The sequence below is a fragment of the Chryseobacterium arachidis genome (assembly GCF_900129245.1).
Taxonomy (GTDB): Bacteria; Bacteroidota; Bacteroidia; order Flavobacteriales; family Weeksellaceae; genus Chryseobacterium; species Chryseobacterium arachidis.
In genome coordinates, this window is the sequence record NZ_FQUT01000007.1 from 1 (window position 1) to 211,340 (window position 211,340).

Annotated in this window: 187 protein-coding genes, 2 pseudogenes and 1 riboswitch; of the genes and pseudogenes, 73 read left to right on the plus strand and 116 right to left on the minus strand. The window is 35.4% G+C overall.

Annotation, left to right across the window (positions count from 1 at the left end; genetic code table 11):
- Positions 1-161: 161 nt before the first annotated feature.
- Both BUA89_RS13170 and BUA89_RS13175 read right to left on the minus strand, forming a co-directional pair.
- On the minus strand, positions 162-656 hold the full coding sequence (locus BUA89_RS13170; protein WP_072958639.1) for an MEKHLA domain-containing protein: 495 nt from the start codon (positions 654-656) through the stop codon (positions 162-164).
- Entirely contained in the window at positions 653-2,410 is a 1,758-nt protein-coding gene (locus BUA89_RS13175; RefSeq protein WP_072958642.1) for a thiamine pyrophosphate-dependent enzyme, read from the minus strand. The genes BUA89_RS13170 and BUA89_RS13175 overlap by 4 nt, the downstream gene beginning before the upstream one ends.
- Before the next feature lie 348 nt (positions 2,411-2,758).
- On the opposite strand from BUA89_RS13175, the gene BUA89_RS13180 reads away from it, so the two are divergent.
- From BUA89_RS13180 to BUA89_RS13190, 3 genes are read left to right on the plus strand one after another with little or no spacing between them, the layout of a single operon-like run.
- Positions 2,759-3,934: a thioredoxin family protein gene (locus tag BUA89_RS13180; protein ID WP_072958644.1), complete on the plus strand. Its 1,176-nt coding sequence runs from the start codon at positions 2,759-2,761 to the stop codon at positions 3,932-3,934.
- A 3-nt stretch (positions 3,935-3,937) separates the two neighbouring features.
- Positions 3,938-4,579 carry a DUF3575 domain-containing protein gene (locus BUA89_RS13185; RefSeq protein ID WP_072958647.1) on the plus strand — a complete coding sequence of 214 codons (642 nt, stop codon included), beginning with the start codon at positions 3,938-3,940 and terminating at the stop codon, positions 4,577-4,579.
- Between the two features lie 6 nt (positions 4,580-4,585).
- On the plus strand, positions 4,586-4,792 hold the full coding sequence (locus BUA89_RS13190) for a hypothetical protein (protein ID WP_072958650.1): 207 nt from the start codon (positions 4,586-4,588) through the stop codon (positions 4,790-4,792).
- A 68-nt stretch (positions 4,793-4,860) separates the two neighbouring features.
- Here the strand turns inward: BUA89_RS13190 and BUA89_RS13195 are convergent, their stop codons facing one another.
- On the minus strand, positions 4,861-6,072 hold the full coding sequence (locus tag BUA89_RS13195) for an exo-beta-N-acetylmuramidase NamZ family protein (RefSeq protein ID WP_072959148.1): 1,212 nt from the start codon (positions 6,070-6,072) through the stop codon (positions 4,861-4,863).
- A 4-nt stretch (positions 6,073-6,076) separates the two neighbouring features.
- Between BUA89_RS13195 and BUA89_RS13200 the strand changes: the two genes are divergently transcribed.
- Entirely contained in the window at positions 6,077-7,306 is a 1,230-nt protein-coding gene (locus BUA89_RS13200) for an ABC transporter permease (protein WP_072958653.1), read from the plus strand.
- A gap of 385 nt (positions 7,307-7,691) precedes the next feature.
- Positions 7,692-8,675 (plus strand): PLP-dependent cysteine synthase family protein, encoded by a 984-nt coding sequence (locus BUA89_RS13205; RefSeq protein WP_072958655.1) that lies wholly within the window; start codon positions 7,692-7,694, stop codon positions 8,673-8,675.
- Between the two features lie 53 nt (positions 8,676-8,728).
- Here the strand turns inward: BUA89_RS13205 and BUA89_RS13210 are convergent, their stop codons facing one another.
- From BUA89_RS13210 to BUA89_RS13220, 3 genes are read right to left on the minus strand one after another with little or no spacing between them, the layout of a single operon-like run.
- Positions 8,729-9,256 (minus strand): Rossmann-fold NAD(P)-binding domain-containing protein, encoded by a 528-nt coding sequence (locus tag BUA89_RS13210; protein ID WP_072958658.1) that lies wholly within the window; start codon positions 9,254-9,256, stop codon positions 8,729-8,731.
- Between the two features lie 56 nt (positions 9,257-9,312).
- Positions 9,313-9,615 carry a chaperone modulator CbpM gene (locus BUA89_RS13215; RefSeq protein ID WP_072958660.1) on the minus strand — a complete coding sequence of 101 codons (303 nt, stop codon included), beginning with the start codon at positions 9,613-9,615 and terminating at the stop codon, positions 9,313-9,315.
- A 3-nt stretch (positions 9,616-9,618) separates the two neighbouring features.
- Positions 9,619-10,539 (minus strand): DnaJ C-terminal domain-containing protein, encoded by a 921-nt coding sequence (locus BUA89_RS13220; protein WP_072958663.1) that lies wholly within the window; start codon positions 10,537-10,539, stop codon positions 9,619-9,621.
- A 94-nt stretch (positions 10,540-10,633) separates the two neighbouring features.
- Between BUA89_RS13220 and BUA89_RS13225 the strand changes: the two genes are divergently transcribed.
- On the plus strand, positions 10,634-11,833 hold the full coding sequence (locus BUA89_RS13225) for a dicarboxylate/amino acid:cation symporter (RefSeq protein WP_072959151.1): 1,200 nt from the start codon (positions 10,634-10,636) through the stop codon (positions 11,831-11,833).
- Positions 11,834-11,954: 121 nt separating this feature from the next.
- Here BUA89_RS13225 and BUA89_RS13230 read toward each other — a convergent pair whose 3' ends face one another.
- Together BUA89_RS13230 and BUA89_RS13235 are read right to left on the minus strand one after the other, a co-directional pair.
- Positions 11,955-12,338, minus strand: coding sequence for a DUF779 domain-containing protein (locus BUA89_RS13230; RefSeq protein WP_072958666.1), 384 nt, complete (start codon positions 12,336-12,338; stop codon positions 11,955-11,957).
- Positions 12,339-12,841: 503 nt separating this feature from the next.
- Complete coding sequence (locus BUA89_RS13235) at positions 12,842-14,371, minus strand: aldehyde dehydrogenase family protein (protein ID WP_072958668.1); 1,530 nt, start codon at positions 14,369-14,371, stop codon at positions 12,842-12,844.
- Positions 14,372-14,550: 179 nt separating this feature from the next.
- Here BUA89_RS13235 and BUA89_RS13240 point away from each other — a divergent pair, with 179 nt between their 5' ends.
- Positions 14,551-15,474, plus strand: coding sequence for an AraC family transcriptional regulator (locus BUA89_RS13240; protein ID WP_072958670.1), 924 nt, complete (start codon positions 14,551-14,553; stop codon positions 15,472-15,474).
- A 481-nt stretch (positions 15,475-15,955) separates the two neighbouring features.
- On the opposite strand, the gene BUA89_RS13250 is transcribed toward BUA89_RS13240, so the two are convergent.
- The 6 genes from BUA89_RS13250 to BUA89_RS13275 form a co-directional block, all read right to left on the minus strand.
- A complete protein-coding gene (locus BUA89_RS13250) occupies positions 15,956-17,284 on the minus strand; it encodes a hydroxymethylglutaryl-CoA synthase family protein (protein ID WP_072958677.1) in 1,329 nt (442 codons plus the stop codon).
- A gap of 163 nt (positions 17,285-17,447) precedes the next feature.
- The gene (locus BUA89_RS13255; protein ID WP_072958680.1) at positions 17,448-18,281 is read right to left on the minus strand and encodes a T9SS type A sorting domain-containing protein; all 834 of its coding nucleotides are present in this window, start codon (positions 18,279-18,281) and stop codon (positions 17,448-17,450) included.
- A 176-nt stretch (positions 18,282-18,457) separates the two neighbouring features.
- Complete coding sequence (locus BUA89_RS13260) at positions 18,458-20,971, minus strand: M1 family metallopeptidase (protein ID WP_072958682.1); 2,514 nt, start codon at positions 20,969-20,971, stop codon at positions 18,458-18,460.
- A gap of 12 nt (positions 20,972-20,983) precedes the next feature.
- Positions 20,984-21,202, minus strand: a complete 219-nt coding sequence (locus BUA89_RS13265) for a hypothetical protein (protein WP_072958686.1) — start codon at positions 21,200-21,202, stop codon at positions 20,984-20,986.
- 5 nt (positions 21,203-21,207) lie between these two features.
- Positions 21,208-22,527 carry a serine hydrolase domain-containing protein gene (locus BUA89_RS13270; protein ID WP_072958689.1) on the minus strand — a complete coding sequence of 440 codons (1,320 nt, stop codon included), beginning with the start codon at positions 22,525-22,527 and terminating at the stop codon, positions 21,208-21,210.
- 226 nt (positions 22,528-22,753) lie between these two features.
- On the minus strand, positions 22,754-23,548 hold the full coding sequence (locus BUA89_RS13275; RefSeq protein ID WP_072958692.1) for a thymidylate synthase: 795 nt from the start codon (positions 23,546-23,548) through the stop codon (positions 22,754-22,756).
- 207 nt (positions 23,549-23,755) lie between these two features.
- Between BUA89_RS13275 and BUA89_RS13285 the strand changes: the two genes are divergently transcribed.
- The 6 genes from BUA89_RS13285 (at position 23,756) to BUA89_RS13310 (ending at position 31,022) form a co-directional block, all read left to right on the plus strand.
- Positions 23,756-25,060 (plus strand): TolC family protein, encoded by a 1,305-nt coding sequence (locus BUA89_RS13285; protein ID WP_072958697.1) that lies wholly within the window; start codon positions 23,756-23,758, stop codon positions 25,058-25,060.
- A 24-nt stretch (positions 25,061-25,084) separates the two neighbouring features.
- Positions 25,085-26,323, plus strand: a complete 1,239-nt coding sequence (locus BUA89_RS13290) for an efflux RND transporter periplasmic adaptor subunit (protein ID WP_072958700.1) — start codon at positions 25,085-25,087, stop codon at positions 26,321-26,323.
- Positions 26,324-26,423: 100 nt separating this feature from the next.
- Positions 26,424-27,161, plus strand: a complete 738-nt coding sequence (locus tag BUA89_RS13295; RefSeq protein ID WP_072958702.1) for an ABC transporter ATP-binding protein — start codon at positions 26,424-26,426, stop codon at positions 27,159-27,161.
- Between the two features lie 581 nt (positions 27,162-27,742).
- Positions 27,743-28,960 (plus strand): ABC transporter permease, encoded by a 1,218-nt coding sequence (locus BUA89_RS13300; RefSeq protein ID WP_072958705.1) that lies wholly within the window; start codon positions 27,743-27,745, stop codon positions 28,958-28,960.
- Positions 28,961-29,272: 312 nt separating this feature from the next.
- Positions 29,273-30,298: a sensor histidine kinase gene (locus BUA89_RS13305; RefSeq protein ID WP_072958708.1), complete on the plus strand. Its 1,026-nt coding sequence runs from the start codon at positions 29,273-29,275 to the stop codon at positions 30,296-30,298.
- Between the two features lies 1 nt (position 30,299).
- Positions 30,300-31,022, plus strand: coding sequence for a LytR/AlgR family response regulator transcription factor (locus tag BUA89_RS13310; RefSeq protein ID WP_072958711.1), 723 nt, complete (start codon positions 30,300-30,302; stop codon positions 31,020-31,022).
- 103 nt (positions 31,023-31,125) lie between these two features.
- On the opposite strand, the gene BUA89_RS13315 is transcribed toward BUA89_RS13310, so the two are convergent.
- The 6 genes from BUA89_RS13315 to BUA89_RS13340 form a co-directional block, all read right to left on the minus strand.
- Entirely contained in the window at positions 31,126-31,875 is a 750-nt protein-coding gene (locus BUA89_RS13315; protein ID WP_072958715.1) for an SDR family NAD(P)-dependent oxidoreductase, read from the minus strand.
- A 214-nt stretch (positions 31,876-32,089) separates the two neighbouring features.
- Positions 32,090-32,515, minus strand: a complete 426-nt coding sequence (locus tag BUA89_RS13320; protein WP_228420559.1) for a hypothetical protein — start codon at positions 32,513-32,515, stop codon at positions 32,090-32,092.
- Positions 32,516-32,585: 70 nt separating this feature from the next.
- Positions 32,586-33,935 carry an alpha-amylase family glycosyl hydrolase gene (locus tag BUA89_RS13325; RefSeq protein ID WP_072958721.1) on the minus strand — a complete coding sequence of 450 codons (1,350 nt, stop codon included), beginning with the start codon at positions 33,933-33,935 and terminating at the stop codon, positions 32,586-32,588.
- A 100-nt stretch (positions 33,936-34,035) separates the two neighbouring features.
- The gene (locus BUA89_RS13330) at positions 34,036-34,635 is read right to left on the minus strand and encodes an IS1096 element passenger TnpR family protein (RefSeq protein WP_072958723.1); all 600 of its coding nucleotides are present in this window, start codon (positions 34,633-34,635) and stop codon (positions 34,036-34,038) included.
- Between the two features lie 131 nt (positions 34,636-34,766).
- Positions 34,767-35,798, minus strand: coding sequence for a sensor histidine kinase (locus tag BUA89_RS13335; protein ID WP_072958725.1), 1,032 nt, complete (start codon positions 35,796-35,798; stop codon positions 34,767-34,769).
- A 50-nt stretch (positions 35,799-35,848) separates the two neighbouring features.
- Complete coding sequence (locus tag BUA89_RS13340) at positions 35,849-36,526, minus strand: response regulator transcription factor (protein WP_072958729.1); 678 nt, start codon at positions 36,524-36,526, stop codon at positions 35,849-35,851.
- Positions 36,527-36,714: 188 nt separating this feature from the next.
- Between BUA89_RS13340 and BUA89_RS13345 the strand changes: the two genes are divergently transcribed.
- The 3 genes from BUA89_RS13345 to BUA89_RS13355 all read left to right on the plus strand — a co-directional run bounded on the left by BUA89_RS13345 (position 36,715) and on the right by BUA89_RS13355 (position 41,994).
- The gene (locus BUA89_RS13345; RefSeq protein WP_072958732.1) at positions 36,715-39,366 is read left to right on the plus strand and encodes a TonB-dependent receptor plug domain-containing protein; all 2,652 of its coding nucleotides are present in this window, start codon (positions 36,715-36,717) and stop codon (positions 39,364-39,366) included.
- A gap of 32 nt (positions 39,367-39,398) precedes the next feature.
- Complete coding sequence (locus BUA89_RS13350) at positions 39,399-40,622, plus strand: hypothetical protein (RefSeq protein ID WP_072958735.1); 1,224 nt, start codon at positions 39,399-39,401, stop codon at positions 40,620-40,622.
- A gap of 205 nt (positions 40,623-40,827) precedes the next feature.
- Complete coding sequence (locus BUA89_RS13355) at positions 40,828-41,994, plus strand: hypothetical protein (RefSeq protein ID WP_072958737.1); 1,167 nt, start codon at positions 40,828-40,830, stop codon at positions 41,992-41,994.
- Positions 41,995-42,049: 55 nt separating this feature from the next.
- On the opposite strand, the gene BUA89_RS13360 is transcribed toward BUA89_RS13355, so the two are convergent.
- The 8 genes from BUA89_RS13360 to BUA89_RS13400 form a co-directional block, all read right to left on the minus strand.
- Entirely contained in the window at positions 42,050-42,337 is a 288-nt protein-coding gene (locus tag BUA89_RS13360) for a hypothetical protein (RefSeq protein ID WP_072958740.1), read from the minus strand.
- A 334-nt stretch (positions 42,338-42,671) separates the two neighbouring features.
- Positions 42,672-43,910, minus strand: coding sequence for an amidohydrolase (locus BUA89_RS13365; RefSeq protein WP_072958743.1), 1,239 nt, complete (start codon positions 43,908-43,910; stop codon positions 42,672-42,674).
- Positions 43,911-43,987: 77 nt separating this feature from the next.
- Positions 43,988-44,833, minus strand: coding sequence for a helix-turn-helix domain-containing protein (locus BUA89_RS13370; RefSeq protein WP_072958746.1), 846 nt, complete (start codon positions 44,831-44,833; stop codon positions 43,988-43,990).
- A gap of 54 nt (positions 44,834-44,887) precedes the next feature.
- Positions 44,888-46,216, minus strand: coding sequence for an amidohydrolase (locus tag BUA89_RS13375; RefSeq protein WP_072958749.1), 1,329 nt, complete (start codon positions 46,214-46,216; stop codon positions 44,888-44,890).
- 389 nt (positions 46,217-46,605) lie between these two features.
- Entirely contained in the window at positions 46,606-47,889 is a 1,284-nt protein-coding gene (gene hemL, locus BUA89_RS13385; protein ID WP_072958755.1) for a glutamate-1-semialdehyde 2,1-aminomutase, read from the minus strand.
- Positions 47,890-47,956: 67 nt separating this feature from the next.
- Positions 47,957-49,015: a glucosaminidase domain-containing protein gene (locus BUA89_RS13390; RefSeq protein ID WP_072958757.1), complete on the minus strand. Its 1,059-nt coding sequence runs from the start codon at positions 49,013-49,015 to the stop codon at positions 47,957-47,959.
- 66 nt (positions 49,016-49,081) lie between these two features.
- Positions 49,082-49,990 (minus strand): 1-aminocyclopropane-1-carboxylate deaminase/D-cysteine desulfhydrase, encoded by a 909-nt coding sequence (locus tag BUA89_RS13395; protein ID WP_072958760.1) that lies wholly within the window; start codon positions 49,988-49,990, stop codon positions 49,082-49,084.
- A gap of 295 nt (positions 49,991-50,285) precedes the next feature.
- Positions 50,286-50,612, minus strand: coding sequence for a hypothetical protein (locus tag BUA89_RS13400; RefSeq protein WP_072958763.1), 327 nt, complete (start codon positions 50,610-50,612; stop codon positions 50,286-50,288).
- A 40-nt stretch (positions 50,613-50,652) separates the two neighbouring features.
- Here BUA89_RS13400 and BUA89_RS13405 point away from each other — a divergent pair, with 40 nt between their 5' ends.
- Positions 50,653-50,835: a DUF5522 domain-containing protein gene (locus BUA89_RS13405; protein ID WP_029294953.1), complete on the plus strand. Its 183-nt coding sequence runs from the start codon at positions 50,653-50,655 to the stop codon at positions 50,833-50,835.
- A 1-nt stretch (position 50,836) separates the two neighbouring features.
- Positions 50,837-51,367 (plus strand): DUF4136 domain-containing protein, encoded by a 531-nt coding sequence (locus tag BUA89_RS13410; RefSeq protein WP_072958766.1) that lies wholly within the window; start codon positions 50,837-50,839, stop codon positions 51,365-51,367.
- A 119-nt stretch (positions 51,368-51,486) separates the two neighbouring features.
- On the opposite strand, the gene BUA89_RS13415 is transcribed toward BUA89_RS13410, so the two are convergent.
- Complete coding sequence (locus tag BUA89_RS13415) at positions 51,487-52,296, minus strand: T9SS type A sorting domain-containing protein (protein WP_072958769.1); 810 nt, start codon at positions 52,294-52,296, stop codon at positions 51,487-51,489.
- 259 nt (positions 52,297-52,555) lie between these two features.
- On the opposite strand from BUA89_RS13415, the gene BUA89_RS13420 reads away from it, so the two are divergent.
- Positions 52,556-54,097, plus strand: a complete 1,542-nt coding sequence (locus BUA89_RS13420; RefSeq protein WP_072958774.1) for an endonuclease — start codon at positions 52,556-52,558, stop codon at positions 54,095-54,097.
- Positions 54,098-54,167: 70 nt separating this feature from the next.
- On the opposite strand, the gene BUA89_RS13425 is transcribed toward BUA89_RS13420, so the two are convergent.
- The 15 genes from BUA89_RS13425 to BUA89_RS13490 all read right to left on the minus strand — a co-directional run bounded on the left by BUA89_RS13425 (position 54,168) and on the right by BUA89_RS13490 (position 68,790).
- Complete coding sequence (locus BUA89_RS13425; protein WP_072958777.1) at positions 54,168-54,530, minus strand: hypothetical protein; 363 nt, start codon at positions 54,528-54,530, stop codon at positions 54,168-54,170.
- Positions 54,514-55,074: a LemA family protein gene (locus BUA89_RS13430; protein WP_072958780.1), complete on the minus strand. Its 561-nt coding sequence runs from the start codon at positions 55,072-55,074 to the stop codon at positions 54,514-54,516. The genes BUA89_RS13425 and BUA89_RS13430 overlap by 17 nt, the downstream gene beginning before the upstream one ends.
- A complete protein-coding gene (locus BUA89_RS13435) occupies positions 55,074-55,856 on the minus strand; it encodes a hypothetical protein (protein WP_072958783.1) in 783 nt (260 codons plus the stop codon). The genes BUA89_RS13430 and BUA89_RS13435 overlap by 1 nt, the downstream gene beginning before the upstream one ends.
- A gap of 73 nt (positions 55,857-55,929) precedes the next feature.
- A complete protein-coding gene (locus BUA89_RS13440) occupies positions 55,930-56,700 on the minus strand; it encodes a hypothetical protein (protein ID WP_072958786.1) in 771 nt (256 codons plus the stop codon).
- Positions 56,701-56,702: 2 nt separating this feature from the next.
- A complete protein-coding gene (locus BUA89_RS13445) occupies positions 56,703-57,293 on the minus strand; it encodes a hypothetical protein (RefSeq protein ID WP_072958789.1) in 591 nt (196 codons plus the stop codon).
- A 9-nt stretch (positions 57,294-57,302) separates the two neighbouring features.
- Positions 57,303-60,074, minus strand: coding sequence for an OmpA family protein (locus tag BUA89_RS13450; protein ID WP_072958792.1), 2,772 nt, complete (start codon positions 60,072-60,074; stop codon positions 57,303-57,305).
- 9 nt (positions 60,075-60,083) lie between these two features.
- Entirely contained in the window at positions 60,084-60,569 is a 486-nt protein-coding gene (locus BUA89_RS13455) for a DUF4280 domain-containing protein (protein ID WP_072958794.1), read from the minus strand.
- A 29-nt stretch (positions 60,570-60,598) separates the two neighbouring features.
- Complete coding sequence (locus tag BUA89_RS13460) at positions 60,599-61,636, minus strand: LysM peptidoglycan-binding domain-containing protein (protein WP_072958796.1); 1,038 nt, start codon at positions 61,634-61,636, stop codon at positions 60,599-60,601.
- Between the two features lie 349 nt (positions 61,637-61,985).
- Positions 61,986-63,356 (minus strand): T6SS phospholipase effector Tle1-like catalytic domain-containing protein, encoded by a 1,371-nt coding sequence (locus tag BUA89_RS13465; protein ID WP_072958799.1) that lies wholly within the window; start codon positions 63,354-63,356, stop codon positions 61,986-61,988.
- Positions 63,357-63,365: 9 nt separating this feature from the next.
- The gene (locus BUA89_RS13470) at positions 63,366-64,367 is read right to left on the minus strand and encodes a DUF2931 family protein (RefSeq protein WP_262487545.1); all 1,002 of its coding nucleotides are present in this window, start codon (positions 64,365-64,367) and stop codon (positions 63,366-63,368) included.
- Between the two features lie 64 nt (positions 64,368-64,431).
- Positions 64,432-64,602 carry a hypothetical protein gene (locus tag BUA89_RS23170; protein WP_178362460.1) on the minus strand — a complete coding sequence of 57 codons (171 nt, stop codon included), beginning with the start codon at positions 64,600-64,602 and terminating at the stop codon, positions 64,432-64,434.
- A 2-nt stretch (positions 64,603-64,604) separates the two neighbouring features.
- The gene (locus BUA89_RS13475) at positions 64,605-66,536 is read right to left on the minus strand and encodes a type VI secretion system Vgr family protein (RefSeq protein ID WP_083531680.1); all 1,932 of its coding nucleotides are present in this window, start codon (positions 66,534-66,536) and stop codon (positions 64,605-64,607) included.
- A 126-nt stretch (positions 66,537-66,662) separates the two neighbouring features.
- On the minus strand, positions 66,663-67,067 hold the full coding sequence (tssD, locus tag BUA89_RS13480) for a type VI secretion system tube protein TssD (protein WP_072958807.1): 405 nt from the start codon (positions 67,065-67,067) through the stop codon (positions 66,663-66,665).
- Between the two features lie 362 nt (positions 67,068-67,429).
- Positions 67,430-67,720, minus strand: coding sequence for a DUF2752 domain-containing protein (locus BUA89_RS13485; protein WP_072958810.1), 291 nt, complete (start codon positions 67,718-67,720; stop codon positions 67,430-67,432).
- A gap of 23 nt (positions 67,721-67,743) precedes the next feature.
- Positions 67,744-68,790, minus strand: a complete 1,047-nt coding sequence (locus BUA89_RS13490) for an NADH:flavin oxidoreductase/NADH oxidase (RefSeq protein ID WP_072958813.1) — start codon at positions 68,788-68,790, stop codon at positions 67,744-67,746.
- 100 nt (positions 68,791-68,890) lie between these two features.
- On the opposite strand from BUA89_RS13490, the gene cdd reads away from it, so the two are divergent.
- Both cdd and BUA89_RS13500 read left to right on the plus strand, forming a co-directional pair.
- Complete coding sequence (gene cdd, locus BUA89_RS13495; RefSeq protein ID WP_072958817.1) at positions 68,891-69,373, plus strand: cytidine deaminase; 483 nt, start codon at positions 68,891-68,893, stop codon at positions 69,371-69,373.
- Between the two features lie 50 nt (positions 69,374-69,423).
- Positions 69,424-69,571: riboswitch (cobalamin riboswitch) on the plus strand.
- A 138-nt stretch (positions 69,572-69,709) separates the two neighbouring features.
- Positions 69,710-71,611, plus strand: a complete 1,902-nt coding sequence (locus BUA89_RS13500; RefSeq protein WP_228420560.1) for a TonB-dependent receptor plug domain-containing protein — start codon at positions 69,710-69,712, stop codon at positions 71,609-71,611.
- A gap of 127 nt (positions 71,612-71,738) precedes the next feature.
- Here the strand turns inward: BUA89_RS13500 and BUA89_RS13505 are convergent, their stop codons facing one another.
- From BUA89_RS13505 to BUA89_RS13520, 3 genes are all read right to left on the minus strand, one after another.
- Positions 71,739-74,081, minus strand: coding sequence for a hypothetical protein (locus BUA89_RS13505; protein WP_072958823.1), 2,343 nt, complete (start codon positions 74,079-74,081; stop codon positions 71,739-71,741).
- On the minus strand, positions 74,041-75,087 hold the full coding sequence (locus BUA89_RS13510) for a hypothetical protein (RefSeq protein WP_143152339.1): 1,047 nt from the start codon (positions 75,085-75,087) through the stop codon (positions 74,041-74,043). The genes BUA89_RS13505 and BUA89_RS13510 overlap by 41 nt, the downstream gene beginning before the upstream one ends.
- A 409-nt stretch (positions 75,088-75,496) precedes the next feature.
- Positions 75,497-76,918, minus strand: a complete 1,422-nt coding sequence (locus BUA89_RS13520) for a CCA tRNA nucleotidyltransferase (RefSeq protein ID WP_072958829.1) — start codon at positions 76,916-76,918, stop codon at positions 75,497-75,499.
- A gap of 134 nt (positions 76,919-77,052) precedes the next feature.
- Here BUA89_RS13520 and BUA89_RS13525 point away from each other — a divergent pair, with 134 nt between their 5' ends.
- Entirely contained in the window at positions 77,053-78,027 is a 975-nt protein-coding gene (locus tag BUA89_RS13525) for a hypothetical protein (RefSeq protein ID WP_072958831.1), read from the plus strand.
- Between the two features lie 33 nt (positions 78,028-78,060).
- Here the strand turns inward: BUA89_RS13525 and BUA89_RS13530 are convergent, their stop codons facing one another.
- The 11 genes from BUA89_RS13530 to gldB all read right to left on the minus strand — a co-directional run bounded on the left by BUA89_RS13530 (position 78,061) and on the right by gldB (position 87,494).
- Positions 78,061-78,609, minus strand: a complete 549-nt coding sequence (locus tag BUA89_RS13530) for an L-threonylcarbamoyladenylate synthase (RefSeq protein ID WP_072958833.1) — start codon at positions 78,607-78,609, stop codon at positions 78,061-78,063.
- Between the two features lie 20 nt (positions 78,610-78,629).
- Positions 78,630-79,223 carry a hypothetical protein gene (locus tag BUA89_RS13535; protein WP_072958835.1) on the minus strand — a complete coding sequence of 198 codons (594 nt, stop codon included), beginning with the start codon at positions 79,221-79,223 and terminating at the stop codon, positions 78,630-78,632.
- Complete coding sequence (locus BUA89_RS13540) at positions 79,216-79,647, minus strand: hypothetical protein (protein WP_072958837.1); 432 nt, start codon at positions 79,645-79,647, stop codon at positions 79,216-79,218. The genes BUA89_RS13535 and BUA89_RS13540 overlap by 8 nt, the downstream gene beginning before the upstream one ends.
- Positions 79,644-80,147 (minus strand): DinB family protein, encoded by a 504-nt coding sequence (locus tag BUA89_RS13545; protein WP_072958840.1) that lies wholly within the window; start codon positions 80,145-80,147, stop codon positions 79,644-79,646. Before BUA89_RS13545 ends, BUA89_RS13540 begins: the two co-directional genes overlap by 4 nt.
- 61 nt (positions 80,148-80,208) lie before the next feature.
- Positions 80,209-80,661 carry a GNAT family N-acetyltransferase gene (locus tag BUA89_RS13550; protein WP_072958842.1) on the minus strand — a complete coding sequence of 151 codons (453 nt, stop codon included), beginning with the start codon at positions 80,659-80,661 and terminating at the stop codon, positions 80,209-80,211.
- A 3-nt stretch (positions 80,662-80,664) separates the two neighbouring features.
- The gene (locus tag BUA89_RS13555; protein ID WP_072958845.1) at positions 80,665-81,144 is read right to left on the minus strand and encodes a nuclear transport factor 2 family protein; all 480 of its coding nucleotides are present in this window, start codon (positions 81,142-81,144) and stop codon (positions 80,665-80,667) included.
- Positions 81,145-81,276: 132 nt separating this feature from the next.
- Positions 81,277-82,416: a cystathionine gamma-synthase gene (locus tag BUA89_RS13560; protein ID WP_072958848.1), complete on the minus strand. Its 1,140-nt coding sequence runs from the start codon at positions 82,414-82,416 to the stop codon at positions 81,277-81,279.
- A 99-nt stretch (positions 82,417-82,515) separates the two neighbouring features.
- Positions 82,516-82,842 carry a gliding motility protein GldC gene (gene gldC / locus BUA89_RS13565; RefSeq protein ID WP_072958851.1) on the minus strand — a complete coding sequence of 109 codons (327 nt, stop codon included), beginning with the start codon at positions 82,840-82,842 and terminating at the stop codon, positions 82,516-82,518.
- Positions 82,843-82,874: 32 nt separating this feature from the next.
- Positions 82,875-85,076 carry a thioredoxin-like domain-containing protein gene (locus BUA89_RS13570; protein WP_072958854.1) on the minus strand — a complete coding sequence of 734 codons (2,202 nt, stop codon included), beginning with the start codon at positions 85,074-85,076 and terminating at the stop codon, positions 82,875-82,877.
- A 96-nt stretch (positions 85,077-85,172) separates the two neighbouring features.
- Positions 85,173-85,985 (minus strand): ABC transporter ATP-binding protein, encoded by an 813-nt coding sequence (locus BUA89_RS13575; RefSeq protein ID WP_228420561.1) that lies wholly within the window; start codon positions 85,983-85,985, stop codon positions 85,173-85,175.
- A 528-nt stretch (positions 85,986-86,513) separates the two neighbouring features.
- A complete protein-coding gene (gldB, locus tag BUA89_RS13580; RefSeq protein WP_072958857.1) occupies positions 86,514-87,494 on the minus strand; it encodes a gliding motility lipoprotein GldB in 981 nt (326 codons plus the stop codon).
- 51 nt (positions 87,495-87,545) lie between these two features.
- Between gldB and BUA89_RS13585 the strand changes: the two genes are divergently transcribed.
- The 6 genes from BUA89_RS13585 to BUA89_RS13610 all read left to right on the plus strand — a co-directional run bounded on the left by BUA89_RS13585 (position 87,546) and on the right by BUA89_RS13610 (position 91,151).
- Positions 87,546-88,184: a leucine-rich repeat domain-containing protein gene (locus tag BUA89_RS13585; RefSeq protein WP_072958860.1), complete on the plus strand. Its 639-nt coding sequence runs from the start codon at positions 87,546-87,548 to the stop codon at positions 88,182-88,184.
- A complete protein-coding gene (locus BUA89_RS13590) occupies positions 88,153-88,713 on the plus strand; it encodes a GNAT family N-acetyltransferase (RefSeq protein ID WP_083531681.1) in 561 nt (186 codons plus the stop codon). Before BUA89_RS13585 ends, BUA89_RS13590 begins: the two co-directional genes overlap by 32 nt.
- A 61-nt stretch (positions 88,714-88,774) precedes the next feature.
- Positions 88,775-89,569 (plus strand): NAD(+) synthase, encoded by a 795-nt coding sequence (gene nadE, locus BUA89_RS13595; RefSeq protein WP_072958863.1) that lies wholly within the window; start codon positions 88,775-88,777, stop codon positions 89,567-89,569.
- Between the two features lie 116 nt (positions 89,570-89,685).
- Positions 89,686-90,174, plus strand: coding sequence for a ribonuclease domain-containing protein (locus tag BUA89_RS13600; RefSeq protein WP_072958866.1), 489 nt, complete (start codon positions 89,686-89,688; stop codon positions 90,172-90,174).
- A gap of 51 nt (positions 90,175-90,225) precedes the next feature.
- On the plus strand, positions 90,226-90,843 hold the full coding sequence (locus tag BUA89_RS13605; protein ID WP_072958869.1) for a matrixin family metalloprotease: 618 nt from the start codon (positions 90,226-90,228) through the stop codon (positions 90,841-90,843).
- Positions 90,840-91,151, plus strand: a complete 312-nt coding sequence (locus BUA89_RS13610) for a barstar family protein (RefSeq protein WP_072958872.1) — start codon at positions 90,840-90,842, stop codon at positions 91,149-91,151. Before BUA89_RS13605 ends, BUA89_RS13610 begins: the two co-directional genes overlap by 4 nt.
- A 90-nt stretch (positions 91,152-91,241) precedes the next feature.
- Here the strand turns inward: BUA89_RS13610 and BUA89_RS13615 are convergent, their stop codons facing one another.
- Positions 91,242-92,555, minus strand: coding sequence for a T9SS type A sorting domain-containing protein (locus BUA89_RS13615; RefSeq protein ID WP_072958874.1), 1,314 nt, complete (start codon positions 92,553-92,555; stop codon positions 91,242-91,244).
- Between the two features lie 263 nt (positions 92,556-92,818).
- Here BUA89_RS13615 and BUA89_RS13620 point away from each other — a divergent pair, with 263 nt between their 5' ends.
- From BUA89_RS13620 to BUA89_RS13630, 3 genes are all read left to right on the plus strand, one after another.
- Positions 92,819-94,348: a helix-turn-helix domain-containing protein gene (locus tag BUA89_RS13620; protein WP_143152340.1), complete on the plus strand. Its 1,530-nt coding sequence runs from the start codon at positions 92,819-92,821 to the stop codon at positions 94,346-94,348.
- Positions 94,345-95,475 (plus strand): tetratricopeptide repeat protein, encoded by a 1,131-nt coding sequence (locus BUA89_RS13625; protein ID WP_072958880.1) that lies wholly within the window; start codon positions 94,345-94,347, stop codon positions 95,473-95,475. Before BUA89_RS13620 ends, BUA89_RS13625 begins: the two co-directional genes overlap by 4 nt.
- Positions 95,476-95,655: 180 nt before the next feature.
- A complete protein-coding gene (locus BUA89_RS13630; RefSeq protein WP_072958882.1) occupies positions 95,656-96,252 on the plus strand; it encodes a Crp/Fnr family transcriptional regulator in 597 nt (198 codons plus the stop codon).
- Positions 96,253-96,320: 68 nt separating this feature from the next.
- Here the strand turns inward: BUA89_RS13630 and pafA are convergent, their stop codons facing one another.
- Entirely contained in the window at positions 96,321-97,967 is a 1,647-nt protein-coding gene (pafA, locus tag BUA89_RS13635; protein WP_072958884.1) for an alkaline phosphatase PafA, read from the minus strand.
- 122 nt (positions 97,968-98,089) lie between these two features.
- Between pafA and BUA89_RS13640 the strand changes: the two genes are divergently transcribed.
- The 17 genes and pseudogenes from BUA89_RS13640 to BUA89_RS13720 all read left to right on the plus strand — a co-directional run bounded on the left by BUA89_RS13640 (position 98,090) and on the right by BUA89_RS13720 (position 112,216).
- Positions 98,090-98,860, plus strand: a complete 771-nt coding sequence (locus tag BUA89_RS13640; protein ID WP_072958887.1) for a hypothetical protein — start codon at positions 98,090-98,092, stop codon at positions 98,858-98,860.
- Positions 98,853-99,068: a hypothetical protein gene (locus tag BUA89_RS13645; protein ID WP_072958890.1), complete on the plus strand. Its 216-nt coding sequence runs from the start codon at positions 98,853-98,855 to the stop codon at positions 99,066-99,068. The genes BUA89_RS13640 and BUA89_RS13645 overlap by 8 nt, the downstream gene beginning before the upstream one ends.
- Before the next feature lie 68 nt (positions 99,069-99,136).
- Positions 99,137-99,463, plus strand: a complete 327-nt coding sequence (locus BUA89_RS13650; RefSeq protein WP_143152341.1) for a hypothetical protein — start codon at positions 99,137-99,139, stop codon at positions 99,461-99,463.
- Between the two features lie 3 nt (positions 99,464-99,466).
- Complete coding sequence (locus tag BUA89_RS13655) at positions 99,467-100,006, plus strand: GNAT family N-acetyltransferase (RefSeq protein ID WP_072958896.1); 540 nt, start codon at positions 99,467-99,469, stop codon at positions 100,004-100,006.
- Positions 100,007-100,097: 91 nt separating this feature from the next.
- Positions 100,098-100,682 (plus strand): TetR/AcrR family transcriptional regulator, encoded by a 585-nt coding sequence (locus BUA89_RS13660; RefSeq protein WP_072958899.1) that lies wholly within the window; start codon positions 100,098-100,100, stop codon positions 100,680-100,682.
- A 73-nt stretch (positions 100,683-100,755) separates the two neighbouring features.
- Positions 100,756-101,493 carry an SDR family oxidoreductase gene (locus tag BUA89_RS13665; RefSeq protein WP_072958902.1) on the plus strand — a complete coding sequence of 246 codons (738 nt, stop codon included), beginning with the start codon at positions 100,756-100,758 and terminating at the stop codon, positions 101,491-101,493.
- 176 nt (positions 101,494-101,669) lie between these two features.
- Positions 101,670-102,644: an SDR family oxidoreductase gene (locus BUA89_RS13670; RefSeq protein WP_072958905.1), complete on the plus strand. Its 975-nt coding sequence runs from the start codon at positions 101,670-101,672 to the stop codon at positions 102,642-102,644.
- A gap of 403 nt (positions 102,645-103,047) precedes the next feature.
- Positions 103,048-103,842 (plus strand): helix-turn-helix domain-containing protein, encoded by a 795-nt coding sequence (locus tag BUA89_RS13675; protein WP_072959157.1) that lies wholly within the window; start codon positions 103,048-103,050, stop codon positions 103,840-103,842.
- Positions 103,843-103,946: 104 nt separating this feature from the next.
- Positions 103,947-104,774: a hypothetical protein gene (locus BUA89_RS13680; RefSeq protein ID WP_072958908.1), complete on the plus strand. Its 828-nt coding sequence runs from the start codon at positions 103,947-103,949 to the stop codon at positions 104,772-104,774.
- A 259-nt stretch (positions 104,775-105,033) separates the two neighbouring features.
- A pseudogene (locus BUA89_RS13685) lies at positions 105,034-105,150 on the plus strand (helix-turn-helix domain-containing protein); the annotation flags it as partial.
- A gap of 84 nt (positions 105,151-105,234) precedes the next feature.
- Positions 105,235-106,179, plus strand: coding sequence for an RDD family protein (locus BUA89_RS13690; RefSeq protein ID WP_072958910.1), 945 nt, complete (start codon positions 105,235-105,237; stop codon positions 106,177-106,179).
- Positions 106,180-106,239: 60 nt separating this feature from the next.
- The gene (locus BUA89_RS13695) at positions 106,240-106,995 is read left to right on the plus strand and encodes an ATP-grasp domain-containing protein (protein ID WP_072958913.1); all 756 of its coding nucleotides are present in this window, start codon (positions 106,240-106,242) and stop codon (positions 106,993-106,995) included.
- Entirely contained in the window at positions 106,992-107,351 is a 360-nt protein-coding gene (locus BUA89_RS13700) for a hypothetical protein (protein WP_143152342.1), read from the plus strand. Before BUA89_RS13695 ends, BUA89_RS13700 begins: the two co-directional genes overlap by 4 nt.
- Before the next feature lie 182 nt (positions 107,352-107,533).
- Positions 107,534-110,233 (plus strand): WG repeat-containing protein, encoded by a 2,700-nt coding sequence (locus tag BUA89_RS13705; RefSeq protein WP_143152343.1) that lies wholly within the window; start codon positions 107,534-107,536, stop codon positions 110,231-110,233.
- A 343-nt stretch (positions 110,234-110,576) separates the two neighbouring features.
- On the plus strand, positions 110,577-111,116 hold the full coding sequence (locus tag BUA89_RS13710; protein ID WP_143152344.1) for a hypothetical protein: 540 nt from the start codon (positions 110,577-110,579) through the stop codon (positions 111,114-111,116).
- A 1-nt stretch (position 111,117) separates the two neighbouring features.
- Positions 111,118-111,462 carry a hypothetical protein gene (locus BUA89_RS13715; RefSeq protein ID WP_072958924.1) on the plus strand — a complete coding sequence of 115 codons (345 nt, stop codon included), beginning with the start codon at positions 111,118-111,120 and terminating at the stop codon, positions 111,460-111,462.
- 148 nt (positions 111,463-111,610) lie between these two features.
- Complete coding sequence (locus tag BUA89_RS13720) at positions 111,611-112,216, plus strand: RNA-binding protein (protein ID WP_072958927.1); 606 nt, start codon at positions 111,611-111,613, stop codon at positions 112,214-112,216.
- A gap of 56 nt (positions 112,217-112,272) precedes the next feature.
- Here the strand turns inward: BUA89_RS13720 and BUA89_RS13725 are convergent, their stop codons facing one another.
- The 5 genes from BUA89_RS13725 to BUA89_RS13745 form a co-directional block, all read right to left on the minus strand.
- Positions 112,273-113,199 carry a malate dehydrogenase gene (locus BUA89_RS13725; protein WP_072958930.1) on the minus strand — a complete coding sequence of 309 codons (927 nt, stop codon included), beginning with the start codon at positions 113,197-113,199 and terminating at the stop codon, positions 112,273-112,275.
- 165 nt (positions 113,200-113,364) lie between these two features.
- Complete coding sequence (locus tag BUA89_RS13730; RefSeq protein WP_072958933.1) at positions 113,365-113,916, minus strand: biliverdin-producing heme oxygenase; 552 nt, start codon at positions 113,914-113,916, stop codon at positions 113,365-113,367.
- 28 nt (positions 113,917-113,944) lie between these two features.
- Positions 113,945-116,137: an ATP-binding protein gene (locus BUA89_RS13735; RefSeq protein ID WP_072958936.1), complete on the minus strand. Its 2,193-nt coding sequence runs from the start codon at positions 116,135-116,137 to the stop codon at positions 113,945-113,947.
- A 174-nt stretch (positions 116,138-116,311) separates the two neighbouring features.
- Entirely contained in the window at positions 116,312-117,082 is a 771-nt protein-coding gene (locus BUA89_RS13740; protein WP_072958939.1) for a cyclase family protein, read from the minus strand.
- Between the two features lie 12 nt (positions 117,083-117,094).
- Positions 117,095-118,108: a nucleoid-associated protein gene (locus BUA89_RS13745; RefSeq protein WP_072958942.1), complete on the minus strand. Its 1,014-nt coding sequence runs from the start codon at positions 118,106-118,108 to the stop codon at positions 117,095-117,097.
- Positions 118,109-118,395: 287 nt separating this feature from the next.
- Between BUA89_RS13745 and BUA89_RS23175 the strand changes: the two genes are divergently transcribed.
- From BUA89_RS23175 to BUA89_RS13785, 10 genes are all read left to right on the plus strand, one after another.
- Entirely contained in the window at positions 118,396-118,542 is a 147-nt protein-coding gene (locus BUA89_RS23175; RefSeq protein WP_178362461.1) for a hypothetical protein, read from the plus strand.
- 16 nt (positions 118,543-118,558) lie between these two features.
- Positions 118,559-118,912, plus strand: a complete 354-nt coding sequence (locus tag BUA89_RS13750) for a DUF7674 family protein (protein ID WP_072959160.1) — start codon at positions 118,559-118,561, stop codon at positions 118,910-118,912.
- A gap of 79 nt (positions 118,913-118,991) precedes the next feature.
- The gene (locus tag BUA89_RS23415; RefSeq protein ID WP_262487546.1) at positions 118,992-119,123 is read left to right on the plus strand and encodes a hypothetical protein; all 132 of its coding nucleotides are present in this window, start codon (positions 118,992-118,994) and stop codon (positions 119,121-119,123) included.
- Between the two features lie 51 nt (positions 119,124-119,174).
- On the plus strand, positions 119,175-119,570 hold the full coding sequence (locus tag BUA89_RS13755; RefSeq protein ID WP_072958945.1) for a DUF7674 family protein: 396 nt from the start codon (positions 119,175-119,177) through the stop codon (positions 119,568-119,570).
- A 167-nt stretch (positions 119,571-119,737) separates the two neighbouring features.
- On the plus strand, positions 119,738-121,141 hold the full coding sequence (locus tag BUA89_RS13760) for a glycoside hydrolase family 28 protein (RefSeq protein WP_143152345.1): 1,404 nt from the start codon (positions 119,738-119,740) through the stop codon (positions 121,139-121,141).
- Positions 121,142-121,378: 237 nt separating this feature from the next.
- Entirely contained in the window at positions 121,379-124,942 is a 3,564-nt protein-coding gene (locus BUA89_RS13765) for a DUF4450 domain-containing protein (protein WP_072958951.1), read from the plus strand.
- Between the two features lie 130 nt (positions 124,943-125,072).
- Positions 125,073-127,208 carry a hypothetical protein gene (locus BUA89_RS13770; protein WP_072958953.1) on the plus strand — a complete coding sequence of 712 codons (2,136 nt, stop codon included), beginning with the start codon at positions 125,073-125,075 and terminating at the stop codon, positions 127,206-127,208.
- Between the two features lie 326 nt (positions 127,209-127,534).
- Entirely contained in the window at positions 127,535-128,581 is a 1,047-nt protein-coding gene (locus BUA89_RS13775) for a GntR family transcriptional regulator (RefSeq protein ID WP_072958956.1), read from the plus strand.
- Positions 128,582-128,676: 95 nt separating this feature from the next.
- Positions 128,677-129,111, plus strand: a complete 435-nt coding sequence (locus tag BUA89_RS13780; protein ID WP_072958958.1) for a nuclear transport factor 2 family protein — start codon at positions 128,677-128,679, stop codon at positions 129,109-129,111.
- 188 nt (positions 129,112-129,299) lie between these two features.
- Positions 129,300-129,860, plus strand: coding sequence for an outer membrane beta-barrel protein (locus tag BUA89_RS13785; RefSeq protein ID WP_072958961.1), 561 nt, complete (start codon positions 129,300-129,302; stop codon positions 129,858-129,860).
- A gap of 151 nt (positions 129,861-130,011) precedes the next feature.
- On the opposite strand, the gene BUA89_RS13790 is transcribed toward BUA89_RS13785, so the two are convergent.
- From BUA89_RS13790 to BUA89_RS13950, 33 genes are all read right to left on the minus strand, one after another.
- Positions 130,012-131,163, minus strand: a complete 1,152-nt coding sequence (locus tag BUA89_RS13790; protein ID WP_072958963.1) for an alpha-hydroxy acid oxidase — start codon at positions 131,161-131,163, stop codon at positions 130,012-130,014.
- Between the two features lie 124 nt (positions 131,164-131,287).
- Entirely contained in the window at positions 131,288-132,673 is a 1,386-nt protein-coding gene (locus tag BUA89_RS13795) for an FGGY-family carbohydrate kinase (protein ID WP_072958966.1), read from the minus strand.
- 412 nt (positions 132,674-133,085) lie between these two features.
- Positions 133,086-134,366 carry a sugar isomerase gene (locus BUA89_RS13800; RefSeq protein WP_072958969.1) on the minus strand — a complete coding sequence of 427 codons (1,281 nt, stop codon included), beginning with the start codon at positions 134,364-134,366 and terminating at the stop codon, positions 133,086-133,088.
- Positions 134,367-134,721: 355 nt separating this feature from the next.
- Complete coding sequence (locus BUA89_RS13805; RefSeq protein ID WP_072958972.1) at positions 134,722-136,824, minus strand: bifunctional aldolase/short-chain dehydrogenase; 2,103 nt, start codon at positions 136,822-136,824, stop codon at positions 134,722-134,724.
- A gap of 321 nt (positions 136,825-137,145) precedes the next feature.
- Entirely contained in the window at positions 137,146-139,206 is a 2,061-nt protein-coding gene (locus tag BUA89_RS13810; protein ID WP_143152346.1) for a RagB/SusD family nutrient uptake outer membrane protein, read from the minus strand.
- Positions 139,207-139,223: 17 nt separating this feature from the next.
- Positions 139,224-142,268 carry a SusC/RagA family TonB-linked outer membrane protein gene (locus BUA89_RS13815; protein WP_072958977.1) on the minus strand — a complete coding sequence of 1,015 codons (3,045 nt, stop codon included), beginning with the start codon at positions 142,266-142,268 and terminating at the stop codon, positions 139,224-139,226.
- A 310-nt stretch (positions 142,269-142,578) separates the two neighbouring features.
- Positions 142,579-143,667, minus strand: coding sequence for an L-rhamnose/proton symporter RhaT (rhaT, locus tag BUA89_RS13820; RefSeq protein WP_072958981.1), 1,089 nt, complete (start codon positions 143,665-143,667; stop codon positions 142,579-142,581).
- Between the two features lie 714 nt (positions 143,668-144,381).
- Positions 144,382-145,539 carry a glycoside hydrolase family 88/105 protein gene (locus tag BUA89_RS13825; RefSeq protein WP_072958984.1) on the minus strand — a complete coding sequence of 386 codons (1,158 nt, stop codon included), beginning with the start codon at positions 145,537-145,539 and terminating at the stop codon, positions 144,382-144,384.
- A gap of 318 nt (positions 145,540-145,857) precedes the next feature.
- On the minus strand, positions 145,858-146,634 hold the full coding sequence (locus BUA89_RS13830; protein ID WP_072958986.1) for a rhamnogalacturonan acetylesterase: 777 nt from the start codon (positions 146,632-146,634) through the stop codon (positions 145,858-145,860).
- 285 nt (positions 146,635-146,919) lie between these two features.
- Entirely contained in the window at positions 146,920-148,794 is a 1,875-nt protein-coding gene (locus tag BUA89_RS13835; RefSeq protein WP_072958989.1) for a rhamnogalacturonan lyase, read from the minus strand.
- A 391-nt stretch (positions 148,795-149,185) separates the two neighbouring features.
- Positions 149,186-149,989, minus strand: a complete 804-nt coding sequence (locus tag BUA89_RS13840; protein ID WP_072958992.1) for a DUF4350 domain-containing protein — start codon at positions 149,987-149,989, stop codon at positions 149,186-149,188.
- Between the two features lie 153 nt (positions 149,990-150,142).
- Positions 150,143-152,914, minus strand: coding sequence for a glycosyl hydrolase (locus BUA89_RS13845; RefSeq protein WP_072958995.1), 2,772 nt, complete (start codon positions 152,912-152,914; stop codon positions 150,143-150,145).
- A 284-nt stretch (positions 152,915-153,198) separates the two neighbouring features.
- The gene (locus BUA89_RS13850; protein WP_072958998.1) at positions 153,199-154,521 is read right to left on the minus strand and encodes a rhamnogalacturonan acetylesterase; all 1,323 of its coding nucleotides are present in this window, start codon (positions 154,519-154,521) and stop codon (positions 153,199-153,201) included.
- A gap of 2 nt (positions 154,522-154,523) precedes the next feature.
- Complete coding sequence (locus BUA89_RS13855) at positions 154,524-157,379, minus strand: glycoside hydrolase family 2 protein (protein WP_072959001.1); 2,856 nt, start codon at positions 157,377-157,379, stop codon at positions 154,524-154,526.
- The gene (locus BUA89_RS13860) at positions 157,379-158,752 is read right to left on the minus strand and encodes a rhamnogalacturonidase (protein ID WP_083531683.1); all 1,374 of its coding nucleotides are present in this window, start codon (positions 158,750-158,752) and stop codon (positions 157,379-157,381) included. The genes BUA89_RS13855 and BUA89_RS13860 overlap by 1 nt, the downstream gene beginning before the upstream one ends.
- Positions 158,753-159,004: 252 nt before the next feature.
- A complete protein-coding gene (locus tag BUA89_RS13865; RefSeq protein WP_072959004.1) occupies positions 159,005-159,346 on the minus strand; it encodes a hypothetical protein in 342 nt (113 codons plus the stop codon).
- An 18-nt stretch (positions 159,347-159,364) separates the two neighbouring features.
- Positions 159,365-161,596, minus strand: coding sequence for a hypothetical protein (locus tag BUA89_RS13870; RefSeq protein ID WP_072959006.1), 2,232 nt, complete (start codon positions 161,594-161,596; stop codon positions 159,365-159,367).
- Between the two features lie 26 nt (positions 161,597-161,622).
- Positions 161,623-163,635: a thioredoxin domain-containing protein gene (locus tag BUA89_RS13875; RefSeq protein WP_072959009.1), complete on the minus strand. Its 2,013-nt coding sequence runs from the start codon at positions 163,633-163,635 to the stop codon at positions 161,623-161,625.
- Between the two features lies 1 nt (position 163,636).
- A complete protein-coding gene (locus tag BUA89_RS13880; protein ID WP_072959012.1) occupies positions 163,637-164,485 on the minus strand; it encodes a hypothetical protein in 849 nt (282 codons plus the stop codon).
- Between the two features lies 1 nt (position 164,486).
- A complete protein-coding gene (locus tag BUA89_RS13885; RefSeq protein WP_072959015.1) occupies positions 164,487-165,032 on the minus strand; it encodes a hypothetical protein in 546 nt (181 codons plus the stop codon).
- 2 nt (positions 165,033-165,034) lie between these two features.
- Positions 165,035-165,949, minus strand: coding sequence for a hypothetical protein (locus BUA89_RS13890; RefSeq protein ID WP_072959018.1), 915 nt, complete (start codon positions 165,947-165,949; stop codon positions 165,035-165,037).
- Position 165,950: 1 nt separating this feature from the next.
- Positions 165,951-166,250, minus strand: coding sequence for a hypothetical protein (locus BUA89_RS13895; RefSeq protein ID WP_072959022.1), 300 nt, complete (start codon positions 166,248-166,250; stop codon positions 165,951-165,953).
- Positions 166,240-166,533, minus strand: a complete 294-nt coding sequence (locus tag BUA89_RS13900) for a hypothetical protein (protein ID WP_072959025.1) — start codon at positions 166,531-166,533, stop codon at positions 166,240-166,242. Before BUA89_RS13900 ends, BUA89_RS13895 begins: the two co-directional genes overlap by 11 nt.
- Position 166,534: 1 nt before the next feature.
- A complete protein-coding gene (locus BUA89_RS13905; protein ID WP_072959028.1) occupies positions 166,535-166,759 on the minus strand; it encodes a hypothetical protein in 225 nt (74 codons plus the stop codon).
- Positions 166,756-167,247: a hypothetical protein gene (locus tag BUA89_RS13910; RefSeq protein WP_072959031.1), complete on the minus strand. Its 492-nt coding sequence runs from the start codon at positions 167,245-167,247 to the stop codon at positions 166,756-166,758. Before BUA89_RS13910 ends, BUA89_RS13905 begins: the two co-directional genes overlap by 4 nt.
- Positions 167,247-168,257: a hypothetical protein gene (locus BUA89_RS13915; RefSeq protein WP_072959034.1), complete on the minus strand. Its 1,011-nt coding sequence runs from the start codon at positions 168,255-168,257 to the stop codon at positions 167,247-167,249. The genes BUA89_RS13910 and BUA89_RS13915 overlap by 1 nt, the downstream gene beginning before the upstream one ends.
- A complete protein-coding gene (locus BUA89_RS13920) occupies positions 168,238-168,852 on the minus strand; it encodes a DUF6046 domain-containing protein (RefSeq protein ID WP_072959037.1) in 615 nt (204 codons plus the stop codon). The genes BUA89_RS13915 and BUA89_RS13920 overlap by 20 nt, the downstream gene beginning before the upstream one ends.
- Before the next feature lies 1 nt (position 168,853).
- Positions 168,854-170,818, minus strand: coding sequence for a tape measure protein (locus tag BUA89_RS13925; protein ID WP_072959040.1), 1,965 nt, complete (start codon positions 170,816-170,818; stop codon positions 168,854-168,856).
- 181 nt (positions 170,819-170,999) lie between these two features.
- A complete protein-coding gene (locus tag BUA89_RS13930) occupies positions 171,000-171,407 on the minus strand; it encodes a hypothetical protein (protein WP_072959043.1) in 408 nt (135 codons plus the stop codon).
- Between the two features lie 29 nt (positions 171,408-171,436).
- Positions 171,437-171,874: a hypothetical protein gene (locus tag BUA89_RS13935; protein WP_072959047.1), complete on the minus strand. Its 438-nt coding sequence runs from the start codon at positions 171,872-171,874 to the stop codon at positions 171,437-171,439.
- 8 nt (positions 171,875-171,882) lie between these two features.
- Positions 171,883-173,043 carry a DUF2586 family protein gene (locus tag BUA89_RS13940; protein WP_072959049.1) on the minus strand — a complete coding sequence of 387 codons (1,161 nt, stop codon included), beginning with the start codon at positions 173,041-173,043 and terminating at the stop codon, positions 171,883-171,885.
- An 83-nt stretch (positions 173,044-173,126) separates the two neighbouring features.
- Positions 173,127-173,645 carry a hypothetical protein gene (locus BUA89_RS13945; RefSeq protein ID WP_072959052.1) on the minus strand — a complete coding sequence of 173 codons (519 nt, stop codon included), beginning with the start codon at positions 173,643-173,645 and terminating at the stop codon, positions 173,127-173,129.
- Between the two features lies 1 nt (position 173,646).
- On the minus strand, positions 173,647-174,105 hold the full coding sequence (locus tag BUA89_RS13950; protein WP_072959055.1) for a CHAP domain-containing protein: 459 nt from the start codon (positions 174,103-174,105) through the stop codon (positions 173,647-173,649).
- 229 nt (positions 174,106-174,334) lie between these two features.
- On the opposite strand from BUA89_RS13950, the gene BUA89_RS13955 reads away from it, so the two are divergent.
- On the plus strand, positions 174,335-174,886 hold the full coding sequence (locus BUA89_RS13955) for a hypothetical protein (protein WP_072959058.1): 552 nt from the start codon (positions 174,335-174,337) through the stop codon (positions 174,884-174,886).
- Here BUA89_RS13955 and BUA89_RS13960 read toward each other — a convergent pair.
- The 10 genes from BUA89_RS13960 to BUA89_RS14005 all read right to left on the minus strand — a co-directional run bounded on the left by BUA89_RS13960 (position 174,878) and on the right by BUA89_RS14005 (position 181,123).
- The gene (locus BUA89_RS13960; protein ID WP_062696604.1) at positions 174,878-175,081 is read right to left on the minus strand and encodes a hypothetical protein; all 204 of its coding nucleotides are present in this window, start codon (positions 175,079-175,081) and stop codon (positions 174,878-174,880) included. The two genes, BUA89_RS13955 and BUA89_RS13960, sit on opposite strands and share 9 nt — an antisense overlap.
- An 86-nt stretch (positions 175,082-175,167) precedes the next feature.
- Positions 175,168-175,386, minus strand: coding sequence for a hypothetical protein (locus BUA89_RS13965; protein WP_072959061.1), 219 nt, complete (start codon positions 175,384-175,386; stop codon positions 175,168-175,170).
- A gap of 24 nt (positions 175,387-175,410) precedes the next feature.
- Positions 175,411-175,740: a hypothetical protein gene (locus tag BUA89_RS13970; protein ID WP_143152347.1), complete on the minus strand. Its 330-nt coding sequence runs from the start codon at positions 175,738-175,740 to the stop codon at positions 175,411-175,413.
- Between the two features lie 10 nt (positions 175,741-175,750).
- Positions 175,751-176,215 (minus strand): hypothetical protein, encoded by a 465-nt coding sequence (locus BUA89_RS13975; RefSeq protein ID WP_072959067.1) that lies wholly within the window; start codon positions 176,213-176,215, stop codon positions 175,751-175,753.
- A gap of 10 nt (positions 176,216-176,225) precedes the next feature.
- On the minus strand, positions 176,226-176,855 hold the full coding sequence (locus BUA89_RS13980; protein WP_072959070.1) for a DUF3164 family protein: 630 nt from the start codon (positions 176,853-176,855) through the stop codon (positions 176,226-176,228).
- A 40-nt stretch (positions 176,856-176,895) separates the two neighbouring features.
- Positions 176,896-177,105, minus strand: coding sequence for a hypothetical protein (locus tag BUA89_RS13985; protein WP_072959073.1), 210 nt, complete (start codon positions 177,103-177,105; stop codon positions 176,896-176,898).
- Positions 177,106-177,107: 2 nt separating this feature from the next.
- Positions 177,108-177,734 carry an ATP-binding protein gene (locus tag BUA89_RS13990; RefSeq protein ID WP_072959076.1) on the minus strand — a complete coding sequence of 209 codons (627 nt, stop codon included), beginning with the start codon at positions 177,732-177,734 and terminating at the stop codon, positions 177,108-177,110.
- Positions 177,731-178,657, minus strand: a complete 927-nt coding sequence (locus BUA89_RS13995) for an AAA family ATPase (protein WP_072959079.1) — start codon at positions 178,655-178,657, stop codon at positions 177,731-177,733. The genes BUA89_RS13990 and BUA89_RS13995 overlap by 4 nt, the downstream gene beginning before the upstream one ends.
- A 15-nt stretch (positions 178,658-178,672) precedes the next feature.
- Positions 178,673-180,727 carry a hypothetical protein gene (locus tag BUA89_RS14000; protein ID WP_072959082.1) on the minus strand — a complete coding sequence of 685 codons (2,055 nt, stop codon included), beginning with the start codon at positions 180,725-180,727 and terminating at the stop codon, positions 178,673-178,675.
- A gap of 174 nt (positions 180,728-180,901) precedes the next feature.
- Complete coding sequence (locus tag BUA89_RS14005) at positions 180,902-181,123, minus strand: hypothetical protein (protein WP_072959084.1); 222 nt, start codon at positions 181,121-181,123, stop codon at positions 180,902-180,904.
- Between the two features lie 101 nt (positions 181,124-181,224).
- On the opposite strand from BUA89_RS14005, the gene BUA89_RS14010 reads away from it, so the two are divergent.
- The gene (locus tag BUA89_RS14010; RefSeq protein ID WP_072959087.1) at positions 181,225-182,019 is read left to right on the plus strand and encodes a LexA family transcriptional regulator; all 795 of its coding nucleotides are present in this window, start codon (positions 181,225-181,227) and stop codon (positions 182,017-182,019) included.
- Positions 182,020-182,849: 830 nt separating this feature from the next.
- On the opposite strand, the gene dnaK is transcribed toward BUA89_RS14010, so the two are convergent.
- Positions 182,850-184,733 carry a molecular chaperone DnaK gene (dnaK, locus tag BUA89_RS14015; protein ID WP_072959089.1) on the minus strand — a complete coding sequence of 628 codons (1,884 nt, stop codon included), beginning with the start codon at positions 184,731-184,733 and terminating at the stop codon, positions 182,850-182,852.
- A gap of 726 nt (positions 184,734-185,459) precedes the next feature.
- Here dnaK and ppk1 point away from each other — a divergent pair.
- The 7 genes from ppk1 (at position 185,460) to BUA89_RS14045 (ending at position 194,751) form a co-directional block, all read left to right on the plus strand.
- Positions 185,460-187,532 carry a polyphosphate kinase 1 gene (gene ppk1 / locus BUA89_RS14020; protein ID WP_072959096.1) on the plus strand — a complete coding sequence of 691 codons (2,073 nt, stop codon included), beginning with the start codon at positions 185,460-185,462 and terminating at the stop codon, positions 187,530-187,532.
- Complete coding sequence (locus BUA89_RS14025; RefSeq protein ID WP_072959098.1) at positions 187,529-188,413, plus strand: Ppx/GppA phosphatase family protein; 885 nt, start codon at positions 187,529-187,531, stop codon at positions 188,411-188,413. Before ppk1 ends, BUA89_RS14025 begins: the two co-directional genes overlap by 4 nt.
- A 457-nt stretch (positions 188,414-188,870) precedes the next feature.
- On the plus strand, positions 188,871-189,524 hold the full coding sequence (locus BUA89_RS14030; RefSeq protein ID WP_072959101.1) for an NAD-dependent epimerase/dehydratase family protein: 654 nt from the start codon (positions 188,871-188,873) through the stop codon (positions 189,522-189,524).
- Entirely contained in the window at positions 189,521-189,673 is a 153-nt protein-coding gene (locus BUA89_RS23180; RefSeq protein ID WP_178362462.1) for a hypothetical protein, read from the plus strand. Before BUA89_RS14030 ends, BUA89_RS23180 begins: the two co-directional genes overlap by 4 nt.
- 206 nt (positions 189,674-189,879) lie before the next feature.
- Positions 189,880-192,939: a choice-of-anchor I family protein gene (locus tag BUA89_RS14035; protein WP_072959104.1), complete on the plus strand. Its 3,060-nt coding sequence runs from the start codon at positions 189,880-189,882 to the stop codon at positions 192,937-192,939.
- Positions 192,940-193,172: 233 nt separating this feature from the next.
- Complete coding sequence (locus BUA89_RS14040; protein WP_072959107.1) at positions 193,173-193,970, plus strand: tail fiber domain-containing protein; 798 nt, start codon at positions 193,173-193,175, stop codon at positions 193,968-193,970.
- A gap of 370 nt (positions 193,971-194,340) precedes the next feature.
- Positions 194,341-194,751, plus strand: coding sequence for a hypothetical protein (locus BUA89_RS14045; RefSeq protein ID WP_072959110.1), 411 nt, complete (start codon positions 194,341-194,343; stop codon positions 194,749-194,751).
- A gap of 90 nt (positions 194,752-194,841) precedes the next feature.
- On the opposite strand, the gene BUA89_RS14050 is transcribed toward BUA89_RS14045, so the two are convergent.
- The 3 genes from BUA89_RS14050 to BUA89_RS14060 all read right to left on the minus strand — a co-directional run bounded on the left by BUA89_RS14050 (position 194,842) and on the right by BUA89_RS14060 (position 197,575).
- Positions 194,842-195,456 carry a response regulator transcription factor gene (locus tag BUA89_RS14050; RefSeq protein ID WP_072959166.1) on the minus strand — a complete coding sequence of 205 codons (615 nt, stop codon included), beginning with the start codon at positions 195,454-195,456 and terminating at the stop codon, positions 194,842-194,844.
- A gap of 718 nt (positions 195,457-196,174) precedes the next feature.
- A complete protein-coding gene (locus BUA89_RS14055) occupies positions 196,175-196,423 on the minus strand; it encodes a NifU family protein (protein WP_048511181.1) in 249 nt (82 codons plus the stop codon).
- A gap of 45 nt (positions 196,424-196,468) precedes the next feature.
- Positions 196,469-197,575, minus strand: a complete 1,107-nt coding sequence (locus BUA89_RS14060; RefSeq protein WP_072959113.1) for an Mrp/NBP35 family ATP-binding protein — start codon at positions 197,573-197,575, stop codon at positions 196,469-196,471.
- A 260-nt stretch (positions 197,576-197,835) separates the two neighbouring features.
- Here BUA89_RS14060 and BUA89_RS14065 point away from each other — a divergent pair, with 260 nt between their 5' ends.
- Entirely contained in the window at positions 197,836-200,640 is a 2,805-nt protein-coding gene (locus BUA89_RS14065; RefSeq protein ID WP_072959116.1) for a GH92 family glycosyl hydrolase, read from the plus strand.
- Between the two features lie 65 nt (positions 200,641-200,705).
- Here BUA89_RS14065 and BUA89_RS14070 read toward each other — a convergent pair whose 3' ends face one another.
- A complete protein-coding gene (locus tag BUA89_RS14070) occupies positions 200,706-202,568 on the minus strand; it encodes a CocE/NonD family hydrolase (RefSeq protein ID WP_072959119.1) in 1,863 nt (620 codons plus the stop codon).
- Positions 202,569-202,963: 395 nt separating this feature from the next.
- Between BUA89_RS14070 and BUA89_RS14075 the strand changes: the two genes are divergently transcribed.
- Entirely contained in the window at positions 202,964-203,668 is a 705-nt protein-coding gene (locus tag BUA89_RS14075) for a DUF6261 family protein (protein ID WP_072959122.1), read from the plus strand.
- Between the two features lie 55 nt (positions 203,669-203,723).
- On the opposite strand, the gene BUA89_RS14080 is transcribed toward BUA89_RS14075, so the two are convergent.
- The 3 genes from BUA89_RS14080 to BUA89_RS14090 form a co-directional block, all read right to left on the minus strand.
- On the minus strand, positions 203,724-206,438 hold the full coding sequence (locus tag BUA89_RS14080) for a TonB-dependent receptor (protein WP_072959126.1): 2,715 nt from the start codon (positions 206,436-206,438) through the stop codon (positions 203,724-203,726).
- A gap of 86 nt (positions 206,439-206,524) precedes the next feature.
- Positions 206,525-206,944: an SH3 domain-containing protein gene (locus BUA89_RS14085; RefSeq protein ID WP_072959130.1), complete on the minus strand. Its 420-nt coding sequence runs from the start codon at positions 206,942-206,944 to the stop codon at positions 206,525-206,527.
- 6 nt (positions 206,945-206,950) lie between these two features.
- Positions 206,951-207,442 carry a BON domain-containing protein gene (locus tag BUA89_RS14090; RefSeq protein WP_072959133.1) on the minus strand — a complete coding sequence of 164 codons (492 nt, stop codon included), beginning with the start codon at positions 207,440-207,442 and terminating at the stop codon, positions 206,951-206,953.
- Between the two features lie 222 nt (positions 207,443-207,664).
- On the opposite strand from BUA89_RS14090, the gene BUA89_RS14095 reads away from it, so the two are divergent.
- From BUA89_RS14095 to BUA89_RS14110, 4 genes and pseudogenes are all read left to right on the plus strand, one after another.
- Complete coding sequence (locus BUA89_RS14095) at positions 207,665-208,915, plus strand: dicarboxylate/amino acid:cation symporter (protein ID WP_072959136.1); 1,251 nt, start codon at positions 207,665-207,667, stop codon at positions 208,913-208,915.
- Between the two features lie 196 nt (positions 208,916-209,111).
- Positions 209,112-209,839: pseudogene (locus BUA89_RS14100) on the plus strand (phytanoyl-CoA dioxygenase family protein).
- Positions 209,840-209,954: 115 nt separating this feature from the next.
- Positions 209,955-210,524 (plus strand): cob(I)yrinic acid a,c-diamide adenosyltransferase, encoded by a 570-nt coding sequence (locus BUA89_RS14105; protein ID WP_072959140.1) that lies wholly within the window; start codon positions 209,955-209,957, stop codon positions 210,522-210,524.
- Positions 210,514-211,143: a thiamine diphosphokinase gene (locus tag BUA89_RS14110; RefSeq protein WP_072959144.1), complete on the plus strand. Its 630-nt coding sequence runs from the start codon at positions 210,514-210,516 to the stop codon at positions 211,141-211,143. Before BUA89_RS14105 ends, BUA89_RS14110 begins: the two co-directional genes overlap by 11 nt.
- Positions 211,144-211,340: the final 197 nt, after the last annotated feature.

Genomic DNA, 211,340 nt, shown 5'->3' on the forward strand with positions numbered 1-211,340 from the left:
ATAATTCGGGTAAGAATAATTTCAGAATTTCAGCATCATTTAACATTCCACAAAGTTACTATTTTTATTTTCTCCCCAACTTTTGAGACTGATCCCAAAAAGTTGGGATTGAGCCTAAAAAAGCACTGATACATTATCAATGCTTTCTATTCAATTACCTGCTATTTCAAAATTTTCCACCAATCGGGTTTCGGTTCATCTTTTAGCCAAAATAATGCAGCCTGTCCAATTACTTCCCCATGATTTCCATTTTTGAAAATCTTCCAAATAATACCATCATTTATAGTAAAAGGTTTCTTAAATTTTGTCAGCCTGATACCGCTGTAATCAAATGCTATATTATTTTCCTGTACCTGTTTCAGAATTTTATTTCTTTCCTCCTGAGCGTCCGGCGCTGCACTCAGATACGAATGAAGCGAAAGCATTTCTGCTTCTGTGTATTTAAAACACGAGATCGCAAATTTATTAACGTAAATAAAATTCGGAATCTCAAGATTATTTTGCGCTAATATTGCGTAAGGTGCATCATTATTAAGCCATTCCAAACGTTCCATTTCTGTTTTTTCCTTAGGTGAAGGTAATAACTGGTTTGATGAAAAAAGAAAAGACTGATCTATGAGATGAAGAAGTTCTGTTTTTTTATTCGTATCAATCATAAATTTTTCAGTCTTGGGTTATTGCCTAAATTCTGATCCGGATCGACGTCAAGTTCAATCAAAACCGATTGCCTCATCCCCGGATTTATCTGTTCAAAAATATACTTCAAATTACTAAGATCAGATAGAAGCTTAAAGGATTTCCAGCCAAAAGAATTGGCAACAGCGCAATAATCAATCGATTTAAGATATGAATGATAAGCTTCTTCATCCATATCGGGAAGAACTTTTTGTAAGCCCTGAGAAACGATTCCTAATGTTCTGTTATTTAAAAGAAAAACAACGATACCCAAATCAGCAGCTTCAGCCATATTCCCCGCAAATAAACGGAAGCAGCCATCTCCGGTAAAGCAGTAAACATTCTTTTCCGGAGCAGCAATTTTGGCACCAACTGCAACACCAAAAGCTCCTCCCATAGCCGAACCTCTGTATAAGGAGATAAAATCTATATTATCATTGGGCCTTGAAATTACATACTGATGATCTTTGTAAACCATACATACATCCTTAACTGCAAAAGAATTCTCTGGCCACAAATAATCGAGTTTCGTATATAAATCAACCATATCAACATATCCCTTCCTGGACACATTAAAAGCGGTTTTATTGAGATTTTGGGGTGCTTTTTCAGCTGGAATATTTGAATATTCTTCTCTTTGAATATCCTCCACCAACTCATTCAATATATAATCCAGATCACCTTGAATTTTGTGAAGATTTCCATTAATGAAATGAGACATTTCATTATCTATTAATCCATAAATATTTTTTGCATAGCTTATATAAAAAACATCTTCAGCCTCAATTTCTTTAAAATTGGTAGTATACTCATCTGCACACAAACCAAGAAGCAGAACGCAATCCTCTTTTGTTATAGATTCAAAAACATCCGTCGCCAGATCATTTCCACCAAATCCGATATGCCCAAATCCGTATTCATTTTTGCGGGATACAGAATTTGCTCCATTCATACTATAGATTGTTTCCGCCTGCAATCCTTCACTCAAAAGCGTGGTCATTTTTTTTGCTTCAGAACAGTGAATCAACTCTTCACCAACAATAATTACCAGCCTTTTATGATGAACTGCTTTTTTAAATTTAGCAATAAATGATAAAGTTTCCTCTTGTAATGATAATTTCTCACCTTCATTATCATCCTGTAAATCAGATAATTTCAAGACATTATCATAATGAAGTTTTTCTGAATGTTTTGTAAGAATAAAAGCCATGGGCTTACCTTCTTTTATAAATCTGTGTATTTTTTTAATATGGTCTGCAAAAGAGAAAGATTCATTCAAAATAAACGTCGATTCCGGAAGTTCTGCTTGAATTTGAGGAACGATATTATTACCAAATACTGAACTGTCCTGAAGCGCACCCGGTGCCAGATAATCAGAATCTGTTTCAGGGATAATGTATATCGATGGAATATTATGCAATTTAGCATCGCTCATTCCACAGGCGATAAGTTTGGATGCTGCCCCAGTTGTAGCAATTGCAGCCGATACTTTTCCGCTTGCTAAAAAATGACCTAAAGGAATAAAACCCGCTGTATATTCCGCAATTGACAAAAAAGAAAAATCATGTTCTGATTCTTTGTCATATTGTGGAATATATTTGAGAAAATGAATAACACCTCCTCCCGTTACTCCAGAATAAAATGTAATGTCAAGATCCTTAAGCATCAACAGCAAAGGATGCTCTTCAGTTGTTAAAGTATCTTTTTCTTTTCGATACTCTTTTGTTGCTTCCATAAAAATTAGAGTTTTTTGTTAATTTTTTCGTTAACAAATATAATCTTTATTTTATTTCCCAAAACAGTGATTAAGGCAAATTAATAAAAATTAATAAATTTCTTATCTAAAATTTTACCCATAATAAGTTTATGTTCTTAAAAATGAAATAATAACCCCGATTGACAACCCGATTAATAACCTGCTAGGGTCTTACAGCAAATTTAAATTGATCCATCTGGATGTAATGCTCACTCATCTTTGTTAAATCTTAGTTAAACTCGTGAAAGCAAGTTGCATTTTAAGTAATAATCATGTTTCATTTACGTTGAAAACAGTATATTCGCTTTTTTAATTTTTACTTGAAAAATGAAGAAGATTATCTCCGGTTTATTTTTGTTTTCAGCCATTACGGCATTTGCTCAGGAAGCGATTAAGTTTCAGGATGTGCCCTTCAAAGATCTTATAGCTAAAGCGAAAAAGGAAAACAAAATTGTTTTCATTGATGCCTATGCCTCGTGGTGTGGACCTTGCAAAATGATGGAAAGAAATGTTTTCACTCAAAAAGCTGTTGGAGACTATTACAATGCAAATTTTGTGAATGCCAGAATTGATATGGAAAAAGGCGAAGGAAGGGAAATTGCTGCAAAATACGGTGTCCGTTCCTATCCTACCTATCTTTTTCTGAATGGCGATGGTGAGCTTGTTTCCCAGAACTTCGGATATATGGAAGAAAGTCTTTTCATTTCGATGGCCCAGGATGTAAATTCTCCGAATAACAAAAAGGGATCATTAAAGGAACGTTTTGCCAAAGGTGAAAAAGACCCGGAATTTTTGATCAATATCATGAAACTGAATTCTTCTTCGGATTTTAACTTTGCGAAACAGGCTTCAGAAAGATATTTCGAAAATAAGAAAAAGGCAGAAGAGCTTACAAAAGATGATGTCGGACTGCTTTTATTTTTCCTGAAATCTACTGAAGATAAAAACTATAAGACCTTCGTAGAAAGAAAAACAGAAATCATTAAATTTTTACCGGAAGAAACTTATAAAGAATTCGACAATCAGATAAAATTAGGAAAAGTCGTAGAACAGTCTATCGATCAGCAAAACAAGAGAATCAACGATGATTATTTCATGAAAAATGCCGAACCCCTGGTCGGAAAACATGATGCGGAAATTAAACTTAATCAAACAAAATTAAGCTACTACGAAAAGAATGCTAACTTCCCGGAATATGAGAAAGCAGCATTAGCCTATTACAAAAATTCAGAAGCATTTGAACCTAATGAATTATTAAAAGCAGCATGGATATTTTCTGAGCATGTAAAAACTCCAGCTTCACTAAAAAAAGCAGCGGAATGGGCAGAAAAATCTGTCATGCGGGGAGAAAGCTCTGAAAACACTTATATTTTAGCGAAGATTTATTTCCTGACAGGCAATAAAGAAATGGCGAAAACATACGCAGAAATGTCTAAGAATTTAGCAGCTAACGCACAAAAAGACACTACTTTAGCTGATGAGCTATTAAAACAAATAAAGTAACGAATGCCCAACATTAAATTTATTACAGGATTTTTATCCCTGTTTTTATTAGGAACTTTGAATGCACAGGAACAGCAGGAGAATAATGACACAAGTGTTTATCTGAAAGGCAATGCCTTATTGATTCCGATTGGGGTTGTGAACGTGGGATTAGAGCACCAGCTAAGTAAAAAATATACTTTGCAAGGTGATGTTTTAATTTCTCCATGGAAATCTTTTGCGGGGCATCCTTTACAATATTATTCTGTTTCAGCAGAAGGTCGATACTACTTTGATGAGGCTTTTAAACATTGGTATTTAGGTGCAAACTTAGGTTTTTCGATTTTCAATGTGCAAAAGTGGAATTATTGGCAAGATGGCTATTACCAAAATCATATTACTAAAGAATTATTTGAATATTCAAATATTTATCAAAAGGGCTTTTCTTTTTTAGCAGGTATCACAGCCGGCTATCAATTTAGATTAGCTGAAAACTGGAATATGGATATCTATGGCACAATAGGAACCTCACAGGATTTCTATAAAGGATATGACCGTTCTACAGGGAAAAGATATGATAATGATGGACGCTCAAATGCTTTTAACAAAAGCGGGGAAATCCTCCCATACAGAGGTGGAATCATGATTTCTTATAAATTAAAGTAAAACCAGATGAAGCTATTCGGAAGAAACCACATCATTATTTCTGTTATCACTTTTGCCATCCTTTTTTTAATGAATTATTTGGGCAACGATCAGCCTGATAAATTAGAAAGAGCTTTAATGACTGCGGGCGCAGGAGTTATCGGGTTATCAATAGGATTATTTATTTTGAATAAAGGAAAAGACGACAAAAACCCGCCACAGAATTTTGATTGATATATAAGGTGAATTGTCAATAGTAAATTCGCTTATGCTTGTAAATTTAAAATTGACAATTCACTTCTTTAATTTTCGTACACAATATATTTCGTTCTGATTTTTTCAAATTGATCCAAATCCTGCTTCCAGAATGATTTAATTTCTGAAATTGATTTTCCGGCAATGATTTGCTTTCTCAGTTCATCATTTCCTGCCAACGTATCAAACCAAAGATTTTTACCCGCTGCAGCTTTTAAGAAAAAATCGAGTTCAGGGTTTTGGTAGTTTTTATACGCTTTAATCACCCATTCCAAATTTAATTCTCTTAAATCCGTATCATAATCGGATAGATTTTCACCATAACATAATTTCCCGTTTAAGAAAGGATCTTTGGCGCCAGAAGTAGGTTTCGGAGTAAATTGATAAGGCAGACCTTTCGTCCATGGCGAACCGTAAATCTGAAAAGGCAATTCTGTCCCTCTTCCTACAGAAACCTGAGTTCCTTCAAAAAAACATAGGCTTGGATATAAATTAATGGATTTATCATTGGGTAAATTTGGAGAAGGTTTATCTAAGATTGGGTAGCGTTGTGTTTTATGATAATTCTTCATCGGAATTAAAGTATATTTTGCCTGAACTTTATTTTTCAGCCACTTTTCTCCATTTACCATTTTTCCATATTCGCCGATTGTTAATCCGTATACCACAGGAACCTCATGCATTCCGACAAAACTTTCCCATTTTTTCTTTAAAACCGGTCCATCAGTATATCCGTCATGCGGATTCGGTCTGTCTAAAACCATTACCTCAACATTATTTTCTGCTCCCGCTTCCATCAGATAAGTTAATGTTGAAATATAAGTATAGAATCTTACGCCGACATCCTGAATATCAAAAACAACAACATCGATTCCTTTCAACTGCTCTGGTTTAGGTTTCTTATTATTTGCATACAAAGACACAATCGGGATTCCCGTTTTTATGTCAACTCCGTTTTTCACTTTTTCACCGGCATCGGCATCCCCTCTGAAACCATGCTCGGGAGCGAAAATCGACTTTATTTTAATTCCGTTTTTTACTAAAAAATCGACAATATGGGTTCTGTCGCTCATTAATCCCGTCTGATTGGTAACAACTCCCACCGTTTTTTCTTGTAGCAAAGGCAAATACACTTCCGGCTGGTCTGCCCCGGTTTTAAAATCAGCTTTATCTTGACTCTGAGAATAATATTGATTGAATACTCCTAAAAAAATTAGGCAAATAAGAAGTAAATTTTTAATTTTGAAATCTAAATTCATAAGCTTGAAATTTCCTTTATATTTCTCTAGAAAAATAGCGTTTTCCAAAGATAACAAAAATAACCTTTCAAGGGTTATCATCTTCATCGGCAGGCTTTCTGTGGCATTGGGAATCATTGTTTCTTTGATTACCGTTTCTACAGGATTCGGCTCCAAAAAGGCTATTAAAGAGAGATTGGCAGATTTCAGCGGACATATTACGGTAAGATCCACAAGATCAAATTCATCCTATAACACATCCGTTCTCGACAATCAGGGACTGAATATTCAAAAGATAAAAGACCTTCCCGATGTCGAAAGTGTACAAAAATATGCTACTGTAACCGGAATTATGCGTAACGAGCACAATTTTGCAGGGATTATTTTTAAAGGAATCGGAAAAGATTTCGACAGTACAAGATTTAAAAAATTCCTGGTGGCAGGTTCAACGCCTAAAGTTACCGAAGTGGGCTATAACAACGGCGTTACCATTTCTCAGAAAGTAGCCAACGATCTGCATTTAAAGGTGAAAGACAGTATTGTTACCGTATTTTCCAAGACCGACCAGCAGCCTGTTTACAGAAAATTTGAAGTTATCGGGATTTATAAAACCGATATTAAAATGATTGACGATCAGTTTGTGATCGGGGATATCAATCATGTAAAAAAAATTCAGGATATGAAGCCTGATGAGATAGGAGGCATTGATATCTTTTTTAAAAACGTCAATGATATCGATAAAGATTTTCCAGAAATCGAAAAACTGATCGGCTATAAAAACTACGCGGAAAAAGCGACTGAAAAATTTCCTCAAATCACGGACTGGATCAGTATTTTTGACACCAATATTGCTTTGATTATCATTATCATGCTGATTGTTGTCGTTATCAATATCATCATGGTTCTTTTGATTTTGATTATTGAAAGAACAAATTCGATTGGTTTACTGAAAACATTGGGAGCTAGCAATTCGCAGATCCGCGCTACTTTTATCAATTATACTTTGATTATTATGATTCCGGGGCTTTTGTATGGAAATGCAATCGGACTTGGTCTGATTTTAATTCAGAAATTCTTTGGCGTTATTAAACTGAATCCTGAAAATTATTACGTAAGCACGGTTCCTGTAGATCTGAACCCAATCGCAATTATTTCAATTTCGGCCGGTATCCTTATTATTTCCGGGCTCGCACTGATTATTCCGAGTTATCTGATCAGTAAGATTTCTCCGGTGAAGGCGATTAAGTATAATTAGTGAATGGTGAATCGTCAATAGTTATAATTTGTTTCGCTTGTGAATCTTTTGTAGTTTCGACTTAATTTTATTTGGGTGCCTACCTTCCTAGCCCTGATCGAAGCATGTGTTTGAGCTCATTTTCTAGTTTTCGGCGCGGCAGCGAAGCTGCCGCGCCGAAAACTAGAAAATAGCGAGTGCGGAGAGCAGGAAAAAGCTTCTAAAAATAAAAAGCTTTACTTTTATCAACAATGAAATGTAATTTATTAATAAACAGAACTTTTATTGTAAAATAAGACCAAACCGTTCATTGTTTACACTTTAATTGTCAATTCTTTAGCTGAATCTTAATTCGGTCAATCATTTTAAAGGTGTATCTTTGTAACGCTTTTTTTAAAAAACATTTATGAAATACGCAAACAACATCCTCGAAACTATCGGAAATACACCATTGGTAAAGCTTAATAAAGTTTTAGGTGATGATTTTCCGGCATTGGTTTTGGCAAAGGTGGAAACTTTCAATCCGGGGAATTCTGTGAAAGACAGGATGGCCCTGAAAATGATTGAAGACGCTGAAAAAGATGGAAGATTGAAACCCGGAGGAACGATCATTGAAGGAACTTCCGGAAATACAGGAATGGGACTGGCTCTTGCCGCGATCATCAAAGGATACAAATGTATTTTTGTAACCAACTCTAAACAGTCAAAAGAAAAATGTGATATTCTTCGTGCAGTAGGTGCTGAAGTAATTGTTTGTCCTACAGACGTAAAACCTACTGATCCGCGTTCTTATTATTCAGTTTCAAAAAGACTGGCAAAAGAAACGGAAAACGGATGGTATGTAAACCAATACGATAATTTATCGAACAGGGCGGCTCATTACGAGTCTACAGCGCCTGAAATCTGGGAACAAACAGAAGGTAAATTGACGCATTTCGTTGTAGGGGCCGGAACAGGAGGTACAATTACAGGCTGCGGAAAATTCTTCAAGGAGAAAAATTCTGATATTAAAGTAATCGGAGTTGATACTTACGGTTCAATCCTGAAAGAAATTCACGAAACAGGAGAAGTTAATTTAGGAAATGCTTACACCTACATTACAGAAGGGATTGGGGAAGATATTCTTCCCGAAAACTACGACATGTCTGTGATCGATCATTTCGAAAAAGTGACGGATAAAGACGGTGCTGTTTATGCAAGAAAATTGGCAAAAGAAGAAGGAATTTTCTGCGGATATTCTGCAGGAAGCGCGATTGCATCTTTGGTTCAGATGAAAGATCAGTTTACAAAAGATGATGTAATCGTTGTTTTACTACACGATCACGGTTCAAGATATGTTGGAAAGATCTACAATGACGATTGGATGAAGGAAATGGGTTGGCTAGACTAATCAATTTATTATAAAAATAAAACTCAGAGCAAAATACTCTGAGTTTTTTTATGCTATTCTGTGATATTCTTTTTTAAAACCTGCTTCAATAAACTATAATCTTTCTCACTCATTGATTTTCTGGGAAACATATAACTGTACTTTCCTTCCAAGGTAATAAATTCGTTATTACTGTCAAAATAGTTAAAATCTTTCCATTCGCTGGTTTCTTTGTCTTCATTAATATTTACGGTGAAAAAATTTTCGTCGAACCTTATTTCGTAAATTTTGCAGTTTTCTAATTTATTTAAGTAACTGTTAACCTGCTTTTTCCATCTTGAAACTTTATTAATGCTTACGGAAAGAAAAACTGCACAAAGCAAAAATAAAAAGCTTACAAAATATAAAATCCCGAATTTCTCCTTAGAAAAATCATCCTTAAAGAAAAACATGATCAGTAAAATCAGTCCGACAACAATTGTTGTGATCATTTTTCCTCTCGTCGTAGATGAAAAAAACAGACTTCCTTGATTTCCACTAAAATAGATGTCCTCGAAATCTTTTCTTTGGGGTTTTAAAACAATAACCTTTTCTTCGCTCATAATGATTAATTTCTGGATGCAAAGATAGTTTTTTCATCATCGATAAATCCACAAAATCACCAATCTTCATATTTGTTATTGATTGCCGAAAGTTTACTCATCAACTCACGATTTCTTTGTTTTAAATCCTCCATTTTCTGAAGCATATCATGAATAACTTCCAAGCCGGGAAGATTGATTTCCAAATCGTAATGCCAATTGGCAAACCTTTCGAAATTGGGCAAATCTTCATACATCAGATAATGGATTTCATTTTCCTTCTGAATATTCAGCAATCCAGAATCCACCAATTCATCAAAAAAAGTGATTTCAATATTGTATATTTTTACGAGCTCTTCTCGCGATATTCTTTCACTCATGGCTTAGGAATTTTTAAGTTGTTCAAAAAGTTCTTTCTGCTTATCCGTAAGATTGGTTGGTAATTTTACGTCATAAGTAACAAACAAATCTCCAAATTGTCCGTCTTTCTTATAGACCGGAAAACCTTTTCCTTTTAATCTTACCGTAGTTCCGTTTTGCGTTTCGGGCTTTACTTTCAGGTTGACACTTCCATCCAAGGTATTTACCTTTATATCTCCGCCTAAAACGGCTGTGTACAAATCGATGGAAACTTTCGTTTTCAAATCATTTCCCACTCTTTCAAAATTTGGATCAACTGCAATATTGAAAGTGATATACAGATCTCCGTTCGGACCTCCGTTGAAACCAGGATTTCCGTGACCTTTCAACTTAATTTGCTGTCCGTCATAAACTCCTGCCGGAATGGTGATTCTAACTTTTTTACCGTTAATTTCAAAAGTCTGAGGATGTGTTGTAGCAGCATCTTTTAAACTTAAATTTAATTCTGCGTTGACGTCCTGCCCTTTAAATTTTCCCGAAGCACTTCCTCTCGAACTTCTTCCAAAACCTCCTCCTGCGCCGCCAAACATACTTTGGAAAAAATCCGAAAAATCCTCTCCTTCCCCAAAATCAGCACCGGAAAATCCGCCTCCGAAGTTTCCTCCCTGATTCTGATATTGTCTTTGTTGCTGTTGCTGTGCTTTTTCGTATTCTTCGCCATGCTTCCAGTGTTCGCCGTATTTATCATACTTTGCGCGGTTTTCTACATTGCTGAGCACTTCATTGGCTTCGTTCAGCTCTTTGAATTTTCTTTCTGCTTCCTTATCGTCCGGATTTAAGTCGGGATGCAGCTTTCTTGCCAGTTTTCGATATGCTTTTTTGATATCTTCCTGTGTTGCGTTCTTGTCTACACCTAAAATTTTATAGTAATCTATATAAGCCATAGAAACGATGTTTACTCAAATTTAGTGATTTTATGACTGAATTTTATATAACGGAATGTTAAAAATTAAGCTATCTTTGATTAAAAAGCACGGCATGAAAGAAGTGTTGAAAAACTATTCCGGAATTTTACTTTTACTTTTAGGAATCACCGTTGGAAGCATCATCGGAATTGTTGCACCAGGTTTTGTTGATTATCTAAAACCTTTAGGAGATATTTTCCTTAATTTACTTTTTGTAAGTGTTGTTCCATTGGTATTTTTTGCCGTTTCCAATTCTATTGCTTCGTTGGAGCAACAGTCGAAGTTTGGAAAAATCATGCTGACTATGGCTTTGACGTTCCTGTTTTTTATTTTAACGGCAGCCATTTTTACGATTTGTGCGGTATATGTATTTCCTGTTTCAGGAGTTACGGGAAGCAATGAAATTGTGGAGGAAGCAGCAAATAATGACAGTTGGGGCAATAGAATTGTGGGATTTTTTACAGTGGGAGAATTTACTCAGCTTTTTTCCAGACAAAATATGCTTGCACTTCTTATTTTTGCTTTTATGACCGGATTTTCCGCAAGGAAAGCAGGAGAAAAAGGACAGGTTTTCAGATCATTTATAGCTTCGGGATATGAAGTCATGAAAGAATTGCTTTTATTGATTATGAAAGTAGCTCCTATTGGTTTGGGTGCTTATTTTGCCTTTCAGGTGGCCACTTTAGGACCTCAGCTTTTTGGATTTTATGCGAAACCTTTAGGACTGTATTATATTGCAGGAATTGTCTATTTTTTAGTATTTTTTTCGTTGTATGCTTTTATGGCGAAAGGATCAAATGGAATAAAAAGCTTTTGGACGAATGCTATTTTTCCCACTTTAACGGCTTTAAGCACATGTAGTAGTTTTGCAACGATGCCCGCGAATTTACAGGCTGCATCAAAAATTGGAATTCCCAGCCAGATTTCAAATATTGTGATTCCCATTGGAACGACCTTGCATAAAAATGGTTCATCTATGTCTTCAATCATTAAAATTTATGTTGCTTTTTTAATTATCGGAAGAGATTTTTTTGATCCGATGAATTTACTGTTAGCGTTAGGAATTACCGTTTTTGTCAGCATCGTTGCCGGTGGAATTCCGAACGGCGGCTATATTGGGGAAATGCTGATGATCTCCGTTTATAAATTGCCACAGGAAGCCATTCCGGCAGTGATGATTATCGGGACTTTGGTTGATCCTTTGGCAACAGTTTTAAATGCCGTTGGACAATTGGTTGCATCTATGTTTGTGAGTAGGTTTGTGAAGGTTTGATCTGCTTAAACACTAATTTTCATTAATGACTTTTTAAACATAAACATTTGCGTCATCTGCTAAATCTGCGTAAGACTTTATAATTTTTTTATCTCGCAGATTGTGCCGATTGAGCAGATTTTTATTCACTACGTTTTACAGGTTCCAAGTTTCCCAATTCTTCAGGTGTGAAAAGTCTGTAAATTACTTTAAATGTTTTTCCTAAAGGCGTTTCTAAAGAAAATCCACCAGGTCCGAAACCATCGACAACATCCAATGTAAAATGTGAATATTTCCAATATTCGAATAAATCTCTGTCGATCCAGAACTCATGATTGTTGATCGTTCCGATCATGGCGTCGTTCATTCTGGGAAAATATCCTCCTTTTTCAAAACATTGCGGCTGGGTTCCTTCGCAGCAGCCCCCTGCCTGATAAAACATGAGTTCTCCGTAATTTTTTTCCAGTTCCCAGATGACTTCCAAAGCTTTTTCTGTTACTGAAAGTCTTGATATTTTAGTTTGCATAATTTTTTCTTTTTATTAAAATTCTTTTGTCTTGAAACAGAAGAACCAAAAATTCAAGACTTGGAAACTCCGGCTAAAAATTAAAACTTAATCCTAAAATCCCCAAAACTTGTGCAAATTCAAAATTTGTCCTTCGATTCTGGATTGGTGTTGCGCTTCAAACAGCGGGAATTTCTTAATGGCTTAATTTTTAATTTTCTTAATGCTTCCATTTCCTAAGTCGCTTTCAAACATTATTTTTATTAAAGTTAAAAAAGTCCGGTGAAAATAGTTTCTTCCGGACTGAAAACTCATTATAATTCATTACTACCAGCATTCTACATTTAGAAATTGCTGTCTGCTTTTGTTTTCCCATGCTTTTTGCGTGAGGGATAGTAAGGGTCTCGCCAAAGGCGAGAGTGCGGAGCGAAGCGGAGCACCGAAACGAAGTGGAGCCCTGAATAGCCCGACCGTTTTGCCTTGGCAAAAGCCAAAGCAAACGGGCACGCCCTAATATTTAAAAATTAAAAGAAACCTAATTTGTTTTTGTTGTAAGAAATCAACATATTTTTGGTCTGACGGTAATGATCCAGCATCATTTTGTGGTTCTCCCGACCGATTCCCGACTGCTTATATCCTCCGAAAGGCGCTCCGGCAGGATATGCATGATATTGATTGACCCAAACTCTACCCGCCTGAATCTGACGCGGAATGTTATATAGCTGATGTGCATCTCTTGTCCAGACTCCTGCTCCAAGACCGTAAATGGTATCGTTTGCAATTTTTAAGGCTTCTTCTTCGTCTTTGAACGTTGTAAATGCCAACACCGGCCCGAAAATTTCTTCCTGAAAGATTCTCATTCGGTTATTTCCTTTGAAAATCGTTGGCTGGATATAATATCCGGTTTCCAATCCTTCACCGACATTGTTTACATCGCCTCCTACAAGCACTTCTGCTCCTTCTTCTTTTCCTAATTTGATGTACGAAAGGATTTTGTCTTTTTGAATCTGAGAAGCCTGTGCTCCCATCATTACGGTTTTATCTAACGGGTTTCCTACTTTGATGGCTTTTACTCTTTCGATCACTTTGGCAATAAATGCATCTGCAATATCTTCCTGAACCAGTAATCTTGACGGACAGGTACAGATTTCCCCCTGATTTAAAGCAAAAAGAACAGCTCCTTCAATGGCTTTATCCAGGAATTCATCATCTGCATCCATCACTGAATTGAAAAATACATTTGGAGATTTCCCTCCTAATTCCAATGTTACCGGAATGATATTTTCTGTAGCATACTGCATCACCAAACGACCAGTTGCTGTAGAACCTGTGAATGCTGCTTTCGCCACTTTCGGATTGGTCACCAATGCTCTTCCCAGCTCTGCTCCGAAACCGTTAACGATGTTTACCACGCCCGGAGGGAGTAAATCTCCGATCAATTCCATTAACACTAAGATAGAGATCGGTGTGCTTTCTGCCGGTTTTAAAACCACGCAGTTTCCTGCTGCCAATGCCGGAGCCAGCTTCCATACTGCCATTAATATCGGAAAATTCCAGGGGATGATTTGTGCAATAACGCCAAGCGGTTCATGAACAATTAATGAAACCGTATCCTTATCCAATTCATTATGAGAGCCTTCTTCCGCTCTGATGACCGATGCAAAATATCTGAAGTGGTCGATTGCCAATGGAATATCTGCCGCCAATGTTTCTCTTACCGCTTTCCCGTTGTCTATGGTTTCTACAGTCGCCAGATACTCAAGATTCTGCTCGATTCTGTCGGCGATTTTATTTAAAATAATACTTCTTTCCGTAGAAGATGTATTTTTCCACGTCTCAAATGCTTTTTCGGCTGCATTTACAGCCAACTCAAGATCTTCTTTCGAGGAATGGGCAGCCTGAGTGAAATTTTTCCCGTCAACCGGAGAAACGACATCAAAATATTTTCCGTTTACCGGTGCAGTAAATTGTCCGTTGATATAATTATCATATCTGTTTTTAAACTCTGGACGCTGCAATAAAGTGTCTGACTGCTGTTGTGTTGTAGTGCTCATATTAATATAATTTTAATTTTCTGATTCACCAAATTACACTTAACCGCAGAATTTGTATAGCACAATCGTACAAAAAAACTTCAAAATTGTACAGCAGAATAATTTTATCATTTCATTAACAATAACACAATTGATATTTTTTTATATTTGAGTAAGCAGGTCATACAAAATGTTTAGAAATGAATACTAACAAGATTTTATTAAACACTCCTGAATTAAAGGGGGAAAAACAGCTTTTGCATTTAGTTGAAAATCAGACAAAATTCAATCTAAACAATTGTGAATTCAGCATCTATGAAACCCATAAGGCTGCTTACGGCGTAAAACTTCATTTTGAAACGATCGCATTCACAGCGATGCTTCGCGGAAAAAAATACATGAAGCTTGAAAACAAAACCAATTATTTTGACTATTTGCCGGGAGAAAGTGTACTCGTGTCGCCAGGAGAAACGATGGTTATCGATTTCCCTGAAGCCGATGAAACGCCTTCGCAATGCATCTCACTAAGCCTGAATCCTGAATTTATAGAAAGTTCTCTGAATCATCTGAACTATCACCTTCCGAAAATTGATGAAACCTCAAAATGGAACATTCAGCGGGACGAATATTTTCTTTTTAACAATCAGTCTCTGGCTTCCGCTACCAACAATATCATGAGGATCGCGATGGATGATAATTCACAAAAAGATATTATGGCAGATTTTGCTTTAAAGGAACTTCTAATCCGATTGATGCAGACCCAGGCAAGAAGCATGGTAGAGAAAAATATTGCTAAAAATAAATCAAGGATCGGTTTTGCAGTAGATTATATCAAAAAAAATCTTCACCAAAAGTTATCAATTGACAATATCGCCAAGATGGCTTATGTGAGTAAATCAAATTTCTTTAAAATGTTTAAAGATGAATTAGGAACTTCACCGAATGATTTTATTCTACAGGAAAGAATTAACCGTGCAAAAGAATTGTTAGCGAGCCAGAACAGCATTAAAGAAACGGCTTATCAGACGGGTTTTTCGGACACCAATTATTTTACGAGAGTATTTAAGCAGTGGGTCGGGGTGACGCCGAAAAGTTATCAGGATAAAATTGTTTTTAATATTTAATATGATAAGCTACTTGTCTAATTTATATCAGTTTCATAAACATATTTGCCATTAATCTCTTTGAGTAAATATGTCGTTACACTTTTTCTGATCCACAATATTCTTTTACCGCAAAAAGTATTTTTTTTAGCCTTTGAAAATAAGGGTTTTGATATTCCTGATTTGCAATATACTTTTGCATTGACAAACTTATTTTTTACCAAAGAAATATCAATTGTATATTTTTCAATTTTACAATTTCAAATTCAAATCTTTAAATTCTTTTCTCCCCAATATCTCAGTCCTTCTTTTAGATAAAATGGATCGGGCGAAAAATTCTTTAATCTTATTTTATGTTCAGCAAAAAAAGAATTCATAATAAAATTAATCATTATTTTTTTGAACAAGATAAAAGATTAAAAATGGCAATCAAAAAATTAAATTTGGTGAGGTTCTTTAGCTTAAAAAAGCATCCCAAAAATGAGATGCTTTTTTATAATTTTTAATCCTGATAATCGTAATATCTTGCTCCTAATAAAACAGGGTTTTCCCATTCTACAGATTTCAAACCGAAGCCTTTGTAATTTTCATTCACTGAATGTTCCAATTGTTTTCTGTGAAGCTTTTCATAGGTCTCAAAATCAATTGCTGTTCTGTTTTTTAAACCTTCAAATACATCCCATTTTGCCACTACATTTTTCCAGTTCTCTGAAACCCTTCCCGCAAAAACTTTAGATTTTGAACCGCTTCCATATCCTAAAAATCCGATTTCCTGTCCTGTCAATTCTTCGTTTTCATTAAAAGAAATCTGCAATGCTGAAAGTAAGGCCATAAAGATAGAAGCTGTATACATATTTCCGATTTCAGAAGATGCTCTTTGCGATTTTTCAATTTTGTCATTAATAAACTGAATATAATCTTCCGATTTTGCGACTGCTTTTTGCTCTTCAGGTGTCTCGTAAGACAGACCGTTTTCCGAGCTGTAAATTTCCGTGAAGACTCTCTTTCCATGAAAAGCGTACGGAAGATGGAAGATCAGATATTTCCAGTTTTCATAAGGTTTATCTTTTCCTGTAATTTCTTTATAGTGATAGTATGCCTCTCTGATTCTGTCCTGATAACATTGGTTGGAATATTGCCCGTCAAATACAGGTTCATCGGTAAAAACCTCAATTTTTTCAGGAAAATTTTCAGGCGCATTTGTAAGGTCTTCTTTTTTAAAATGTCTTCTCGGTTTGAAAAAATCAAACACGGATTCTGTAGCAACGCCCCAATGGTTTTCAATTTCAATTAAATCAGGTTTTGAAGAAACCAAAACCGACACGGCGCCGCCTCCTTGTGTATATTCTCCGGAAGAAGCCAGCTCATATTTAGCATAATCACTTGCGATTACAACCGCTTTTTTCTCTGGATTTGCTCTTACAAAATCCAACGAATTATGAAGCGCATCTACTGCTCCGATGCATGCAAAAGTCATATCCACCACATCACAGTTTCTGAAAACACGCTCGCCAAACTCTGCTTCCAACACTTTCTCAACCATTTGCATGGCATAAGAAGCTGTAGGTTTTGCAGCGTCCAAAGCACTTTCCGTTCCTAGATAAATTCTTGATATTTCTTTCGGATTGATATTGTAATCCTTAATGAGTTTCAACAAAGCTTCCGCCGCAAAAGTAGCAGCATCTTCATGAACATCGGGAAATCCCATTCTATGTAAACCCAAGCCCTTTTCTAATTTTGCAGGCTCTATCCCTCTCTTTTCTGCTAAATCATTAATTTCCAAATATAATGAAGGTACATAATAGCTTGCCGCTTCAATTCCAAAAGTCATATTTCTTATTTTTATACGAATTTAAAAAATGTAAACGTTTAATCATATATGATTTTAAGTAATTTTTAAAATTTCTGACCATTAAAAAGACATCTCCTTAAGAGAGATGCCTAATGTAAATCATTAATAAAAATGGTGAGCTTTTGATCTAAAATAAAAATTATTAATTCTTAATAATTTTGAAAGATTCTATACTCTTATCAGTTTTTCCTGATACAATGTAAGTGCCTTTATTTAAAGAGGAAATATCAATATCTCCTTTCTCCGAATTTACCGTCTCGGTTTTAACTTTTCTGCCGCTGGCATCAAAAATATCAATCTGACTAATTCTTTCCCTACCTGTATAACTTAAAATATTACTTGCTGGATTAGGATAGAATTTAATGGAAGATTTCAAAGAGCCGTCAACCTCACTTGTGCCTAAAACACCATCCGTAATTGTGAAATTATCAATTAAAGTAGAATATCCCTGCGCATTTTCACATTCAATAGCGATCTGATATACGTTTTGAGGAAAGCCCATATTTCCGAAGAAATACCAGGAATTGAACGGCGGCTGAAATCCCATCATCATATTCCATGAGTCGGTAGGTGAAGTTCTAAAATAGATTCTTACCCAGTTAGCATTGGCACCTTGCTGCGGATTTATAATATAAAAACCAACTCTCGGCTCATTGAGCGCCGAAACATTTAAAGGTGGGCTTACCAATTTGGTTCTGTCTGCAGTAGATGATGTTGCCGGAAAATTAGCAAATTTGGTTCCACCGAAAGCAGTAACTCCTACACTTCCTGTAGAAGCACTTGAGGCAAAGGTCCAACTCATATTGTTGGTTTCATACACTTGTGTCCAAGCGGATCGTGTGGGGGAATCGTCTTCAAAAGTTTCCAACCATGGAAATGAAGAAATTTGAGCATGTACTCCGATTGCGGAAAAAACCGTTAAAACCGGAAAAAGATATCGATTTTTTAATTTTCTCCCGAGTAAATTTGTTTTCATTAGCAGTAATTTTAATATTAATTTGGCAACAAAATTACAATTCAAAAACAAATAAATCAAGCAATACACAAAAAATGTATATAAAATTTAATAAAAAAACGTTTAAGCAATAAAAATAACCATCGTTTTAAAACGATGGTTATCATATTATTTATTTAATATATTTTCACTTTAAACTATTTATAATCTTCAATAGTTTTGTTGATAAGATCAATCTGTTTATTAATGCTTGCAACACTTTGAGGATTCTGTCTCAAAAGTTCCATTTTTTTACTTAATCCCTCTTTAAGCATCTGGCTTATCATCATTTTTACCTGAGGATTATCTCCCATCTGTCCTTTTGCCTGTCCCAGCATTTTTGTGATGCTTTCTGTCGCTTTCACATTATCGGAGCTCATGATCCAGTTGTACCCTTCCTCCGCGGTTTTTCCCAATTCCGGATTTTGGAATTTAATGAAAGGATAAAATGCTGCCACCTGAGCAATATTGGACATCTGAGAAGCCACTTTATTTTTTACAATAATCGGTAATAATTTTTCCATTAAATTATCCGGGGCACCTTGCAAATCGATTTTATCAGCCAGAGCATTTGCTTTCGAAGGATCGATTTCCACGATTGCACTCACAGAACTTCCTTTCACTGCATTGGACACTGCATTAACTCCTTTCTCGAAAATCGGAAGGTATTTTTTATCCTTCGTTTTTGCCAAAGCCGAAATTGCAGCCGCCTGCACCAAAGTTTTAGGATCATTCGAAGCTAATTTTTCGACATCTGCACCCATCGCTTTGAACTGTTCCGGATTTGATAAATCCATCAACTTTAATGCTCTCATCCTCGTTCTGAAGAAAGGATCTTTGATGGCCGCCGCCAATAATTTTGTCGCTGCAGGATTTTTTCCAACCTGATCTTTAATTCCGTTTAATGCATTGTATTTGCTCAGGAACTCTTTAGACCCCATAAACTGCATTAAGTTCTGCTCAGGGGTTTTCGTATCTGTAATCTCTGCCAATACGATACCGTCTGCATTAATATTTACCAGATCTGCATTTTTAGAGACATCAAAATAGAATGTATTTTTTGCCGTTGCATTTACCCAAACATGATATCTTTTCGGTTTTCCGTTGTCGTAAACATCGATTGCCAAAGGGAATTCGAACGGCTGCTCCTGCGTTTGCTCAATCACAACAGCAATCTGTTTTTTCACAGGTTCGAAAGTATAAGAATATTTAAGCTTCGGATTTCCGTGTCCAAAATACCATTGATTGAAGAACCAATTCAGATCTTTACCTGAAACTTTTTCAAAAGATAATCTTAACTGATGTGCTTCTCCGTTCTGGTATTCGTATGTTTTTAAGTAATCATTCAATCCGGCAAAGAAAGCATCATCCCCCAGATAATTTCTTAGCATATGAAGAATGCCACCTCCTTTTTGATACGTAACCAAGTCGAAAACATCCTCACGCGAATCATAATTGAACCGCACTAAATTTTTCTCGAAGTTTCCGGGTGTTGTGAGATACATATTCAGATCTTTCATCAGATGATAATCTGCCTGATCTTTCCCGTATTTATATTCGTTCCAAAGGTACTCCGAATAGTTAGCGAAAGATTCGTTAACCGTAAGATTGCTCCAGCTTTCCGCCGTCACCAGATCTCCAAACCACTGATGAAATAGCTCGTGAGCAATGGTGTCTTCCCAGGTATTTTCATCAATTAACTGTCCCGGTTTTTGCAAAATATCGCTTCCGTGAAGCGTTGCGGTTGTATTTTCCATCGCCCCGCTTACATAATCTCTTCCTGAAATCTGTGCATATTTTGACCAAGGATAATCATACCCTAGTTTTTTAGAGAAAAATTCGATCATTTCCGGAGTATTTCCGTAGATCTGTTTTGCGTAAGGCTCATATTCTTTTTCGATATAATAATCAACCGCTATATTTCTCCATTTATCTTTTACAATTGCATACTCACCTACTCCCATGAAGAAAAGATAGGTTGAATGTCTCTTATCCATCACCCAGTGATCTGTTCTTAAACCGTTAGCTTCTTTTTGAGAATCTTTTAAAAGACCATTAGAAAGCGTTACATATTTATCAGGAACCGTCATGTAGATTTCCTGGGTTGTTTTTTGGTTGGATTTATCAATTGTTGGGAACCAGGCCGAAGAAGATTCCGTTTCACCCTGTGTCCAGATCTGTGTCGGTTTATCAGGATCTTTTCCCTGAGCATTAATGAAATACAACCCTTTTGCATCATTAATGGCTGCACTTCCTTCCTGCTTCACTTCGTTCGGACGGGCTGTATATTTTATATAGACTGTATAATCCTGATTTTTCTGATAGGTCTTGTCTAAAGTAATTTTCAGTACATCATCCTTATAATCATATTTTAAAGGAGATTTTTTACCATTGATATCCAAAGCTACTTCATGAATCAACATTCCTTTTGCATCAAGCGTCAATTCGTTGGTTGGATAGAAAAAAGGAGCGGCAGTCAGCCATTCTTCCCCGTTCATCTGTTCCTTCTGATAATCGAAATTTACTTTCAGCTTTGTATGTTTTAGTTCCGTTACTTTCGTGTGAGTAGCTCTGTAGACCTTTTCTCTGCCCGAAGTTTCGGTTTGTGCTGCTGCATTTGTGGAAAAGAAAATCCCACCCAATAAAGCAATCGATAAAATGGCTTTTTTCATTATATTTTAGAATTATTTTTTTGTTAAAATGTCAAAAATATCATTGACTAATGTTTCGTAATCTCCTTTTTTAAACTGTTCTTTTGTTTTAGCAAAAGCTTTTTTCAGTTCACTTTCAGGGTTTTCGTCGTCTACAATTTCTATAGAATCTACACCTTTCATTTGAAGAATTGCGTTTTTTAATGCTTCAAGATCTGCGGTTTCTTCTGTATTTATTTTTAAATATTTCATTGTATTTATTCTTTTTTAAAGGTAAACTTATTGGCTCCCTGAGCAAAATCCATTGTTCCTTTTTCTGTATTAAATTTCATTTTAATTCCCGCCATATCAAATTTAAATTCATTTTCAGAAACCGCTTCCAAAGGAAAAGCTCCTTGCCCGGTTGCCTGCCCTTTTAATTCGCCGTTTTCTATAAAAATTTTAATATCTAGAGGAAAATCTTTGGTTTTATAATTTCCTTCATACTTTTTCAAAACATCCGTAGAAACAGCGACAACCTTAAACTCCGGCATTTCAAAATTCTGCCCTGTAGCAGTCTGCAACATTTTGATCGAAATATCATTGTTATTGTAATTTGATTGGTTGGTAACAAAACTGATAGCAACTTTCAAATCCGGAAAGTAATACAAGACTGATCTAAACTGATCGATTCCTCCATTGTGACCAAATCCCCAGCTTCCCCCAAACGGAACCTTTGTGAGCCCGAAACCGTAATTATCAACATAGTTTTTCATTTCTTTAAGACTTGCTTTGGTAATAAGCTTTCCATTTTCAAGTCCGATAATAAATTTTAAAAGTTCTGTAGGCGTAGAAATAATATTTCCTGCCCCGATAGGAACGCTCATATCCGTTTCTTGCCAAGCAACATATTTGTCGCCCTCGTAATTATAAGAAAGTGCCTGATTTTCTGCCGGATTAATTTTCCCGCCGACTTTAGTAAGAGTGAGTTTTAAAGGTTTTGCAATTTTATCCTGAATAAGTTGAGCATAGCTTTTCTTATATACTTTCTCCAAAATATATCCCAGCAGAATATAGTTTGAATTACTGTATTCATACTTAATTCCCGGATTAAAATCGCTTTTATATTTTTTTATGATTGAAATTAAACTATTCTCAGTTTGAGGTTGAGTATTATAAGTAAAATATTCCTCGTCGTCGGTAAGATTATGGATTCCCGTTCTGTGCCGCAATAATTGCTCAATGGATATTTTATTGGCTTTTTCTATTTCAGGATAAAAATCCGATAATTTTGTAGTTAAAGAAAGCTTTTTATCTTCAATAGCTTTCATAATCAATACCGCGGTGAAGGTTTTAGAAATAGAACCGATACGATATTGTGTATTCATATTGGCTTTTTGCTGCTTATCGGTATCAGAAAACCCCGTAACTTTAAGGAAAGTAGGCTCATCTTTGTATGCAAACGCAAAGCTTCCCATTACTTTATGATGTACATTCAGAGAATCCAGATAATCCATTAATTTCTGTCTCTCCTGACTTTGCGAAAATGCTATGCTGGAAATACCGATTGCTGATAGAAGAAGTAACTTTTTAAACATACTTTGAGATTTATCAATAGGTTGAAAAATTTCAGAAGATGTTACAAAAAAAGTGAAGTTTTGAGCTTCACTTTTTAGTTTACAGTTAAAATTTTATCTAATCAGAAAATACTTTCAAAGCTTGTCATTCCGTAGGAACTTAGGCAATACTATTCAAAATTTAGCTTAGATTTCTACGGAATGAAAACTAAATGGTATAAAATAATTCTGTTGTATTTTAATTATTTTATATCGCAACGGGCGCTTTAATTCCCGGATGCGGATCATAATTTTCCAATGTAAAATCTTCAAAATCGAAACCAAAAATATCTTTAATTTCAGGATTTAATTTCATCGTCGGAAGCGGTCGTGGATCTCTTGAAAGCTGTCTCTGAACTTGTTCAAAGTGATTATTATAAATATGAACATCACCAAAACTGTGAACATAATCTCCAACTTCCAAATCGCAAACCTGCGCTACCATCATCAATAACAACGCATAACTCGCAATATTGAATGGAACACCCAAGAAAACATCCGCACTTCTCTGATATAATTGAAGTGACAATTTCCCATCTGCCACATAAAACTGGAATAACGCATGACAAGGTGCCAAAGCCATATTTGGAATTTCTGCAACATTCCACGCAGAAACGATCAGTCTTCTGGAATCCTGATTTTTTTTAATCTGGTCGATAACTTCTGTAATTTGATCAACAACTTTTCCTTCCGCTCCGTTCCAAGATCTCCACTGAGCACCATAAACAGGACCTAAATCTCCGTTTTCATTCGCCCATTCGTCCCAGATAGAAACGCCGTTATCTTTTAAATATTTGATATTCGTATCGCCTTTTAAGAACCAAAGCAATTCATAAATAATAGATTTCAAATGCACCTTTTTAGTCGTCACCAAAGGAAAACCTTTCGACAAATCATATCTCAATTGGTATCCGAAAACGCTTCTTGTTCCCGTTCCTGTTCTGTCGGTTTTATCTGTCCCGTTATCTAAAATATGTTGTAAAAGGTCTAAGTAATTTTGCATCTTCCTGAAATTTTATCGTTAAAAAACCGCCATTGATTTTTTGCAAAATAAAGGATTTTAAAATTAAAAAAGTTCTTTTATCCTTGAAAAATAAAAATCTGTAACGATAGAAAAAAGCAATACTTCTATAAAATCGAGCCGTTCGTCTAATCGTTTTGATTTTCTTTTTGAGATCCCACAACTTTGTTCCTGTAAATTAGAAAGACAATGAAAAAATACCTCACCATAGCGCTCTTCATCGGAATCCTGGCTCCGGCTCAAAAAGTATGGACGCTGCAGGATTGTCTTGATTATGCCGTGGAAAATAACATTACCGTTAAAAAAACAGTGCTCGACAAAACCACTGCCCAGTTGAATTACCAACAGCAGAAAAATAACAAACTTCCGACCATTTACGGTTCGTCTTCATTAGGATTAACTAATGGTTCGAGTATCGACCCGATTACAAGTAGTTTTGTGAATCAGAATATTTTGTCAAACAGTTTCGGAATAAGCGGAAATATGACGATTTACCAGGGAAACAAACTGAATCTTCAGATCGAACAGAACAAAATGATTCTGGATCAGTCTTCTTTATACCAGAAACAGGCGGAAAACAATATCGTTCTGAATGTTCTGGAAGCCTATTTACAGTCTTTATATTATTATGAAGGAATTGAAATTGCAAAATACACCGCTAATTCTTCCGCCCAGGAACTGAAACTGACTCAGACTAAATATAAGAACGGAGCAATCTCGAAACTGGAATTGGCAGATGTTGAAACTCAGAATGCACAAAATCAATATACGGTTGTAAGCAGTCAGAATCTTTACAATCAGCAGGTTTTAAAATTAAAACAGTTATTGGAACTTGATCCGAGTGTAGATTTTGAAATTAAAAAAACGTCGCTTCCCGATATTGACGAAACCATTCCTGATAAACAGCAGGTCTTTGCTCTGGCAACAGAAAATCTTCCTGATCTTAAAATTTACGATGCACAGAATGAAATTTTAAATAAAGCTTTACAAATTACAAAAGCAGGTTATAAACCGACACTTTCCGCAACTGCAGGACTGAATACAGGTTTTACAAGCACTCAGGATTATTCATATTTTAATCAGGTTAAAAATAATTTTAATAAATCTGTAGGACTTTCGCTTAACATTCCGATTTTCTCGAAAAAACAGAATGACACCAATGTTGAATTGGCTAAAATTGATATTCAACAAAATCAATTGGATAAGATAAGTGCAGGAAAAACATTGTATTCAAGCATTGAAACCGCCTGGCAAAATGCAATCGCGAATCAGGCTCAGCAAAAATCTTCGAAAGTAGCGAGAGATAATGCAAAACTTTCCTACGATTTATCAACCAAGAAATTTGAATTCGGAGGACTCACAACAACCGAGCTTTCTGTAAGCAGAAATACCTATCTCACCAACGAACAGACCTATTTGCAATCGAAATACATGGCTGTTTTGTATACCCAGCTCCTGAATTTTTATCAGGGAAAAATTCTAACCACAAATTAAAAATAACAGGAAAATATCAAAATTATGAATCCGAAATATAAAAAGACCTTCAGAAATTCTATCATATTTTTGGTGGCTGCTATTGTGATTGTTTTTGCCTATCAATATTTCACTAAAAGTAAAGATGCAGACATCAATCTGCAGACTGTAAAACTCAGCAAACAGGATGTGACAACTTCCGTTACTGCAACAGGAACTGTAGAGCCTGTCGATACTGTACAAGTCGGAACACAGGTTTCAGGATTGATTAAAAATATTTATGTTGATTATAATTCACAGGTTAAAAAAGGGCAGCTTTTGGCTGAAATCGATAAAACCAACCTTCAGGAATCGGTGAATGATGCACAAGCTCAATACAATTCAGCTTTGAATGAGCTTAATTATCAACAGCAGAATTTTAACCGTCAGAATAATATGTTCCGAGCAGGAGTTATCAGCAAAGCCGATAATGAAACCGCTTCTTATCAGGTGAAAAATGCACAACAATCGGTCAACCAAAAGAAAACGACATTGGCACAGGCAAGAACCAATTTAAGTTACGCCAATATTTATGCGCCAATAGATGGAATTATTTTAAGCAAAGAAGTACAGGAAGGGCAAACCGTTGCCGCAAGTATGACGACTCCTACCCTTTTTACGATTGCGAAAGATATCACAAAAATGCAGGTTCAGGCCAATGTGGATGAAGCAGATATTGGAAATGTTCAGGTCGGCCAACGTGTGACTTTCACCGTGGATGCTTATCCTGAAACTGAATTCAACGGATCTGTAAGAGAAATACGTTTAAGTCCGAAAACCTCATCCAATGTTGTTACCTACACTGTTTTAATTGATGCCGATAATTCTGAGCAGAAATTAAAACCGGGACTAACGGCAACAGTAACAATTTTCACCCAAGAATTAAAAGGAACAAATACAATTCCGGCAGCAGCGATTAGTTTTAGCCCGGACACGGAAACCTTGCAAAAATATTATCAGAAGAATAAAATTTCAGCGAAAATTCCTGATGTGAAACCGGGAAAAGGCAAAGAAAAATATATCTGGATTAAAAATAACGATGGAAGTCTTTCTCAAAAACAAATTACCATCGGAATCAATGACGGAATTAATGTTGAAGTGAAAAGCGGATTGAACGGCAATGAACAAATCGTGACTTCATTGGATGAGCAAATCGAAGCTGTTGCAAAATCCGGTTCAGGGGAAAGCAGTCCGTTTATGCCGAAAAGACCTGGAAGTAATAATAAAAAATCAGCTTCAAAGTAAGCAATTAATTGGTTGTTGGTTGATGGTGTTTAGTTGATAGAATTTTAAACTTAAATCAATAAACCAACAACAAACAACTATCAACTTTAAAAGTACAGCAATGAAACCCATCATCAAAATAGAAAACTTAAAACGTGAATTCCGAATGGGTGACGAAATTGTTCATGCCTTAAAAGGAATTGATCTTACCATCAATGAAGGAGAATTTGTAACGATCATGGGAACCAGCGGTTCGGGAAAATCAACCTTTCTGAATACTTTGGGTTGCCTTGATCAGCCGACTTCAGGAACATATGAACTGGATGGTGTTTTGGTTAAAGATTTAAATAAAAACCAGCTTGCCGAGATTAGAAATACCAAAATCGGGTTCATATTTCAGTCCTATAATTTATTGGCAAGAACAAGCGCGTTGGAAAATGTTGAATTACCCTTGCTTTATAACTCCGCAATTTCCTCAGAAGAAAGAAGAGAAAGGGCCGTAGAAGCTTTACAGCAAGTCGGTTTGGAAAGCAGAATGGGACACGTTCCGAGTCAGCTTTCCGGAGGACAGCAGCAGAGGGTTGCCATTGCAAGAGCTCTGGTTAATCATCCTGTCATTTTACTCGCCGATGAAGCCACGGGAAATCTCGATACTAGAACATCTTATGAAGTGATGAATCTTTTTCAGCAACTGAATGACGAAGGAATTACCATAGGATTTGTGACGCATGAAGAAGACATCGCAAGATTCAGTAAACGAACGGTAATTCTACGCGATGGATTGATCAAAGAAGATAAAATGGTAACCAACAGACTCAATGCCCAAGCTGAGCTGGAAAAATTACCAAAACCTGAATAATGTATATCAAATTATATTAGCTGTAATGAGGAGGAATTAATGTTGTTTTTATCTTTTGCAAATCCAAATGAAGCGGAATAAATATGAAGTGGTTTTGTTTTTAAAGTGTTAGTTGGCGGATTTGCAAAAGATTTTTAAGTTTTTACAATTTAACCATTAAGAGAATTTATGGTAGTAAGATTGATTAAGGAAAACGGTAAAATGTTATACGTGTAAACTCATACCATTTATACCATTCAGCTAAATAACTATTTTCCTAAAGCTTAAATAGGTGGCAACAACCATAGCCCCGATTGCAGCGGCATCCTTTTTTGTGGAGGCTGGAGTGAAACGGAAGCCGTAACAAAAAAGATATAGCGGAAAGCGGGATTAAGCTTCTAAAAAAGTTTAAATAAGTTCAATCAAAACAGATCATTATATTAATCAGTTCTATAAAAATGAAGACGATCTAAATGCTGTTTTTTATCCTTTGTAAATCTGATATGAAGTGGAGATTTTTTGTAAATCAAAAATTGTTTAGAGTGTTATTAGTTAGTGTCGGCAGATTTGCAAAGGATATTTTAACCAAAAAAAAATAAATTATGAATTTCTCAAACTTATTAAAAATAGCCTGGAAAGCGATCATCCTGAATAAAACCAGAGCCATGCTTACCATGCTCGGAATTATTATCGGGGTAGCATCCGTAATTGCAATGCTGGCGATCGGTGAAGGTTCGAAAGAAAGTATCAAGAAAAATATTTCAAGTATGGGAGCCAATCTTATTACGATTCGTCCCGGTGCAGGAATGACGGGCGGTGTACGTTCCGATCCTTCTGCAATGCAGACTTTGACGTTGGCAGATTATAACGCGTTAAAAAAAGAAGTAAAATTAATCAAAGAAATTTCGCCTTTGGTGAACGGAAGCGGGCAAAGTATCGCAGGTTCGAAAAACTGGCCGACTTCAATTTACGGCTCATCTCCGGAATATTTAAAAATCCGTGATTGGGGCATAGAAAAAGGCTCGATGTTTACTGATGACGATATAGAATCTTTCGGGAAAGTGGCTGTAATAGGAAAAACCGTTCAGGAAAATCTTTTCCCCAATGAAGATCCAATCGGAAAAATGATTCGTTTTAAGAACATTCCGTTTAAAGTGATTGGGGTTTTGAAAGAAAAAGGAGAAAATACTTTCGGCCAGGATCAGGATGATATCATCATTGCGCCTTATACCGCAGTTCAGAAGAGAATTTTAGCCCAGACTTATCTTCAGTCGATTGTTGCCTCCTCCGTCAGCGAACAGCAATCTGAGGCTGCCGTTGACGAAATAAAAGCAGTTCTGGAAAAACAACATCAAGTAAAACCTGGTCAGGCAAGTGATTTCAATGTTTCATCACAACAGGAAATTATCTCCATGTTCAGTTCTACCAGCGAAATGTTGACGCTTTTACTGGTTGCCATTGCAAGTATTTCATTAATTGTCGGTGGAATCGGAATTATGAACATTATGTATGTTTCTGTGAAAGAAAGAACCAAAGAAATTGGTCTGAGAATGGCGATCGGTGCAAAAGATAAGGATATTCTGATGCAGTTTTTAATAGAGTCTGTTCTCATCAGTATTACAGGCGGTGTTTTGGGAGTTTTTATCGGACTTATTGCCACATTCGCCATTAAATATTTTGCCGGCTGGCCTGTGAATATTACCATGGCTTCTATTGTGATCTCATTTGCAGTCTGTACCATAACAGGAGTATTTTTCGGATGGTACCCAGCGAGAAAAGCAGCTCAATCTGATCCGATCACTGCACTGAGATATGAATAAAATATCAGTACATAAAATAACCCAAAGATTCAAAAGATATTATTAATGTATTAGGATTTAGAGTCTTTTTGAATTTTATTTGAAATCGAAATTTGAATGGAATTTTTGTGTTCCAGTTTTACAAATTTAGCAATAAAGTTAAGTCCAATAGATCTTTTGCCACTTCTGTGGCAGAAATAAATTTAAGAAGTTCAATAGAAACGTAGGAGAAATGGTAGAAAAAATTCTAAATTCACTTCTTGAAAAGTTCCGTCAATCAAGATTTTTTGAAGGGCTGAAAAAATATAAATTTTAAAATCAAAGACTGTAAAGATGGTCAATTTAAAAAATAAAAACGTTGAAATCAGCCTGCACTTTTTGATCTGGTTGGTTTTATTTTTTCTTCCGGCAGCATTTTCCGTAGGTTCGGATGCAGATTGGAAAGATCTCTTCCGTCATTTTTGGCTACAGCTGATTTTTCTTGCTGTAGTATTTTATGCTAATTATCTGTATCTTGTAAAATATGTATATGATGATAAAAAAATATGGTTTTTTGTCGCCAATCTTACGCTAATTTTATCATTGATATTTTTTAAAAATCAAATTTCCGAGTGGCTTGAGCCCCGTAGACACAATCCCGGCGGCAGAAGACCTCCCACAGGGTTGTTCTACTTTATTGATACTTTGATTTATATGATTCCTGTTGCTTTTTCGATTGCGATCAACGCCGGAAAAAAAATTCAGAAAGCAGAGGAAATGAAAATTGAAGCCGATAATATTAAACTTCAATCTGAACTTCAACATCTTAAATATCAACTACAGCCCCATTTTTTCTTTAATTCGTTGAATAATATTTATTCATTAATTGATTTTGCGCCGGAAAAAGCCAAGCAAAGCATTCACAGTCTAAGCAAACTGATGCGACATTTGTTATATAAAACCGATGTTGAAAAAATAAATCTGTCTGAAGAAATCGAATTTTTAAATAAATATATTGAGCTGATGTCTTTAAGATTAACAGACAATACAAAGGTTTTCATTAATTTCCCGAAAGCAATTCCTGAAATGAAAATTGCACCGCTTCTTTTTATTTCCATTGTTGAAAATGCCTTTAAGCATGGAATTTCGGCAACACAACATTCGGATATTCATTTTAAGATGGAAATTGCCGATCATGAAATCAATTTTACAGCTTCTAATTCCAATTTTCCCAAAACGGATACCGACAAAAGCGGATCGGGAATCGGCGTTGAAAATCTGAAAAAAAGACTTAATTTGCTGTATCCTGAAAAACATGAATTTCATTCTCATCTGAACAATGGAATGTATATTGCGGAAATAAAAATTATAACAGATTGATATGAGAAAGATAACCTGTTTAATTGCCGACGACGAGCCAATGGCTTTAAATTTAATTGAAAGCTACGTTCTGAAAACTCCTTTTCTGGAACTGAAAGCTAAATGTAGCAGCGCTATTGAAGCTATGCAGAAACTGGAAGATGACAAGAACATTGATCTGTTTTTCCTGGACATCCAAATGCCGGATCTGACGGGTCTAGAATTTTCAAAACTGCTTTCACCAGAGAGTAAAGTGATTTTTACAACAGCGTTCGATCAATATGCGATTGACGGGTATAAGGTGAATGCTTTAGATTATTTGCTGAAACCTTTCGATTATACAGAATTTCTGAATGCAGCCACAAAAGCAAGAAACTATTTTGAACATCAACAAGCTGTTCCTGAGAAGCCGGAGAAAAAACAGGAATTTTTCTTCGTAAAGTCTGAATATAAGCAAATCAAGATCAATTTTTCTGAAATACTTTTTATTGAAGGACTGAAAGATTATGTAAAAATTTTCCTGAAAGATCAGCCAAAACCTATTTTGACTTTAATGAGTTTAAAGAAATTAGAAGAAGAACTTCCTTCGGAAAATTTTATGAGAATTCACCGCTCGTATATCATCGCTCTCGATAAAATTGAAGCCATTGAAAGAAATCATATTGTGATTGGTGATCAGCAAATTGCCATCGCTCCGAATTATAAGGATTCTTTGATGGAATATATTAATGGAAAAAGTTTTTAGAAGCTGGAAGTAGGAAGAGGGAAGTTAGAAGTTTACAGTACTATTAAAAAATAATCGAATAGTAGTAAAACTTCCAGCCTCCCTCTTCTAGCTTCAAGCCAAATTATATTGCAGTATAACCTCCGTCTACAAGGTAATACCCACCTGTCATAAACGAAGATTTATCCGAGCTTAAAAATAATACCAATTCCGCAACTTCTTCAGATTTACCTAATCTTCCCATCGGGTGTTTTGCTATTAATATGTCTTTCATATCTCCACTTGCACTTTCCAGAAGCGGGGTTTCGATATAAGCCGGTCCCACTGCATTGCAACGGATGTTTTTCTGACCATATTCTGCCCCTATATTTTTACTAAGACCTACCACAGCGTGTTTTGCAGATGTATATGCAGAAGAAAGCGGTGCTGCAACCGTTCCGTGAACGGATGCAATATTTACAATCACTCCTCCTCCATTTTTCTCCATTTGTTCCAATTCATATTTACACCCGTAGAAAACACCGTCCAGATTTACGCTCAAAACCTTTCTCCAACTATCCAGACTGTAATTTCCTGTTAACTCCTGTTCACCACCGATTCCTGCGTTGTTGCAGGCAATATCCAGTCTTCCGTAGATTTCTACTGTCGATTTTACCAAGGCTTCTACCTGTTCTGCATTTGAGGTATCCGCTTTTACAAAAGACGCTTCACCTCCTTCGGCCCTAATTTTTTTAACAGCCTGATTACCATGTTCTTCATTAATGTCTGATACGATTACTTTTGCGCCTTCTTTGGCGTAAGATTGAGCAATTGCCAATCCGATTCCTGAACCTGCACCAGTAACCAGTGCAACTTTATTGTCTAAAATTCCCATATTGATAAAATTTTAATTGTTTTTGTGAAAATTTGTTCATCCAATTTACGACTAAAACCTTTAATTGCTTCAAATACAAGCAATAAAATTTTCTTAAATTTTTAATGGAAATATTAATTATCTTAAAATCTGATTTTAAAATGAATGATAACTAAATTATATTATTTACTTTTCATAGAATGAATACATTAGCGATAATTTTATTAATAGCTTTTTACCATATTTCTTCAATAACCTGTGTGACATTGTTTATAAAAAACGTTTGTTTTTTTACCAATCCATTCATCGCCTTTACCAACGGAGATTCTGCGGAAACCGTCATTATTTTCCGGTTATCTACAATAATTTCACCCACAGAAGCGGAAATATAAAACAGTCCTTTATCAGTTTTAACCAAAGCTCCGTTCTGAACTTTTGATAATGGTTCGGCAGTTATTTTTTGAAGAGCATTTTGCTGGTTTAAAGCTTCATTCAATTGTCTTTGCAGATTATTGATTTCCTGTTGAAGCATTTCGCGACCGGTTTCATATTTGTCACCCATTGAACTTTTGGTATCGTTATTGGATTCCCGGGTTTCGGCAATAAGATTTTCAAATTTTCTGATTTTTTCGGATACCTTATTTTTTATTATTTCTAACAAATACTCTTTATTCATACTTATATATAAAGCGGACAAAAGCCCGCTTCTTTATTTTATATTATTTAAACTACTACTTCTCAAAAACGGCATAGTCTCCCGGTTTAAAGCTGAAGTCTTTTCCGTCATCAAAATTTCTTTTCGTCTTATCAAAAACATTCTTAAAAGGCCCTGACAAATGACTGTCTTGAATAGTAAAGCTCACAGGTTCTTTAGACATATTTAAAACAACCAAAACTTCATCCTCTCCATTTTTTCTTACATAAGCCAATATTTTATCGTTGGCTGTTGTGTTGAGAAGATAAGTCGTAACATCCGCATCACCTCCCCTTAATGCAGGATGAGAAGATTTCAGCTCCAATAATGTTTTGTAAAAGTCTGCCATCTGATACGTATTTGTCCAATTAATGACATCTTTTTCGAAGAACTCAAGGCGCTTCATGTTTGGAAGTTCCTGCCCCGAATACAATAAGGGTACACCGTTCCATGTTACAGAGAAGACTGCCATAGGTTTGGTAATGACGCCATATTTTTCATATTCGGTTCCGTTCCAAGAGTTTTCATCGTGGTTGGTGGTAAACCAGGCTCTCATTGAATGATCTCCGATCGCAGAATATTTTCTTAAAAGATCTGTCAGATCCTGAATCGGTTCGTTGTTTTTGTAGTAATCGGCAGATTTGTGCATCCATTTCCATGAATAGCTTGCATCGAAAACCTTTCCGTATTCCGGACTTTCCAGTTCGTCAAATTCTCCCAGCCAGAAAAGCGGCTTTATTTTTTCAACTTCCGGGCGGGCCTGTTCCCAAAAATCGACTTCTACCCAAGATGCCAGATCACACCTGAAGCCGTCGATATCTGTTTCTTTGATCCAGTATTTCATCGCATCAATCATTGCCGCGCGCATTTCCAGATTTTTATAATCAAGTTCGATGATATCATCCATTCCGGAAGCACGGTGAAAGCTTCCGTCTGGGTCTTTTAAATAAAATTCGGGATGAGTTTTTGTCCAGATATGATCCCAACCTGTATGATTGGCCACCCAATCGATAATTACTTTAAATCCTAACCGATGGGCTTCATTGACCATGTGCTTAAAATCGTTCAAAGTTCCGAATTCTGGATTGACAGACGTATAATCTGAAGCAGCATACGGACTTCCCAAGCTTCCTTTTTTATTTTCCTGAGCAATGGGAGTAATAGGCATGAACCACAGTGTTTTTACCCCCATTGATTTTAGCCTTGGCATCTCTTTTTCAAATGCTTTGAAAGTTCCTTCTTTGGTATATTGTCTTACATTAACTTCGTAAATATTCGTTGTATGCTTCCAGTTTTTTGGTAAATCTGTCATGTTTTTTGTGGCATTTTGAGTGGTACAGGAAACAATTCCCAGACCAATTAGAGTGATTAAAATTAACTTTTTCATTAATTCTCTTTTTAACAAATATAGAGATTTGTGATTGAAAGAAAAAGCATAAAAAAAACCCTGAACATCAGTTCAGGGCAATATTTTTTAAATGCTTTGATTACCTTTCGTCATCATTATCATCCTCATCATCAAAAACATCGTCGTTGTAGTCTTCTTCTTCCTCATCATCGAAGTTATCATCATCTTCATCTGCAAAGTTATTGTTTCCTCCGAAATCGTCTTCGAATCCGAAATCATCGTCCATTAATGGCATCGCAGATTTCTTTTTAGATCCTCCAGCACTTCCGTTTCTGCTTGGTGCTTTTAAAGGGACATTTCCAAATCTGTAAACAGTAATTGGATAATTCACACCCTTTGTCTCATCAATAACTTCCACTAATTCGCAGAAGAATTCCCAAAGGTCAAGAAGGCCGTACTGGAACTGAGCTTTATCTCCTGCATTTTCGAAAGCTTCATCGATGTATACATCCGACATAATCTCTCCATCACCATCGTCACTCATATCTTCCAACGGAACACTTTTTACGATCGTTCCGTCTTCTTCCAAAAGATTAAAAGTAGAAAGCTCGTCTCCCTGCAAGCTGAATGCACTTTTAATTCCTAAATGCAAGTTCCATAGCGTCTGTTTTCCTTTAACTTCGATATCTCGGAAAATATCTTCTTTCGCATCTAATATTACGCGGATTTTGTAAACCATCAGTTTTTAAATTACTTTTTTGCCTTTGTTATTATGATAAATCTCTGTTGCAAATATAAAATAAATGAGATGTGACAAAAAAATATTTCGGGATTTTTTAAAATATTTTTTTTTCTTACATTTTGCAGAAATTATTTACTTTTTTCTAGCATAAAACTAAACTTTGTTCCTTCAAGATACACACTTTCTACGGTAATGTTTTCGTTATGTGCTTCAAGAATATGCTTCACAATCGCCAATCCAAGCCCGGAACCGCCTTCCCTTCTGCTTCGGCTGGTTTCTACACGGTAAAACCTTTCGAAAATTCTTGGTAAACTTTCAGATTTTATTCCCATCCCGTTGTCTATCACTTCTATTAAGACTTTATTTTTCAGTACTGCTGTTTTTACCACCACTTTGGCTTCCTGCCTGTTGGCATAATGGATGGCATTAGAAATAAGATTAATAAAAACCTGAGAAACTTTCTGCTTATCAGCTTCAACAAAAATCTGCGGAAGAGCAGTCTGAATCTGCATGGTTGCATTGTGTTTTTCTGCCTCAAGGTCCAGAAGGTCGAATATTTCTTTAATTAACAGATTAACATCGAATTTTGATACCGTAAGATTAATTTCACCTGCTTCCAGCCTGTTGATCATATCCAGATCGGTAACAATCGCAATAAGTCTTTCTACAGACTTGTCGATTCTTTCTAAATATTTGTCACGAATGGTAAGGTTGTCCACCCCGCCATCCCGCAAAGTTTCGACATACCCCTGAATGGAAAACAATGGTGTTTTAAGCTCATGGGAAACATTTCCGATGTATTCTTTCCGGTAGCTTTCCATTTCCTTCATCATATCAAGCTCTGTTACTTTCTGCTGATTCAGGTCTGAAAATTTTTGTCCTAATTCTTTAATCGTAATATTTTCATTTTCATCATGAACAATTTCCTGTGGAAGAAGCTGTGAAAGACCGCGAACCTGTTTTTTACCATAGTAAGTAAACAGAAGCTCCAGCACGATATAATTAATAATAAAAATAAGAATAAGGCAGATAAAAAGGCCAATCTTAAAGAACGGTGTACTGTAATACATATCCTTTAGCGAATCGAAAATGATTACTAACAGGAACATCACCAATGTCAGAAGACAAGAGGCGACAAGGGTAAGTCTGTAAAATTTCAATTTTACAAGTTTTATTGGTTTGTATAAATATAAGAAATCGAAATTGAGTATTAAACAATAAGTTTATACCCAATTCCTTTTAACGTCTGGATCGTATTAATCCCTAATTTTTCTCTTAGTCTTCTGATGTGGACATCAATGGTTCTTTCGCCTACGATCACATCGTTGCCCCAAACTTTCTCCAGGATTTCTTCTCTTTTGAAAACTTTTTCTGTGTTTGAAGCTAATAAATACAACAGATCGAATTCTTTTTTAGGAAGCAGAAACTGCTGTCCTGCTTTTGAAACTCTGAAGTTGTCTTTATCAATTACCAGATCGCCGATTTCGATTAATTTAGCATTATCAGAAACCTGAGAAGTTAACTGTAATAAAGCATTTACTTTAGAAATAAGAATTTTCGGTTTAATCAGCTTAACGATGTAGTCGTTTGCACCAGCCTGGAAACCTGCCAATTGTGAGAACTCTTCGCTTCTTGCGGAAAGGAAAACGATTAATGTTTTCTGAAGTTCTTTAATTTTGCGAAGTTCCTGACAAGTTTCGATACCATCTTTCTCCGGCATCATGACATCTAACAGGATAAGATCAGGAACAATTTCTTTGGCTTTGTCGATTCCTTCGTTACCGTTTGTGGCTGTATAAATCTCGTAGCCTTCCTTCTCTAAATTGTAAGACAGAATCTCTAAAATATCCAGTTCATCGTCTATTAAGAGGATTTTCTTTTGGTTCATTTTCAATTTTTACGTGTCAAAGTTAATAATATTTTAATGACAGTTTAACAAAAGGGGAATCGTTCACATAAAGTTAACAATAATATTCTTTTCTTAATGTTTAGTTAAGAAAAAATTAAATTTCGCTAAACCAAATACTCCACCAATTCTTTATTCCTTTGCACCGAAAGAATATAGTAAAAAAAGAAATGAATTTTAGAAAACTGAGTATTGCAGTTTTGTTTTTAACAACATCGGGAACTGTACTTTACGCTCAAGAAACCAAAAAAGACACTGCAAAATCTGAAAAGAAAATCGAAGGTGTCGTAATTCAGGGAAACAGCAGTAAAAAAACCGAAACAGCAGTTTTAGTTGAACAAAAGAAAGCAATTATCCAAAAACAAGCTGTAAGTGCAGAAGAGATTTCAAGAAAGGGAATTTCTAATGTAGAGCAAGGTCTTACAAAAGTTACGGGAATTACAACAGTTGAAGGTAGAGGGCTCTTTGTAAGAGGTTTGGAAGAAAGATACAATTATTTATTAATTAATGGTCTTGGTTCCCCTTCTAATAACCCTTTTCAAAAAATTATTGCTTTAAAGCAATTCCCAACTGATGTAGTCGGAAAACTGAATATCTACAAAACATTTAATTCTAATCTTTATGGGGATTTTGCGGGAGCTACTTTCGATATTGAAACATTAACGATAGACAAACCTTTTACTAAAATTGAATTCGGTGTAGGTGTTAATACATTAAGCACTTTCAGAAATAATTTTAAAAGGGCAGAAAATGCCGGCGGAATTGAAGGATATTTAGGCTTTAATTCTCAGGACAGAAGACTACCTTCAGAAATTAGAAATGCAAGACCGGATAATTACAAGTTCTCTGCGGATCAATCATTAAATTCATTTAAAGATTCGTGGAATGTAGACAATGTAAAATCTCTGCCAAATACTACGATTGGATTTACTACTGCCCAGAAGGTTAAAATGGGTGAGTCTGGAAATTTAGGTATTTTATTCTCATTAAATCAGGGAACAAAATATGAATACAAAGACGGAGCTAACAGCCAGTTCCGATCTCAGGGACAGAATTCTTTTATTGATAATATGAATTTCCTTAATCGTAAGCAATATAATTATGAAACAGAATCTTCTGTTCTATTAGGTTTAGGATATAAAAACAAGGGAACAAATATAAACCTGAATGCCATCTATTTACAAAACACCAATAATATTATTGAAGACAATTTTGGTTATAAAGACAATCAAGTTCAGAACAAAAATTCAGGATTTTTTAGAACAAATCAATTGGATATTTCAAGATTTCTTGATTTACAGTTAACTGCTTCACAGAAAATTAATGAGAGAAATCAGGTAAAAGCCGGAGGAAGTTACGTAATTAATAATTACAGTCAGCCCGACAGAAAAATTATAGAAGGTAACCGTACCGATCCAAGTACAGGAGCTCTTCTTTCGGATGGAAACATTCAGATGCGTTATGGGGGAAATAACCTTATTCGCCAGTATTTAGATGTGGATTCTAGATTCTATGGTTCTGCTTTTGCTGAATATCAGCTATCTCTAGGTGAAAAAGGAGAAAGAAAAGACTACCCAATACAAATTGCTGTGGGATACAACGGATTCTCAGACTTTAGAAAAACTTCATATAGATTTATTTTCGGACGTACTTCTAACGCTTCTCTTGCCCCATTTGTTGTTAATGTAGATACTCCGCAAAATGTATTTGATACGTCTATAAGAAACGGTGACCTGTTTTATCAGGAAGGTTCTGACATTTCTCAGTTCTATTCAAGCTTCTATCAGATCATTAATGGTGGTTACACAAATATTAACCTTAAACCTAATGATTCTTGGGATATTTTATTGGGAGCGAGATATGAAAATGACATGACACTTATCCGTTATTCTGAACAAAGTGCTGATAAAAAGACAAATCTAGAAAAAAACAACAACTTCTTTTTACCTTCATTAGCTATCAAAAAATCCCTAAATAGCAAAAATAACTTAAGATTTTCTTTTAGTAAAACTGTAACACGTCCTATACTTATTGAGACGATGCCTATTACATATATCAATCCGGATAACGTAAATATTGTTGGTAATCCTGATATTAAGAACAGTGAAAACTACAATTTTGATTTAAAATGGGAATATTTTCCAACATCAAAAGAAATGTTTGCAGTTAACTTATTTGCAAAAAGAATTAATAATGCTATTGAACGTTCGTTAACGGCATCTGGAAATGCAACAGGTTCTACTATAACATTCTTCAATGCTAAAAAAGCAGATTTATTGGGAGTTGAATTAGAAGGGATTTTAAACTTAAACAGAATTTCCGAATCGCTGAAAAACTTCACTTTAGGAGCAAATGCTACCATTATGTATTCTGATGTTGAAAGAAGCCAGGAACAATTAAACATGGAAGAACCGGTTTGGTTTAAAAATACAGGAGAAAAGCTTCGTAAAAGAGGTCTTCAGGGAGCTTCACCTTATACTATTAACGCAGATTTAAAATACGAAATAAAAAATCGTAACAATTTGTCGCAAACATTCTCACTTGTTTATAATGTTTCAGGAAGTAAAATCTATGCGACAGGAGGTACAGGTACAGACAATTACTATGAAAAACCTTTCCACCAGATTGATTTTGTGTATCAGGGACAATTAACAAAAAACTGGAACGTAAAATTTGCAGTACAAAATATTCTTGACAGCAAATACAAAATTTTATTGGGTGATAAAAATTATCTGCCACTTAATCTGGAAAACGGCAATAATACACTTACAGATTATTACAGAGGAGTTACATTCAACTTCACAGTAGGTTACACGTTCTAAAAAATTTAATAAGAAAAAATAAGTATAAAAAAATGAAAAGAAGAGTTTTATCATTACTATCGTTAACAGCGGTGTTAACATTAGCCTTAAATTCATGTACTATTGATGTAAATGACGGCTTAGGAGAAGGAACTACAATTACTACTCCGGGAACTACCGAGAGTGTTTTAAGCGGAAGCGGAACATTATCAGGAACTATTACAAAAGATCTTTTAATAAAAAAAGGAAACTATACATTAGACGGAATTGTTAAAGTAACTAATAACGCAACTATCACTATTGAAGCGGGAGCTACCTTTAACGTTGTAACAACTAAAACCAGTGGTTTGGTAATCCTTCAGGATGGTATGATCAATGCTGTGGGGACAGCTTCTGAACCAATTGTATTCACCACTTCTACTAAAACTCCTGGAGACTGGGGTGGAATCACAATTTACGGAAGCGCTCCTATTAAAGCAATAAATGGAAATACTCAGGCTCTTTCCGAAGATGGAAACAACGTTTACTACGGAGGAACAGATTCTAATGACAATTCGGGAACAATGAAATTCGTTCGTGTAGAATATGCAGGTAAAAAAATTGGTGATGGTACTTCTGAAACCAACTCTATGACTTTCTACGCTGTAGGAGCAGGAACAACTTTGGAAAACCTTGTAACATACAAAGGAACTGATGATGGTTATGAATTCTTCGGAGGAACTGTAAGTGCTAAAAATATTGTCTCTTATGGTAACTTTGATGATTCATTCGATTGGCAGGATGCATGGAGTGGACAAAACAATTCAAACTGGTATGCTTTTCAAACTGGAACCGGTAATTTTGGAATGGAAATAGAAGCATCTGGTAATGCTGATAATGTTGCTCCTAAGATTTCAAATATTACTTTAATAAGAGATAACAATACAAATCCTGAATCGGCTAACTCTCCGGAGATTTCAGCAATCCAATTCAAAAAACACGGTACAGGTATTTTCTCTAATGTTTACATCAGTGGATACAAAAACATCGGTACACAGAAAGCATATTCAGTTCTTATTCAGGATGCTGCAACCGAAACAAGTCAAGTGAATACTAATAAAATTACTGTTACACCTCTTACTTATTTAAATTCTGATAATGCGGGAGTTTGGGGGTACGCCTATACACCAAATGGTGGAAAAACTTTCACCAATGCAACTACAGTTACTAAAGTTGCTTTAACTTCTGGTGCTTGGGCTACAGTGGATGGAATTAATCTTTTAGCCGGATTACAATAAGACAATTAGTTTCTTCATATCAAATAAAAAACGGCATCGGAAAATATTTTCCGATGCCGTTTTGATTTTGTTTGTATTAATTTTGATAAAAAAATTATTTCCTACAGGTAGAGAATTGGGAAAATAGCAATAAAAATGGTAATTTGGTCTCCTCAAATAGATCGGTTTTTAAAAACCACCTATTACAAGTAAAATCTAAAATATTATGAAGAAAAATCACTTAAAGCTCATTCTTGCAGCACTCATTATAGGTTCTTCTTTTGCCATACAGTCATGCAGTAATGATGATGATGAAATGGCAACAATCGCCGTTGTCGGTATTGCTCAGGATCCGGGTAACTTTAAAGGCGATGTTACCAACGGTCAGGTTGTCACTTTAGATGCAACCAAAGTATATGTACTGAACGGTCCGGTAAAAGTAAAAGACGGTGGAAAACTTGTGATTCCGGCAGGCACCAGAATCGTAGCGACAGCAGGAGCAACTTCATATATTTTAGTGGAACAGGGAGGACAATTGTATGCCAACGGAACGGCTAATTCTCCTGTAACATTCCGGTCTTCTTCAGAAACTTCAGGAAGCTGGGGCGGAATCATTATTTGCGGAAAGGCTCCTGTGAATACAGGCACTACAAGTTCATCAGAAATTGCCAACACGATCTACGGAGGAACTGCGGCTACGGATAATTCCGGATCTCTGAACTATGTAAGAATAGAAAATGCAGGGGCAGATTTCACAACAAATATTAAATTCAACGGATTATCTTTATTCGGAGTCGGAAGCGATACCAAAGTAGAAAATATAGCATTGGTAAACAGTGCGGAGGATGGTATTGAACTCTATGGAGGAACAGTAAATGTCTCCAACATAGTTTCCGTAGGAAATGCAGATGATGCCTTCAGCTTTAAAGACGGATGGGTAGGAACGGCATCCAATATTTACACCAAAAGAAGAACAAACGGTACAGGAAATACAGGAATCAAAGGAATTAATAATGCTGCAACTCCTGGTGCTGCACCAGTTTCCAATCCTATTATAAAAAATGTAACCGTGTTAGGCGGAACTACCGGTGAATCCAATGCCATCAGGCTTTATTCCGGAACACAGGCTACTTTTGAAAATGTAGTGATTTCCAACTGGGCTACAGGTTTTAATCTGGAAAGCGATCCTACCGTCACGTATTTTAACGGAGAAAGTAAAATTAAAGACGTTTTCTTTGATGCCAATGTAACTAAAAAAGCCACCGCAAAAGCTACTGACGGTTCAGATGTAACCGTATTAGCCGACACCTACAACGAAAAAAATGACGCTACAGGTGCAGGAAACCAGACGGGAAGCCCGGCATGGGCATTAGGCTGGTCAACTTTACAGTAAATTGATAAACTAAATAAAAAAACGGCATCAGATTACTTTGATGCCGTTTTTTATTTTATTCAAAGTTCCAGTTTAGGATCTCAATATTCCTTTCCGCATACTCCACCGCTTCAGCTACTGATAAAAATGCTTTGGAGGTGCTTGCTGATGAAATATTGCCGTCTTCATTAAGGTGATGACTCCCAAAATGAAGAAAATAAACAACATCTTCCTTACTTACAGAAGAAGAGTAATGGCTGTACCCTTCTTTATAAAAATGATCCCAATCCTGCTCCACAAGAAGAATCGGCAGATAGGTATTACCTGAATATTTCCACTTTCCTGTTTTAATAATTTTTTGCATAGGTCATATAGTTTCAGCTCAACTAAATATACTCTATTTCAAAACATTACGATATTTATGAATTAAATTTAATATAAAAACACCCACAGAAATTATTTTCCATGGATGCCCATTCACAAAAACAAGTATTAAAAAATATATCTTTAACTGGTTGTGCATTTTGATTTTTTTTCGTCACTTCGAATAAATTTTTGAAAAAAAATCGTATCGAGAAGTTTGTAATTTTGAAGATCAATGTGTTCTCGATACATTTTTCTTCATTTTATTACGAAAAAACACTCGAACCGACGGATCATCTAATACCAAAATGTTGCAAAATGTACAACGGGAATCTTTAGTCTTTCCAGAAAAGATTTCCTTCATTCATCAAAGCTTCCACGTTCGACATTCTGGAAACAGCTTCCGCAGAGCAGCTGGCATTCACCAAAATAATATTCGCAGAGTCACCGGGTTTGGGCCATTGCCGTTCGCCTTTTTCATTTAACGGAAGAATATTCTGTGTGGCAAATTCCAACGTTCTCGACAATTCCCATTCACTTTCAAAACCGTACAACTCGGCAATCAGATTTGCTTTCTGCAACATATTTCCCGAACCGAAAGTACTCCAGTAATCCTGAACATTATCATTTCCGATCAAGACATTTACGCCATGCTTTTTAAGCGTAGGAATCGGCATTATTTTTCCCCTGAACGGAACCGATGAAGCAATACCCACCTTTGCAGCCGCAAGTTTTTCAGCAGTTTCGTCTGCTTCTTTTTGATTTAAATAAGCTAAAGCAAACGCATGGCTCACAAAAGTTTTCCCTTGAAGTTGTGGATTTTCGATAGCTTTTTCAATTAAATAATATATCGTTTTCATCCCCGATTCTCCCGTTTCATGTAAATGAATATCAATTCCTTTTCCATGATCCAAAGCCAACTGAACCGTAAAGTCCATTACTTTTTCAATGCTTCCGTCGATGCTTAATGGATCTAATCCACCGATAAAACCGACACTTTTTAATCGGGCTGCTTCTTTCATCAAAGGTGCAGACTTTGTATAATAAACTCCATGTTGCGGAAACGCCACCAACTCCGCCTTGAAAGAATCTTTCTTATTTTCTAAAGCCTTTTCTAAATTTTCAAGAGATTTCAATCCTGAGGTCGGATCAATATTAAAATGCGTTCTGGCGAAATTGGTTCCGTAGTTTTGAAGTAAATTAATTAACTCTTCCGTTCTTTCTATCGAGGTTTTCAGCAATTCCGGAATGATTTCCTGTTCATAGGCAATCATATCTTTTACCGTTCTTCTTTTCGGAGAAAGCGCCTGCCAAGGAAGTCCGTACAGCGTTTTATCCAAATGTATATGCATGTCTCTGAAAGCCGGAAGCATCAGTTTCCCTTTGGCATCAATAGCATTTGCCTTTGCATCATTAGGTTGTACAGATTTTATTTTCCCGTCTTCAATTTCAATACAGAATAAGTCTGTTTTTGTACGGATTACTTCTTCACGATCATATTCGAACCCTGTTTCCAGACGAACGTTTTTAAGCAAAAAATTATCTTTTGCAACAAGTTGATATGGTGATTGCATTGTTTTAATTTAATGATACAAAGTTACATCCACGACATTTCAGTATGGTGTATCAATCATGTCTTGTTTTGTACAAATTATTCTTTAAACTGAGAAGGCGTCATTCCCGTTTGGGCCTTGAAAAATTTTGAAAAACTTGCGTGATCGTAGAAACCCAGGTCATATACGATATCCTTTACCGACATTTCAGAAACTTTCAGCAATCGTTTGGCTTCCAGTAAAATTCTATCCTGAATTAACGATGAAGCTGAGGTATTAAGATTTTTCTTGCAGACGATGTTTAAATAATTAGCCGAAATATTAAGTTTATCCGCATAAAAAGAGACTGAACGTTCTGTTTTAAAATGTTTGTCAATAAAATTTAAAAATTTAGAAATGATCGGATTAGAATTATAGACTTCAAAATCTTTAAAAAGTCCTTCCACAGCCTTGCCGATCAATAAACCAATCAGCTCACTTCTTTTTTTGATGAGCTCCCAAAAGGTTTTCTCTTCATTCAGTTCTTTTTTAATCGCCTGAAATTCATGCAAAAGCAACTGATAAATTTCCCCCGAAACCGTAAAAGCCGGATGTTGAAAATAATAAGAAGAAGAAAACCTCAACGCCGGAAGAAAACTTTCATACCACTCGCGGCTGATCATTAGCTGATAGCCAACCGTCTCTTTTTCAATCGTCCACTGATGGACCTGATCCGGAAAAACCAGATGAATCTGATGATTTTCAATGTGATATTCCACAAAATCGATGATGTGAATTCCCTTCCCTTTTTCAAAAAGATTGATGATAAAAAAATCGTGTTTATGGGGCTCATCAATTCTTCGTTCCCCGCTCAATTCATTGAATAACAAGTTACAATCCTGCGACCGTTTTTCTGTAAACTCATGAATTCCAAGAATGGGAAAATATTCTGACTGATGACTCATTCCACAATAATTTACCCCAAAATACGCAAATTTTATGAGAATGATTTTTTAAATTTAAAATACTACGCTCCCCTGATGAATTAACGATTCCACATTAGAAATTCTCGAAACCGCTTCTGCTGAGCAGCTTGCATTTAAGAAAGCCAGATCTGCATTATCCCCAACTTTTGGCCATTGCTGATTTCCTTTGTCATCCAACGGCAAAACATTTCCTGTAGCTAGTCTCAGACTTCTTGACAGTAAAAATTCTGTGGATTGACCGTATAATTGAGCCATTAAATTGGCTTTTTGCAATACACTTCCCGTTCCGAAAGTATTCCAATGATCGACAATACTGTCGTTTCCTGTAAGAACTTTTACATTGTACTTATACAAAGTCGGAATCGGCATAATCAGGCTTCCAAAAGGGATTGTAGAAACAATTCCGATTTCTGCATGACCTAACTTTTCTGCAATTTCTTCCTGTTTTGTCTTGTCTAATTTTCCTAAGACGAAACAATGGCTCAAATATGTTTTTCCTTTCAGAGAAGGATTTTCATTCACTTTTTCAATTAAATATTCCACAGTTTTCAAACCGGAATCTCCTGATTCGTGCAGGTGAATATCTATTCCTTTTTTGTTATCCAATGCCAGCTGAACCGTGAAATCGATAGTCTTCTCTATTGCCCCGTCAATCGTAAACGGGTCTACTCCACCGATGAAGTCGATATCCATTTTCGCCGCCTCCTTCAGATACGGAACTGAGTCTGTATAAAAAACACCGTGCTGAGGAAAAGCCACCAATTCTGCCCCGAACGTTTTCTTTTTATTATCTAAAGCTTTCTGTACATTTTTCAATGAATGTAATTGGGAAGTTGGTTCTATATTCACATGACTTCTGGCAAAAGATGTTCCTTTTGAATGTAGCAGCTCAATCATTTTTTCTGCCTTGAACGTTGAATTTTTCAGCAATTCAGGCATCATTTTCTGCTCCAGCGCAATCATTCCTTTTACGCCGCCCGTTCTTTTTCTTACCGCCTGCCATTTGTCACCATAAAAAGTTTTGTCTAAATGGATGTGCATATCTTTAAAAGCAGGAAGCATCAAAAATCCTTTGGCATCAATTGCTTTTGCATTCGGCTGGTTGGGAGAAATTTTAGTAATTTTTCCGTTTTCAATTTCAATATAAAACAAATCCGTTTTCGTTGCTATAATCTCGCCTTCTTCATATTCAAAACCGGTTTCCAGACGAACATTTTTCAAGGCTAATTTCTCTTTTCCTGAAATATCTTTATCATTAAAAATTGGTGTTGCACTCATCATTGTTGGTGTTAAAGCTAATCCTGCCATTGCTAATGCTGAATTTTTAAGAAAATCTTTTCGTGATATGTTTGAAGTGTTCATTCCCAAATTGTTTAAAACAAATGTAGAAAGAATGAATTTCTGTAATGAGTATGAATTATTGCATTGTTTGTATCGATCATTATTTTTCTTTTGCCCTGAAGCAAAAGAAGCAAAAAAATTGCCTCCGCAAAGTCGGCGAATATTATTTCAAGACTTGGAAACTTCCGCTAAAATTAAACTTTACTCCTAAAATTTCCAAAACTTGTGCAAATTCAATATTTGCTTTTCAGTTCAACATTTTAATCGCGCTTCAAACAGTGGAAATTTTTTAACGGATTAAAGTTTCATTCTCTTTACGCTCCATTTTCCTATGTCATAAAATTAACATGAAATAGAACAAAAAAGGATGAAGCAAAAAACCTCATCCTTTTCAATTTTATCTTATAATTTTAAGAATATTCAAATTTTCTGACAGCTTCTAAAGTCATATCAATTTCTTTCTCTTTTATGGCATCGCTGATGAAATACGTTTCGTATCCGCTTGGTGGAAGATAAATCCCGTTGGTAAGCATTTGATGGAAGAAATTATTGAATAATGCATGATTGGCTTCCTGTGCTTCATCAAAATTAGAAACCCGGTTGGTATGGAAAAACACAGACATCATCGAACCTTTTCTGTTGATTTTATGGGCAATTCCTTTTTCGTTTAAAATGTTTCCGATTTCGAGATCCAACGTTTCTGTTGTTTTTGCTAATCTGTTGAAAAATTCAGGATCGTTTTTAATTAATTGCAATGTTTTTAATCCTGCTCTCATTGCCAAAGGATTTCCACTCAATGTTCCGGCTTGGTAAACCCCTCCTTTTGGAGCCAAATGATCCATGATCTCGTTTCTTCCGGCAAAAGCACCTACAGGAAGTCCGCCCCCGATTACTTTACCGTACGTCACCAAATCTGCTTTTATATTATATAATTCCTGAGCTCCGCCAAAAGCTAATCTGAAACCTGTCATTACCTCATCAAAGATCAATAAAGAACCATTTTCGTCGCAGATTTTTCTTAATTTCTGAAGGAATTCATTTTCTGGAAGCACACAACCCATATTTCCTGCAACCGGTTCAATAATCACCGCTGCAATTTCACCCTGATTATGTCTGAACAGATCTTCAACCTGCTCAAAATCATTGTATCTTGCCAACAAAGTATCTTTTGCCGTTCCAGTTGTTACGCCGGGAGAATTTGGATTTCCAAATGTTGCCGCTCCGCTTCCCGCTTTAATCAAAAATGAATCTGAGTGACCGTGATAACAGCCCTCAAACTTGATAAATTTATCTCTTCCCGTAAAACCTCTTGCCAGTCTGATTGCACTCATACAAGCTTCCGTTCCTGAAGAAACCATTCTGATCTGGTCGATATTCGGAACATTTTCTGTGATGAATTTTGCGATTTCAGTCTCCAATTCTGTTGGTGCACCGAAAGAAAACCCTTTTTCTGCCTGAATTTTTAGTTCCTCTAAAACTCCAGGATGAGTGTGACCTAAAATTGCGGGTCCCCAAGAATTAATATAATCAATATATGTGTTGTCATCGGCATCCGTAAGATAAGCTCCTTTTGCAGATTTCATAAAAACCGGCACTCCTCCTACAGATTTGAATGCACGAACCGGAGAATTTACTCCACCGGGAATGTATTTGTACGCTTCATCGAATAAAGCAGAACTTCTTTGGTATTTCATATGTAGTTGTTGGTTGATGTTTGATAGTTGCAGGTTTAACAATCAACTATTAGCCATCGACAAAAAATTAGTTTCTAGGTTTTTTATCTATTAAATAAATCAACTGTCCGGCAGAAGGTTTCTGTCCTTCATCCATTCTGTTTTTGGCGTATAATTTATTCAATTTGATTCCGAATTTTTGCGCGATATCATGCATATCTTCACCATATTCGGCTTTGTAAGTAGCTGTATTTCCGTCAGAGTTTTTAGATTCAAGAAAAACGATTTCGTTTTTCTTCAGCATATCATTATCCAGCTCATTCCATTTGATCAGCTTGCTTTCGCTGATCTTGAATTTTTTAGCAATAAACTGTACGTTGGTATCTTCCGGAATGATGATATATTTTAGTCCATCGTTAGGATGACTTTTAATTAAAATTGAATTCAGAATCTCCGCTTTTGTCTTGATTTTCTCTACTCTTTTCTGTTGCTGGGCGTAAGAAGTCTGCTTATAAGGAACTTCAACCGTTACTGCCTCTTTTGCTTTTTTAGTATACTTTTCAGGCTGCAATTGTGCCATGAATGTTCTGTCGTCCTTCAGATCCGGATACATTTTCAAAACTGCATACAAAGCTTCCTTTGAATTGGTTTCATCAAATTCATACAGCCTGTATTTTTCAATTTTACTGATAAGAATCGAAGCATATCGGGGATTGGTAGCATACCCTGCCTTTTTCAGACCATGTGCCCAAGCTTTATAATCTTTCATATCCAGATTAAAGAGATTCGCGTAATATTTTCTTGTGGATAAAAATAGAGAGTGGTCTTCGTAAGACTGCCTAGGATCGTCGTACACACGGAAACACTCATTGGGGGCATCGTCGGTGTGCTTCATTGTTTTACCTGTCCAGTCTTCTTTACATTTAATTCCGAAATGATTTTTGCCTTCCTGAGCCAATCGGCTTTGTCCGCCACCAGTTTCCAGAAGTCCCTGTGCAAGGGTGATAGAAGCCGGAATCTTATACTTTTCCATTTCCTCTACTGCATATTTTGCAAATTTCTGGATGTATTGATCTTCAGTTGCCCAGGTCTGAGCCGAGAATTTTGATAAAACTAAAAGGCTTACGAGTAAGAAAAGTCTTTTCATCTTATAATTTTTATTGTTTTAAAATGAAAGATGGAACACTTAGTGTTTCATTTTTTTCAATTTACTTTATATAATTAAATTTCTGTTCTGTTTTTCCAAAAGCAAGTTTGCTCCTTCAATTCCCTGTAGTCCGCCGGTATGAAAGCACAAAATTCTGCTGTTCTCAGGAAAATAATCTTCATCTATTAATTCGAAAATCCTCTGCATCATTTTTCCTGTATAGATCGGTTCTAACGGGATTCCGTATTTTTCTTTAAAATCATTGATAAAACGGATGTTTTCATCTTTTATTTTACCATAACCACCAAAACTTGAATCTATTAGATGAAAGTTTTTCTTTGAGGTTAATTCTGATATTGTATTTTGAAGAGAATCGTCATCAACTATTTTAAAACCTATAACACTCTGATTTTCTTCACTATATTTTAAAATCCCGGCAATCGTTCCTCCAGTTCCGACTGCAGTGCAAAGATAATCAAAATCTTTTGTTTCGTCATTCAACATCATTTTTACGCCATTTACGGCATCTTCATTGGTTCCACCTTCGGGAACAATCAAAGCCTCAGGAAACTCTTTCTGTAAAAATTCGGTTAGTTTTTCTTTGTGGCGATATTCTTCCCGGGTCACGAATTTCAGGTTCATTCCGTTTCTTTTGGCAAAAAGTAATGTCGGATTATTGAGCCATTTATCTTTCAGCTCCTCTCCTCTTATGATTCCCAATGTTGGAATTCCTGCTAAATTTCCCACCGCAGAAACTGCGGCAATATGATTTGAAAAAGCACCGCCGAAAGTAATGATATATGGCTTTTCCGGATTTTTCGCTAAATAATTATTAACGTTAAAAAATAGCTTCCAATACTTGTTTCCCGAGATTTGAGGATGAACTAAATCTTCTCTTTTAATGAAAAGCTTTACTTTTTTATTGATCAGGATTTCCTGAATCGGGATTTTTTGTGTTGGAAGTTGTAGCAGCATGTTTAGCGTAAATCATATTCTACAAAAATACTGTTTTTTGTGTTTGCATTGTGTGACGTTTGTCATTCACAACGGAACAAGGTGAAGTGAAGAATCTAAAAATGATGTTTTATATTTCCCCTTTGTCGAAATGACAAATGAAGTGTTTATTTTCCACAAACTTCTCAGATTTACACAGATGATTATGGTTATTTATGGCTTTTATAATTGTATTCATAATCTAACTTAAAATTTGAACCTTGAAAAAAAACATTAAACATTAAACATTAAACATTAAACAAAAAACTTTAAACGATCAGAGATATTTTCTGAAGCTCCAGAATTTTCTTTTTCTGAGATAATGAAGATCATGCTCGTTGGAATATGCTTCCCTTTCAAAAGAGATTCTTTTATAGGCCTGATATCCGTTTTTCAATTTAAAAAGCCAGTAATAATACTCAATTAAATACAAAATATAGAAGAAAATAATCAGCATTTCCAGTTGTTGCTGCAAATGGATTTTTTCGTGGTTAATCAATATTTTATTTTTCTTATCTTCGGGATTCCTAATGAAGATAAAAGGGAAAAGAGCAATGCCATTAATTTTTAAAATTTTTAAAGGCTTTTGGCATATAATTATCATAATAACAAATATAAAGTTTTTTGACTTAGAGATTTAACCTATGGCACTTTTTGACATCAAAGAAGGTGAAGACTTTTACTACAACGAGCAGGGTTATAAGGTTTTTACAGAAAAATTTCATCTGAAAAGAGGGCATTGCTGTAAAAGTGGCTGTAGACATTGTCCTTATGGGTACGATAAAAAGACCGACACATTTATTAAAAACGATAAAAAAAATAAATAAAATGAAAAAATATATTTTTATTTTGTTAGCCTCGGCTACTTTGGGTTTAACGTCTTGTAGTCCTTTCAACGTACGTTCTGATTACGCCAGTACAGCAAACTTCAATACTTATAAAACATACAAACTAAGGATTGATGATCTGAAACTGAATGACATCGATAAAGACAGAGTTCTGAATGAGCTTTCGAGACAGCTTCAGAGCAAAGGTCTTCAGTCGGGAGAAAATCCTGATTTAATTGTAAATGTAAAAGCCAATCATAAGAAAATCACCGATATTACCAATACCTCGCCTTATGGCGGATGGGGTTGGGGCGGACCTTTCGGATGGGGAATCGGGATGAACAGAACCTGGACGAGCAATTACAATGAAGGAGCCATCATCGTGGATATGGTAGATGCAAAATCAAACAAACTGGTTTGGCAGGGCATTGGAAGCGGAATTTCTGTGGACAGACCTAAAGCCAAGCAAAAGCAAATTCCTGAAATCATGGCGGAAATCATGAAAAATTATCCTCCACAGGCAGGAAAATAAGATGATACAATAAATCAAATATATGAAAGTCAGCGCAAAGTTTGCGCTGACTTTTTTTCATAAAAAACAGAAAAGACTGTCAAGATGATCAACAGCCTTTTCAATGAAATTAAAAAAAATTAGTTTTTCACTGATTTGAACGATTTTACCGTTCCGTTTTTAAAATGTAAATTCACGAAGTACACTCCTTTTTCAAGATCATTTAATTCCAGAATAATTGATGGTTTTTCAATAGTTTTTATCACTCGTCCTGCCGCATCACTGATGGAAATCGATTTCACATCTTTGATATCGGAAATGTTTAAAGTATTATTAAAAGGATTTGGATATACTTTTAAAGTTTCTTTTTTGATTTCATCTGTGGATAAAGCCGATTTAGGTTCCCAAACCGCATCATCCCAATAATGTCCGGAAACCGATATTCCCGGATTTCTAATGGCCAGTCTCGCATTACCTGGAACCGTTGTGGGAACATCAAAAGTTCTTTCCGATGTACTGTCGTACGTTCCGTTTTCTATGGTAATGGATTGCAGAGTGACAAATGTAGAAGCATCACCAAACTCCGTAATATAACCGAAATCTAGGCGTCCCGGCGCGGAGAACTGATTAATTCTCGCCTTAAATTTGAAATGGTGTGTTCCTGCATTAATATTGGTAAGCGGCGGCATAATTACAATGGATACATTGTTGTAACCAACCTGATAAACATTGCGCGGACTGGATGCAGGAGCCGTGTTTGAAATGATCTGATTTCCCCCGGTTGAAGTGGTAATACTTTTCCAGCAAGGCGGAACAACTCCCATCTCACAACAAAAGAGAGCATCGAAATTTTCAGAAAACTCTGATACAGGTGTACACTGACCGTAGGCATATATAGAACCTACGATGGATAAACTTACTAAAAGGTTAGTTGATAAATTTTTAATCATTCTAAATAAAAATAATAATCACAAAAATAGCTTATTTTTCTATTGAGAGTATTTAAAAAAATCATGATTTTTATCAATTAATAAAAAATTAATAATTGCATTAAATCAAATTAATACTAAAAATAACTCATTATCATTATCAATACTTCATTATGAAACAATAATTAAAAATTGTATTTTTATAAAAATTAAAACTTAACAATTCCTTAATTTTTTATTTCTAAATTTATATTAATCTTACCAAACCTAAAATATTGACATGAAAAACCCATTACTCATCTTTGGATTTGCTTCTGTATTGGCAAATGCACAGGCTCCTGCAGGCTATTACAATTCGGCCAACGGATTATCGGGAGCCAATCTGAAAACAGCATTAAGCACTATCATCACCAACGGGCATCAGGACAAAGGATACAGCGGGCTCTGGACCGCCTATAAAACGACCGACATTGATAAAAACTATGAAAATGACGGCTCTATCTTAGACATTTATTCCGAAAAACCGACTGCAATTGATCCTTATAAATATACTCCGGTTACCAACCAGTGCGGGACCTATTCGGTGGAAGGAAACTGCTATAATAGAGAACATATTGTACCTCAAAGCTTATTTAATGAATCTTCACCCATGGTTTCTGATGTACACTTCATTCGTGCAACAGACGGAAAAGTGAACGGAATGAGATCGAATTATCCCTTCGGAAAAGTAGGAACAGCTACATTTACTTCTAAAAACGGTTCTAAACTGGGGAATTCCACTTCTTCGGGATATTCGGGGACAGTGTTTGAGCCGATAGACGAATTTAAAGGCGATGTAGCAAGGATGATTTTTTATTTTGTAACCCGCTATCAAAATAAACTTTCTACTTTTTCTACCGGAAATATGCTGGCAAATTCTACATTTCCGGGGTTACAGACTTGGGAACTGAACGTTTTATTAGCTTGGCACAATCAAGATCCCGTTTCTCAGGCAGAAATTAACAGAAATAATGCTTCTTATACATTTCAGGGAAACAGAAATCCTTTTATAGACAATCCGAATTATGTGAATTTAATTTGGGGATCAGGATCCACAGGGGGTGGAACAACAAATCCGGGAACACCAACGGGGACAAACTGTGTTAATGAAACTTTTGAAACCATTCCTACTGCAAGTACGGCGTCTTATTTAACCAGAACATGGACCAACAGCGGTATTTCGTGGACGGCTACTGATGCAAGAACAGACCAAACCATTTCTTCAAAAGCCATTACGGTAAGAAACGGAGCTTTAACATCCGGAAATTCAGCCAACGGAATCGCATCGCTGACTGTAACGACTCAATTAAAATTTACAGGGTCAAACGGAACTTTCAATGTAAAAGTGAACGGAACAACGGTAGGAACAGTTCCTTATAATGCAAATACAACAACGACGACCATCAGCAATATTAATATTTCCGGAAACGTTGTGGTAACGTTGGAAAATACTTCATCCAGCAACAGAGTGGCGATCGATAACCTGAGTTGGACTTGTTATTCAGGAACGGCGAGACAGGCACAGAATCTTTCTTCCGAATCGAGTTTAGATCAAAATCTATTACAAATTTCTCCGAACCCGATTTCTAACAATGAAATTTTCGTAAAAGGAAATACTCAAAACATTCATAAAGCCGAAATCTATAATCTTCAAGGAAAAGTAGTCCAGACTATCGATCAACCTTTTAAGAATAATAGAAATTCGATCCATATTAAAAATCTTCAGCAGGGAGTTTATCTTTTAAAACTGGATCAATCAACCTTGAAATTTATTGTTAAATAAAAAAGAAACTGAAATAACAACAAAAAGACTTCTCCATCGGGAAGTCTTTTACTTTATAAATTTGAATTTTCTATTTTGAAACTTTCATCCAGTCTTGGAACATTTTGGTTAATGTATTGGTATTAATGATACAGAAACTGAACATTCCGAGTAAAATACAGATCCAGCAATACATTAATTTTACTCCGTTTTTATCCGTTAAAAAGTACAGACAAAAAATGGTAATCGTGCCTACCAAAAAGGTAAAACCGAGCGTATATAAAAGTGCATGAATAAAGTACATATTCAGTTGAAGTTTTCTGAAAATCCAGCCTAATACAGCAATGGGAATCATCAAAACCAGAGGAAAAAGCATCGCAAAGAAAATCAGTAAGGCCGAATTCTGATTCAGCTCCTGTTCGTATCCGAAAAATGTATTAAAACTGAACTCCATCGTATCTTTTTTCACGATCTGTAATTTCTAAAATCGTTTTATCCTTGTAGCCTAAAAGTCCCGCCAAAATTAAATTCGGAAATTCATGAATGGAAATATTGTAAAGATTAACACTGTCATTAAAAAATTCTCTTCTGTCTGCAATTTTATTTTCCAGTTCTGAAATTCTTTTCTGAAGCTCAAGAAAATTGCTGTTGGAGACTAAATTGGGATAGTTTTCAGACACCGCAAAAAAAGAAGTCAAAGCTTTAGATGTTTCATTGGCAAGCGCTGTTTTTTCATCAGCATTTTGAGATGAGAGGTAAGAAGTTCTTAATTGGGTAAGCCTTTCCAGAATATCTTTTTCGTAATTCATAAAATGTTTGGCAACCTGTACAAGATTGGGAATTTCATCTGCTCTTTGCTTTAAAATAACATCAATGTTTCCATACGCTTTATCCACATTAAACTTTAATAGTACCAAACGGTTGTAAATACTAATTCCGAAACCAATAACTGCAACGATTAAAATTGCCAACAGTATAAAAGCTATAGTCTGATCCATTATCTCGATAGTATAAATATAATTAGTAATAAAACGAAGGAGCACGTGAACAAGAATGATCTTAATAGCGGCTGATACTTATTCCAAACAGAAATTCCGTCGGAAGATGTAATTCCCAATATTTTATAATGATCATCTTTTCTCATAAAAGGTACGCCATTTTCCGCATCTGCATACCCCACCAACAACATTTTCTGCTGGCTTTTCAATAAGGTTTCCGTATATCTTTTATCTCCCGCACTGCTCACATTGGTTTCTTTCAAAAAAATAAACTCAATACCTTCCGCTTTAATTTCGATTGTTCCTGTATCATCCTGAATCTGAAAATCGTTACACTGTGTCTCTCTATGAACCGTTGTGTAAGAAGTATCCCCATCAGAATCTTGTTTTTCTTCTTCAATAGTATAAAAGTAACCAATACATTGCTCTCCGTTTACTGGTGAAAACAGAGGAGTTTTCATGATTAATTTTCCTTCAATCTCTGCCAAACCTTTTGAAACAGACTGTATTTTCGATGTTGGAAGAGATGCCTGTAATCTTAGAAAACGTTTTTTGGAAGTTGGCCTCAAAAAAAGAAAAGCAACAATGATCAGAAAAAAAACAGGAAGATAATTAAAAATTTCACCTGCATATTCATCGTAATTTTCAGCAATATGATGCATGAAATTATGAAAAGGCATTTTTTCTTTAAAAATCGTCCATAGTATGAAGTAACCTACACCAAACAAAAATACTCCGAGAAGAATTTTGGCTACCGGAGATGATTTTTTTTGAGTATGCATATTCTGTGACAATTTGTTTCTTTTATGAAGTATTAATTAGTAGAATGATTATTGACTTTATAATGAATAAAAATTAAATAATTTCAAATTCATCTTTGCCTTCCGGAAGATAAAATGTTATAGGTAAAACCAATTCTTCATCGGTTTCGGTATTTTCCAAACGCAATGCTGACATCAAATCCGAAGATCTTAAGCTCACCAGTTTTCCATACGCAGAATATTCCAAAAAGACATCAGCAGGAAGATCCTGAGCCTTAAAACCATTTTTCATATCAGAAACTACGCCCGCCATTCTAGCTTCTGCCTGAGCGTTACTGAGATACATTGCCGTTGCATTGTTATTTTCTCTTTTTTGATACTGTTTGATAAAAGTATCATAATTTCCTCTGTTAATAAGCTTTATCATTTGTTTGTATTTATTAATCAGCTTTTCTTTTACATCAAATTTAACATCTTTAAGGTCTTTTCCCTTTTGCCATGCCTCTAATTTATAAGGAACATCTGCTTCGAATGTACTTTTATGACCAACGAAGGGTATCTTTTTATCCGGTTTTAAAGTAAAATATTCGTCAAACTGTTTAATAAAAGTATAATCACCTGAGGAAACATCATAAACATTTACCCTGTATCTGATATAGGCTTCTTCATGCAACTGAGTCTGCCCGCTCATTGGAAATCCTTTTACCTCAATAGTCTGCTTTCCGCTTTCTAAAATTAAATGGTTTACAGGAAAATCAGATCTCGTCTGCCCGTCAATACTCATCGAAATAAGTTCTACATCATTAATTTTAATTTGAAAAGAGCACATTACTGCACTAAAATCTATTTCGTAATAAGGTTTCATTTTTATTTTTTAGGATAAGCAAGATTAAAACTGTCCAATATGGAAAATACACTGGTATCTGTGGAATTATCCACTCTGATTCCTTTTTTTAAGATGATTAGCTTGGTATTGCGATATTTATTATCATCCTGTGCAGATTCCTGAGTCTGAAGCAAAAAGATCCATTTATTTTTTGAGCTTACCTCCCAAAAATAAGCCAGATTTCCCTTATCTGTTTCTCTGCTTTCAGGCTTTCCGTAGGTTTTGGTAAGATAATCAATTATTTTTTTTCCTTCATCTTCTTTTACCACGTTTAAAATAAAACCTAAATAATTATTTGCCTGATAGTTATTTACAAATACCGCCAGATTATTATTAGAATAATCATAACCTTTCGGAACAGAATAATCGGAAAGCCCTACTGTTCCTACTTTAAAGTTTTGTACAGCTTCCTGTTTATATGATAATAATCCGTAGTTGGCTTCTGTTTCCTGTACTCCTTTTTTCACAATATTTTCCGGAACTTTTTCGTCGAACTTAAAAGTTTCCAGATCGGTCTGTCCATTGCAAGAAACAATAGCCAAGAAACTCAATAATAAAATAAGATTTCTCATTGTATAATATTAATCATTTTTAATTAAGGGGATGTTGGCGTCAATTCCCAAATAGTTTTCCAATTCTTTGATAACATCAAAAGGAGGAATTACATTTTTATATTCACCTTTCGCAATTTCATATTTCCCGTTTCTGCTTTCTTCCACTTTGTGTTTATTTTTTGCAATTTTTATTGCAAGCCCTACACTTATGGTAACAAGATATTGTGCATCAAGCCCATCAAATCCTAAAACAGGACGATAGTAAAGTCCTTTTTCATCATAATTAACTCCGTGTCCGAAAGTCACCGAAGCACTCCCGGAAGCCGAAGCTTCAAAATATGCTTCCGCTTTTACGATAGCTAAGGATACTTCACCCTGAATTTTAACTCCTACTTTTAATTCTACTTTCAGCTTACTTTGAGATGAAATTTTAAAATCAGAATCTTTCAGCTTTCCTGCGGTATTAAATGTAAAATTAGAATCTACTTCTATAATACTGGAAATAATAAGATCCATATAGATATCAACAGAAGCTTTAAAGCCTGCATTGTCGTCACCTACATCTATTCCGGATTTCAATTTACCCTGTATTTCCTGATACAATCTTGTAACGCCCGGAGCTGCAGTTCCACCACTTACTGCTCCTGAAACGGCGAAAACCAAGGCGCCAAGCAAATCTACGGTCATTTCCAAACCAATTAACGGAGTTGCCTTTAACCCTATAGCGACTTCCGTTCCAATGATGCGGTTATTATCTTTCGGGTTCTTCAGCAACCAGTTCCCTGAAAGTTCCAAATTCGGAGGCTTCACAGCAAAACTTACAGGAATACCTTTCGGAGATATAGAACGTACTTTCCCTTTCGCTTTATTAGTAATTCCATCAGAAAGTGCACCTATAGACGCAAAAGTGTCATATATTTTTTTAAATTTTGTTTCGTATTTATATTTTAATTCGTTTTCATGCTGATCGTTGTCCCACTTGGCTTTTAAACTAAAATCAATAGAGCCTTCTTTCTGTTTCCATCTTTTTTCTGCCCCGATTTTACCGGATCTTTTCTGCAATTCCTTGTGCTCATGCGGATCCATATTCATCCATTTCACACTAAGATCATTTGTAAGATTTAATGTAAAACTTAAAGTCCATTTGATATCAGGATACACCTTAATAAGTACCGTTGTACGCTTATTATTACTGTAATATCTACAACTGTGGACATGCATATGAAACTGATTCGGGTTATTAGCTGCCGGCCAGATATATTTTATCGGAAGAGCATTAAACTCAGACAAATTGGAATATAACTTATAGCCAAAAGATGGCGTTGAAAATACTTTTTTTGTATCTCCTGCATCAATTGCCTGGCCAACATCTACCATGCTGATCTCCTTCTTATGCAATGCTTTACTATGAAAACAAGCTTTGGTATCAAACTCTTCCACATTTATCGTGATATCCTTTTTGGTACTTACAGACGGAGCTATGGTTTGGTAAATAATCGTCTGGGCGTCGTGAGGAAAATAGTCAAAAGAAATATCTACCCTTCTGTTGGTTTGGTATTCATATCCATCTTTATATTTGGCGTTATCTCTGCCATTTTTATCGTCGGTAGGGTTTACTTCTCCGCGCCCTATGGATTTGATACGTTTAGGATCTAATCCACCGTCACTGAAAAATTTCTTGACAATATCTGATCTTTTTTGTGATAGAGACTGGTTATATTCCATTTTGCCGATAACGCATGCATGTCCCTCGATTGTTAAAGAAAAATGCTGATGTTCCAGTAAAAAACGAAGGATATTGTTAAGCTTTTTCTCTCCGTCACCTTCAATAATAGCAGAATCTATCTGATAGTAAATAGTAGCATGGACCGTTTCTTTACCGGCTATGTTTTTAACTCCTTTTCCATTATCAAAAACAATCACCGACTTAGCACCTTCAGAAATTTTAATGGTTTCAAATTTACACGGCTCATATCTGGACAGATTTTTATCCGGTTCGTAAATCTTGGTCGGTACAACATTCTGTGGTTTTTTAGGAGCTTCCGCCACCAACTGGTTTTTCATTCGTAAAAAACGCCCGTGAATATCGTCATTGTTATAATCGACAATATATTTTCCACTTTTAGGATCTTTCACCTTTACATAAAGTTCCTCCACGCTTTTTATATCTTTAATCGTTCCTTTCCATTGTGAAGTATTCTGAATTTTCACATTGATTTCTCCGTTGTTTACTTCTACATTCGTCCATCTTCTCATTAAAGGATCATCGCTGGTTCCGCCGAATGTTCTTATTCTTCGGTAAATTTCAACCGTAAGATCTTTTCTGCCGTTCAGCCCTTCCGTACCTAAATAAAGATAAATAATATGTCCGTAACTAAACTGAAATGTTTTTCTCACATCATCTCCTCCTTCTTTTACACTCCATTTGGAATCGACAATCTTTGGTGGACAGTGCCCGAAAATATATTTCCCAACTTTATTTTTAAGATCCGGCTTTCCTCCTAAGCTTGCTTCGATATAATAGGCAACAATTCCGCATTCCTTTTTGCTGAATTTATAACCGTATACCTGATTGGCGGGTCTTCTAAGCTGGTTGATAACCGTCTTTCTCTGGTTGTTCTGTCTGATCCAGACAATCTCTTTTTTCTTTTCCTGCTCAGTGGTTCCCGGCATCCATTCTGAAATCTTAAACCAAATATGCTTGTCGGGTTCTACACCAATATATTCACCATCATTGTAGAGAACTTTTGCATTTTTCTCTCCCGTGGCTATAGCTATTTTCTTTATTCCCTTTTCCATATTGATAATTTAGGCGTCACCTGATGTGTCATATTCCATTTCCTGTTTACCTACTTCACTGCTATCCACTAACGGATTGATCTGCTGCTGCACATCCTGATCCGCATTTTTAAAATTCTGCTGACTGGCTTCTGCACGCTGCCCATGATCTATAATTTCAATACACGGAGTTCCGTCAACAGCACAAACCGCTTTACTGTCTTCAAGAATGATATATCCACCGTTGGATAATTGTACTTTATCATAATATTCTTTCCATTCCGTTACCATAATTTTACATGGCGGAGGCGGACTTCCCATTTTGGTACAGTTTCCAAATGTATTTTTTTCAAAAGTGGCGCCTCCGATTTCTTTTGTAGTAACAATCAATTTTTTGGAAGCATCTTTATCATTGGCATATTCTTTTTCATGAGACAGCACTTTCAGCTTGTCCGGAGCCTGCCCAAACTGGCATTTGCATAGTGCGCCCTGTACTACAATGTGTTTTTCTGCCATAATTTTGTTTTTATCGAAATAATTTATTTTTAATCTAAAACAGAGATAGATACAGCAATCTTTTTTTTCTCCTGCAACAGAATATCACATTCTAAATACAGAGATTCCGGGAAATATGTTTTTCCGTTCAAATAAAACTTTATTCTGAAATCTCCTTTATCATTCATCACAGGATGATCTTCAATGATAAAAGAAAACGGAGTTCCGGAAATAAAATCGTAGACCGATCTTTCATCATGTAATTTGCCATTCCCCGTGATATTTACAAGATCATGTTCGTCTTTTATGGGATCTATTTCAAAGGTAATTTCGTAATTCGGTTCTTTTGGATTTTGTATGACCGGAAAACTTTCCTGATTAATTGTTTTAAAATCTTTTCCAAAACTTTTATAGATACCGAAAAATACGGTCCTCAGAAAATAATCATTTTTCATAAGCCCCGTCAGCAATTCCGGTTCGTCGAGTATTCGTTCTATTTTCAGGCAATATTCATCAACAATTTCGCCTTCATATTCTTTATAAACCTCATCTTTTACATTGTTCCATCTTTTAGCATATTCCGAAAGATTCTCAACGGCATTGAATTTTCCGTTTTCATCTGTACTAATCTGCAGTGGATATAATACTTTTGAGGTTTTATAAGCCAAAAGATCTGCCATTTCATTCACCTGCTCTTCATTAATAAAGAGATCCGAAATCCTGTCTATTTCAAAAAAATGTAATCTGTTTTCGGTTTTAAGCCATTTTACAGAGTTTTCATATTTAAGCTCATTTATATGATCACCTTTTTCCAGAGTAATGGTTACTCCGTATCTTAAAAATAGGTTCTGTGGTTTAAACGCAAGCCTGTTTCCGTGGCTGAATTCTACCCGTTTGGCTTTATCCGCAACTGCAGTTCTTGGAATGAATAATTCCTTCTGATCCGTGAGCCCAATCAGAATCATATCCTTAACATTGCAGTGGTTATTATGAAACAGTTTTAATTCTCCCACAGACAAATCATACCTGGAAGCAATGCTCTTCAGTGTTTCATTTTTGGCAACGGTATGTTTGTTGAATTTTTGCATAAATAACATCTTTGTTTTCAGGCTTTACATTATCGTTCTTCTTATTTTTAACTAAAATAATTCTACGTGGCAGTATAAAACAGACTAAATCATCAATATTAAAGGCATGAATTGATTAATAATTTCTTTTATCATTCCTATAAATCCAAAATAATGCTTCAAAAAAATTTAAACCAATACCGCAAAAAATAGGTATAATGGTATTTCATTCAGATCATAAGTATGTCCTCTGAAACTGCTTTCTGCATACATACAGTAGAGGGTATAGGCAGAATAATAAGACTTAAAACGATATGTTTAATAAGTTTCTGCACGTTATTTTCTCTGCATTAAATTTTCATAAAAATAATTAATGAACAACCCTTTTTCCGTCTTTCCGTGGATCCATTCCTACCCAATCGTAATCGGCAGACCAGTGCAGATACTCATTTCTGAGCTTTCTTAAATCTTCCTGCTCTTTAAGTTCTTTCTGATAATCGGCATATTTCTGTTCCGGAATTTTGGCATCTTTATATTGATTATGGATTTCGTGATACCATCTGAAAGCATAAGGTTTTCCATTTCCTGTAACGTAGGGTGCAAGCCTTGCTTTTACTCTCACCAACAACGGATCGTTGGAGATTTTATATTTATTACTTATTTGCTGGGTATCGATGCGTAAACCGTCTTTTTTACCATACTCCCCCATAAACTGCAGCGGAATATAGCTGTACGTTTTCTTCACATACCGGTCGCTGGAAAGCTTACGCAAGTATTCATGAATAATTAGCTGTTTATCTGTAAACCAGCCTTCTGCCACCAACTGTTCTTTACGCTTCTTCTGAACACTTTCGCTTCCGTTGATAATTTCATCTTTCTTTTCCGAACCATTTTCGTACCCACCGCCAATGTCGCTGTGAACCCCGGGAAATGTCTTTTCAATTCCGAGATAGACATTTCTTCTTTTTACTTTATCATACACAACAATATCGGTAAGATCAAAATTGATCCTGTGTTCGTTTTCTGCGATAAAATGTACAATTTTTTTAGCTTTGGCGATATCATCCAGCTGAAGTTCTTCTATATCATTATTAAAATTGGGCGACGTTGTCCATGTATTTTCAGAATAAGAAGACACAGTATCAAAAATACCGAGAAAACGTACTGTAACCGTTATTTCATCCAGATTAACACCTACTTTTTCGATTTCCACTCCCAGGCTTCCAAATTTCCGGCTTTTGGGATCTTTCTTATCCTTATTTTTAGAAACAATGTGTACAAAATGTCTCGCTGCGGCGGCTCCCCTACTGAATCCAAACACATCTAAAATAACCGTTCCGATTTTTGCAGATGGATTGGCTTTTTTAAGCAGACTTACTTTTTCAGCAATTTTTTCGCAACCTATCTGTACTTTAGCTTTAATTCCTGTTTCTTCAGAACCGTATGCATATCCATCCATTTCATCTTCTTCATTATCACTCGTACCTATTCCTTCTACATAGATAGCATTTCTTTTATCGTAATTGTCCCAAAGGCGCGCCACATTACTCCAGTCGTTATTATAGCTGTTATTGTCCGACGGATCTCCACCATGATCCTGATAGGCCTCGGTATTATTTTTCCTGGCATCAGAGTTTGTTTTACTGTTTAAAGTTCCATCGAAAAAAATTCCCAGTGCAAAATTAATTACATTTTCTGGCGGCGGCGGTGGCGAATAATCACTAAAAACTACATTAGCCATAACTTCACTTTAATAAATTTTGCTGATAAAATCTTTTAATGCAACTGTTTTATTATCCTGTTTAAGATCGATTTTGGTGCTTTTTTTCTCAGGATCGATTGTCATGATAAAATCTGCCTCCTGTTTAGGATCAATAGTGTTGAAAACGGTATTAATATCCATTAAATCGAAATCAGCGGGAAGAACATTATTGCCTTTCAGAATATTATTACTGTAATATTCCTGATCTTTCGTAAAAAAGATATTGGTTCCCATCTGTTTTCCCTGAGGATTGACAATTACCAACGATAAATAATAAGGAATAGCTAGCTCTTTCGCCGAAACTTTATACGTATCGGCTTCTCCGTTACAGGCCATATAGAATATTTTCTTCACCTGATACCCTTCCGGAAGCTCTACTATGGGTTTCCAGAAATATTTTTTCCTGTATTTTTCATACACAGAAGGGTCGGGATAACCGGATGTGCTGATGCGGTTTTTAACATCCGAAGACCACAAGAAATCACTTTTCAGCCTTTCGTCTGCATAGTCTTTTTCCAGCATATACTGTGCATTTTCGTAAGCTTTATCTTTTGTAATTATTGTATCGTGTGCCTGAAAAAAAGCAATTTCTTTCTGAACTCCCGGAGCATTTATCCATAATGAAAGTTTACCTTTAGGAGCGAGCCCAATTTTAAACGATCTATAAGTTTCTTTTTTGCCCGTATCACTATCTAAAAAACCATCTTTAAATAATTTTTCTATTTTTTCCTGATCTAATTTCCATTTTCCCGTGTAGAATTTTTTTTCTATCAAAGAATACCATGTAAATTCTAACGCATGAGGAATCTGCATTTTTTTAGACTGCACATTCATCGTACCTCCTTCATTCCCCCAGCCTGTGTTCTGGGTTCCCCAAATGGCATCAAAACCATAGGTGAAATCATCTGCGATAATCGCCCCGCTGTAGACTTCCATTGGATATTCCTGCGGAGCTGAAACGGTACCCAGCCAACTGTATTTTTCTTCCATTTTTTTATTTTGACAACTTATTAATGAGAAACTGCATAGTACAGAAAGAACTAAAAGCTTGAGATTACTTATTCCCATGAGACATTATTTTTTTATTACTTGCCAGCACAAGATTTCCTTTTGTTGCCTCGGCATTGATCTTTTGGGCGATCTTTTCAGCTTTCTTTCCTACGGTAAGCTGGTAAGAATCGTGAACTTTAATCGTAATATTTTTTGCGGTTTTTCTGATCGCCATGATTAAAATAGTTTTGATTTTTCAGCGCTGTTGAATTCCACAATTTTACCACTCTGCATGGTCATGTTTTCCACCTCGCTGAACATGGAAATTTCTCCTGCAATTTCATTGGAAGTTTCAGACTGTCTTCTGAACTCTTTTTCTACCATTTCAGTTCTGGTATCCGAGGTTTCTCTGATATCTCCCGTTGCTGTCATAATCATATCCTGCCCTGCGATTGAAGTGATATTGTCATTTGCTGTATTGGTCATGTTCTCACCCGCCGAAACAGAGATATCTTTTCCTGCTGTAATATTGATATTTTCACCCGCATTTAATGTAAAGTTTTTCGGGGCATTCATAAAGATATTACCTTTTCCGTCCATGAAATAAGAGTTTCCACTGGGATCAAGGATTTTCACGCTTCCCTCTTCATCATTCATCAGAATTCTTATTCCGCTTCTGGTCTGAATTGATTTTAAATGATTGTTGATTCCTCCACCTAAGCCAATTCCTCCATGAAACATTCCTCCCATTACAAAGGGTCTGTCGGGATGATTGTGAACGAAATTCACCATTACCTGATCTCCGACTTCCGGAATTGCTACATAACCACGATTTTGGGTAATCTGATCTGTACCTCCCGCATCAGGACTCATCATTCTGATAAAATGGGTGGTGTCATTTGTCTGCCAGTCGAATCTTACTTGTACCCTTCCCTGTCCTTCAGGATCTGCATTGGAAATAACAATGGCCGTCTGCGGTTCAGCTTTAGGTAATGTAAAATCCGGTTTTGGTAAAAATCCGGTATCTGCGGCTATTCCTTCGAAGGTTCCTTTGTAGTGACCAATCGTATCGATTTCATGAGTAACTTCCGTGGTCATTATTTTGGTGAAATAAGACGTTTCATTAGAATCTGTTTTTCGCATCTGGACATCAACCATACATCCTGGATGCAAAAACGGAACTGAAGTATTCCCTGAGATGGAAAATACATTTACCGAAGCACTTCCCGACGCACTTTTCTGTGAATATTCCACATCCAAATGCGTTGTCGCTTTAATTGGAGCAATTTGTAATGCTGGAGTTTTGTAAATTTTATCATTGTGAGCATAAGCAGTTTTCGCCAAATCTCCTACATGCTGAACTGGCGTTTCTCCTGAAACCAGTTTTTCATTTTTATTGCTGTTGTAACCGTAGAATTGTGGTTTTGTATGGACTGCTTTTAATTCAACCTTAATATCACTGGCACTACTTCCGTAAGTTAACTGAATCGCTTTATTCTGTGGCGGAAGTTTTCCGAAATGCAGAACTTCCCCGTCGTAATAAAACTGCTCACCATACGCTTCTGCCATTCTTGCCAGATAATTGTAATGTGTTTCGTTGTATTGGCTGCTATAGATAATCTGTGAATAATCGTTGGTATCAATTCTTACATCAAACCTGCTTTTATCGATCCCCTGCTTAATAACCTCATCTGCAATCATTCCCATATTAACAGATTGATTTCCTCCGAAACTCTGAATATGCGGAGCTCCGTCTAATAGAATTGTTGGGCTGTACCCTGAAAGGACAATATTGCCCAGACTCATTTTTTCCTGACTGAAACCTACGCCTGTAATTACTCCGACAAAAGTTCTTTCCGGACTGTTTTCAATATCCTTATAAGAAATGATCACAGTAAGACGCTTTCCGAGAAACTTATTGGCTTCCTCCAAGGTATGATTCTGAAGATCACCCAATGCATCATGTGCCAAAGTAAGGGTAAACTCATGATGGCTCTGTGTACTCTGCTTCAGTGAAAAATGTTTGTAATGCTTGATGACCTTTCCTTCGACAACGATTGAAAGCTTCACGAGACGGTTTATTCCAATATGATGATGGGCAGATATTCCGTCTGCGTTTTGTGTAGGACGGAAAGGTGCACTCCCCTTTGGTTCAGGTGTGGATGACATATTTTGTGGTTGATGTGTTTTTTTAATTATTTAGAATTCTTCAAACAGAGGGAATCGAAAATAGATAAGGATTCCCTCCTGAAAATTTTAAACAGAGAATGCTGCTCTTCTTTATTCTCTCAAAAATTAGCTTGATGGCCAAAGCCCCTGATAAAGGGAATTTCCATAGGTTATTTCTTCAGCACTGATCACAAAGCTGATCAGCATACTGTTGGTATCAACAGCATCAAAATCTACTTCATGCTGGATAACATAGCCGTTTTCCCAGCTCAGTGTAATTAAAGTGCCTTCTTCGTGAGATTTATTAAAAGTAATTTCTCCTTTTGTCGGTTTATATTTACCGTTCAGTAAACTTTCTAAAATATCCGATTTATCTGTAGCTTCTACAGTTACTCTGATCAATGCGTTGGAAGGATCTGAAGCCACTCTCCCGGAAACATCTGTAGACCTGGATACGCTGTAATGCAGTTTTAACAGTTTCTGTCCTTCTCCTCCATTGAATTTTAAGATTCCTCTTGAATTTGCCGCCATACTTTATAAATTTTATTCATTAATATTCTACTCTCATTATGATGGGAAGGCAAATATAGGTTTACGAAACTACATCTGAAAATTTTTAACATAGAGTTTTAAAATCTGTAGTAGTTCTACGACTTTTTGATGCATCCGATTAAATTTTTACACTGGAATATTGGAATCAGAAAATATCAGGACGCTTGGAGGCTGTTTAAATTAATCTAAGTTTTCTTAAAAGGAATAAATACAGTTTATTCTTTAACCATTAAGGCCTTAAGAAATTATTTCATTGTTAAAATTATTTTTATTAAGTTTTTTAAGCTTGAACTCTTAAATTCTTACTGTTTAAAAAACTTAAACAGGCTTTTAGAAATCTTTTAACTATTTAAAATCTGATGTTTATAGCAATAAGAAATCACCATGATCATGAGATTAATTCCTGCTAATGCCAGTAATACATTTCCGTAGCTTCTTTTTTTATCTACCATATTTAAAATAAGAATACCGAAAAAAAGCAATATAGTATAAACCGCCGGAAACAGATGGAAAGCCTCCAAGAACTGTCCTTTGAAAACCATAACAGCAGCTCTCTGCCCGCCACAGCCAAGACATTCTACTCCGAAAGCCTTTTTAATCGGACAGGGAAGCATGAAATCTTCAATACTCATATCATTTCCGGCGTTTTATTATTTCAAATCTTTGCTCTTAAATATTGATGAGGAAAAAAGCAGTCTTCTTTCATTTCAAATGATCCTTGAACCGCAATATATGGGTTTCTTAAAATCTCTCTTGCAATAAAAATCAAATCTGCATCACCTTTCTGCAGAATATCTTCAGCGTGGGAGACCTTTTTAATTAATCCCACTGCTCCTGTTTTTATTTCCGCTTCGTTTCTTACCTGTGAAGCAAGAGGAACCTGATAGCCATCGAAAAGAGGAATTTTCATTCCGTGAATATTTCCGCCGCTTGACATATCAATCAAATCTACAGCATGCTGTTTTAAGATTTTTGCTAACTCTACACTCTCATCGATTTCCCAACCGTTTTCCGCATATTCCGTTCCGGAAATTCTTACAAATAAGGCTATATTTTCGTTTAGTTCTTCATTCACAGCATCCACAATTTCAATTAAAAAACGAATTCTGTTTTCAAAGCTTCCGCCATAATCATCGGTTCTGATATTGGAAAGCGGTGATAAAAACTGATGAACAAGATATCCGTGTGCCGCGTGGATTTCAATCACATCAAAGCCTGCTTTTACGGCTTTTTTTGCTGCTTCTTTAAAATTCCGGACCTGTTCTTTAACTTCTTCAACGGTTAATACATGAGGAATTCTTTCTGTGGGGTGATAAGGAATCGGGCTTGGAGCAACGGTTTCCCAGCCTTCTTCCACCGGAATCTGAATATTATTCCATGTAGAACCTTTTCGTCCGGCGTGAGCCAATTGAATTCCTATTTTACTTTCAGAATTCTGATGTACAAATTCTACGATCTTCTGAAGTTTTCCGGCCTGTTCTTCGTTCCAGATCCCCATACAGTGATTGGTAATTCTTCCGCGGGGCTCCACGCCTGTTGCTTCAACTATGATTAAACCCGTTCCGCCCTGAGATCTGCTTCCGTAATGAACAAAATGAAAATCATTGGCCAGGCCGTTTTCTGCAGAATACATACACATGGGAGACATTACCCAACGGTTTTTCAACTCAACATTTCTGAATCTGATTGGAGTGTATAACATTTTAATCTGAATATTTTTGTTAAAATTTAGAAGAGGGGATGATATTGCCCACCTCATGAAAAAGAAGTAAATTTACTCCCCTTTTTTTAATCCACAATATATGAAAAAAGAAACTCAGATCAGTTACGAATATTTCAAGAATAGCAGTGAGCTGAACGATATAGAAAAAGAATTATTCGAAAGAGCAAAACAGGCTCGTGAGAATGCTTACGCTCCTTATTCCAACTTTTGGGTGGGATGTTCTGTCTTGTTAGAAAATGGTGAAATCTACTCCGGAAATAACCAGGAAAATGCGGCGTATCCTTCAGGATTATGTGCAGAGAGGACAGCTCTTTTCTGGATTGCGGCCAATTTTCCGAATGTGAAAATCAAAAAGATTTTTGTAGTCGGCGGACCGAAAGAATTTCATGAAAAACATCCGCCAATTCCCCCATGTGGAGCTTGCAGACAGAGTTTAATGGAATATGAAACCAAGCAGAATGAGAATATCGACCTTTATTTTTCGAGCATGGATGAAGAGGTGATAAAAGTTCATGCAATAAAAGACCTTCTTCCGTTTTATTTTGATGCTACTTTTTTATAGATTTTCAAATAGTTAAAATATTTCATTAGTTTTGCAAAAATTTTCAGAAAAGGGAATTGTGTGAAAATCACAAACTGTCCCCGCAACTGTAAATCACGAGTTTATAGAAGTACAGAAAGTATTTCATAAAAAAGTTTTCTACAAAAAAACCATTGCCTAAAGCGAGAAGGTGTAGAAAATGTGAAAGTCAGGAGACCTTACTGAAATATTAAATTAAAAAATGCTTTCGGAGGAAAAGCCTGATTTCATCGGATCTTTTAAGAATTCGTTACAATTAGCCTTTTATTTTTTCCGGTAAGCAAACTTTAACTTTAGCTATTTTTTATGAATAAAAAAATGATTTTAGTTGGAGCGATGCTTGTTACTGGTACAACCATTTTCGCACAACAACAGGAGACTCAGATTGAAGAAGTGACTGTAGCTTCCAAAATTCCTCAACAGCTTTATAAAACCGGAAAAAACGTAAAACTTTTTACTCAAGAAGATCTTCAAAACTTCAAAGGGCAGACTCTTAATGATGTTCTGGATCAGGTGGCAGGTTTTCAGATTACCGGAAACTTCAATAATCAAAGTGAGCCTAAATCTATGAAAATCCGTGGAGGAAAAAGCGCTAATGTTTTGGTTCTTATAGACGGAATTCCCTTGAAAGATGTTACAGGAAACGATTACACCGTAACAGATCTACGTTTGATTGCTCTGGAAAATATAGAAAGTATTGAAGTACTGAACGGTGCCTCTTCTGTACTTTACGGTTCTAATGCCACCGTTTCTGTGATCAATATCAAAACCAAACAGTCTGCACAAAAAGAAGTGGAAGGTATTCTTTCCGCAAGAGGAGGATCTTTCAGTACTTTTGCTCAAAACGCGACTGTAAAAGGGAAAATCAATAAATTCAACTATCAGGTTAACGGATTTAATGAAAAGTCTCAGGGAATTTCTTCCGCAGAGGGAGATGATTCTTTTGATAAAGATGGTTGGGAAAAGCAGAATATTTCTGCTAACGCGGGTTATACGGATGAGAAATTCAATGTAAATATTTCCGGAGGCTGGAATCACCACCTCTACCAATATGATGAAGGTGCCTTTGCAGACGGACAGTACAGAGGAAATGACAAACAATTCTTCACTGGATTAAATGCAGGATTTAAGTATAACAAAGGGCAAGTTGTTTTCAATTCCAGATATTCGGGAAATGAGAGAATCGGACAAAGCTTTTATACAGATCAGTACAATGATCAGTTTTCATATAAAGGAAAAAACCTTTTCACAGAATTGTACAACTTCTATAAAGTAAATGATTTCTTTAATTTTACGGTAGGAGTTCAGTATGAAAATCAAAAAATGGGTTATTCTTCTCTTCCATGGGGGGGAACTTCGCTGGAAGAAGTTATGAAAGAAGATGACACGAAGCTGTCTAACTTTGATGCATTTGCTAAAGTTAATTTTAGCTATAAAGGCTTAAATCTTGATGCAGGAACGAGAATGACAGATAATTCCAAATTTGGAAACCATTGGGTATATTCGGTAAATCCTTACTACCTGGGAGAAAGCGGAAATATTTTCTATAAAATAGGATACTCTTTCTCAACAGCTTTTATTGCACCTACTTTATACCAAAACTATGGTTCTCTTCCCTACATTCTTCCCAATCCTGATTTGAAACCGGAAACCAATCAATCTCATGAAATTGATCTGACTATTGGAAACAAAAGCAGAACTTTAGTTTTCAACGCAAGTGTTTTCCAAAGGGAAGAAAAAGATGTTTTCGCTTATCAGACCGTTGATTTTGTAACTTTTGCAGGACAATATTTAAATGTAGACAGAAACAAGGTAAAAGGATTTGAAATCGGTTTCGATTATGATGTGAATAAATACGTCGGATTTGGAGGGAATTTCAGTTTTGTAGAAAAAGATGAGGAAGCTACCATGTTGAGACAGCCTAAGCAAAGAGTGAATTCTTATCTTAAAATCAATCCTTTCAAAAGTACCCGCATTTACCTGACGCACCAGTTTGTAGGAAAAAGAAATGACGCCTACTACGACTCTATGACATTTTCAACTGTCAATGTTGTGAACAAAGACTTCAATCTTTTCAATCTGAATGTCAATCAGAACATCAATAAGAATATCAACATTTCCGCAAATATCGGAAACCTATTCAACACATCATATATTGATGTAATCGGGTATAGAACAAAACCGAGAAATTATACTTTAGGAGTTAGCTATCAATTCTAATTTTTTGATTTAAATTGAAAGTTAACTTTGACAAAATTTTTAAATATAGAATAAAAAAATATTTTTCATCATTTGTGTTTTTTTTCCGGGCGGTTTCTTCGAAACCGCCCGGATTTTATTATAACACTTATCTTCTGGCTTTAAAATATGAAGTAAAAAAATCGCAACCGCTGATCATATCTTCATACTGGTCCGGATAATTATTTCTAAGATCTTGATAATATTTATTTTGTTCCAATCTTCTGTCTTCGTAATTACCGGCTTGGGAAGAAGAATTCGTAGTATTCTCACCCATAAAATCGTAATTATAATTCTCACATCTCCCCTGCATTCTCAGGCATAAAGCTTTAAATTTATAGGTTTGAGCATTTTCAAAAGCTTTTCCGTAATAATATTTTGCAAGACCTGCTGTATTGAATTCCTGATTATCTTCCCGAATAGAATAATTTCCTGCCGAGCTTACAGAATACCTTCTCATCATCCATGCATTGCCGTATTGCGACATATTGTAATAACAATTGGCCACCAAAAAATAATAGTAATCTCTGTCTTTTTCTTTCGGATTATTGGCTTTATTCAGATATTCGATAAGCTTTCTGGTCACCGAAATTTTATTCACTCTGAAATGTTCTTTTTCAGGAATAAAATCAGGCGTATATTTTAAATGATAAAACGGATTCTGATCAAAAACCTTGCTGGATGAATAGTAATTGTCTTTACCATCTCTTTCCCAAAGTGAATATTGCGCATCAAAATAATTTTCACCAAGTTTATTGAAAGTATTTAAAGCTAAGTTGAGTTTGTTTTGTCTGATGTATTTTGTACCTAACAAATCATATAAAGAATTGATTTCGGACTGATTAATCGAATAAAAATTTCTATAAAACGGATCTGGATTTTTACTTAAACCATTAATTTCATTGATAAAACTCTGCAATTGTTCGGGTGAATAAACAGCATCCAGATAATCAAAATAATCATAGTAATACGTATCATAAGTATGATTAGAATTTTTCAAAGATTTATAGTAAACATTATTGTAATATTCATTTCCAATAGAAGGATGATTTAACGAAGCGTATAAAAGTGCGGCATCATCAGTATTTCCCAAATATTCCAATTCTCTGCCTAAAGCAAAAATAAAATGTTTATTGTCTTTATTTTTAATGATAATTTCTTTCGCTGCATCCGGAATTTTAGCATTTCCATAGTTTTGATTCGCAAAAAGATTCAAAGCTTTTATGATTTCCACATTGTTTCGAAGAAGATTTTCAGACGGTAAAACTTTTTCCAGCTCAGCAATTTGGTTTAAGCTTTCAGAATAATTTTTGGTCATTAATAAAAGCTCTGCTCTCCCATATTTCCAGAAATTCGGATTTTCAACTTTGGATAAATCAACTGAATCAATAAATTCCAAAACCTCTTTTGCATATTGTCTGTCGATGTCTGAACGTTCTAAAATTTTAAGAACATTTTCGTTTTCAGGATCACTACCCCAATAATCATCATTCGTATAAAAAAGAGAATAATAAGGTGTGAAAACCCAATCTTCAAGCTTTCCCAATTCACGATATAGCAAAAAACTCAATCCGTCATAATTCGGATTTTCAGCATAAATTTGTTTAATGTTTTCTAAATTTTTATCCGGATTATAAAGTCCGTAAAGCAGTAAAACATTTGCTTTTTCTTTTTTATTTTTAGCTAAATTTAAAACATCAGCTACAGGAACTTGTGATTCAAAATATTGCCACGAAACAAATCTTTTTTCAGGACTGGCTGCAAAAACTTTCGCAAAATATAGATTTTTCAACGCCGGATTTGTCTCTGAAATCGCCTTAAAATACAACGCCCAAACATCAATCACGTCATTGGATTGATTTGCCGAAAAGTATCGACTGTAAATTTTCTCAATGCTTTTCATCTCCTTATTATAAAAAGCCAAACGAAGTCCTAAAAAAGCATATCTTTTTTTGAATTCTACTTTTTTGCTTTTTGAAGCCAAAATAGTTGCTTTATTTAATAAATCCTTTCTTTTTGCAATCGCCGTATTTTCATTTCTTTCCCAGGGATCATCCTGCCAGGTATTGAAATACTCACAATTTTTGGCAAATTTCAAATAATTAATAGCCTCAATATCTTTTTGGGAATACAAATAATGAAGAAACGGATTTGGAGAATTTCCCTGAATATCAGAAAAACTATAATTTTCTAAAACAGAAGAAATATCTGTAATAAGAACTTTATTATCACAATATTTCCTCCACAATTTTTCATTATCCTGAGTAGAAATTAACGCTTCAGAATTTTGTTCAAAACTTAAAACCGAATAATAAAATGAAGAATATGACTGATAAGAAAAGTTCTTAGGATTCAGAAAATAGAACCTAACGTCTTCTCCGTAAGGATAAAAACCACACGCAGAAAAAGCGCTACTTAGTAAAATCGCTGTAAAAATGACTAATTTCTTCATCGGTGTAATTATTAAGTTGTTTTTCGTCTAAGTGAAAAAGCGTTACGGTAATTTCTTTATCAAACTTGATATTTTTCCTGATAATCGCAATAGCTTTATTGATTTTATCTGCCGTTATTTCTTCATATTTTATCTTATCTCCGGTTCTCAAATACGTTTCGTAATTAATAACTGTATCTTTCTGCACTTCATACCAAAGCGGTTTTATTTCTTTTAAATGAGGCTTAATATCTTTCACATCATACAAAACATTCGTAAACTGATTGTTTTGGTAAACCTGCATCCAGGAATATACCGGAAGTGCAACATCCAAATGCAACGGATATTTTTTTGCTGTATTGAGATAGCTTTCCAATTCTTTTAAATCAAGAATCGAATTTTTCGATTGATCTGCCAATGGATTAATCAGATTATAACACATCAAAGTCACTTTATCAACTGGCGGAACTCCCATTTTATCTGGATATTTGTATGGATACAATCTTAGTGTAGCTGAAATTTCTTTTTGTGAAATCGGTTTTAATTTCTTTAAAAAATAAAAATACTTATCCTTTGTAGAAGCCGTCCAATCGCAGTCAATCTGTATTTCTGAAACCTTTAAAGAGTCTAATCTTTCATTTGTATATTTGTTAATTAAAAAGTTTACATTATCTGCTAATTGATCTAAATCTTTCTCTGCACTTTTCTGAAAAACAATATTTTTAATATAAACCGTTGGAATGACTTCATAAGAATTCGTTGATTTTTCATCGCAATAAGAATTCAGTGAAAAACTGGTTTTAGAGATAGGAAAATTTCCCATTGCATCGGTATAATCGACCTCAAAAAATTTCACATACAGTTTCTTAATATTCTGATCAATTAAAATATCTTTTTCTTTGTTTGAACTGGAAGGATAATCGTTGGATTTCCAGTAATAGAAAGCATTTTCCACTTTTTCTACTTTAGTATTTTCGCAGGAGAAAATCAGAAAAAGTAAGGGCAGAAATAAGAAGATTTTTTTCACCGATAGTTTTTTAAAATTAAACAAATTTGTTTTCAATGTTTTCACAAATGTAATAACAAAAACTGTTCAATTTCAGTATTTTATTAACAAATTTTTAAGAATTTATTATGATTTAGTTTTATAAATTAATTTCGTTAAAATTAAAACCTCAATAATTCCAATAAACCACCAGATGGGAAACCTGAAATATACATAAAGAAGAGTAAAACCATCAACAAAAGGCTGATCTTTAACGGCTTTTTTAATTTCAAAATCTACAGAAAAATAGGGTACAATAAGCCCAAAAAGTAAAAACACAATCAGATACAAGATCCGATTGCGTTTTTTAATTATTTTGTATTTCCAAACTCCAAAATTGAAGATGAAAATTACTATTAACATGATATAGTCAAATGTTGCGAAAAGCATTTTAAACCAGTGTTAATCCAAGCTTTTCCGCTTCTGCAATAACAAAATTTTTAGCTTCTTCACTATCGTTACCAATTTCGCCTTCCAGAATTGCTTCTTTTACTTTTTCCTTTAAAATCCCGATTTCACGACCGGGTTTTAAATTAAACATCCTCATAATTTCTTCTCCGGAAATGGGTGGCTGGAAATTTCTTACCTGATCTTTTTCCTCTACTTCCTTAATCTTTACCGCAACATACTCAAAATTTTTCTTGAATTTCTCTTGTTTTTTGGAGTTTTTCGTTGTGATATCAGCTTTGCAAAGCGTGAACAGATCTTCAAGATTTTCACCGGCATCAAACAACAATCTTCTCAATGCAGAATCCGAAGCATCATCCGTAATTAAAGCGATTGGACGTGATGAAAGTTTCACCATTTTCTGAACATATTTCATGTCCGGTCCTAATGGTAATTTCAATCTTTGAAATAACGTTTTCACCATTTTTGAACCTAAAAACTCATGTCCATGAAAAGTCCAGCCAGTTCCTTCCACGAATTTTTTGGTAGGTGCTTTTCCAATATCGTGAAGCAATGCCGACCAGCGAAGCCATAGATTATCGGTGTTTTCAGAAATATTATCCACCACTTCCAAAGTATGGTAGAAGTTGTCTTTATGCGTTTGACCTTCCACTTCTTCTACCCCTTTCAGATCGATTAATTCAGGAATAATTAATTTCATTAAACCGGTCTGTTCCATTAGTTTTAAACCAATTGAAGGTTTTTTGGAAAGCATGATCTTGTTAAATTCAACCATGATTCTTTCCCTGGAAACAATCTTAATTCTTTCTGCCTCCTGCTTAATGGCTTCAAGTGAATTATCTTCAACTTTAAAATTTAACGTTGAAGCAAAACGTACCGCTCTCATCATTCTCAGAGGATCGTCAGAATACGTCTGTGCGGGTTCCAAGGGAGTTCTTAAAATTCCTTTTTCCAGATCATCAATCCCGTTAAAAGGATCGATCAATTCACCGAAATTATCTTTGTTCAAAGAAATTGCCATTGCATTAACGGTAAAATCTCTTCTTTTCTGGTCATCTTCAATCGTTCCGCCTTCCACTTCCGGTTTGCGGCTGTCTTCAGAATAACTTTCCTTTCTTGCTCCTACAAATTCCAGCTCAAGATCTTTATATTTAATCATCGCCGTTCCATACGTTTTGAAAACGGAAACTTTCATTTTCGGATCAATGGCTTTAGCAACATTTTGCGCTAATTCTATTCCGCTTTGTTCGGTCACAAAATCAATATCCGTGGAAGCCTTTCTTTTCATCAGCAAATCCCGGACATAACCGCCCACAATGTATACAGACTGATTGTTTTCTGCCGCTACCTCAGAAATTATTTTGAAAAGTTTTAGATTTTTATTTTGATTGAGATTGATTGTCATTATTATCAGGATATAGGATTTCAGCTACAAGAACGAAATCTTTTGCAAAGATAACAATTACATTAAACTTTTAACAAATGTAACATCGTTTACAAAATTTGCCTAACTTTATAAGATAACTAATACTCATAACTATGAAAAAAATATTATTCATTGGTTTCCTGTATTCCTTTTCAATTCTTTTTTCCCAGGCCAAAAATGTACATTATACAGATTTTATCGATTTCACAGACAATTCCGGGGTAAAGTACAGTGCTATGATGGTTACGGATCGGCATAATGACGACGACGGACGTGCGGATGCCACAGTAAGAATTCTCTATTCTACTGATGGAAATGAACATCTGGTAGAATTCTATTCCGACTGTTATCTGGAAAATTTAAAAAACGGAAACACTAAAATTTCATTTATTCCTGTAAAAAATGCCAGCGTACAAATTATAAAAGGTAAAGATGTAAACTATAATACTGATACTTTTATCTATGAAATCGAATCAAAAACGAATAAGATTACAGGAACTCAGTCTGACAAAAACAGTACAACGCTCACTCCGATTATTTATAGAAATACAACATTGCAAACGCAGGACAGAATAGATGAGATCGACAGGTTTTATTTCAGAACAGAGCCAATGTATGGTCTTCTTAAAGATTTTTATAACAAGAAAATTGAAGACACCGAAAAACCTTACTTTGATGCTGTTGGTTGGTTTGGAAGTGACGGAATCGCTTATCAGGCATTCATTATATCGGTTTTAAAAGAAAAAGGAACTTTGGATTCCGTAGTCAGAATACGTTATGAGAAAAATGGCGAAATCAATATTGTGCAATACGATACTTTGTCTGAAATTAAATTACAAAACGATGATACCATCACAATTTCTATTAAACCAAAAGATAAAATTATAAAAAATATCAAGGGAAATTCCAGCTATAGTGCAGACAGTTTCTTCTATACATTAGATGGAAACGACCAGTTTATCAGTGGAAAACAATCTGATGATAATTCTTCTGCAGATCTATCCTATATAAAGGTTTCCAACAATCGGGAGTTTGCCTTAAAATTCTATTCCGAAAAAGATGAAATTTATCAAAAGTATTTTAAATAAATCAACAAAAAAGCGCCGTTAAACAGCGCTTTTTTATTCTCTTAAAACTTTTATCCTATTGTCGCTCCAGATTTTTATCACCGAAGAACCGGAGTATTTTGACACTTTTTCTCTGTCTTCTTCTACTGCATAATCCACCAAATCAACCATTTCAGGAGAAATATCCGAAAACTTCATCGGGCTTTTTTCTCCACTGAAATTCGCCGAAGTTGACACCAACGGCTTGTTTAATTTTGTGATTAATTTTTTACAAAAATCGTTTTTTACCAAACGGATTCCTATACTTCCATCATCTGCCAATAATTCTTTTGGCAAACCTCTCGGATTCTCGTAAACGATGGTTACCGGTTTTTCGCTTAAATCAATAATTTCCCAAGCCATCTCCGGAACATCCACCAGATCCTGCAGTCTCTTTTCAGATTCTACCAAAATGATCATGGATTTGTTCTTTTCACGTTTTTTGATGTCAAAAATTTTGTTGACAGCTTCTATATTTGTTGCGTCACAACCGATTCCCCAAATAGTGTCTGTTGGGTAAAGGATAGTTCCGCCGGATTTTAGTATGTTGATGATGTTTTCCATAATAATTAAACTTGTTTTAATTAATCTTTAAAAAAGAATAAACTAAAATAACCTCTCTTCGTTTTATTTTCAATTTTTTTCAAACTCAATAATTTCTTAAAATCATTTCTAATAATATGCTGTGATATTAATACAGGAACATTCAATCTTGAAGCATCCTTAATTAAAGTATATAAAATCGATTGATCTTTGAAAAAAACCATCGTTGTCGTTTCATGATTACCAAGGCCCAAAGTATCTGTAGGTTCATTCAAAAATATCAGATCTTTAGAAATTTTAGAGATTCTATAATTGTACTTTTTTCCGTATTCAAGAATTCTTCTTTTAGCCTCTTCTTTATGAATAGTAAATTTGATTTCTTTTAAATTTTTCTCTGTGAATTTACAATAAAAACCATACAACCCAAAAGATAATGGACAAAGGTAAAAAAGGTATTCAATATCACTATTCGCAGACTGTTTAATATCTCCTAACCCCCAAAATGTAGGAAGCATCAGACTCAGGAACATTAAATAATTTGTAAAAGTATCAAATTTGTCATACCAATTTTCTTCTAAAATAAGTTTTCTCGTTTCAATACTTTTTTCAATATCTAAATTTTTTAGACTACGCATCTTTTTGCTCTTTTATTTTCAAATAAATTGAAGAAAAAGTTATGAATAAAATTGACATTAACCATAAGTAGTAGCCTGATTTCAATTCAATTATTGGGGCTATTCTTCCGCTTTTAGTCATTGTTAAATTTTCAAAACTTAAAAATACAAACCCCAAAATCGAAGAACAAATAAGAGGAAAAATAGCTAATTTATTTTTCTTATATAACAAAAATAACCCCATGAAATAAAGTGGATTTGCTAACCAAATACAACCTTCTCCGAAACCACCACCGACAAAATGCATCCATCCAACAAGAAAAGCTAAATAAGCATGATAGTTTACAATTCCAAAATATTTATAAACTACACAAACTTGTGTAAGTGAAATAAGAAATATTATTACACTAATGAAAATCAGAATGCTGGTTGTAGATTTAATCACAACTTCGGCAAATATCTTTCCTCAATAATATTCAAATGATGAATATTATGACCTACAATTAATTTCCCGATGGTTTCACCCGAAATTTGATTTCCATTAGCTATTCCAATATTTTTTAAAGCTGATGAATTTGCGGTTTCTAATAAAATCTGAGAAGACTTTCTCACCAGTTGATATTCCTCCAACAAAGAACTCAAACTTCTTTCATTGGCAAAAGATTGATCTGCATACAACTCTTCGTCAAAACCAGGCAATTCATTTTGATCACCTCTTGCGAAAGCTAAAATTCTGTATTGAAAAACTCTTTCTGTATCCGATAAATGCAAAAGCAATTCTTTCAACGTCCATTTTCCTTCTGCATAAGCAAAAAGCGATTGCTCTTCCGAAAGTTTTGAATATATATCAACGGTTTTATCACACGAATTTTTAAGTTCCTCCAACCAATTTTCGGATGGAATATGATCTAAATATCTTTGTACGTATTTTTGAAAATCAGTCATGTTAATATGAGTAATAAGTAATTGGTAATGAGCAATATTTTAAATTAATAATTGTTAATTATTAATTATCAGTGTTTGTCCATTCGTAGAAATTTACTTCATCGTAAATTTCGAATCCGCAAGCAGGATATAATTTGTTTCCAATATCGTTGGATTTTCCTGTTTCAAGAAGAATTCCGGCTGCATCGGTAAATTTTGCCAGTTCTTTAGATTCTTCAATTAGTTCTTTTGAAAAGCCTTTTCCGCGGTGGTTTTCATTAACGTATAAATCATTCAATAACCAATAACGTTTCATTCTTGTTGATGAAAATAATGGATATAACTGAACAAAGCCAACCAATTTCCCTTCACCTTCGGCAACAAAAATTTCGGAATCTTTATTTTCAATCCTTTCCTTCAAAAATTTTTCTGCGGCAGAAATGTCTGAATCTTTATGGTAAAAAACTCTGTATTGATCGAACAGTCCTGCTAATTGTTGTATATCCTGAAGGGTTGCTTTTCTTGTATTTTTCATAGTTTATAAGTGATGGTCGTAGCTCAGAACACGTTTCATTTTCCAGTCTTTTCCGTCTAGTATCCAGAGAATGGTAAATTTTGCGCGGCTTCCTTTATTCCATTTTCCTTTGTAAAATTCAGCGAAATCGTGTTCACCTTCCTGAATAAAAGCATATAAAACATTATTGCTGTACAAAGGATAGACTTTCATGCTGTTGGGAACCAATTCACGTTTTACTTTATTGGGGCCACCGCAAATATTGTTTTTAATGGAGGCTGTAAACGCCTGTTTTCCGGAAGTAATCCCACCTTTGTCGTGGTAAAATTCAAGATCGTCACTGACGATAGAATCATAATGAGAAAGGTCACATTTGTTAAATCCAATATCAAATATCAGACTGTCTAATTTTTTTGCCGTTTTGTATAATTCGTCGGTATTTTTTACCTGAGAATAAACAATCTGACTTAAAATGAATAACAATAAAATCTGAATCTTTCTCATTATGGTTTATTTTTAAATAATTCTTTAAAGCTAATTTTTTAACGCAAAGTTCGCAAAGATTTTTTTGACTACTATACGTTTTTAAGTTCGCAAAGGCGTTTCACTTAACTAAGCTCGCTAAGATTTATTCTATTAAGAAAAAGCTCTTTCCAAATCGGCGATCAGATCTTCTGCATCTTCGATTCCAACGCTTAAACGAACTAAATCATCAGTAATCCCCAATTCAGCACGTTTTTCAGCCGGGATGGAAGCATGAGTCATCAACGCAGGGTGATTGGCCAAAGATTCCACTCCACCCAAAGATTCGGCCAAAGTGAATACTTTTACTTTCTCTAAAAACTTAATAGCATCCTCTTTTTTACCCGATTTAAAAGTGAAGGAAACCATTCCTCCGAAATCTTTCATCTGAGCTTTTGCCAATTCGTATTGCGGGTGAGATTCTAATCCCGGATAAATTACCTGAGCAACTGCCGGATGAGACTCAAGATATTTTGCTACAGCCATTCCGTTTTCTGAATGTCTCTGAACTCTTAACGCCAAAGTTTTAATCCCTCTTAATACCAAATAAGAATCATGAGGTCCTAAAATTCCGCCACTTGCGAACTGAATGAAGTGAAGCTTGTCTCCCAATTCCGCATCTTTTGCTACCAATGCTCCCGCAATAACATCAGAGTGACCACCCAAATATTTTGTCGCAGAGTGCATTACGATATCTGCTCCCAAATCGATCGGTCTTTGAAGGTATGGCGTTGCGAAAGTATTATCAACTGCAACCAAGATATCTTTTCCTTTTGCAATTTCTACAACTGCTTTAATATCAACTAATTTCATCAATGGGTTTGTTGGAGTTTCAACCCAGATCAGTTTAGTTTTATCGGTAATGACGTCAGCAATTTTAGAAACATCATCAAAATTCACGAACGTAAATTTCAACTGATATTTTTCAAATAACCTTGTGAACATTCTGTATGTTCCGCCATATAAATCATCCACTGCAATTACCTCATCACCAGGGTTTAATAATTTTAAAACACAGTCGATCGCTGCCAAACCAGAACCGAAAGCCAAACCTCTTGCTCCGTTTTCAATACTTGCCAAAGAGTCTTCCAAAGCCTGTCTTGTAGGGTTTGCCGCTCTTGAATATTCGTAACCGGAATGTACCCCCGGAGATTTTTGTGCGAATGTAGACGTTAAAAATACAGGAACGTTCACAGAACCTGTTGCAGATTCGTGGTGCTGTCCTCCGTGAATAACTTTTGTATTAAAATTCATTGCTTTATATTTTATTAATTTGAAAATTTGAGAATTTGAAAATTACTTTCATAACTTTCATTTTCAAATTGTCTTATTATCACATTTTCAAATTCGTTTTTACATTTTTATTGCAGATTTTATCGCAAATTCCTCAGCCATTTGCTCGATCCATTGTGCCACATCTTCTTCACCTGTTGCTCTTTGGTAGGTATTTCCTAAAGAAACAAAAATCTGGTGCATGAACATTTTCATTTGGTCAACAGGCATTTCTTTTGTCCAAAGATCGATTCTTAGGGCTTCCATATTTTTTTCGTCCCAAACGGAAATCATTACTGCCTTCGTTTCTTCTTTTTCAACTCCACCATCCTGAGCATTCCAAGTCATTGTTTCCGGGATGTGGTTTTCATCCAATTCTACATCTATCGTAATCTGAGTTTTTCTCATAACTTTCTATTTATTTCTAATTTGGTGCAAAGTTAATACTTCTTGAGCTTATCTAAAATTTCTACGAAATTATCTTCATCAGGAAAAGGTGTATTCAGATTAAATATTTTGCCATCCGGATCGATGATTAAAAATCTCGGAATCGACTGGATTTTATAGGTTCTCATGAATTGTTCTGCATTATTCAGCCAAAACTGAGGAATATTGGAAGGTTTTGCTTTTAAATAATTTTTCCATTTGTTCTGATCCTGATCCAGACTTACCGAGATAAACTGAATATTACTATAATATCTATATTGATTATTTCTTGTTTCGAATACCGGACGAATTTCTTTACAAGGCGCACACCACGTTGCCCAAAGATCAATGATCACATACTTTCCACGGAATTTTGAAAGATTCACCGTTTTTCCTTTATCATTCAAGAAAGCAAGATCGGGAAATACAGATCCTTTTTGAGAAATATTAATCTGCTCAAGCTTTGAGTACAGCATATTTTTGTAATCTTTGCTGTTAATTTTATTAATCTCTGAGGCAAATAATTTATTTCTTGCAGTACTGTCGCTTTCAAGTTCCATCGTTTTTGACAGGTGTTTCGACAACAGTTGATCTTTTTCAAAACTTTTCGGAAGCTGATTCAGTTTAACAAAAAGAATACTGTCTGCATTAATCGACTGATCCTGATCCGTTAATAAATGATCTAATTTAAACTGAAGATAATTTTCATTTTTACTCAAAAGCTGTGTTGGTTTCTGAATATTTTCATTTAATTCAGCAATAAACTCTTTTGGCGGTGCAAATTTCAGATCATTCCACGAAGTCATTTTTCTGTAATTGTTGATCTCGTTTAAATATCGAATCGCCATCAGCTGCCTTCTGTACATTTTATAATCATCAGAAAGTGCATTGTTTTCAGGATCGGCGAAAATATTCAGAATTCTTTGGCTTTCTTTCCAGTCGGATTGGGCCAATTCATAAAATTTAGCAGGATCATTAGTGTACGTCTGATCTTCAAGCGCATATCCGAATTCTCTTCCGAATGCATCTTCTGTTTGCCTATACGCCTGGTCAGCTTTTCTGTTGGATCTGATGTAAGAGACCAATTTGGTATTGTTTAATTTAAAATCCAGATCAAACCAATCTCCGCTTCCCATTACCAGAATCAGTTTTTTAGTTCCGATTTCGATGAGATATTCATCTAACGGAAGATTTTCTTTTGTAGACCAACTGAAGGTATTATTTTTTATCGCTGCGGCACCGATCTTCTTATGAAAATCAGTAGTATAAATTTTAATAGAATCAATTTTAAGATCCGTTTCCAGTTTTCCGGTCATTGAAATTCCTGCAATATCACTTTTGTAAGATTTTGGCTTTTGAAACATATACAGAAACCCTGCTCCAACAATAAACAAAACCGTTGAAATAATAATCTGCTTCTTATTTTTAAGGAAAGCATTTTTAAAGCCTTTTTTGCTGTACCAGAAATAACCGATGATCAGGAAAATAATCATCCAGAAAACACTCATCAACTCCGAATACGAAATAAAACTGTTCAGGTTTTTGATTTCCGGAGCATTCCAGAAGGTGTACAGTGAACTGTAAGGATTAAAGAAAAACGACTGCTTCTGAACCAAAGAAGTAATGTTTGAAGCAATCCCCAGAGAACCGACCAGAAAAGACCAGATAAAGCCAGGAAAAGCCACGGAAGCACAAAGCTGCAATGATGCAATGCCTAAAATGGTAATGCATATTCTTGCATACGTTTTCATAATCCATGCAAAATCGAAATCCATCAATTTTACTGCATTCGGATGAATATAATAATCTGCCAGCGCCAGAATAATATTAAAGATAAAATAAGAGGCAACACACAGAAAACTCAACAAAATTAAAATGATATATTTGGAAAAATACAACTGAAACCTGCTTACCGGCTGTGTTTCCATCAACTGCCATCCGTTGTTTTTATGATCGGTCTGCGCTATTCTGTTTGCTGCAATGATGATAAATAAAAGCAATACAAAAAATGTGAAATATTTTAAGGCTTCCCCACCGATAGCCTCTTCGAAAATAGAAAATTTCAAGGTGCCTTCCTGAATAATCTCCGGCCTGAAAAATGACGGCACGAATCCCAATAAAGGAATTAATCCACCTAAAACTATTGCAATATAAACTAGTCCTAATCCTTTTATTTTCAGCCATTCTGTACCGACTGTCGTTAATATTTTTTTCATTGGTGTTTTAATTTTTAGTGATTTCCATGAACCAGTCTTCTAACCCTGCACTGTTTTTAATTTCGAAAACTTCAGCATCTTTCAGCACCAGTTTCTTTACGAGGCTAATAATATCTTCTTTAGATTCTGCCGTAATTTCAATAGTATTTTCATCCAGTATTTTCGGTGAATAGCTTTCAGGAACTTCGGTATAAAAGCGGAGGCATTATTTAAGCCGATTCTGATATGATTGTATCGGTACAGCTCATTCAAATCCTGAATACTTCCCGTAAAGCGAATTTCACCATGAGAAATAATCGCCAAATGCGTAATCATTTTTTCAATTTCCTGAAGCAAATGACTCGAAATAAAAATCGTAACCCCTTCTTCTTTATTCAGTTTGATGAGAAGTTCACGCATTTCCAGCATTCCGTTGGGATCGAGCCCGTTCACAGGTTCATCAAGAATCAATAAATCCGGTTTTCCCAGCAGAGTCATCGCAATAGAGAGCCTTTGTTTCATTCCCAGAGAATATCTTTTCATCTTCATATTCCGGCTTTCCCAAAGACCTACAAGATGAAGAACTCTTTCGCATTCGGAAGAAGGAAGATTCCTCAGTTTGGAAATAATCAACAGATTATCCCACCCGGAAAGATGATCATAAAAGGCTGCGGTGTCGATAAGGCTTCCGATTTTATTAAAACCTTCAGGATAAAGTGTTGAAAGCTTTTCATTAAAAATACTGATGGCATTATTTTCGTCGGGAATACTTCCGATAAGCATTTTCATGGTGGTAGATTTCCCTGCTCCGTTGGCTCCGAGAAATCCAAAAATACTCCCTTTCGGAACCGAGAGATTGATATTTTTAAGAATAGGTTTATTCCTGGAAAATTCAAAGTTTAAATTTTGAATCTGAATAACATTTTCCATAGGTTATTATTAATTGCCACAAATATATAAATTAAATAGTAATATGCAATACAAAGTAGTATTATTTACATAAATCCAAGTAAAAAGCCTTCCCAAAAAAACTGAAAGGCTTTTAATTTATAATAAACTTGTTTAAACTTTTTACCACAAAAGATGCAAAAGATTTTAACTCTGTAGTCATCTTAAGTTTAATATTTAAATGAAAAAAAGAGCACATAAGTTTAGAGCCTGTTTAAATTTTATTAATAAATTTTTTATCACTCTTTCCTAATTTTTCTAAATTAAATAAACCTTGTTTATCCTTTCCTTAACATTAAGTAATTCAGTTAATTAAGGTGTTTTTGGTTAAGAAATCAATAAATTGATTTTTATTAAATTTTTTAAGCTAAATACTCTTAATTTCTTAATGTTAAAAGTAAATCAAAGATTTTTTCCTCTTTGTAAACTTTTGAAATACTTTAAATAGATCCAATAAGGTCTTTTATTTCTTCTGCGGTTAAATTTAAACAAACTTAATGTATAGAAATTCTATAATTTTGGCTTGTATCCCGATTGGTTGAATATAATCGTGGCATCCATATTCAGGAAATCCTGAAGTTTGGTCTCTGGTTTTTGCTTAAAATATTCCTTACAAATCTGCCATCCGGTATAAATACCTATCTGAGGTGAAGATTCATTATCGATTTCCGTATAAAATTTAGAAAAAGGCCCCGGCGCAATGAAACGGTCTTCCAATCTGTGATCATCTCCGAAAATCAGGTTATTTTCAACGAAATAATTCCAGATATTGGCTTCGTTGGATACCGCCCATTCATATTGTTTCTGGGTATAATTCATTTTCAGGTAATCCGGATACGTCGGCAAAAACGCATCTTTAAGAATCATAATCTTCCCGTTAAGAATCATCATATCAATAAATTTCTGATGATCCGGAGTTTCTTTTACGAAACCTTCCGCAAATAGCTGAGCCACTTTGGGAACAATATTATTCGGGTTCATAGATTTCTGAAAATACATTTCCAGCCCTTTATAATTAGGATTATTTTCTCCCATGAAACCTGAAATATCTATAAAAAGAAGATTTCCTTTGGCATCATAAAAAATAGGATCCTGAACCATCTGTAGCGATGAAGAAAACAAAAATACTTTTGGACTTTTGAAAACCGGAAAATAATATTTGATATGCGAAAAAAGATCCTGGAGATCTGTCTGCAGCTTCGCTTGATCTATTTTAGAGGCAGCTTCTTTATAAATTTTTATCTCAGCAGGGTCCACCCTTCTTTTACCGAAGTCTGCATCGCTCACAGTTCCCTGAAACCAAGGAAATTTTGCCTTAAACTGATCCAATGAAACATTAGGATCGTATAATTCTTTGGAAATATCTGTGATCTCCACCTTTTCTGCCGGATTTTTAACTTCAACATTCCATTGGTTCTGAGTTTCTTTTTTACAGGAAACCAATCCCAAAACTAATCCTAAAGAAAGCGCTATAATTCTGAAAATCTTCATACTTTTACATGAAATTAAAGTTTACAAAAATAAGGATTTAAACACAATTCGATGGTGAAAAACAAAATATTTGCGCTGCTATTTTTTATTTCTGCACTTCCCTGTTTTCGAGGCCAGCAGCTCCATTTTAAAGATAAAAATTTAGAAAAGGCGGTGCTGGAAAATTTTGACAGCAACAAAGACGGAACCATTAATCCGATTGAAGCCGAAATGGTGGAAAATTTATTTCTGGTGAACAAAGGAATTGCTGCTGTTGATGATCTTTCTTATTTTAAAAATGCAAGAATGATTATCCTTGATGAAAATTCTATCACCTCTTTATCATTGAAAAATATGGATCGTCTGCAGCTTTTATCCTGTACAAACTGTAAGATTTCAATTTTCAAGGCAGAAAATCTTAAAAATTTAACCTCATTATATCTTGATAACAATCAGATTGAAAGTATTTTGTTAAAAACAACCCCACGAATCGATCAATTAACCTTATCTTTAAATAAAATAAAGACGATTGACGTAAGTGCACTTACTTATCTTAAAAAACTAAATCTTGAACACAATCAAATCCAGAAATTAGACATTTCGAAAAATCCTAATCTACAGACCTTAAATGTTTTAAAAAACCCTTTACAGGAAACAGATATTAAAAAAGGAAACGCTCATGTTACCATTTTTGGATTTCAGCAATACTAAAAACATGTACCTGGAAACACAAAGACTTATCTTAAGAAAATTCGAAGCAACGGATGTTGAACGTATGTTTCTCCTGGATTCTAACCCCGAAGTGATGAAATATATCGGAATTCCTCCCCTCACCGACATCAGCGAGTCGAAAAAAGTTATTGAAATGATTCAACAGCAATATCTGGACAATGGGATCGGCAGGCTGGCTGTCATTGAGAAAAAAAGCGGACTTCTGATTGGCTGGAGCGGACTGAAATTACTGACTCAGGAAATCAACGGATACAACAATGTATACGATCTTGGCTACCGTTTTCTTCCCGAATCGTGGGGGAAAGGTTATGCCATGGAATCTGCGAAAGCTTCATTGGATTTTGGGTTCAATGATCTAAAAGCTGACACGATTTACGCTCATGCTCATTCTGAAAACGAAGGTTCCAATCATATTTTAAAGAAGTTAGGCTTCACGCAAACCGGCGAATTCACAGAACCGGACGGAATTTGCTTCTGGTACGAACTGAAACATGAAAATTATATCTAAATCACGGTCAAAATTTTTAATTTTGAACTTCTTAATTGTAAAACAGACAAAAAAATAAACAATGCAGACACAAAAAGTAATAGACCATATTGTAAGCTGGTTGAAAGATTATGCAACGAAAGCTAATGCAAAAGGATATGTTATCGGAGTTTCGGGAGGTGTAGACTCTGGTGTGGTTTCCACACTTTGCGCCATGACCGGGCTTGACGTTTTATTGCTTGAAATGCCGATCCGCCAAAAAGAAGATCAGGTAAGCAGAGCGCAGGATCATATTGAAGATCTTAAGAAAAAATTCCCGAACGTTCAGGGGAAAACGATTAATCTAACTCCGGTTTTTGAAAGTTTTGAAGGGATTGTTCATGATCATGCAGAAGGAAATGCCAACAATAACCTGGCATTAGCTAACACAAGATCGCGTTTCAGAATGCTGAATTTATATTATTTTGGTCAGCTTCACGGGCTTTTGGTGTGCGGAACAGGAAATAAAGTGGAAGATTTCGGAATCGGGTTTTATACAAAATATGGGGACGGCGGTGTAGACGTTTCTCCGATTGCAGATCTTTATAAAACTGAAGTGTACGAACTGGCGAAAGCTTTAAATTTAATTGAAAGTATTCAAAATGCGATTCCGACAGACGGACTTTGGGATGCCGAAAGAACAGACGAAGATCAAATCGGGGCAACCTATCCCGAGCTGGAAAAAATTCAGAAAGAATACGGAACTAAAGCTGTTGAAGAGTACGAAGGACGCGATAAAGAAGTTTTCATGATTTTCGACAGAATGCATAAAGCGGCAAAGCATAAAATGGTTCCGATCCCGGTTTGTGATATCCCTGAAGAGTGGAGAGAAGGATAAATGTGAATGGTGAATGGTAAATTTTTGATTCGACTTATGGTATTTAATTTGTGAAATTCAAAGTTGATTGACAAAGTAAAATTGGCAATTCACTCATAATAATTGATACGTAAACTATGAATGGTAAAATAAGATCTGTATTTTTCATCTGTATGGGGCTTCTCTTCGGGATGTCTGTGATGTATATTTACAATAATTTTATTGCGGATAAAAAGACCGTTGATGGTAAGGTCACCGATCAGGTAACAATTAAGACAGAAAAATCTTCTTCCCGGCAATCAATTGATGAGCTTACGGAGGAAAAAACTGTCGTTAATTATGTAAAACAAAATCATCAGCTTCCTGATTACTACATTACAAAAAATGAGGCTAAAAATCGGGGATGGAATCCTTCAAAAGGAAACCTTTGTGAGGTCTTACCGGGAAAAGCCATTGGCGGCGATAAATTCAGCAACAGAGAAAGAACGCTACCTGAAGGCATAAAGTACTTTGAAGCCGATGTGAATTATCACTGTGGAACCCGGAATGCAGACCGGATTGTTTTTACAAAAAATGGTGACGTTTATCTTACCAAAAACCACTATAAAAGCTTTGAAAAACAGTAAGTTTAAGTCATTGCGGGGAGCGAAGCGCAATGATAAAAATTATTTAAAAATTTGAAATCAAGTAATTTACTATTCATCCTATTTTGTTTTGCCCTTATCTTTGCCTGTTCAGAAAAACAGCAGAAAAAGCTAGGGGAAGGAAAAGCCATTACTATTTTGGTACAGCCGTTTAAAGATATAAAATCCGAAAACGTGGACTTCGTAGTCAGTGAAATTAAAAAGGTATATCCGAATGTTAAAGTTCTGAAGCCTATCGATTTCCCTGAAAATACTTATTATAAACCCAGAAACCGTTACAGGGCAGACTCTATTATTTCATTTTTAAATAAGAAAACGGAAGAAAACTTTGTCACGATCGCTTTAACTTCAAAAGATATCAGTACGGCCAAAGGAGCTATCAAAGATTTTGGCGTGATGGGTTTAGGGTACAGACCGGGAAAAGCATGTGTCGCCTCCAGCTTCAGACTAAATAAAAAAAATTTAAACGAACAATTTTTTAAAGTTGCCATTCATGAGCTCGGCCATACGCAAGGACTGAAACATTGCCCTGTTAAAATGTGTTTTATGAGAGATGCGGAAGGTAAAAATCCGACCAATGAAGAAACGGATTTTTGCAAAAAATGCAAACAAGTTTTAATTAATAAAAACTGGAAATTCAATTCAATATGAGTACAATATATATAGATTTTACAGACATAGGAGATTATGAAGATTTCTATGCTCAATTAAAAGAAAAGATCAAGCTTCCCGAACATTTCGGAGATAATCTGGATGCCCTTTCGGATGTGGTGACAGGTGGGCTGGAAATGCCTCTTCATATCGAATTCGTCAACATGACGGTAGATCAGCTGGAAAACTTTGAAGATCTTCTTTTAACGCTTGAAGATGCCGAAGAGGAAACAGAAGATTTCACCTTTACTTATTTTCTTGAACAATATGAAGATGATGAAGGCGACATTGTAGAAGACGAAGAATAGGACTTTTAAGTTATACAAAAACAAAACTCGCAGATTGCTCTGCGAGTTTTTTTCTAAGCTGGTTACGTGCCTCCCTAGTACTGCCTAATTTTATTGTTTTATAAATTTAAAACTTTGTGAAACTTCCCCTTTCACGAATAAATGTAACACGTAATTTCCCTTAGATAAAAACGATACATCAATCTGACTCTCAACAGACGGAATCGTTCTTAGTTTCTGGCCTACCATATTATAAATTTCAGCCTTTTCAATTTTATGTTTTCCTTTAATGTAAATATTGTCTTTCGCAGGATTTGGATAGATTGACAGTAGATTTTCATTATTTACATTTTCATTTACAGCAAGATACTGTGTAAGATCGAGATAAAAAGCTACAGTCTGCCCAGAAGCATCCCTGCCTGTTCCCGCAATTTTTTTACCATCCTGAGAAATTGCGAGCGGCAGAGACATAATCACTCCATTGGTTGTGATTCCCAGACTGGCTGCATAATCATTCAAATTTACACGCCCTCCAGCAGGGGTCCATATAAAGCCTTCTCCAGCCATTGGAGCTCCCGGGAACGGTCTATAAAAACCAACAACAACTCCTCCGTTTCCAGAGATTCCCGTTGCTCCACCTCTGAAGAAGGCAGAGGAATTTGGATGTGTTATGTATGTAAGCCCGGAAACTGAATTCCAGACATAAGGATTCGGCACTGCCGATCCTATAATGGTATTCCCGTCGGCAGAAACATCACCTGCCTCGCCAACGTTGGCACCGGTACCATCTAATATAAAACTTTCAACTCCGTTGATCCATTTGGCACCGCATCTCATCCCGTCTGCCTGATCCTGCCACCCGACAATCACTGTACCATCCGAGTTAACAGCATTAGCTCTGGAGCTTCTTCCGGAAACAATACTCCCAAGGTCTACGATTCCGCCTTCACTAGTCCATTTTATGGCATGGCCATTAGCCGCTGTCAGCCAGCCGAGACCTACCACTATATCTCCAAGAGAATTCATTCCCCAGGTAGAACTTACACTCCCGTCCCAGCCTGTAGGAACCAGCCCTCCATGGTTTGCCCAGGACAGGTTTGCGACATTATACGTTGCTAATTCATTAAAATTAGTTGCTCCATTGGTAATGGTAGAGGCTATCCTCGTTCCGTCTTTCGATATAACCGTTCTTCCCGCCTGAGGGTATCCATTGGTTAATGCCCCTATCGTTACAACTCCGTTTGTAGCATCCCATTTGTAAATTCCTCCTGCGCTGGTATGCATGCTTACGATTCCGTTATCCGAAACACCGCCTACATTAAAATTTCCTGTAGCCATTACTGTTAACTGTGCCTGTGTCAAAGAACAGTTAAACAAAAATAAAGTGCACAAAATTCTTAATGATCTTTGGTAATTTTCTTTCATATAATATTGATTTATTATTTTGAATTGGTGAGAACAATATTAATATTATCTTTACCTTTCAGAAAGCTTTTGACTTGTAAAATTCATGAAATTTAAAAGAATTAAAAATATAATAACCTAATAACCAAAAACATACACACATTCTATTGAGAAAGCAGATTTTAAAGAAATTGAAAAAAAATAGTGTAAAAACATTCTTTTACAAAGAAGAGAAATTGAAAAGGAACATTCAAATATTGCTCATTCTGCTGTTTTCAGTTTTTATGAAAGCACAATCCGGCCCCGACTTCAGTATTTTGGCGGACAAGGCTTTTCAAAAATTATATCAAAATCCGGATGACTGCATCAACTATTCTCTCAGCATATTAAACAGTGATGAGAATATTGAACACAAAATTGTTTTACGGAATATTATTTCCCAGGCATATGCTATGAAGGGAGATTATGTTCAGTCGGTAAATATATCCAATCAGCAGGAGGAGTTTCAGGAAAAGAAAAATCTGTCTTACTTTATGCAGATATTCGGACATTACAATCTTGCAGACCAATATCAGAATCTGGATCTTTACAATCAGTCCCAAAAAATCATTTCCTCTTTGCTTTCTGATAACAAATTATTAAAATCTGAAGATAAAAAAATACGCATTACGGTTGCCAAACTTTATCAGCTTCAGGCTCTCAATTTCGGAATAGCGAGAAATCAGGCATTAGCATTGAGAAATCTTATAAAAAGTAATCGGTATATTGATAATGAAAATGAAGAAAACAAAATCATCAGGTTAGAAAATCAGATTTTCCAGTCTTCTTACCTGTTCCGGCAAAATAAAACTGAAGAAGCCCTGCAAATAATTTCAGGAGTCATTGCGTATCTTGGAAAACAGAAAAAATACCCTTTGCTGCTGGCTTTGGCGTATGAAAATCTTTCGCGGTATTATTTCATTAAGGGTGATTACCATTCTGCCATCGATCAGCTGGAAAAAGGCCTTTCAAAAATAGAAAAATTACCTTTTAATTGTGTGAAAAGCAGTATGTACGCATCCTTAGCTAAAAATTATTTTGCGCTTCATGACGACAGGAAGTACCATTTCTATAATAATCTGCATACGGAACTGAAAACAAAAATAGACGCCAACACCAAAGAAGGGATCCGGTATATTGTAAAATTGGTAGAAAATTCTCAGAATAAAAATATTGAGTTCCAGAGGCAAAACCAATCCGGCCGTCTTTTGATTTTAATTTTATCTTTATCGTTGATTATTATTGTTCTAATCATTTATTTTTTTAGCTTAAAAAGTAAAAATAATGACTTAAAGAAACAGTTTGAGTTCTTCGAAAAACAAAAGAAAAAGGAAAAAACGGTTCAGCCCCAAGCCTCCGTTCTGAAAGAAGAAGAAACATCAATTGCCAGTAAAGACTCCAACAAAATCTCCAAAGAAAAAGAAGTCGAAATCCTGCAAAAGCTTGAAGAATGGGAAGAATCTAATCAATATCTGAATAAAAGCATGTCTTTAGCAATGCTTTCTGCACAGATGGGCATTAATACCAAATACCTTTCGGAAGTTATCAATAACAACAAAGGAAAAAACTTCAACGGATACATCAACGAATTAAGAATCAATCATATAGCACATTTATTAAAAACAGACTCCACCTATCTCAACTATAAGGTAAGCTACCTTGCAGAATATTCCGGATTCTCATCCCACAGTGCATTTACGACTGTTTTCAAGTCAGTGACAGGAATGTCTCCCAACGCATATATTCAGGAAATCAGTAAAAGCAAAATATCATGAAGCTAATTTTAAAATTTATTTTGTTCATTCTTATTGTATGCCAAATTTCAGGGTACGGCCAAAAAATTCATGACGAGTCTTTACTGAAAAAAGCACGGCTTGAAATTTATGACAATCCCGACCATTCTATAAAAATTGTCAATAATCTCCTTAAAAAAGAGAAAGATATTAATACGCTGATCTCGCTGTACATGTTGCTTTCTACGGCGAATATTGCAAAAAGGGATTTTGATGAATCGCTAAAATACATTTTAAAAGCCAAAGAATTAGCTCCGAAAACGAATGATCCGAAAACCCAGACCAGTGTTCTTGTTTCGGTGGCCATCCAATATCAGCAGATGGAATTATTTAGCAAGAGTCTGGAAACATTGGATGAAGCCGACCTGTATCTTGCTAAGCTTCCTGATGATTCGTTTGAGAAAAATATAGAAACTGCAAGAACATACGCAATCCGTGGAATGATCTATAAAAGTCAGTCGAATTCTGAAATTGCTTTGGAAAAGTTTTTAAAAGCTGTGGAGAATTTCGAAAAAGTGAATCCTAAAAAGGCAGCCTACGCCAATATGAGTGTGGTTTTCTACAATATTGGTTATTGTTATTTGAACCTCAGCCAAATTGATAAAGCTGAGCAGGCCTTTCTGCAATCCATACAGTACGCTCAGAAAAATAAAGCGAAAAGTCTGGAAGCTTTTGCCTTGAAAGGAATGGCGGAAGTGTACAAGCAAAAACGCCAGAACCAGACGGCTTTAATCCTTTTAAAGAAAGCAGAAATTCTATGTAAAAACACGAACGACCTTGTTCTTAATGAAGGTATCTTTAAAGAAATGGCAGATAATTACCTGGCTACCGGTGACAAGAATTTGTATCAGGTGTACAATAAAAAATATTTTGAGATGCGTTTTAAAAGGGAACAAAATGAATTAAGTTCCATTAACCAGGCTATTGATCATCACAATGAGGAAACATTACTTAAAAGCAAAGAGCTCAAAAGATATTTTACCTACTGTAAGGCTTCTGTGATAGGCTTGGGGACACTAATAACTGCTGTATTACTTTTCTTCATTTTTAAAATAAGAAAACAGAACAAAAAATTCCAACGGGAAATCCAAAAGCTGATTCGTTCATAATTTCACTTTCCGGTTTTTAAATCCTTCTAAATTTTACTGTCATCCCCATAAATTGATTAGAATCAATAGAAAGTCTATAAATAAGGCATTTTTGGGGCATCTATGTGGTATGTTGCAGCTTTTCACCGATACGTTAATTTATTAATTTTAACTTTTATAAATAACAACTAAAATTAATATATGATCATCTGTGAAAACCTATTGTTTTCTCATGGCGCTGAACTGCAAAATTATACTTCCGGTGAATATGTATTTGAAGAAGATAGTACTCCAAAATATTATTTTCAGATAAAAACCGGCACTGTAAAATTAAGCAGCTTTCTGGAAGATGGCAAAGAATTCATCCATGGAATTCCTTTCGATGGTCATTGTTTAGCCGAAACCTATCTCTTTCACGACAAGAAATATGCTATAAATGCCATTGCCATTACAGAATGCGAAATCATAAGGCTGGAAAAAGGCAAACTGATCGGTCTTTTACTCGAAAAGCCGGAACTTATTATGAATGTATATTCTTACACGGCAGACCGCATGCATTACCGATATTTAATTTCTGCACCATTTTCTTTTAAGGATCCGGTAACCAAACTGCATCTTATTATGAATCATGTGAAAGCACATTTTGGATTTCAGGAAGAATTTTCCTTTCCGATTCCTTACACCAGACAGCAGCTTGCCTCGTTAACGGGCATGAGAATTGAAACCGTAATCCGTGCCATCAAAAAAATGGAAAAGCAGAATATTCTGAAAATTGACAACAGTAAAATTTACATTTAAATAACAAATGGGTTATAAAAAATCCCTAACCGAAACAGTTAAGGATTTTTTATGCTCTCGTCAGAAAATTACTTTCCGATAGCTTCCGTAATCGGATTTCCAACATTTCCACTTGGAAACTGAATCTTTAATAATGAAGAAACCGTTGGCGCAATATCTGTCATAAAATATGGCTTATTACTTTCCCCATGCTGAATCCCCCATCCCATAAAAATCAATGGAATGTGCGAGTCGTAAGAATTCCAGACACTGTGTGTAGTTCCTGTTTTAGCATATGGAGGCAACATAGAATCGTGAGAAATCAATTGGATATCACCGCTTCTCTGTCTGTTGATCCCATTAATAATTCTCTGTTTAATCGGTTCCGGAATCGTAGACTCCTGAACTTCTTCTACCGAAACAGCATATAAAACCGTAGGATCTTTCTCCAGTTCTTTAATGGCAAAATCTCTTACATCATCCAGCTCCAGCTTATTGTCTTTCAACAATTTTCTGTCGAAGTAGATTTGATAATTATCAACAGCATTGATGAGTTTATCAACTCCGAATTTATCTTTTAGTTTCTGATTAATATTTTTATCCATTCCTTCTCCGAAGAAACCTGTTGTAATCTTATGTTCCTGTAAAAACCCAACAGAATGTGCCCCACCGTGATCTGCCGAAAGAAAAACGGTGTACTGTCCTTTCCCGACTTTAGAATCCAGATAACTGAAAAACTGTGCTAAATCCTGATCTAATCTTAAATAGACATCTTCCACTTCAATAGAATTCGGTCCGAATTTGTGACCTGCATAATCCGTTGAAGCCAAATTGATCGCCAGCATATCCACAACATCATCACTTCCCAGCTTTTCTCCCTCTACAGCCGCTTCAGCCAATTTCAACGTCAACGTATTTCCGAAAGGTGTATAACGGATATTGTCTTTTTTAGCCTGATAATCAGCTGCTAAATTAGAGTAAGGGAAAGTGGGCGTTTTTGCACTTCCCAACAGACCTTCCCAAGGAGAATTGTCAGGCGCACTTTCAGTATATTGATTGATCGGAAGTAAAGTATTCCAGCCGTTTGCCACCAATTTATCCGGCAGATTCTGAGAATTGAAAGCTTTTACCCATTGGGGCAAATCGTTCATATACCAGGTGCTGGTGATAAAATCTCCTGAAGAATCATCAAACCAGAAAGCTCCGTTTGGTGTATGTCCTGCCGGAAGAATCGAAGCACGGTCTTTCAAAGAAACCCCGATTACTTTCCCCTGAAAATTTGTAGCGAGTCTTAGTTCATCAGAAACCGTTGTAGACCAAAGGTTTTTCGGAGAATGGCTCCCTACTTTTACATTGGCAGTCCCTACAGGTTTTACACTTTCGTCTGTGGTACAATACACGTTTTGCCCTGTTTCCTTATCTGTCCAGTCGTTTCCTGCAATCCCGTGAATCGCCGGAACCGAACCTGTATAAATACAAGTGTGTCCCAAAGCCGTAACCGTAGGAACATAGGGAATATGAACATTATTTAAAGAATATCCTGTTTGTAAAAGTCTTTTGAAGCCGTCGTTCCCATATTTATTGTAAAAACGGTAAAGATAATCCCACCTCATCTGATCTACCACCAAACCTACAACCAGTTTTGGTCTTTCCAACTGTGAATTTTTATTCTTCTGCGCATTGATTGTAAGTACGGACAAAAATGTAGCCGCCGCAACCGTAATTTTCCTAAGCATCCAGTAAAATTTTTATTAAGCACAAATTTAAGGGTTTTGAAAATTGTGTGTATGAAATTTTAATTAATTTTGGCACCGTTGTAAACTTATCAGATTACTGCCTTAATTTTCTAACTATCAATATGATTATTAAATTGATCTTCTATCTTTTTATTGCAGGAATTATTATTTTCTTTTTAATTATTGCCCTTATCATGCTGGGAAGTGCGAAAATATTTTTCTCCGCCTTCAAAGGAATTTCGGGAAGAAAAACTCCGGCAGATTTTGAAAAAGAAAGAATGAAAATGGAAGGTAAGGTAAATGAGACGAAAATGTCGCTGGTTCCGTGGAATGGCCATACGATTAATGATATTACAAATGATCTGGATTACAATGCCCTCAAATGGTTTCCCAGTAAATTAACAGGGTATATCATTTCGCCGAACAACGAAAACCTTATTGCTTTCCAAAGAATTGAAGCCAATGACTGCCGGATTTTAGCAGAATCTACAGAGTTTAAAATTTTTCTTGACTATACGTATCCTGAGCTTACGGTTGATTTTAACGGAATTTATTTAGGGAAAATTGTTAATTTTATGCAGATTCAGGATCAAGACGGATATCTCATCGGTCATCTCGACAGAAATAACCCCACGGATTCTTACACTGTTACTTTTAATTCGGGCAAAGAAATAAAGATCAGAAAAAGCCGTGACAATAAAGGTTTTAAAAGAAATAATTCGATGAGAAGAAACCTTAGTGGACATCCCGCACCTTTAACAGTGAAAACAGAACAGTATACTCCCTATAGTCTCATAAATGTAAGATCTCACGATCTGGATTCTGAAGAACTGAAATGGGTAGCTGCCATTGCTATTTTCGAATCGGTAAATTATAGTTATACTTTTGATTAAGAATTTAAATTTTGATGAAGGAGAGAGAATTCTGAAGATTATGCTTCCATTAGGTTTATTTGAAAAAATCAATTCAAATCTCGAAAATCATTATGGAATTGCTGTTAAAGACCGGGAAAAAATAGATATTAAGATATTCGACCCTGAAAATGATAAGGTACAAGCAAAATTTAATATTCTAAAATTGCTCAGAATCAAGAGATTTTAAACATTTTTTATTTAAATTTGAGATCAACACAAAATGCCAACATGTTCCATCAAAAAACGTCTTTATTCATGAAGATTATCAGACCTTTTCTTTTGTTTATATCGATACTGTTGTTCGGATGGCTGTTCATGAGCAATATCAACCTTATTAATGTGGCCACCACCCTCAACGAAGCAGAAATTAGCTCAGAAGTGGGCAAAGTGAATGCTTTTACCAATATTGATAAGCTTAAGGAATTTACCATTGAAAAGATTAATTACCTTGAAGTGGTAAGAGAAAGATTTTCTGAAAATGCGCTGATAAGAGTTATTGTGATTTCAGCGCTGGTGCTGATACAGATTATTCTCTATGCGACCCGCGGAAACTTTTCCAACAGCAAAACAATGGATTTTTAATCTATGGAAATCAGAAGATTAGAAAAAATTATTTTCAATCCTGTTCCCGACTGGGGACTGAACGGTTACGAAACCGATACCATTTTTACTGTTTCAACGATTGAAGTCGGAAGCTCTTTTGAATTCAGCCTCAGAGAAAAAAAACAGACTTATAAAAAAATCTGGGAAACAACAGACAGCGATATTAACGACTTTAATGAAGTTGTTGCGCAGGGACATTCTTTCGGAGCCTTTCATGAAAACGAATTAGTCGGCTGGATCATTTGCGATTTCAGAAAATGGAACAACAGCCTTTTCATTGAAAATATTTTGGTTAACGAAAAATATCGTGGTCAAAATATCGGAAGATTGCTTCTCAAAAGTATCAATCGTGAAGCAAGAGACCTGCAATGCAGATTGGTAGAACTTGAAACTCAAAATACCAATTATCCCGCCATCACATTTTACCGTAAAGCAGGTTTCAACATTACCGGAATCAATACGAAACTATATAGCGACACTACAGAAACAGCCATTTTCATGAGCTATGACGTGCTGTTGTAAACTTTATCGACAAAAACTATAAAACATATTTAAAAATTTATTTTGTACTAATTAGTACAATTATATACCTTTGTCTCATCAAAATAAAGAAATGGCTGGAAGACCCAAAATATTCGACGAACAGGAAGCGATCCAAAAAGCAACCGAAGTCTTTAGAAATAAAGGTTACGACACCGCTTCTGCAGACGAATTGCTGGGAGCCATGGGAATAGGGAAAGGAAGTTTTTATCTGGCATTTAAAGGTGGGAAACAGGAGCTGTATAGACGGTCCATTCAACAGTTCGCTGAAAATTTTAATCATAAGATAGCAGATGCTGTCGACAATGCTGAAGATCAGGTTGAATTTATCAGACAGTTTTTTCTGAGACTTGGGGATGCTAAAGACTGTGATATCGAAAGAGGATGTTATCTGGGAAATGCACTGGTTCAGCTTTCTGAAAAAGATGCGGAAATCAAGAAAATTACCGCCGAATTGTTGAAGGGCTTACAGAAAATTTTTGCTAAAGCCATCACAAAAGCACAGAAAAACGGACTGCTAAAAATTGAGGAAAATCCTGAAACATTAGCCTGGCATTTAACAAACCTGTGGAACGGAATCCACGTTACAAGACGCATGGAAAATTCGCCGGAGATTCTTCGTTCCTTGATTGAAATGAACCTAAAAATACTACAATAAAATTTTTTATTCAATTTTGTACCAAATAGTACAATTTTAAAATTTAATATAACATAAACAACAACAAATTATTATGAACACAACAAACAACACCATCTTAATTACCGGAGGAGGTTCTGGAATCGGTTTAGAAATTGCAAAAGCATTAAGCCCTGCGAATAAAATCATCATCGTAGGAAGAACAAAAGAAAAATTGGATGCTGCAGCGAAAGGCTTAGAAAATGTATTTACCATTCAGGCAGATATTACCGATGCGGCGGATATCGACAGATTGTATGAAGAGATAAAAACAACTTTCGGAAGTATTAATATTCTCATCAACAATGCAGGAAGTGCCTTCGTTCATAACCTGGCAAATGACGAAGATATCTACAGCAAGGCATTTACAGAGTTTACAACCAATTATTTTGCCCCGATCAGACTGACGGATAAATTTCTTCCCATGCTGAAACAGCAAAACGAAGCAGCCATCGTGAATGTGTCTTCCATTGTGGGATTCGTACCGGGCTCACACCTGCCGACTTATTCAGATTCTAAAGCAGCTCTTCATTCTCACACAAGATTATTGAGATATGAACTGGCAAAAAATACCAATATCAAAGTTTTTGAATTGATGCCACCGTTGGTAGCCACGGATTTTTCTGCCGAAATCGGAGGTAAGGAAAACGGAATACCGGCTTCGGATGTAGCTAACGACCTTGTAAAGGCTTTCCAAAATGATATTTATGAAGTCCGTGTAGGAAATACAGGCTTGTTATATGACAATTTCTTCGCTGCCACAGAAGGTGCTTTCGCTACTTTTAACTCATAAAATCCTGTCGTTCCTTTAGGAATTGATTCCATATATTTTTGTCTCTCACGGGTTTTCTTGTGAGAGATTTTTTGTATCAAACATATTTTGAACTCCACAACACATAAATTTTGAACTCCACAACAAAATAATTCCCCCAAATAATCCCCAACTTTGTCCTGTAAAATTTAAACAAAATGGAAAACGTACAGACAAAAACAACAGTTTTGGTAACGGGAGGAACAGGATTTTTGGGAGTTCATACCGTTCTGCAATTATTACAACAAGGGTACGAAGTAAGAACAACGCTTCGTTCCCTTACCAAAAAAGACAGCATCATCAAAGCATTGGAAGAAGGAGGAATTACAGATTTTTCTCACCTTTCTTTTTTCGAGGCAGACCTTACAAGTGACAACAATTGGGACCAGGCAGTAAAAGGCTGCGATTATGTCCTGCATGTAGCTTCCCCCTTCCCTGCTCAGGATCCGAAAGATGAAAACGAACTTATTATTCCTGCGAGAGACGGTGCTTTGCGTGTTTTGAAAGCTTCCCGTGATGCGGGTGTAAAAAGAGTGGTTTTAACTTCTTCATTTGCAGCAGTCGGATACAGCATTAATATTGAAAATCATATTTTCACAGAAAAAGACTGGACAGATGCCAATACTGAGCTTCCTGCTTATATCAAATCAAAAACCGTTGCTGAAAAATCTGCCTGGGAATTTATCGAAAAAGAAGGTAACGGATTAGAATTATCTGTAATTAACCCTGTCGGAATTTTCGGACCAGCTCTTGGAGGCATTACTTCAGCTTCATTAGACATCGCTGTTTCAGGAATTCTGAACGGAAATCTTGATACAACTCCGCCTTTTACCATGGGAGTTGTGGACGTAAGGGATGTTGCAGATATTCATATCAAAGCGATGCTTCATCCGGATGCATCAGGGGAACGTTTCATTGCAACTGCAGAAGGCGTCATGAGTTTTTACGACGTCGCCGAACTGTTCAAAAAAGAAAGGCCACAGTACACTTCCGATATGAAGAATCTCGAACCGATCGGTAAAGAATTCTATAAAGAAATGTCCAATGAAAAAGCAAAATCTGTCCTTCACTGGAATCCAAGAAGTCGTGAGGAAGCTTTGCTGGCAAGTGCGGATAGTGTGATGAAAGATTGATGAAGTTTTCAATTCGAATAAAAATTATCTGCAACTACACGGAAATAATTTTTGTATCGAGAATTTTTTATAATAGGTAAATTCTCGATACACTTGATTTAATTTCATTTTCGAATGATTAAAATCAAAATCACTTTTATTAAATTTGTAAAGTTAATTCCTTAGAAAACTAAGACTTATATCTTTAACTGAAATAAACTGACCCGGAAAATGGAGTGTTAAGAAAAATTAAATCAGTTAAAAAATCCCATTGTCCGAAGCGCAACATCAACTTTGAAATATAATAAATATTGAACTTGTGCAAGTTTTGGAAATTTTAGGAGTTAATTGTAATTTTTAATGAAAGTTTTCAAGTCTTGACTTTTTGTTTCTTTTATATCAAGACAAAAGAAAAAATAATAAAATGAAATTCAACAACCTTCATTCCTGTCATTTAGGACCCGAAATATCCCCGGAACAATTTATTCCGGAGCATTTCTTTTTATTTTTGCTTAAGGGATCTATGGTTTCATACGACGGCTACAAGCATTATGAGATGAAACCCGGCGATTACTGTATTGCCAGAAAAAACCATTTGGTTCGCTATACAAAATATAAGGACAACGGAGATTTTGAAAAAGTCATTATCACTTTTGATGAAGCTTTTCTGAAGAAATTTCTGGAACGCCATCTGTATCAGGCAGAGCCCACGGATACTAATGATTCTTTTTTGTTCATTGAGGAAGATAAACTGATCCACAATTTTGTGCATTCTTTGGAGCCTTACTATAACGGAACCGAGCAGCTGGATGACATTTTTGTGGATATCAAACGTGAAGAGCTGCTGATGATTTTACTAAAGAACAATCCGGAACTGAAAGATATCTTTTTCAATTTCAATGTCCCGCACAAAATTGATCTGGAATCTTATATGAACCAACATTTTAAATTCAACATCAATCTGGAACGTTTTGCTTTTATGACCGGACGAAGCTTATCCACTTTTAAAAGAGAATTTAAGGCAATTTTCAATACTACACCAGGAAAATGGCTGATGAAAAAACGTTTGGATGAAGCCTATTTCCTGTTGAATAAAGAGCATAAAAAGCCTACAGATATTTATCTTGATCTGGGTTTCGAAGATCTTTCTCACTTCTCTTTTGTGTTTAAAAAAGAATTTGGGATTACGCCTTCGGAGGTTGGGAAGTTGAAAGTTTAAGATTTATAGTTAACATATTTGAGAGTGGTTTTTCCGCTCTCTTTTGTTTTTAATATTCTGAATTTATGTAGTTTTGCTGGATTAATAATATTCTTCTATAAACCATGAAAATAAAAACATTCTCATTTTTATTAATAGCAAGTTCACTAGCATTATTCAGTTGCAATAATAATGCTGATGAAGATACCCCTGAAACTGGTGGAACACAGGAAAAAAAGCTGGAAAGTTACAAATTCATTTATATGCAATATCCTCAAGCTGTTCTGGCAACAGGTTCCAACAATGTAACAATAGAATATGATTTAAATAACAGACCTATAAAAAGAGTTGGTGGACTTTTAGCAACTTCACCTCAAACTGGATTTAATTTTATCTTTTCTCCCAATGTTTATAATGAAATAACTTATGGTAACAATACTGCCTCTATTATTTCAAAGTTAAACTCAACTGATGGGACTATAATTGCAGAAAATAAAAAGTCTTTTGATTTTGAAAATGGCAAAATTATAAAGAAGACAATCCTTAGTAATAATGAGACCATTCAATATGTATATGAGCAAAATAAAATTTCTAGGTTGATTTCTACAAAAAATAATCATCTTGCCTCTCAAAGCAATATTTATTATAATCAGAATGGAAATGTAGATAGTATCGTGACAAGAAGTGCAATTTGGAATAATATTACATCTTCTTATCAGATAAATTTTAGTGCTAAAGGAAGAATTGTTGAAGTATTTAAAAATTACGACAATAAAGCAAATCCAACTAAAAATCTTATGATTTTTGATGAAATTTTTCTAAGATCCTTATCACAAAATAATTACAGTTCTTATGAAAGTAAATCATACGATAACTCTGGACAGGTTTATGAATTTAATACCAGAAGCTGGACTTTAAATTATACTAATAACGAAATCAATTTTGGCAATTAAATATGATAATCAACAAAATTCAAATAATAAGCCTGTTTAAACTTTTTTAGAAAAGAGTTTCCAGAAAATTAGCAATTTAGAGTTGCAAAAAAAAGAACTAAAATCTGGAACTCATAAGCAAAGATAAACTGGAAAAATGTATTTTTACCTCATTTAAGCAAAGAGAGACGAGGATTTTCTACGAGATTTGATTTAGGAAAAATCTTTAAACTCATTATAAAACGATTAAAAACGGGCTGCCAATGGTGAGAATTAAGCCTTAAAGGTTAGTGAAATTGCTAATGAATTAGGCTTTGAGCATCCTCAGTCGTTCAGTAAATTATTTAAAAGTAAAACTCAGCTTTCGCCTTTAGATTTCAGAAAATATTTCAATTAGCAGTTATTTTATTAAGAATTATTTTACATCAATAGGATCGGAAAATTGATTACATTTGAAGTCTTAATTTATATAAAACTAAACATGGAAAACAATCTGGTGCTGTCTAAATTTTGGACTAGAATTTTGGCAATGCTTATCGATTCTCTTATTCTTGGAGTCTTCGGATTTTTACTCGGACTTATTTTCAATACCTTTTTTATTTCAATTGGTGAAACAGCAAAACTTATTGGCTGGGTAATTTCACTCATTTATTTTTCGGTTTTAAATTCAAAAATAAATAAAGGACAAACATTCGGTAAAAAGATCATGAATATTCAGGTTGTTGATATTCAGGGAAATTTTATCAGCTTAAAAAATTCGTTCATCAGAGCCTTCATTCTTACGACTCCTTTCTTCCTAAACGGATTAAAAATAAAAGGTGTTTCAACATTTTCTCCTATTACGATTGTTCAGGGAATAATCATTTTTACGGTAGGACTGGGAATTATTATTTTCTATATTTTCAATAAACAAACGAGACAATCTGTTCATGATATTGCGGTAAAAACATACGTAGTAAAAGAGCACAGAGAACGTGGAATGAATCTAGTACCGAAAGTAATAAAATTACCGTACTATATTACCGGAGCCATTTTTTTATGTGTTGTATGTGGCTCATTTTACAACTATAACAGTAATTCGGAGCTTATGAAACTTCTTCCTGTATATGAAAAAATACAAGATCAGGACCATATTTCGAATGCCAGTATTTCTATGAATTATTCTTTATTTGAGAATAAGGAAAACAGACGTTGTACATATATTGCCCGCATTTCAGTCAATGAAATTCCTACTGATACCAGTATTAACAATCCTGAGCTTCAGAAAACCGCAAAAATCTTTATCGACAGTAATGTTTATAAATCTGATGATGACATTTTAAACATCATTGTTGTTTCAGGTTATGACATTGGTATTGCTTCAAAATATCAGTCATTCAATTTTTACAAACCTATTTCGGAATGGAAGAAAGATTTCAATAAATAAAAGTACCTTAAAAACACATCGGAATGGATGTGTTTTTATTTTAAATATATTTTTCAGAAAATGATTACCAGAGCCTATATTCATGAATACGGAAATAATAAAATAGAACCTGAGCATTTAGATGTAAAAAATGTTTTAGAATCAAGAGGAATTGGTTGTGAGCTATTTACCTTAAAAAAACTACAACGAAACCAACTTATCTTGAATAATGAAACTTTAGTGGTCGGTGATCATTCTGCAATCTCTCAGGTGTTGAAAAGACTAAATTTTAATTCATTTCCATCATGCTATCCTGAAAGTTTAAACAAATATTTACATAGAAATATAAGGGAAACAACTGTACGTAAGCTATTATTGGAAAATGATGGAAATACTTTAAATATTTTCGTTAAACCTAAATCAAGAACCAAGCTTTTCACAGGATTTGTTATTCAATCAAATTATGATTTATTCAAAATAGAAACATTAGCGAAGGACACAGAATTGTATTGTTCGGAAGTTATAGAATTCATTTCAGAATTTCGTGTTTTTGTAAATCAATCGGAAATTGTCGGGATTAAAAAATATGATGGTGATGAAAAAGTCACATTAAATATGAATATTATTGAAAACGCTATTCATGATTTTGAAAATTCAACTGAAAAAACAAACGGCTACGGAATTGATTTTGGAGTTTTGAAAACCGGAGAAACAGCTCTTATAGAATGGAACGATGGTTTTGCACTGGGTTCTTATGGCTTGGATAAAGAAATTTATACCGATTTGATTTTGAGTAGGTGGGAGGAGATTTTAAAAACAAGTAATTTTAACGTATGAAAGTCTTAAAAATAATATCGCTCCTTTCCTATTGCTTTATCCTGCTCATGGGAATGCTGATTCCGGTTCCTTTTATACTCTGGCTTATCGGTTCTCTACTTATTTTTGACAATTTTACAGATCAGTCCTTGGCTTTTTTGGGGCTCACCGGAATTGTTTTAACGATTATTCCTTGGAAAAACGGAGTCCTGAAATCTGTTGTCAGCTTTATTTTTATTATCTTGCCTGTTATTAATATATCGTTGAGAATCTCTTTTGAGGCAATTGATTATTTAGGATTTCTTATGCCCACAAGTATTTTTATTATAAGTTATTTAGCATACCTCATTTTACAAATTAAAAAACTTTATTGTTAGCCTGTCAGATTTTCTTTATAAAGCCTTATTAGGCTCAGTTTCCTTCAACATATCAATCAAATCGGAACAAACTAAAGAAAGAAAAAGCATACAGAAATTTATAATGGTTATCTAAAACAGAAGGATAAATTTATTCTGAAAATCTATTTTTTGTACTTTCGTTTTTAATAAAAAATATTGTGGTGAAAAAAAATCTATTTTTATTAATTATATTCTTCCATCAGTTTTTGTGCGCTCAGAATATTGATTCGTTGAAAAAACAATCACTCAAATATTACGAAATCGGCGATATACGAAATGCTCTATGTTTTTTGGAAAACTATCCTGACGACGAAAAAACAAAAAGTGACATTTGGCAATATAAAACCCATCTGAAAAGTATTCTTGCTTATGATTTTACCCAAAAAGCAATTCTTAATCTTGATCACTGCATAGAAAGAGTAACCTTTGAGAAAGGTATAATTTCCACAATGGGAATTTACAGTGCTAATGAAAAAAGGTATATTATCCCTCCTATTTATGATAAAGTTGGTGCCTTAAGTCTTAAAAAAGATCTTATCCTGCTGAGAAAAAACGGAAAATCGGGGATTGCAGATATCAATGGAAAAATTCTTCTCCCTTTAGCATACCACAACATCGGGCAGCATATGAGAGATTTTATCGGTGTGATAGGTTTAGATTTCAGGCACAGCCTTTATGATATTGATCTTAATTTATTGCTTAAAGATTATTTTGAATTCGTAGATTTAGACCATTCCGACAACTATTTTTTAGCCTATAAAACCAAAAGTGACGTTCGCCTTATTGAGAAAAAAACAATGAAAGTGCTTGCTCAGGGCAGTTCCATAGAGGCTGCTTTGCTCAGCAATTTTGAGGCGAGCCTTCAGGAAATATTTTTCAACAGAAGAGCATTCAATAAATTGAATATTCAACTTATTAAAGTTAAAAATAATTCCTCCGTAAAACTTTATGCGCTATCTAATGAATCTGGTTTACAATATATTAATGAATTCGAAGAAGTTTATTTCGAGAACGGAAACATTGATAAGATCATTAATAATTATGAATCTGCTAAAAATCCTTTAAGCCAATACAAAGAATCAAAACATTATATTCCTTTTAAAAGAAACGGAAAAATCGGCATCTATTGTGTTGATGACAACAGCATTTATAAGGAACCAATCTTAGAAGATATTGACGAATTCGGGAACGGAATCGCAAACGGAAAAAAAATAAATATTCTATTCGATTATCCTGTTTCCCTTTTTAACTATGGTTCTACAATTGTACGAAATAATACTTTGATGTTCGAAAAAGAGGGAAAAATAGGCTTAATGAATTACAAAGCCCAACCCATCCTCGATGCCGAATATGATGAATTTTACAATTGGAATGGAAATAATGTTGATGACAAAAGAAACCTGCTGTTTCTAAGAAACGGCTATTCATGGGGATTTCTTAACCTTAATGACAGGCTTATACAAAAGGCTGTTTACGATTTAATTCCGATGGGTGCGTATGAGGGAGATGTTTATTACACTTATAAAGACCAACAGTATTTTAAACGAAATATTTTTGCGACAGATTCTATGGAAGTCTATAAGCAGGCGGAAAACTTCATTCAGGATGACAGAAAGAATTTTTACCAGGCTAATAAAGATACCGAAAAGAAAACTGAAATTAAAAAGAAGAAAACCGTCACAAGTTTTTTCAAAGATCTTGATATTAATATCATGGAATACGGAAGCAGATCAACCTATGCTCTCAAAAAATCACCTGCATACCCTTTAGAACTCTACAAATTTACAAAAACAGACGATAAATACGGAATGAAAATAAGCTATGAATCCAATGGCAAGGAAAACATCAAAGCTTCTTATCCTGCACTTTTTGACTCCATAAAATACTTAAAGGGAAATTATTTTCAAGCTACTTTAAATGGGAAAATGGGTTTGATTGATGAGAACTACCAATGCATTCTGAACTATGAATATGAAGATATTAAGGCTTATTATTTTGATTTTGTGGATGATCCTATTTTCAGAGTAAAAAAAGGCGGTAAGTATGGTTTGATGAATAAGAATTTCAACTACATTCTGCCTGCGGAGTATGAAGATATACAGGTTTACGACAACCAAACTTTAAGCGCAACACAGAATGGAAAGAATTATTACCTGCTAATCCAGAGCTTTACTTCTCCCAATTTATTCAATATATTTGAGCATACAGAAAGAAAGTATGCCCTTAAACAATATCATCCAAAACTAGGCATTAATATTTTCAGTTACGTAGAAAATGGGAAAACGGGATTGGTAGATTATCATGAAAAAGAATTGCTGGCTCCAGTTTATGAAGATGCCCTTTTTGTGACGACTTCCAATAATAAACACTACTCTATCGTAAAAAATAATAATCAGTATTATTTCTCTGATCAGGACGGAAAAATTCTTGTATCTGAACCAATCTCGATTGATAAACGATTTTTATATCCGGAATTATTCAATGTATATTATCCGTCCGGAATTTTTGAAAAAGCTGTTATTTTAAAATCAGCCAAGACCCAAAAGATGGGGTTATACGATTTTGAACTTGGTAAAATGATCATTCCTTTCAAATATGATGATCTTGAAAAAACCAACTCCCGAAGCTATAAAAATGAATTTGCCAGCGCAACGATCTATGAAGGAAAAGACGAAGATGAAAGAAGAGATTACATCGGTACTATTCTGGATATTCGTTCAGGGAAAACTATTTTCGGTCCGACAAAAGGGAGGATTAATTTCGCCAACGACATTTATTTCAGTGTAAATGGAGGAATTTATACTATGGATGGTAAAATAGTTGCAGGACAATCTGACCCCGGAGTTAAGGAGTATTATTAATTACAAAACTCTACAAAAAGTCGCAAAAACACCTGTAATCATTTTAAAACCAGCTGAATCCCCGTTTGATAACTCCCTCCAACCACCTCTACAACCGTCAGCAAACCCTTCATAAACGGTCTGCAGCCCGTTTGATAAGTACATGCAGCCCCTTGAAGAGAGGGATTTACCCTCCGGAAAAAAAGGGGGGGGGGATTAAGACTTCAGAAGAGGCCATCACTGCTTGAAAAACGGAAAAATATTCGAAAATGTTGTTAAGATTGAATAGAGGTTTCAATTACGGTTTACCGTAATGATAAAGCTACAGGTTTCTTTAGCTTTGGAATATTACAAACTATTCATCATGAACATAAAACTTTCTCTTATTTCCTGTGCAGCTTTTGCAATTTTTTTGAGTTGCAGTAATGGTAACGATAAAAAAGAAGAATCTATAAAAAATACAGACATTGACAGCATTACAATTCTGGATTTAGAAGAAACAAACCGTACTATTGAATCTCCAACAGATTCAGAACCCGCCTATAATAATAGTATTATTAAATTGATTGACAGTAAGCAAGAAATAAGGGAGCTTGATGGAAATTTTAACCAAATGACTCTTTTTGAGGTTGATAAGGGTATTAATTTAGATCAGTTAAAAGAATATTGCTCAACAGTAAAACCAAATTATTCTAATGGATATTTCCAAATTTTAGTTTTCTTTAAACAGCCAGGTAGCGCAAGATTTCCCAATAATCCACTTACCGGATTATTTAAGGAAGAAAGTGATTTGAAAAATATAAAAGCTGTTTATACAATTAATAATATCAACGGATATAGTAAACTTGATTATTACGAAAAAAATGAGTGGGAAAGTTTAGCACAAACAATTAACATCAATTGATATGAAAAAAATTGTATACTTAATTCCTTTAATACTGTTTTCAATTTCGTGCAGTCAAAAAAATGATCCAGAATTGGAGTGGATGAAAAATGGAACATTACATAAAAAAACAATTACAGAGTGGAAAACTGCATCAGACGAAAATAAACTTGCTACGTGCGCAGATTTTATGGCTAATATAAAGGACGCAGATCATCAAAAATATACATCGCTCAATGAAATGAAAGTTGATGCAATTAATTTAAAAGCATGCATTGATGAAGGAACGCACAATAATAATTATGCTGACAATATGCAAATATCAGAGATAGCGGCATTATGTTATATATTAATGAAATCTCAATAATATTGATCATGATAGTACTACTTGAACAAGCTCGCACACCAACGTGGGCAACAGCTTTATTTACAGTAATTGCAATGATAATTATTTTAATAATTAAAAATGCTTTAAGAAAAAAATAAAACAATTATTAAATCCAAAAACTAAGAATATGACCATTAAGAAATTTTTCGCAATCATCGCTTTATACGCATTATTTAATTGTACTGATAATAAAAAATCAATTCCAACCACAAATAAAAATATAATTAATACAGATCGTTTACAACAGACCGAACCCAAACCAATAGATGCTAAATCTGAAGTTCAGACAAATCTTGAACAATTAAAAACAGAAGCATCCAGATTAAGTGGAGGAGGCTCAATTAAAACAGTTGAATTAGAAAATGGAAAAGCTGTCATTACTTATGTTAAAAGTTACAAAGAATATAAAGATCTAAATCCTCAGTCTGGCTTGACGAAAAATGATTTAAAATCATATTGGTCAACTGGTAATGCTATTCAAAAAATGCTTGTTGGTAGTCCTGCAAGATTAATGAAAAAACTTGACTTTATTAATGAAGTAAAAATAATATTACCATTCGAAAATAAGGTTTATCAAATTGATATTACGAAATCTGAATTAGAAAAATTTGTCGGTAAAAGTATATCAGAAATTGAAAATGATTGGGTAAAAAGTTTTGCTGATCCTTATATTTATGATAAAAAAGGACGAGAAAAATTCTTAAAACAATTCGGAACAATAAAAAATAATTAAAACTAAAAAATCCGCGCCCTTCGGGCGCGGATTTCATTTATATAAAGTTTAAAATATTAAAACTTCAAATCTCCATTTACCTCTCTCACTGCATTAGCAGCTTCAGCAAATTTCAATTGCTCTTCAGCAGTAAGCGTTACGTTTACGATTTTCTCTACACCGTTTTTCCCGATAATTGCAGGAACACCAAGGCAGATATCGTTTTGTCCGTACTCACCTTCAAGCATTAATGAACAAGGGATCATTTTCTTTTGGTCGCAAGCAATCGCCTGAACCATTACAGAAACAGCTGCACCTGGAGCATACCAAGCAGAAGTTCCTAATAATTTTGTAAGTGTTGCACCACCTACTTTAGTTTCTTCGATTACATATTTTTGTTGCTCAGCATCTAAGAATTCAGTTACAGGAACCCCGTTTCTTGTCGCTTTGCTCAATAGAGGAAGCATCCCGGTATCACTGTGAGCAGCGATTACCATACCGTCTACGTCAGAAATTGGAGCTTCTAAAGCTTCAGCCAATCTGTACTTGAATCTTGCAGAATCCAAAGCACCACCCATTCCGATGATTTTATGCTTAGGAAGACCTGACGTTTTGTGTACAAGGTAAGCCATAGTATCCATTGGGTTAGAAACCACGATGATGATTACTTCTGGAGAGTTTTTTACTAAGTTTTCAGTAACTTCTTTTACGATTCCAGCGTTGATACCGATTAATTCCTCTCTTGTCATTCCAGGTTTTCTAGGAATTCCTGAAGTGATAACAGCAACGTGAGAACCTGCAGTTTTGCTATAATCTCCTGTTGTTCCGGTAATTTTTGTATCGAATCCGTTAAGAGATGCAGTTTGCATCAAATCCATCGCCTTACCTTCTGCGAAACCTTCTTTAATGTCTACTAAAACCACTTCTGAACAGAAGTTTTTCATAGCGATGTACTCTGCACAGCTTGCCCCTACAGCGCCTGCACCTACTACAGTTACTTTCATAATGTATACTTTTTTATTGTTTATTTTAATTTGTCGTGATGATCCCTTGCGGTTTCACTTTGATTTATTTTTAAAATGAATGAGTTCAAAATTGAAAACTCCCAAATTTAAGAATTCCTGAAAAATTGAGCAATCTTTCAGGAATTTAATTGTATATGATATAAATTAGTTTACGTTTAATAAGAACGTGTAAAGTTTCTTAGCACCGGATAAAACCTCATCGTAGCTTTCTTCTTTTACTTCTGTGTCCAATACCTCCTTAAAGTTTTTCCACATCGACCCTGTATTTTCCTGATAGCATCCGAAGAAATTAAATGTTACCTCACCAAAACCCTCTGTTTTAGACAGCTGCTTGGCAATTACATTTCCTCCCAAAGTAGAACCTTCGATCACATACATTGCGCCCAACGCTTCGTTTTCATTAGCGAACTCAATATAGTGGGAAGCCGTTCTGTTTTTCAGAGAAAGGCTTTCAAGGTCTTTTTCAATTAGAGGAAGCTTTTTTCTTTCGCTCAGCTGAAGTTTTTCAGAAAACTTATCCGAAAGGCTATTGAAGATTTTATCTTCAGAGTGAAGAAGCATCAGGTAATTGGTACCAATGATTTTTTTATAATCTTCTAAAGTAAAAGTCTTGTTGAAAATTTTTTCAGAATTAAATAGTTTTTCAGCTGCATCGTGAAATTCTGAAGTGTTTTGTTTAAGATATTCGGATACCATGAATAAGTTTTAAAAAAGTTTCCCAAATTTAAGGTTTTTTGAACGTTAATATGAAAGATGTTCCTTCTTTATTGCTTTCATAATCAACATTCCCCCCGATTCTTTTCATAATTCTGTATACGATGGACAGTCCTACTCCATTTCCTTTAAATTTCTTTGCATTATCCATCCTGTTGAAAATCTTAAACATTTTGTGTTTGTTTTCTTCCGGAATTCCGATTCCGTTGTCTGAAATTCTGTAGATAATCATGTCTCCGTCTTCCGTTCCTTCGATTTCCACTTTGGGAGTTTCCTGCTGAGATGAATATTTTATAGCATTATTGATGATATTTAAAAAGACCTGATGAAGCAATGTTTTATCGGCCAGAACATTCGGACATTCCTTAATAATGATTTCACTCTTCGGGCTGTCGAAGGTAATTTTAGCATTTTCAGATATTTTTTCAATCGTACGGACGGTTGATAAATTTTCCAGCTGGATTTCGCTGTGTTTTGCCCGGCTAAGCTGCAGCACATCGTGCATCATTTCCGCCATATTGTCGATCTCCTCGATAATGGAATTGATCTTGTTCTTGCTTTTCTCAGAACCATCTGTCAGGCTTTTCAGTAGCATCTGCGCATTCAGCTTCATCACCGTTAGAGGCGTTCCCAAGTCGTGAGAAATAGTATATGAAAAACTGTCGAGCTCTTCGTTTACCTTTTTAAGCTCATCATTAAGCCTTTTAATGGTATTATAATTTTTATGCGAAGTTTCAAGAATTAAATCCCGTACAGCCTGCAAAGCCGCAATATTTCTGGAATTCCATCTTCTTGAATTTCCTTTGATATTTTCGGTAAACGTATGGAAAGAAGTTCTTGGAGAAACCATTTGTTTTTCCTCTCCGTTTTCTTTTACTACGCTGATCTGCTTTTCAGGATTTCCTGCCCAGTTGATGTGTTCGTCGAATTCTTTACGGAACCAGATCAAAACATTTTTCTTGCTTCTTTCCACAAAATAAATGGCAATTCCGGCAGCATTTTCATCTAAATCCAATTCTTTACCGTGATCTTTCAGAAAGCTTCGGCTTACGTAGATATTCTCTTCCGTATTTTCGTGCGCCCACTGAGAAATTCTTTCAATCGTTTTATAATCCGGTGTATTTCCTTCTGTTATAATATGATCGTCTGCCATAATGGCTAAACCATCTGCTTCGGGAAGTTTTTTTATTTCAGCTTTATTTTCAATTAAAGAATCGAATAAACTGTTATGTTTTAAGAATTCTGTTTTTAACTGTGAAGATTTATCGTTTAATTCCAAACGGTAATTCAGCTCATTTTTAGACCTGAATGAGGAATACGCATTGGAGGCCAGCGCCGTGAAAATCCCCGCCTGCACTCTGTCTTCAAGGTCAATATGTTTAGGATCAGGGTTCTGGCAGGTTACCAATCCCCAAAGGTGATCATCAATAATAATCGAAATACTGAAGCTTGAAGAAGCATTCGAGTTTTTAATATATTGCCCATGAATAGGCGACATTCCGCGAGATGCAGAATAGGTAAGATCGATCGTTTCCTGAGATTTGCTTAAAAGAGGAACCGTTTCAGCATGCACATTACTAAAAATTCTTTTTCTCTTCTTCAGATACAGCTCTCTCGCCTGCCTTGGGATATCACTTTCAGGATAATGAAGACCAAGATAGCTTTCCATGTTTTCGTTTCTCCTTTCCGCAATTACTTTTCCGGAGCCGTCCATCATAAATTTATAAACCATCATTCGGTCATAATTAATAATGCTGGAAAGCGTGTTTAAAAGCTGCTCCCAAATCTCCTGAGCATCATCAATGATGTAAAAATTGTCGTATTTATTGGAAATTTTTTTGTTAGGATTTTCTAAAACGGCTTCAAATTCAAGAAAAATATTGGTTTTACTTTTGAAAACGGAAAAATGGTATCCTTTTCCGCCGATAACGATCTTATCAAAATACGTCTCGTTTTCCCTTTTAGTAAACTGAGATAAGGAATTATAAATATCCGACTCTATAATACTTTTAAAACTTTCCGGAAAATCAGCAATTTTCTTATCGAAAAGCTCATCTGTGTTTTCGATAGTAAAAATATCCCTGATATTCTTGCTGAAAAAAGTAATGGAATGAGACTCAACATCAATGCCAATCAGATAGCCAAAACTTTGTATGTAGCCCGGAATATGGATAGGCTCTTCATGACACTCTACAAAATTCATATATTATTTTGATCTATCAAAGGTAACGTTTTTTTTATAGGTATCATATTTTTTCTATGCAAACACATACCACAAAAAAATATTAGAGCCCTGCCTGAAAATAAAAAATTAAGGATTACAGAAAAATGTAATGATATTTCCCTATAATCCTGAAATTCAATATGTAAATTGAGATTACTCAATAATGGCAACCACTCTTGCCGGCGCTGCGGATCCTCCAACGATTTTCAACGGGAAAACGCAGATCTTAAACCCTGAAGGAGGCAGAGCCTTTAGATTGGTAAGCTGTTCCATATGAAGATATTCTTTGTTAATCCCCACTCTATGTCCTTCCCAGAAATATTCGGGGTCGTTGAGTTCTTTTGCTTTTTTGGCCATAAATTTCAACGGAAGATCCCAACCCCACTGGTCGATTCCCATTACTTTCACCCCTTGATCGATCAGCCATTCAGTCGCTTCACGGCTCATTCCCGTTCCTTTATTAGGAAAATCGGGGGTTCCCATTAATTGGTCGCGGTCGGTCCTTATCAAAACAATATTTCCCTGCTGTATGGTGATTCCGTTTTTATCTAAATCCCTTTTTAAATCATCAACGGTAATGGCTACAAAATCTTCTTTATGGGTACAGTCGATCACAATACCTTCACCATAACACCATTCCAGCGGGATCTGATCGATGGTTTTCGCAGGCTTTCCTTCGACTACAGGACCGTAATGCCAAGGGGCATCGATATGTGTGGTTGAATGAAGTCCCATACTCTGGATCTTGTCATCTGCCCAGCCCACCCAATTCTTTGGAAATAATTTAGCAGGTAGCCCCAATGCGAGACGAATCAGCCAATGTGCCTTCTTGTGGGATTTATGCTTAATTTTCACCTTCATAAACCACGGATCTCCTGCATTGTACTGAATAGGTTTCGAAAGATCAATTATTTTAGTCTCCATAAATCATGTAAATTAAACTTCTTTATCGAAATAGAGCATATAATATTTTCCTTTCTCATCCTCTCCCTGAGCCAATTTCTGACGGTCTCCGTGGATGTAGATATGGAAATTTTTATCTAGCTTAATGATACTTTTAAAATGTCTCTGCGTTTTTTTCACGGCAGCCTCACTGATCGGAAATTCTTCTGCAATGTTGATCTGCATATCCTGTTCGTAATCCGTCTTAAAATTGTTAAAACTTTCGATCACATGCTCGTCGCCCAAGACTTCAGTGGCAAATTCATCCAGCTTAAATTCTTCTTTTTCTTTAAAGAAATTAATCGATTTATTTAAAAAGTCTGCCTGATCTGCTTTGGAAACTTCAAATTCCTGAGGCAATTGTTTCGTAATATAATCTTTATACACCATTAATGATTCCTGTGTATGAAAATATTCATCGTCACGCTGCTTTACCTTTAAGAAATCCTCAAACCAATAATACATATCTCCGTTTTTGTTGTTGTCAACCACGGAAAGCACATATCCTGTTTCTTTATCGTTGTTATAAATCAAAGCCGCTTTATCAATTTTTGACAAACCGATTCCCTGGTCTTTTTCAATTTCAAAGCTTTCTTCCTGAGGGGCAATTTTAAGGAAGGATTCTCTTTTTTCTGTTTTAAAAATCCCGATTTTATCTACTCTTTCTGTACCTTCTCTTTCGTCTTCAAAATAAACAATGAACAATTCCCCACCCTGAACCCTTGGATTTTCGGCAGCTTCAAAAAGATGTTTGGCAATATTTTCAGCTTCCCACAGGAATTTGGCTTTATCATCAAACATTTCGGACACAGAACTGTAAACAGGATTGTTTACCAGGTAAGAATCACTATAAAAATGGAACGTTTCCTCGGATTTGAAAGAGCCTAAAAAATAATTTTCAAGCAACTCCGCCATTCCTTCTTCCAGCTGCAACTCTTCCTGAGAAAGTATTAAAGATTCTCCGTTGATTTTATTTCCGACTCTGTGTACTACTATTTTTGAAAACATCTTTTAAAATATTTGGACTGCAAAGATATTTAAACTTGTGCAAACTTTTATTTACTAACACCAAAAGAAGTAAAGATTTTGGTGACTATCATCTTACCCTTTTTTCAAAATTTTTCAATCCTTCATCCCAAGCATTTCATTCTGGTAAAAAGCCTATCGTTTTGACATGCTTTTTTTGATTAAAAACCTTCTTAAAATCAAAATATATAATTCATTATCAAACACTTACATAAATAAATTTTTCATAGGAATACAATTTGGCATTATGATTCTAAAAACATACGAATATGGATTTAAAAACATTAAACAGAATTGATAAACTCAGAAGATTAAAAAGCAGAGGGCCTGAAACCCCAAAATGGCTGAAATCTTACCGGATGCTGATATTGGCTTTTGTAGCCATGCTGGTTTGGATCTTCTTTGAGAAAATATAACGTAATAAAAATCACGATGAATTATTTAGAAGCCGCCCGGGAAATTACTGTTATAATTCCCGACCTTAAAGATGAATGGAAAAATGATACTGCAAACTCTTATGCTATCATTCAGACCTTTACTGATACTATTAAAAAAATGATCAGGCAAAATGACAGTAACTTATTGTTTAAATGTCTCAAAAAGATGGATGAATTCTATAGAAACGGAGACGTAATATTAAAAAATGCCATAGAAAATACTTTTATCTATTCCCTTGACAATTCTACTGCTTTTTGTAGTGAAGAATACCGGAAAATGATTTTCAGCCACATTTCTAAGGAACTGCAAACTGTTTATTCAAGACAGATTTACAGTCATGGCACATAGCTTTATTACATTTTTCATGACTTTTATTACAAAAGGCAAAAAATCATAAAAATAAAAACATATTCAAAATCAACAATTTATGAAATCCAAAATAAGAAAAATTTCAGACTGGAAAACCTTTAAAACTACCACCAACAGACACAACTTGGAGATTCTCGCAACTCACATTGCCGTGATTATCGGTGTATTTATTTTTGCTGCCTGCCTCTAAACTTTGGTACAGTTTTCGCCGCAATTAGAAAAATTCTGAAAAATATTAATTATGATGAATGTACAGATGAAAACTATTAATCAAAAAATAGCGATTGAGTATTTAAAATTTTTCTACCCGCCACTTCGAAACGAAATCACACAATTATCCGTACAGGATAACTTTGCAGGAATTATGCAGGCCACTGTAAATTATCTGAAAAGACTTCTACAGGAATCCAAAGTAAACATTATCGCCCATCACATTAAACTGATGGATATGATCTACAAAAACGGAGATTCTTATGTGAAAGGAATGATTGAAAATCTGTTTGTAAGATCGTTCGAAAGTTTCAAAAAACATGCTAAGCTTCAGCATTGGAAGCTTCTATATCAGTATATGCCTGTTACTTTTCAGGTGATCTACAATGATCAGCGTAAACAGGACAGGATATTCTTTGGTAAATAAACAATACATTAACTCTGATAACCCCGCCGAAACCAAAGGTTTCGGCGGGGTTATCATTATGTTCCAATTATGTAATGTACATCCCGACAGTGCAGGATAATCAATTCTTATATTTATTTTAGATTGCAGTACATATAAATAATCTGATATTTTTGAATCTGATCCTTATGAAAAAATATATTCCACTCTTGTTCGCATTGGTTTTGTCTGTGGCCCTTTCGGCTCAATACAAACCGTGGACTTCCGCAAAGCAGCCATTAAAAGAAATCAAAGCATTAAAAAAGCAAATCAAAAAGCCTGAATTCAGAAAAGTTGATTACCTGATTACCGATTTCGGTGCGGTTGGAGATGGAAAAACAAAAAATACGGAAGCTTTCAAAAAAGCGATTGAAAAATGTAATGCAGAAGGCGGCGGAAGAGTTGTCGTTCCAAACGGCGTTTTCTTAACGGGAGCAATTTATTTAAAATCGAATGTCAATCTTCATTTAAGTGACGGTTCTACGATTTTATTCAGTCAAGACAGCAACGACTACCCTATCGTTTTCACACGTTGGGAAGGAATGGAATGTATGAATTATTCATCGTTGATTTACGCTTATGAAGAAGAAAACATCGCCGTAACCGGAAAAGGAACTTTAGATGGAAATTCTGACAATGACAATTGGTGGTTCTGGTGCGGTGCTACAAAATATGGTTATAATGAATCTCGTCCGGGAAGACAAAATCCTGCCCGTGCGAAACTTCACGAATATATGGCGCAGAGAAAACCTGCAAGAGAAAGAGTTTTCGGGGATGGATGGTATTTAAGACCGAATTTTGTTCAGCCTTACAAATCTAAAAACTTTTATATGGCAGATGTTTTGGTAAAAAATTCTCCAATGTGGAATTTAAATCCTGTTTTGTGTGAAAATGTGTTGATTGAAAGAGTAAAAGTAATCAGCCACGGACCCAACAACGACGGTTTCGATCCTGAAGCTTGTAAAAATGTATGGATTAAAGATTCTTATTTCGACACTGGAGACGACTGTATCGCCATCAAATCTGGAAGAGACGAAGACGGAAGAGACATCGGAAGACCTGCCGAAAACCACATCATCGAAAACTGCGAAATGAAAGATGGTCACGGCGGAGTCGTTATCGGAAGCGAAATCGCAGGTGGAGCAAAAAACATTTATGCCATCGGAAATGTAATGGACAGTAAAAATCTTGATCGTGCTTTAAGAATCAAAACCAGCTCAAGCCGTGGCGGAGTCATCGAAAACGTATTTTTCTACAACACCAAAGTGGGTGCTTACAAAGAAGCGGCGGTTCGTTTCAATATGCATTATGAAAAGCCTGGAAATCACATTCCGACGATGAGAAATATATGGGTTGAAAATCTAACCGTTGACAAAGGTGGAAAATATGCCGTATTTTCTGATGCTTACGAATCCTCCCCGGTAACCGATTTCACAATGATTAATGCTAAAATGGTGGGCGTTCAGATTCCTTATAAAGTGGATTATATGAAAAATGTGACTTTGAAAAATGTAACTGTTAACGGACAACCTTTAACTGAGTTAAAACCGTAATTCAGATTTTGTATAAATGAACACAAAGAACACAATGTTTTTAAAAATTATATTGTTTAAAAGTCCACAAAGCCGCTTCGCTTATAAAAGCATTATAAGTTTTTCACAAAGAATCTTTTATAAGCGAAGCGGCTTTGTGAGACTAAAATTATTAGATGATTATCAAAACTCTTTGTGAGCTTAGTGTTCAAAAAATCAATGTGACAGAAATGATTACAAAATATTTTAACAATTAAAATGCGCAGGAAAACCATTTTCGCCGGACTCATCATTTTATCGGCACTCTCCCATTCTTTTGCCCAATCCAAGCATTGGCAGAACAAAGAGCGTGAACTGCATTACAAAGAAGACAAAGGCGATTTTTTATTGGCCAACGGAAAATACCGTTTCAATCGAGCTTTGTACGGAGACAACCGTGCATCAAGAGTTGAGGCGGGAGATTTGCCGGAATTTGCGCTCTACCTTCCGGGAATGGGCGGAAATCTTCAGTTCGTGATTCAAAAAGGAATTTCTATTAAAAAACTGATTAATGCAGAAAAGATTGAAACGCGCTATCGTCCCGGCTCTATGCTGTACAATATTAAAGATCCTATTCTTGGATCTGGAAGTTTAAAACTAACCGTTTTAGCACAAACCAAAGAAGAAGGTTTGGTTCTAAAAATGGAAACTGAAAACGTTGATTCTTCAACCAAAATTTATGCAGTTTTCGGTGGGGCAAGCGGAACAACTTTCAGCAGAAACGGCGACATCGGTGCCGATCCGGAGTCCGGATTTTATATGTTGCCTGAATATTGTCTGAATAATCAGTTTCAGCTTAATAAAAATCAATTCCAACTCAATTATTTAAATAAGAAAAAAGAATCTCAAATTGTTAACGGAAGTTTTTCAAATGTGAATTCTTTGCAACAAACCGATGCTCAGACTTTAGAAAAATTGGCTGAGTTTACTCAAAATAAAACAGACAAATCACCGATTGTTTACGCTTCCTATTCTTCACAAAAGCAACCGATTTTTATTCAGATTGCGAAAGGAAAATCAGCTAAAAACTTTTCGGACGAAGACTTAAAAAACATATTTAATGAAGCTGAAAAAGCTCGTTTAATCTTAACGAACAGAATTCAGTTAAAAACTCCGGATGCAGATTTAAATAATTTCGGAGCCAATTTAGCCGTTGCCGCAGACGGAATTTGGGAAAGTCCTACCTTTCTTCACGGTGCAGTGGCGTGGAGAATGCGACTGAATGCGTGGAGAGGAGCTTACACAGCTGATGCGTTGAGTTGGCACGACCGAGCGAAAGAACATTTTGAAAGTTATGCGAATTCACAGGTTTTGAAGCCGGATTCTGCGCCTGTAGAAATGGATACTTTGCTTCATTTGGCGAGAAGTGCGGAGAAAATGGGAACTTCGGTTTTTTCAAGCGGATATATTTCGAGAAATCCGAATGACAATACAAAACCGCATCATTATGATATGAATCTGGTGTTTTTTGACCAGCTATTTTCGCATTTTAATTACACGGGAGACAAAGAATTTCTGAAAAAAATGTGGCCCACGATGGTTCGTCATATGGATTGGGAAAGGCGAAATTTCAAGCGTGGTGATTTGTATGATGCGTATGCGGCGATTTGGGCGAGTGATGCGCTTCAATATTCGGGTGGAAAAGTGACGCATACTTCGGCGTATAATTACAGAGCCAACCGTGAAATGGCGAAGCTGGCAAAAATTATTGGCGAAAATCCGCAGCCTTATGAACAGAAAGCTGATGCGATTTTAAAGGCGATGAAAAGCGAACTTTGGATTAAAAACAAAGGCTATTTTTCTGAATTTAAAGATGCTTTGGGTAATCAAATCGTTCACGACAAACCGGGAATCTGGTCGATTTATCACGTTTCCGATGCGTTTATTTTAAATGAATTTGAGGATTATCAGAATTTACAATACATCAACAATCACACTCCGAAAATCCCGATTAAGGTAAAGGGTGTGGACAATAAAGACTATTTTACATTAGCAACAACCAATTGGCAACCTTACGACTGGTCGATTAACAATGTCGCTTTGGCGGAAAATTTACAGACCGCTTTGGCGTATTGGCAGGCCGGAAGAAATGAGGATGCGTACCAACTTTGGAAAGGAAATCTGGTTGAATCGATGTATTACGGCATCAGTCCGGGAAATTTTGAGCAACTGTCTCATTATGATGCATTTCGTGGAGAATTGTACAGAGATTTCGCCGATCCGATTGGTGTGGCTTCAAGAACTTTAACGGAAGGACTTTTTGGAGTTTATCCGAATTTGTTGGAAAATAAAATCAATATCAAACCTGGCTTCCCAAAAGATTGGAATTCTGCCGAGTTGAAACTTCCGGATTGGGATTATCAGTTTAAAAGTAGTTCGAAAAAAACGGAATATTTATTTACATCGAAATATCAGAATCCTGTGTCGTTGGAAATGCAGATTCCGGTAAATTATTCCAATATCAAATCGGTACAAGTGAATGGTAAAAATGTGAATTGGAAAGTTAAACCTAATTCTATTTTACAACCGATTATTCAGTTTGAAACGCCGAAAGGAAAAGATTTTAAAATTGAAATCAATTATTCCGGAGAAGAATTGAAAAACGAACAGACTGATTTCATCAATTATATTTCTGAAAGTCTTCAATTAAATTTTGATTCAAAAAAGAAAATTAAAGATATTCTTGACCCTCAGCAATTAATTAAAAACCGAAATGGAAATCAATTTAGTTTAATTCAGGAAGAAAGAAAAGGAACTTTTTTTGTGCAAGTTGAACAAAATGGAACGACTTGGTGGCAACCTGTGAATGTAGATATCCGTTTTCCTTTAGAGACAAAATGGGTTAATAAAAAACTGCAAATTCAGTCAAAATCATCCAATCCAATTAACGGAAAACTAACTGTTAATAGTTTAAATAAAACATTCAGCATTCAGAAAAATCAAGATACATCGATTGAAATTCCTGCAAATTATTTAAGCAAAGGAACAAATTCTATCGAGCTTGAATATAATGGAATCAAACAAAATATTGAAATCACAGATTGGGAAATCGAAAACCAAGGTCAGTTCAACAACATTTCTTTAGCATCAAAATACAATGAAAAAGTAACGGAGATTTTCAACCAAAAATACCTTTCACCAAGATTGAAAGTTCCTACTCTACAGCTTCCGTGGCAGGGAATCGGAAACTGGTGTTATCCATTAATTACGGCTCAAATTGATGATTCTGGATTGATGAATAAAAGAAAAAATGACAAAGTTGATTTCCTTGGAATTCCTTTTTTAATTGATAAAACGGATAAAAACATTGCCTTTGCAAGTCAGTGGGACAATTATCCGGATTCGATTGAAATTCCCTTGAATGGAAAAGGAAAGAAAATCTATTTTCTGATGGCTGGTTCTACCAATCCGATGCAGTCGCAGATTGTAAATGGAACAATTACGGTTCAATATGTTGACGGTTCAACTTCTGAATTGGAATTGAAAAATCCAGTGAATTGGTGGCCGATTGAGCAGGATTTGTTTGATGATAACTTTGCATTTGAAATTCCTGATGATAAAATTCCGTACAGAGTTCAACTGAAAACGGGAGAATTATATAAAGGCGGAACTTTAAGTCAATATTTGAGCATTAAAGGGTTTACAGACCGTCAGGTTGATGGCGGAGCTGCAACGATTCTTGATTTGCCGATTGACCAAAATAAAGAATTAAAATCAATAAAATTAACGGCAGTGAGCAATGATGTGGTGATTGGAATGATGAGTGCCACGGTTTTGAGATAATTATAAATAAAATATAGTTGACGGTTTGTCATTCCGAGGAACGAGGAATCTATTAGAAAATTGAGATTCTTCACTACACTTCGTTTCGTTCAGAATGACAAACGTAAAAACATAAAATAAAAATTTAAAAATGAAGAAAATTGCAATATATCTGAGTCTTTTCTGTATCGGGTTTTCGTCCCTGAATGCCCAAAAAATCGACCGAAAGAAGGTCGTTCAGAGACATAATGTGGTCAACACCAAAGCCGATACATTATCGACTTTAACGGTTGGAAACGGAAAATTTGCTTACACGGTTGACATCACCGGAATGCAGTCGTTCCCTGAATATTACAAAAACGGAGTTTCTTTGGGAACGCAGTCGGAATGGGGCTGGAACAGTTTTCCGAATACCGAAAATTTCAAATTTGAGGAAACTTTAAAACCTTACGATTTCAATAATGACGGTCGAAAAGCCTTGTACAGTGTTCAAATCAAGGAACCAGAACGCAACAAAAAGGCAGTTGAATATTTCAGAGTCAATCAACATCGTCTGCAACTCGGAAATGTGGGAATTGAACTGATTAAAAAGAACGGTCAGAAAGCGCAGGTTTCAGATTTACAAAACATCAATCAGAAAATTGATTTGTGGACGGGAATTATCACGAGTGAATTTACTTTAGAAGGAACTCTAGTAAAAGTTTGGACAGCTTCTTTCCAAAATTCAGACAAAATCGGGGTAAAAATTGAGTCTGATTTAATCAGTCAAAAAAGATTGAAAGTTTTCGCAAAATATCCTTATCCAAGCGGACAGTTTTTGGATGAAGCAGCTTTTTATGGAAATGAAAATCAGCATTCAACAAAATTGATTTCATCAAATTCAACTCAGGGATTGATTGAGCATAAATTACAGACTGCAGATTATTTTACGCAACTGTATTTCACTGATGGAAAATTAAGCGAGGCTGGAAAACATTATTTTGTATTCGAACCTTCTTCAAAAAGCAAAAATTTAGAATTGACAGTTGAGTTTTCAGAGAAAAATCAGAAAACTTCAAAAAGCTTATTCGCTGACGCTGAAAAAGAAAGTGTTTCAGGATGGAAGAACTTCTGGGAAAGCGGTGCAGCTGTTGATTTTGAAGGAAGCACGGATAAAAGAGCGAACGAATTAGAGCGCAGAATTGTTCTGTCTGAATATTTAACAAAAGTTCAGTGTGGAGGAAGCAATCCGCCGCAGGAAACAGGTTTGACATTCAACAGTTGGTATGGAAAACCACACACCGAAATGCATTGGTGGCACGGTGTTCACTTCGCATTGTGGGGAAGACCGGAAATTTTGGAAAAGCAATTGGATTATTATTTCAGGTCATTTGATAAAGCTAAAAAATTAGCGGAAAGGCAAGGCTACAAAGGCGTTCGATGGATAAAAATGTCCGACAACGAAGGAAATGAAAGCCCGTCTTCCGTAGCCGCATTTTTGATTTGGGAACAACCGCATTTAATTTATATGACTGAACTTTTGTACCGTCACAACAAAGACAAAAAAGTTTTAGAAAAATATAAGGATTTGGTGTACGAAACAGCAGAATTTATGGCTGATTTTGCAACTTACGATAAAGAGAAAAACCGTTATAATCTTGGAAAAGGCGTCATTCCGGCTCAGGAAGTTTTCCCTGCGAAAGATACTTTTAACCCGACTTATGAAGTGGCATATTGGGACTGGGCGTTGAAAGTAGCGCAACAATGGAAAGAAAGATTGGGTGAATCAAGAGATAAAAAATGGGATGATGTGATTAATAAATTAGCTCCGCTTCCTATTCAGGATGGCGTTTATTTATCGACAGAATCGGCGAAAGATTCTTTCACTTTTCCTAAATGGATGACCGACCATCCCGCTGTTTTAGGGGCTTTAGGAATGGTTCCGGAATCTCCGAAACTAGATAAAAAGATTATGAAAAATACGCTGGATATCGTTTGGGAAAGATGGAACTGGGGCCACACCTGGGGTTGGGATTTCCCAATGACAGCGATGACTGCAGCAAGATTGGGACTTCCGAACAAAGCATTGGATGCGCTTTTTATGGATATCCAGACGAATACTTATCTCAAAAACGGGCATAATTTCCAGGATGGAAGATTGAGAATTTATCTTCCCGGAAATGGTGGAATTCTGACGACCGTTGCAATGATGTTGGAAGGTTGGGACAATTCTACAGGACAATATCCAGGTTTCCCGAAAGACGGTTCTTGGAAAATAAAAGCGGAAGGATTCAAAAAGATGCCTTAAAAAAATTCACATTCATAATTACTGGAGTCTGTCCCGAAAGGGGCAGGCTTTTTTTATTTAAATTCGGAATTTTAAGTTTCAGTCTGCTATGCATTTATGACTCAAAAATATACAGATTTTAACTTTAGGGTAAGAAAATGGTGATTTTAAGAACCAAAACTTCAATAAATCATAAAACAACAATCATTTAATAATCAAATATTTAAAGCCAATCTTATCATAAATACATGACGATTATCAGTTATTGTAAATTTTTGTATCTTGTCTTCAACCGTTTAGCAATTTTTAAATGAGTTATTAATTAATAATATCTCCTTCCTGAAGTCATGGCAGAAACTTTTGAAATACATATCAACGAAAACTCCAGAGTTCCCAAATACAAACAGATCGTAGATTCTATTCTTAATGGAATCGACGGTGGAGAAATCAAAATCGGTGAAAAAATCCCATCTATCAATGAGTTGAGTGAATCCTGCTTCCTTTCGAGAGATACGGTGGAAAAAGCCTATAAAGAACTTAGAAAAAGGCAGATCATAGAGTCGGTAAAAGGTAAAGGATATTATATTTCGCGCATCAATAAGAATGACAGCATCAATATTTTCTTCCTGATCAATAAGCCGAGTACGTACAAAATGATGATCTACAATTATTTTGTGAATGCCATTGGTACCAAAGGCAATGTGGAGATGTACATTTACCACTGCGACGAAACACTTTTCATCAATGCTTTGAAGAAAAATATGGGCGGATTTGATTATTATGTGATCATGCCCCATTTCCGAGACGATCAGTCCAAACACACGAGTTCTACGCAGGAAGTTCTGGATATGATCGAAAAAATTCCAAAAAATAAATTGTTGATTTTGGATAATACAAAACCTAATATTTCAGGGGAATACGGTTCTATTTTTCAGGATTTTGAGCATGATATTTACAATGCTTTAAAGGAAGGTTTAGATAAAATCAAAAAGTACGAAAAGATCATCCTGGTTTATCCCGATAAATCGATTCACCCCTATCCTTTCAGAATTGTAAGAGGTTTTGAGCAATTTTGCAGAGATTTCAAGCTGGATTATGAAATTTTGGATGAAATTTACCCCGACATGGAATTGCAGGACAAAGATATTTTCATCACGATTCGTGAGCGTGATTTGGTGAATTTGGTAAAACAAATCAGACAGAAAAATCTTAAACTGGGTGAAGACATCGGCATTATTTCTTACAATGAAACGCCCTTGAAAGAATTGTTAGGAATTACCGTTATCACTACGGATTTCAAAGCGATGGGAGAATCTGCGGCTTATATGATTTTGAAGAATAAAAAAGAGCAGGTGAATAATGTGTTTAAGTTTATTCAGAGAGATTCTTTATAATCTTTTATAATTTTCAGATTACAACAAGCGCAATCGATTACATAAATATATTTGTTCTTGATTTACTCAATAATTTTAATACAATTAATTTAAATATGATTAAAAAATTCATTTTTGCTGTAAGTTTTCTTATAGTAATTGCTGTTTCCGCACAAAAAAAGAATGATTCTGAATTGGTAACTGAGGTCTCAGAAAAACTCAGACTGGCAATGGTAAGCGGAGAAAAAACTGCTCTGGAATCTTTGATTTTACCTGAGCTGACTTACGGACATTCGGGAGGTCACATTGACGATGCAAAGGAATTTGTGGATAAATTGGTCAGTAAAAAGTCGGATTTTGTGACCATTGATATTACCAATCAAAATGTACAGGTTGTAGGGAATACAGCGATTGTTCGTCATCATTTATATGCAACGACTGCCGATGCTGGAAAAGCTCCTGGAGATGTGAGCCTGGATATTGTTTTAGTCTGGGTTAAAATGAAAAAGGATTGGAAATTGCTGGCGAGACAGGCGGTGAAGGCGAAGTAGAGCTTGTAAAGTAAAAGAAAGGTAAAAACAAGTTATAAAATTGAATTGAGAAATTGATTTCTGACGTTAATTCAATCAGGTTTATAACTTGTTTTTTTTATAGAATTAATTTCAACATCTTGTCTAAATATTTTTCTTTATCATTTAATTTATTTTTTATATTTACCGCCAAATTAATAAATAAAACCATGAAAAAAAATGACTCTTCTAAGAGTTTATTATTCAGTACTTTACTTTCATTTTCCTGTCTCTTATGTTTTTCTCAAAACTATCCTTTAAAATTCGGAGTTAAAGCAGGATGGAATTATTCTAATGTTAATGCAGTTGATAGGAATGGTGGGCCCTCAGGATATTTAAGTAACGGAGGCGAATTATATGGAGGTATAAATTTGGAAAAACAATTGTCAGCAAAATCATTTGTCCAGACTAATGTATTGGTTTCATATACCGATAGAGTTACATTTTTAGAACTTGCTTTGTACTATAAATATAATTTTTACAAACGATTTTCTTTATTAGCAGGACCAAAATTAAACTATATTCCGGACAATGAAACAAGCCAGCCTTATCATTTTAACAGAAGATTTGGTTATAGTGGAGATTTAGGAATAGATTATAAGATATCCAATCATTTTACAGTAGAAGGCACATTTTCCAAAGGATTTACAAAACAATATGATGATATTATTTTAGGTTATTACGACTCTAAAAGAGATGTTTATAGAATTGGAGTAATATATTATTTTTAAAAATTTTAAATTTCACAGTAATTATCTTAAAATCTTTATTAATAAAAAAATGGATCCGTATCTGTTCTGATACGGATCCATTTTTTCAGATTTAATCTTCCTTTCGTTTTTATCATTTATATTCCGAGAATTATATTATTTAGTTAAAAAACTATTTTACCCTGAAATTCTGTAACTGCTCCGGTTTATCACAGCAAACCTGTTCCATAACCTGTCTAAACTGCATTTTCAGCATTTCGATAATGTGATCACCACCTTTATCGCCCAAAGCACCGACTGCATACATGAAAGTTCTTCCCATAAAGGTAAATTCGGCACCACAACTTAAAGCACGGGCAACATCCGGGCCGGTTCTTATCCCACTGTCCATCATGATTTTAATCTGACCTTTATATTTTTCGCTGATTTCTTTTACCACAGCGATCGTAGATTCTCCTGCATCAAGCTGTCTTCCGCCATGATTGGAAATAATCATTCCGTCGAAGCCTAAACGTACTGCTTCTGCGGCATCTTCATCAGAAGCAACACCTTTGATGACCAGCTTTCCTTTCCATTTATCGCGGATGGCTTTGATTCTATCAGAATTTAATCTTCCTGAAAAAGTAGAATTCATGAACTGTCCCAATTGTTTTACGTTCATGGTTTTATCCATGTATTTTTCCATGGTTTTAAAACTCGGAACGCCGTGTTTCAGCATTTCCAAACACCACTGAGGTTTTACCAAAGCCTGAGAAACATTTCTGAAATTTAGTTGTGGAGGCATTGCCAAACCGTTTCTGATTTCTTTTGCTCTGTACCCAAAAGTGGGAACATCCGATAAAACACAAAGTACATCGTAACCGGAAGCTTCACAACGGTCGAGAATATCGTCTCTCAACCATTCTTCTTTCGGATGATATAACTGATACCAAGCTTTTCCTTCCGTTAATTCAGCAATTCTTTCGATGCTGCTTGTTGTTACGGTACTTAAAATGAAAGGAATATTATGTTTAAAAGCTGCTTTTGCCAAAATTTCAGGAGCATTCGGCCACATTAACCCCTGTAAACCCACCGGAGAAATTCCGAAAGGTGCAGAATAGGTTTTTCCGAATAATTCGGTTTCCATATTGGCTTCTGCGTAGTTGTTGTTCAGATATTGCGGACGAAGCAAAACTTCACGCAATTCGCTTGTATTTCGGTCGCGGTTGATGTTTTCATTACAGCCTCCGTCCAGATATTCAAAGGCAAAACGGGGCATTCTTTTTTGAGCTCTTTCAATTAAAAGTTCAAGCGATGCATATTTGGTATCAAATGGAAATGCCATAGTTTGTTTGATGTTTGATGTTGGGTGATGGATGTTTGATAATTGATGATAGACGATACAAAATTAATTAATATGTATATTTTTATTTAACTTCCAGCATCTGACTTCCAGCTTCCAACAAAATTTATAAATTAAAAATTAAAGGTTGCAGCACTTTCATCTGATAATGCTGCTGTAAAAAAGTTTCGTCTATCTTTTTGTTGGAAATCACCATCGAAGCTCCTAATGCAGAACCCAGCGGAGAATGCGTAGACATCACATTGTAATGCTGAAAATGATGCGACATCAGTTTCATAAATACATCATTGTCTGTAAATCCGCCATCAATGTAAATGTTCTCAATCTCTGAATTTCCGATGGCATTTTTGATCGTGTGAATCTGTAAATCCATCAACTCAATCATCAGCTGATGATACGCTTCTTCAAATGTTGCAAAGGAGTTTAAATCTGTCTCGCTGATCATTTTTCTTTTTAAAATTATGCCTTCAAAACGGAAATACACCGCTTTATGCTTCATCAAACGCAGATACAAATCCTGATCGAACTGAACCTCTCTATGGAAACCATATTCTTTTCCATAATGAGCACACAGCTTTTCAACCTGAATTTTATATTCATTCCCCATGAAAAAACGGGATGCTTTCACACGTTTTCCATCGATTCGCATATAATTCAGGCAGTTGTTTTCGATATCTTCATCCGTTAAACTTTCATCGTTAAAAGGATTCAGGGAAATACTCCAGGTTCCTGTCGAAAGCAATAGAAAAGGTTCTTTTTTACTTAAAATATAAGGTAAAAGCGCTGAAGAACTGTCGTGAATTCCAACGCCTATTTTTATTTTTTTATTTCTGTAAGATGTATTGATACTTGCAGAAGTTGGTACAATCGGAGGTAACAAAGCATCGATTTCCTCTTCGTAAACCCAGTCGTGATAATCATTTTTATCGTAATCCCACAAATTGGTGTGGCAGCCTATCGAAGTAAATTCCGACACACAGATTCCGGTAAACAAATACGATAAATACTGAGGCAAATGTAAACTGTAGCGGATTTTTTTGAAGACTTCCGGATGCCTGTATTTTAACCAAAACAACTGCAATCCTGAATTGAGCATTCCTGCTTGTGGAGAAGCTGTTTCACGGGCAATTTTCAGTTTGCTTCCGTGTTTCTCATAGAATAAATCCAGTATTTCATCTTCCATCGGTTTGGTGTAATTGTACAAAGGCGTCAGAACATTTCCTTTCTGATCCAAGTGTACAAAACTCGCTCCGTAAGTAGAGAAATTGATGGCTTTTACTTCAAAGTTTTCATCGTCAAGAATGGCATTAAAATTATCTTTGATCCAGTTTTGCAAAGCGACCAGATCTTCCGTGGGATAACCGTCTTCATCGGTCGTAAGTGGCAATTCTGTATACTCACGAACAACTTCTTTGTAATTTTTATCAAACAGAAAAAACTTTTTGTTGGTTTTTCCAATATCAAATACGATGGTTACCTTTTTTTTAGACATTCTTGGGATGAATTTTTTGTCATTGCGAGGAGCGAAGCGACGAAGCAATCTTTTATTTAAACACAAATAGCATTAACATTCACAGTAATTTGTCTGTTTCTATTTTATTTTAACGCAAAGTCCGCAAAGATTTTCTTGGTTACTATGCATTTTTAAGTTCGCAAAGGTGTTCACTCAGCAAATGATAATTATATTTATTGAATATTCAATTTAAATTTAGTTATTTTAACACCATTAAGGAGTGTTTAGACGGTAAGATGCATTAAGAAAAAATCCACTTATTTCTTAAGCAGCAACGCTTACATCCTAACAATCTAAACACTTTCAACCTTAATGATAAAAATATAAGGATACATATAATTAAAAACTTTCGATTGCACCTGAAAGTTTAAATTATCAAATTAAAACAAGCTTATAATCCTGTTGCTTTTACATTCAGACCTCTTTCAGAGATTAATGTTTCTCTTACTTTAAGATTTCTGTACGCTGAAATCGGATCTAATGCCGCACCTGTCTGCAATCTCGCTGCTTTTAATAATGGACGCACGTCTGTTCTGTACGCATTCTGCAAAATTTCCTGTGCACGAACTACGTCATTGTTCAACTGAGCATCTTTCAATGCTTTTTGGTCGACCAAAAGAGCCTGTGCATAAGCAATTAGAATCGCTTCCAAAGACTGAATTAAATCTTCCAAAGGATCTTTGATGTTGTGACTTGCATCAATCATCCAAGCCGGATAAGGGTTATTCGGATTGTTCTCGATTCCGTACACCAGTTCGTTGAAAATCAGGAATAATGCATAAGGTTTGATTGAACCTACCGTTAAATCATCATCTCCATATTTGCTGTCGTTGAAGTGGAAACCTCCTAATTTACCTTTATACATCAAGGTTGCAACGATTTGTTCGATGTTTGAATTCGGTAAGTGGTGACCTAAATCTACCAAAGTATAGGCTCTATCTCCGCAAGCATTTGCCAGCATAAAAGATGTTCCCCAATCCTGGATGGTTGTTGAATAGAAATTCGGTTCGTATGGTTTATATTCGATGAATAATTTCCAGTCTTCCGGCATTTCTGCGTAGATTTCTTTTAAACTCTGTTCAGTTTTTGACAAAGCGGTCTGGAAATTTAATTGTCCAGGGAAACTTGCTCCATCGGCCAACCAAACGGTTAAGCTTTTTGAGTCTAATTCTTTCCCGATTCTGATGACTTCTTTGTTATGCTCTACTGCGTAAGCTCTTGCATCTTCATTTACCGCATTTAACGAACCAAATTTGTACGATTGTTTTGCGTTCGGCTGATCCTGGAATGTGTTTGAATTCATCGCATCGAAAATCAATCCGTGAGAGGCTGCTTTTTCTTTAATCGCTGCAACATCACTCGGAATATCCCAAGGAATATGAAGAGAAACTGCTCCTGCAGAATGTGTTAAAGCGTGAATTAATCCTACATCATCTAATTTTTGTTCTAAAGAAGAGGGTTCGCCGCCGTAAGAAAACCTTCCGAAACGAGTTCCGCCTGCTCCCAAAGCCCAGCTTGGAATTGCCACTTGGAAGTCAGCAATTTTGTTGACAATTTCAGAAACGTTTGCTCCTGATTTTGTTAATTTATCTGATAAATATGCGAAGTCTGAATTGAAATTTTCAACCTCGCTTTTATTATTTTGTTCTATGATATCTTTTCCTATAATCATATTTTGATTTTTGATTTTACCACAAAAGTCACAAAAGACCTTTTTTATTTTTAAAGTTTAAAATTATTGAAAATAAAAGTTCAAAAAAGCTTTGCTATATTGAAAATAACTTTCATAATCCTTTTTTGATCTTATCAGAATTTTAATAATATCTCTAAGAAACTTTTGTGTCTTTTGTGGTTAAATTATTATTATCTTGGGAACGCATTTGTCATTCCGCCATCTACATTGATGATATTTCTTTTCCATAGGGCTTCACCCTATGCTGTTTTATGTCGCCACTTTGTGGCTTGGAGAGAAAACAATTGATTAAACTAACACAAATGCGGTTTAATCAATTGCTTATTCTATAGTTTTATCTCGGGAACGCATTTGCCATTCCACCGTCTACATTGATGATATTCCCTGTAGATTTATCTAAAATCGCAACACACGCAAACACTCCGTTGGCGATATCTTCCGGAAGAATAATTTCGTTTAAAAGGTTTCTTTTTGCGTAGAATGCAGGCAATTCTTCAACGGTGATTCCGTTGGCTTTTGCACGGCCTTCTGCCCAAGAACCTTCCCATATTTTGCTTCCAACGATTACGCCGTCAGGATTTACAACATTCACACGGATTTTATCTGTTGCCAATTCTGCTGCCAATAACCTCGTCATATGCTGTTGCGCTGCTTTTGCTGTTCCGTAAGCTACGTTATTTGGGCCTGCAACCAAACCATTTTTACTTGCAATATTTACGATGTCGCCACCTAAATTTTGCTTTTTCATAATTTCTACACCGCTTTTTGACATCAGGAACTGACCTTTTACCAAAACATTTTCCAGCAAATCCCAGTCTTTGGTGGTCGTATCTTCCAATGATTTAGAAATCGCCAAACCAGCTGAATGAACGATAATATCTACTCCACCGAAAGCCAAAACTGTTTCTTTGAAAGCATTGGCAATCGCTTCTTCGCTCGTTACATCACACTGAACAGCAACCGCCTGATCTTTGTTGTATTTTGAAGTTGCAGATTCTACCGCTTCTGTATTTAAATCGGTATAAACGACAACTGCCCCTTCAGCAACCATTTTATCAGCAATTGCCTGTCCGATTCCGCCTCCGGCTCCGGTTACGATAGCAATTTTTCTTGACAATGGCTTTTCTTTCGGCATTCTCTGAAGTTTTGCTTCTTCCAATAACCAATATTCGATGTCGAATGCTTCCTGTCTTGGTAATGAAGTGTATTCAGAAATGGCTTCTGCACCTCTCATTACGTTAATTGCGTTCACATAAAACTCGCTTGCAACACGTGTTGTCTGCTTATCTTTTGAGAAACTGAACATTCCCACTCCCGGATAAATGATGATCACCGGATTCGGATCACGCATTGCAGGGCTGTTTGGATGCTTACAAGTTTCGTAATAGTCTTTGTATTCCTGTCTGTATTGCTCGAAAAGTGGATTTAATTTTTCTAAAATCGCTTTAGAATCTGTTAAATCTTCATTTTTATCTAAAGTTAAAACTAAAGGTTGAATTTTAGTTCTCAGGAAGTGATCCGGGCAAGAAGTTCCAAGCGGAGCCAATCTTTCCAAGTCATTACTGTTGATGTATTCCAACACGACATCGCTGTCTGTGAAATGACCTACCATTCTGTTTTCAGAAGAAGCCAAACCTCTTAGTAAAGGCATAATCTGAGCTGCTTTTTCTTTACGCTCTTCAGCTGGAAGGGATTCTACTTTTTGTCCGCCAAAAACCTGACCTTTTTCTTCGATTTTTTTAGCGATATATTCAGAAGCCATTTCGATCACTTCCAAACTGTTGATGTAAGATTCGTAAGAAGTATCTCCCCAAGTAAATAAACCGTGGCTTCCTAACACAATCCCTCTGATTCCAGGATTATCGTTTAAACATTTTTCTAACTGTAAACCTAAGTCAAACCCTGGTTTTTGCCAAGGCACCCACCCCATTGTATCGCCCCAGATTTCTTTAGTTACCGCCTGACTATCTTTTGCTGCAGCAACTGCAATAAGAGCATCCGGGTGAAGGTGGTCGATATGTTTAAATGGAAGAAGTCCGTGAAGTGGCGTATCAATAGAAGGCGCTTTGCTGTCTAAATCGTAAATACAGTGATTGAAAAGCCCAACCATTCTGTCTTCGTCTGCCAAACCTTCGTATACATTTTTAAGATTTCTTAATCTTTCTGTGTACAAACCAGCAATCCCTTTTCTCGTCAGCGTTCCGATGTCACCACCTGAACCTTTTACCCACATTACCTCAACTTCTTCATTCGTTAAAGGGTCTTTCTCGATGGTTTTACAGCTTGTGTTTCCGCCTCCATAATTGGTGATTCTAAGGTCTGCTCCCAAAATGTTTGAACGGTATAAAAATAAAGCAACCTGGTCATCTCCGAAAGATGCTGCTTTTTCATCATCCCACAAATAGTCTACGTATTTGAATGTTTTTACTTTTTCCATTGTTTGTCTTATATTTCTAAATCTTACCCAAAATTAGACTGTAATATTTTTTACCGCATCCCGTACTATACTGCTAAATGCTTTATTTAAAGATAAATTAATGTTTTCTTTTTTTAATTCACCTTTTAACGACTTACTCCAATCTGATTGGGTTATAATGATTAATATTTTGTGATTATATACTTAAAAAAATTAAACATTAAGAAATTTGAAGCTTAAAAGTTTCGGTAGAATCATAACATATTGTATATCTTATTCCTGACCTCTTAATTAAAACTTCAATTCCTTAATGTTTAAAATTTAATGAATTATTACTTCTGATTAATATCCAGGTAACTGACTCAGATTAGGGTTATCAACTAATGGATGACCCGCTGATTGAGCAGCAAAAGGAAGTAGCTCTGTTTTATTCGGTACAAATCCGTAGAACAAACCATCTCCACCACCTTCGATCCAGTTTGGATAAGTTCCTCCGTTTTCCGCAGAACCCGTTGGTTTTGTGTAAATGATATTTCCGATTTGAAGAGTATTAAATCCTCCTGTAAACCCTACCGCTTTCCTTGCATTACCATTAAATGTACTTGTATACGCCTGGAACATATTGGCAGGATACCATTTGTCCTCAGCCGTTGAAGTTTGTCCGTTTGCTAATGCAATAGCCTTCAAAGTTGTCTGATAAGCTGCATAACCTGATGAACTTGTAGGAACGGCCTGAACTTGCGCAATCTGTGCAGGATCTGTTAAATCGATGTAAGTAACCGCTAAAAACGGATCTCCGTAAACCTGTGCATTTTTGTGATATTTATAAAGACGATAAATCGGTGTTGAAGCAAACTGACCTGTACGGTTCGACAAGTTTTTCATTGCCTGTTTCGTAGCATTGATTTCACTGGCAATACGATTCATCCTTATTAAATCTGTACGAAGCATAAATTCATCCGAAAATTCCCACTTCCGTTCCTGAACCAAAGCATCTTCAAATGCTTGCTGACCACTCGGAATTGCCATAGACCCGATTCCTGCACGATTTCTTACTTGTTGTAAAGCAGCAATTCCTGCTGCTGTAGGTCCTCCGTTTAAATAATTCTGAGTTTCTGCATACATCAATAATACGTCAGCATATCGAATGATAGGAATATTCAGGTTACGTGCATCTGCAGCCTGCGGCTCCACACACCAGCTGATTCTGAATTTACCCGGCATAATACAAGAATAGGTAGTCCCTACATCTACCCAAGTATCACTTGCTGCCCCTGTATTTAAGAAATAGATACTGTAAGAAGTACAGGCCACGTCTCTACGTTTATCTAACTGATTGAAAGAAAGATAGTAACTTGGAAGTATAAACTGTAATGCCTTACGAGAACCGTAAGTTCCCCCTCTTGAACCCGGATGTGCATATACTCCAAATGCTGAGTTGGTGTTAGGTCCATATTCAGCGATATGCCAAAGCATCTCCTGATTTACAGCCGCAAAATTTCTTCTGTCAAAATTAAACCATAGTGCTTCAAAACCACTTTTTCCTCCCTGAGCCTGAACTAAGCTGTTAGTACCTCCATTAATTACCGAAGCTGCTGCAGCATCTGCAATCTGATACAGTTGCTGAACTCTTGCATTATCCGGACGGCGAGACATTGTACCTGGTGCTCCAGTATTCAGATCCCAACGCAGAGAATATCCTGCTGCATACAAAGCAATTCTTGCCAACAATGCATTGGTTGATTGTTTGTTTAATCTTTCCGGTGACCCGTTCGATGTCGGTAAATTATTTATTGATTCCTGAATATCAGCAATAATACGGTCGTATATTCCGTCTCGTGGAGAACGTTTAGGATACAGCGTGCTTGGATCACTAGGATCTGCTTCTTCCAAAGGAATCCAGATTGCTGGTACGTCACCATACACACGGATTAAGTTATAGTAACAGAATGCACGAATAGCCTTTGCCTCCGCTAACAGAGCATCACGTTTCGGACTAGCCGGCATTGTTGGCAACCTGCTGATTGCAATATTAGATCGTTCTATCACCGCATACATTGCCGCATAAATACCTGTAATCGTATTAGGAGTATAGGCATCATATTGATAGTTACATATATTGTATTTGGAATTATTGGTAGATCCGTCTTCTGCAGAATGAGTTACCGTATCTCCTGCTCCTAATTGGTAAAACATTTCTGTCGGAACCAAACCTCTGTAAAGCCCCTGAACGAAAGCATCTGCAGTCTCTATATTGGTAAATACCGATTCGGTATCAGATGAATTATAAGCGGGTTGATTTAAAAAATCATCGCTACAGGAACTAATGCTTAAACCAGCAACCAAAATCGTTGGAACGATTATAAGTGCTTTTATAAGGTTTTTGTTAAATATATTTTTCATGATGAAAACATTAAATATTAAAAAGTTAAATTGATACCCAGAACATAGCTTCTGGATCTTGGGAATGAAGAACTATCATATCCAGGTGTAACCGTAACCCCACTTGCCGCTGAAACTTCCGGGTCAAAACCTGAATATCCTGTAATGGTTGCCAAATTATTAACGGTAGCATAAATACGTGCATTCGTCAATTTAATATGACTCAAAAATTCTTTCGGAAACGAGTACCCCAAAGTTACCATGGAAATTCTTAAATAAGAACCATCTTCTACATAATATGAGGAAGGATAAGTAATATAACTTGAGTTTGTCGTGCTTAGGCTCCAAAGACGTGAATTTTCATCAGGGTTAAGTTCCTTTAATCTCGCCAGATTTGTTGTTGCCTGTCCTGTATTCGGGTCAATCACACGATAATAATTATCCCCAAATTCTGAAGGTACATTTTGGAACATCGCATAAGGACTCATACTATGCTTTGTCGCATTATAAACATCTCCTCCAACGCTGAACTTTAAAAATACTGCCAGATCAAAGCCTTTGTAAGAGAAGTTATTGCTGATTCCCCCGATAAAATCCGGAGTACCATTTCCTATCTTTACCATCTTTCTTGTAAACTGATCTCCGGCAGCATTATCCGCCGCAAACTTAATATCACCCGGTTTTGGTGTTCCTGATGCAGGTTTTACTACCCCTGGTTTTAAAGTTAATGTTCCGTTGGCCGCCTGGGTAAAGTCATCAGTCGTATAAATTCCCTGATAAACATATCCATACATATCCCCTAATTCTTCTCCTACTGTAGCATAATAGGTTACCATGCCCGCTCTGTTGCTTCCTGCTCCGAAAGTTTTAGAAGTTATTCCGTCTTCTAATGACAATACTTTTGACTTATTAAATCCAATGTTTGCATCCGTAGACCATCTGAAGTTTTCAGATTTTAAGTTGATAGAGTTTAAAGTGAATTCCATACCGGTATTTTTCATGGAACCAATATTCTTAAATGTGGTTTTATATCCTGTAGAAGCGGGAAGTATAGTTTCAAGCAACATTTTGCTTACATTATTATTATACCACTCGGAAGTCAACTTAATTCTATTATTAAAAAAAGCCAAATCTACTCCTATGTTGGTAGATCTCATCTCTTCCCATTGTACCCAACGATTCCCTAAAACAGAGCTGGTAACTAATGCTAAATTCCCCACTGTATTATTCATAGGGTAATCTGTTCCTACCACATTGGTTCTAAATACGTTGTTAGGTAAACTATTGTTACCCACAATTCCATATTCAAATCTGAACTTTACATCATTGATATATTTATCAATTTTAGAACCTTTCCAGAAGCCTTCTTCAGAAACTCTCCATGCAGCCGCCACAGACGGAAATACCCCATATTTATTACCTGGTCCAAATTTTGAAGAACCGTCACGACGGATGGTTCCTGTTAGTAAATAACGATTATCATAATTGTAATTTACACGCGCGAAATATGAAATTAAGCTATATGATGATCTGTCTGCATCCTTATCAGCAACTGTAGCATTACTAATGTCATCTAATCCGTAATTTAGAATAGAAGGGAATTTTATTAGCCTCATGCTATTGCTTTCACTTTCCTGGTAGAGAATTTCATTTCCAATTAGTCCGGTGATTTTATGTTTTTCACCTAACGTTTTATTATAAGTCAATGTATTTGTTACCTGATATCTGTACGCTTCAGAATTTCCAATACTCCCGTTGATTCCCGTGTTAATAGGATCCGTAAGATATGCACGAGAATTTTTATCTGAAAAAGCCATTGATTTACTGTTCGTCCAATTGTAAGACCCTGCTGTTCTGAATGTGAAATCTTTTAACAAATCAAATTCTAACCCAACATTTGCTAAAAATGTTCTGGCTCTTCTGTTTTGAGTTGAGGCTCTGGTTTCTACATATGGGTTTTCTGTATCAAAACTTGAATCTAGAGCGGAGAAATCAGGGAAAGTCTGCGTTTCAAAAAGTTGATCCTGTGTAAATAGTGTTCCTCCGGTAATAGGCTGAAGCAATATTTTCTTCATTCCCGAATATGCTCCACCACCGTTTGTAGAATTGGAAGTAAACATTGAGCTGAAATCCAAACGAATTCCTTTAGCCAATTCTGAGTTGATATTAGCACGTAACGAGTTTCTTGTCTCGCTAAAATTTTGCAATAAACCGTCCTGCTTATTGTAATTATAACTGATAAAGGTCTGTGTTTTATCTGTCCCTGCCGAAACGCTCACATTATGGTTTTGTGTTAAACCTGTACCACCCAACATTTTTTCCTGCCAGTCTAATGCAGACGCTGATGCGTAACGATTATTTATTCTGTTATAGACGCCAGTATAAAATCCAGGAGAATCTACCCCTAAGCTGTTATCGAAAACATTACTCCACTGGGTTGTTTTTCCCTGAAGCTGAGCCATCTCATATTGATATTTTACATACTGCTCAGAATTGGAAACCATATCCAATTTTTTTGAAAGCATATCAAATGACATGAAAGAGTTGTAGTTGATGGTCACCCTTCCTTTTTTACCTGTCTTCGTTTTAATAACAATAATACCATTAGAACCACGAGCTCCATAAATAGCAATCGCCGAAGCACCTTTCAAAACATCGATACTTTCAATATCATTTGGATTAATAATATTTAATGCATTGTCCAGCTGAAAACCATCTACAATATAAAGTGGTTCCGTACCCTGAGTAATAGATGCACCACCACGAACGGTGACGTTGGCAGTAGCTCCGGGGGCACCACCTGCCGTAACAATATTCAAACCGGCCGCTCTTCCCTGTAATGCCTGTAAAGCATTCATTGCGGGCGTTGCCGCCAAATCTTTTGCCGAAACTGAAGATACCGATCCCGTTAAGTCTGATTTCTTAACTTTACCATAACCGATAACTACCACTTCTTCAATATCTTTAGTCTTGTCTTTCACAGTATCACTTACTGTCTTTTGCCCGAACATAAAGCCAGACGCAAGCAAAAATAGCGGTGCGATAAGTGGCTTAAAATTCTTCTGTTTGATTTTAATAGACATATATTAATTTTTACATTACCAAAATACACCGTTACAGAAATTCTGGCATCCTGCAATATCCTGCATCGAAATATTCATAATTTAACTTAAATAAATGTAAACATTCTAAGCAATAAACAAAAACCTTAAAAATTTAATCACAATATATGGAATTAAATTTAAAATCCGCAATATTTTGATTATCAAAAAGTTTTATCGTGCTTTCGAAAAATACATTTTCTAATATAAAAAGGTGCTGAAAAGATCAGCACCTTCGAGAAATTAAACTATATTATCCGATATGAAATAATAAACTTGGTTAAAAAAAATTTTATCTCAACGAGTTCCCGTACCCAACAATTAAGATAGAAACAAACATTACCAGCATTCCTACTACAATCGTAGAGATTGTTTTCCTGGAAACCCCTTTCCATTCTTTGATGATAACGCCCCAAAGATTGGCAATTAAAATGATGAATGCCATGTGTAAAATCCATGAGCTTGGGCCGTTCCCCATTTTGCTTTCTCCCATTCCGTAGAAGAAAAACTGTAAAAACCACATCGTTCCTGCCAAAGCGCAGAAGAGAATATTTTTTACTGCAGGAACATTCTTTTTAGTATAATCTGTATAAGATTTATTTTTAAATGAAAGATAAAGACAACCGATAAGGTTTGAAGCCATTCCGCCCCAAAGTACCACAACATACGTCACATTATTCTGAAAAAGAAACTCTCCCTGATTCGGATTTGCCAGCTTCCAGGCTTCATTGGCAACATTGGCCATCGGTTTTCCTGCTTCCAAACCAAAATTGAAACACGCACTTAAAACTCCTGAAATAATGGCAACAATTAATCCTAAACCAAATTTATATTCCGTTTTCACCTCTACCCCGTGAGGATCAACAGCGTCTGTCTGAAGTTCTTTGTCTTTCATCACTCCCGCTTTTCCGCTGATAATGATCCCGATAACGCAAACCAAAAGCCCCAAGAGAACCATTTTTCCCCACTCACTGGAAAGCATTAAGCCGATATTATCTTTTCCGTCCTGCGGATTAAATTCATAATAAATAGAAGGAAGAAGCGACCCGATCACCATCGTTAAGCCCAGCATAATACTGCTTCCTAAAGCAACACCTAAATAACGAACACCCAAACCATACATAAAACCACCGATTCCCCAAAGTGCTCCAAACAAGAATGTGAAACCTATGATAGATGAAGATTCACTCTGAATAATGCCCCAAAAATTCGGAATTGTAAGAAATGCTGCCAAAGGCGGAACAATGATCCACGAAAACAAGCCCCCGATCAACCAAAAAGTTTCCCATTGCCAACCTTTTACTTTTTTGTAGGGCATATAAAAACTGCCCGAAGCAAAGCCTCCTAAAAAATGGAAAATTACTCCTAATAATGCATTCATAATTTATTCTAATTGATTGATGTTGAAAATTACCAAGATGAAACCGATTGCGCATCTTGTAGTGTCATGCTTAAAGTGTCGATAAAATAAGAATTTTCGCCATGTTTTAAAAAAAATGTTTAAACCATTATTTTATTGACAGTTATAATGATTTTAGATTTAATTTACTGCTAAAATATTTCCCGAAACATACAGCCATGTTTATGATTTCAGCTTATTATCCAAAAAATGTTATGAAATTGAGTTGACCAAAAAGAAATGATGGGAAAAGTATTTTTAACGCTATGTTCGCAAAGCTAATATTTTGAGTGCTTTATTTTTCTTCGTTCGCAAAGGTGCTCTGCTCAGCAAATGACAGCTGAAATTATAGCTAATTTGATATAACACTTCAAAAACCTCACAGATTTTAAAAGGTTTAATTGTATATCCGAAACTTTGTTCCTAAGGTGCGACAAACTTTCGGACATCTCCGAAAACCTCATGCATGGGTTCGACAAGCTTTCGGAACTTCCGAAACGTTCTTACGAGGGTACAACAAGCTTTCGGACTTCTGAGAAAAGCTGTTACAAGGGTGAGACTAACTTTCGGGAAACCTCATCACTTATTTCTTCTTTGAATTGAGCAATAAAAACCTGATGAATCATAAATCCATCAGGTTAAATTATTTCAGAAACATGTATTAAACTTGGCTCTTTTTACTTGGCTATTAAAATCTTACTTTAATTTATAAACTTCACTCGCTGCCAAAAGGAAACATCCCAATCCGTAATCTTCAAAATCCGGAACTTTGTCTACGGCTAAAGGTTGCCCATCTTTAGGCTCTTTTCCTGTTCCCTGAACCCATCCTAAAAATCCGTTGGGCTGAACAGAATCTTTCACCATCGCATTCCAGGCTTTAACCAAAACCGGTAAATAGGTTTTCTTATCAATTAATCCTTTGTTGATTCCATAGGCCATTCCGTACACGAAAAGTGCAGTACCTGTAGTTTCTTTGCCGCCAAAATTATTGGGATCGTGCAAACTTACATTCCAGAATCCGTCCTGTCTTTGAAGCGGAACTAAAGCTGCCAACATATCTTTGTAGTCCTTAAGATATTCTTTATAGTGGGCATCAGATTTTGGGGTATCATCTAATGTTTTTGCCAGAGCCGCCACTACCCAACCGTTTCCACGGCTCCAATAGCAATCTTCACCATTCGGCTCTTTGTAAGGCGGAACAAAATCTTTATCTCTCCACCAAAGCTGATCTTTTGGATTGTATAAACCATTTCCACCATGCTTGTATTTTGTGTAAGCGTACATTTCATAGTTTCTGTCGAAATATTTTTGCTCACCTGTAATTCTCCCTAATTTTGTAAAAATCGGCATCGACATTTGAAGCGCATCAATCCACCACCAATCGTCTACTTTTTTTGTGGCAATCATGCTGTCCATCGCAGCTTTTACATTCTTAATCCTTTCTGGATTTTTTCTGCCATCAATTTCATAGAGATCAAGGTAGGTTTGTCCGCAAGCCTGATGATCGGCATTTCTTGTATACGTTCCACGCTGTAAATTCCAATTGTGGTTATTTGCCCATGACATGGCATAATCGTAATATTCTTTTTTAGGATCTACTTTATATAATGCGATTAAACCCTCGTAATAAACAGCTCTTGTCCACAAATTACTTGGCCAAACCTTCTTACCAACAATATCTTTTTTGGTATCGGGCCATTTGTTCATAAAATATTGATTCGTTCGCTGAGCAACTTCCAAAACTTCCTTCTTGTTGGGAAGAACAACCTTAGCATTTTTCTGTTTTTGAGCCGTACAAGAGGAAAATCCCCCAATGATTACGGCAAAAAAACCTGCTGTTAATAGTTTTTTCATAAGTATATATTTATTTTTCTATTTTCTTTTTAATCATAAATTTTTATTTGAAGCTTTTCCCGCTTTCCACTATATCTTTTGCTCCGCTTCGCTACACAAAAGGATGTCGTTGCAATCGGGGCTATGGCTCTTGTCCTCGATTTAAGCATTAGGACATATTTACAGAGTTTGTCATTCCGGTAGGAATCTGGACTCGAATCTTTCCATTTTATTTTCTAATACTTTGCCTAGATTCCTACGGGAATGACAAACTTTGAAAATAAAAAGTTTAATCAGTTTTCATATTTATTCAAACATCAAAAACGAATTCACAATACGTTATTTAATGTATTTTTTCAGGTCACAACCTTTTAATTGTTTAATACCTTTTGTTACCAATTCTGCATTTACAATGGCACCTTCTTTATTGGTATGTGTATGATCTTTTGGGAAATAAACCTTCACTTTTTCGGCACCCATTTTTTCATATTTTTCGATAACCATCGTATTTAAATCTAAAAAATAAGCTCCGGTCTGTTGTGCCACTTCTTTAGCCCAAACTCCATATTGATCTTTTTCAATTTTCCCTTCTGCATTAAATTTATTTCTAGGAATTGGCGAAACGATAATTGGAATTGCTCCCTTAAATTTCGCTTCATTTGCATATTTTCTCATGTAATGTCCGAAAGTATACACTGTTTCATTTACTTTTCTGATTGGGTTATAAATATCTTTAGATTCATCTCCAATTCCTTTAATTGTTCCTCTAGCTCTCAAAGTATCTGCCAACTCTCCACCATCGTTATGCCCAAACTGCATCAAAACATAATCACCTTTCTTTATGGTTTTCATAATGGAATCCCATCTTCCTTCGGTCACAAAAGTTCTGCTGCTTCGTCCACCTTTTGCATGATTCTGAATTTCAATTTTATCCGTATTTAAAAACAAATCCATAAAACTTCCCCATCCCCAAAGTGAATCTGCTCCTTTTCCTGAACCATTCTGGACGGTCGAATCTCCGATGATGTATAAAACCGGTTTGTTCTGATTTTTTTGAAATGAAGCTGTAATAAGTACAACTAAAGCTATAATGGGAATGATTATTTTGATTTTCATAATTTTTTTATTTTTATGATTGTATTTTGAACACTAAGATCACTAAGTTTTTTATTCAATTTTTTTTAGTTTCACAAAGCCGCTAACGCTTATAAAAGCTAGCTATGAAAATCTTTGATTTTCAAAATTTCTGTGCTCTTTTCAAAAGCCGAATCATAAACTTAAATAACTTATATGTTTAAAATCTTTTGTGACTTTTGATTTCGTCGAAATAATATTCATCGACTGAAAGGAGATAATCTTCGATTTGTGGTTAAAAAAGTACAGTCTTTTTTAATTAATTGTTTATTTCTTTTTCACAAAAATATTCGGTTTCGGAACTCCCTTCACCGATTCATCCAAGTAATAATCGGTGTGCGGCGGTTGATTATACCCTACATTTTGCCAGACGATGCTTAATCGGTATTGTGGATTGTGCATCAAAGTATATAATCGATGTTTCGTCGGAATCGTGGTACTAAAAATTCTCAATTCCTGATTATCGGCAGATCTGTACATCACTTCTTCCCTCCAATCTCCGAATAAATCGGCAACCAGACCCGGGTTTTTCTTTGTTCCGTTATTCGATTCGCATTGGAAATTTTTAGCATCAAACATCACATTTGATTTCTCTTTTTTCCAGTCCCATTTTGAAACAACCGTTCCATCTAAGATTTCGCTCAAAAAATCACCATCCCAATAAATCCCCATATTTGCAGGTGGATTTTTATCGCTAATTTTTTTTCCTTTTGAGCTATAAACTCCTTTCAATCCGGCTCCTGCTGCCCAACATTCCGAACCATCATAACGAGGGTCGACATTCAGCGACAAACCTCTTCCGGGTCCCTGAAATTTACTCGCCTGGCTGTAAACTGTAGAAGGTAATTTCCACAAAACCTTTCCAGTTTTTCCGTCTCTGAAATGTGCTCCTGCATCATCAAACCTCTCCTGAATATCAAAGATTTCCAATCCCGGATTCGAAGGATCTAAATCGCCAACGTGCAACGCATCACCGTGACCATAACCTGTGCTGTTCAATACTTTTCCGTCGTCATCAACCGTCATTGCACCAAAAACAATTTCATCTTTTCCGTCATTATCAACATCGGCAATGCTCAGATTATGATTCCCCTGCCCGCGATATTGTTTATTTTCTTCTGAACTTTCGGTATCAAAAAGCCAGCGAAGATTTAGTTTTTTATCTTTAAAATCCCACGCCGCAATCGCTGTTCTGGTATAATAACCTCTCGACATAATCACGCTCGGCATTTTTCCGTCGAGGTAAGCAACAGCTCCCAAAAACCGGTCGATACGGTTTCCTTTGGCATCGCCCCAAGTTTCGGTCATTTCTTCACTGGTAGGATTTAAACTGCCTGCAAATCTGGGAACCTGATAATTGACTGTGTTTATTTCTTCACCTGTTTCTCCATTAAAAACCGTTAGAAATTCCGGTCCGGAAAGAATCATTCCGTTTTCGTTGACGTAATTTTTGGTTGGATCTCCAATAAATTTTCCTTTTCCGTCTTTGCTTCCGTCGGCGGTTTTCATAACGATTTCCGCTTTTCCGTCCTGGTCTAAATCATACACCAAAAACTGCGTATAATGCGCTCCTTCCCTGATATTTTTGCCTAAATTAATTTCCCACAAAAACTGTCCATTAAGTTTATAAGCCTGAATAATCGGCGGATCTGTTTCTCCTTTCTGACTGTTGTCGTGAGATCTTCCGGTTTGATGAAGGATGATTTCGTATTCTCCGTCTCCATCCAAATCAGCAACTGAAACGTCATTTGGCGTGTAACCTTGAGGTGTTTTCAATGGAATTGAAAAATAAGGTTTTTGATTTGCTGTGTACTTTGCAAAATCTTGGTCAACGTCCTGATGTTGTGTATTTGATTTTACGAAGTAGGTATAATTTTTTCCTTTATCAGCGGTTTTATCTAAAAAATTAGTTTCATTGAACAACGGTTTCTCATTCAGTTTTTTGGTCTGATTATTTTCTGTGCGGTACACATCAAAATGAGTATTCTGAGCTTCCGTTCCCAGCAAACGCCAACTCACAAAAACGCCTGATTCTGCAGGAATGGCAACGATTCCTCTTTTCAGATATTCCATTTGTCTTTGGGCAAAGAATGTTTGCGAAAGAAATAGAGAGGATGTAATGAATATGTATTTGATTTTCATAAATCTATATCAATATCTGATTATTTTTATGTTTTGGCTAAATGCTTTTATAAACTAATATTTTCACAATGTCATTCTGACGAAGGAAGAATCTCCTTAGTTTATTTGAGATTCTTCACTACATTTCATTTTGTTCAGAATGACAAACACTTTATCAATAATATCTGAAACGTTGAATCGCTCGCAGCCCGACTTGAGCGGAAACACTTTTTGCGTATTAGACTGAAATTTCTTTGCAAAAAAGATTGACTTCGTCTAACCACTCCGTTAGGTTTGGGAGCGGAAGGCACAAATGAGAAAAAGCGAAGGCTTTTATCGAAATTTACGAACGAAGTTCATAGCTGCCCAAATAATTCTAATTACACAACTTCAATCGATTGCACAAATCCAATTATTTTTTAGAAACCTGCTTCAGCAACCACTTTACCCATTCTTCAGTTCCCTGATAATTGGTAAAATCTATCGGAAGTTTTTTGCCGTCGATATACTCGTTGTAGCACCACGGATCTCCCAATGCGAAAACGGTTCCTTTGCCAACTTTTGCAACCGCTCCAATATTCTTCCCTTCTGCCGTCAAAATGGCTTTGGCAGGAGCTTTTACGTCCATCGAACTTACTTCTTTCATATATAATTTTTGCTCGGAGAAAATCTCGTTTCCGGCCGGAACCATCACTTTTCCCTGCTCAAATTCCCTTTTCTGAACGCGGTTGTAACTGTCATCATTAAAATGAATCCCGAATTCTCCCGCCAATTTGTTGAAATGTTCAAACTCAGAATTGCCGTTGTCGTTGCTCATCAAAACCAAAACACCGCCTTTTTTCACCCATTCTGTAAGGTTTTTGATGGAATTGACATCAATAAGATTCGCTTTTCCTCCGTACGCTTCTTTGTCGATATCGGGATCAACAATGATGTAAATATTAGCGTTTTTCAAGTCTTTTTTGGAAGGTGCAGTCGTCAAAGTACTGATTTCTGCGCCTTGTTTCTGGAAAATTTCGCCCAGCAAAGAAAATCCTCCGTTGGAAGTATCGTTCCACGTGTAATGCCAAGATTCAAGGACTTTGGTTTCTTTATTTTCCTTTTTTTCGTTATTGAAAAAGTTGTCTAAAACGACTTTCGGTTTGTTTTGAGCATTGGAAAATCCGAATGTGAGGAGCGTTCCTAATGCTAATGTTTTTACTATGACTTGTTTCATAAATTTATTATACTATTTAATTTAGCCTGTTTCTCTATAATTTTTAACGCAAAGTCCGCAAAGTTTTTTTAACTACTAACTGTTTTTTAATTCGCAAATGCGTAAACTTAGCTAAGAACACAAAGATTGTTTCATTTGCTGGACTTTTTAAAATTATTTTGAGAAATATACAGGAATTAATTGAATTTCACCATCCAAACCTGAAGGTTGTACTTTCCAGTTGGAAGCGTCGAACGGCTTATAATCGATGTTGACAAAATTAATTTCGTGGTAATTCCGCCACTGGATTTTATTCTGGTCCATATAACGGATTTTGTTTGCCATCAGGTTGGAAACCTCAATCTGAATGGTATTTTTTCCTTTTTTCAAGTATTTTCCGACATTTATTTCAAACGGAAGACTCCAGACAATTCCCGCATCTTGACCGTTGATGATGACTTTTGCACTTTCATATAATTTGTCGAATTTCAGTACAAAATCATCAGCTTTTTTATTTAATTTAAATGAAGTTGTGTAAACTCCTGTTCCGGAAAAACTCTGTGTTGAAGAGTCTTCCGTGAAATTTGTCCAAGGTTGAAGTTTGTTTAAAGTTTTTGATTTCGGAAGTTCGGGACCGCCATCTTTGAAAGTAAGCTGCCAAGGCTGGTTTAAAACAATTGGAGCTTCCGTTTTTTCAATATATTTCCATTTTGAAATCGAATTATCCGGAGTTTCTGAAGCTTTTATAATTAATGATTCTCCTGATTTCAGTTGAACTTTTACCGAATTATTCTGTGCTTCAGCAACACCAAAATCTCCGTTTTCAGGATTCATTAAAGCAACCTGTTTTCCGATAAAATTCAATGGAATATTTTGATTGATTTCTTTGGAAGTATGATTGACAATGTAATAATACTTTCCACCGTCAAACTTTCTTCTGACGAATTTCAATCCTGTGTCTGTCAGCTTTTCTCTTTCAATTTTTAAATATTCCAACGCTTTTTCAACATCAGAACTCAACACAATTCTTCCTTTTCCGAATGTTGCAGATTTTAAATTTCCGTCTTGCTGAAAAGGAATTTTTGCCCATAAAGATTGTAATTCGTTTCTTCTTTTTTCAAATTCAAAAAATCCCGGAACGTCTTTTGGTTCACTCTGGAAAATCACAGAAGCGCCATTTTGAGCTAAATTTAAAATATTTTTTAAAGTTAATTCTGAGAAATAATTCAGTTGAGGAATAATTAAAACCTTGTAAGAACCGCCATTTTTTGAAACCTGAATATTCTGATTTTCAAACTTCGCTTCACCAATCATTTTATCCGAAATCATATCCAAAGAATAACCGGATTTCCCCAATTTTTCAAGGTTTTCATAAAATACAGTCGGATGCAGCCACTTTTCAATATTATGAATTTTGAACGCCATATCCTTTCCTTTCGCACTTGCCCATTGGTCATAAATTGGCCAGTACATCAGGATTTCATTATCTGATTTTCCGCTTTGCAGAACAGATTGCGTTCTTTCGACGTAAGAATTCAAACCTTTAATATTTGGCCATAAGGAATTTTCAGGAACGAAATTCGTCGAAGCATAAAACAACCAGCCTGGAAACTGAACATCCGCAGGAGTATACGTCGTTCCGTGATAAAAAATATGATTGATTCCGGATAAAAAAATCTGTTCAGCTTCCGGTTTTACCTGTGACCAGGATGTTTTGAAATGTTCTGTCAACCAAGTAAAAGATTCATTGGAAATCAAAGTTTTTCCGGTAATGTTTGCCGCCGAAGATGCGAATTTCAGCATATTGATGTCGGGAATTTCCTTTGTATTGATGTCTTCCAGATTTCTTCTTAAACCCTGAATATCGAATTTTGTACTTCCGAAAGTTTCAGATTCAGGAATATCGACTGCCGCATACAAGTCCAGCAAATTTCCTGGTGAACCGTGTGCCTGATTGGTATTTTTTGAGTTTTTGGAATGTGCCCAATTCGTAAAATTTTCTGTGAAATTATGCAAAATCAGTTCGCTCATCGTTTCACGATAATCTGACTTTATTCTTCCGGCTATTTCACTTTCATCATCGCTCACCAAATATTTGATATACTGACTTAAATCGTAACCTCTTCTTTTCTTAAATTGTTCTTTAAAATCGGCAGTCCAGTCGGCACCGTAAACCTCATAACTGTCATTGAAAAACGAACGGATTCCATAGTTTGAATTTCCAAAAGCTTTGTCAAATGTTTTCAGATAATCTTTCGTTGCATCGGGAGAAAAATGATCTAAAGTATAGCCATCACCACCCGGAGCGGCACGTTTTACTTTTTGCAAGGTTTTACCCACAAAAACTGCGTAGATTGTCCATTTTCCAGAGGTTGGTTTCCAATTTAAAGTTCCGTCTTGAGTCACTTTATCTGTTAAAACAACCGCTTCATTTTTTTCATTGTAAGCGGTAACGATGTCTAGTTTTGTGGCCTTTAAATTCTTCTGTTTCTCGTCTTTTAAAACAATCTTCTCAGAAAATTTTTCATTGGGCTGAATGCTGTAAGTCTGAACAATCATTTTGGTTGCAGCATCCTGTTCATCAACTTGAGGTCCGCCAATTGGCCAGCCTGTTCCGACTGCCATATCAACGCCCATTTTCAGACTTTTAGCTTTATCTGTCGTGAACTGCAGCATCTTCATCCATTCCGGAGAAAGATAATTGATGTATTTATTTTCAAACCCTTTTGCGCCATAAATCGGGACAATTTCTACTCCTCCGAAACCCGCTTTTGAAAGGGTTGTCAATTGTTTGTCCAGACCTTTTTCGTCAACAGCACTTCCCATCCACCACCAACGCGTCCAAGGTTGAGCGGTGTTGGTCGCTTTTGGCCACGGATTTTGTGCGGAGAGATTTCCGAAGGCAAAACAGAGAACGCTGAGTTTTATGATATTTTTAAATTTCATTTTTTAACTTTTATTTTTTAACCACAAAAGGCACAAAAGTTTGACACTTTAGTTATTTTTAAGTTTGTGATTCGACTTTTGAAAAGAACACATAAGTTTTAAAAATTCAAAGATTTTTTTCTTTATTTCAACATTAAGAAATTAAGATTTTAAGATTCTTCTTAATGATTCTTATCTAAATCAATTTATTAGTTCTTAATTTTAATATTTATGTCAATTCTTAAATCCTTAATGTTAAAAAGAATAAACTTTGTTTATTTAATTAAGCTTATTAAGTTCAAACTTTAATTTCCATCAGGTTTTAAAGATTCCATAAAAACAGATTCCGGCCAATGGAATTTTTCAACATCATCGGGTTTATTGGGGTTAAAATTTTTCTCATTATTTGAAATGTATTTCTTCAACGGTAAATTTTGGTCAACGATGGATTTTACGACACATTTCGCCAATTCGTAAGCTCCGTAAGGATTGAAATGCGTATCGTCTGCCAAAGCATTCGGTTGATTGGGATAAGCGTTTGCGGGATAATAGACAAATGCTTTCTTCGCCGCTTCTGGTCCCATCGCTTCGAACAATATTTTGCTTAATGCATTCAAATCAATCAAATCCACTTTTTCTTCTTTTGCAATTTCTCTCATTGCGTCAGGAAAATCGTCTAAAGTGTTGACAATTTTATTGTTTTCATCAAAAACTCTGCGGTTCATTGAAGTGACCAAAACCGGAATTGCGACTAATTGTCTGGCTTTTTGAATCCATTCTTTTAATCTTTTTCGATAACCTGATTTTGTACTGTTTCCTGATTTTTGGTCGTTGTGTCCAAACTGAATGAATAAAAAATCTCCAGGTTGTATTTTATTCCAGATTTTATCGATTCGATGGCGGTCTTCAAAGGCTTTTAAAGTTTCTCCACTTTCGGCATAATTGGCAATTACGACTTCATTCGGAACGAAAAAATACGGTAACATCTGTCCCCAAGAAGCCCACGGCTCATATTGTGCATCAACAACCGTTGAATCTCCTGTCAAATAAATAGTTTTCGCCGTTTTGTTAGGTTGAATAATTATTGAGCATACTTTCGGAGCTTTATCATTGAATTCAATCGTCAGCAAATTATCCCAATGCAAATATTTTGTTTCTCTTGGTTTTAATTTTACAATTCCGATTTTTTCGCCGTTTTGATTTCTGATAATGCTGTCTTTTGCGTGAACTGAAATTTGTTTTTCAACAATTTCGCCCTGTTTTGTTTTGATATCATTCAACATCAATCGGCGGTTTTCTACACGGACTGTTGTTTCCGAACTTCCTTTTGTATCACCTAAATTCAGTCGAATATCATAATTTCCTTCCGGAATTGCGACCGAAAAATAGAAAGGTTTGTCACTTGTGATAAAATCTCCCGTCAAAGCATTTCCGCCATTGTCAACAGATTTTAAACCCGAAATATCCATAAAACCATAGCCGATTTTCCTGTCGAATTTTGAAGTCGAATGAATTGGAATAAAACCTTTTTCTACTCTTTCTCCGCCAAAATCAAACTTGAAACTAGTTTGCTGTCCAAAATATAATGAACAGATGCATAACACTAAAAATGAAACTATTTTACTCATTATTAATCTGTCAAAATATTTTCTTTTGGCATTGTGAATTGTTTATTTTCATCACCCAAATCCGGCAAACCAAAATAGAAATATAAGGTTCTTTTAAACGTTCCATTCAAATGATTCGGTTCGCTTTCCGGTCCTAACGATTTGGTTTTATCGTTAATGTTAAACGCCAAAACAGTTCCCAACGGTGGAATCGCATCGAGGAAAGAAATATTCCCGCTTGGCAATTTCGGATAACCTTCCGCTCCATAAATTCCGTAAAAATCAAAAAGTCTGACGAACATTTTTTCTTCTTTGGTTCCGACCGTCATTTTCCCTTCCGCAGTATCGAATTGCAACAAAGAAACATCATCAAAATAGCCTTTAAATTCAGGGTAAATCCACGGCGATTGTCCGGTTCTTGTTGAGTTTTTTAAATTCTGCCAAACATTGTAAGTCTGTCCTTGTAAACGGTTTTTCCAAACGTGATAAGGTCCTTTTCCGAGCCATTTTGCGTTGATGACATAATTTTCAGGATAATCGAAACTTACGCCCGAAAACTGATAATCTCCGGACAAAGAATATTCATAATTTAATTCTAAAATTCCGTTTGGATTGAGTTTCCAAATGATTTTATTTCCGTTTTTGTAATTGACTTCAATCAGTTGATTTTCTCCTTCTGCAAAAGATTTTATGGACGATAATTCCATTGCTCCGTTTACAAAAACAGGACCGTTTTTGAAGGTCATTTTTTTGCCTTTTTTATCGACAATGACTGATTTTAACAAGCCGTCTTTTTTTCCGATGGCAAATTCTTTTTCGTCTGATTTTAAGATAAATTCAGCATCATTTTCTGCCACAGAAACCGGAAATTCTTTAATTAAAGATTTAGAAAATTGCTTCGAAATTTCTTCATTAGACTTCAATTTCCAAGTCCAGGTATAAATTTCTTTTCCGGCAGCATCGGTTACTGTTAATATTAAACCTTCATTATCTTTCCAGTTTGCTGGAAGATTTAAATTAATAGTTCCTTTTTCTGTCGGTTGAATATTTGGAGATTCTGTTTTTCCTGTTTTAATAATATCAAAACCTGATTCAGAAGAAAATGGAGTTTTAAACTTAATTAATTTCCATTCAAACTGACAATCCTTTAAATTCATAAAATGATAACGGTTTTCTACGGGAATATTTCCGTTAAAATCATTGGGCAAGATTTTCAAATCAATTTTTACCGGACTGTAAATTTCCCGAATCGCATAAAAACTGCCTTCCTTTTCACGATGTGGCCCTAAAACTCCGTCGGGAGCGTTGATTGCGTTCACATCAATCTGATTATTGAAATCCGTTCGCACCAAACCTTCATCCACAAAAGCCCAAAGGAAACCTCCTGCCCCTTTTTTGGAATTCCAGTGAAGTTCCCAATAATCGGCTAGAGAAGTTCCGCCACCGCCGTCGTCTTGTGCGTGTAAAAACTCGGTCGGCATATAAATATTTTCGCCTTCGAGGATATTTTTTGTGCTATAAAAATCTTCGTAATGATTGCAGTCGATTCCGTTGAAAGCGTTTCCTGGTTTGTGATGTGCGTGAATGACAGGTCGATTTGACAGGTCATATTTTGCAAACTCGGCATCCAAATCAAAATTATGTCCGCCTTCGTTTCCGTTGCTCCAGAAAATAATCGATGGATGATTGGCATCTCTCACAACCATTTCTTTCACAAGCTTTTTCCCGACTTCCGTGCTGTATTTTTTTTGCCAACCCGCCAATTCATCCAAAACGTATAAACCGAGCGAATCGCAAATTTTCAGAAACGATTTATTCGGCGGATAATGAGAGCAACGAACGGCATTCATATTCATTTCTTTGATGAGTTGGACGTCCATTAAATCGATACTTTCCGTAACAGCACGACCCGTTTCCGGCCACCAAACGTGACGGTTGATGCCTTTCATTTTCACCTTGGTTCCATTGATGAAAATTCCGTCGCCTTTTCGGATTTCTATGGTTCTGAAACCGAATTTTTCTTCGGTTTGGCTTATTGTTTTTTTGTTTTTATTTAATGTAAATTTTGCTTTGTATAAATTTGGTGTTTCGGCCGTCCAAAGTTTTGGATTTTTAACAGAGAATTGAATCTGTTTTAAAGTATCTCCTTTTTGAATCTGAACCTGAGATTCCCCAACCAAATTATTTTTAACATCAAAAATTTCAACTTTCAAATTATTTGTGGAATTAATTCCTTTCAAGCTAATATTCGAACGGAAAGTTCCGTCTGCTTTAGCATCAATTACCGTTGATGAAATATGTTCTTTCGAAGTTGCTTCCAAATAAACAGGTCGAAAAATTCCGCCTAAAATCCAGTAATCTGCTAATCTTTCTGCATTGTTGACCGATTTATCAGCCGACATTTTGGAAACTTTTACTTCGAGAATATTTTCTTTTCCGAAGTGAATTTTATCGGTAATATCATATTTAAATTCATAAAAAGCTCCCTCATGAATTACTCCGGCTGATTTTCCATTGATTTTCACTTCGGTGTCGGTCATTGAACCTTCAAAAACGATGTTGACGGTTTTTCCTTTCCAGGAATTGGGAACGGCAAATTTGTGTTTGTACAAACCTGTTTCGTCATGAAACTTGAAGTTTTTGCCATACGTCACATAATCTCGGCCGTAATTGTAAGAACCGAAACCTTGTTGTTCCCAATGAGAAGGCACATTGATTTTGCTCCAACTTCCAGATTTTCTGCCGGAGTTTATCCAAAAATCCCATTCTTTGGTGTGCTCAGCATCTTTCCCAGTTAAGAATTGAATTTCTTTTGACTGAGAAAACAAAAACTGTGAACAGACACATAACAGAGCTAATATTTTGAAAGAAAAACTCATTATTTTGTAGCGATGTCGGAGTCGTCTTTTTTATCGTAAGATTGTGTAAGAGAAGCTACTTTCGTAACATTGACCTTAGTTTGCTTTAAATTTTGAATGTTATTCAAGTTTTCCATTTCGGGCTTTAAAGCTTTGATTTTTAAATTTTCAAAAGTGAAATCTTTTAAATCAAACAAATCCGATTTTTCAATAGAAAACGCTGTTTCGCAACTTAAATCAATATTTTTTATGCTAATGTTATTTGCCAATCCTTTTCTCGGTTTTTCTTCACCTTTCAAATCAAAAAACTGATTCCAGCCTTTTGCGTAAATAAAAGTTTTTACGTTTCCTTTAATGTTATCTAAAGTGATGTATTCGTAATGTTGAGGCGTGTCGGGACGCATTTTCAGGTGCAACAATCTTGAAGCATCTTTCACCGTTGAATTTCTGAAAATAATGTTGTAGTTGTGAATCGATTCGCTTCCGCAAGTGAGCGCAGAATGGCAGAATCCGAAAGTATTGTCTTCGATGATGATGTTTCTGTTTTCACCGTTATTCGGGTCTGTATCCGCTTTTGGACCTTTTCCACCTTTCAAAGCAATAGCATCGTCATTGACCGACATATAACAGTTTTTTACCAGGAAATTTGAACAGGCATCGATGTCGATTGCGTCTGTACTTGGCGCTTTTACAGGTTCTTTCGGAGCTAAAATCGTTAAGTTTAATAATTTCACGAATTGAGACTTATAATAATGCGTGCTCCAGAACGGTGAATTTTTCACTGTAATTCCTTCAATCTGAATATTTTTTGAATTGGAAACATAGATAATTCTCGGTCTCATTTCATCCATATTGGTGCATTTAGGATTCCATTCTCTTCTTTTCCAGAATGATTTCCAAAAGCGAAGTCCGTTTCCATCTAATGTTCCTTTTCCTGAAATTGTGAAACCATCTAAACCGTCTGCATTAATTAAAGCCGGAAAATATTTCACAGTCTGACCTTCCATTCTTGTAGTCACGACAGGAAAATCGTTAATATCATCGCTTCCTTTTAATTTTGCTCCGTTTTCTAAATATAAGTGTGTTCCCTGTTTAAAGAAAAGAGAACTGATGAGGAAGGTTCCTTTTGGTACGACAATGACACCTCCGTTTTTTGAAGCTTCATCAATGATATTTTGAACCTGTTTTGTCTGAAGAATTGTGCTATCGTTCTTTACTCCAAAATCTGTGATGATGTATTTCTTGCCTAATTTATTGATATCTGTTGGCTTGTTTTCTTTGAACCATTTCGGAATGGCTGTTCCGTCTGGGAATTTGTCCTGACTTTTTAATCCTGAAAAAGAAAAAAGAAGTGAAAAAGTTAAGCAAAGCTTTGATATATTTTGAAATGTCATAATCGATTTTGTATAGCTAATAAACGAAAATAAAAGTATAGTTTTTAGAAGTTTGGAGCATCCTGCCCTTTCATGTTTTATACTTAGTACTTTTAAAATATTATTAGAAAATAGATCTGTTTAAACTCTTATTTTATAAATTCAAATATAATCCCCAAATCCAAATGCCAAAATTGTTTTTCCAAACGTCAATTTTTCTATACTATAAACAAAAAAAAACACCTTTAATCAGGTGTTAAATTATTTAAGTCTTTAATTCTCTTTTAACTTTGCTTTTAGCATTGCATTTTCTGCTTTTAATTGATCATTTATACGTTTTTGTATATTTATCTCCTCTTCTAAAAGTCTAATTTTTCTTTCTGAGATATCAGCGAATTCTTTAAATTTTGCCTCATAGCGATTTCCTAAATCATCCAAAGTATCTTTATAAAGATTTACTAATTTCTCATCATTTTCAAGTTTCTTCGCTTCATTATCAGCATCCATACCTTGTACTTCAGCATTTAATTTTTTTCTCCCAAAAAGCCATCCTGCCAAACCTGAAATTATTAGGCTGAGAAAAGTTTCTATATGTTCCTTGAATAATTCAGTCATTTTTAATTTTTCTCTTTTTTAATTGTAGATATAGATTTCGATAATTCCGATTTCAGTTTCAAAATCGAGCGGAGATTTACTATCCATATCAAAAACATTAACGTAAACAGAATCATCCGTTGCTCTCGCGGCATGACAATCCGGATACACTCCATTTAAAGTTGTGTTGATTTTACTATTAATCCAAACTTTGTCTCCTTGAAATGCACCTTGTAAATTTCCTACAAATTGCCCTACGCCAGCACGACTCCATTGAATATCTCCTAACGTATTTTCAAGCTCTACAAATAATGGTTCAAAAGTTCCTCTTATACCCTTTAATAAAGCCCTATAAATTTTATAGTTTCTACCTGAATCTTGCAGTTTTTCTTCAACCCATCTTTTTTGCACAAAGGAATTATCTACATAATGATCTCCATGATAATATTGCCCTACCATACCTGGTCCTTCAGAAGGAGCCCCGACATCTATACTATCCAACCATTGTGTAAGATTGATATGCTTATTCAATCCTTGAGATAATGAAACCTGCAATGGGCTAACTAAGACTTCAGCTCTTTCACCGACAGGATCGCCAGATAAGATGGTTGTATATCCATCTGCAACTGAAATTTTTGCAACACCACTCTTTATAGCGCCACCCCCTTCAGTAGAAAACTCTATTTCTCCTGTGACTGGTTTTCCTGCTGTTGTTCCGGATAAAGGAATGTAATCCACTTTATTTTCTAATCCGAAAGTTCCGTCTGGTTTTGCAACAACATTTTTTGTAAATGAAGCATCTGCAACTGGAAGTCTTAATACTTGCAAACTTGTGTCAAATCTTAACCATCGATCTGCAAAATTTCCTTCAATAAAATGCGTTTTATAAAAGTTATTATCTTTTGCCAAAAAGTTATTGATAATGAATTTATTGCTCTGTGCACCAATTAATTCAATATTGGATCCTATGATAAGATTATTCTCTCCCCAGATTCCATTTGGATGCCCCGAAGTACCTCCGCCAATTACAATATTTGAAGACCATAATCCGCTTCCTCCGCTTCCCCAATATTGCCCAGCTTGATAGCCTAAAAAGGTATTGTTACTTCCTGCAATGAAACATCCTGTCCATTTCCCCAACATTGAGTTTCCTGTACCTCCTTTAAGATTATAACCAGCAGACACTCCAATTAGGGTATTATCGTTACCAGTAGTTACACCAGTTCCCGACTCATATCCCATTATCGTATTTGCGCCTCCCGTAGTCAGGTCTTTTCCTGCATAATGTCCAATAACACTATTTATTTGACCCGAAGTGACTGAAGGTAAACTACTGTACCCTATGGCAATATTATAAACTCCGGTATGAGCAGCGTTCATGTTTCCAAAAAAGAAAGAATATGTAGTTTTATTTGCTCCTAAAACTCCATTAGCGCCCGGAATTCCTGTACCATTAGTTTCCTCAAGAAAAGCAATTCCTTTGGGTGAATAATTATTTCTATTAACGACCGTCGCAAGAGTTTCATTAGCTAATAATTCTGTTGTAGTAACTCCAGACTCTCTTTTGATATAGAATTTCCCGTCCGATGTAGGTTTATCAACTTTATTATTCAAAGAAGCCTGTAGCCCCTCTACCATTCCGATGGTAACATTGGAAATTCCTGTGGGCAGATAATTATTTTTATCAGTCTTTTCTCCCCCTTTGAACATATAAAGAGAATAATTTTCACCATTTACCGGAATGGCGATAAAATCATTGTCTTCAAAAGTGTAGGCAGAATTATTTGTAGCAAAATCAACAATATTGGTTTCAACAGCTTCAATTAAATTTGTTAGCCCCAATGCCTCAATCCTTTCAGCAAGAATTTCACCTTCATCATTGAGAAAATCCTCAGAAAACATATATTTTGAATCACTCTGACTTTTGGTATAGACATTCCCAATATTGTTCGCATCATCAACAGTGGCAATATTTTCCGGCAATTCTCCAACTCCTAAAGCTGATTTCCAAGCCTGAATATTATCATTATTTAAATTTGATGCATCTTTTTTTGCTAAATAATTAGCATGAGAATCTGGATTTGAAACATGAGTTTCAAAAATATTTTTATCGGCTTTATTTTGTAAAAGGTTATCTAACCCCGCAATTTTATTTGTGGGAATAGATTCATCTTTATGCCAGAATGAAGACCATGAAGCCTGAAACTGTTCCTGTGTGGGAAAATCTCCGGTTTCGAAGTAGCTGTATATGGTATTTAATGGTATTGACATGATATCTAAATACTATTTGTGTTTAATTAAAAGATGTATTTTTCTAAAAGACTAAAACTTGCTGTTGTAGCTGTCGGAGCATTGCTGATTGCCCCAAATAAACTCAAAGGAATTGATGGAGCCGATTTTGTATAAATGCTTGTACTATTATTTATTGTAACTATAATTGTAAATAATCCGTTATTTCTCATAATTGTAGTTTCTCCAACATAATTTGCCCAAACGCTAACTGCACTTGTTCCTAAATCAGGATATAAAGCTATTCCTCCATTTCTATAATTGATATTTCCTCTTGCTTTTACAATTGACAGATCATTTAATGAAATTAAATCTGATGAGTTACATAATCCGACAGAAAATGGATTTCCATTATCAAAGCCTGCACTTATAGTAGTAATATCAATCCCTATTCTTAGATAAAAGTTATCAGTCGCAGAAAATAGCTGTGATGACTTACCCGCTGACACTATACCAAAATCTCCTCCTGCATAAGACTTATTTGATGGTTTACTTTGGTAACTTAACGTAGAATTTGTTCCCGTCATAGTATTAGCCCCGGAAGTATATTCCGCAAATTCCCAAGTTAAGTTAGGAATGAAAGATGTAATTGTATCTACTACCTTTATCATAGTATTTGCACCGGTAAGGTAATAAGCAACTCCATTCCAAAGGCGAATCTTATATTTACCTACAGGAATAGTTGAAAAATTAAACCAGAAAGAAAGATCTATTCCGTTTGTATATAATTGAACTTGCGCCCCTGGTATTTCTGCAACAACAACTGTATTTAATGATGTACTATCTTCCGTACATAATTCTATCTTGAAATTAGTTGGTGACAAATTGAGATTTGATCCTTTCAACGTTATCCAAGAAGGCTTATTAACCCTGTCCACAATTGGCGGAGATATTACAGCGACACTCATAGTTCCTGTACTCCATCCTCCGTTCATTTTCGTTTTCCAATCTGTTTTATTTGCATCGGAAAGTTGCTCAGGTATTAGTAAAAATTCAGAAGCTAAATCTTCTTTCATCAAGATTTTTTTTCTTAATCCTGTACTATCCGTTCCATAAAAGCTCCTATTATAACAAGTAATCTGATTTTTTAGAATTTCCTCATTCTCATCCAAAACGATACCTTTTGAACGCAATCTTCCCGTTAAATGAAGTTGTTCAGCAGGAGCTGCTGTGCCAACACCTAATTTACCAACATTGCTATATACATTAGACTCTTTAAAATCATTTCCATCCCATTGAAGCAGATAATTCGAAGCTGGAGATATTGAAGCATAAATTGGCCCAGGTCCCAAACCACGGATAAAAAAGCTTCCATTTCCGGAAGGTTTATCCATTTTATTATTCAAAGAAGCCTGTAGCCCCTCTACCATTCCGATGGTAACATTGGAAATTCCTGTGGGCAGATAATTATTTTTATCAGTCTTTTCTCCCCCTTTGAATATATAAAGAGAATAATTTTCACCATTTACCGGAATGGCGATAAAATCATTGTCTTCAAATTCGTAAGCATCTGAATGATCCGCAAACTCAGAAATACTTGTCTCGACAGATTCAATAAGTGTTGTAATACCTAATGCTTCTATTTTTTCTGCTAAGATATTTCCGTTACTATCTGTATAATCTCCGTAAGACATAAACATATCATTACTTTGACCTTTGTTATATGCATTTCCAAATTCAGAAATATTTCCAAACTCATCAAACTTATCAACAGTGGCAATATTTTCAGGTAATTCTCCAACTCCTAAAGCAGTTTTCCAAGACTGAACATTATCATTATTTAAATTTGATGCATCTTTTTTCGCTAAATAATTCGTATGAGAATCCGGATTTGAAACATGAGTTTCAAAAATGTTTTTATCAGCTTTATTTTGTAAAAGATTATCTAATCCTGCAACTTTATTTGTGGGAATAGACTCATCTTTGTGCCAGAATGAAGACCATGAAGCCTGAAACTGCTCCTGTGTAGGGAAATCTCCGGTTTCGAAGTAGCTGTATATGGTATTTAATGGTATTGACATGTTATTGGAAATTTGGTTCGATGAAATTAACTATTCGCCCTGGATTAAGAATATCCATTGCAACTCCTTTACCGCCCGAATTAATTTGATAATAATGATCATAATAACCATCACCACCTTTGCCGTTGGGCTTAATTATAGATAGGTCATTACCCACGCCAGTACTACCAGAGTTAGTAGCAGCCCAAAGTTCAAGTCCATAATCAGGAATATTATCTTTACTAATTGTTTTCGTTTTACTACCAACTATGTTACCTAGCTCTTGGAATGTTGTATCATTTGGATCTCTTCCGAAAACAGTTTTACCCCTAAAATCCGTACATTCTTTCCATCCTACTGGAATTTCTGATAGTGGTTTTTTCCAAACCCAAACTATACCGCCATTCATAATTGGTCCCGTTTTAAGTTCTAACATAGCCACTCTTTGCGCCAAAGCATTCACATCTGGTTGAGTTGCTGTGTTGTTTACCTTTATTTGAATTTCTTTTAATGTTTCTAGTTTTACAAAATCTGCCCAGTTGTAATCTATAGATCCTGAACCAAATTTTACTACCCTTTCCTCGATCAGTACTTTATCCTCTTGGCTTTCAAAAGTCTTTTCGATAGGCTTTACATTAATATATACAGTAGAATAAAGCGTGCCTCCTTCAAAATAATAAAGTTGCCCGTCAATAGCTACAATTCCGGGATTAACAAAAGATCCTACGGTTTCGCAACCCTTTAAAATTGTTTTATTTCCGGCAAGATCTCCAAGAACTTCAAAAATCTCGTATGCTTCCTCTACCAAAGCCATAAGATCATTTGTAAGAGGAACTCCACCTGTTTGTAAAAATTTGAAATTATACTTCATATTAATATTCTTTTGTTTGTATTTGATACCTTTTTGAAGGTAGTTTATAAAAATCTATATCCGCCTTTAGCTGATCTATATTTATTAATGAATTATTGGGATTATTAGCATCCACAGGGATTTGTACAATAAAATCATACTCGCTAAAAAGCTCGGCTTCCGTTCTTAGATATAATGGATTTTCATCCCCGAAAAGCCATCTTATTTTTGGTGTATATTGTCCACCTGAGTTTGTAGGATTGGAGGGATCATTTTCTGCTTCCGTATACAAATAAACCCCATCATATAAAACAGCTTTTATAATTTTGATTCGTTTTTCTACCCTATCGTATTTATAGTTTAGAATTTTTTCAAGAGAAAATTTCTGATAATTGTAATTCATTTTCAGCAAATTCACTTTTCTTTCTTCCATAAAGCTTTTGTAAAGATCTTCTATACAAAAAATCAAAACAGAAATTAAATTCATTACTGATCTTGTTCTCCAGAATGTAAATAGCCACCAGTTGGCGAGTTTTTTAAAGTCAATTGAAAATAACTTATCATCCATAATTACTGTGCTTGATAGTTGGTGTATGTAATCCCGCTCCAATCTTCCTCATATTCAGGAGTATTGGGATCGCTCGATTGTCTTAATGTAAAACTTCCAGAACTTGGAATTCTACTAATTTCAATGGGCTGAAATTGACCATATCCTGTAGATCCAGCTTCAATCCATTTAGTAGAAACCTCAATATTTAATAAATCTGTAACTCCTTCTACAGCCAAGATTGCAGCTTCCAGCTTTTGAACACTCAATTCTCCGTTAAAAGGAAGATTTTTTAAAAACCTTTTTATAGCATCCTGTACGGGATATCTCGTGGTTCTTATACTTCTGCCATCTGCGAAAAGAACTCCTGGATTATAACATACTTTAAATTTTAATCTTAAAATATCTGGCCTGTAATTTACAATTGTGATGTTGTCACCTGCAGCCTGAATTTCTTCTATGTATGCTCTAAATGCTTGCCCTACGTCGTCACTCACAGGTACAATTTCATCGTTTTCTTCTGTTGAAATTTTCATAGAGATTTTAGATGTACTGGCAGCTTTTGTAACCGCCACATATTTAATTACTTTGGATTTTTCAATATCTTCCAAAGTAGCGTCTACCATTTCGCCATCTTCATTTTCGTATTGTGGTGAAAACTGATCACTTTCCGGAAGTAAGCTAAAACCATATTGAAATCTAAGAGCCTGATTTCTGTACCATCTTAATGTAGGGACTTTTTGCTCTTGAATCTTTGTTTCAATTTCCTTTAAATGAAGTTTACAAGCTTCCTGAAAATTCCAGATTACGAAAGCCACTGTCTCAAATATTTTTTTCCAGAATGAAGTTTTGGATGATGTATTGAGACTTTGCAGATCCGGATTTTCATTTTTTAAATCAAGGATCTGATTAATTATTTCCTGAAGCGTTTTATTCATCTTAACTTACTTTAAAAGTATTTCCTATTTGCATATATCCAATACCTTTTAATGTTGGCAATTGGTTTTCTTGTTCTAATGTTGCACCCGTTGCGGGTTTTATTTTTTTTGATGCATAATAATTTATGACATCTATATTTTTTTCTAATTCATCTGGTATTGTTAGTGTTAATCCCGATGAAAGAAAGTCTGAGACCGACATTCCATTCGCAATGGCAATAGCAAAACAGTTTTGAACATCGCCCGTGTATTGTATTGAGATATCTAAAATTGATTGCCTATTTAATACTTTAATCTCCATAATCTGCGTCTATGTTTATTTCAAGGTCTTCCCCAATTTTAATCTCATTTACCGTCATTCCGTCGGCATAAAATTCCTGACGGATCTCTCTTGCAAGTTCGTCGGGAGCTTCATGCTCCAGATATCTTCTTACCCCTACACCGTTTTTGGGAAAAAGTTTAATCTCACCTTTATCTGCTAAAAGCAAAGTTCGTTGATGCTCATATGTACTTTCCCCAGATACAAAGTCTCCTTCTGCAATCTGCAGTTCAAAATTTTCGTTTAAAAGAATATCTATAGGCATATTATGTTATTATTCCGGTTCCTGTACCTGCTTGTGCAGTTGCTGTACCTGTTGTATTTACTGTTACTGTTACCTTACCTGCTTTTATAAATTTCTTTATAGCAGAGGCCATTTTCTCGGCAATTCTTTGCCTTGAGATCTGTGCATCATTCTCTTCCTGAGATTCAGCATCCATAATCTGTGTTAGTTCACTGATAAACAATTGTTCTGCTGCGTCTAAACTCATTTTAAAAGCGATTTAAATTCATTTTTAAGATTACTAAAATCTATACTGTTAATGAGGTTGATCGTAGGTCCGTAATTGGTAGTGAATTTCATATTTAAAATTGCTTCAAATAGTTTATCAATCAATTCCGCAAGGTTTTTTCCATTGGCTTCAAGATGAACTTTATCACTCAATTCTAGATTCGTATTTCCTGCTTGCCAGTAAAATTTTTCGACAACATCGCAAGCAATAACCATCCAATCGTCGTCATCTTCTACTCTTACTGCCAAAACATAGCTTCCAATCTTCGGAATTTGAATAAAACTTTCGTTTCCTGTAAGTACAGGTCTTAGTCTTACATCAAAATACTCCTGATCGTCTTCATCAACTAAAACACAAATTGCTTTTCCTTCATCTACAGATTTTACTTTTGCGATATTGCTCACTGCCGGAGCATGGGAACTTGCAATTTGCCTTAATCCTTCTCTTATATACTCTGGTGTTGCCATTATTTTTGCATTAAAAATCCTAATGTTACGGTCTGTCTTCCTCCTGAAGCTCCAAATTCGCCGCTCACACTTTCTATGAAATACTCTCCGGTTTTGTCTGGATACATCCCACCATCAAGCTTTAAAACCATTCCTTTAGTTGCATATGGTTCTAAAAATAAGGTGATGTTGCCTTCGTAGCCTTTGTAATTTTCTTTAGTTTGTAAACGATTGGCTATTTGTTTTAAAAATGGAGCCGGAATTCCCGCTTTTATTTTTAAATCTTTTTCTGTGGAGGATTTTGCCTGATCAGATTTTGTTTTATTAACCTCACCTTTATCATTTTTTTCTTTAATGACAATTTTAACGCTCTTATCAACTTCTTTCTGATTAAACTCGTCATCCTTTACCGTATTCCAGCCAATTTTTACTTTTACACTGTCTTGCGTTTTTCCGAAAAGAGTTCCAACATAAATTTCATTCATATTGAAGTAAACTGCTAGCTTACATTCATCTTTCAGCCATTCTAAAACCTTGATTCCGCTTACATTCTTGAATCTTACATTCTTTAAAGGAATCTCTGGAATTTCTCCTGAAAGCTTGATATCTGTATCTTTCACAAGATCCTCAAGCAATTTTCTTACGGTAACTGAAGTATAGCTTCCTTTGAAAATAATATCGTAAAGTTGATAACCGTAACCTTCACATTCAATCTTTACAGGAACTCCCATATTGACTCTTTTTATGAAGCCTTTGAAACGTAACTTATTATCATTATTATATCCCAAAGAAACACTCACTTTATCCCCTTCTTTAAAAGCATAACCTTTTCTTTCGCTGCTTGTACGTTCTTTATTAAGATCTTGAGTCTGCACTTTATCTGTTTTCAGGTAACTGATTCTAGGCAACTCGATGGTACAAGAATCAATGAAAGATCCAACCTCGCTTTTCCAAGTAACTTTACTGGCTTTTATATTTTCTACAGTTTTTTCTTTATCTTCAATTGAGATATTACTTGTTAGTATTAGCATTATTTGGTACTTCTAAATCTTTAACATCCGCAATAAAATCACTCTCACACGTCAAACTAAATGGTCTTATCCAATGGGCTTTCCCTTGTACTTCCGGGAATTCTAATGAGGTAATTGCCACTCTGTTACTTTCTTCCAAAAACATTTCGGGATATCCTCCGTTAAGAGAAACCGGCTCCCCTGTTTCGAAAATCTTCTTGAGTTTTAAAATATCTCCTTCAGGAACTTTTCTTTCTTTACCAATAAGAAAACCTCTGATCGTAAACTTGTAGTCATCGATATTGAACATTTCTTTTACAGTTCCTTTTCTCTCACTTACTGCCGTTCTTATGATAGTTTTACTAAGATTAACTGCAATTGTACAAGCATCAATTATCAGGGAGTCTTCAACATTTCCATTGATTCTAAACTCCGCAGGAAACCATACATCGTGACCGTAGGCTCCAATTTTATTGAAGGAAATTTGTTTACTACTATCTTTATCTTTCTTATTGCTATAAAGAGTTTTATCTGTAGAATACGTCTTATCAATATAATAAGGTTCTTTTGAAAAATATGTTTTATATAAATTTCCTAAATCAAAACTTGTCTGCATATTACATTACTTTTGCTCCGTTATATAGAACACGCCCTAAGCATTCCATTACTATACTTTCTAACTGATCTGATGTTTCTCCGGAATTCAGCGTATTAAACTGAATGGTATCAAAGAATTTCCCTAAGGTGATGTTGATTGTTTTTTGTCCCCCACCAGAAACTGTACTTCCTGTTTCCTGGGACTTTGCGGCATTACTTCTTCTGGTATCCTCGGATCTGTTGATTGTTGGTTTTCCTCCTCCGGTAAGATCAGCTTTTGGTGGTCCTTTAGATTGCCCCAACGCTTTTACTTGTGCATCTTGAGCTTTTATTCCAGATAAAAGATCCGCATTAGCTTTAACTTCAGTAGTTTTGGTAACCTTAATCTCTTCTCCCGTTATAAGCTCTTTTGCCCATCGATAAGCACTTTCTATACCATTCAAAATAGGCATCAAAATATTATTCCAAACCCATTTTAGTCCATCTGCAACCCAGCCTACAGCCTTTAATACAATTCCTAAAATCCAGTAAACTCCTGCAAAAACATCTTTTATAAATTCACTATTAGCAATCCAGGTTACAAGTCCCGAAACAATACTCCAAACCGCATCAAAGACACCTCCTAAAGTTTCCCAAACTGTTGAAAGAAAACCTTGAGCAATTTCTACATATCCGGACCAAGTACTTGTTCCTTCTCCTAATCCTGAAATAAATTCAACAGCCTGCCCGAGAGCATTTGCAACAATATCGATATAAGGTTGTACAGCTTGTAAAGCCGGTGCAAAACCTTCAGTAAATTTCAATCCAATATCTAAAACTTGCGAAATAATAGGAGTAAAAGCCGAACCGATCTCTGTAAGAGCTCCCATTCCTCTTTCCTTAATATTATCCCATTTTCCTGTTACAGTATTGTTTGCTTTTTCTGTGGCACCTTCGTATAATCCTCCTTTTCCTTTAGCATCTTCAAATGATTTTGACAAAGTAGCATAATCTACACCGCCTTTGAATTGGTCTGCGCCTTTTCCTGTAGAAGCCGACAACATTCCATAGACATCAATTCCGGATGCTTCTAACTGCTTAAGCTGATCACTGGATGCTTTTCCGCTGCTTTTAATGTCCTTCATTTGCTCAGATAACTTTGTAAGTTCAGAAGCCCCTCCTCCGGTAGCAGTAACTGCATTTGCCAAATTCATCACTTCTTCTCTTGCTTTTTGGGCATCTCCACCCACAGAAAGTAAAGCTTTATTGGCTTCTAGTAACTCTGGAAGTTGGAAAGGTGAATTCCCTGCATCGGTTGCGATATTTTTGTAGATCGCATTAGCGTCCTGCCCTTTTCCTATTACATTTGATAAGCTCAAAACATCCTGTTCCTTTTGGATACCTCCGGAAAGAGCGGCCATAGCACCATCTTTTAAAAGTCCTACAGCCATAGTGCCAATTCCTGCAAGGGGAGCGAGCATTCCTGCTAATGAGAAACCACTGCCGCCTTTTCTTGATATGTCTGCCGCGTTTTGAGTTGCGACAGAAGGATGATTGTCTGCTTGCCCTTGAAGTTCTGCCAAACGAGATCTAAATTCTCCTATTTTACTAATATCTGTCTCTCGGTTTAAGCTCCTCTGAGTTTTTTCAATATCACTTTGGATATTCCTGTAGCTTCTCACAGATGTAGGTGGAGGAGCTGGAGCTTCTAAACTTGCTTTTACATGATCTTTAAGCTTATTATAACTCGATTTAATCGAGTCTCTAACTTTTCCATATGTCTCTTTGATTCCGTCAAGTATGTTAAAATTTGATATTTTAGTAAAAGCACTATTTACCCTTTCCTTTATTTTACTAATGCCAGCACCAATATCATTGGTAACAGTTACGATAGCTTTTCCTAAATCTGCTCTTGCAAAAAAAGTTCGTGCGAAACTGCTTAACTCTGACCCTAAAAAGGTATTTATAGTATCAATAAAATTTGATAAACTAGTAAGATTGTCCATAATTTAAAATTTTCTTTCGCCCTGTTTTTTCCAAATTTCCAAGGCTATTCCGGTGCGATAGAAAAATTTTTCATCACCCCAATTCTTTAAAGCATCGGCTCCAAACTGCATACTTCCAAAAACAATCAAGAACTCTATTCCTTCGGTCTGTTTATCGGAGAAAGACCTGCTCCCGCTTTCGCTAAGCGCGAAAAAAGTCGGCCTTCTTGCTTTCTAAGATGTTATTCATCTGTAAGAATACTGCAATAAAGCAATCTTCATCCTCAATTAACTGATAATCTCCTTCGATCCAAAGCTGCTCTACAATCATGGCAACGGCTTTACTCATTCCGTTTGAGCCAATAGCTGTAAGATAATCTCCCAAATCGTCTGCTTTTGGTGGACGGAGTACAGCAAGGAAGTCATCCACCTTCAAATAAATAAGGTCTCTGTTGCCGTACTCTTTCTTCCACTCATCCAATTTTTTTGCAGTATATCTTTCCTCAAATGGAGTAAGATCTTTTACTGTATCTTTTTTGGATTCCTTAGTTTTCTTTTCTTCCTTAGATTTTCTATTATTAAAAACCTGCTGTAACTTTTCGTTTGCCATCTTATTTTTTGTTTTATTGTTTTGTATTATTATTTAAATTCTCTGTTCATTGCGATGTACGGAAGAGAAACTTCTCTGTTTTTAGCTCCCTGTTCCATTTCGAAACCATCTTCTGTAAACTGTACACCAGACATTGTAACCGTTGTTAATACGTCTGCAGGATTTTTTTTGTATGAGATAAGAATTGTAATAAATTCATGAGGAACGTCGGTAATATCCTCAAAGCCAGCCGCTTTTGCCGCTCTGTTCAATGCATCAGCTTCAAAACCTAATACTTTGATACTCCCTTCGTATTTTTTGTTTCCTCTCATGATATCAATAGGCTGATCTCCAGCCCCATAGATATGTTCCGATTCTACAGTTTTCTTTACAGAGAAGCCTCTAAGCCCCTTGACAGTCTTTGATAGTACTTTTACCTCAAAATTAGACCATGCGCATTCTGATGATGTAATATTAATATTAGCCATGTTTTAAATTAAAGTGTTTGTGTTAATCCCATGTTCAATACAATCCAAGTCATATAGCCTAATGGCTGGATCTGAATTTGTTTTTCAAGGGTATTTGTGTTGATTAAATCTTGTTCTACAGGAACTAATACCTGCGCTCCGCTGATCTGTCCTGACATGTTTGCTAAAAGCTGAGTTCTTGTAACCTCTTCTAAGTAAGCTGCATCAGCATCATTTAGTTTTCCATCTGCAGTCATTCTTACAGAAGATTCTAAGAATGGAGTGTCTGTAGCCGTAGAAATTCTTTGTGCTTTGTCGATCAATCTTCCATGAACCAAAGTTCTGAAGTCATCCGTTCCCGCCATTTTATCTACACTGAAATAATAACCTGCCGCACCTTCTCTTGTATGTAAGGTGATAAAACCATCATCTGTAAACTTATCTAATTTTTCAACTAAAATTTCCTCTACTTTATCATCTCCGATATAAGCTTCTGTAATACTTAGCGCTCCGTTTTGTCCGTCTCCGATTTTTACATGAGCAGGATATTTACAAGCTCTTGCTAAAACCAACGCTACAGATGCAGAACCATCATTTCTTGAACCTCCAAGAACTACTCCTGCAAAAGTGTTTTCGGCAGATTTTGGTTCAAAAGAAGGAGCTACAGCAGCATCTTTTATTCTACCTTCGATTAAGAATCTTACCGGTTTGTTGATAGACTGCTGATATTGCCCTAATGCCTTTGAAGCTAATACAGCATCCTGAACATCCTTATCCAAAAATCCTGCAGGAGAAACATAGGTTGCATCTGGCTTTCTGCAAACTCCCACCAAGTTTACTCTACCGTTTGAAACATTAAGAAGTTTTTTTACTCCTTCTTCGTTCGTACTTGTAAGAGCATCCTTCATAGTCATTGTATCTTCTGTTCCTAAGATCCAAAGCTCCTGGCTGCCTCCAAGCTCCTGATAAAATTCGTTAATTGCATAAAACAAAAACGGTTCTGCCGCCTCTGTGTACCCTTTCGCTTTAGCATCTGCTGGTGAATAAACTGTCTGTACCTTACCAATAAGATCTTCTGTATAAGCAGTTCCCACGATTCCTGCAACGCCGTCGATTACCTGAATCTGACGAAGTAAGTTGCCTGAAGCCACGTTCGCTTTTACTTTTGGTGTTCCATTTCCTTGTGACATTTTTTAATTATTTTTTAAAAAGTTGTTGTATTTTTTGATCAGAAGTCTATTTTCTGTTCTTTTTTATTGCATTTAAATTTTATTTAAACAATCCTTTTCCATCTTATAATAAGAACAAGAGTGAACAAGGCGAGTAATGCGAGAAAGATTCTTCCGAGCCATAATTGTGTTTGCTGAAACCATGACAAAGGCTGCGCTTTGTATATCGGCTTTTCAATGTAAATTGGTGTTTGCTCGTGTTCTTTGGTGTACGTTTCCCGCCATGTTTTGAAAGACTCTTGTGCCTTTTTGTAGCATTCTACCGATAGTTTTCCGTCGACAATCGAAACTTTCGGTGCCAATAAACTCATTTCAGATTTATAAGCTTTCGTTCTAAAATTTTCATTCATTTCAGAGTTTAAAACAGGTTTTCCGTTTACACATTCTATAAATGCATTGTAATAGGTACTATCTGCTTCGATCTTGAAAATCGTGTCTTTAACAATTGTAAAAACTTCTTTCGTTTTCTCGATGGTCACCGGTTCCGAAGGCTTCCTATGTATGCAGGAAACCTGAACCAGCGAAACAAAAAATAGCGATATGAAGAAAATAAATTGTTTCATTTTAATATTTTATATAACCTTTAATAGATGTTAAGGCTCTTTTTCTACGGCAAACCTCGATACCTTCTCGGCTTCCGTTATCGTTCGTATTTCCTTCCACTGTGTAGATATATTGAGCATCAAATTTTTCTACAAAACCTGTATGACCAAGACCTTTTCCAAAATCCATGATGAATACAGATCCCACAGAAGGTTTTAAAGATTTCTTTTCCTTAGGAGCATTATTCCAAGCGTATAGAACACCGCCCGTTTTAATGGCTGTATTGGTAATCTTATTTTGTTTTGAAGCTTCATTAAAACACCAATACACAAAAGCCATACACCAGCTTGCCGGAAAGTTGATTCCTACAGATGCCAAATAATTTTTAACAGGAATTCCCCAATTTGAACCGTGAGGTTTCTCCTCCTGTCCTATTTGAGTAATTGCTACTTGTAATGCCGTTGCAGATAGTGAATCCATATTAATATTTAATTGTTGTGTTTGTTTTGTGAGTACAAATTTCCAGAATCCCACAACGGTTTGAAAATAACAGCGCAAGGATTGCACACCTTTTTTAAAATGCCCTCTTTTAAGCTCAATTTTGTATCATGAAATAGTGTATAGTATAAATGGGAAGTAATAGTAAGCCTGTTTTTAATAAGAGCTATTCAGAAACAGAAAGTAATTTGAGAAACTATATTTAATACTTATGGAAGAATATTTTTATGTACAATTATTATTAGACCTTCAGGAAAGAATCGCAGAAGAAGTTCCTGAAATTCAATACATCGATCAGCAATTGGGGCAACTACAAAATCCATCTGGATTGCAAACTTCTGTTATTTATCCGGCCTTATTTATTGATTTTCCGGAAGCAATGTATGATGTTAATTTTCCGGAAGCCAGCTATTCCGAAATGTCAAACAACGGGCAATTGGGAAATATCCCGGTATCTTTTCAGTTGGTGTCCGATGATGAAACTCCAACTTGGCATCAAATACCCGTTGAAGAAAGAAAACAGGGTTTGGAATTTTTAAGAATTGAGCAGAAATTATACAAAGCTCTTCAAGGATGGAGTAAAGAATATTTTTCACCCTTTTCTAGAATTATGGCGAAAAGTACAAGCAGAAATCATATCGGCTTTAAGGTAAGAGAATTTATCTTTACTACCCAGTACGAAGATTTGTCTGCAAGCTCTGAAGAAAATTTAGCTGAAGTAACGGAGTTTAAATTTACAATTAAAGAAAATAGTTTAGAATAAAGTAAGCTGTGTTTCTTCCTTCGGAATCACCATTCCTTTGATGTTCATCCACTGTCTGTAAGATAGGTGAATGTTATATTTTGGGAAGGTATGTCTTACAATTTTGGTGTCCGGAACATCTGCATGCTTGTGTGCATTATAAACACTTATAATGTATCGGGCACGTTTGATATAATTTTTATTGTTGTAAGACATTAAAGCAAAATTACTGGGTCTTTTTGTACAAGTCAAGTCGATTTTCAGGCACAAAAAAAGCTATGGAACATCCATAGCTTTTGTCTTTATAATAAAGGCGGTTTTCGTTGAAACTCTTTGATGGCAATTGTTTTCAGAAGATTCAATACATTTGGTTCTTGCTGATTTTTGAGAGCGTAGGTTTCGTACAACGGATAGTCTCTAGGCTCAGTGCTTACTTCTAACGTGAGAATGATGTATCCCTTTTTCTCCAGTGCTTCTTTTATCTCTTCATTGCTGTACCAATGGTTATTTATTTTAATCATGTTCTAAGCTTATATAATTGTTATTTAAAGCAGCTGTTTATGCAATTCGCTTTTCATTAAAAGAATAGCATTTGTTTCATAGCTTCCGAAATCATCCGGGAAATAAATCTCAAACTCTTTTAGAAAATGCCACAATGCATCTGCTTTGTAATAAGGTAGTTTCAAAATAAATGATCTATCCTTTTGTCTTGTTTTAATGGCCTTTTGCAACAATTGGGTTCTGAGTTCCATGCAAATAGAAACACTGCTTTTCAGTGGCCTTGGCTGAGTATGCAGATTCAGCATATCCAAAATCTGCATACTGTTGTTGAGAACGGTAAGTTTGCCGTTGTCGAGGGGTAAAAGTATTTTCATTGTGACTGTTTTAGTTTAATGCTTTTCTTTTCCCCTCTTTGTACCACCATGCTTTTGTGAATGGTTTTCCGGCACTTTTTGTATTGCTTTTCTCAACAGCTTTCAATTGCTTGTAAACTTCCTTTAATTCCTCGACTGAATGTGCATTTAAATGTTTTTTAAACTTGCCGGATTGTATCATCCATTTATTGAAATCATAGAAATCATTAGCTTTTTTTATTCCTGTTTTTTCTGCTAAAACCAAGATGTTTGAAATTAATTTTTTTCTAAATATTTCAGATTTCAATTGCTCGCATTCACTTTCTAATTCTGAGGGAATTGGGCAGTGTATTTTTAGTAATTTTAAAACTTCCTCTTCGGTTAACTCATCTATAATTGTTGTTCTTTGTCCTGTAAAGCCAAAGATTTCCATGGCAACATCTATATTTTTTCGATGTATAAAAATTGATTTTAATTCTTCATGTGCTTTCATCATTCGTTTTTATTTAATAAGAAAAATTTAGATTAATTCCGATCCATTCATTATTTTCATCCTTCTTGAAAAAGGAAATATAATCTTTGCTTAAAGAAAATTTGTAGCTTTCTTTTAATAAACGAATTCCTTCTCTCCAGTTTTCATCATCAAAACGATCTTCCATACTGTATAATTTTTGAACTAAAAGGATATCCAATGCTCCATTTTTACGTTCCAAAAGAGACATGATGAGATCTTTGGTATCCCGATCACCTTGATATTTTGAGGTTAAAAAATCAATAATATGTTTTTCAGCCTGGTGAGACCGTTCATCAAATGTTCCTTTTCCTTGTCTTTTAAACTGTATTTTATAATTCTCGTCTTCAATTTTAAAGTTTCCTTTTCCATCCTGATGTCTTTTGCTATAATCTTTCAATAAGTCAAAAAGCGAACCTAATTCTGAAAATGCCTTGGCTTTGAAATTTTGAATTTCATCCGATAGTTTATCTGCAGCAGGCACTAAATCATTGATGACCGATTTTTTTAAACTTTCGTACTGATTACGTTTTTCTTCACGTTTTTGGGCTTCCTTCTGCTTTCTTGCGTTGAGTTCGGTTTCTAACTCTTCGATTGATAAGATTTTTAATGTTTCTGTGATCATAATATTTTGTTTTTTGTTTGTTTAGATTTGGTTTAAAATTTTAATATGGAGATTCCCATTGAAGTTGGTTAATGATTCTCATTTTTACCTGGATTTTGTTTTCTACCTCTTCGGGAATTACGTAGCTTGTTTCGTTCCAGATGGAGCTTAGCTCTTTATGGATAAACATTCTATCGAAGTCTGTAAGGTATTTTTCTCCGTAGCTGTCGTATTGTAATGCGATGGTAAGTATGTTTTCTCTTGTATTCATTATTATTGATTTTCTGTGATTGTTCCCCAATAGAGGTTTGCTTTTTCTTCGTTGATATTTAATGTTCCGCCCGGGCATCTTCCTGAAATAATGGCTCGTAAACCTTCCGCCTGGACAATAATTTTTGATAATTTTCGCCAGACCGTCCCTAGGGCACTGTCTGGAAGCCCCTTTTCTTCGTGGCTTACGAAAATGATAAGTTTATTTTTATGCTTCTCTTTAAGCTCGAGTACCATTTTTCTTGTAATTTCGTCACGGTAAACAGTAGTATTGTCGATAAATATGATTTTAGGACACTTTCTGGATTCAAATTTTTGCACCAGCTCCTCCCAAGGCATATAGTCCAGAAGCTTAAAGTTTTTTTCGGTATCAGAAAGTCCGGCGAACACCATTGCTGAAATGATATCTTTTGAGAAACCTTCTTCTGCAGATACATACAATACTTTTCCGAAAGAAGCAAGATACTTTGCAAGCATCATGGCAAAAGTTGTCTTCCCATTTTTTTCAGCACCTCCTAAATACCAAAATCCTGTTGTTTCAGGTTGCCCGAAGGCTTTAAGCCATAAATCTTTAAATTCAAACTGTTTAAAGACAATTGATAGTGCTTGTTTTACTGATATTGATTTCATGATTTATTAATATTAACTAAGGTTTTCAGATATCTCAATGATTTTATTTTTCCGTCTTCATATCCTTTTTTTATCTTATACTGAGAGTCTACTCTTACCATACAGCTTCTAATAACTTCATTGATAGAAGATTTATCTTCAAGGTTAACATACGCTACATCGCCAATTAATTTGGTATAAAACTTTTTACGGTCTTCCGTACCTTTTGGTACCAATGTGACAAAATCATCTGAAAAGCGGCTGAATATTTCTGCAAAGCCTACTTTATGATTATTGATCCCCTTCGTAATTTTTGCCCTTAAACCGTCTGCTCCAATCATAAACCAAGCACAACTGTCGACTGTATCATTCATTATTCCCTTCAGTTCCAGATAGGCACTATACTCTAAATCTCCTGCCTCATCGATGCATATAAAAGGATTTTCAAGGATATTTAAAGCGTATTTAACATTTTCAAGAACCTCATGATATTTTCCTTTTGTATCACAACCTAAAACCAATGCAATTTGTTTGATGAATCTTACCTTCGTGTGCGTTTGTGAAGCATCCACATAAAAAGCATTTTTCATTTGTGAAATAATGGCTTTTGCACATTCGGTTTTTCCTATTCCACAGTCATCCACAAGAATCATGGAACTTTTGGTTTTCTGACAAAACATAAAGCTTTCATACATTTGATCATACACTTCAGTTCTCGCAAATTTCCAATCGTTTTTATTGATATTTACCTGAAATTTTTTTCCTATTCCAAGCCATTCGCCAGCGGATAATACTTTTTCTGTTTCGCCTTTTTTTATTCTGCTGTATATTGAGCTGCTTATATTTAATTTTTTTGCAAAAGCAGCATCAGAACCTCCGAAATTTTTCCGGCCATTGAGCATCGCTTCGCGGATTTGTTGTTTTAATTCTTTATTGATTTCCATATTTTTTTTATTTGGTTATTTAAAATTCGATTTCCAGCTTCTTGCTGTTCCTTCTATTTTTTCGTAATTGTATTCCGGATTTTCTTCGAAAAAAATCTCCTGAGGAATAGATTCTGTTTGGTTGTACCGTTTTCTACCAGAAATCTGAAATTTATTGTTAAGTGTTTTTTTACGATGATCGATAATCGTGATCTGTTCTATTTCTCTTTTTTGTTGTGCCATAAAAGAATTCACCGTGTTTTCATAGGCCGACATTAGCTTTCTATTAATCTCACCTTGTTCGCTTCTCTCATGTCTTGATTTCGAATATTCTGGATGAGGAACCAAATCGCAAAGCATCATATCATCATAATAAATCATTGCCTTTAATGTTTCTCCATTATTTCCGTCTAGCCAGAAAATTCTAAACTCTTTTCCTTCTACATATCTCATTAGCCTTATTAATTCTTCACCCAAAACAAGCTCTCCATCTAATCCCAGTACATAAGTTGTATTTCTAAAATTGATGATTCCCGCTTTACAGCTTGATATTGTTTCTTTTCCCAGATATGGTAAAAATGCACTCCAATTGGTCGGCTGAGTATTTTTGTTTTGCATTTCGCAAAAAACTTCCCAACGAGTTTTATCTGTATAGACCGAATGAGGCGAATTGTTCCATGTTTCAATATCATTCAAAGAATTATCTACAATGTCATCATAAGGAATAAAAACCTCATCTTCAGCACTTTTTTGGTTTTCCTCTTTTCTTGCGTGTGGTCTTGCCATCCATCCAAGCCTGCTTTTTTCATGTCTATACCTAAGTTCTTCAAACTTTCTTTCGATTGCTTTTGATCTTGCTCGGTTGGCATAAATATTCACATTGTCGAACATAGCTCCGTTTCGTAAAAAAGTATCTTTAAAACTACTGTTTAATGAGCTCTCACATTCTAAACCTAAAGGAAGATTAAATCCCCATTCCGAATAATTCCTTATCATTTGGCGATAAAACTCTTTGATGATTCCTTCCTTTGTTTTTCCGTGAACCCAGCAGGTCCAAGCTTCCGAACCAAGATCAATCCCCATATAAAACCAAACCCTATTCCTATTTTTATCGTACATAAAGGGAGGTTGTCTGTCATCAATAGAAATAAGCGTTCCTGCTTCCTTAATTTTTGTCAGTTTATGCCAAGGAATAAATTCTTGCATTAACTTCTGTCTGTCTCCGGATCTTTTTGCATAAGTCCCAATTCTATTTTCCCATTTTCCGAGCCAAGCAATAATGGAACTTTCTGATATCTCCTTGAATTTTACCTGATCTTTATAATTGTATACTTCTCCTGTATCGTGTGAAATGATTTCCAATTCTCCATTTAAAAAAGCTTTGTACTGATTGGCAACCTGGGTTTTGGATGGTTTGTATTCTTGGCCAGCAAAAATATCATTCAGTAACGAAACCATTTCATCTGTCATTAATTTTCTGTTTTGATTTTTTAACTTCCCAGAGATAAGACTATTATAATTATATCCGTGTTCAAACGTATTAAAATAAGGTTTCCAGATCCTGTCAAATGCCCTGTAAGAAGAAGGTATCGTATGACTTACATTAAAAAGCTTTGGTAAATATTCATTAAAAGTTACAATATCAGTACAGATTGATGGCAGTAAGCCTCTTCCTGATGATTTCTTTAACTTTTTCCATTCTTCAAGACGTGCGATTCTTAATCTTTCTGCAGCTAAAAGCACACTTGCATTTACTATATATTCTTGTTTAAAATTCTCCTTTAAAGGTGTTCCATCTTCAAATCTAAAATCTGTAAAATATCTTACTGCTGAAGGATCAAACTGAAAAAAGGAAATCATAGGATGCTGCATTTTTCTGGGATCTCCAATACTGTCTTGCATTTCTTTTGGTAGCGAATCGAAATCTATCAACATTTGACGCCCATTACCACCTTTTCTAACCTGCTTTATACCAAATGGAACATTTCTATATCTTTGAATTTTCTTTTGTAAAGAATCTAAAGTGTTAAAATAGGCAGGTATAAGCTCGTCTTTGGTTACTACCAATATATTTCCCCACTGAAATGGCATAATCTTCTTCGCTATTTTTTATTTTATGATTTGGCTGATGATCTTAAGAGTCTCTATAACTGATCCGAAAAAAAACGCCTAAAATGATTTGGTAATTAGCTATTTCTTTTTTGCCTGTTTTAGGATCGATTACTTTTATTTCTTTGTGACAAAATAGTATCTGTAAAATTTTCTTCATGGTATTTTATTATTTAAGTGTTTTACCTCATTATTGATGGCTTCTTCGGCTTTTCTCAAAAAGAATTTATATTCTTTACACAATACATCAGATTTTTCACCTACTCTATCTCCCCGTAAAGATTTTCGAATGTAATCTAAAGAACAACTGTGCCTTTCCTTTAGAATATTTAGAATCTCCGCATTGTAGTACGTTCTTTTTTTAGTAGTTTTGTTCATTATGGTGTTTGTATTTTGTACAGGACAAATATCGTAAAGTTTTACGAATAACCAAATGAAAATTCGAAAAATTTATCGAATTAAATATTAATTTATTGATTATGAATGGAATAAATTTTCGTATCAAACAACTAGTAGACCATTTTGCAAACGGTAACAACTCTGTATTTGCTAATATAATAGGGGTAAATGAAGCTAATATAAGAAGCTATATCAATGGAACTGAGCCAAAATTCAATGTGATCGAAAAAATATGCAAAACCCTCGAAATAAATTTCGAATGGCTGATTTTAGAGAGGGGCAAAATGCTTGCTGAAAATAAAAGTGAGCAAATCGCGTTACAATCAGACTTTTATCATCGAGTTCCGCAGGTAATTACCGTTGATGCACACAATAAAGATAATATTGCATTAGTTCCAAACAAACTAAAGGCAGGATATTTACAAGGTTATAACGATCCAAATTTCATTAAAACACTTCCCACATTCAGATTACCCAACCTAAATAATGGTGTATTTAGAATGTTTGAAATAGAAGGAAACTCTATGTTTCCTACTCTTCCTGACAGAACTTATGTTATCGGGCAGTTCGTAGACGATTGGATACATGATATCAAAGACAACATGCTATATGCAATAATTTCTAATGAAATTGAAGACGGACTCATAAAAAGATGCCTGAACAGGATAAAAAAATACGATAATTTAATATGCAAATCAGACAATAGAAGAAATTTCCCAACCCAAAACATCCATCCAAATACTATAAAAGAAGTTTGGGAAATAAAATTACACCTTAACTTTAATCTACCAGACCCTGCAGATTTTTATGAAAGATTAAATGATCTGGAAGCAGAAATACAAAACTTAAAAGTAAGAAAAAACATAAACAATTGATTATCAGACAAAATAAATAAAAAGTAAATACCCCTATATATATCTGAATAATAGAAAAATGACCAGTTTTCACCAAATGCGTAATCATTTTAGCAACGAAAATGCTTAATATTACACAACATTTTCCATCCAAGTGTCCATCCAAGTGTCTATCCAAAATAAATTTTAGTATTTTTCATGAGAACCTTAAAAAATAAAATTATTGTAAACACAAATATATCAACACTTAGGAGATAACAACCCGAACTAAATAATTAAGATAGAAGAAAATTAAATAACAATTATGACATTTGGAAAAAGTCAAATATTATATAAAAACATCTCTATATGATTAAATAACAACAAATTACCAACTCATATAGCTATTCTTTTTATAGACATTTTATTTTAATAATTGTAAGGATAAAATTATTTTAGTTAAGCAAGAATATTTTTCCCTCATTTTATAGCTGGTATAGAATTAAAAATCTTAAGAGTCGGTTAAAATTTTATTCAAGCATTTTATTATTTATTCTCAGATGATTTAAGATATATCGAAATTCAATATATCTATGAAAACTACCTTTTTTAATAAAAACATCAAAAATATAATCATTAAATAGGCACTCGTATATTATGCAAAATAAATTAAGAAGTTTGAACAGTCTCTAATAATTTTTGAAAAATTATCATGTAACTTTTAATACCAATTCTTCTCAATTTAAGTTCAAATATGGTCAAATTTCAATTTAAAGAATTCATAAAACAAATCTCCAATAAAGAAAAAGCCGCTACAAACAAAAGTTTATAGCGGCCTTTATATATAATGATTAATTTATAATCAAAAATAATTATTTCACTTCTTCGAAGTCTGCATCCTGTACATCTTCTGCACCTCCCGCATTTCCAGCGCTTGCATCAGCTCCAGGTTGTTGACCAGCTGCATACAATTCTTCTGAAGCTGCCATCCAAGCCGCATCTAAAGCTTCTGTTTTAGCTTTTACGTCGTCTACATTTTTAGCTTCGAAAGCAGTTTTCAATTCTGCGTGAGCTGCTTCGATTGCTGCTTTTTTGTCAGCAGAAAGTTTTTCACCGAATTCTTTCAATTGCTTTTCAGTCTGGAAGATCAATCCGTCTGCTTTGTTGAAGATTTCAACTTCTTCTTTTCTCTTAGCATCCGCCGCAGAGTTTTCCTGAGCTTCTTTTTTCATTCTTTCGATTTCTTCATCAGAAAGACCTGAAGAAGCCTGGATTTTGATAGACTGCTCTTTACCTGTTCCCTTATCTTTAGCAGAAACACTTAGAATACCGTTTGCATCGATATCGAAAGTAACTTCGATTTGAGGAACTCCTCTTGGTGCTGGTGGAATATCTGTAAGGTCAAATCTACCGATTTCTTTATTATCGTTGAACATTGATCTTTCTCCTTGTCCTACTCTGATGCTTACAGCTGGCTGGTTGTCAGAAGCTGTAGAGAATACTTCAGATTTTTTAGTTGGGATCGTAGTGTTTGCTTCAATCAATTTAGTGAAAACAGAACCCATAGTTTCGATACCTAAAGAAAGTGGCGTAACATCCAATAAAAGAACGTCTTTTACATCACCTGTCAATACACCTCCCTGGATTGCTGCACCAATGGCTACAACCTCATCCGGGTTAACTCCTTTAGATGGTTTTTTACCGAAGAATTTTTCAACTTCTTCCTGGATAATTGGGATTCTTGTAGAACCACCCACCAAGATTACTTCGTCGATATCTGAAGTTGATAAACCTGCATCTTTTAATGCTTTAGCAACCGGCTCCATAGATCTTCTTACTAAGTCTGCAGATAATTGCTCGAATTTAGCTTTAGTTAAAGTCTTAACTAAGTGTTTTGGACCTGTAGCTGTAGCTGTAATATATGGAAGGTTGATTTCAGTTTGAGGAGAAGAAGATAACTCGATTTTTGCTTTTTCAGCAGCTTCTTTCAATCTTTGTAATGCAATGGCATCAGATTTTAAGTCAACACCTTCTTCAGCTTTGAATTCATCTGCCATCCAGTTGATGATCACATCATCAAAATCGTCACCTCCTAAGTGTGTATCACCGTTTGTAGACAATACTTCGAATACGCCGTCCCCTAAATCAAGGATAGAGATATCGAAAGTACCACCACCAAGGTCATATACAGCGATTTTTTGATCTTTATGGTTTTTATCTAAACCGTAAGCTAACGCTGCAGCAGTAGGTTCGTTGATAATTCTTTCTACTTTAAGACCAGCGATTTCACCAGCTTCTTTGGTAGCCTGTCTTTGAGCATCATTAAAGTATGCAGGAACAGTGATTACCGCTCTTGTTACTTCCTGACCAAGATAATCTTCAGCAGTTTTCTTCATTTTCTGAAGCGTCATTGCAGAAATTTCCTGTGGCGTATATTCTCTGTCGTCGATTTTTACTTTTACAGTATCATTTGGACCAGATACTACTTTATAAGGTACTCTTGAGATTTCAGAAGCATCATCTTTAAAGTGAGTTCCGATAAATCTTTTGATAGAATAAACAGTTTTTGTAGGGTTTGTTACCGCCTGTCTTTTTGCAGGATCACCTACTTTTCTTTCACCATCTTCAGTAAATGCTACGATAGACGGAGTCGTTCTTTTACCTTCTGCGTTAGGGATAACAACAGGGTCTTTCCCCTCCATTACAGCAACACACGAGTTGGTTGTACCTAAGTCAATTCCAATTATTTTACTCATAATATTTTATTTTTTCTAATTTTTAAAATTAATTTACACTCAGTATTTCTCAATATTTATACCATTCAAATTTTTATGACAAATTGACATATTTGATATTAAAAATTGAAATATCATAATACTTTTAGGACTAAAAAAACATAAAATCTTGTTTAAAATAAGGTTAAACTTTCTTTTTCAATTCATTGAAATTTTGTCATTAATTTTAAATAATTAAAAAAGATTTTATCAATTTTGTCACTTTCAGATTTGAAAATAATCTTCTTGAAGTATATAAATTTATGTTCACAAAGTTTTTAAGTAGCTACAAAAGACACCAAAGATTTAGATAATGTGTTTTAAGTTTATCATTAAACTGGCGAAAAGAACACATAAAGTTTTAAAAAAATCTTTGATTTTTATCCTTTTGAGAGATTTTATTAACTAATTATAGCTGGAAGAATATCTTGTGACTTTTGTGGTTAAATTTAAAATTGGTCTAAACAAACTTATATCTCCCCAATCTTTACAAATAATTTCAAATTGAATTCAAAACATTCATTAAAAATTTTCATTGAACACCTTTCTTTTCCGTTTGTTTTTAATAACTTTAATCGATTACAACGAATAACCAAAATTCATCCGAATAAGTGCAATTTAACCTCTTAAAATTTAAACAAACCTTAATGTTAGAAAGTACTTTTACCACCGATGAATCATTATTTTTACCAAATTATAAACTAAGGAATGTCATTACATTTTAATCCGAGAGATATTACCTGGCTGGCCTTCAACGAAAGGGTTTTACAGGAAGCAATGGACGAGAAGGTCCCTTTACATTTAAGAATCCGTTTTTTAGGAATTTTCTCCAACAATTTAGATGAATTTTTCCGGGTACGCGTTGCCGGATTAAAGCGTGCGATGGATTTTAAGGAAAAAGTAATCGCAGAATCATTCTATCAGCCGCCTTCAAAAATCCTTCAGAAGATCAATGACATTGTAATGAGGCAGCAGCAAAATTTCGATAAAACCTGGAAAAAAATCCAAGTTGAAATGGCTGATCAGCATGTTTTCATTAAAACTCCCAAAAACCTGTCCGCAAATCAGAAAGAGTTTGTAAGAAAATATTTTGATGAAGTAGTAGAATCCAATGTGATCCCAATTCTGCTTCACGAAAACACGCCCATGCCTTATATGAGAGACAAAAGTCTTTATCTGGGTGTGGCAATGCGAAAAAAAGACTGGCAATATTCCAGCAATTATGCCATTATCGAGATTCCTTCCCGATTTGTGGGACGATTTGTACTTCTTCCTTCAGAAGATGTTGAAGAAAAAAATGTAATGCTTTTGGAAGATGTGATTGCCTTCAATTTACCGCATATTTTCTCTTACTTCGGATACGATGAATTCTCTGCCAATGCTTTTAAAGTAACCAAAGATGCTGAACTTGATCTGGATAATGATATCCGCACCAACTTTGCAGAGAAAATCGAAAAAGGCTTAAAAAACAGACGAAAAGGAAAGCCTACCCGTTTTGTTTTCGATAAAGATATGGACAAGGCACTTCTTGAAATGCTGATCCGAAAATTAAACTTAACAAAGAAAGACAGCATCATTCCGGGAGGAAAGATTCATAATTTCAAACATTTCATGGATTTCCCTGATGTTTTTGAAAGATATGAGAGACCTGTCGAAAGAACTTCTTTCACGCATCCTGCTTTTGAACAGGGCGAAAGAGTAACGGATGTCATTTTAAAGCATGACGTTCTTCTGACTTTCCCTTATCATAAATACAATCCGGTGATCGATCTTCTCCGCGAGGCAGCTATGGATCCGGATGTAAAATCAATTCAGATTACTGCCTACCGTTTGGCGAGCAGTTCAAAAATTATTAATGCTTTAATTTATGCCGCAAGAAACGGTAAGGAAGTTACGGTAATGCTTGAGCTTCAGGCAAGATTCGACGAAGAATCCAATCTGGAATGGAAAGAAATGCTGGAGCCCGAAGGAATTACTGTCTTGATAGGGCTTCCTGAGAAAAAAGTGCATGCTAAATTGTGTGTCATTAAAAAAAGAGCACACAACAAAACCATACAGTACGGTTTCATCAGCACAGGAAATTTTAATGAAAAAACAGCCAGAATTTATGGAGACCATTTGCTGATGACTTCCGATCGTGGGGTAATGGCAGATATTAATAAAGTTTTCAATGTCTTAAAGAAACCTAAAGAAGATTATTTACCGGTTTTAAAGACGTGTAAAAATCTATTGGTTTGCCCTCAGTTTATGCGTGAAAAAATTGTTCACCATATCGACAAGGAAATTGAGGAGGCTAAAGCCGGAAGAAAAGCCGAAATGATTATTAAAGCCAACTCGGTAAGCGACCGTTCTTTAATTGAAAAATTATATGAAGCGGCAATGGCAGGAGTTCAAATCAGAATGATTGTGCGTGGAATTTACTGTGCTGTCAATCAGAAAGAATTTAAAGAAAAAATTAAGGCAATCAGTATTGTGGACGAATATCTGGAACACGCCCGCGTGATGTATTTCTATAATAAAGGCGCAGAAGATATGTATATTTCTTCCGCTGACTGGATGACAAGGAATTTGGATTACAGAATAGAAGCCGCAGCCAAAATAACCGATAAAAATTTAAAGAAAGAATTAAAAGATATTCTCGACATACAGTTGAAAGATAACGTAAAAGCTCGTATTTTAGACAAAAAATTGGGTAATGAGTATATTCATAACGACAAGGAAGAATGCCGTTCCCAAATTGAAACCTATCGATATTTAAAAGCTAAAACGAATAAAAAATGAAGATTGCAGCCATAGATATAGGAAGTAATGCAGCCAGACTGTTGATTAATGAAGTAAAAATCAATAATAAGCAGCCTGAATTCATTAAACTAAATCTTTTGAGAATCCCGTTAAGATTAGGAATGGATGTTTTCACCCTCGGAAAAATCGGGGAAGAAAGAGAAAAGATGGTGATTGATTCGATGAAAATTTTCAGCGACCTGATGAAGATCTACAATGTTGAACATTACAGAGCGTGTGCTACAAGCGCGATGCGTGACGCTGCAAACGGACAAGAAATAATTGAAGAGGTTAAAAAAACATCGGGAATCAATATTGAAATTATCTCTGGTGACGAAGAAGCAACTCTGGTTTTTGAAAACCATGTAGCAGAAGGTCTTGACAAAGAATTTGCCTATTTATATATTGACGTGGGTGGTGGTTCTACTGAGCTCACTTTCTACGAAAACGGAAAAATGATCTATGAAAAATCTTTTAACATCGGCACCATCCGTTTACTGAATAATCTTGTAACGCCTGACAATTGGAAGGATATGAAGGAAGAAATCAGGAAAAACATCAACAGCAAAAAGCCTATTGTTGCCATCGGTTCGGGCGGAAACATCAACAAAGTCTTCTCCATGAGCAAAACCAAAGATGGCAAACCTATGTCACTGTCGCATCTGAAAAAAGTATATAAAGAATTCGATGATCTTACCGTTGACGAAAGAATGACAAAATACAACCTCCGTGAAGACAGAGCGGATGTTTTAGTGCATGCTCTGAAGGTTTTCAACAACGTAATGTCCTGGTCGGAGATCAACAGGATTTTTGTTCCGAAAATTTCCGTTGCCGATGGATTGATTCACAATATTTACAGCAAACTGCAGCATAAAAAATAATTTCAAAACCGGTCAATTTGATCGGTTTTCTTTTTTTAAAGACATCACTGGCAAAACTGAACATATAAACTCAAACCCTAAAACCCTTCCTCTCAATAAGGAGCTGTTTCCTGCTTTCGCTACTCGCTTTTTGTTTTGTGTTTTCGGGGCGGCTTCGCCGCCCCGAAAAAAGAAAACAAAAGAGCTCAGACATGCCACTCAATCAGGGCTAGGCCGTTGTCATCCATTCAATATTCCGTCATCTTTTCAAGAAAAATACAAAAGAAAAAATTTCATTTCAATAGCTTTATACTTTCAATTTGATAGCCCGTACAGATAAGTAGAGTTATCATTTAAAAATTATATAGCCATTCTGCGTTTTGGAAGGCCATTTAATAAAAATTTGTATAATTTTTGATACCACATAAAGTAAAAGTGAACTTCAAATCGTCAACAACAATAATAACAGATAAAAGAAATGAAACCAATTAAAATAATTCTCACAGGAGCAACAGGAATGGTAGGCGAAGGTATATTGATGGAATGCCTTGAGAACCCTAACATTTCTGAAATTTTAAGCGTAAGCAGAAAACCGTCCGGAAAGAAAAATGCCAAGCTTAAAGAATATATAGTCTCAGATTTTCTTAAAATAGATCTTAATGATGAAAACTTCAAAGGTTACGATGCAGTTTTCTTCTGTGCAGGAATCAGCAGTGTAGGGATGAAAGAAGAAGAATACACCAAAATTACTTACGATACGACCTTACACTTCGCAAAGGCGGTTCTTAATCAAAACCCTGATATGGTTTTCAACTATGTCTCCGGAGCGCATACAGACAGAACAGAAAGCGGAAAAATGATGTGGGCTAGAGTAAAAGGCAGAACAGAAAATGCGCTCAGAAAGCTCGGATTCAAAGCAGCCTATAATTTCCGTCCCGGTTTTATGAAACCTTTTGAAGGCCAGGAACATGTAAAATGGTTTTTTAAACCTTTTATTTGGATTTTTCCTATTTTGTTACCATCAAAATCATTAACTTTACATGAAGTGGGTATCGCAATGATCAATGCAGTACTGAAAGGATATCCTACCTCAACATTAGAAATTAAGGACATCAAAAACTTGGCGATATGAAGGAAATGTTAAAAAGAATTTTTCTGGTTGCTTTTATTTTATTAGTTCTGACTGCAATCTCAGGCTTCTTCTACATGCAGAAACATCCTTTGGAAGAAGGAAAATCTACAGGCAAGAGTTTGAAATTTTCAGGACAGACTTCAAAATAAAAATACAGCAAAAGGCAAATTTGCAGAATCGTTGTTATTGAAATTGGCTTATCTCACAAGCCTTTTACATCTTTGCGGTTTTGCCTTTTACATTTCAATTCGTTTCTTCACCATTATTACCTATTTATTAAACATTTCTTAAAATTTACTTAAAAGGTTTGCAAAACAGAAGCTTCATTTTTGCATAAATTTAAAGTAAGTAAAAAATGATTAATAACTATCTGTTAAAAGGTTCTGTAATTGCTGCGTTTTTCCTTCAGGGAGCGGTATTCGGGCAGACCTCTCTTATCCACTACTGGAATTTTAACAACAATACTTCTGCTGCTGCCATCACCACTCCTACTTCAACTTTGGTGGGCGGGTCGATGACCGCAGTTACCAGCGGAACCACCGAAATCGATTTCGCAGGTGGAACCGGACAAAACTTCAATGTTGATAATTTAAATGCAAGAAACGGTGATACTTCCGGAACACATTTAAGATATAATTTCCCTATCAATGGCAATCTGCAGTTCAATCTGCCAACGACAGGTTATAACAATGTTGTGGTAAAATTCACAACCAGAAGATCAGGTTCCGGAGCGGGAACTCAGACGTGGTCGTATTCAACAAACGGCACAACTTTCCAAACCTATCAAACAGTTTCCCCTTTAGATGCAAACCCGCAATTAGTAACATTTGATTTTTCTAATATTGCAGGAGTTGCCAACAATCCGAATTTTAAACTTAAGGTTGAATTTTCTGCGGGATCAAACAATGGCACTGTAGGAAATAACCGTTTTGATAATTTTACGGTAGATGCTACAGCTGTTGGCGGAGCAGACACTACTCCACCTACGGTAACCTATCTTCCCGCAAACAACACAAACAATGCTTCAACCACTGTAAATCCGACCATTTCTTTCAACGAAAATGTGAGATTAACAGACAACTCAACGATCAACGATTCTAATGCACAAAATCTTGTAGATTTCCGTCTGGGAAATGCTTCAGGTACTCAAGTTCCCTTTACAACAACTTTCAGCGGAAACAAAATCACGGTAATCCCGACTTCAGGATTGGTTCCGAACCAAACCTATTATCTGGCTTTAAAACCGAATATGGTGGAAGATACAAGTGACAATGCGTTAACTACTGCAACTTCTACCACATTTACAACAGCCGGAACATCCATCTCTTTAGATAAAAACCTGATTAAGGTAAACGAAAACGCAGGAACTTTAGCATTTAAAATCAATGTGGCTAATCCTTCCAATTCAACGGTGAATCTTGTCGTAAAACCGGCTCCGTTCAGCACCGCAGACAGTAATGATTTCACTTTAGCCAATCAGACTATTACCCTTACGCCTTCCACATCAAGCTATACGGTAAATATTCCTATTACTGATGATACTTTGCAGGAACAGCAGGCAGAATATTTCGTGGTAAGTCTTGAAAATCCTGTAGGTGCGGTTATTTCAGGTGACAGTAATGCAACGGTCTATATTATCGATAATGACACTCCGGTGCCTGTACCTTCCAACCAAATCTCATTAAACTATATCGGAAGCTTCGATCCTTCCGGAAACAACAACAGCTCTACGGAAATTGTAGTTCACGATCCGGCTACACAGAGATTATTTACGATCAGTTCGGTTACCGATGTTTTCGACATCATTAATTTCAGCAATCCAAGTTCGCCAACAGTTATCAACACCATCAATATGGCTCCTTACGGCGGAATAACAAGTATTGCCGTGAAAAACGGAATCATAGCGGTGGCTTCTCCGAACGGAACCAATGCACAAGGAAACGGATCGGTTGTATTTTTTGATATCAACGGAAACTTCCTGAAACAGCTTACTGTCGGTGTTTTACCGGATATGGTTACTTTCACACCGGACGGAACAAAAGTGATGACAGCCAATGAAGGCGAACCTAATGATGCTTACACGGTAGATCCTGAAGGTTCAGTAAGCATTATTGATATTCCGGCTTTAACGGTTGCAGGAATTTCTAACCTGACACAATCTAATGTAACAACGCTTTCTTTAACTCCATTTAATGGTCAGGAAACCGCTTTAGCTTCAAGCGGAGTAAGAAAAGTAAAATCGACAAGCACTTTGGCTCAGGATCTGGAACCTGAATATATTTCTATAAGTTCAGACAGCCAGAAAGCATGGGTATCGTGTCAGGAAAACAATGCCGTTATTGAAGTTAATCTCTCTACTAAAACATTAGGAAATATTTGGGGATTAGGTAAAAAAGACATGAGTCTTCCCGGAAATGGTTTCGATGCCTCGGATAACAACGGTGAAATCCTGATCGCCAACTGGCCTGTAAAAGCCTACTACAATCCCGATGCAATGGCTTCTTATAAAATCGGAAATACCAACTATCTCGTAACAGCTAACGAAGGTGATGAAAAAGATTTGGGAGGATTCAGTGAAAGAACGACTGTTGGTGCTAACGGATATACATTGGATTCAACCTTATTCCCGAACGCTTCGATCTTAAAAGCTTCACATAATTTGGGAAGATTCAGAGTAACAAATGTAAATGGAAATACAGACGGAGACGCAGAATTTGAAGAAATCAACGCTTTAGGGGCAAGATCTTTCTCAATCTTTAATGCAGATACAAAACAACTTGTGTACGACAGTGGTGACAAATTCGAAAGGTATATCGCTGCCAACCATCCGGCAATTTTCAATGCTGACAACGAAGCCAACGGAGCCAAAAACAGAAGTCGAGCAAAGGGCCCTGAACCGGAAGGAGTAACATTGGGAACTATCGGCGGACAGACATATGCTTTCATCACTCTGGAAAGAACTGGAGGGGTTATGGTATACAATATTACAGATCCTAACAACCCTACTTTTACCGATTATAAACATTCCCGTATGACTTCTGCTTACGGTGGAGACAACGGACCTGAAGGAATTATTTACATCGCTCCTGAAAATACAACAACAGGAAAAGGCTATGTAATTATTGCCAATGAGATCAGCGGAACTTTGTCGATGTACGAAGTTACAGGCTCCGGAACCTTGGCAGCAGGAGAAGTGAAGCCTGAGAAAGCAACCTTCAATGTGTTCCCGAATCCGGTTGCAAAAGGAAATACGTTGTATTTCAACAGAACGCAGGATTATGAATTGTATGATATGTCCGGAAAATTAGTCGGAAAAGAGAAAAATGCTTTAACAATAGATACTTCGAAACTTTCTACGGGAGTTTATCTTGTAAAAACTTCAGAAGGACACTTAAAAAGAGTAATTGTAAAGTAGAATATATTATTTAGTTGATTGAATTGAAGCCTCGATTTTTCGGGGCTTTTTCATTGATAGTTAATTTTAGATTAAAAATATTCATCAATAATTAAAAAATTATTAAAATCAAATAAGCAAAATTAATTTTTAATTATATATCTTAACAGTGTGAAATATTAGTATTAAAATCATATCTATCCATGGGTATTCTTTTTAATACAATTAGTACCATATTTAATTATATTTTTTATATGAAAAAATTCTTTATTCCGTTATTTCTGATCACTGTTGGAACCACCTGTATGATGGCACAAATGGGTGTTCAGACATCCAATCCACAGGGGGTATTTCATATTGATTCTGCAAAAGATAATACCGTTACAGGTGCACCAACCAATGCCCAACTGGCTAACGACGTTTTAGTAACTCCTACGGGAACTGTAGGTATCGGAACAAACCCTCGCACAAAATTAGAAGTATTCGGATCCATCGGTATGGTAGGAGGTACTTTTCCTACAACTACTAATTTAGCCGCTATTGGCTGGAATATTATCGAGGGAGGTGTTGGCTTTAATGAATATGTAAATTACCGTGGAACAGGAAATGGAGGTCACAGATTTTACAGTCTTACGAGTGGAACTCCAACTCTGGCAAATTCTCTTTCTTATTTAAATATCAACGGACAATGGTCTGCTGCAGAATTCAACCCTACTTCCGATATCCGTTTAAAAAGAAATATCAAACCTGTAGAAAATGGTCTGGATGTGATCTTAAAGCTTCGCCCAGTGAGCTATGAAAAGAAAAACAATCTTGAATCTACAGAGTACAACACCAAAGAAATAGGCTTCATCGCACAGGAAATCCGTAAAGTTCTTCCAGATGTGGTAAAAGAGGCTGATGATGCAGATAAACTGCTATCGGTAAATTACGATTCTTTGGTTCCTGTATTGGCAAAGGCAATTCAGGAGCTTAACAAAAAGGTTGACGAACTTAGCATAAAAGTTCAAAAGCTTGAATCTGAAAATTCAGCCTTAAAACAACAAAGATAGAATTCTAAAAACACAATTATAATTCAGGTTACCCTCAAAAAAAAGTCTGCTTTCGGCAGACTTTTTTATTGCTTAAAAAATTCTTAGTTTTAAGTTTTATAATTAGCCAAAGCGTTCCGAAAATAGATATGGATATTTCTAGAATCAAGAATTTAATTGAAAAAGCTTATCGTTCCAAAACCGAAAACAGCTACTGGAATCATATTACAGAATTAAGAAAAACCGTAAACAGTGAATTAATCTCGGAATGCTTTAAAAAAATTGATTCTGATGATTTTAAATATAAGCAGATCGGCATTGATGTTTTATGTCAATTAAGTAAAAACGTCAAGGCTTTATCAAAGAATTATTTGACAAAATCTTTAAAATTTTGGAAGTACCAAGCACTGAAAAGCTTGTCTGTACAGCTCTTTTTGCAATCGGTCATAATAATAAACACTTACAGGTTAAACACCTTAAGGCATTGCAACAGTTTCAGAATTCAAAATCAAAAGACATCAGATATGCACTTACCTTCTCATTGCTTGGAATTGATCATCAACTAGCGATAAAAATACTGATAAAACTGGCACAGGATAGAAGTCAGAAAGTTAAAGATTGGGCTACTTTTGGCTTGGGAACACAGATTGAAACTGATAATGAAGAAATCAGGAATATTTTGTATAAAAATTGTTCTTCCAAAGACGACCAGAATAAGCAGGAAGCTATCAAAGGACTTCTTAACCGGAAGGATGAAAGAGTAAAAGAAATGATTATGCAAGAGCTTAAAAATGAAGATTAACAGCCTTTGCTTGATACCACTTAAATAGTAAAAATTATTGAATGATTATAAAATTAAAACCCGACGAAAAAATTCATCGGGCTTATTATTTTAATGCATATCGTCATAAATTCTTACAAGATCCACAACACTTTTTATCTGTAATTTTTCAAAAATTTTCTTCTTATAAGTGCTGATGGTAGACATTTTAAGATTCAGGCTGTTTGAAATCTCAATATTTCCGTTACCCTCAGCCAGCAATTTAAATATCTGAAACTCTCTTTTAGAAAGCTTTTCTACAGAATGCAGCTCGGTAGATTGGGTCACCAGCTTTTTCATCATATCCATGGTGTAATAATATCCTTCCTCGAATATGGATGTTACTCCCACTATGATATCCTTTTCGGTAGCACCTTTGTTCAGGTAGCCTGCAGCCCCTTCTTCTATATACTGAATACCTATATTTTCGTCGTATGTGGAAAAAATTAAAATCTTAAGCTGTTTCTGCTTTTTCTTAAGCTCCTTTACCATTGCCTTAAAGATACTTTGAGGGATATCAATATCGATAATCAGCAGGTCATAAGTCTTTTTCGAAACTTTATCTTTCGCTTCGAGATAAGTTTCCGCAAAATCTATATTACATGGATATTGGAGTTTAGATTCCAACACCATGGCAGTACCTGTTCTCACAACATAATGTCCGTCGGCAATGAGTATGTTTTTCATAGTCCTTAGTTTTTGATAAAATGTTTCATTCCCAACCATTTTTAGTAATGAAAAAAATCTTTTATGTTTTTACAATTTGCAATACAAGTAATAGACCAAAATACCACATTGATACCTGATTAACAGTTTTAATCAATGATTTCAGTAATATTACCTACGCTTATTCTAATCCTTAAAAAATCAGAATCTGGAATTGGATTTATTTTGTGCAAAAGCTTAAAAAATTGAGACGTTTTTATAATGCAATAGTAAAAGTAAACTACAAGTACACGCCATCACCTGTCATCGTCAAATTTTTTACAAAAGTAATACATAAAATATTCACAACGAAGTAGAATTATTACTATAAAAATTTCATAATTTTTTTTGTATACATATACTAAAAAACATAAAAGCACTTACATAACAAACTGATTTAAATATAATTAAATTTGAAAATCATATTTAAGGAATATCTTTATTTTATAATGAACTATATTGATCATTCAGCTGTGAAGTAAATTCATTTTTCTTATATGTTACTTTTAAATGCCAACTCACACAATTCTAATCATCTTATAAGTTAGATCCGCTACATTACAGATCGTTTAAAAAATACACCATTTTCAAATTGATGAAGAGATTTAAAATTTTTGCTTACGCTAAAACAGTAAAGCATATAAACAAAAAAAGACAGACCTTAAAAAGATCTGCCTTAAAAAATATATTTTTAATTTTCTTACTCTACATTTATTACTTTTTCAATTTCCGGCGCGTGTTGTTTAATGGTATTTTCAACGCCTAATTTTAAGGTTGAAAAATTTAATGAACATCCGGAACAGTTTCCTAAAAGTTTTACATAAACCAGGTTATCCTTCACATCGATAAGCTCAATATCTCCACCGTCTTTATTCAAAAACGGTCGAATGCTTTCCAGAGCTTCCATTACTCTTGTTACTGTATCTTCGTGCGTTATATTTGTTTCCATATTTTTTTCTTCAGTTCAATTCGGTTTTTCAGATTTGAAAAATCATTATTTTGCTTTCGGCGAGCATCCTGCCATTGTTGTAATCTTTACAGCTTCAGTCGGAGGAAGAAATTTATTTCTTTCCACCAAACTCTCTACCATTTTACGGGCAGTTTCTGTGTAAATATCTGCAATTTTAGAACCTTCCTGCAAAGCTGCCGGTCTTCCGACATCTCCGGCTTCTCTGATGCTCTGAATTAAAGGAATTTCTCCTAAAACAGGAATTCCAAGATCATCCGCTAAATATTGTGCTCCCTGTTGTCCAAAGATATAATATTTATTGTCTGGCAATTCTTCCGGTGTAAAATACGCCATATTTTCGATTAATCCAAGAACCGGAATGTTAATACTTTCCATCTGGAACATCGCAATCCCTTTTCTTACGTCTGCCAAAGCCACGTGTTGAGGTGTACTTACGATTACAGCACCTGTCACAGGAACTTCCTGAATGATCGATAAGTGAATATCACCCGTTCCAGGAGGAAGATCGATCAGTAAAAAGTCCAGTTCTCCCCAAGCTGCATCTCTGATCATCTGGTTCAAAGCTTTTGAAGCCATCGGACCTCTCCAAACCACTGCCTGATTGGCTCCTGAAAAATATCCTATCGAAAGCATTTTTACGCCGTAATTTTCAATAGGTTTCATCAGGTTTTTACCGTTTACTTCTACAGAAATCGGTTTTTCACCTTCTGTATCGAACATGGTAGGCACTGAAGGACCGTAAATATCAGCATCCAACAATCCAACTTTAAAGCCCATTTTTGCTAAAGTTACTGCCATATTTGCAGAAACTGTAGACTTACCAACTCCTCCTTTTCCCGAAGCAATGGCAATAATATTTTGAATTCCCGGAATTTGTTTTCCTTTGATTTGGCTTTGCTGAATTTCACTGGGTTCCGGAGAAACTATCTTCAGCTTAAGATTGATATCTTCACCAAATTCGCTTGCAAAAGCCTGCTTCATTGCAGCTTCAAGCTTTTTCTTTTCGTGCATTGCCGGTGAATGAGCGGTCATGTCGATATACACATCATTGCCCATTATCTGAAGATTATTCACCAAATCATCCACTTCTATCTCTTTAAGGAAACCTTGTACCTTTTCTTTCGTCAACATAAACTAAATAAATTGTTTACAAATTTACGTAATTTTTAGCTATTTAGAATAAGTAAAGAGACTGATAGATATTTTCTTTTGCATAACTGAATTTTATTGTAAATTGGGAAATCTCAGTTCATCTTTTTCTGGCATATTCAATCTCGTAACTATTTATTTTTCAATATTATGTTACTCAAATTCCTTCATCATTCTATTTAATGAAATTTTGTTAGTTTTGTTACCATCTATATCAAGTAAAAATTACATCAAACAAACTAATGAACTCTAAAAAATTCATCTTACTTTTTTTTCTCACTTCCCTTTGTTTACAAGCCCAGAATTATTCGCAATATGTAAATCCCTTCATAGGAACAGGCGGTCATGGGCACACATTTCCGGGGGCAATCGTTCCGTTCGGAATGGTTCAGCTTTCACCCGATACAAGAATCGACGGAAGCTGGGATGGATGCAGCGGTTATCATTATTCCGATTCGGTGATCTACGGATTTTCTCATACACATCTTAACGGAACGGGAGTTTCGGATTACGGTGACATTATGCTGATGCCAACAATGGGAAATCCGAGTCTGAATAACAAAGATTATTCATCAAAATTTTCTCACAAGAACGAAAAAGCTACGGCAGGATTCTATTCTGTTAAATTAGACAAAAATAATATTGATGTTCGACTGACAACCACCAAAAGAGTCGGTTATCACGAATATACTTTTAACAATGCGGGAAATGCGAATATTATTTTAGATTTAAACCACAGAGATAAATTGCTGGAGGGTGAAGTAAAGGTTATTGACAGCAAAACCATTGAGGTTTTCCGTAGAAGTGAAGCTTGGGCGACCAATCAATACATTTACGCAAGAATCGAGTTTTCAAAACCAATGAAAATTTCAAAGAAACTGGTGAACGGAAAAGATGAAAACGATCATTTTACAGGAACAAAGCTGGCTTTGGCATTTTCCGCAAATGTAAAAAAAGGAGAAAAGATCAATGTGAAAGTGGCAATTTCTCCGACAGGTTACGAAGGGGCAGCAAAAAACATGTTGGCTGAAGGAAAATCTAACGATTTTACATCGATCCAAAAACAGGCTGTTGCAGATTGGGACAAAGAATTATCAAAAATTGAAGTTAAATCTTCCGATAAAGATAAACTAACAGTTTTCTACACCGCAATGTATCACGTTTTCACGCAACCGAATATCAATATGGACGTTGATGGTAAATACAGAGGTCGTGACAATAAATTTTACATGGCCAACGGATTCGATTATTACTCTGTTTTCTCACTTTGGGATACTTTCAGAGGAGCGCATCCTTTGATGTCTTTAATTGACAGAAAAAGAACGGCAGATTTCGTCAATACCTTCATTAAACAATATGAACAGGGCGGAAAACTTCCGGTTTGGGAACTGGCTTCCAACGAAACAGAATGTATGATCGGTTATCACGCTGTTTCCGTCATTGCAGATGCCATGGCAAAAGGAATCACAGGTTTTGATTATGAAAAAGCTTTTGAGGCTTCTAAAAATTCGGCCATGCTGGATATTTTTGGATTAAATGCTTACAAACAAAATAATTACATTGCAATTGATGACGAACATGAAAGTGTTTCAAAAACAGTAGAATATGCTTACGATGATTGGTGTATCGCTCAAATGGCTAAAATTTTAGGCAAGAAAGAAGATTATCAGTATTTCATGAAACGTTCTCAAAACTGGAAGAATCTTTATAATCCAAAAAACGGATTCATGCAGCCTAGAAAAAACGGAAACTGGTACGAACCATTTGAACCGAGGGAAGTTAACAATAATTATACGGAAGGAAATTCGTGGCATTATTCATATTCTGTTCAGCAGGATATTCCGGGATTGATCACAGCTCATGGAGGAAAAGAAAAATTCGAACAGTTTATTGATGCTATTTTCTCTGCGCCTGATAAAACTACAGGAAGAGAACAGGTAGATATCACAGGTTTGATTGGTCAATATGCTCAAGGAAACGAGCCAAGTCACCACATCGCTTATCTTTATAACTACGTCGGAAAACCTGAAAAAACGGACGCAAAAATTAAATTTATCCTTGATAATTATTACAAAAATGCACCGGACGGATTAATCGGAAACGAAGACTGCGGACAGATGAGTGCATGGTATATTTTAAGCACTTTGGGGATTTACGCCGTAACTCCAGGATTACCTGAATGGCAGACTACAAAACCTTATTTTGATGAGGTTAAGATTCACCTGGAAGACGGAACCACAAGAACGATTACCAAAAATACAGGCAGAGAAGAGCTTAAAAAACTTGGCTTTGAAAATGCAAAATCGTTCAAAGATTTTAAATATGATGAATTAACGGCAACTCCAGTTATTGCTGCAGCAAGAATTTTCGATTTAAATACAAAAGTTGAGATCACTGCATTGAATCCCGATGACAAAATCTATTATATGACTTTGGATGAAGGTGATGCAAATGTGAGAAAAATGTTTACGGCTTATAAAGGACCTTTTACCATTACAAAAACTACCCAGGTTTCTGCATATGCGGAAAGAAATGGAGAAAAAAGTTCGATTGTAACGGCAAATTTCAACAGAAGACCTAATAATTGGGATATTACGGTAAATTCCACACCTACTCCACAATACACTGCAAGCGGAAAACTGTCTTTAATTGACGGTATCAACGGCGATGCCAACTGGAGAAAAGGCGAATGGCTGGGTTATCAGGGACAGACTTTTGAAGCAATTATTGATATGAAATCTCCTCAACAGTTTACGAAATTGTCTTCAACCTATCTTCAGGACAGCAGAGCCTGGATCTTAATGCCTAAAAAAGTGGAATATTATGTTTCCAACAACGGTAAAGATTTTGTGTTGCTAAAAACAGTGGAAAATACTTTGGATCCGAAAGATGAAACAGTTCAGGTAAAAGATTTCTCAACAGAAGTTCTTCCTACACAGGCGAGATACGTAAAAGTGAAAGCCTACCATTTCGGGAAACTTCTGGAGTGGCATCAGGGAGCTGGTGGCGATGCTTATATCTTTATCGACGAAATTTCTGTTAAATAAATTAATTACTCATAAAAAAGCGGCAGCTCCTTCGGAGCTGCCGCTTTTTTATTATATCAAATAGATTATTTTAAAACTTCAACTTCAATAGCGCTGTCATTAAAAACTTTAACAAACGCTTTGGTATAGTCTTCCTTCGTTGCAAAATTCGGATTATCCAGGAATTTCTGTGGATTGATGGCAAACAAAGGGAACCAGGTCGAAGAAATCTGAATCTGGATTTTATGTCCTTTCTTAAAAGTGTGAACCACGTCCTGCAATTTGAAATTCACAGCAGTTTTTTGGTTTGGGATTAATGCTTCAGCTTTTTCTCTCGAATTTCTGAATCTTGCCGGCATAATTTCACTTCTTACCATCTGATGATAATTTCCGTAGATCACCCCTTCTTTTTTTTCAGCAGGTTTAAAATCTTCAGGATATACATCGATTAATTTCACCGCAAAATCAGCGTCTGTAGAAGTGGAAGCGATATTTAATTTAGCCATAATCTCTCCAGCAAAAGTCATGTCTTCCGTTAAAGCTTCTGTTGTAAAGGTTAAAACATCCGGTCTTCCTTCTGCAAATCTCTGATCTTCCGACATATAATTTCTTGGGGTAAATCCGTTGAAATCTTTCAGATTATCGGAGCTTAAAACCGGATTGTTCGGATCGCTGTAATATTCTGATGAGCCCTGCCCTGCCGAATTTTTCAATGTACCGTCGGACAGATAAAAATTTACTTTTTTAGCTTCTTTTGGAGGGTACGTTGCAAATTCTCTCCATTGTTTTGCTCCGGTGTCATACATCAACGCTTCCGGTAAACCTGCATCCTGCTTTGCATTTCCTTTTAAATAATGATTAAAAAATTTCGTCTCTATATTTTTCTGGTAATACGTTGCAATGCTGTCTCCGAAATAGATCTGGTTATGGAAATGTTTTCCTTCTTCTCTTCCCCAGCCACCATGTGAAAATGGTCCCATTACAATGGTATTTTTTGCTTTCGGGCTTGTCTTCTCTATCGTTTTATAGATATTCAAAGGGCCGGAAAGATCTTCTGCATCAAACCATCCTCCGACAGTCATTACTGCATGATTTACATTTTTAAGATGAGGCAGAAGGCTTCTTTTCTGCCAGAATTCGTCGTAGTTGGTATGGTTCATAATTTCTGTCATGAAGAAATTATCCTTATAATATTTTTCGTAGCCGTCCTTTAATGTTCCCATATCCCTGTAGAATTTCAGGCCGTCCTCAGAAGTTACTTTTATCATAGAATCTGTGTACCATGCCTTGGTTTCAGGTTTTGTTTTCTGAACACCGAAAACCGGGAATGTTCTGAAATATCCCATCATAAATCTTCCGTTGTGAAGAAAATCGTCATTCCAGAAATCTGAAATCGGAGCCTGCGGGGAAGACGCCACCAAAGCCGGATGCTGTGCCAAAACACCTACCGCCGTATAAAACCCGGGATAAGAAGTTCCGTACTGCCCTACTTTTCCGTTATTGTCTTTGATGTTTTTAACCAGCCAATCTACCGTATCATATGTATCTGTGCTTTCATCAACATCTTTCTTCGTTTTTCTGTCTACCTGTGGAGTCATATTGGTGAAAGTTCCTTCGCTCATATATCTTCCCCGAACATCCTGAAACACAAAAATGTATTTATCCTTCATTAAAAACTGGTTCGGGCCAAGTTTCGTCCTGTATTCATTTTCACCATAAGGTGCAATGCTGTAGCAGGTTCTCTGCATCAGGAAAGGATATTTATTCTTACCGGAAATATCTTTCGGGATATAGGCAATTGTAAAAAGCTTTACCCCATCCCTCATCGTAATATAGAATTCTTTCTTGGTAAAATTGTCTTTCACAAAAGTATCCGCCGGCTGTTGGTTGTTCTGTGCATTTCCGAAAATAACGCACAAAATAAACAGAATTGAAAAATGAATCTTCATTATATAAAATTTGCCGCTAATGTAGAAATAAAATTTTTCTTTCAAAAAACAAAAAAAGACCCGGAAATTTCTTTCGGTCTGATCTTTTAAATGACATAGCAGGATGCTCGCGTTAGCGTGTGAAAAACTCTTAGCTTCAAAACATCTCAGCTTAATCTTCACATATTCCTGTTTTAGTTAAAACAATATTGTTTGTACTCTTACAGATTTCTGTTTTAATTAAGACATGCTTATTTACCCTTTCACAGAAATCTGTTTTAGGTAAAACAGGGGTATTTGTATTCTCACAGAAAACTTTTTTAATTCAAACAGAGGTATTTGTATTTAAATGGTAAAATATTTATATTTGATTTCAATGAATTCAAAATAATCATTAATAAAAACACATTTAAGTTATGAAAATCACATTATCAGAACTAAAAATTAAAGATTTAGCAACTTTAAGCCAAAGGATTATTCAAACTTCCAATTCAGGAAAACACCCCATTCTCAACAATCATCCTCTTATCACAGAACTTACTGCCCAATATGCCGGCTACGATGAGGTTTATACTAAACAGACTTTCAGCGGAAAAGGAAAAGATGTAGCTGTGGCAGACCATGAAAGGGATATGGCTTACAGTTCTCTGAAAGCTTTTTTAAACGGATATCGGCAGGTTGCTTCTGTCCCGAATGTTAAGGATGCTGAGGATCTCTATCAAGTTTTTGTACAGTTTGGGCTGGATCTCGACAGGCTGAGCTATTCTTCGCAAACGGCACAGATGAAAAAACTGATTGAAGCTCTGGAACTTCCTGCCAATGTACAGAAAATTGCCAATCTGCATCTATCCACCGCTTTTTCTGAGATGAAGACAAAACAGGTTTATTTTGAAGAAATTTTTCAGGAACAGGCAAAAGCAAATGCAGGACTGCGACAGATGCCGAGCGCCTCTTCTGTCCGACGAACTTTAGAAAATACTTTGAGATCTTATATCAATTTTCTTACAGCCATGAAGGATGTTGCAGAATGGAAAGAGATCTACAATGAAACTAATGAATTGGTGAAGGCCGCAAAACAGTCTTCAACAGCCAAAAAGAAAGAGGCCAGCGAACCTGAATGAAAAAGCAAAATAACCGGAAAATTTCTCCGGTTATTGTTTTTGTTCAGATGAATTTCTACATCTTTTTCCCTGCAAACTTATTTAGTTTCATCGTTAAAGAAAACATGACATATCTTTTCAAGATCAGATCTTCACGATCTTCTACATACGAAGCAGAGATCGTTCTTCTTACACTTTGGTTCTGGTTTAAAATATCATAAACCTTCACTCTTGCCGTAAACTGTTTCTTATAGAAAGAATATCCTACACCCGTATTCAGGAAATAAAAATCTCTTTTGAAACCGGGAGCAATATTGGAACTCGTATTGTACTGAAAATCATTTTCTAGAATCAAATTCGTTTTTAAGAAATAATTGGTGAGATCAAGCCTAAAAGTCTGGTATGTATTCTTAATGCTTTGTACTCTGTAATTTTCATAATCTGAAAAAGAATACGTAATGCTGTAAGAAGGTTTTACAATAATTTTATCCTTTCTGTCATACGTCAGATTAATCCCGGGGCTGAATACGTAAGAATTGCCGGTAAACATCTGCCCATCGATAAATCCGCGGTTGTATCTGTAATTTAAACTTGTTCTCGGATTAATGGCTAATTTATTGTTTCCCCACTTAAAAGTTTTGCCGAAACCACTGGAAATACTTGCCGTTTTATTCCCGCTGATGTTGGCATATCCTACAGATTGTTTTCCAAAATCATCATAATAGGAAAAATTGGTGGTATCATTATGATTGTAGCTGAAAACCAAACTTACATAATAATTCATGTTTTTCGGGACATTGAAATTACTGAAGTAAACGCTCGTTCTGTTGATCCAGGAATTTTTAAGATCAGGATTTCCTGTATAGGTTATCAGCGGATTGGAAGTATCCACATAAGGAATAAGCCTCGACGCCGAAGGAATACTGAAGTTTCCGGAATTATTGATATTTAGTCTTGAAGTCTTAGAAAACCTGTATTGTAACCCTGCATTATAATCAGGAAGAGTAAAATTTCTCTGCAGCTCATAATGTTCTCCATTAAAAACCGAACGGTAAGTAAGGTCTATAAAATCTACATTTGTATTGAGCCATGCATTGAATTTCTGTTTTGTTAGTTCAATATTCAACTGTGGAGAAAACTGATTGTTTTGTTCTTCAGAACTGTTGGACAAAGGAAGATTGTACTGAGAATACTGCCCCGTGATTTCATCAAAATCATTGACAATTCTTTCATTAACGGAACTCCTCGAATTGTAATTCACTCCGAAACTTATATTTAGTGAATCCGAGATAGGCTCGGTATATTTTGTACTGAAAAAATAATTACTGCTTTGCGATTTTGTTCTGCTTAATTGATTTCTCAGGTCTCTTTTATTAATATCCTCCGTTCCGTCTTCAATATAGAAAAGTGTCTGGGAATTCGTAAGACTTTTATTGTTGTTTTCGCTGATAGAAGTATTCAGATTAGTATCGAAAAATCTTCCTTTTTTTCTGAATTTTCTTGAATAATGAAGAAAGGAACCGAAATTATTACTTTCTGCTTCAGATTGTGCTGAAGACTGACTTTCATTCAAAAGTAAATCATCTCTGAAATTAATCGATTTTGAATTTCTAAAATTGGTGGTTTTGGCATGCGAAAATGATGGTGAAAAATAAATAACACTTAAAGTATCCGGTTTTATTTTCAGCGAGGTGTTAAAGTTATACTGCTCGGTATCGTTTTCCCCTTGATTTTCCGATTGGGTTTTCAGGTTATAATCAGAAAGAAAAGTGGTTTTCAAAATTTTTGAAGCCGTTTCCAGATTGGTATGGGTACGGGTGAGCCCCAGCGACTCGATGTCGATTTCCTTACTCAGCTGATCTCTGTAGTTTACCCCGACTGTCGTCGATTTCTGAAGTCCGTTCATAGGAGTTCCACCTGAAGAATTCCTTCTTGAGCTGTCCGAGTCATCATCCGATCCGCCTTGCGAATTGATATTATTGGACGAAGCGATGAGGCTTATACTGGTTTTCTCTTTAAAATAATTTAAAAATGCACTTCCGTCGTATCTTTTATCAGAACCATAGCCCACTTTGACCCTTGAAAGCAACCCTTTGTTTTTCTTTTCGTCAATGGTAAAGTTAATGGTTGTATTTTCAGATTTAGGTGTTTTTCCGGTAAATTCTTCTTCTTTGGTTTTTGTTGGTGTAAACTGAATATTTTTAATGATCTCTGCAGGAATATTTTTTAAGGCAATTTTTCCTTCTTTATCAAAAAAAGGCTTGCCGTTAATCATTATCTGATCGACACTTTTTCCGTTAACAGTAATTTTTCCGTCGTTATCGATTTCCACGCCATTGATATTTTTCAACAATTCATCAATATTGCTGTCGGGACGAACTTTAATCGCAGCAGCATTAAACTCAATCGTATCTTTCTTAATTTTTACGGGAGAAACTGTTATTTTAACCTCTTCAATATCCGTTACCTTACTTTTATCAAGCTCAATACTTCCCAATTCTATAGATTGGTTGATTTTATCAAATATTTTGGAATAAGGAATCAGTTTATCGGCATCAATTTTTAATACTGACGGCTCATTAATTTCGTTTGTTTTTAATGAAAATTTCCCTTCTTTATCAGTAGTGGAATAATTAATAACGGCCGAATCTTTTTGTTTTAACAGATAAACGGTAGCATTTTCCACAGGCTTCTTTTCAAAATCTGCCACTTTTCCGTTGACACTGAATTTTTGTGCATTCAGCAGTAAACAATTAAATAGAAATATCAGCAGCCATAAAATTTTCTTCATTCCATGTTTTTTGAAGGCGCTAAAATATAAAAAAACATCCCTGAATAGGGATGCTCATATTTTAAATAATGTTAAATTCTTTCGAATTAAGCTCTCAAATATCTTGAGTATGCATAACCTTCCTGCCCGTCGTCAGTTTTCACTTTCCACCAGTCATCAGAAGTCTGTTCAATCAATGTTACCGAAGCACCTTTTGCCGCTTTACCTACCACAGCAGCTTCTGTAGAAGGCTCTTGTCTGATATTCAGGTTAGATTCCTCCGTTGCCACTGTAAGCGCAGCGCCCGCAGCAAGACCAGAAACCTGTACATCGATATTGATATCTGAAGCAGAATAAGTAGAATCGATAGCGCCTAAAGCATTCCAAACGGCATCTTTTGCAGCAGTATTGGAAGCACTTCCCGAAACATAAAGAATTCCATCCTGCTCCTGAACCTGTAGATTAGAAATTCCTGCAGACTGAGCGGCAGAAACTACGCTTGAATATTTATCTTGTAATGTGCTCATATCGGATTACTTTACGGTTAATTTATTATTGTACTTACCAATTTTAAGGGCATCGATAGATTCTTTGATTTTTCTTGCATCAGCAGAAGAAACGTCTCCCGTAAGGGTAAGCTCTCCGTTTACCACTTCCACTTTTACAGAAGGGAAATCCTTAACAGCATCTTTTACTTTTTGCTGAACTTCAGGAGCAACCGCCGAAGTAGTTTCTACCGGAGCCGGAGCTGGAGTTGCAGGCGCAACACTAGCCATATCCATTACATCTTTTACACCGTTAATGGCTTTCAGTTGCTTGATCATTGCATCTTTTGCTTCTTTAGTCTCAAAAGTCCCGCTTAAGTGAGCAACACCTTCTTTTACTTCTACAGAAGCATTAGGGTTAGATACCACAATTGTAGTAGCCTGTGTTTGAAGATCAGCATCAGAAACTTTCTTCTTACACGAAACAGCCCCGAAAGATACAGCTACAGCCAATGCAGCCATTGCGATAGTTTTTTTCATAGTTGATATTTTTTTAATTTGTTAATACGAGTAAATGTAATAATAAAATCTATACCAAAACAATAAATAAAAAATATTTTCCGATAAAATTCTATATAATATTTTATCAATCAGATAATTAATTCTGGATAAAGATTAATTTAACATAAAATTAATCCTGTGTAAAATGAAATCTTGAACCAATTGTAAAAATATTATATTTGCGGAACTTGAATTATCTTTATGAAAGGACAAAATAAACTATTTATAGCTATTGTTATTGCACTCATCGTAGGTGTTGGTATTGGCGGATATGTTCATCTACAATATCCGGAAAGTGCAGAACCTTTTTCTAAAAATATAAAACTTCTGGGAACGGTGTTTATCCGTTTGGTTCAGATGATTATTGCACCATTGGTTTTTACAACTTTGGTGGTGGGTATTGCTAAAATGAGCGATATAAAAATGATCGGAAGAGTGGGAACAAAAGCAATGCTGTGGTTTATTTCCGCCTCTTTGGTTTCACTTTTTATCGGTTTGATGTTAGTTAACTGGCTGGAGCCAGGTCATGTTACCCAATTACCGATTCAGGATGCGGCTTCTGCAGAAGAATTGCTGAAAAGCAGTAAAGGATTTTCAATGGAAGATTTTGTAAAACATATCATTCCTAAAAGTATTTTTGAAGCTTTTGCCACCAATGAAGTTTTACAAATCGTAGTGTTCTCTATCATGTTCGGAATTGCTTTGGCGAATATGGGAGAAGAATATTCTCAACCTGTCATCAAACTATTCGACATCATTGCTCACGGAATCCTGAAAATGGTAGGATATATCATGTGGTTTGCACCGCTTGGAGTACTGGGAGCTATTGCTGCAGTGGTTGCCACCAACGGATTTGAAATATTTAAAGTTTACGCCATTTATTTAAGAGATTTCTTTTTTGCATTAGGAATTCTATGGCTGGCTCTTTTATTAGTAGGATATTTAATCTTAGGGAATCGCCTATTCGAATTACTAAGAAGAATTAAAGAACCTTTATTAATAGCGTTCTCCACTACAAGTTCGGAAGCGGTTTTTCCTAAATTAGTAGAAGAACTGGAAAGATTCGGGTGTAATAACAGAGTGGTATCTTTTATTTTACCGTTAGGATATTCATTCAATCTGGACGGAAGTATGATGTATATGACCTTTGCATCTATTTTCATCGCTCAGATTTACGGTATTGAAATGACTGTAGGACAGCAGATCACCATGCTTTTGGTATTAATGTTAACTTCAAAAGGAATTGCAGGAGTTCCCAGAGCTTCTTTAGTTATCATCGTAGCAACCTGTTCTATGTTTGGGATTCCGCCGGAAGGAATTGCCTTAATTCTACCGATCGACCACTTCTGTGATATGGGAAGAAGTATGACCAACGTCCTTGGAAATGCACTGGCAACTTCAGCCGTTTCCAAATGGGAAGGACAATTGGAAAATCATGGAGGGAAAATGTAAAAGTCAATTTAGCCTGGGCTAGTGAATGGTCGATAGTGAATTTTAATCTTCATTATTGACCATTTATTTTTTTGTTAATTCATTTAGTACAGTTATCATTTGCTAAGTTGGACGTCTTCGTTAACTAAAAATATTTTCTATCATTTAAAGAAATTCTTTGCGATCTTTGTGCTAAAAATAGATTCAGAACCATCAAATGAATTTACAACATCATAAAAACTCAATTACAGAAAACGGTTTTACTGTTATCAACCAAATTTTTTCAGTGGAAGAAATTCAAAAGATCAGTGATATCATTCAGAATATTGACACTTCGAAGGATACTTTCAGAAAATCAGAAGATTTATTTGCTATACGGCAGTTTCTAAAGGAAATTCCCGAAGTGAGGAAGGTCGTTTTTAATGAAAATATTAAAAAGATTATTAAAGAAATTTTTGGTGAAAAATATTTTGCGGTGAAAAGCATTTATTTTGATAAGCCTGAAAAATCAAACTGGTACGTGGCTTACCATCAGGATCTGACGATTTCTGTAGACAAAAATTAGAACTGGAAAATTTTGGTCCGTGGACAACCAAACAAAATCAGTTTGCCGTTCAGCCTCCTCTGGATATTCTTGAAAATATTTTCACCATAAGAATTCATTTGGACGATACCGATGAAAACAACCGCGCTTTAAAGGTTGTTCCAAAGTCTCATTCTAAAGGAATCTATAGACCCGAAACCATCGATTGGACAGTAGAAACCGAAGAAATATGCAGCGTAGAAAAAGGTGGTATAATGATCATGAAACCATTGCTGCTTCATGGATCCAACAGGACTACCAATGGGAAGAAAAGAAGAGTTATCCACATCGAATTCTCTGATCTGGAATTACCGGAAGAATTAAATTGGTCAGAAAGAATTACAGAATATTCTGTAGATTAAAAAATAACAAGTTCTCCTCTCCCATTTGATTTTTTCTTGAGTTATAAAATTGTTTTTCCAAGTCAAAAAATCATCAATCCTTTTCACATTCTTCAAAAAAAACTAATTTAGTAGAATGAAAATTTACACAAAAACAGGCGATAAAGGTCAGACTGCGTTGTACGGCGGAACGAGAGTTTCAAAAGCGAGTGCAAGAGTCGACAGCTACGGAAATATAGACGAACTGAATTCATTCATCGGAATTGCCAAAAGCCATATTGAGAATGAGGAAGTTTTAAGACAATTAAAAAAAATCCAGTTCGATTTATTTACGGTGGGCTCTGAAGCGGCAACACCAGTGGATAAATTAATGTTGGCAAACGGAAAATCGCGTTTACCATTGGTAATTTCAGAGATAGAAATCGAAGAGCTTGAAAACTGGATGGATGCTTTTGATGAAAAAGTAGAGCCGCTTCAATATTTCATTCTTCCCGGAGGTGGAAAACCTGCAACATTTTTGCATGCAGCACGTACAATTTGCAGAAGAGCAGAGCGTTCTTTGGTTTTCTTAAACGAATCGGAAGAAGTTCGTCCTGAGTTGATTAAATACTTGAACAGACTTTCAGATTATCTTTTTGTTTTAGCAAGATATATCTCGAAAATCAATAACGAACCGGAAGAATATTGGAATCCGAATGAACGATAAAGTATTGCTTTTCATCAACGGAGATGCTCCAAAATCTTTTCCGAACCCAGACGAATATGGCTTAATTGCCTGTACAGACGGTGCTTTTCATTATTTGAAAAATCTGAATTTCCCATTGAATACGTTAGATTTTATTTCCGGTGATTTCGATTCGCATTCGGGGAAAGATGAAAATATTTATGAAGAAAAATTCATTTACACCCCCGATCAGGATAAAACGGATTTTCATAAAGCCTTGGAAATTATTATTGAAAAAGGCTTTACAAATGTGGATGTTTTAGGTGGAAGTGGCGGTGAACAAGATCATTTTTTAGGAAATCTCACCGTAGCTTTTGGATTTAAGGATCAGTTAAACATAAAGTTTTATGACGATTTTTCTGAATATTATTTTGTTCCGAAAAATTTCATTGTAAAAGGTGTTAAAGACAAAATGATTTCACTATATCCTTTTCCGGCAGTTGAAAATATTACGACAAAAGGTTTGAATTGGCCGTTAATCAATGGGAATTTAAGTATTACTTCAAGAATCGGAACAAGAAACTTTGCTATAGAAGATGAGGTTTCTATCAAATATGAAAAAGGGGATTTGCTGATTTTTGTGGGGAAAAATTATTTGTAAGTTAAACACTAATTTCACGAATATATCCCAAATCGCTCAATTTAATTTTCATAATAAAATTAAAGAAAATAGCAGAATATTTGTAACATCGATGGGAACATTGTGTATTCTAAGACATATGCAAATTATATCTCACTAAATTTACGAAAGGTTCTTCTCTTTTTACAACGGCAAACATTCTGTAAACGAGTTTACAG

Coding starts and splice junctions, on each gene's coding strand:
- BUA89_RS13170 (WP_072958639.1), bottom strand. CDS start 656: ATGATTGATACGAATAAAAAAACAGAACTTCTTCATCTCATAGATCAG.
- BUA89_RS13175 (WP_072958642.1), bottom strand. CDS start 2,410: ATGGAAGCAACAAAAGAGTATCGAAAAGAAAAAGATACTTTAACAACT.
- BUA89_RS13180 (WP_072958644.1), top strand. CDS start 2,759: ATGAAGAAGATTATCTCCGGTTTATTTTTGTTTTCAGCCATTACGGCA.
- BUA89_RS13185 (WP_072958647.1), top strand. CDS start 3,938: ATGCCCAACATTAAATTTATTACAGGATTTTTATCCCTGTTTTTATTA.
- BUA89_RS13190 (WP_072958650.1), top strand. CDS start 4,586: ATGAAGCTATTCGGAAGAAACCACATCATTATTTCTGTTATCACTTTT.
- BUA89_RS13195 (WP_072959148.1), bottom strand. CDS start 6,072: ATGAATTTAGATTTCAAAATTAAAAATTTACTTCTTATTTGCCTAATT.
- BUA89_RS13205 (WP_072958655.1), top strand. CDS start 7,692: ATGAAATACGCAAACAACATCCTCGAAACTATCGGAAATACACCATTG.
- BUA89_RS13210 (WP_072958658.1), bottom strand. CDS start 9,256: ATGAGCGAAGAAAAGGTTATTGTTTTAAAACCCCAAAGAAAAGATTTC.
- BUA89_RS13215 (WP_072958660.1), bottom strand. CDS start 9,615: ATGAGTGAAAGAATATCGCGAGAAGAGCTCGTAAAAATATACAATATT.
- BUA89_RS13220 (WP_072958663.1), bottom strand. CDS start 10,539: ATGGCTTATATAGATTACTATAAAATTTTAGGTGTAGACAAGAACGCA.
- BUA89_RS13225 (WP_072959151.1), top strand. CDS start 10,634: ATGAAAGAAGTGTTGAAAAACTATTCCGGAATTTTACTTTTACTTTTA.
- BUA89_RS13230 (WP_072958666.1), bottom strand. CDS start 12,338: ATGCAAACTAAAATATCAAGACTTTCAGTAACAGAAAAAGCTTTGGAA.
- BUA89_RS13235 (WP_072958668.1), bottom strand. CDS start 14,371: ATGAGCACTACAACACAACAGCAGTCAGACACTTTATTGCAGCGTCCA.
- BUA89_RS13240 (WP_072958670.1), top strand. CDS start 14,551: ATGAATACTAACAAGATTTTATTAAACACTCCTGAATTAAAGGGGGAA.
- BUA89_RS13250 (WP_072958677.1), bottom strand. CDS start 17,284: ATGACTTTTGGAATTGAAGCGGCAAGCTATTATGTACCTTCATTATAT.
- BUA89_RS13255 (WP_072958680.1), bottom strand. CDS start 18,281: ATGAAAACAAATTTACTCGGGAGAAAATTAAAAAATCGATATCTTTTT.
- BUA89_RS13260 (WP_072958682.1), bottom strand. CDS start 20,971: ATGAAAAAAGCCATTTTATCGATTGCTTTATTGGGTGGGATTTTCTTT.
- BUA89_RS13265 (WP_072958686.1), bottom strand. CDS start 21,202: ATGAAATATTTAAAAATAAATACAGAAGAAACCGCAGATCTTGAAGCA.
- BUA89_RS13270 (WP_072958689.1), bottom strand. CDS start 22,527: ATGTTTAAAAAGTTACTTCTTCTATCAGCAATCGGTATTTCCAGCATA.
- BUA89_RS13275 (WP_072958692.1), bottom strand. CDS start 23,548: ATGCAAAATTACTTAGACCTTTTACAACATATTTTAGATAACGGGACA.
- BUA89_RS13285 (WP_072958697.1), top strand. CDS start 23,756: ATGAAAAAATACCTCACCATAGCGCTCTTCATCGGAATCCTGGCTCCG.
- BUA89_RS13290 (WP_072958700.1), top strand. CDS start 25,085: ATGAATCCGAAATATAAAAAGACCTTCAGAAATTCTATCATATTTTTG.
- BUA89_RS13295 (WP_072958702.1), top strand. CDS start 26,424: ATGAAACCCATCATCAAAATAGAAAACTTAAAACGTGAATTCCGAATG.
- BUA89_RS13300 (WP_072958705.1), top strand. CDS start 27,743: ATGAATTTCTCAAACTTATTAAAAATAGCCTGGAAAGCGATCATCCTG.
- BUA89_RS13305 (WP_072958708.1), top strand. CDS start 29,273: ATGGTCAATTTAAAAAATAAAAACGTTGAAATCAGCCTGCACTTTTTG.
- BUA89_RS13310 (WP_072958711.1), top strand. CDS start 30,300: ATGAGAAAGATAACCTGTTTAATTGCCGACGACGAGCCAATGGCTTTA.
- BUA89_RS13315 (WP_072958715.1), bottom strand. CDS start 31,875: ATGGGAATTTTAGACAATAAAGTTGCACTGGTTACTGGTGCAGGTTCA.
- BUA89_RS13325 (WP_072958721.1), bottom strand. CDS start 33,935: ATGAAAAAGTTAATTTTAATCACTCTAATTGGTCTGGGAATTGTTTCC.
- BUA89_RS13330 (WP_072958723.1), bottom strand. CDS start 34,635: ATGGTTTACAAAATCCGCGTAATATTAGATGCGAAAGAAGATATTTTC.
- BUA89_RS13340 (WP_072958729.1), bottom strand. CDS start 36,526: ATGAACCAAAAGAAAATCCTCTTAATAGACGATGAACTGGATATTTTA.
- BUA89_RS13345 (WP_072958732.1), top strand. CDS start 36,715: ATGAATTTTAGAAAACTGAGTATTGCAGTTTTGTTTTTAACAACATCG.
- BUA89_RS13350 (WP_072958735.1), top strand. CDS start 39,399: ATGAAAAGAAGAGTTTTATCATTACTATCGTTAACAGCGGTGTTAACA.
- BUA89_RS13355 (WP_072958737.1), top strand. CDS start 40,828: ATGAAGAAAAATCACTTAAAGCTCATTCTTGCAGCACTCATTATAGGT.
- BUA89_RS13360 (WP_072958740.1), bottom strand. CDS start 42,337: ATGCAAAAAATTATTAAAACAGGAAAGTGGAAATATTCAGGTAATACC.
- BUA89_RS13365 (WP_072958743.1), bottom strand. CDS start 43,910: ATGCAATCACCATATCAACTTGTTGCAAAAGATAATTTTTTGCTTAAA.
- BUA89_RS13370 (WP_072958746.1), bottom strand. CDS start 44,833: ATGAGTCATCAGTCAGAATATTTTCCCATTCTTGGAATTCATGAGTTT.
- BUA89_RS13375 (WP_072958749.1), bottom strand. CDS start 46,216: ATGAACACTTCAAACATATCACGAAAAGATTTTCTTAAAAATTCAGCA.
- hemL (WP_072958755.1), bottom strand. CDS start 47,889: ATGAAATACCAAAGAAGTTCTGCTTTATTCGATGAAGCGTACAAATAC.
- BUA89_RS13390 (WP_072958757.1), bottom strand. CDS start 49,015: ATGAAAAGACTTTTCTTACTCGTAAGCCTTTTAGTTTTATCAAAATTC.
- BUA89_RS13395 (WP_072958760.1), bottom strand. CDS start 49,990: ATGCTGCTACAACTTCCAACACAAAAAATCCCGATTCAGGAAATCCTG.
- BUA89_RS13400 (WP_072958763.1), bottom strand. CDS start 50,612: ATGATAATTATATGCCAAAAGCCTTTAAAAATTTTAAAAATTAATGGC.
- BUA89_RS13405 (WP_029294953.1), top strand. CDS start 50,653: ATGGCACTTTTTGACATCAAAGAAGGTGAAGACTTTTACTACAACGAG.
- BUA89_RS13410 (WP_072958766.1), top strand. CDS start 50,837: ATGAAAAAATATATTTTTATTTTGTTAGCCTCGGCTACTTTGGGTTTA.
- BUA89_RS13415 (WP_072958769.1), bottom strand. CDS start 52,296: ATGATTAAAAATTTATCAACTAACCTTTTAGTAAGTTTATCCATCGTA.
- BUA89_RS13420 (WP_072958774.1), top strand. CDS start 52,556: ATGAAAAACCCATTACTCATCTTTGGATTTGCTTCTGTATTGGCAAAT.
- BUA89_RS13425 (WP_072958777.1), bottom strand. CDS start 54,530: ATGGAGTTCAGTTTTAATACATTTTTCGGATACGAACAGGAGCTGAAT.
- BUA89_RS13430 (WP_072958780.1), bottom strand. CDS start 55,074: ATGGATCAGACTATAGCTTTTATACTGTTGGCAATTTTAATCGTTGCA.
- BUA89_RS13435 (WP_072958783.1), bottom strand. CDS start 55,856: ATGCATACTCAAAAAAAATCATCTCCGGTAGCCAAAATTCTTCTCGGA.
- BUA89_RS13440 (WP_072958786.1), bottom strand. CDS start 56,700: ATGAAACCTTATTACGAAATAGATTTTAGTGCAGTAATGTGCTCTTTT.
- BUA89_RS13445 (WP_072958789.1), bottom strand. CDS start 57,293: ATGAGAAATCTTATTTTATTATTGAGTTTCTTGGCTATTGTTTCTTGC.
- BUA89_RS13450 (WP_072958792.1), bottom strand. CDS start 60,074: ATGGAAAAGGGAATAAAGAAAATAGCTATAGCCACGGGAGAGAAAAAT.
- BUA89_RS13455 (WP_072958794.1), bottom strand. CDS start 60,569: ATGGCAGAAAAACACATTGTAGTACAGGGCGCACTATGCAAATGCCAG.
- BUA89_RS13460 (WP_072958796.1), bottom strand. CDS start 61,636: ATGCAAAAATTCAACAAACATACCGTTGCCAAAAATGAAACACTGAAG.
- BUA89_RS13465 (WP_072958799.1), bottom strand. CDS start 63,356: ATGGCTAATGTAGTTTTTAGTGATTATTCGCCACCGCCGCCGCCAGAA.
- BUA89_RS13470 (WP_262487545.1), bottom strand. CDS start 64,367: ATGGAAGAAAAATACAGTTGGCTGGGTACCGTTTCAGCTCCGCAGGAA.
- BUA89_RS23170 (WP_178362460.1), bottom strand. CDS start 64,602: ATGGCGATCAGAAAAACCGCAAAAAATATTACGATTAAAGTTCACGAT.
- BUA89_RS13475 (WP_083531680.1), bottom strand. CDS start 66,536: ATGTCATCCACACCTGAACCAAAGGGGAGTGCACCTTTCCGTCCTACA.
- tssD (WP_072958807.1), bottom strand. CDS start 67,067: ATGGCGGCAAATTCAAGAGGAATCTTAAAATTCAATGGAGGAGAAGGA.
- BUA89_RS13485 (WP_072958810.1), bottom strand. CDS start 67,720: ATGAGTATTGAAGATTTCATGCTTCCCTGTCCGATTAAAAAGGCTTTC.
- BUA89_RS13490 (WP_072958813.1), bottom strand. CDS start 68,790: ATGTTATACACTCCAATCAGATTCAGAAATGTTGAGTTGAAAAACCGT.
- cdd (WP_072958817.1), top strand. CDS start 68,891: ATGAAAAAAGAAACTCAGATCAGTTACGAATATTTCAAGAATAGCAGT.
- BUA89_RS13500 (WP_228420560.1), top strand. CDS start 69,710: ATGATTTTAGTTGGAGCGATGCTTGTTACTGGTACAACCATTTTCGCA.
- BUA89_RS13505 (WP_072958823.1), bottom strand. CDS start 74,081: ATGAAGAAATTAGTCATTTTTACAGCGATTTTACTAAGTAGCGCTTTT.
- BUA89_RS13520 (WP_072958829.1), bottom strand. CDS start 76,918: ATGACAATCAATCTCAATCAAAATAAAAATCTAAAACTTTTCAAAATA.
- BUA89_RS13525 (WP_072958831.1), top strand. CDS start 77,053: ATGAAAAAAATATTATTCATTGGTTTCCTGTATTCCTTTTCAATTCTT.
- BUA89_RS13530 (WP_072958833.1), bottom strand. CDS start 78,609: ATGGAAAACATCATCAACATACTAAAATCCGGCGGAACTATCCTTTAC.
- BUA89_RS13535 (WP_072958835.1), bottom strand. CDS start 79,223: ATGCGTAGTCTAAAAAATTTAGATATTGAAAAAAGTATTGAAACGAGA.
- BUA89_RS13545 (WP_072958840.1), bottom strand. CDS start 80,147: ATGACTGATTTTCAAAAATACGTACAAAGATATTTAGATCATATTCCA.
- BUA89_RS13550 (WP_072958842.1), bottom strand. CDS start 80,661: ATGAAAAATACAAGAAAAGCAACCCTTCAGGATATACAACAATTAGCA.
- BUA89_RS13555 (WP_072958845.1), bottom strand. CDS start 81,144: ATGAGAAAGATTCAGATTTTATTGTTATTCATTTTAAGTCAGATTGTT.
- BUA89_RS13560 (WP_072958848.1), bottom strand. CDS start 82,416: ATGAATTTTAATACAAAAGTTATTCACGGAGGACAGCACCACGAATCT.
- gldC (WP_072958851.1), bottom strand. CDS start 82,842: ATGAGAAAAACTCAGATTACGATAGATGTAGAATTGGATGAAAACCAC.
- BUA89_RS13570 (WP_072958854.1), bottom strand. CDS start 85,076: ATGAAAAAAATATTAACGACAGTCGGTACAGAATGGCTGAAAATAAAA.
- BUA89_RS13575 (WP_228420561.1), bottom strand. CDS start 85,985: ATGGAAAATGTTATTCAGATTCAAAATTTAAACTTTGAATTTTCCAGG.
- gldB (WP_072958857.1), bottom strand. CDS start 87,494: ATGAAGATTTTCAGAATTATAGCGCTTTCTTTAGGATTAGTTTTGGGA.
- BUA89_RS13585 (WP_072958860.1), top strand. CDS start 87,546: ATGGTGAAAAACAAAATATTTGCGCTGCTATTTTTTATTTCTGCACTT.
- BUA89_RS13590 (WP_083531681.1), top strand. CDS start 88,153: ATGTTACCATTTTTGGATTTCAGCAATACTAAAAACATGTACCTGGAA.
- nadE (WP_072958863.1), top strand. CDS start 88,775: ATGCAGACACAAAAAGTAATAGACCATATTGTAAGCTGGTTGAAAGAT.
- BUA89_RS13600 (WP_072958866.1), top strand. CDS start 89,686: ATGAATGGTAAAATAAGATCTGTATTTTTCATCTGTATGGGGCTTCTC.
- BUA89_RS13610 (WP_072958872.1), top strand. CDS start 90,840: ATGAGTACAATATATATAGATTTTACAGACATAGGAGATTATGAAGAT.
- BUA89_RS13615 (WP_072958874.1), bottom strand. CDS start 92,555: ATGAAAGAAAATTACCAAAGATCATTAAGAATTTTGTGCACTTTATTT.
- BUA89_RS13620 (WP_143152340.1), top strand. CDS start 92,819: ATGAAAGCACAATCCGGCCCCGACTTCAGTATTTTGGCGGACAAGGCT.
- BUA89_RS13625 (WP_072958880.1), top strand. CDS start 94,345: ATGAAGCTAATTTTAAAATTTATTTTGTTCATTCTTATTGTATGCCAA.
- BUA89_RS13630 (WP_072958882.1), top strand. CDS start 95,656: ATGATCATCTGTGAAAACCTATTGTTTTCTCATGGCGCTGAACTGCAA.
- pafA (WP_072958884.1), bottom strand. CDS start 97,967: ATGCTTAGGAAAATTACGGTTGCGGCGGCTACATTTTTGTCCGTACTT.
- BUA89_RS13640 (WP_072958887.1), top strand. CDS start 98,090: ATGATTATTAAATTGATCTTCTATCTTTTTATTGCAGGAATTATTATT.
- BUA89_RS13650 (WP_143152341.1), top strand. CDS start 99,137: ATGAAGATTATCAGACCTTTTCTTTTGTTTATATCGATACTGTTGTTC.
- BUA89_RS13655 (WP_072958896.1), top strand. CDS start 99,467: ATGGAAATCAGAAGATTAGAAAAAATTATTTTCAATCCTGTTCCCGAC.
- BUA89_RS13660 (WP_072958899.1), top strand. CDS start 100,098: ATGGCTGGAAGACCCAAAATATTCGACGAACAGGAAGCGATCCAAAAA.
- BUA89_RS13665 (WP_072958902.1), top strand. CDS start 100,756: ATGAACACAACAAACAACACCATCTTAATTACCGGAGGAGGTTCTGGA.
- BUA89_RS13670 (WP_072958905.1), top strand. CDS start 101,670: ATGGAAAACGTACAGACAAAAACAACAGTTTTGGTAACGGGAGGAACA.
- BUA89_RS13675 (WP_072959157.1), top strand. CDS start 103,048: ATGAAATTCAACAACCTTCATTCCTGTCATTTAGGACCCGAAATATCC.
- BUA89_RS13680 (WP_072958908.1), top strand. CDS start 103,947: ATGAAAATAAAAACATTCTCATTTTTATTAATAGCAAGTTCACTAGCA.
- BUA89_RS13690 (WP_072958910.1), top strand. CDS start 105,235: ATGGAAAACAATCTGGTGCTGTCTAAATTTTGGACTAGAATTTTGGCA.
- BUA89_RS13695 (WP_072958913.1), top strand. CDS start 106,240: ATGATTACCAGAGCCTATATTCATGAATACGGAAATAATAAAATAGAA.
- BUA89_RS13700 (WP_143152342.1), top strand. CDS start 106,992: ATGAAAGTCTTAAAAATAATATCGCTCCTTTCCTATTGCTTTATCCTG.
- BUA89_RS13710 (WP_143152344.1), top strand. CDS start 110,577: ATGAACATAAAACTTTCTCTTATTTCCTGTGCAGCTTTTGCAATTTTT.
- BUA89_RS13715 (WP_072958924.1), top strand. CDS start 111,118: ATGAAAAAAATTGTATACTTAATTCCTTTAATACTGTTTTCAATTTCG.
- BUA89_RS13720 (WP_072958927.1), top strand. CDS start 111,611: ATGACCATTAAGAAATTTTTCGCAATCATCGCTTTATACGCATTATTT.
- BUA89_RS13725 (WP_072958930.1), bottom strand. CDS start 113,199: ATGAAAGTAACTGTAGTAGGTGCAGGCGCTGTAGGGGCAAGCTGTGCA.
- BUA89_RS13730 (WP_072958933.1), bottom strand. CDS start 113,916: ATGGTATCCGAATATCTTAAACAAAACACTTCAGAATTTCACGATGCA.
- BUA89_RS13735 (WP_072958936.1), bottom strand. CDS start 116,137: ATGAATTTTGTAGAGTGTCATGAAGAGCCTATCCATATTCCGGGCTAC.
- BUA89_RS13740 (WP_072958939.1), bottom strand. CDS start 117,082: ATGGAGACTAAAATAATTGATCTTTCGAAACCTATTCAGTACAATGCA.
- BUA89_RS13745 (WP_072958942.1), bottom strand. CDS start 118,108: ATGTTTTCAAAAATAGTAGTACACAGAGTCGGAAATAAAATCAACGGA.
- BUA89_RS23175 (WP_178362461.1), top strand. CDS start 118,396: ATGGATTTAAAAACATTAAACAGAATTGATAAACTCAGAAGATTAAAA.
- BUA89_RS13750 (WP_072959160.1), top strand. CDS start 118,559: ATGAATTATTTAGAAGCCGCCCGGGAAATTACTGTTATAATTCCCGAC.
- BUA89_RS23415 (WP_262487546.1), top strand. CDS start 118,992: ATGAAATCCAAAATAAGAAAAATTTCAGACTGGAAAACCTTTAAAACT.
- BUA89_RS13755 (WP_072958945.1), top strand. CDS start 119,175: ATGATGAATGTACAGATGAAAACTATTAATCAAAAAATAGCGATTGAG.
- BUA89_RS13760 (WP_143152345.1), top strand. CDS start 119,738: ATGAAAAAATATATTCCACTCTTGTTCGCATTGGTTTTGTCTGTGGCC.
- BUA89_RS13765 (WP_072958951.1), top strand. CDS start 121,379: ATGCGCAGGAAAACCATTTTCGCCGGACTCATCATTTTATCGGCACTC.
- BUA89_RS13770 (WP_072958953.1), top strand. CDS start 125,073: ATGAAGAAAATTGCAATATATCTGAGTCTTTTCTGTATCGGGTTTTCG.
- BUA89_RS13775 (WP_072958956.1), top strand. CDS start 127,535: ATGGCAGAAACTTTTGAAATACATATCAACGAAAACTCCAGAGTTCCC.
- BUA89_RS13780 (WP_072958958.1), top strand. CDS start 128,677: ATGATTAAAAAATTCATTTTTGCTGTAAGTTTTCTTATAGTAATTGCT.
- BUA89_RS13785 (WP_072958961.1), top strand. CDS start 129,300: ATGAAAAAAAATGACTCTTCTAAGAGTTTATTATTCAGTACTTTACTT.
- BUA89_RS13790 (WP_072958963.1), bottom strand. CDS start 131,163: ATGGCATTTCCATTTGATACCAAATATGCATCGCTTGAACTTTTAATT.
- BUA89_RS13795 (WP_072958966.1), bottom strand. CDS start 132,673: ATGTCTAAAAAAAAGGTAACCATCGTATTTGATATTGGAAAAACCAAC.
- BUA89_RS13800 (WP_072958969.1), bottom strand. CDS start 134,366: ATGATTATAGGAAAAGATATCATAGAACAAAATAATAAAAGCGAGGTT.
- BUA89_RS13805 (WP_072958972.1), bottom strand. CDS start 136,824: ATGGAAAAAGTAAAAACATTCAAATACGTAGACTATTTGTGGGATGAT.
- BUA89_RS13810 (WP_143152346.1), bottom strand. CDS start 139,206: ATGAAAAATATATTTAACAAAAACCTTATAAAAGCACTTATAATCGTT.
- BUA89_RS13815 (WP_072958977.1), bottom strand. CDS start 142,268: ATGTCTATTAAAATCAAACAGAAGAATTTTAAGCCACTTATCGCACCG.
- rhaT (WP_072958981.1), bottom strand. CDS start 143,667: ATGAATGCATTATTAGGAGTAATTTTCCATTTTTTAGGAGGCTTTGCT.
- BUA89_RS13825 (WP_072958984.1), bottom strand. CDS start 145,539: ATGAAAAAACTATTAACAGCAGGTTTTTTTGCCGTAATCATTGGGGGA.
- BUA89_RS13830 (WP_072958986.1), bottom strand. CDS start 146,634: ATGAAAATCAAAATAATCATTCCCATTATAGCTTTAGTTGTACTTATT.
- BUA89_RS13835 (WP_072958989.1), bottom strand. CDS start 148,794: ATGAAAATCAAATACATATTCATTACATCCTCTCTATTTCTTTCGCAA.
- BUA89_RS13840 (WP_072958992.1), bottom strand. CDS start 149,989: ATGAAACAAGTCATAGTAAAAACATTAGCATTAGGAACGCTCCTCACA.
- BUA89_RS13845 (WP_072958995.1), bottom strand. CDS start 152,914: ATGAAATTTAAAAATATCATAAAACTCAGCGTTCTCTGTTTTGCCTTC.
- BUA89_RS13850 (WP_072958998.1), bottom strand. CDS start 154,521: ATGAGTAAAATAGTTTCATTTTTAGTGTTATGCATCTGTTCATTATAT.
- BUA89_RS13855 (WP_072959001.1), bottom strand. CDS start 157,379: ATGAGTTTTTCTTTCAAAATATTAGCTCTGTTATGTGTCTGTTCACAG.
- BUA89_RS13860 (WP_083531683.1), bottom strand. CDS start 158,752: ATGACATTTCAAAATATATCAAAGCTTTGCTTAACTTTTTCACTTCTT.
- BUA89_RS13865 (WP_072959004.1), bottom strand. CDS start 159,346: ATGACTGAATTATTCAAGGAACATATAGAAACTTTTCTCAGCCTAATA.
- BUA89_RS13870 (WP_072959006.1), bottom strand. CDS start 161,596: ATGTCAATACCATTAAATACCATATACAGCTACTTCGAAACCGGAGAT.
- BUA89_RS13875 (WP_072959009.1), bottom strand. CDS start 163,635: ATGTCAATACCATTAAATACCATATACAGCTACTTCGAAACCGGAGAT.
- BUA89_RS13880 (WP_072959012.1), bottom strand. CDS start 164,485: ATGAAGTATAATTTCAAATTTTTACAAACAGGTGGAGTTCCTCTTACA.
- BUA89_RS13885 (WP_072959015.1), bottom strand. CDS start 165,032: ATGGATGATAAGTTATTTTCAATTGACTTTAAAAAACTCGCCAACTGG.
- BUA89_RS13890 (WP_072959018.1), bottom strand. CDS start 165,949: ATGAATAAAACGCTTCAGGAAATAATTAATCAGATCCTTGATTTAAAA.
- BUA89_RS13895 (WP_072959022.1), bottom strand. CDS start 166,250: ATGGAGATTAAAGTATTAAATAGGCAATCAATTTTAGATATCTCAATA.
- BUA89_RS13900 (WP_072959025.1), bottom strand. CDS start 166,533: ATGCCTATAGATATTCTTTTAAACGAAAATTTTGAACTGCAGATTGCA.
- BUA89_RS13905 (WP_072959028.1), bottom strand. CDS start 166,759: ATGAGTTTAGACGCAGCAGAACAATTGTTTATCAGTGAACTAACACAG.
- BUA89_RS13910 (WP_072959031.1), bottom strand. CDS start 167,247: ATGGCAACACCAGAGTATATAAGAGAAGGATTAAGGCAAATTGCAAGT.
- BUA89_RS13915 (WP_072959034.1), bottom strand. CDS start 168,257: ATGCTAATACTAACAAGTAATATCTCAATTGAAGATAAAGAAAAAACT.
- BUA89_RS13920 (WP_072959037.1), bottom strand. CDS start 168,852: ATGCAGACAAGTTTTGATTTAGGAAATTTATATAAAACATATTTTTCA.
- BUA89_RS13925 (WP_072959040.1), bottom strand. CDS start 170,818: ATGGACAATCTTACTAGTTTATCAAATTTTATTGATACTATAAATACC.
- BUA89_RS13930 (WP_072959043.1), bottom strand. CDS start 171,407: ATGGCAAACGAAAAGTTACAGCAGGTTTTTAATAATAGAAAATCTAAG.
- BUA89_RS13935 (WP_072959047.1), bottom strand. CDS start 171,874: ATGGCTAATATTAATATTACATCATCAGAATGCGCATGGTCTAATTTT.
- BUA89_RS13940 (WP_072959049.1), bottom strand. CDS start 173,043: ATGTCACAAGGAAATGGAACACCAAAAGTAAAAGCGAACGTGGCTTCA.
- BUA89_RS13945 (WP_072959052.1), bottom strand. CDS start 173,645: ATGAAACAATTTATTTTCTTCATATCGCTATTTTTTGTTTCGCTGGTT.
- BUA89_RS13950 (WP_072959055.1), bottom strand. CDS start 174,105: ATGGATTCACTATCTGCAACGGCATTACAAGTAGCAATTACTCAAATA.
- BUA89_RS13955 (WP_072959058.1), top strand. CDS start 174,335: ATGGAAGAATATTTTTATGTACAATTATTATTAGACCTTCAGGAAAGA.
- BUA89_RS13960 (WP_062696604.1), bottom strand. CDS start 175,081: ATGTCTTACAACAATAAAAATTATATCAAACGTGCCCGATACATTATA.
- BUA89_RS13965 (WP_072959061.1), bottom strand. CDS start 175,386: ATGATTAAAATAAATAACCATTGGTACAGCAATGAAGAGATAAAAGAA.
- BUA89_RS13970 (WP_143152347.1), bottom strand. CDS start 175,740: ATGAAAATACTTTTACCCCTCGACAACGGCAAACTTACCGTTCTCAAC.
- BUA89_RS13975 (WP_072959067.1), bottom strand. CDS start 176,215: ATGATGAAAGCACATGAAGAATTAAAATCAATTTTTATACATCGAAAA.
- BUA89_RS13980 (WP_072959070.1), bottom strand. CDS start 176,855: ATGATCACAGAAACATTAAAAATCTTATCAATCGAAGAGTTAGAAACC.
- BUA89_RS13985 (WP_072959073.1), bottom strand. CDS start 177,105: ATGAATACAAGAGAAAACATACTTACCATCGCATTACAATACGACAGC.
- BUA89_RS13990 (WP_072959076.1), bottom strand. CDS start 177,734: ATGAAATCAATATCAGTAAAACAAGCACTATCAATTGTCTTTAAACAG.
- BUA89_RS13995 (WP_072959079.1), bottom strand. CDS start 178,657: ATGGAAATCAATAAAGAATTAAAACAACAAATCCGCGAAGCGATGCTC.
- BUA89_RS14000 (WP_072959082.1), bottom strand. CDS start 180,727: ATGCCATTTCAGTGGGGAAATATATTGGTAGTAACCAAAGACGAGCTT.
- BUA89_RS14005 (WP_072959084.1), bottom strand. CDS start 181,123: ATGAACAAAACTACTAAAAAAAGAACGTACTACAATGCGGAGATTCTA.
- BUA89_RS14010 (WP_072959087.1), top strand. CDS start 181,225: ATGAATGGAATAAATTTTCGTATCAAACAACTAGTAGACCATTTTGCA.
- dnaK (WP_072959089.1), bottom strand. CDS start 184,733: ATGAGTAAAATAATTGGAATTGACTTAGGTACAACCAACTCGTGTGTT.
- ppk1 (WP_072959096.1), top strand. CDS start 185,460: ATGTCATTACATTTTAATCCGAGAGATATTACCTGGCTGGCCTTCAAC.
- BUA89_RS14025 (WP_072959098.1), top strand. CDS start 187,529: ATGAAGATTGCAGCCATAGATATAGGAAGTAATGCAGCCAGACTGTTG.
- BUA89_RS14030 (WP_072959101.1), top strand. CDS start 188,871: ATGAAACCAATTAAAATAATTCTCACAGGAGCAACAGGAATGGTAGGC.
- BUA89_RS23180 (WP_178362462.1), top strand. CDS start 189,521: ATGAAGGAAATGTTAAAAAGAATTTTTCTGGTTGCTTTTATTTTATTA.
- BUA89_RS14035 (WP_072959104.1), top strand. CDS start 189,880: ATGATTAATAACTATCTGTTAAAAGGTTCTGTAATTGCTGCGTTTTTC.
- BUA89_RS14040 (WP_072959107.1), top strand. CDS start 193,173: ATGAAAAAATTCTTTATTCCGTTATTTCTGATCACTGTTGGAACCACC.
- BUA89_RS14050 (WP_072959166.1), bottom strand. CDS start 195,456: ATGAAAAACATACTCATTGCCGACGGACATTATGTTGTGAGAACAGGT.
- BUA89_RS14055 (WP_048511181.1), bottom strand. CDS start 196,423: ATGGAAACAAATATAACGCACGAAGATACAGTAACAAGAGTAATGGAA.
- BUA89_RS14060 (WP_072959113.1), bottom strand. CDS start 197,575: ATGTTGACGAAAGAAAAGGTACAAGGTTTCCTTAAAGAGATAGAAGTG.
- BUA89_RS14065 (WP_072959116.1), top strand. CDS start 197,836: ATGAACTCTAAAAAATTCATCTTACTTTTTTTTCTCACTTCCCTTTGT.
- BUA89_RS14070 (WP_072959119.1), bottom strand. CDS start 202,568: ATGAAGATTCATTTTTCAATTCTGTTTATTTTGTGCGTTATTTTCGGA.
- BUA89_RS14075 (WP_072959122.1), top strand. CDS start 202,964: ATGAAAATCACATTATCAGAACTAAAAATTAAAGATTTAGCAACTTTA.
- BUA89_RS14080 (WP_072959126.1), bottom strand. CDS start 206,438: ATGAAGAAAATTTTATGGCTGCTGATATTTCTATTTAATTGTTTACTG.
- BUA89_RS14085 (WP_072959130.1), bottom strand. CDS start 206,944: ATGAGCACATTACAAGATAAATATTCAAGCGTAGTTTCTGCCGCTCAG.
- BUA89_RS14090 (WP_072959133.1), bottom strand. CDS start 207,442: ATGAAAAAAACTATCGCAATGGCTGCATTGGCTGTAGCTGTATCTTTC.
- BUA89_RS14095 (WP_072959136.1), top strand. CDS start 207,665: ATGAAAGGACAAAATAAACTATTTATAGCTATTGTTATTGCACTCATC.
- BUA89_RS14105 (WP_072959140.1), top strand. CDS start 209,955: ATGAAAATTTACACAAAAACAGGCGATAAAGGTCAGACTGCGTTGTAC.
- BUA89_RS14110 (WP_072959144.1), top strand. CDS start 210,514: ATGAACGATAAAGTATTGCTTTTCATCAACGGAGATGCTCCAAAATCT.